This is a genomic window from Streptomyces monomycini (assembly GCF_022271435.1).
Lineage (GTDB): Bacteria > Actinomycetota > Actinomycetes > Streptomycetales > Streptomycetaceae > Streptomyces > Streptomyces monomycini.
On record NZ_JAFIQY010000004.1, the window covers coordinates 113,392 to 344,077 of the forward strand.

The 230,686-nt window shown below is 72.4% G+C and carries 163 protein-coding genes, 1 tRNA gene, 2 pseudogenes and 1 riboswitch (1 of these 167 cut by a window edge); of the genes and pseudogenes, 91 read left to right on the forward strand and 75 right to left on the reverse strand.

Annotated elements, in window-relative coordinates; genetic code table 11:
* Positions 1-377: 377 nt before the first annotated feature.
* A complete protein-coding gene (locus JXZ78_RS06930) occupies positions 378-746 on the reverse strand; it encodes a PIN domain-containing protein (protein WP_033037318.1) in 369 nt (122 codons plus the stop codon).
* An 8-nt stretch (positions 747-754) separates the two neighbouring features.
* A complete protein-coding gene (locus JXZ78_RS06935) occupies positions 755-1,012 on the reverse strand; it encodes a hypothetical protein (protein ID WP_030018867.1) in 258 nt (85 codons plus the stop codon).
* A 275-nt stretch (positions 1,013-1,287) separates the two neighbouring features.
* On the opposite strand from JXZ78_RS06935, the gene JXZ78_RS06940 reads away from it, so the two are divergent.
* From JXZ78_RS06940 to JXZ78_RS07000, 13 genes are all read left to right on the forward strand, one after another.
* Complete coding sequence (locus JXZ78_RS06940; RefSeq protein WP_050502226.1) at positions 1,288-2,337, forward strand: glycosyltransferase family 9 protein; 1,050 nt, start codon at positions 1,288-1,290, stop codon at positions 2,335-2,337.
* Between the two features lie 127 nt (positions 2,338-2,464).
* Positions 2,465-3,322 carry a polysaccharide pyruvyl transferase family protein gene (locus JXZ78_RS06945; protein ID WP_050502233.1) on the forward strand — a complete coding sequence of 286 codons (858 nt, stop codon included), beginning with the start codon at positions 2,465-2,467 and terminating at the stop codon, positions 3,320-3,322.
* Positions 3,323-3,562: 240 nt separating this feature from the next.
* Positions 3,563-4,525: a UDP-glucuronic acid decarboxylase family protein gene (locus JXZ78_RS06950; protein WP_030018870.1), complete on the forward strand. Its 963-nt coding sequence runs from the start codon at positions 3,563-3,565 to the stop codon at positions 4,523-4,525.
* Positions 4,526-4,641: 116 nt separating this feature from the next.
* Positions 4,642-6,423 carry a carbamoyltransferase family protein gene (locus JXZ78_RS06955; RefSeq protein ID WP_033037298.1) on the forward strand — a complete coding sequence of 594 codons (1,782 nt, stop codon included), beginning with the start codon at positions 4,642-4,644 and terminating at the stop codon, positions 6,421-6,423.
* The gene (locus JXZ78_RS06960) at positions 6,420-7,475 is read left to right on the forward strand and encodes a glycosyltransferase family 2 protein (RefSeq protein WP_030018872.1); all 1,056 of its coding nucleotides are present in this window, start codon (positions 6,420-6,422) and stop codon (positions 7,473-7,475) included. Before JXZ78_RS06955 ends, JXZ78_RS06960 begins: the two co-directional genes overlap by 4 nt.
* Positions 7,476-7,511: 36 nt before the next feature.
* The gene (locus JXZ78_RS06965) at positions 7,512-8,174 is read left to right on the forward strand and encodes a D-glycero-alpha-D-manno-heptose-1,7-bisphosphate 7-phosphatase (protein WP_372498403.1); all 663 of its coding nucleotides are present in this window, start codon (positions 7,512-7,514) and stop codon (positions 8,172-8,174) included.
* Positions 8,171-9,274 (forward strand): glycosyltransferase family 9 protein, encoded by a 1,104-nt coding sequence (locus JXZ78_RS06970; RefSeq protein WP_033037300.1) that lies wholly within the window; start codon positions 8,171-8,173, stop codon positions 9,272-9,274. The genes JXZ78_RS06965 and JXZ78_RS06970 overlap by 4 nt, the downstream gene beginning before the upstream one ends.
* Complete coding sequence (locus tag JXZ78_RS06975) at positions 9,271-10,236, forward strand: glycosyltransferase (protein WP_030018875.1); 966 nt, start codon at positions 9,271-9,273, stop codon at positions 10,234-10,236. The genes JXZ78_RS06970 and JXZ78_RS06975 overlap by 4 nt, the downstream gene beginning before the upstream one ends.
* Complete coding sequence (locus tag JXZ78_RS06980) at positions 10,233-11,474, forward strand: glycosyltransferase (protein ID WP_030018876.1); 1,242 nt, start codon at positions 10,233-10,235, stop codon at positions 11,472-11,474. Before JXZ78_RS06975 ends, JXZ78_RS06980 begins: the two co-directional genes overlap by 4 nt.
* A 170-nt stretch (positions 11,475-11,644) precedes the next feature.
* Entirely contained in the window at positions 11,645-12,292 is a 648-nt protein-coding gene (locus JXZ78_RS06985) for a D-sedoheptulose-7-phosphate isomerase (protein ID WP_033037301.1), read from the forward strand.
* A 34-nt stretch (positions 12,293-12,326) separates the two neighbouring features.
* Entirely contained in the window at positions 12,327-13,730 is a 1,404-nt protein-coding gene (locus JXZ78_RS06990; protein WP_030018878.1) for a PfkB family carbohydrate kinase, read from the forward strand.
* 35 nt (positions 13,731-13,765) lie between these two features.
* The gene (locus tag JXZ78_RS06995; RefSeq protein WP_030018879.1) at positions 13,766-14,659 is read left to right on the forward strand and encodes a glycosyltransferase family 2 protein; all 894 of its coding nucleotides are present in this window, start codon (positions 13,766-13,768) and stop codon (positions 14,657-14,659) included.
* A 144-nt stretch (positions 14,660-14,803) separates the two neighbouring features.
* Positions 14,804-15,748, forward strand: coding sequence for a glycosyltransferase family 2 protein (locus tag JXZ78_RS07000; protein ID WP_030018880.1), 945 nt, complete (start codon positions 14,804-14,806; stop codon positions 15,746-15,748).
* Between the two features lie 128 nt (positions 15,749-15,876).
* Here the strand turns inward: JXZ78_RS07000 and JXZ78_RS07005 are convergent, their stop codons facing one another.
* The 4 genes from JXZ78_RS07005 to JXZ78_RS07020 form a co-directional block, all read right to left on the reverse strand.
* The gene (locus JXZ78_RS07005; protein ID WP_030018881.1) at positions 15,877-17,124 is read right to left on the reverse strand and encodes a S8 family peptidase; all 1,248 of its coding nucleotides are present in this window, start codon (positions 17,122-17,124) and stop codon (positions 15,877-15,879) included.
* Between the two features lie 587 nt (positions 17,125-17,711).
* Positions 17,712-19,025 carry an ABC transporter substrate-binding protein gene (locus JXZ78_RS07010; protein WP_078624074.1) on the reverse strand — a complete coding sequence of 438 codons (1,314 nt, stop codon included), beginning with the start codon at positions 19,023-19,025 and terminating at the stop codon, positions 17,712-17,714.
* Entirely contained in the window at positions 19,025-19,891 is an 867-nt protein-coding gene (locus JXZ78_RS07015) for a carbohydrate ABC transporter permease (RefSeq protein WP_106968717.1), read from the reverse strand. Before JXZ78_RS07015 ends, JXZ78_RS07010 begins: the two co-directional genes overlap by 1 nt.
* Positions 19,891-20,853, reverse strand: a complete 963-nt coding sequence (locus JXZ78_RS07020) for a carbohydrate ABC transporter permease (protein WP_275127545.1) — start codon at positions 20,851-20,853, stop codon at positions 19,891-19,893. Before JXZ78_RS07020 ends, JXZ78_RS07015 begins: the two co-directional genes overlap by 1 nt.
* Before the next feature lie 338 nt (positions 20,854-21,191).
* Between JXZ78_RS07020 and JXZ78_RS07025 the strand changes: the two genes are divergently transcribed.
* Complete coding sequence (locus tag JXZ78_RS07025) at positions 21,192-22,082, forward strand: aminoglycoside phosphotransferase family protein (RefSeq protein ID WP_238782720.1); 891 nt, start codon at positions 21,192-21,194, stop codon at positions 22,080-22,082.
* 60 nt (positions 22,083-22,142) lie between these two features.
* On the opposite strand, the gene JXZ78_RS07030 is transcribed toward JXZ78_RS07025, so the two are convergent.
* From JXZ78_RS07030 to JXZ78_RS07045, 4 genes are all read right to left on the reverse strand, one after another.
* Positions 22,143-22,937 (reverse strand): exonuclease domain-containing protein, encoded by a 795-nt coding sequence (locus JXZ78_RS07030; RefSeq protein WP_033037109.1) that lies wholly within the window; start codon positions 22,935-22,937, stop codon positions 22,143-22,145.
* A gap of 131 nt (positions 22,938-23,068) precedes the next feature.
* Positions 23,069-24,334 carry a DUF5919 domain-containing protein gene (locus tag JXZ78_RS07035; protein ID WP_030018033.1) on the reverse strand — a complete coding sequence of 422 codons (1,266 nt, stop codon included), beginning with the start codon at positions 24,332-24,334 and terminating at the stop codon, positions 23,069-23,071.
* Positions 24,335-24,436: 102 nt separating this feature from the next.
* Positions 24,437-25,813 (reverse strand): copper amine oxidase, encoded by a 1,377-nt coding sequence (locus JXZ78_RS07040; protein ID WP_078623979.1) that lies wholly within the window; start codon positions 25,811-25,813, stop codon positions 24,437-24,439.
* A 130-nt stretch (positions 25,814-25,943) separates the two neighbouring features.
* Positions 25,944-26,774 carry a hypothetical protein gene (locus JXZ78_RS07045; protein WP_030018031.1) on the reverse strand — a complete coding sequence of 277 codons (831 nt, stop codon included), beginning with the start codon at positions 26,772-26,774 and terminating at the stop codon, positions 25,944-25,946.
* 217 nt (positions 26,775-26,991) lie between these two features.
* On the opposite strand from JXZ78_RS07045, the gene glgX reads away from it, so the two are divergent.
* From glgX to JXZ78_RS07060, 3 genes are all read left to right on the forward strand, one after another.
* Positions 26,992-29,268: a glycogen debranching protein GlgX gene (gene glgX / locus JXZ78_RS07050; protein ID WP_238782721.1), complete on the forward strand. Its 2,277-nt coding sequence runs from the start codon at positions 26,992-26,994 to the stop codon at positions 29,266-29,268.
* A gap of 601 nt (positions 29,269-29,869) precedes the next feature.
* Positions 29,870-32,371, forward strand: a complete 2,502-nt coding sequence (treY, locus tag JXZ78_RS07055) for a malto-oligosyltrehalose synthase (protein WP_030024437.1) — start codon at positions 29,870-29,872, stop codon at positions 32,369-32,371.
* Between the two features lie 158 nt (positions 32,372-32,529).
* Positions 32,530-33,360, forward strand: coding sequence for a M55 family metallopeptidase (locus JXZ78_RS07060; RefSeq protein ID WP_030024435.1), 831 nt, complete (start codon positions 32,530-32,532; stop codon positions 33,358-33,360).
* Positions 33,361-33,467: 107 nt separating this feature from the next.
* On the opposite strand, the gene JXZ78_RS07065 is transcribed toward JXZ78_RS07060, so the two are convergent.
* The gene (locus JXZ78_RS07065) at positions 33,468-34,352 is read right to left on the reverse strand and encodes a LysR family transcriptional regulator (RefSeq protein ID WP_030024433.1); all 885 of its coding nucleotides are present in this window, start codon (positions 34,350-34,352) and stop codon (positions 33,468-33,470) included.
* Between the two features lie 96 nt (positions 34,353-34,448).
* Between JXZ78_RS07065 and lpdA the strand changes: the two genes are divergently transcribed.
* Positions 34,449-35,915: a dihydrolipoyl dehydrogenase gene (gene lpdA, locus JXZ78_RS07070; RefSeq protein ID WP_050503018.1), complete on the forward strand. Its 1,467-nt coding sequence runs from the start codon at positions 34,449-34,451 to the stop codon at positions 35,913-35,915.
* Between the two features lie 257 nt (positions 35,916-36,172).
* Entirely contained in the window at positions 36,173-38,131 is a 1,959-nt protein-coding gene (gene otr(A), locus JXZ78_RS07075) for a tetracycline resistance ribosomal protection protein Otr(A) (RefSeq protein WP_050503017.1), read from the forward strand.
* Positions 38,132-38,245: 114 nt separating this feature from the next.
* On the opposite strand, the gene JXZ78_RS07080 is transcribed toward otr(A), so the two are convergent.
* Entirely contained in the window at positions 38,246-38,791 is a 546-nt protein-coding gene (locus JXZ78_RS07080) for an FHA domain-containing protein (RefSeq protein ID WP_030024428.1), read from the reverse strand.
* Positions 38,792-39,223: 432 nt separating this feature from the next.
* Between JXZ78_RS07080 and JXZ78_RS07085 the strand changes: the two are divergent.
* Positions 39,224-40,196 (forward strand): annotated as a pseudogene (locus tag JXZ78_RS07085) (GNAT family N-acetyltransferase).
* A 76-nt stretch (positions 40,197-40,272) separates the two neighbouring features.
* Positions 40,273-42,144, forward strand: coding sequence for a malto-oligosyltrehalose trehalohydrolase (gene treZ, locus JXZ78_RS07090; RefSeq protein WP_078624662.1), 1,872 nt, complete (start codon positions 40,273-40,275; stop codon positions 42,142-42,144).
* A 38-nt stretch (positions 42,145-42,182) separates the two neighbouring features.
* On the opposite strand, the gene JXZ78_RS07095 is transcribed toward treZ, so the two are convergent.
* Positions 42,183-42,716 carry a type 1 glutamine amidotransferase domain-containing protein gene (locus JXZ78_RS07095; protein WP_030024425.1) on the reverse strand — a complete coding sequence of 178 codons (534 nt, stop codon included), beginning with the start codon at positions 42,714-42,716 and terminating at the stop codon, positions 42,183-42,185.
* A gap of 259 nt (positions 42,717-42,975) precedes the next feature.
* On the opposite strand from JXZ78_RS07095, the gene JXZ78_RS07100 reads away from it, so the two are divergent.
* Entirely contained in the window at positions 42,976-44,517 is a 1,542-nt protein-coding gene (locus JXZ78_RS07100; RefSeq protein WP_030024424.1) for a PucR family transcriptional regulator, read from the forward strand.
* 202 nt (positions 44,518-44,719) lie between these two features.
* The gene (locus JXZ78_RS07105) at positions 44,720-45,625 is read left to right on the forward strand and encodes a metallophosphoesterase family protein (protein WP_050503016.1); all 906 of its coding nucleotides are present in this window, start codon (positions 44,720-44,722) and stop codon (positions 45,623-45,625) included.
* 72 nt (positions 45,626-45,697) lie between these two features.
* On the opposite strand, the gene msrB is transcribed toward JXZ78_RS07105, so the two are convergent.
* From msrB to JXZ78_RS07125, 4 genes are all read right to left on the reverse strand, one after another.
* Entirely contained in the window at positions 45,698-46,105 is a 408-nt protein-coding gene (gene msrB / locus JXZ78_RS07110) for a peptide-methionine (R)-S-oxide reductase MsrB (RefSeq protein WP_030024422.1), read from the reverse strand.
* Between the two features lie 15 nt (positions 46,106-46,120).
* Complete coding sequence (gene murC / locus JXZ78_RS07115) at positions 46,121-47,527, reverse strand: UDP-N-acetylmuramate--L-alanine ligase (RefSeq protein WP_030024421.1); 1,407 nt, start codon at positions 47,525-47,527, stop codon at positions 46,121-46,123.
* A 124-nt stretch (positions 47,528-47,651) separates the two neighbouring features.
* Entirely contained in the window at positions 47,652-48,311 is a 660-nt protein-coding gene (locus tag JXZ78_RS07120) for a response regulator (RefSeq protein ID WP_033039968.1), read from the reverse strand.
* Positions 48,308-49,564 carry a sensor histidine kinase gene (locus tag JXZ78_RS07125; RefSeq protein WP_078624663.1) on the reverse strand — a complete coding sequence of 419 codons (1,257 nt, stop codon included), beginning with the start codon at positions 49,562-49,564 and terminating at the stop codon, positions 48,308-48,310. Before JXZ78_RS07125 ends, JXZ78_RS07120 begins: the two co-directional genes overlap by 4 nt.
* A 242-nt stretch (positions 49,565-49,806) precedes the next feature.
* Between JXZ78_RS07125 and JXZ78_RS07130 the strand changes: the two genes are divergently transcribed.
* Complete coding sequence (locus JXZ78_RS07130) at positions 49,807-50,970, forward strand: ABC transporter permease (protein WP_238782722.1); 1,164 nt, start codon at positions 49,807-49,809, stop codon at positions 50,968-50,970.
* 381 nt (positions 50,971-51,351) lie between these two features.
* Positions 51,352-52,107 (forward strand): ABC transporter ATP-binding protein, encoded by a 756-nt coding sequence (locus tag JXZ78_RS07135; protein WP_078624323.1) that lies wholly within the window; start codon positions 51,352-51,354, stop codon positions 52,105-52,107.
* On the opposite strand, the gene JXZ78_RS07140 is transcribed toward JXZ78_RS07135, so the two are convergent.
* Both JXZ78_RS07140 and JXZ78_RS07145 read right to left on the reverse strand, forming a co-directional pair.
* Complete coding sequence (locus JXZ78_RS07140; protein WP_308280987.1) at positions 52,073-52,618, reverse strand: indole-3-glycerol phosphate synthase; 546 nt, start codon at positions 52,616-52,618, stop codon at positions 52,073-52,075. The two genes, JXZ78_RS07135 and JXZ78_RS07140, sit on opposite strands and share 35 nt — an antisense overlap.
* Before the next feature lie 141 nt (positions 52,619-52,759).
* Positions 52,760-53,512 carry a pyrimidine reductase family protein gene (locus tag JXZ78_RS07145; RefSeq protein WP_238782747.1) on the reverse strand — a complete coding sequence of 251 codons (753 nt, stop codon included), beginning with the start codon at positions 53,510-53,512 and terminating at the stop codon, positions 52,760-52,762.
* Positions 53,513-53,946: 434 nt separating this feature from the next.
* Here JXZ78_RS07145 and zapE point away from each other — a divergent pair, with 434 nt between their 5' ends.
* Together zapE and JXZ78_RS07155 are read left to right on the forward strand one after the other, a co-directional pair.
* Entirely contained in the window at positions 53,947-55,032 is a 1,086-nt protein-coding gene (gene zapE / locus JXZ78_RS07150) for a cell division protein ZapE (RefSeq protein WP_238782748.1), read from the forward strand.
* A 204-nt stretch (positions 55,033-55,236) separates the two neighbouring features.
* On the forward strand, positions 55,237-56,622 hold the full coding sequence (locus JXZ78_RS07155) for an alkaline phosphatase PhoX (protein WP_030020707.1): 1,386 nt from the start codon (positions 55,237-55,239) through the stop codon (positions 56,620-56,622).
* Here the strand turns inward: JXZ78_RS07155 and JXZ78_RS07160 are convergent.
* From JXZ78_RS07160 to JXZ78_RS07175, 4 genes are all read right to left on the reverse strand, one after another.
* Positions 56,619-56,822, reverse strand: a complete 204-nt coding sequence (locus JXZ78_RS07160) for a hypothetical protein (RefSeq protein ID WP_033038082.1) — start codon at positions 56,820-56,822, stop codon at positions 56,619-56,621. The two genes, JXZ78_RS07155 and JXZ78_RS07160, sit on opposite strands and share 4 nt — an antisense overlap.
* Before the next feature lie 130 nt (positions 56,823-56,952).
* Complete coding sequence (locus JXZ78_RS07165) at positions 56,953-57,621, reverse strand: hypothetical protein (RefSeq protein WP_030020708.1); 669 nt, start codon at positions 57,619-57,621, stop codon at positions 56,953-56,955.
* A complete protein-coding gene (locus JXZ78_RS07170) occupies positions 57,618-58,610 on the reverse strand; it encodes an ABC transporter ATP-binding protein (protein WP_050502581.1) in 993 nt (330 codons plus the stop codon). Before JXZ78_RS07170 ends, JXZ78_RS07165 begins: the two co-directional genes overlap by 4 nt.
* Positions 58,611-58,699: 89 nt before the next feature.
* Positions 58,700-59,377 (reverse strand): AIM24 family protein, encoded by a 678-nt coding sequence (locus tag JXZ78_RS07175; protein ID WP_030020710.1) that lies wholly within the window; start codon positions 59,375-59,377, stop codon positions 58,700-58,702.
* 86 nt (positions 59,378-59,463) lie between these two features.
* On the opposite strand from JXZ78_RS07175, the gene JXZ78_RS07180 reads away from it, so the two are divergent.
* Positions 59,464-60,210 (forward strand): peptidyl-tRNA hydrolase, encoded by a 747-nt coding sequence (locus JXZ78_RS07180; protein ID WP_030020711.1) that lies wholly within the window; start codon positions 59,464-59,466, stop codon positions 60,208-60,210.
* A gap of 35 nt (positions 60,211-60,245) precedes the next feature.
* On the opposite strand, the gene JXZ78_RS07185 is transcribed toward JXZ78_RS07180, so the two are convergent.
* Positions 60,246-60,611 carry a darcynin family protein gene (locus tag JXZ78_RS07185; RefSeq protein ID WP_030020712.1) on the reverse strand — a complete coding sequence of 122 codons (366 nt, stop codon included), beginning with the start codon at positions 60,609-60,611 and terminating at the stop codon, positions 60,246-60,248.
* 209 nt (positions 60,612-60,820) lie between these two features.
* Here JXZ78_RS07185 and JXZ78_RS07190 point away from each other — a divergent pair, with 209 nt between their 5' ends.
* The gene (locus tag JXZ78_RS07190; RefSeq protein WP_030020713.1) at positions 60,821-61,768 is read left to right on the forward strand and encodes a LysR family transcriptional regulator; all 948 of its coding nucleotides are present in this window, start codon (positions 60,821-60,823) and stop codon (positions 61,766-61,768) included.
* A gap of 46 nt (positions 61,769-61,814) precedes the next feature.
* On the opposite strand, the gene JXZ78_RS07195 is transcribed toward JXZ78_RS07190, so the two are convergent.
* Positions 61,815-62,945, reverse strand: a complete 1,131-nt coding sequence (locus JXZ78_RS07195) for a diaminopropionate ammonia-lyase (protein WP_033038087.1) — start codon at positions 62,943-62,945, stop codon at positions 61,815-61,817.
* A gap of 86 nt (positions 62,946-63,031) precedes the next feature.
* On the opposite strand from JXZ78_RS07195, the gene JXZ78_RS07200 reads away from it, so the two are divergent.
* The gene (locus tag JXZ78_RS07200; RefSeq protein WP_050502562.1) at positions 63,032-63,982 is read left to right on the forward strand and encodes a LysR family transcriptional regulator; all 951 of its coding nucleotides are present in this window, start codon (positions 63,032-63,034) and stop codon (positions 63,980-63,982) included.
* On the opposite strand, the gene JXZ78_RS07205 is transcribed toward JXZ78_RS07200, so the two are convergent.
* Positions 63,971-64,678 (reverse strand): nuclease-related domain-containing protein, encoded by a 708-nt coding sequence (locus JXZ78_RS07205; RefSeq protein WP_050502563.1) that lies wholly within the window; start codon positions 64,676-64,678, stop codon positions 63,971-63,973. The genes JXZ78_RS07200 and JXZ78_RS07205 overlap by 12 nt on opposite strands.
* Positions 64,679-64,806: 128 nt before the next feature.
* Here JXZ78_RS07205 and JXZ78_RS07210 point away from each other — a divergent pair, with 128 nt between their 5' ends.
* The 6 genes from JXZ78_RS07210 to JXZ78_RS07235 all read left to right on the forward strand — a co-directional run bounded on the left by JXZ78_RS07210 (position 64,807) and on the right by JXZ78_RS07235 (position 72,306).
* Positions 64,807-65,484, forward strand: coding sequence for a LysE family translocator (locus JXZ78_RS07210; RefSeq protein ID WP_030020717.1), 678 nt, complete (start codon positions 64,807-64,809; stop codon positions 65,482-65,484).
* A gap of 189 nt (positions 65,485-65,673) precedes the next feature.
* Positions 65,674-67,113 (forward strand): MbnB/TglH/ChrH family RiPP precursor modification enzyme, encoded by a 1,440-nt coding sequence (locus JXZ78_RS07215; protein ID WP_238782723.1) that lies wholly within the window; start codon positions 65,674-65,676, stop codon positions 67,111-67,113.
* Between the two features lie 5 nt (positions 67,114-67,118).
* Positions 67,119-68,162, forward strand: coding sequence for a TIGR04222 domain-containing membrane protein (locus JXZ78_RS07220; protein WP_030020719.1), 1,044 nt, complete (start codon positions 67,119-67,121; stop codon positions 68,160-68,162).
* 201 nt (positions 68,163-68,363) lie between these two features.
* Complete coding sequence (locus JXZ78_RS07225) at positions 68,364-69,164, forward strand: DUF4142 domain-containing protein (protein ID WP_063726101.1); 801 nt, start codon at positions 68,364-68,366, stop codon at positions 69,162-69,164.
* 204 nt (positions 69,165-69,368) lie between these two features.
* Positions 69,369-70,496, forward strand: a complete 1,128-nt coding sequence (locus JXZ78_RS07230) for a DUF1996 domain-containing protein (RefSeq protein WP_238782749.1) — start codon at positions 69,369-69,371, stop codon at positions 70,494-70,496.
* 181 nt (positions 70,497-70,677) lie between these two features.
* On the forward strand, positions 70,678-72,306 hold the full coding sequence (locus tag JXZ78_RS07235; RefSeq protein ID WP_030020722.1) for an alpha/beta hydrolase: 1,629 nt from the start codon (positions 70,678-70,680) through the stop codon (positions 72,304-72,306).
* Between the two features lie 157 nt (positions 72,307-72,463).
* On the opposite strand, the gene hemQ is transcribed toward JXZ78_RS07235, so the two are convergent.
* Both hemQ and hemG read right to left on the reverse strand, forming a co-directional pair.
* Positions 72,464-73,210, reverse strand: coding sequence for a hydrogen peroxide-dependent heme synthase (hemQ, locus tag JXZ78_RS07240; protein ID WP_030020723.1), 747 nt, complete (start codon positions 73,208-73,210; stop codon positions 72,464-72,466).
* A gap of 11 nt (positions 73,211-73,221) precedes the next feature.
* Positions 73,222-74,688: a protoporphyrinogen oxidase gene (hemG, locus tag JXZ78_RS07245; protein WP_030020724.1), complete on the reverse strand. Its 1,467-nt coding sequence runs from the start codon at positions 74,686-74,688 to the stop codon at positions 73,222-73,224.
* 129 nt (positions 74,689-74,817) lie between these two features.
* Here hemG and JXZ78_RS07250 point away from each other — a divergent pair, with 129 nt between their 5' ends.
* The 4 genes from JXZ78_RS07250 (at position 74,818) to JXZ78_RS07265 (ending at position 80,329) form a co-directional block, all read left to right on the forward strand.
* Positions 74,818-75,894 carry a DUF4349 domain-containing protein gene (locus JXZ78_RS07250; RefSeq protein WP_050502564.1) on the forward strand — a complete coding sequence of 359 codons (1,077 nt, stop codon included), beginning with the start codon at positions 74,818-74,820 and terminating at the stop codon, positions 75,892-75,894.
* Positions 75,895-75,980: 86 nt separating this feature from the next.
* Entirely contained in the window at positions 75,981-77,207 is a 1,227-nt protein-coding gene (locus tag JXZ78_RS07255) for a thiolase family protein (RefSeq protein ID WP_050502565.1), read from the forward strand.
* A gap of 210 nt (positions 77,208-77,417) precedes the next feature.
* Complete coding sequence (locus JXZ78_RS07260; protein ID WP_030020727.1) at positions 77,418-78,848, forward strand: aldehyde dehydrogenase family protein; 1,431 nt, start codon at positions 77,418-77,420, stop codon at positions 78,846-78,848.
* 98 nt (positions 78,849-78,946) lie between these two features.
* Complete coding sequence (locus tag JXZ78_RS07265) at positions 78,947-80,329, forward strand: FAD-dependent oxidoreductase (protein WP_030020728.1); 1,383 nt, start codon at positions 78,947-78,949, stop codon at positions 80,327-80,329.
* A gap of 90 nt (positions 80,330-80,419) precedes the next feature.
* Here the strand turns inward: JXZ78_RS07265 and hemE are convergent, their stop codons facing one another.
* On the reverse strand, positions 80,420-81,487 hold the full coding sequence (gene hemE / locus JXZ78_RS07270) for a uroporphyrinogen decarboxylase (RefSeq protein WP_030020729.1): 1,068 nt from the start codon (positions 81,485-81,487) through the stop codon (positions 80,420-80,422).
* 102 nt (positions 81,488-81,589) lie between these two features.
* Between hemE and JXZ78_RS07275 the strand changes: the two genes are divergently transcribed.
* The 3 genes from JXZ78_RS07275 to JXZ78_RS07285 all read left to right on the forward strand — a co-directional run bounded on the left by JXZ78_RS07275 (position 81,590) and on the right by JXZ78_RS07285 (position 84,660).
* Complete coding sequence (locus JXZ78_RS07275; RefSeq protein WP_030020730.1) at positions 81,590-82,246, forward strand: DUF3000 domain-containing protein; 657 nt, start codon at positions 81,590-81,592, stop codon at positions 82,244-82,246.
* A gap of 391 nt (positions 82,247-82,637) precedes the next feature.
* Positions 82,638-83,300, forward strand: coding sequence for a response regulator transcription factor (locus JXZ78_RS07280; protein WP_030020731.1), 663 nt, complete (start codon positions 82,638-82,640; stop codon positions 83,298-83,300).
* Positions 83,301-83,385: 85 nt separating this feature from the next.
* Entirely contained in the window at positions 83,386-84,660 is a 1,275-nt protein-coding gene (locus JXZ78_RS07285; RefSeq protein WP_030020732.1) for an HRDC domain-containing protein, read from the forward strand.
* Between the two features lie 139 nt (positions 84,661-84,799).
* Here the strand turns inward: JXZ78_RS07285 and JXZ78_RS07290 are convergent, their stop codons facing one another.
* Positions 84,800-85,288, reverse strand: coding sequence for a PepSY domain-containing protein (locus tag JXZ78_RS07290; protein WP_050502566.1), 489 nt, complete (start codon positions 85,286-85,288; stop codon positions 84,800-84,802).
* Positions 85,289-85,765: 477 nt separating this feature from the next.
* On the opposite strand from JXZ78_RS07290, the gene JXZ78_RS07295 reads away from it, so the two are divergent.
* Positions 85,766-86,986 carry a thiolase family protein gene (locus JXZ78_RS07295; RefSeq protein WP_030020734.1) on the forward strand — a complete coding sequence of 407 codons (1,221 nt, stop codon included), beginning with the start codon at positions 85,766-85,768 and terminating at the stop codon, positions 86,984-86,986.
* Positions 86,983-89,106 carry a 3-hydroxyacyl-CoA dehydrogenase NAD-binding domain-containing protein gene (locus JXZ78_RS07300; protein ID WP_030020735.1) on the forward strand — a complete coding sequence of 708 codons (2,124 nt, stop codon included), beginning with the start codon at positions 86,983-86,985 and terminating at the stop codon, positions 89,104-89,106. The genes JXZ78_RS07295 and JXZ78_RS07300 overlap by 4 nt, the downstream gene beginning before the upstream one ends.
* Before the next feature lie 42 nt (positions 89,107-89,148).
* On the opposite strand, the gene JXZ78_RS07305 is transcribed toward JXZ78_RS07300, so the two are convergent.
* A complete protein-coding gene (locus JXZ78_RS07305; protein WP_030020736.1) occupies positions 89,149-89,673 on the reverse strand; it encodes an NUDIX hydrolase in 525 nt (174 codons plus the stop codon).
* Between the two features lie 79 nt (positions 89,674-89,752).
* On the opposite strand from JXZ78_RS07305, the gene JXZ78_RS07310 reads away from it, so the two are divergent.
* Complete coding sequence (locus tag JXZ78_RS07310; RefSeq protein WP_030020737.1) at positions 89,753-90,151, forward strand: NYN domain-containing protein; 399 nt, start codon at positions 89,753-89,755, stop codon at positions 90,149-90,151.
* Positions 90,152-90,192: 41 nt separating this feature from the next.
* Here JXZ78_RS07310 and JXZ78_RS07315 read toward each other — a convergent pair whose 3' ends face one another.
* Complete coding sequence (locus JXZ78_RS07315; protein WP_238782724.1) at positions 90,193-91,755, reverse strand: amino acid permease; 1,563 nt, start codon at positions 91,753-91,755, stop codon at positions 90,193-90,195.
* A gap of 372 nt (positions 91,756-92,127) precedes the next feature.
* Positions 92,128-94,098 carry a 1-deoxy-D-xylulose-5-phosphate synthase gene (dxs, locus tag JXZ78_RS07320; RefSeq protein WP_238782725.1) on the reverse strand — a complete coding sequence of 657 codons (1,971 nt, stop codon included), beginning with the start codon at positions 94,096-94,098 and terminating at the stop codon, positions 92,128-92,130.
* A gap of 744 nt (positions 94,099-94,842) precedes the next feature.
* Here dxs and JXZ78_RS07325 point away from each other — a divergent pair.
* Positions 94,843-95,832, forward strand: coding sequence for an ArsR/SmtB family transcription factor (locus tag JXZ78_RS07325; RefSeq protein ID WP_050502567.1), 990 nt, complete (start codon positions 94,843-94,845; stop codon positions 95,830-95,832).
* Between the two features lie 60 nt (positions 95,833-95,892).
* Here the strand turns inward: JXZ78_RS07325 and JXZ78_RS07330 are convergent, their stop codons facing one another.
* The 4 genes from JXZ78_RS07330 to JXZ78_RS07345 form a co-directional block, all read right to left on the reverse strand.
* Positions 95,893-96,858 carry a TauD/TfdA family dioxygenase gene (locus tag JXZ78_RS07330; protein WP_372498404.1) on the reverse strand — a complete coding sequence of 322 codons (966 nt, stop codon included), beginning with the start codon at positions 96,856-96,858 and terminating at the stop codon, positions 95,893-95,895.
* A gap of 53 nt (positions 96,859-96,911) precedes the next feature.
* On the reverse strand, positions 96,912-97,121 hold the full coding sequence (locus JXZ78_RS07335) for an MbtH family protein (RefSeq protein WP_030020743.1): 210 nt from the start codon (positions 97,119-97,121) through the stop codon (positions 96,912-96,914).
* A 107-nt stretch (positions 97,122-97,228) separates the two neighbouring features.
* Positions 97,229-98,251 (reverse strand): histidinol-phosphate transaminase, encoded by a 1,023-nt coding sequence (locus JXZ78_RS07340; RefSeq protein WP_033038094.1) that lies wholly within the window; start codon positions 98,249-98,251, stop codon positions 97,229-97,231.
* Positions 98,252-98,286: 35 nt separating this feature from the next.
* Positions 98,287-99,300 carry a class I SAM-dependent methyltransferase gene (locus JXZ78_RS07345; RefSeq protein ID WP_033038130.1) on the reverse strand — a complete coding sequence of 338 codons (1,014 nt, stop codon included), beginning with the start codon at positions 99,298-99,300 and terminating at the stop codon, positions 98,287-98,289.
* 436 nt (positions 99,301-99,736) lie between these two features.
* Here JXZ78_RS07345 and JXZ78_RS07350 point away from each other — a divergent pair, with 436 nt between their 5' ends.
* From JXZ78_RS07350 to JXZ78_RS07385, 8 genes are all read left to right on the forward strand, one after another.
* Positions 99,737-100,483, forward strand: a complete 747-nt coding sequence (locus tag JXZ78_RS07350) for an ABC transporter ATP-binding protein (protein WP_033038097.1) — start codon at positions 99,737-99,739, stop codon at positions 100,481-100,483.
* Between the two features lie 3 nt (positions 100,484-100,486).
* On the forward strand, positions 100,487-103,108 hold the full coding sequence (locus JXZ78_RS07355) for an ABC transporter permease (protein ID WP_030020747.1): 2,622 nt from the start codon (positions 100,487-100,489) through the stop codon (positions 103,106-103,108).
* A 165-nt stretch (positions 103,109-103,273) separates the two neighbouring features.
* The gene (locus JXZ78_RS07360; RefSeq protein WP_030020748.1) at positions 103,274-104,551 is read left to right on the forward strand and encodes a sensor histidine kinase; all 1,278 of its coding nucleotides are present in this window, start codon (positions 103,274-103,276) and stop codon (positions 104,549-104,551) included.
* Positions 104,521-105,201, forward strand: a complete 681-nt coding sequence (locus JXZ78_RS07365) for a response regulator transcription factor (RefSeq protein ID WP_030020749.1) — start codon at positions 104,521-104,523, stop codon at positions 105,199-105,201. The genes JXZ78_RS07360 and JXZ78_RS07365 overlap by 31 nt, the downstream gene beginning before the upstream one ends.
* 279 nt (positions 105,202-105,480) lie before the next feature.
* On the forward strand, positions 105,481-106,815 hold the full coding sequence (locus JXZ78_RS07370; protein WP_050502569.1) for a serine hydrolase domain-containing protein: 1,335 nt from the start codon (positions 105,481-105,483) through the stop codon (positions 106,813-106,815).
* 173 nt (positions 106,816-106,988) lie between these two features.
* The gene (locus tag JXZ78_RS07375; RefSeq protein ID WP_238782726.1) at positions 106,989-116,702 is read left to right on the forward strand and encodes a non-ribosomal peptide synthetase; all 9,714 of its coding nucleotides are present in this window, start codon (positions 106,989-106,991) and stop codon (positions 116,700-116,702) included.
* Between the two features lie 54 nt (positions 116,703-116,756).
* A complete protein-coding gene (locus tag JXZ78_RS07380) occupies positions 116,757-129,227 on the forward strand; it encodes a non-ribosomal peptide synthetase (RefSeq protein ID WP_238782727.1) in 12,471 nt (4,156 codons plus the stop codon).
* The gene (locus JXZ78_RS07385; RefSeq protein ID WP_078624327.1) at positions 129,228-130,529 is read left to right on the forward strand and encodes an MFS transporter; all 1,302 of its coding nucleotides are present in this window, start codon (positions 129,228-129,230) and stop codon (positions 130,527-130,529) included. It begins immediately after the preceding gene.
* A gap of 116 nt (positions 130,530-130,645) precedes the next feature.
* Here JXZ78_RS07385 and JXZ78_RS07390 read toward each other — a convergent pair whose 3' ends face one another.
* The 8 genes from JXZ78_RS07390 to ngcE all read right to left on the reverse strand — a co-directional run bounded on the left by JXZ78_RS07390 (position 130,646) and on the right by ngcE (position 140,003).
* Entirely contained in the window at positions 130,646-131,332 is a 687-nt protein-coding gene (locus JXZ78_RS07390) for a DUF4097 family beta strand repeat-containing protein (RefSeq protein ID WP_030020763.1), read from the reverse strand.
* Positions 131,333-131,679: 347 nt separating this feature from the next.
* On the reverse strand, positions 131,680-132,966 hold the full coding sequence (locus tag JXZ78_RS07395; protein WP_030020764.1) for a sugar ABC transporter permease: 1,287 nt from the start codon (positions 132,964-132,966) through the stop codon (positions 131,680-131,682).
* Positions 132,963-133,751 (reverse strand): ATP-binding cassette domain-containing protein, encoded by a 789-nt coding sequence (locus tag JXZ78_RS07400; protein WP_030020765.1) that lies wholly within the window; start codon positions 133,749-133,751, stop codon positions 132,963-132,965. Before JXZ78_RS07400 ends, JXZ78_RS07395 begins: the two co-directional genes overlap by 4 nt.
* 85 nt (positions 133,752-133,836) lie before the next feature.
* Complete coding sequence (locus JXZ78_RS07405) at positions 133,837-134,946, reverse strand: substrate-binding domain-containing protein (protein WP_030020766.1); 1,110 nt, start codon at positions 134,944-134,946, stop codon at positions 133,837-133,839.
* 168 nt (positions 134,947-135,114) lie between these two features.
* The gene (locus tag JXZ78_RS07410) at positions 135,115-136,350 is read right to left on the reverse strand and encodes an ROK family transcriptional regulator (protein ID WP_238782728.1); all 1,236 of its coding nucleotides are present in this window, start codon (positions 136,348-136,350) and stop codon (positions 135,115-135,117) included.
* Positions 136,351-136,649: 299 nt separating this feature from the next.
* Complete coding sequence (locus JXZ78_RS07415) at positions 136,650-137,567, reverse strand: carbohydrate ABC transporter permease (protein ID WP_030020768.1); 918 nt, start codon at positions 137,565-137,567, stop codon at positions 136,650-136,652.
* Positions 137,567-138,490 carry a carbohydrate ABC transporter permease gene (locus JXZ78_RS07420; protein WP_030020769.1) on the reverse strand — a complete coding sequence of 308 codons (924 nt, stop codon included), beginning with the start codon at positions 138,488-138,490 and terminating at the stop codon, positions 137,567-137,569. The genes JXZ78_RS07415 and JXZ78_RS07420 overlap by 1 nt, the downstream gene beginning before the upstream one ends.
* A gap of 70 nt (positions 138,491-138,560) precedes the next feature.
* Complete coding sequence (gene ngcE, locus JXZ78_RS07425; RefSeq protein ID WP_030020770.1) at positions 138,561-140,003, reverse strand: N-acetylglucosamine/diacetylchitobiose ABC transporter substrate-binding protein; 1,443 nt, start codon at positions 140,001-140,003, stop codon at positions 138,561-138,563.
* A gap of 422 nt (positions 140,004-140,425) precedes the next feature.
* On the opposite strand from ngcE, the gene JXZ78_RS07430 reads away from it, so the two are divergent.
* Both JXZ78_RS07430 and JXZ78_RS07435 read left to right on the forward strand, forming a co-directional pair.
* Complete coding sequence (locus JXZ78_RS07430; RefSeq protein ID WP_050502571.1) at positions 140,426-143,839, forward strand: GH92 family glycosyl hydrolase; 3,414 nt, start codon at positions 140,426-140,428, stop codon at positions 143,837-143,839.
* Positions 143,840-143,966: 127 nt separating this feature from the next.
* On the forward strand, positions 143,967-144,914 hold the full coding sequence (locus JXZ78_RS07435) for an FG-GAP repeat domain-containing protein (protein WP_078624328.1): 948 nt from the start codon (positions 143,967-143,969) through the stop codon (positions 144,912-144,914).
* Between the two features lie 214 nt (positions 144,915-145,128).
* Here the strand turns inward: JXZ78_RS07435 and acnA are convergent, their stop codons facing one another.
* Positions 145,129-147,870 (reverse strand): aconitate hydratase AcnA, encoded by a 2,742-nt coding sequence (acnA, locus tag JXZ78_RS07440; protein ID WP_030020773.1) that lies wholly within the window; start codon positions 147,868-147,870, stop codon positions 145,129-145,131.
* A gap of 264 nt (positions 147,871-148,134) precedes the next feature.
* Between acnA and JXZ78_RS07445 the strand changes: the two genes are divergently transcribed.
* From JXZ78_RS07445 to JXZ78_RS07465, 5 genes are all read left to right on the forward strand, one after another.
* A complete protein-coding gene (locus JXZ78_RS07445) occupies positions 148,135-149,052 on the forward strand; it encodes an ABC transporter ATP-binding protein (protein ID WP_030020774.1) in 918 nt (305 codons plus the stop codon).
* Complete coding sequence (locus JXZ78_RS07450) at positions 149,049-150,026, forward strand: ABC transporter substrate-binding protein (protein ID WP_030020775.1); 978 nt, start codon at positions 149,049-149,051, stop codon at positions 150,024-150,026. The genes JXZ78_RS07445 and JXZ78_RS07450 overlap by 4 nt, the downstream gene beginning before the upstream one ends.
* Positions 150,027-150,048: 22 nt before the next feature.
* Entirely contained in the window at positions 150,049-152,124 is a 2,076-nt protein-coding gene (locus JXZ78_RS07455; protein WP_030020776.1) for an iron ABC transporter permease, read from the forward strand.
* Positions 152,125-152,280: 156 nt separating this feature from the next.
* Positions 152,281-152,712 (forward strand): helix-turn-helix domain-containing protein, encoded by a 432-nt coding sequence (locus JXZ78_RS07460; RefSeq protein WP_030020777.1) that lies wholly within the window; start codon positions 152,281-152,283, stop codon positions 152,710-152,712.
* On the forward strand, positions 152,709-153,578 hold the full coding sequence (locus tag JXZ78_RS07465) for an alpha/beta fold hydrolase (RefSeq protein ID WP_030020778.1): 870 nt from the start codon (positions 152,709-152,711) through the stop codon (positions 153,576-153,578). Before JXZ78_RS07460 ends, JXZ78_RS07465 begins: the two co-directional genes overlap by 4 nt.
* Before the next feature lie 44 nt (positions 153,579-153,622).
* Here JXZ78_RS07465 and dnaE read toward each other — a convergent pair whose 3' ends face one another.
* Positions 153,623-157,225, reverse strand: a complete 3,603-nt coding sequence (gene dnaE / locus JXZ78_RS07470; protein ID WP_238782729.1) for a DNA polymerase III subunit alpha — start codon at positions 157,223-157,225, stop codon at positions 153,623-153,625.
* A 166-nt stretch (positions 157,226-157,391) separates the two neighbouring features.
* On the opposite strand from dnaE, the gene JXZ78_RS07475 reads away from it, so the two are divergent.
* Positions 157,392-158,375: a LysR family transcriptional regulator gene (locus tag JXZ78_RS07475; protein WP_050502582.1), complete on the forward strand. Its 984-nt coding sequence runs from the start codon at positions 157,392-157,394 to the stop codon at positions 158,373-158,375.
* Here the strand turns inward: JXZ78_RS07475 and JXZ78_RS07480 are convergent.
* The 3 genes from JXZ78_RS07480 to JXZ78_RS07490 form a co-directional block, all read right to left on the reverse strand.
* The gene (locus JXZ78_RS07480) at positions 158,354-159,445 is read right to left on the reverse strand and encodes an NAD(P)/FAD-dependent oxidoreductase (RefSeq protein WP_030020783.1); all 1,092 of its coding nucleotides are present in this window, start codon (positions 159,443-159,445) and stop codon (positions 158,354-158,356) included. The genes JXZ78_RS07475 and JXZ78_RS07480 overlap by 22 nt on opposite strands.
* A gap of 121 nt (positions 159,446-159,566) precedes the next feature.
* Positions 159,567-159,926: a GntR family transcriptional regulator gene (locus JXZ78_RS07485; protein WP_030020784.1), complete on the reverse strand. Its 360-nt coding sequence runs from the start codon at positions 159,924-159,926 to the stop codon at positions 159,567-159,569.
* Between the two features lies 1 nt (position 159,927).
* Positions 159,928-160,974: a DUF1648 domain-containing protein gene (locus JXZ78_RS07490; protein ID WP_157851610.1), complete on the reverse strand. Its 1,047-nt coding sequence runs from the start codon at positions 160,972-160,974 to the stop codon at positions 159,928-159,930.
* Positions 160,975-161,127: 153 nt separating this feature from the next.
* On the opposite strand from JXZ78_RS07490, the gene JXZ78_RS07495 reads away from it, so the two are divergent.
* Entirely contained in the window at positions 161,128-162,657 is a 1,530-nt protein-coding gene (locus tag JXZ78_RS07495) for a helix-turn-helix domain-containing protein (RefSeq protein WP_238782730.1), read from the forward strand.
* A 143-nt stretch (positions 162,658-162,800) separates the two neighbouring features.
* Here JXZ78_RS07495 and JXZ78_RS07500 read toward each other — a convergent pair whose 3' ends face one another.
* The gene (locus JXZ78_RS07500; RefSeq protein WP_238782731.1) at positions 162,801-163,484 is read right to left on the reverse strand and encodes a tyrosine-type recombinase/integrase; all 684 of its coding nucleotides are present in this window, start codon (positions 163,482-163,484) and stop codon (positions 162,801-162,803) included.
* 183 nt (positions 163,485-163,667) lie between these two features.
* Between JXZ78_RS07500 and JXZ78_RS07505 the strand changes: the two genes are divergently transcribed.
* Positions 163,668-164,090, forward strand: a complete 423-nt coding sequence (locus JXZ78_RS07505) for a hypothetical protein (RefSeq protein WP_238782732.1) — start codon at positions 163,668-163,670, stop codon at positions 164,088-164,090.
* An 11-nt stretch (positions 164,091-164,101) separates the two neighbouring features.
* On the opposite strand, the gene JXZ78_RS40670 is transcribed toward JXZ78_RS07505, so the two are convergent.
* Positions 164,102-164,338 carry a helix-turn-helix transcriptional regulator gene (locus tag JXZ78_RS40670; RefSeq protein WP_279634519.1) on the reverse strand — a complete coding sequence of 79 codons (237 nt, stop codon included), beginning with the start codon at positions 164,336-164,338 and terminating at the stop codon, positions 164,102-164,104.
* Between the two features lie 1,334 nt (positions 164,339-165,672).
* Here JXZ78_RS40670 and JXZ78_RS07515 point away from each other — a divergent pair.
* The 5 genes from JXZ78_RS07515 (at position 165,673) to JXZ78_RS07535 (ending at position 179,036) form a co-directional block, all read left to right on the forward strand.
* Positions 165,673-165,751 (forward strand) — tRNA-Arg (locus JXZ78_RS07515).
* 438 nt (positions 165,752-166,189) lie between these two features.
* The gene (locus JXZ78_RS07520) at positions 166,190-168,871 is read left to right on the forward strand and encodes an N-6 DNA methylase (RefSeq protein ID WP_078624329.1); all 2,682 of its coding nucleotides are present in this window, start codon (positions 166,190-166,192) and stop codon (positions 168,869-168,871) included.
* Positions 168,872-168,874: 3 nt separating this feature from the next.
* The gene (locus JXZ78_RS07525) at positions 168,875-172,078 is read left to right on the forward strand and encodes a type I restriction endonuclease subunit R (RefSeq protein WP_030020789.1); all 3,204 of its coding nucleotides are present in this window, start codon (positions 168,875-168,877) and stop codon (positions 172,076-172,078) included.
* Between the two features lie 1,533 nt (positions 172,079-173,611).
* Positions 173,612-178,111 (forward strand): sacsin N-terminal ATP-binding-like domain-containing protein, encoded by a 4,500-nt coding sequence (locus tag JXZ78_RS07530; protein ID WP_238782733.1) that lies wholly within the window; start codon positions 173,612-173,614, stop codon positions 178,109-178,111.
* 4 nt (positions 178,112-178,115) lie between these two features.
* Positions 178,116-179,036, forward strand: coding sequence for a protein NO VEIN domain-containing protein (locus tag JXZ78_RS07535; RefSeq protein ID WP_238782734.1), 921 nt, complete (start codon positions 178,116-178,118; stop codon positions 179,034-179,036).
* 670 nt (positions 179,037-179,706) lie between these two features.
* On the opposite strand, the gene JXZ78_RS07540 is transcribed toward JXZ78_RS07535, so the two are convergent.
* The 7 genes from JXZ78_RS07540 to JXZ78_RS07570 all read right to left on the reverse strand — a co-directional run bounded on the left by JXZ78_RS07540 (position 179,707) and on the right by JXZ78_RS07570 (position 188,257).
* The gene (locus tag JXZ78_RS07540) at positions 179,707-181,122 is read right to left on the reverse strand and encodes a DEAD/DEAH box helicase (protein ID WP_030020790.1); all 1,416 of its coding nucleotides are present in this window, start codon (positions 181,120-181,122) and stop codon (positions 179,707-179,709) included.
* A gap of 189 nt (positions 181,123-181,311) precedes the next feature.
* The gene (locus tag JXZ78_RS07545) at positions 181,312-183,492 is read right to left on the reverse strand and encodes a protein kinase family protein (RefSeq protein WP_078624330.1); all 2,181 of its coding nucleotides are present in this window, start codon (positions 183,490-183,492) and stop codon (positions 181,312-181,314) included.
* Positions 183,493-183,494: 2 nt separating this feature from the next.
* Complete coding sequence (locus JXZ78_RS07550) at positions 183,495-184,310, reverse strand: hypothetical protein (RefSeq protein ID WP_238782735.1); 816 nt, start codon at positions 184,308-184,310, stop codon at positions 183,495-183,497.
* 35 nt (positions 184,311-184,345) lie between these two features.
* A complete protein-coding gene (locus JXZ78_RS07555) occupies positions 184,346-185,182 on the reverse strand; it encodes a vWA domain-containing protein (RefSeq protein WP_030020793.1) in 837 nt (278 codons plus the stop codon).
* Positions 185,183-185,585: 403 nt separating this feature from the next.
* Positions 185,586-186,071 carry a PTS sugar transporter subunit IIA gene (locus JXZ78_RS07560; protein WP_030020794.1) on the reverse strand — a complete coding sequence of 162 codons (486 nt, stop codon included), beginning with the start codon at positions 186,069-186,071 and terminating at the stop codon, positions 185,586-185,588.
* Positions 186,068-187,327 (reverse strand): MFS transporter, encoded by a 1,260-nt coding sequence (locus JXZ78_RS07565; RefSeq protein ID WP_050502573.1) that lies wholly within the window; start codon positions 187,325-187,327, stop codon positions 186,068-186,070. The genes JXZ78_RS07560 and JXZ78_RS07565 overlap by 4 nt, the downstream gene beginning before the upstream one ends.
* Positions 187,328-187,498: 171 nt before the next feature.
* A complete protein-coding gene (locus tag JXZ78_RS07570; protein WP_030020796.1) occupies positions 187,499-188,257 on the reverse strand; it encodes a DeoR/GlpR family DNA-binding transcription regulator in 759 nt (252 codons plus the stop codon).
* Positions 188,258-188,421: 164 nt separating this feature from the next.
* Between JXZ78_RS07570 and JXZ78_RS07575 the strand changes: the two genes are divergently transcribed.
* The 4 genes from JXZ78_RS07575 (at position 188,422) to JXZ78_RS07590 (ending at position 192,919) form a co-directional block, all read left to right on the forward strand.
* Positions 188,422-189,012 (forward strand): HAD family hydrolase, encoded by a 591-nt coding sequence (locus JXZ78_RS07575; RefSeq protein WP_030020797.1) that lies wholly within the window; start codon positions 188,422-188,424, stop codon positions 189,010-189,012.
* Between the two features lie 666 nt (positions 189,013-189,678).
* Positions 189,679-190,947, forward strand: coding sequence for an aspartate aminotransferase family protein (locus JXZ78_RS07580; RefSeq protein WP_030020798.1), 1,269 nt, complete (start codon positions 189,679-189,681; stop codon positions 190,945-190,947).
* Positions 190,944-191,906: an inositol monophosphatase family protein gene (locus JXZ78_RS07585; protein ID WP_106968812.1), complete on the forward strand. Its 963-nt coding sequence runs from the start codon at positions 190,944-190,946 to the stop codon at positions 191,904-191,906. The genes JXZ78_RS07580 and JXZ78_RS07585 overlap by 4 nt, the downstream gene beginning before the upstream one ends.
* Positions 191,903-192,919, forward strand: a complete 1,017-nt coding sequence (locus tag JXZ78_RS07590; protein ID WP_238782736.1) for a zinc-dependent alcohol dehydrogenase — start codon at positions 191,903-191,905, stop codon at positions 192,917-192,919. Before JXZ78_RS07585 ends, JXZ78_RS07590 begins: the two co-directional genes overlap by 4 nt.
* Before the next feature lie 514 nt (positions 192,920-193,433).
* Here the strand turns inward: JXZ78_RS07590 and JXZ78_RS07595 are convergent.
* Positions 193,434-193,559, reverse strand: a pseudogene (locus JXZ78_RS07595) (3-hydroxyacyl-CoA dehydrogenase family protein); the annotation flags it as partial.
* Between the two features lie 40 nt (positions 193,560-193,599).
* Positions 193,600-194,898, reverse strand: coding sequence for an isocitrate lyase (gene aceA, locus JXZ78_RS07600; RefSeq protein WP_030020801.1), 1,299 nt, complete (start codon positions 194,896-194,898; stop codon positions 193,600-193,602).
* 399 nt (positions 194,899-195,297) lie between these two features.
* Between aceA and JXZ78_RS07605 the strand changes: the two genes are divergently transcribed.
* The 6 genes from JXZ78_RS07605 (at position 195,298) to JXZ78_RS07630 (ending at position 202,728) form a co-directional block, all read left to right on the forward strand.
* The gene (locus JXZ78_RS07605; protein WP_030020802.1) at positions 195,298-196,707 is read left to right on the forward strand and encodes a short-chain fatty acyl-CoA regulator family protein; all 1,410 of its coding nucleotides are present in this window, start codon (positions 195,298-195,300) and stop codon (positions 196,705-196,707) included.
* An 85-nt stretch (positions 196,708-196,792) separates the two neighbouring features.
* A riboswitch (cobalamin riboswitch) is annotated at positions 196,793-196,965 on the forward strand.
* Between the two features lie 205 nt (positions 196,966-197,170).
* A complete protein-coding gene (locus JXZ78_RS07610; RefSeq protein WP_030020803.1) occupies positions 197,171-198,670 on the forward strand; it encodes a CoA-acylating methylmalonate-semialdehyde dehydrogenase in 1,500 nt (499 codons plus the stop codon).
* Positions 198,671-198,675: 5 nt separating this feature from the next.
* Positions 198,676-199,887: an acyl-CoA dehydrogenase family protein gene (locus tag JXZ78_RS07615; protein ID WP_030020804.1), complete on the forward strand. Its 1,212-nt coding sequence runs from the start codon at positions 198,676-198,678 to the stop codon at positions 199,885-199,887.
* A complete protein-coding gene (locus tag JXZ78_RS07620) occupies positions 199,884-200,954 on the forward strand; it encodes an enoyl-CoA hydratase/isomerase family protein (RefSeq protein WP_030020805.1) in 1,071 nt (356 codons plus the stop codon). Before JXZ78_RS07615 ends, JXZ78_RS07620 begins: the two co-directional genes overlap by 4 nt.
* A gap of 62 nt (positions 200,955-201,016) precedes the next feature.
* Complete coding sequence (mmsB, locus tag JXZ78_RS07625; RefSeq protein ID WP_238782750.1) at positions 201,017-201,922, forward strand: 3-hydroxyisobutyrate dehydrogenase; 906 nt, start codon at positions 201,017-201,019, stop codon at positions 201,920-201,922.
* On the forward strand, positions 201,919-202,728 hold the full coding sequence (locus tag JXZ78_RS07630) for an enoyl-CoA hydratase (protein WP_030020808.1): 810 nt from the start codon (positions 201,919-201,921) through the stop codon (positions 202,726-202,728). Before mmsB ends, JXZ78_RS07630 begins: the two co-directional genes overlap by 4 nt.
* Here the strand turns inward: JXZ78_RS07630 and JXZ78_RS07635 are convergent.
* Positions 202,719-204,179: a short-chain fatty acyl-CoA regulator family protein gene (locus tag JXZ78_RS07635; protein WP_030020809.1), complete on the reverse strand. Its 1,461-nt coding sequence runs from the start codon at positions 204,177-204,179 to the stop codon at positions 202,719-202,721. The two genes, JXZ78_RS07630 and JXZ78_RS07635, sit on opposite strands and share 10 nt — an antisense overlap.
* Positions 204,180-204,378: 199 nt before the next feature.
* On the opposite strand from JXZ78_RS07635, the gene JXZ78_RS07640 reads away from it, so the two are divergent.
* The 4 genes from JXZ78_RS07640 to JXZ78_RS07655 all read left to right on the forward strand — a co-directional run bounded on the left by JXZ78_RS07640 (position 204,379) and on the right by JXZ78_RS07655 (position 208,664).
* The gene (locus JXZ78_RS07640) at positions 204,379-205,971 is read left to right on the forward strand and encodes an MmgE/PrpD family protein (protein WP_030020810.1); all 1,593 of its coding nucleotides are present in this window, start codon (positions 204,379-204,381) and stop codon (positions 205,969-205,971) included.
* A complete protein-coding gene (prpB, locus tag JXZ78_RS07645) occupies positions 205,971-206,876 on the forward strand; it encodes a methylisocitrate lyase (protein WP_030020811.1) in 906 nt (301 codons plus the stop codon). Before JXZ78_RS07640 ends, prpB begins: the two co-directional genes overlap by 1 nt.
* A gap of 123 nt (positions 206,877-206,999) precedes the next feature.
* Positions 207,000-208,136, forward strand: coding sequence for a bifunctional 2-methylcitrate synthase/citrate synthase (locus JXZ78_RS07650; protein WP_030020812.1), 1,137 nt, complete (start codon positions 207,000-207,002; stop codon positions 208,134-208,136).
* A gap of 234 nt (positions 208,137-208,370) precedes the next feature.
* Complete coding sequence (locus tag JXZ78_RS07655) at positions 208,371-208,664, forward strand: hypothetical protein (protein ID WP_030020813.1); 294 nt, start codon at positions 208,371-208,373, stop codon at positions 208,662-208,664.
* On the opposite strand, the gene JXZ78_RS07660 is transcribed toward JXZ78_RS07655, so the two are convergent.
* Positions 208,601-209,740, reverse strand: coding sequence for an acyl-CoA dehydrogenase family protein (locus JXZ78_RS07660; protein WP_030020814.1), 1,140 nt, complete (start codon positions 209,738-209,740; stop codon positions 208,601-208,603). The genes JXZ78_RS07655 and JXZ78_RS07660 overlap by 64 nt on opposite strands.
* A gap of 318 nt (positions 209,741-210,058) precedes the next feature.
* Here JXZ78_RS07660 and JXZ78_RS07665 point away from each other — a divergent pair, with 318 nt between their 5' ends.
* Both JXZ78_RS07665 and JXZ78_RS07670 read left to right on the forward strand, forming a co-directional pair.
* Positions 210,059-211,714, forward strand: coding sequence for an AMP-binding protein (locus JXZ78_RS07665; protein ID WP_033038108.1), 1,656 nt, complete (start codon positions 210,059-210,061; stop codon positions 211,712-211,714).
* Positions 211,711-212,646 carry a PaaX family transcriptional regulator gene (locus JXZ78_RS07670; RefSeq protein WP_033038110.1) on the forward strand — a complete coding sequence of 312 codons (936 nt, stop codon included), beginning with the start codon at positions 211,711-211,713 and terminating at the stop codon, positions 212,644-212,646. The genes JXZ78_RS07665 and JXZ78_RS07670 overlap by 4 nt, the downstream gene beginning before the upstream one ends.
* Before the next feature lie 13 nt (positions 212,647-212,659).
* On the opposite strand, the gene JXZ78_RS07675 is transcribed toward JXZ78_RS07670, so the two are convergent.
* Positions 212,660-213,424 (reverse strand): HAD family hydrolase, encoded by a 765-nt coding sequence (locus JXZ78_RS07675; RefSeq protein WP_050502574.1) that lies wholly within the window; start codon positions 213,422-213,424, stop codon positions 212,660-212,662.
* Positions 213,425-213,848: 424 nt separating this feature from the next.
* Between JXZ78_RS07675 and JXZ78_RS07680 the strand changes: the two genes are divergently transcribed.
* Positions 213,849-214,502, forward strand: coding sequence for a TetR family transcriptional regulator (locus JXZ78_RS07680; RefSeq protein WP_275127550.1), 654 nt, complete (start codon positions 213,849-213,851; stop codon positions 214,500-214,502).
* A gap of 41 nt (positions 214,503-214,543) precedes the next feature.
* Here the strand turns inward: JXZ78_RS07680 and JXZ78_RS07685 are convergent, their stop codons facing one another.
* Positions 214,544-215,527, reverse strand: coding sequence for an MDR family NADP-dependent oxidoreductase (locus tag JXZ78_RS07685; protein WP_030020819.1), 984 nt, complete (start codon positions 215,525-215,527; stop codon positions 214,544-214,546).
* Between the two features lie 328 nt (positions 215,528-215,855).
* Here JXZ78_RS07685 and JXZ78_RS07690 point away from each other — a divergent pair, with 328 nt between their 5' ends.
* On the forward strand, positions 215,856-216,452 hold the full coding sequence (locus JXZ78_RS07690; protein WP_238782738.1) for a ScbR family autoregulator-binding transcription factor: 597 nt from the start codon (positions 215,856-215,858) through the stop codon (positions 216,450-216,452).
* Positions 216,453-216,688: 236 nt separating this feature from the next.
* The gene (locus JXZ78_RS07695) at positions 216,689-217,672 is read left to right on the forward strand and encodes a ScbA/BarX family gamma-butyrolactone biosynthesis protein (RefSeq protein ID WP_030020821.1); all 984 of its coding nucleotides are present in this window, start codon (positions 216,689-216,691) and stop codon (positions 217,670-217,672) included.
* Positions 217,673-217,889: 217 nt separating this feature from the next.
* Here the strand turns inward: JXZ78_RS07695 and JXZ78_RS07700 are convergent, their stop codons facing one another.
* Entirely contained in the window at positions 217,890-218,246 is a 357-nt protein-coding gene (locus JXZ78_RS07700; protein ID WP_030020822.1) for a winged helix-turn-helix transcriptional regulator, read from the reverse strand.
* A 77-nt stretch (positions 218,247-218,323) separates the two neighbouring features.
* Between JXZ78_RS07700 and JXZ78_RS07705 the strand changes: the two genes are divergently transcribed.
* Complete coding sequence (locus tag JXZ78_RS07705; protein WP_030020823.1) at positions 218,324-219,250, forward strand: NADP-dependent oxidoreductase; 927 nt, start codon at positions 218,324-218,326, stop codon at positions 219,248-219,250.
* 39 nt (positions 219,251-219,289) lie between these two features.
* On the opposite strand, the gene JXZ78_RS07710 is transcribed toward JXZ78_RS07705, so the two are convergent.
* The 4 genes from JXZ78_RS07710 to JXZ78_RS07725 form a co-directional block, all read right to left on the reverse strand.
* Positions 219,290-221,596, reverse strand: a complete 2,307-nt coding sequence (locus tag JXZ78_RS07710) for a bifunctional salicylyl-CoA 5-hydroxylase/oxidoreductase (protein WP_030020824.1) — start codon at positions 221,594-221,596, stop codon at positions 219,290-219,292.
* A gap of 2 nt (positions 221,597-221,598) precedes the next feature.
* The gene (locus JXZ78_RS07715) at positions 221,599-222,426 is read right to left on the reverse strand and encodes an enoyl-CoA hydratase family protein (protein WP_030020825.1); all 828 of its coding nucleotides are present in this window, start codon (positions 222,424-222,426) and stop codon (positions 221,599-221,601) included.
* A 175-nt stretch (positions 222,427-222,601) separates the two neighbouring features.
* Positions 222,602-223,105 carry a hypothetical protein gene (locus JXZ78_RS07720; protein ID WP_050502575.1) on the reverse strand — a complete coding sequence of 168 codons (504 nt, stop codon included), beginning with the start codon at positions 223,103-223,105 and terminating at the stop codon, positions 222,602-222,604.
* Between the two features lie 110 nt (positions 223,106-223,215).
* On the reverse strand, positions 223,216-223,689 hold the full coding sequence (locus JXZ78_RS07725) for a MarR family winged helix-turn-helix transcriptional regulator (protein ID WP_030020827.1): 474 nt from the start codon (positions 223,687-223,689) through the stop codon (positions 223,216-223,218).
* Positions 223,690-223,745: 56 nt separating this feature from the next.
* Here JXZ78_RS07725 and JXZ78_RS07730 point away from each other — a divergent pair, with 56 nt between their 5' ends.
* On the forward strand, positions 223,746-224,270 hold the full coding sequence (locus JXZ78_RS07730; protein WP_030020828.1) for a DUF6790 family protein: 525 nt from the start codon (positions 223,746-223,748) through the stop codon (positions 224,268-224,270).
* A 14-nt stretch (positions 224,271-224,284) separates the two neighbouring features.
* Here JXZ78_RS07730 and JXZ78_RS07735 read toward each other — a convergent pair whose 3' ends face one another.
* From JXZ78_RS07735 to JXZ78_RS07755, 5 genes are all read right to left on the reverse strand, one after another.
* Positions 224,285-225,748, reverse strand: coding sequence for an amino acid permease (locus JXZ78_RS07735; RefSeq protein ID WP_030020829.1), 1,464 nt, complete (start codon positions 225,746-225,748; stop codon positions 224,285-224,287).
* Between the two features lie 224 nt (positions 225,749-225,972).
* The gene (argF, locus tag JXZ78_RS07740; protein ID WP_030020830.1) at positions 225,973-226,974 is read right to left on the reverse strand and encodes an ornithine carbamoyltransferase; all 1,002 of its coding nucleotides are present in this window, start codon (positions 226,972-226,974) and stop codon (positions 225,973-225,975) included.
* Between the two features lie 143 nt (positions 226,975-227,117).
* Complete coding sequence (locus JXZ78_RS07745; RefSeq protein ID WP_030020831.1) at positions 227,118-228,341, reverse strand: arginine deiminase; 1,224 nt, start codon at positions 228,339-228,341, stop codon at positions 227,118-227,120.
* 117 nt (positions 228,342-228,458) lie between these two features.
* Positions 228,459-230,435, reverse strand: coding sequence for a hypothetical protein (locus JXZ78_RS07750; RefSeq protein WP_238782739.1), 1,977 nt, complete (start codon positions 230,433-230,435; stop codon positions 228,459-228,461).
* On the reverse strand, positions 230,432-230,686 hold the 3' end of the coding sequence (locus JXZ78_RS07755; protein ID WP_050502576.1) for a TRAFAC clade GTPase domain-containing protein. Its footprint extends 849 nt past the window's final position; only the last 255 of its 1,104 coding nucleotides appear in the window; the start codon falls outside the window, past its right edge; its stop codon occupies positions 230,432-230,434. The genes JXZ78_RS07750 and JXZ78_RS07755 overlap by 4 nt, the downstream gene beginning before the upstream one ends.

Below are 230,686 nucleotides of genomic sequence, written 5' to 3' on the forward strand. Positions count from 1 at the left end.
TTCCCCCACCGGGGGCCTACCCAGACGTAGCCACGCCGAAGCCCGCGCGCTCGAACCCAGCCGGGGCCGAGCAGGGCCGGGCCGCCCGCCCTACGGGGCGAGCGCTCGCATTCCCCCACCGGGGGCCTACCCAGACGTAGCCACGCCGAAGCCCGCGCGCTCGAACCCAGCCGGGGCCGAGCAGGGCCGAGCCGCCCGCCCTACGGGGCGAGCGCTCGCATTCCCCCACCGGGGGCTTACCCAGACGTAGCCGGATCGAAGCCCGCACCCCTGAACCGAGCCGGGACCGAACCGAGCCGGGACCGAGCCGGGACCGAGCCGGGACCGAGCCGGGACCGAGCCGGGACCGAACAGCCGAGACCAGAGCGGCGCCCGGATCAGGGGGCGAGATCGAGGACGCGGACTGGGCGACCGTGCCACTGCTTGGGCAGGGCCGTGGCAACAACCGCTCCGCCGGGGCGGTCAGGGGTGGGTTGAGCGGCGTGCTGGACATGAGCCGTTGCCCACGCCTTCTCCCGCGCCACGGCCAAGACCGCCGGAAGGTCCAGGTCCAGGACGGTGATGCCGGGCAGGGCAGCAAGGTGTTCCGCCGTTCCGGGGCGGGCCCGGTCAGCTTCGACCAGCGCGCACGCTGGGGCGTAGAGGAACCAGTCCGCCTCGGCGTGAGCCCGGTGGATCAGCCGCGAGGCGAGGACGTTGCCCTGGCCGGCTGCGGCCATCGCCGTGTCGTCGAGGATGATGTGCATCGGCTCGCTCACCGGCCGACCGCACGGGCCAGACGTCGGTCGAGTTCAGCGTCCAAGCCCTGCTGTTCGTCCCGGCTCGGGGCGTACCCCGTCCACTGCTGCAATGCCGCCCGGGCCTGTTCAGCCTGTTCGGCCCGCTCCTGCGGAGTCTTCAGGGTGTCGGCGAGACGGGCCAGGTAAGCCCGCAGCGACAACCCTTCGCCAGCAGCTATGGCGGCCAGCCGCTCCTTGGCTTCTTCCGGCATCCGGACGTTGGCGTCAGACATCGTCGTGCTCCTTTCCCTTGAGTAGTTTACGGGTACGTACCCGTACCCGTCGCCTTATCGGAGGACGGACATCCAGCGGCTCCGAATGTCCCGCAACCGACGGAAGGCTCCCCCGGTCGCGCCCCGCCCCCGCCGCCCGCACATTGGGATGCAGCGATGCGTGCCCTGGAGGTGGGCCCGCGCTGCCCCGTACCGCCCCGCGCCGGGGGCCCGGCGTCGATGGGGCACGCAGGGATGCCGAGGAGGCACCCGTACAGCCCCGAGGAGGCACCCGTATGGCCCCGGCCCGCACCCGCCCCCGTGATCCGCTCCGTTCGCCCGACCGGCCTCGCATCCTGGTGCTCAGGGCGCTCGGCCTCGGGGATCTGCTGACGGCGGTGCCCGCCCTGCGGGCCCTGCGCACCGCCCATCCGCTGCATGAACTGGTGCTGGCGGCGCCCCGCCGTCTTGAGGAGGCCGCCCTGGCCACGGGCGTGGTCGACCGGCTACTCCCCGCGTCGGCGCCCGCCCGTGAGGTGCCGCAGGCCATCGGGTGGACCGGTCCGCCGCCTGCCGTCGCCGTGGACCTGCACGGCAATGGGCCCGCCAGCCACCTGCCGCTGCAAGCGCTGCGCCCGGCGCGGTTGCTCGCGTACGCGCATCCGGCCACCCCGCGGATCGCGGGCCCGGTCTGGCGCGAGGACGAGCACGAGCGCAGCCGCTGGTGCCGTCTGCTGACCTGGTACGGCATTCCGGCGGACCCGGAGGACCTGCGCGTCGGGGCGCCCTCGGAGCCCTCCCCCGCGCCGGGCGCGGTCGTGGTGCACCCGGGGGCGGACGCCGGGGCGCGCCGCTGGCCGCCGGAACGGTTCGCCGCGGTGGCGCACGCGCTGCACCGGGCGGGGCGCCGGGTCGTCGTCACCGCGGGCGCCGGCGAGGGGCCGCTCGCCCGGCAGGTCGCTGCGCAGGCGGGGCTGCCGTCGTCGGCTGTACTGGGGGGCGCGGCGGACGTGCCGTTCGGGGAGCTGGCGGCGCTGGTCGCCGGAGCCCGTGCGGTGATCGTGGGCGACACCGGACTCGCGCATCTGGCCAGCGCCCTCGGCACGCCGTCCGTGGTGCTCTTCGGCCCGGTGGCGCCGCGGCTGTGGGGCCCGCCCCGGGTGCCCCGGCACCAGGTGCTGTGGCACCCGGACCACCTGGACCGGGCCCGCCCCGGGGACGCGCACGGCGACCAGCCGGACGGGCGGCTGCTGCGGATCACCGCGGCGGAGGTGCTGACGGCCGTGGCGCGGCTGCCCGGGCCCGTACGCGTACCGGAGCGGCCGGTCGCGGCGCCGGTGCTGTGAGGGGGCGCGGAGCGCGCGGTGCCGCCGGGGCTTCCGTGCGGGCGGCGCTGTGACCGGGGGCCGCCCCCCGCGGGTCCTGCTCACCGGCTGGTTCAGCTTTCTGCACGGCGAGGTGACGGCCGGCGACATGCTCGCGGCCGAGGCGGTGGAGGCCGCGCTGGACGGTGCCGGGATCGCGTACGACACTGCCTGGTCGCCGGTGTTCCGGCCGGACGCGCTGCATCTGGACCGCGCCGATCCCGCCCGGTACACCGATCTCGTCTTCGCCTGCGGCCCGGTGCACTCCCGTCCCCCGCCGGACGGCGGGCCGAGTCCGCTGCTCGCGCTGCACGACCGGTTCGCGGGGTGCCGCCGGGTCGCCGTCGGCGTGTCCGTACCCGATCCGGACGATCCGGCGGTGACCCGCTTCGACGACGTGCTGGCCCGTGACGCCGCCGGGCAGCCGGCCGGGGCACGGGATCTGAGCCTGCGGGCTCCGGCGGCGTCCGGTCTGCCGCTCGTCGGCGTCGTCCTGACCGACGGGCAGCACGAGTACGGTGTCCGCCGCCGGCACACCGAGGTCGGCGACGTACTGACGGACTGGCTGGGCACGGTCGAGGCGGCGCGTCTGCCGATGGACACCCGCCTGGACTCGCGCGACTGGCGGCTGCCCGCGACGCCGGACGAACTGCACGCCGTACTGGCCCGGCTGGACGTGGTGGTGACCACCCGGCTGCACGGCCTGGTCCTGGCGCTGCGGGCGGGCACCCCGGCGCTCGCCGTGGATCCCGTCGAGGGCGGCGCGAAGGTGAGCGCCCAGGCGGCGGCGCTGGGCTGGCCCGCGGTACTGCGCTGCGAGCAGGCGGGCGCGGCCGAGTTGGACCGGCTGCTGGCCTGGTGCCTGTCGGAGCGGGGCCGGGCCCGGGCGGCGCGGCACACGGTCCGGCCGGACGGTGGCGGGCTGCTCGACGGGCTGCTGCGGTGCCTGGCCCGGCCGTACGGGTGACTGTGGGGCGGTAGTTGCTGCCGGGGTGTGCGGGAGAAGTGCCCGGCTCCGTACGCGGTGCCGCCGGGGCGGCGGTGGGCTCGCGGCCCGGAGGCGGCCGGTGGGAGACAGGGGGTGGCGATAGAGTGACTTTTCACCATAAGACATGGCAGGACAGCCCGCAGTGTCGCCTAGCGTGACGTTTCTCCTGAAGCAGGCGAGGCACCCGATTCGGGGCAAACCCCTAGTCGAGGGAGTCCCATGAACGCCGCTCTTTCCCGGAACTGGAAACACGCCGTGGTGACCGGCGGCGCGGGTTTCGTCGGTTCCCACCTGTGCACCGCACTGCTGGCCCAGGGCGCCCGCGTCACCTGCGTCGACGACCTGAGCACCGGAACACCGGAGAACATCGCCCCGTTGCGGGGGATACCCGGGTTCACGTTCGTGGAGGCCGATGTCACCGAGCCGTTCCGGATCGGGCACGAAGTGGATCTCGTCCTGCACTTCGCCTCCCCGGCCTCCCCCGCCGACTACCTGCGGCTGCCCCTGCACACGCTGGACACCGGCAGCCTCGGCACGCGCAACGCCCTCGCCGTGGCGCGGACGCACGGGGCGCGCTTCGTCCTCGCCTCGACCTCCGAGGTCTACGGCGACCCGCAGCAGCATCCGCAGAGCGAGACCTACTGGGGCAACGTCAACCCGGTCGGCCCGCGGAGCGTGTACGACGAGGCGAAACGTTTCGGGGAAGCGCTGACCACGGCCGAGGCGAACACCCACGGCACCGACACCGGCATCGTGCGGCTGTTCAACACCTACGGGCCGCGGATGCGGGGCCACGACGGCCGCGCCGTGCCGACGTTCATCCGGCAGGCGCTGGCCGGGGAGCCGCTCACCGTCACCGGCGACGGCCTGCAGACCCGCTCCCTGTGCCATGTGGACGACACCGTCCGCGGCATCCTCGCGGCGGCCGCCTCCGACCTGCGCGGACCGGTCAACCTGGGCAACCCGGTCGAGATCACCATGCTCGAACTCGCCCACCTGATCACCGAACTGACCGGCTCCCGCTCCCCGGTCCGGTACATCGAGCGGCCCACCGACGACCCCGCGGTCCGCTGCCCCGACATCACGATGGCCCGCGGCAAGCTCCAGTGGGAGCCCGAGGTGGCGCCACGGGACGGCCTGGCGCGCACCGTCGCGTGGTTCCGCAAGCGGCAAGGGGACTGACACCGCCTCCGGTTCCGGCCGCCCCGGGACCGGAGCCCGCGGCGTGCGGCCGTCCCGGCCGAGACCGGGCGGCGGGCCGGACGCCGTCCATCCCGACGAAAGGCCAGCGAAACCCCATGCGCATTCTCGGCATCAACGCGCTCTTCCACGACCCCGCCGCCGCCCTCGTCGTCGACGGGCAGACCGTGGCCGCCGCCGAAGAGGAACGCTTCTCCCGAAGAAAACACGGCAAGCGGCCGGTGCCCTTTTCCGCCTGGGAGACACCCGACCAGGCCGCCGCCTGGTGCCTGGCCACGGCCGGCCTGCGCCCCGAGGACCTGGACGCGGTGGCGTACTCCTTCGACCCCCGACTGGCCCGGCCCGCCGACCAGATGGGCCTGGACGACCCCTGGGACCACCTGCGCCTGACGTATGCGCGCGAGGCCCCCGGGTTCCTCAAGGCCGCGCTGCCGGGCCTCGACCCGCAACGCGTCCGCTACGTCCCGCACCACATGGCACACGCCGCCTCCGCCGCGTTCGGCGCGCCGGACGCCGACAACTCCTCGGTGCTCGTGCTCGACGGCCGTGGCGAGGCGACCTCGCACCTGGCCGCGCAGCGCGTCCAGGGCAAGCTGGAGCCGCTGTACGGGCAGGAGTTGCCGCACTCGCTCGGCCTGGTCTACGAGGAGCTGACCGCGCACCTCGGCTTCCTGCGCTCCTGCGACGAGTTCAAGGTGATGGCACTCGCCTCGTACGGCACCCCGCGGATGCTGCCCGAGCTGCGCCGCTACGTGTATCCCACCGGTGACGGCGGCTTCCACGCCGCGCACGTGCCGTGGAGCGACCTGTGTGTGCCGCGCAGCCCGGACGAGCCGTGGAGCCAGGCGCACGCCGACCTCGCGGCCAGCGCCCAGCTCGTCCTGGAGGAGACGCTGCTGGACCTGGCCCGCTGGCTGCACGGCCGCACGCACGACAGTGTGCTGACGCTGGCCGGCGGGGTGGCGCTGAACTGCGTGGCCAACGCCCGGATCGCGCGCGAGGGGCCGTTCGACCGGGTGTGGGTGCAGCCCGCCGCCGGTGACGCCGGGACCGCGCTCGGCGGCGCGCTGCTGCTGAGCGCCCAGGGCGGTGAGGAGCCCGCGCCGATGCCCGGCGCCGACCTCGGCCGCGGCTGGTCCGACACCGAGCTGGAGGCGTGGCTGCGGACCGCCGCCGTGCCCTTCGAGCGGCCGGCGGACATCGCCGCGACCGTCGCCGAGGCGCTGGCGGAGAACGCCGTCGTGGCCTGGTTCCAGGGGCGTTCGGAGTACGGGCCGCGGGCACTCGGCCACCGCTCCCTGATGGCGCACCCCGGTCACTCGGCCAACCTGGAGCGGCTGAACGACGTCAAGGGCCGTGAGCAGTTCCGGCCGGTCGCGCCGATGGTGCTGGCCGACCGGGCGGGCCGGATCTTCGACGGGCAGCTGCCCAGCCCGTACATGCTGTTCGTGCACGACGTGGCCAAGGAGTGGCGGGAGCGCATCCCGGCCGTGGTGCACGTGGACGGCACCGCCCGCATCCAGACCGTGGACCGGGAGGACGAGCCGCTGGTGGCCCGGATGCTGGCCGAGTTCGAGCGGCTGACCGGGCTGCCCGTCGTCGTCAACACGAGCCTGAACACCGCGGGCCGTCCGATGGTCGACGACCCGCGGGACGCGCTGGAGTGCTTCGGTTCCACGCCCGTCGACCTGCTGGCCATCGGGCCGTTCGCGGTACGGCGGGACGCGTTCTTCGCCGCCGGGAACCGGTCGGCGCACCGCGCCGAGGTGCTGTCCTTCCCGGCCGGGATCGAGGAGGAGGTGGCGCCCGCCTCGTACGACCGGCTGGCGCGGCCCGTGCAGGCACCGGTCGCGGGCAGCGGTGAGGGGGCGGTCCGATGACCTCGCCGACCGCCGCCGACCACACGGTGGTGATCCCCACCCTCGGGCGGCCCAGCCTGACGGCGTGCCTGCGGGCGCTGGCCGAGGCCGAGGGTCCGCCGCCGCTCCAGGTGGTGCTGGTGGACGACCGGCCGCTGGACGACTGCACGCCGCTGCCGGTCGAGATCCCCGAAGGACTGCGGGACCGGACGAAGACCGTGCCGGGCTGCGCACGCGGGCCGGCGGCGGCCCGCAACACCGGCTGGCGGGCGGCGGACGCCACGCCGTGGGTGGTCTTCCTCGACGACGACGTGGTGCCCGGCCCCACCTGGGGTACGGACCTGGCGGCCGATCTCGCCGCCGCGTCACCGCGTACGGCCGGGATCACCGCGCGCATCGCCGTACCGGTGCCCGCCGATCGCCGGTCCACGGACTGGGAGCGCAACACGGCCGGGCTGGCCACCGCCAAGTGGATCACCGCGGACATGGCGTACCGGCGGGACGCGCTGGAGTCCGTGGACGGCTTCGACGAGCGGTTCCGGCGCGCCTTCCGGGAGGACGCCGACCTGGCGCTGCGGGTCCTGGCGGCCGGCTGGTCGCTGGCGGCCGGCACCCGCCGCACCACGCATCCGGTGCGGCCGGCCGGCCGCTGGGTCTCCGTACGGCTCCAGGCGGGCAACGCCGACGACGTCCTGATGACCCGTAAGCACGGCCGGGACTGGTGGCACCACGCGGACGCGCCGCGCGGCCGGCTGCCGTGGCACCTGGTGGTGACGGCGGCGGCCGGGGCCTCGCTGGGCTGCGCCGCGGCCGGGCGGCGCCGGGCGGCGCTGGCGCTGGCCGGGCTGTGGCTGGCCGGGACGGCGGAGTTCGCGTGGGCGCGGATCGCGCCGGGGCCCCGTACCCGGGACGAGGTGGTGACGATGGCGGTGACCAGCGCGCTCATCCCGTCGGCCGCCGCCGGGCACTGGCTGCGCGGGCTGGTGCGGCACCGCCGGGTGGCGCCGGTGAGTGTCCGGCCCGCGCCCGCCGTGCCGGTGGCCGAGCCGCGGCCGGTTCCGGAGCGGGTGTAACCCGTGGGCGCGGCCAGGGGCCAAGGGGCCACAGCTGTGGCTGCTCAGGCGGCGGACCACGAGGAGCGCGGGCGTCTGTGGCTGTACGCGCCGGGGCGGAGTGTCCCGGCGCGGATGCCGGTACCGGCGGCCGCTGGGCCGCCGCCGACCGGCGCCACAGGCCCGTTGGAAGCGGTGCTCTTCGACCGGGACGGGACGCTGGTGGCTGACGTGCCGTACAACAGCGACCCGGCGCTGGTGGAACCGATGCCGGGAGCGCGCGCGGCAGTGGACGCCGTACGGGCTCGCGGTCTCGCGGTGGGCGTGGTGAGCAACCAGTCCGGCGTCGCGCGCGGCCTGCTGAGTGGCGCGCAGGTCGCGGCCGTACGGCAGAAAGTCGAGGAGGTGCTCGGGCCGTTCGGCGTCTGGGCGGTGTGTCCGCACGGGCCCGGGGACGGCTGCGGCTGCCGCAAGCCCGCTCCCGGACTGGTCCTCGCGGCCTGCGCGTTCCTCGGCGTCTCCCCCGCGCGTACCGCCGTGGTCGGCGACATCGGCGCGGACGTGGACGCGGCGCGGTCCGCCGGCGCGCGCGGGGTGCTCGTACCGACGCCGGTGACGCGCGCGGAGGAGATCGCGGCGGCGCCGGAGTATGCCCGTGATCTGCCCGGCGCCGTACGCCTGTTGTTGTACGGCCCGGGTGGCAGGGAGGCCGCCGTATGAGCACGGCTCCGCGCACCCTCGTCGTGCGGCTGGACAGCGCGGGCGACGTGCTGCTGGCCGGTCCGGCGGTACGCGCCGTGGCGGCAGGCTCCTCGTACACGGCGCTGCTGTGCGGCCCGTTGGGTGAGCGCGCGGCGCGGCTGCTGCCCGGCGTGGACGAAGTGATCGTGCACGACGCGCCGTGGGTGGGCCTGCGGCCCGCGCCGGTGGACCGGCAGGTCACGGAGGCGCTGGTGGACACCCTCGCGGCGGGCCGGTTCGACCGGGCGCTGGTGCTCGTGTCGTACCACCAGAGCCCGCTGCCCGCCGCACTGCTGCTCAAGCTGGCCGGGATCGGCTGGATCGCGGCGGACAGCGTGGACTACCCCGGCGCCCTGCTGGACCTGCGGCACCACCGCAGACCGGAACGGCACGAGGCCGAAGCCGCGCTGGACCTCGCGCGGGACGCCGGATTCGCCCTGCCGCCGGACGACGACGGCGCCCTGGGCGTCCTCCCGCCGCCCGACACCACGCCGCTGACCGGCGGCGACCCGTACGTGGTGCTGCACCCGGGCGCCGCCGTGCCGGCCCGCGCCTGGAGCGCGGCGCGGGCGACCCGGGCGGCGGGCGCGCTGAGCGCGGCGGGGCACCGGGTGATCGTCACCGGCGGCCCCGGCGAACGGGAGCTCACCGCCGCCGTCGCGGGCGGCCACGCACTGGACCTCGGCGGGCGCACCGACGCCCACCAGCTCGCCGGGGTGCTGGCCCGCGCACGGGCGGTGGTCGTCGGCAACACCGGGCCCGCGCACCTGGCCGCGGCCGTGGGGACGCCGGTCGTCTGCCTGTTCGCGCCGGTGGTCCCCGCGCTGCTGTGGGCGCCGTACGGGGTGCCGCACGTCCTGCTCGGCGACCAGGAGGCGCCGTGCGCGGGCAGCCGTGCCCGGCGGTGCCCGGTGCCCGGCCACCCCTGTCTCGACACGGTCAGCGACACCGCGCTGCTCGCGGCCGTGTCCCGGCTGACCGGCCCCGGCCGGCCACCGGAGCCGCCGAAGGACGGCGCCCGGCCCGCCGCACGGGCCTCCCGGACCGCGACCGACACCGAACGAGGTGCGACTGTATGAACATCCTGCTCTGGCATGTCCACGGGTCCTGGACGACCGCGTTCGTCCAGGGACCGCACACCTACCTGGTGCCGGTCACCCCGGACCGCGGACCCGACGGGCTGGGCCGGGCCCGTACCTTCCCCTGGCCCGACTCGGTGATCGAGAAGACCCCCGCGGAGCTGCGGCACGCCCCCGTCGACCTCGTCGTGCTGCAACGGCCGCACGAGGCCGAACTGGCCGAACGCTGGCTGGGCGGGCGCCGCCCCGGCCGGGACGTGCCCGCCGTCTACCTGGAGCACAACGCGCCGGACGGCGACGTACCGCACACCCGTCATCCGTGCGCCGACCGCGACGACCTGGTCCTGGTGCACGTCACCCACTTCAACCGGCTGTTCTGGGACAGCGGCGGCACCCGTACGGAAGTGATCGAGCACGGCATCGTCGACCCCGGCCATCAGTACACCGGCCGACTCGCGCGCGCCGCCGTCGTCACCAACGAGCCGGTCCGCCGCGGCCGTACGGTCGGCACCGACCTGCTGCCCGCACTGGCCGAAGCCGCCCCGCTGGACGTCTTCGGCATGCGCACCGACGGGCTCGCCGCGCACCTGGGCCTGCCCCCGGACCGCTGCCGCACGGCCGACCTCCCGCAGGCCGAACTGCACGAGGCGATGGCGCAGCGCCGCTTCTACCTGCACCCGGTGCGCTGGACCTCACTCGGCCTGTCGCTCCTGGAGGCCATGCATCTGGGGATGCCGGTGGTCGCCCTGGCCACCACCGAGGCCGCCGAAGCGGTGCTGCCCGGCACCGGCACGCTCTCCAACCGGCCCGAGACCCTGGCCCAGGCCGCCCGGACGTACCTGGAGGACCCCGACGCGGCGGCCGAGGACGGCGCGCGGGCCCGCCAGGCGGCGCTGGAGCGGTACGGGCTCAAGCGCTTCCTGCACGACTGGGAGCGCGTCCTTACGGAGGTGTCCGCATGACCTCGCCCGGCACGGTCCCGCGCCTGTCCGTCGCGCTCGTCTCCGAGCACGCCAGTCCGCTGGCGGTCCTCGGCGGCATCGACGCGGGCGGCCAGAACGTCCATGTCGCGCGCCTGGCCGGCGCGCTGGCCGACCGGGGGCACCGGGTGACCGTGTACACCCGGCGCGACTCCCCCGAACCGCCGGACGAGGTCGTACTGCGGCCCGGCGTACGGGTCCGGCACGTCCCTGCCGGACCGCCGCGGCACGTGCCCAAGGACGCGCTGCTGCCGTACATGCCGGCCTTCGGCGACCACCTCGCCGCACAGTGGCGGGAACGGGCGCCGGACGTGGTCCACTCCCACTTCTGGATGTCCGGCCTCGCCGCGCTGCGGGCGACCCGCGCGCTGGGGCTGCCGCTGGCCCACACGTACCACGCCCTGGGCACCGTCAAGCGGCGCCATCAACAGGATTCCGACACCAGTCCGCGCTCCCGCGTCACCGACGAGACGGCGGTCGGCGAAGGCTGCCACCGGGTGATCGCCACCTGCCGGGACGAGGTCACCGAACTGGGCCGGATGGGCATCACGGAGAGCAAGATCGACGTGGTGCCGTGCGGGGTCGACACGGCGCGCTTCACGCCCGACGGGCCGGCCGCCGACCACGGCGCGCGGCGCCCGCTGCTCCTCCAGCTCGGCCGGCTCGTCCCGCGCAAGGGCGCCGAGGTGTCCATCGCCGCGCTGGCCCGGCTGCCGGAGGCCCGGCTCGTCATCGCCGGGGGACCGCCTGCGGACCGGATGGACCAGGACCCCGAGGTACGGCGACTGCGCGAACTGGCCCGCGCCGCCGGGGTCGCGGACCGGGTGAGCTTCACCGGTGGCGTGCGGTGCGAGGACGTACCGCAGTTGCTGCGCGCCGCCGACGTGGTGCTGTGCCCGGCGGACTACGAGCCGTTCGGCATCGTGCCGCTGGAGGCCATGGCCTGCGGCACACCCGTCGTGGCCACCGCCGTCGGCGGGCAGCTGGACACCGTGTCCGACCCGGACTGCGGGCGGCTGGTACCGCCCCGCGACCCGGCGGCGCTGGCCCGCGCCGTCGGCGAACTGCTCCTGGACGGCGCGGTGCGGGCCGCCTGCGGCGCCGCGGGCCGCCGCCGGGTACTGGCCAGGTACGGCTGGGACCAGGTGGCGGCCGGTACCGAAGCCGTCTACCTCGGCGTCCTGAGTCCGCGGCCCGTCGCCGTCACCGAGGTGGTGTGACCACCGGCCGCGCCCCCGGCCGCCGCCGGCCGGCCCGACACCGCGGCCGCCCCGTCCCCGTACCCGCCCCCGAACTGTCCCTCGTCACCGTCCAACGCCCTGCCCCCGCCGCAGACGTACGAAGGAGGTGCGGGCCCCAGCGCCACCGGCGCCCCGGGAGCCCGACGACCATGAGCCAACCCCTTGACGCCGCACACCGCCACTGCCAGTCGCTCCAGGACGCGGTGCACACCCTGCGCCGGAACAGCCTGCGCCGGCTGGCCGAGTGGGGCACCCACCTCGGCACCGTACTGCCCGTCGGCGGCCGGCTGCTCGCCGCCGGCAACGGCGGCAGCGCCGCCCAGGCCCAGCACCTGACGGCCGAACTCGTCGGCCGCTACCAGCAGGACCGCCCCGCCTACTCCGCCATCTCACTGCACGCCGAGACCTCCAGTGTCACCGCCATCGGCAACGACTACGGCTTCGACCAGGTCTTCGCCCGGCAGGTCGCCGCACACGGCCGCCCCGGCGACGTACTCCTGCTGCTGTCCACCTCTGGCCGCAGCGACAACCTGCTGGCCGCCGCCGAGACCGCGCGGGACGCCGAACTGCGGGTCTGGGCGCTGACCGGCCCCAGGCCCAACCCGCTGGCCGACGCCGCCGACGAAGCGGTGTGTGTGGACTCCCCCAGCAGCGCGACGGTCCAGGAGGCGCACCTGATCGCGGTGCACATCCTGTGCGAACACTTCGACGCCGTCGGTGGAGCGCCCCGGACCGCGCAGGCCACGGCGGGCGTTCCGCTGGAAGTCGCGGTGGCGGACCGGGACGGCGCGCTGTGAACGCCCGCCGTGGCGACGCCCCCGGGAGGCGGTCATGACAGGCCGTCAGCCCTTGGTGGTCGTGGGCGACGTCCTCCTGGACCGGGACATCGACGGTGACGCCTCGCGCCTGGCGCCGGACGCGCCCGCCCCCGTCGTGGACGTCACCGACGACCGCAGCCGGCCGGGCGGCGCCGGCCTCGCCGCCGCGCTCGCCGCGCGGTCCGGGCGCGAAGTGGTCCTGGTGACCACGTTGGGACCGGATCCGGCGAGCGAGGCGGTACGGCGCGCGCTGCGCGGGACCGTACGCCTGGTGGAGATCCCCCTCGAAGGACGGCTCCCCGAGAAGACACGGGTGATGGCCTCCGGCCGCCCCCTGGTGCGGTTCGACCGCGGGGGCGGCCACCCGGGCGAGCCCGGCCCCGCGGTGCGCGAGACGCTCGCCGGGGCCCGCGCCGTCCTCGTCGCCGACTACGGGCGCGGCACCGCGGCGGCGGTCCACGGCCTGCTCGCCGAGGTGGCGCGCCGGGTCCCGCTGCTGTGGGACCCGCACCCCAAGGGCGGTACGCCCGTACCGGGTGCGCGGCTGGTCACGCCCAACGCGTCCGAGGCCCGGGCCCTGACCTCCGGCGAGGACCGGTCGCTGCGCGCCTGCGCCGTACGGGGTGCCCAACTGGCCGCCGAGTGGCAGGCGGCGGCCGTGGCGGTGACGCTCGGCGTGCGCGGCGCGCTGCTGGCCAGGGCGGGCAGCGACTCGCCGATGCTGGTGCCTGCGCCGTACCGGGCCGACGGCGACCCCTGCGGGGCGGGCGACTGCTTCGCCGCCACGGCGGCCGCCGCGCTGGCCGACGGCGCGCTGCCCGAGGAGGCCGTCCAGCGGGCCGTCGCCGAGGCCGCCGCCTTCGTGGCGGCGGGCGGCGCGGGCAACCGCGCCCTGTGGCGTACGGCTCCCCCGCCGGACCGGCGGGCGCCGGAGCGGCCCGCCGACCCGTTCGAGCTGGCCCGGTCCGTGCAGGCCAGGGGCGGCACGGTGGTCGCCACCGGCGGCTGTTTCGACCTGCTGCACGCCGGTCACGTCGGCCTGCTGGAGAGCGCCCGGCGGATCGGTGACTGCCTCATCGTCTGCGTCAACTCCGACGCGTCCGTGACCCGCCTCAAGGGCCCGGGGCGGCCGCTGACCCGGGCGGCGGACCGCACCCGCGTGCTGGCCGGCCTGGGCAGCGTCGACGCCGTCGCCGTCTTCGGGGAGGACTCCCCCGTCGAACTGCTGCGGCGGCTGCGGCCCGACGTGTGGGTCAAGGGCGGCGACTACTCCGTGGACGCGCTGCCGGAGGCGGCCACCCTGCGCGAGTGGGGCGGCCAGGCGCTCGTCCTGCCCTACCTGGACGGCAGGTCGACGACCGCGCTGGCCCGGCGGGCGGCCCGCGCCGCCGCGCCGGGTCCGGGGTACCGGTCGTGACCGCCCCCGCGGCAGGACTGCCGGACACCCGCGCCGTGCCGGACGGCCGACGCGCCCCCGAGGTCCCGCGCGTGGGCATCGTCGTGATCACCCGGAACCGCCGCGAGCGCCTGCTCGGCACGCTGGAGCGGGTGACGCGGCTGCCCGAGGAACCGCCCGTCGTGGTCGTGGACAACGGCTCGTCGGACGGCACCGCGGACGCCGTCCGCGCGCGCTTCCCGGCCGTACGGGTCCTCACCCCCGGCCGCAACCTCGGCGCGGTCGGCCGTACGTACGGCGCCGCCGCCCTCGACACCCCGCTCGTCGCGTTCAGCGACGACGACTCCTGGTGGGAACCCGGCGCGCTCGCCCGCGCCGCAGAGGTGTTCGCGGCGCACCCCCGGCTGGGACTGGCCGCCGCCAGCACCCTCGTCGGTACGGACGCCGCCGCCGACCCGCTCAACGCGGTCCTCGCCGCCTCCCCGCTCGGCCGCGAACCCGACCTGCCCGGACCGTCCGTCCTCGGCTTCCTGGGCTGCGCCGCCGTCGCCCGCCGGGACGCCTTCCTGGAAGCCGGCGGCTACCACCCCGTACTCCACTTCGGCGCCGAGGAAACCCTGCTGGCCATGGACCTCGAAGCGCGCGGCTGGGGCGTCGCCTACTGCCCCGCCCTCGTCGCCCGGCACGAACCCGACGGCGCGGGCGGCGCTCCCCGCCCCGGCCGCACCGCCCGCGTCCGCCGCAACGCCCTGCTCACCGCCTGGCTGCGCCGCCCGCTCCGGCACGCCCTCGCGCACACGCTGCGGCTGGCGCTGGACGGCCGTACGGATCCGGAGGCGCGCCTGGCCCTGAACGAAGCGGTACGCCGCCTGCCGGCCGCGCTGGCACGGCGGCGGCTGCTGCCGGGGCTGGTGGAACGCCGGGTGCGGACGCTGGAGATGACGTCGTGAGCGGGGCCGCGTTCGGGGGCGCGAGCCGCGTTCGGGGCCGCCCAGCCGTACCCGTCACACGCCGCTCCGCCGGACGAACGCTCCGCGCCCCCGCACCGCAACGCCGGTGCCGGGCCTGACCGCACCGACCCGAGGAAACCTCCCGTGACCGATCCGCGCACCACCGTCATCGTCATCACCCGCAACCGCAGCGACGACCTGCTGCACACCCTCGACCGGCTCGCCGAACTGCCGGAGAAGCCGCCCGTCGTCGTGGTGGACAACGGTTCCACGGACGGCAGCGCCTCCGCCGTCCGCCGCCACCCCCTCGCACCGCGGCTCATCCCGCTGGAGCACAACGCCGGGGCGGTGGGCCGCAATCTGGCCGCGCGGGTGGCGACCACGCCGTACCTCGCGTTCTGCGACGACGACTCGTGGTGGGAGCCCGGCGCCCTGGCCGGGGCCGCCGATCTGCTGGACACGTACGGGCGGCTCGGCGCGGTGACCGCGCGCATCATGGTCCACCCGCATCCGGACGCCCCGGAGGCGGGCGTCTCGCCCGGGGCCGGCCCCGGCGAGCCCGTCGAGGACCCGATCGTCCAGGAGCTGCGGCACTCCCCGCTGCCCGCCCCTTCCTGGCTGCCGGGCCCGGCGCTCGGCTCGTTCCTCGCGGCGGCCACGGTGCTGCGCGCCGACGCCTTCCGGGCGGCGGGCGGCTTCTCGCCCCGGCTGGTGCTGGGCGGCGAGGAGGAGCTGCTCGCCGCCGACCTCGCGGCCGACGGCTGGTGGCTGGCGTACGCCGACCGGCTCACCGTCCACCACCGGGCGTCGCCGCACCGCGACGCGACCCTGCGCCGACGCCAGGGCATCCGCAACACCCTGTGGTTCACCTGGCTGCGCAGGCCGCTGCCCGCCGCCGTGCGCCGGACGCGCGTACTGGCATCGACGGTGCCGCGGGACGCGGTGTCCGTACGGGCGTTCGCCGAGGCCGCCGGCGGTCTGCCGTGGGTGCTGCGGGAACGGCGCCCGCTGCCGCGGGAGGTGGAGAGCCGGCTGCGCCTGCTGGAGGCGCCGCAGCGGGAGTCGACGGCGCGGCGGTACTGCGGGTGAGACGGTGCGCGCGCCTGCACCGGTACTGCGGCTGAAACGTTTCCGGCCGGGGACGGCACGACGCCGGCCGTCGTGCCCCGTGGGGGCGAGCGCGACGGCCGGCGTCCGGAGCCGAACGGACGGTGAGGTTACTTCTCGCCGACCTTCAGCAGCTTGTTGGGCGTGCCCTCGCTCGGGTTCTTGATCTTGTCGGGGGTGGCGCCGTCGGTCAGCGCGGTGGCGACCGCGTCCGGCTTGGCGTCCTGGTGACCGCTCAGGTAGACCGCGGCGGCGCCCGCGACGTGCGGGGTGGCCATGGACGTACCGGAGATGGTCTTCGTGCCCTGGTCGCTGTCGTTCCAGGCCGAGGTGATGTCCGAACCGGGCGCGTAGAGGTCCACCGCGCTGCCGAAGTTGGAGAAGTCGGACTGCTCGTCGGTGTTGGTGCTGGAGGCGACCGTGATGGCCTCCTTGACCCGCGCCGGGGAGCCCTGGCCCGCGTCGGTGGACTCGTTGCCCGCCGCCACGGCGAAGGTGACACCGGAGGCGACCGCCTTCTGGACCGCCGTGTCCAGCGCCTCGTCGGCGCCGCCGCCCAGCGACATGTTCGCCACCGAGGGGCCCTTGTGGTTCTTGGTCACCCAGTCGATGCCCGCGACGACCTGCTCGGTGGAACCGGAGCCCTGGTCGTCCAGCACCCGGACGGCCACGATCTTCGCCTTCTTGGCGACACCGTGCGCCTTGCCGGCGATGGTGCCCGCGACGTGGGTGCCGTGGCCGTTGCCGTCGGTGGCGTCGTTGTCGCCGTCGATCGCGTCGAAGCCGGAGGAGGCGCGGCCCTCGAAGTCCTGGTGCGTGGTGCGCACACCGGTGTCGATGACGTACGCGGTGACGCCCTCACCCGCGCTGTCGGGGTAGGTGTACTTCTTGTCGCCCTGGGTGTCGGCCTGGTCGATACGGTCCAGGCCCCACGACGGCGGGTTGTCCTGCGCGCCGTCGATGTGGAACTTCTTGTTCTGCACGACCTTGTCGACAGCCGGGTCGGCGGCCAGACGACGGGCCTCCTCGGTGCTGAGGCCGGTGGCGGAGAAACCGTTCAGCGCGGCCGAGTAGGTCCGCTTGACCTCACCGCCGTACTTGCTGGCCAGATCCTTACTCTGCTCGGCGGTCCGTTCGGCCTGCACTCCGGCGCTACGGACCGTCTTCTCAGAGTTCTTCAGCATGACGATGTAGCTGCCGCTGACGGCGCCCTTGGCCTCGGCGCCGTAGATCTTGCCCTCGGCGGGCGAAGCGCCCGCGGTGACCGCGGTGACCGTGGCGATACCGGTCGCGGCGACCACGGCGGTTATCGCGGTGACGAGCCGCTTCTTGCTGGAACGCTTGTGAGCGTGAGCCATTCGAGGGTTCTCCTCGTTCGGAACGTGTGGGGGGAAAGCGTTGCGCAACAGCCCGGACGGACAAGAAGATCTCCGCCGGGCTGGCTCGAAACCCTGTCGGATTGACGGGGTCAATTCAAGGCCGCCCGGGCGTTGTGAGATAGGCAACAAGCCTGCGTAATTGCAAACGCCCGCAGAAGGGGGCAAATACGCATCACGACTGCTCGACGGTACGTCAACTCCGTTTACGTGGCCGCAATATGCCGCAGGCCGGCCACGGTACGGATGCCGAAGTTACCCACGGTACGGGCGTGGCGCCCACCATGCGGGAAAACCAGCCGCTACAGGGAACAGCCGGGCAATCACCCCGCCGCCCTCCCGCTTCTTCACAGATCAACAATCCCCGGTCGACGCGGCCTCAATCCTCGACATAACACTTCCGAGGCGTGGCATCGCTCACTCTCGGCGCCTCTTCGGCCGAACGCGTTTTATACGCAACGCATTTCCCCCGGCACAGCGGGCGACAGCACAACCTCGCGCTACGTCCGCTCTCCGCCCCCTTATTGGGAATGCGCCGATATTCCGGCACGAAACACCCGCAGGCCGCTTCAGCGCTGATACCGCGCCAGCACCAGATTCCCGTCGTGGACCAGACGTTCGCGCAGCTCGTCCAGGTCGACGGCGCCGCTGTAGTACTCCTGGAAGGCCGGCGTAGCGATCTTGTCCTTCCACTCCGGGTAACCCCGCACGGACTGCGCGGGGGCGGCGCGCAGCGTGCCGGCCAGGGCGGTGCCCGTCGACCAGCCGTAGCGGTCCGTGTGGAGTTCAGGGGCCTTCAGCGCCTCCCGGCCCGTCGGCAGCATCCAGTCGCCGAGCGCGAGCCGCACCATGTTGGGCGGTCTCAGCAGGAAGTCGACAAAGGCCATCGCCTCCTCCTTACGGGGACAGTCCGCCGCGATCGACAGGGTCTGCGGGCTGACGCCCTGGTCCCCGCCGCCGGTGCCGCCGGGCGCGGGCAGCACCGTCCACTCGAACTCCTTCGGGGCCTGCTGCACGATCTGCTGCCGGTAGGAGAAGCCGAGCGGCAGGACCGCGTACCGGCCGGCGAAGAAGCCGGGGAGCGTGTCGGCGCCGCCCATGCCCAGCGTCGTACGGGCGGCGCTGCGCGCGACGTTGACCTGGTCGTGGATGGCGCGCGGCACCACCTGGTCGGCGGCGTCGAACCGTACCTCGGCCCGGCCGTCCGGACGGCGCCGGAAGATCCGGCCGCCGGTGGACAGGGCCAGGTTGAGCGTGACGGACACCGGCTCCTTCAGCGGCCAGGCGACGCCGTACCCGCCGCCGCCCGTCAGCTCCTTCGCCACCTCCCCGAACTCCTCCCACGTCCACGGCTCGCGCACGGTCGGCACCCGCACCCCGGAACGCCGCAGCCGCACCTGGTCGGCGATCAGGACGCGGGGCTCCTGGAGGAAGGGGATGCCGTACACCCGGCCGCCGAAGGTGCCCGACTCCCAGCTCCGCCGCGGGATGTCGTCCCGCAGGCGCGGGGGCAGCAGGCCGGTCAGGTCGGCGAGATGGCCGCCGTAGGCGAAGTCGGCGAGGTCGTCGGACGCGTCGTGGATGATGTCCGGCGCCTCGCCGCCCTCGAAGGAGGTGAGCAGCTGGTCGTGGACGGTGGGCCAGGCCCCCTGGACGTACTGGACGGGGATGTCCGGATGCCGGCGGTTCCACTCCGCGACCAGTTGCTTGTTGGCGTCGACGGACTCCTTCTGCCAGGCCAGCGACTGGAAACGGAGTACGCCACGGTCGCCGCCGCGGCCTCCGCCGCCGCCCGAACAGCCCGGCAGCAGGGCAGCGGCGGGCACGGCCGCGGCGGCGGCCAGCACGGTACGGCGGCACGGGCTGCCGGGAGCGGCGGCCATCAGTGCTTCACCGCCCCGGCCAGCATGCCGCCGGTGATCCGGCGCTGGATCACGGCGAAGAGCACCAGGCCGGGCAGCGTGGCGAGCAGGGCCGCCGCGGCGAGCGGGCCGAGGTCGGCGACGCCCTCGGCCCCGAGGAAGTGGGTCAGGACGACCGGCATCGTCTGCTTCTCCGGCGATTTGAGCAGGACGAGTGCGAAGAAGAACTCGTTCCACGCGGTGATGAAGGCGAACAGGCCGGTGGCGACGATGCCGGGCATCAGCAGCGGCCCGGTGACCGAGACCAGGATGCGCAGCCGGCCCGCGCCGTCCACCGCCGCGGCCTCCTCCAGCTCCGGCGGCACGGCCCGGACGTAGCCGGTCAGCATCCACAGCGCGAACGGCAGCGACCACACCACGTACACCAGGACGAGCCCGGTCCGGGAGTCGACCAGGTGGAGGTTCTTCAGCACGAGGAAGAGCGGGATGATCACCAGGACCAGCGGGAACGCCTGGCTGACCACGACCCAGCCGGTCGCCGCCCGCGCGAAGCGGGTGCGGCGGCGCGCGAGGACGTACGCCATGGGCGTCGCCAGGGCGATCGCGACCAGCGCCGAGACCGCGGCGGCGAGCAGGCTGTTGCCGGCGGCCTGGAGCAGCGGCTGCTCGTCGAAGGCGGTACGGAAGTTGTCGAGCGTCGGCGCCCGGGGGATCCAGGTGGGGTGGATGCTGCCCAGTTCGCGGGGCGGTTTGAAGGCGGTGGAGACCAGCCAGAGGAAGGGGAACGCGAGGAAGGCGAGGTAGCAGAGGAGGGCGAGGTACTGCCCGGCCCGGCCGACGCCGCGCCGGGTGGCCAGGGGGCGCTCGGCCGACGAGAACTTCCGCATCACTGTTCGTCCTCCCCCCTCAGCCGCCGTGACAGGTAGACGGCCAGCAGGACCGCGATGAGCGCGACCATCGCCAGCCCCATCGCGGCGGCGTAACCGAACTGCCCGTACCGGAACGCCTCCTCGTACGCGAACAGCATCGGCAGCCGGGTGCGGCCGCCCGGGCCGCCGTCGGTCAGCACGAAGACCAGCGCGAAGGAGTTGAAGTTCCAGATGAAGTTGAGCGCCGAGACGGCCAGCGCGACCGGCTTGATCGCGGGCCAGGTGACCGTACGGAACCGCCGCCAGGCTCCGGCGCCGTCCATCGCGGCGGCCTCGTGCAGCTCACGGGGGACGTTCTGGAGTCCGGCGAGGAGGGTGACAGTGGTCTGCGGCATCCCCGCCCAGACGCCCACGACGATCACGGCGAGCAGGGCGGTGGCCGTACCGCTCAGCCAGTCCCGGCCCTCGTCCGGGCCCAGCCCGAAGCTGCGCAGCGTCTCGTTCAGTACACCCGCGTCCGGGTGGTAGACCAGCCGCCACATGATGCCCACCACGACCTCGGGCATCGCCCACGGAATGATCGCCAGCGCGCGGGCCAGCCAGCGCAGCCGCAGCTCCTGGCCGAGCAGCAGCGCCAGTCCGAGGGCGAGGAAGAACTGCGGGACCGTGACGCCCAGCGCCCACACCAGCCCGACCCGGAACGAGTCCCAGAACAGGGTGTCCTGGAGCAGGTCGGAGAAATTGAGCAGGCCGACCCACCGGGTGGCCTGGGTACGCCCCGACTGCGCGTCGGTGAACGCCAGCCCGATGCCGTACAGCAGCGGGCCCACGCTCAGCACCAGGATCGGGATCAGCGCGGGCAGGATCAGGAACCACGTCCCGTGCCCGCCCCCGGCCCGCGACACCGGCCCCGCACCCGTCCCTCTCGTACGCCCCTGCCCCCGTACGGGACCGTCTCGACCCAACGCGACTCCCCGCATCCGCACACCCGGAACGGCTGTGACCACCACGAACAGGCCGCGCGTCCCCGGCCGGAACGGGCCGGACGGCCGCCGTCATCGTCGTGACACCACCCGGCGCAGTCAAGCACCCCACCAGAACTCCGCCTCCCCAGCCCCCTTCGTCCCTATCCCTTCTCCCCCCTTCCCCTCCCCCCCACTTCTCCTCTCCCTTCCCCTCCCGCCTCTCCTATCCCTCCCCCGCCCCCTCCCCGACCCTCCTGCCCCACCCCTACCTCTTCCCCGAACCGGTCCTCCCGGTCCCTCCCCACCGGGACCTGCGAGACTGATACCGATCACGCACCGCAGGAGGCGCCCCGATGACCGCACCGAGCACCACTCCGTTCACGGAGGCGCACGCCCGGGACGTCCTGGCCGCGGCCGGCCGGCCCGACGTCGCCGCCGACGCCCGGCTGCTCTCGCTCGGCGAGAACGCGGTCTTCGCCACCGACGGCGACGGCCCGGTCGTACGGGTCGGACGCAGCGCCGAACTGCTGGAGCGCGCCGAGCGGGAGCTGCGCGTCGCCGTGTGGCTGGCGGATCAGGGCGTGCCGGCCGTGCGCGCGGCCGAGCCGGCGGCCCGTCTGGTGAACGGGCACCCGGTCACCTTCTGGGAGCGGCTGCCCGACCCCGTACGCCCCGCCGAACCGGCCGACCTGGCCGCCCTGCTGCGGCTGGTGCACGCGCTGCCGGAACCGCCGTTCACCCTCCCCCGGCGTGAACTGCTGGGAGGGGTGGAACGCTGGCTGCGCCTGGCCGGCGACGCGGTCTCGGCGCGGGACGCCGAGTACCTGCGGGGCCGCCGCGACGCGTTCGCCGCTGCCGCCACCGCGCTGGAACCGCATCTGCCGCGCGGCCCGGTCCACGGTGACGCGCTGACCCGTAATGTCCATGTGGGACCCGACGGCCCGGTGCTCGTCGACCTCGAAACCTTCTCCTCCGATCTGCGGGAACACGACCTCGTCGTGATGGCGCTCAGCCGCGACCGCTACGGCCTGCCCGCCGCGGCGTACGACACCTTCGTGCGGATCTACGGCTGGGACGTCCGGGACTGGGAGGGCTGCGCGGTACTGCGCGGCTCGCGGGAGACGGCCAGCTGCGCCTGGGTCTCACAGCACGCTCCCGGCAACCCCGCCGCCCTCAAGGAGTTCCGCCGCCGCATCGCCTCCCTGCGCGAGGGCGACACCACCGTCCGCTGGTACCCCTTCTGACGCGTCCTCTCCTGCCGCGCTCCCCTCCTCCCCCCGTCCTTTCCCTCCCCTTATGCCCCCTTACGCGCTACCGCGCGCGGCCGATGCCTGCCCCTGCCCGGGCAGCCCCAGATCCAGCTCCAGCTCCTCGGAGCGCTCCCGCGCCCGCTGGTACGGAATGAGCGGCCAGGCCGCCTCGACTATCGCCTCCGGGTCACCGGAGCGGCGCAGATACTTCTGGAACGACGCGGCCTGCTCGGCAGCCGCCTCCTCCTGAAGGGCGTGCAGCGCGGCGAGCGCCGTCCCGGCCACCGCCGGATACCGCTCGCCGATCCGGCGCGCCACACCGGCCGCGGCCACCGCGTCCGCGCCCGCTTCGTGCGCCGCCTCCAACGGGACGCCGTAGTGCCGGCAGAGGGCCTGGAGGGTCCGCTTGCCCTTGCGGTAGCGGTCCACGTACTTGTCCAGCACCAGCGGGTCGATGACCGGGGCAGGCTGCCGGCCGAGCCGCTCGGCCAGGGTCGGCAGGCCGTACCGTCGGCATTCGCGGTCCAGCAGCGAGAGGTCGTAGCGCGCGTTCATCACCACGAGCGGAAGGCCCGCCTCCAGCGCCGCGGCGAGCGCGGTGGCGATCTGCTCGACCCCCTCGGCCGCCGCCCGGCCGTGCGCCCGCACATGAGCGGTCGTCATCCCGTGTATGGCCGCCGCTTCCTCGGGCACCGGCACGCCGGGGTCGAGCAGCCAGGTGCTCCGCAGGGCCTCCCGGCCGTCCGCGCCCAGCCTTATCAGCGCGGCGGTGACGATACGGTCCCGCTCGACGTCCGTACCGGTGGTCTCCAAGTCGAAACTGACGAGCAGCCCTTGATGCCAGCCCATGACGGCCTCCTTCGGTGGTGCTTCCCCCGTGTTCCCCTACTCTCCCACGCGACACTGACAACGCCCCGGCTTCCGCCCGCTTCCCGGCCCTCGCCCGCTTCCCGGCGGCCGGACGCCCCGGCGGGCCGCCCTCACGACACCGGCCGCGAATCCGCCCACACGTTCTCGAACTCCTCCCGGTACGTCTCGAAGAGGCCGTGGTCGTCGTCCCGGTCCGGATCCTGGCGCAGCACCTCGCGGCCGCCGCCGCGCAGGACGAGGACCGGCGACTCCATGCCCCGGCTCCGCCGCAGGTACGGCTGGACGACGGCCACGCCGTCCGGGCCGTCCCCGTCCACCAGGTAGGCGGTGAAGCGGGGCGTCTCGTCGAAGACCTGGATCTCGAAGGCGCCGGGGTCGTGCAGCCGGGCCCGTACCCGCCGCATGTGCAGGATGTTCATCTCGATGGAGCGGCTCATCTCGCCCTTCTTGAGGCCCAGTTCCCGTTCGCGGCGGCGGACCGCGCTGCTGGCGGGGTTGAGGAAGAGGAGCCGGACCCGGCAGCCGGACTCCGCGAGGCGGACCATGCGGCGTCCGGAGTAGTTCTGTACGAGGAGGTTGAGGCCGATGCCGATGGCGTCCAAGCGCCGGGCGCCCCCGAAGAGGTCCTCGGCGGGCAGCTGCCGCTGGAGGCGCACCCGGTCGGTGTGGACGCCGACGACGTCCGCGTACCGGTCGCCGACCAGGTCCTCCACCGCGTCGATGGGCAGCCGTCCGGCGGTGCGGGTGCCGATACCGGAGCCGAGTATCTCCAGCAGCCGGGCGGAGGCCCTCTCCGCCTGGGCCAGGACGGTGCCGGTCAGGGCGCGGTTGCGGGAGACGATGTTGCGGGCCACCTCCAGCTCGTCGAGGGCCAGCTCCACCTCCCGCCGGTCGTCGAAGTACGGCTCGAAGCACGGCCAGTGCTGCACCATCAGCTCGCGCAGCTGCGGCAGGGTCAGGAAGCTGAGGATGTTGTCGTCGGCGGGGTCGAGCAGGTAGCCCTTGCGGCGGCTGACCTCGCGGACCGCGACCGCCCGCTGGACCCATTCCTGGCCGGTGGGGCCGGCCGCGGCGATGACCCATTCGTCGCCGTGCACCGGTTCGTAGACGGGCAGCAGCACGGCCGCCACGACGGCCCGCAGCCGCTGTTCGACGAGGTTCAGCCAGATGTAGGCGCGCCCGGCCCGCCGGGCGCGGGTGCGCACCTCGCTCCAGGCCTCGGCGCCCCAGTCCAGCTCCGCGCCGATCTCCATCGGCCGGGCCAGGGACACCGCCCCGGGCGGGGCGTCGACGGAGCCGCCCTCGTGTCCCTCATGACTGTCCTGGCCGTCATGGCCGTCGTCACCAGGGGGCAACTCCAGCCCGCCCGAGCTCACCTGCGCACCGCCTTCCGAACCCCCGTGCCAACGATCAAGGCAGACTACTGCGGGTCCGGGAGGCGGTGCAGCAGGATGGATCGAGTCTCCGGCCAACTGCCCTTATTGGACGTGACCGTTGTGTCCGGAAAGCTCGGGCGGAGTGAGCGGATTCATAGCGGTGACGTCCCGGGGGGCGAGCTGGAAGCCCTGCCAGTGCACCGGCATGGGCTCCTGGTCCTCGTCCCGGGCGATGTGGTGGTATCCGATGTTGACCCACGCGATGGGGTGGCGGAGCGGCTGTCCGTTGACCCACCGGTCCACGCTGGTGCCCGCGCCGGCTCCACAGTTCGCCAGGTTGTTGCTGGCGAACTGCTCACACTTGTCGTATTCGGTGAAGAACACGTCGTGCCGGGTGAAGGCGCGTCCGGTGTACTTGCTGGACCGACCGGGGACGATCTCGTACGACCGCGGATGACCGTCCTTGTTCTTTCCGATGTTGCTGACCACCCGCCACCAGCGGGTCGGCCCGGCGTCCCCCGCCAGTTCCTTGGTCACCGGGGTGCGGACCGTCGTGGTCTTGGGGGTCAGCCCGCCGCTCTGCGCGGTGGTCGTCGAGTCGAACTGCTCGACCCGGTTGGCCGACGAGCCGTCCAGCCCGAAGTTCAGCCGCCAGAAGACGTTGTGGCTGTGGCTGGTGGCGTAGTCCTTGGCGCCCTTGCCGATCGGCCAGCCGCGTCCGTCGCCCGCGTCGTAGTCCGCGGGCGAGAGCGTGCCGGTCGCTCCGACCTGCATGTTCATCGTGCCGTCCGCGGAGAAGCGCCACTCGACGATGTATTCGTACCACCCGGTCTTGTTGACCGTGTAGACGAGCAGGTCCTTGCCCTGGAGCTGCTGGATCTTGGTGGTCTCGCCGGGGTAGCGGCCCAGCCGGTAGGCGTGGCCGCGGGCCCGGGTGGTGACGCACAGTCCGTTGACGTTCTCGTGCTCCGGGTCCCAGGCGCCCGGCACCTTGACCGATTTGATGGTGCCGCCGGGACACTCGCCCGGATCCAGCGTCTGGAGTCCCTGGGCGAAGGCCTGCCCGGTGAGGTCGTCGTACTCGTTGCCGCCGTCGTCGTAAGGGACGTGGATCTGCGCCAGTTTCGCGCTGGTCAGCACCTGGATCGGGCGGGGCTCGCTCTTGGGCTGGTACGAGACGTTGTCCAGAACCAGTCCGGCGTACTCGTCGTAGTGCCAGCACATGCGCCAAGTGGTGCCGGCTTCGAGGGTCTGCGTGATGCTGTACGGGGTACTGCACCCTGCGGCGGTGGACGCGGGTGGAGGCGCGGCCTGGGCGGCGGACGGTCCGGTCATCAGGGCGGCCGTACCGAGCAGCAGCGGCGCGGCGAGCAGTGCGGCGCGCCGGACCCGTGCACGGTGGGTACGGACGTGGGTACGGGCAGGGACACGGGCGCGGCCGTGGCCGACGCGGGCGCGGCGGAAGGGTCTTTCGTGCATGGAAACGCTCCTGTACGTCAGTGGGACGCGAGCTTCGGAGTACGCGGGTGCGTGGTGCTGCACGGTTCCTGCCGGGCGGCGGCCGGCCCGTGGCGGGCCGGGACGCCGTGCCGGGGCACGCGCGGGCGGCTCAGTCCAGCCGGCCGACCGTGCGGGCGCTCAGGTCGACCACATAGCGCCTGGTGTCGATCCACTGGCCGTCGCGCACCTTGGTGAAGAGCCGGACGCAGCGGTGCTCCCCGCAGGCGCGCAGCCTTGCCGGAGCCGGTCCCTCCGCCTCCCCCCGGTAGACGAAGCCCCGCACGGCCAGCTGGCCGGGGCCGGTCAGCTCCTTGCCGGTGGCGTGTTCGTAGTCCTCCCGCAGCCCGGCCCCCTCGGGTGCGGCGATCAGCAGCCCGGCCGCGGCCTCGCTCTCGGCCCGGTTGGGCGGCGGCTGCACACCGTGCCGGCTGTCGCTCTTCTCCACCTTCCCGGTCGTGAGGTTGACGGTCTTGGTCACGTACGCGTCGGACCGGTAGTCGTAGAACGACACGTTCGCCCGGCGCGGCGGGGCGGCGAGGCCGGTCTCGTCCGGGCCCAGCTCGGCCAGACCGGTGGTCAGCCGTTCCGGCCCCGTTCTGCCCTTGACGTCCTCGGTCGCGCTGCGGAACGTACGGGGCGTGGCGAGGGCCTGGGCCCGCGCGACCTCGTCGTCCGTCAGCGGGTCCCGGCCGACGCCCGTGCTGCCCTCCGCGGGCGCGCGCTCCACCGCTCCCGGCCGTACCTGCGACGCCTGTCCGGTTCCCGCCTCCGGTCCTTCGGCCGCGGCGGCCCGGCTCCCCCCGCCGGTCGCCCCCGCGTCCCCTGGCAGGGTCACCGCGGCCAGGGCGGCAGTACCCGCCAGCGCCACGGCCGCTCCCGCCACCAGCTTGCCCAGGTGGCGGTGCATCATCTTGCGCACTGTTCCCCCCAGCTGCCTCATGGTGCTCAGCACATATCGGTCGTCCTGTACGACGATCCGACTTCGCCGCGGGTTGCCCACCTTTCGGCGCAGATCGCGCGAAAAACCAGCCGTATTGGGCAGGTTGGAACACGAGACGATCGCAGCACCGTACGCAGCACACGAACACGGCGACGCATGACCGCCGTGATGCCTCAAGGCTTCGCGGCACCCATCGAGGAAGTGGAAGAGTCGACGTATGCAGGTCTGGCCGGGACAGATGTATCCCCTGGGTGCCACGTACGACGGTGCGGGCACCAACTTCGCGGTGTACTCCGAGACGGCGGAACGCATCGAGCTGTCACTGCTGCACGACGACGGCTCGGAGACCGCCGTCGAACTGCGGGAGACCGACGCGTTCGTACGGCACGCCTACCTCCCCGGGATCATGCCGGGACAGCGGTACGGCTTCCGGGTGCACGGCCCGTACAAGCCGGAGCGCGGTGACCGGCACAACTCCGCCAAGCTGCTGCTGGACCCGTACGCCAAGGCGGTCAGCGGCAGCATCGACTGGGACGAGGCGGTGTACGGCTACCACTTCGGCAAGCCGGACAGCCGCAACGACCTCGACTCGGCGCCGCACACCATGACGTCGGTCGTGGTCAACCCGTACTTCGACTGGGGCGACGACCGCCCGCCCCGCACCGACTACCACGAGACGGTGCTCTACGAGGCGCACGTCAAGGGCCTGACCATGCTCCACCCCGACCTGCCGGACGATCTGCGCGGCAGCTACGCGGCGCTGGCGCATCCCGCGATCATCGAGCACCTGACCGAATTGGGGGTCACCGCCCTGGAGCTGATGCCGGTCCACCAGTTCGTGCACGACCATCGGCTGGTGGACGCCGGACTCGCGAACTACTGGGGCTACAACACCATCGGCTTCTTCGCCCCGCACAACGCGTACGCGTCCTGGGGCGACCGCGGGCAGCAGGTGCTGGAATTCAAGTCGGCGGTACGGGCGCTGCACGAGGCCGGTATCGAGGTCATCCTCGATGTCGTCTACAACCACACGGCGGAGGGCAACCACCTGGGCCCGACGCTGTCCTTCCGCGGCCTGGACAACGCCTCGTACTACCGGCTGGCCGACGACCCCCGCTACTACATGGACACCACCGGCACCGGCAACTCCCTGCTGATGCGCAGCCCGCACGTCCTCCAGCTCATCATGGACTCGCTGCGCTACTGGGTGACGGAGATGCGGGTGGACGGGTTCCGCTTCGACCTGGCGGCGACCCTGGCCCGGCAGTTCCACGAGGTGGACCGGCTGTCCTCGTTCTTCGACCTGGTGCAGCAGGACCCGGTGGTCAGCCAGGTCAAGCTGATCGCCGAACCGTGGGACGTGGGCGAGGGCGGCTACCAGGTGGGGAACTTCCCGCCGCTGTGGACCGAGTGGAACGGCAAGTTCCGCGACACCGTACGGGACCTGTGGCGCGGTGAACCGCGCACCCTCGCCGAGTTCGGCTCCCGGCTGACCGGCTCCTCCGACCTCTACCAGGGCGACGGGCGGCGCCCGCTGGCCTCCGTCAACTTCGTCACCTGCCACGACGGCTTCACCCTGCGCGACCTGGTCAGCTACGACAACAAGCACAACGAGGACAACGGCGAGGACAACCAGGACGGCGAGAGCTTCAACCGGTCCTGGAACTGCGGCGCCGAGGGCCCGACCGACGACCTTGAGGTCCAGGAGCTGCGGGCCCGCCAGATGCGCAACTTCATCGCCACGCTGCTGCTGTCGCAGGGCGTGCCGATGCTCAGCCACGGCGACGAGTTCGGGCGCACCCAGCACGGCAACAACAACGCGTACTGCCAGGACAATGAGCTGGCGTGGGTGCGGTGGCCGGGGGCGGCTGGGGCGGGGGCGACAGCTGAGGCAGACGTGAACGAGCCGTCGGTCACCTCCGAGGAAACACCGGACGCGGACGGACCGGGCGCGACAGCGGAGTCGGACGCCGGCGGCTGGAATGCGGACGTACCGGACACGGACGACCAGGAGCAGGCGGCCGTCCGCGAGGAGGACCGGGAGATGCTGGCCTTCGTCCGGCAGATGGTGTGGCTGCGGCGCGACCACCCGGTCTTCCGCCGGCGGCGTTTCTTCCACGGCCGCCCCATGGAGGGCACCCACGACGACCTGTCCGACATCGCCTGGTTCACCGCCGAGGGCGAAGAAATGCGGCAGCGCGACTGGCAGGCGGCGCACGCCAAGTCGCTGACGGTCTTCCTCAACGGCAGCGCGATCACCGAGCCCGGCCCGCGCGGCGAACGGATCACCGACGATTCCTTCCTGCTGATGTTCAACGCGCACGCCCACGAGCGGGAGTTCACCGTACCCGTCGACCACGGCCGACAGTGGCAGGCGGTCGTGGACACCGCCCATCCGGAGGTCGTGGCCGACGGCGGGGGCCTCAAGGCCCAGGCCGGCGACCACCTCACGCTGCCCGGCCGCAGCATGATGGTGCTCCAGCGGCCCGCCTAGGCGTTCCGGGGCCGGAGGACTTACAGGGCCGGGGCCGGTGGTCGTGCAGGGCCGGGGCCGGTGGTCGTGCAGGGCCGGGGCCGGTGGTCGTGCAGGGCCGGGGCCGGTGGTCGTGCAGGGCCGGGGCCGGTGGTCGTGCAGGGCCGGGGAACCGTTTGCTCATGGCGGCGGCCCCGGCCTCCCCCGGCCCTCCGGCCTCCCGGCCTCCCGGCCCCCGGAGCAGTCGCGCGAGTACGGCGCACGGCACCCGCGCCGCCCGGTCCGGATACGCCACCAGCCGTACGCCCGGCTCCGCCATTGTGGTGGATCCTGCCGGTTCCGTACGTCCGGGTTCCGGGCCGTACGGCGTAGTACGGATGCCCTTGCTCGGCGGCGGTCAGGTCCCGGCCATACGCCCGTACGGCGGCACCCGTCCCGGGAAAACCGGGTCGGGTACGGACAGCTTCCCACCCAAGAGCTGACGATTTCCCGCCCAGGAGCGGGCAGCTTTCCTCCCAGGAGCGGACGACTTCCCGCCCAGGAGCTGTCGACTTCCCGCCCGCTGTGCCTTCGAGGCCGGGCCGGTGAAACAACAAGCCGTCCGGCGGGTACGGGTGTTCCCATGACGGCCGACTCCAGTGCGCCACCCACCACCACTGCGCCACCCACCGCAACCGCGCCCCCCACCGCCACGTACCGGCTCCAGCTCCAGCCGGACCTGCCTTTCGCCGCAGCCGAGAAGGCCGTGCCGTACCTCTCCGCGCTGGGCGTCTCGCACCTCCACCTCTCCCCCGTGCTGGAGGCGGCGCCCGGGTCCACACACGGCTACGACGTGGTGGACCATTCGGCAGTACGGGCCGAGCTGGGCGGTGAGGAGGGCCTGCGCGCGCTGGCCGCGACGGCCGCGGCGCACGGACTGCGGCTGGTGGTGGACACCGTTCCCAACCACATGGCCGTCCCGGCGCCGGAGTCGCTCAACACACCGCTGTGGGCGGTACTGCGGGACGGCCCCTCGTCCCCGTACGCCCGCTGGTTCGACATCGACTGGGACGGCGGGCACGGTGGACGCGTGCTGCTGCCGGTACTGGGCGGGCGGCTGGGAGACGAACTGGGAAACATCCAGGTCGACGGCGACGTACTGCGCTACCACGACCACGCTTTCCCCATCAGGCCCGGGACCGAGCAGCTTCCGCTGCCCCGTCTGCTGGACGCCCAGTGGTACCGCCTCGCCTGGTGGCGACTGGCCCGCAGCGAGATCAACTACCGGCGGTTCTTCACCATCTCGGAGCTGATCGGCGTACGGGTCGAGGACCCGGAGGTCTTCGACGCGACCCACACCACCGTCCTGCGGCTGCTGCGCGAGGGCGTCGTCGACGGGCTGCGCATCGACCACCCGGACGGCCTGGCCGCCCCCGGCGACTACCTCACCCGGCTGCACGCCGTCACCGGGGGCCGCTGGACGGTGGTCGAGAAGATCCTGACCGGCCGGGAGCAGCTGCCGCGCGGCTGGCGGTGCGCGGGCACCACCGGCTACGACGCGCTGCGCCACCTCGACGGCCTGTTCGTCTGCCCGCTCGGCTCCGGACGCCTGTTCAGTGTCTACCGGGACTTCGTCGCCCCGCTCGCGGATGCGGGCGGCGACTGGGAGGAAACCGTACGCCGCGCCGCCTACGAGGTGGTCACCCACGACCTCGCGGCCGAGGTCGACCGCCTGGTGCGCACCGCGAGCCGGATCAGCGACCGGGCGTCCCACCAGGGCGACCACGCTCCCTGGGCGCTGCGCACCGCCATCCGCGAATTGCTGGTACGGCTGCCCGTCTACCGCCCGTACGCCACCGACGCCGCCGGGGCGCGCACCGCGCAGCGCGACGAGCTGGACGCGGCGATGCTGGCCGAGGCCGCCGCACGGGCGCGTACGGTCTTCCGCGCGCCGGAGGAGGCGCTGGCGGTGGACCTGGTGCGCGACCTGGCGCTGGGCCTGCTCGGCAACGGCCCGGACTGCGCGGATTTCGCCGCGCGTTTCGCCCAGACCTCCTCCGCGCTGCGCGCCAAGTCCGTGGAGGACACCGCCTTCTACCGTTACGTCCCCCTGCTGTCGGCCTGCGAGGTCGGCGCCGACCCGGGGGCGCCCACGGTGGGCGTGGACACCTTCCACGCGTACTGCGCCCGCCTCCAGCAGGACTGGCCGCTGACCTCGACGGTGCTCTCCACCCACGACACCAAGCGCAGCGCCGACGTACGGGCGCGGATCGCCGTCCTGACCGAATGCCCGGACCGGTGGCGGGAACTGCTGCGCCGGGTGTCCGCCGGACCGGCGGGAGGCGAGGGGCCGCAGCCGCCGGACCAGCACCTGGCGTGGGTGGCCTGGCAGACCGCCTTCGGCCTCGGCAAGCCGTCCGCCGAACGGCTGATCCCGTCGGTGCTGAAGGCCGTACGCGAAGCGGGGCTGCGCACCTCCTGGACGGACCAGGACGCCGGGTACGAGGAGGCGGTCGGCGACTTCCTGCGCGCCGGCCCGTGCGGACCGGCGGCGTCCTCCCTGACCGAACTGGCCGCCGAGCTCGCACCGTACGTCCGTGCCAACGTCCTCAGCGCGGCCCTGCTGCACCTGACCATGCCCGGAGTACCCGACCTGTACCAGGGCACCGAGACCGAGTACACCGCCCTGGTCGACCCCGACAACCGCCGCCCGCCCCGGCTCCGCGCCGACCTGCTCACCGAACTCGACGACGGCACGGACCCACAGGACCTGTCCGCCGAAAAACTCCTGCTGACCGCCACGGCCCTGCGCCTGCGGCGGTCCCACCCCGAGTGGTTCGGCGCCCAGGGCGCCTACACCCCCCTGCACGCCGACGGCGCCGCAGCCGGCCACTGCCTGGCCTTCGCCCGGGCCGGCCGGGCGGTGACGGTGGCCACCCGCCTCTCCCTCCGCCTGGCCGAGGACGGCGGCTGGCGCGACACGGAACTGACGCTTCCGAGCAGGCCCACGGGAACGGGCACCGGCACGGCTACGGCTACGGGCTGGCGCGAACTCCTCACCGGCCGAGAGGTGCGGAGGCCGGTGGTGTGCCTGCGTGAACTGCTGGGGCAGTACCCGGTGGCACTGCTGGTAGCAGAGAACTGAGGAGACCTGAGGAAGGCTGCCCGAACGGACAAGCCCCGTGCGGCGCCTGCTGCGGAACGGAACCACGGATACGACGGCAGGCGTCTGTGCCGGCAGTTGTCTGCCGAACGACCGGCGTTGTCTGCCGAACGACCGGCCGAGTCGGAGGAGTCCAGCTCATGCGTGTCCACCTCAGCGCTGACATGGAAGGCGTCACCGGACTGGTCGACGCGGACGACGTCCAGCCCGGCGGGCGGGACTACGAGCGCGGGCGACTGATGATGGCGGAGGACGTCAACGCCGCCGTCCGGGGCGCCGTCGCAGCCGGGGCGACGGACGTGGTCGTCAACGACGCGCACGGACCGATGCGCAACCTGCTCCCCGAGGCCCTGCATCCGGCGGCCCGCCTGATCCGGGGCCGGCCGAAACAGATGGGGATGCTCGAAGGGCTCACCCCCGGGCACGACGCCATGATCCTGGTCGGCTACCACGCGCGGGCGGGCGCGCCCGGCGTGCTGAGCCACAGCTTCATGGGCCACGAGATCGAGGACATCTGGCTGGACGGCCGCCCCGTGGGCGAGATCGGTCTGGCACAGGCCACCGCCGCCGCGCTCGGTGTGCCCGTCGTGGCGCTCACCGGTGACGACGGGGCCTGTGCGGAGATGCGGGAGTGGGACGACCGGGTCGCCACCGTCGCCGTGAAACACGCGCACGATCGTTTCGCCGCCGCACTGCTGCCGGACGCGGAAGCCCGCCGGGCCATCGAGGAAGCGGTGACCGGGTCCCTCTCGGCGCCACTCCCGGCACCCGTCCCACCACCGGACTCCAGCACGCTCACCGTCCGCTGGCAGTCCGCCTCGGTGGGGGTCACGTTGCTCGGCATACCGGGGGTGACATCGGTGGACAGCCGGACCGTCCAGGCTCGCGGGCCGCTCACCGACCTGTACCGGCTCTTCGGCGTGTGGATGCAGGTCGCGGCCTCGCTGACCGATCAGGCGCCGTACTGCTGATCCGTGCCGCTGGACCGTTGGCTCCGCTCCCTGCCCCGGATCCGTACCGCTGCCCTACCGCTGTCCTTCCGCCTGGCCGTACTGCCGATCAGCACGCCCCGGAGCCCTCACCGCCCACCGCCCGGCACCCCGGTCTCGCGGAGCAGCGTCACGAACCGCGCGGCCGCGCCCGTGGGCGGCACGCGGGAGAAGGCGGTGATCTCGCGGCGCCACGGCGGGTCGGTGGGGACGGCGGTGCAGTCCAGGCCGGTCAGCTCGTGGGCGGCGGTGATCAGGACGCCCACGCCTGCCGCGGCCATCCGTACCGCCGTGGACGTGTGCTGCGTACGGACGGCCGTACGGGGCGTGAAGCCGGCCCGTTCGCACTCCACGTCCAGCCACCGCCGGCCCGCCAGGACCGGTTCCAGCGCGCAGCGCACCCAGGGCCGGTCGGCCACTTCGTCGATCCGGACGGCGGCGCGGCCGGCGAGCGGGTCGCCGGGCGGCAGGACCATGACCATTTCCTCGGTGCCCACGACCGTGACCGGGCCCGGCCACTTCTCGGGCCGCGGCCCGACCGCCAGGTCGGCGACGCCACGTTCCATGTGCGCGAACAGGTCTTCCGTGGTGGCGTATTCGTGCAGAACGAGGCGCACACCGCCGTGCTCGCGCCCCCAGCGCGCGCAGACCTCCGGGAGTACGCCGACGGCGTGCGCGTGCACCGTCGCGATGTGCAGTTCGCCGCTCTCGGCCCCGGCCGTCGCCAGTGCGGCCCGGCGGGCCTGTGCGGCGCTGCGTACGGCGAGTTCGGCGTGCGGGAAGTAGGCGCGGCCCATGGGCGTCAGCCGGACGCCGCGCGGCAACCGTTCCAGCAGCGGGCCGCCGGACTCCCGTTCCAGGGCCTTGATCTGGTGGGACAGCGCGGACTGGGTGACGTGCAGCAGCTCGGCCGCCCGGGTGAAGGACCCTTGTTCGACGACCGTGACCAGGTATTGCATCTGTCGCAGACTCATGGCCGCCCCCTCCGCGCCCCACCATGAACGTTCTTCATGGCCTCCATGGAAACATTGCCTTGGACTCATGACGGGAGGTGGGCGGAGGCTGACCGCATGAGAGACACGCAGCGCAACAGCGGCAGCGGCGGGGGAAGCGGCGAGACCGACGTGATCGTCATCGGTGGCGGTACCGGCGGCTACAGCACGGCTCTACGCGCCGCCGCCCTCGGGCTACACGTGGTCCTCGCCGAGCGGGACCTCGTCGGCGGCACCTGTCTGCACCGCGGCTGCATCCCCAGCAAGGCGATGCTGCACGCGGCGGAACTGGTGGACGGCATCGCGGAGGCGCGCGAGCGCTGGGGCGTGAAGGCGACGCTCGACGCCGTGGACTGGGACGCGCTGGTCGCCACCCGCGATGGCATCGTGACACGTAACCACCAGGGCGTCGAAGGGCACTTGGAGCGCGCCGGGGTGCGTGTGGTGCGCGGCAGCGCGCGCCTGACCGGCACGCGCTCCGTCTTCGTCGAGGCCCCGGACGGCGGGGAGTTCCGCGCCCGGCGCGGTGTCGTCCTGGCCACCGGCTCCCGCCCGCGCCTGCTGCCCGGCCTCGTACCCGACGGCCGTACGGTCGTCACCAGCGACGACGCCCTGTTCGCACCGGGCCTGCCGGACTCGGTCCTGGTGCTGGGCGGCGGCGCGATCGGCGTCGAGTACGCGTCCTTCCACCGGTCGATGGGCGCCCGGGTGACGCTGGTGGAGGCCGCCGGCCGGCTGCTGCCGCTGGAGGACGAGGAGGTGAGCCGCCATCTGGCGCGCGGGCTGAAGAAACGCGGCATCACGGTCCGTACGGACTCGATGCTGACCGGGGCCGAGGTGACGGACGACGGGGTGCGGGCCACCGTCCGTACGCCCCAGGGCGAGGAGACCGTCGAGGCCGAGCGGCTGCTGGTCGCGGTCGGCCGGGTGCCGGTGACCGACGGCCTGGACCTGGCGGCGGCCGGACTGACCGCCGACGGGCGCGGCTTCGTGCCGCCCGCCGACTGGTCCCGGCTGGAGACGGCCGTGCCCGGCATCCACGTCGTGGGCGACCTGCTGCCACCCCCGTCCCCCGGGCTGGCGCACGCCTCCTTCGCCGAAGGTCTGCTGGTCGCGGAGACGCTGGCCGGCGCCGTGTCCCGGCCGGTGGACCACGCGACCGTGCCGCGCGTGACGTACTCCTCGCCCCAGACCGCCTCCGTCGGCCTGACCGAGGCCGAGGCGCGGGCGCGTGGACTGGCCGTCCGGGTCAACACCCTGCCGCTGACGGCGGTCGCGAAGGGCATGGTGCACGGGCAGGGCGGCATAGTGAAGGTCGTGGCGGCGGAGGGCGCGGGCGGCGCGAGTGCCGGGGCCGTGCTCGGTGTCCATCTGGTCGGCCCGCACGTCTCGGAGATGATCGCCGAGAGCCAACTGCTGGTGGCCTGGGACGCCGAACCTTCCGACGTCGCCCAGCACATCCACGCCCACCCCACCCTCTCGGAAGCGGTCGGCGAGACGTTCCTGACGCTGGCGGGGCGGGGGCTGCATCAGCATCAGCACTGACCTGTGCTGCTCAGGGCAGGGCGGGCCGCCCGGCAGCGTCGGCTCCGCCTCCCGCCCCCCCCGAAAAGGAGTTGCGCCGCTCCTGCCGCACGGTCACCATCGGCGCGTGCGACTGGCGCCCCAGCGTACGAGTCGCGCCCCGGCGTACGGACACCCCGCACGCGCCCCCACCTCAGCCAGGAGCAACGGAATGCGCCGAAGCCTCGGAACTACTCAGCGCCCTTACCGGACGACAGTTCTAGAGGTTTCGACCACCCATGCACACCTTGAACATCGGCATTCTGGCCCACGTCGACGCGGGTAAGACCAGCCTGACCGAGCGGCTGCTGTACGCGACCGGCGCCATCGAGCGGCTCGGCAGTGTGGACGCCGGGGACACCCGGACCGACAGTGGTGCCATCGAGCGCGAGCGCGGTATCACGATCCGGTCCGCGGTCGCCTCCTTCACCGCGGGTGACGTCCAGGTCAATCTGATCGACACGCCGGGGCACTCCGACTTCATCGCCGAGGTCGAGCGTGCCCTGGGCGTACTGGACGGTGCCGTGCTGCTCCTGTCCGCCGTGGAAGGCGTGCAGGCGCGTACGCGTGTCCTGATGAAGACGCTGCGTCGGCTTCGGCTGCCCACCCTGCTGTTCGTCAACAAGATCGACCGGGCGGGCGCGCGGACCGACGCGCTCGTGGCGGACGTCCGCCGTACCCTGGCGCCGCACGTCGTCCCGATGGCAGCCGTACACGGCGCGGGCACCCCGGGCGCGCGGACGACGCCGCTCCGTGCGCACGTGCCCGCCGTACGGGCCCGGATGACCGAACTCCTCGCCGACGCCGACGACGGCATCCTCGCCCGCGCGGTGGACGGCCCGCCGCCGAGCCCCGAGGAATTGCTGGCCGCGCTGGCCGCCCGTACCGCCGACGGCTCGGTGCACCCGCTGTACTTCGGGTCGGCGATCGGCGGACAGGGCGTCGGCGCGCTCATCGACGGTATGACCCGGTTGATCCCGCCGCTCCCACCCGGCACGGCCGGTGCCCCGCCGCGCGGCACGGTCTTCGCCGTCCAGCGCGAGCCCGGCGGCGGCAAAAGTGCCTACCTGAGGCTCTACGAGGGCGAGGTGCGGCCGCGGCGGCCCGTCACTCTGCACCGCCGGGAACCGGACGGCACGGCCGTCCGCGTCGAGGGGCGGATCACCGCGCTGGAGGTCGTGGGCCGCCCGCCGGGGGGCCAGACGCCGCTGACGGCCGGGAACATCGCGGTGCTGCGCGGCCTGCCCGGCGTACGGGTCGGTGACCGGCTGGGCGGCGAAGCGCCCGGCACGGGCCGGGAGGACGGCGAGGCGCTGTTCTCCCGGCCGACCCTGGAGACCGTGGTGCGCGCCCGGCGCCCGGCGGAAGCCGCCCGGCTGCGCGCCGCGCTGCTGGGGCTGGCGGAGCAGGATCCGCTCATCCACGCCCGGCCGGCCGCCTCCGGCGCCACCTCGGTCCTCCTCTACGGGGAGGTCCAGAAGGAGATCATCGCGGCCACGCTCCGCCAGGACCACGGCATCGCGGCGGACTTCGCACCCAGCCGGGTGGTGTGCGTGGAACGGCTCCTGGGCACCGGCGAGGCGTACGAGGAGATCACCGGACGCGACCACGTCGGATGGTGGGCGACGGTCGGGCTGCGCGTCGAGCCCGGTCCCCGCGGCTCCGGCCCGCGCTTCGCGTACGAGACCGAATTGGGCGCGCTGCCGCACGGTTTCCACCAGGCGGTGGAGGACACGGTGTACGCGTCGCTGCGCGACGGGCCGAAGGGCTGGGCGGTCACGGACTGCCGGGTCGTGCTGACCCGTTCCGGATTCGTGGGACCGGTCAGTACGGCCGGGGACTTCCGCGGTGTCACGCCGGTCGTCCTGGCGCGTGCGCTGCACCGGGCCGGTACGCGGGTGTACGAACCGTGCCACTCCTTCGAGGCGGAGGTGCCGCTCGACACCATCGCCCCGGTCACCGCGCATCTCGCCTCCCTGGGCGCGGACTTCGACGACACCTCGGCCGTCGGCGGCCGCTGGCTCCTCACCGGCACTCTGCCGGCCCGCCGGCTCCACGACGCCGAGCACCGGCTGCCGGGACTCACCCACGGCGAGGGCACTTGGTGGTCCCAGCCGTCGGGGCCGGAGGGCGACCGGCCGGTGCCGCGGGGGGCGTCGTACGACAGGGACCAGGTCGATACGAATACACCTGGTTGATACAGCCAGGGCGCTTCCGACGGGGGTCTCCGCGGCGTCGCGATGCCTGGTATTGCGAGGCCGCGGTACGTGCCCTGGGCACCATCGTGATCCGGGCCCCGGCGGCCCGGACGGCTACCCCTCCGTGAGGACGTAGTCGACGCGGCCGAACGCCACGTGGTCGCCGGGGCGGACCAGCACCTCTCCCACCACCCGACGGCCGTTGACGCAGGTGCCGTTGGTGGAGCCGAGGTCGCGCAGAATCCAGCCGCCGTCCGCGCTGCGCAGTTCGGCGTGGGCGCGCGAGACCGTGTCGTGGTTCAGGCGCAGGCCCGAGCCGGGGGCGCGCCCTATACGGAGGGGGAACGGTCCCGGCGCGGGGAGCAGCAGTTTCGGCAGCCGCTCGCGGCGCCACGCCCTGCGGACCATGATGTTGAACGAGGACATCTTGCCCACCGCGCGCAGCACGGCACCCTCGACCCGGCCGCGGGAGGCCAGGTCGGCGGTGGCCGCGGCGAGTTCGGCGTGCTGACGGGCGGTGAGCACCAGCTCCAGCCGCCGCAGGAAGGTGTCCTGGGACAGCCTGCCTTGCGCCGCGCCCTCGCGCAGCAGTTCCAAGGCGCGTTCCCGGTCGGCTTCCGACGGGCGCGCCGGTCGGGCCGGGAACTCCAGCGATGTCATGCCGGAGATTGTCCGGTGCCCGCGCGCCGGTGTCCAGCCGGGCGGAGCGGGGTGGAGCCTGGTGGGCGGCCGTGGTGGAGCCCGCCGGGGGACGGGGCGGAGCCCGCCGGGGGACGGGCGGGTCTGCCGGAAATCCGTGGCGCGGCGCCGGTGGCCCGGGCTACGCCCTGCGCCGGTCCTGGACGAGGAGAGGCCGGTCTTGGACTAGGAGAAACCGATCCTGGGCGAGGAGAGTCCGTTCCTGGACGAGGAGAGTCCGTCCCTGGGCGAGGAGAGTCCGATCCTGGGCGAGGAGAGTCCGATTCCGGACGAGGAAAGGAGGCGAGCGCCGTGCCGAAGTACCCCTACCCGCGCTCCCGCCCCGTCCGTCGGGCCGTTCCGGGCTGATCCCGGTCTGTCGGGAGCGCATCGACTGCCTTCCGGGAGGACCTCATGACCGAGTTGGTCATCCGCGCGCTCACCGAGAGCGACGCGTATCTGTTCGACACCCTGGACGACCCCGCTGCCGAACTCGTCGGCCATCTGCCGTTCGGGCGCCGCTACGCGGCGTGCGCCCAGGGCGGCCGATACCGTCCCGAGTGGACGTGGGTCGCGCTGCGCGACGGACTGGTGGTGCCAGGGCCGCCTGGTGGGCCGGGCCGGAGGATGCCCGGCCGGTCGCCCTGGACTGGCTGGACTTCGCGCCGGGCGCGTCGGACGCCGCCGTCCGGCTGCTGCGCACCGCGCCTCCGCACGCCGAGTACGTGCTGCAACTGCCGCCCGGCCGGCGGGAGCAGCCGGCGGTACGGGATGCCGCCCGCGCCCGTACGGACGTGGCGGCCACGGCCGGTCTCGTACCGCTGGTCGAACGGTTCCGCTACACCTGGACGCCCGAGTACGGGCTCCCGGAGCCCCCGGGACGGCTGGTGTTCCGGCCCGAGTCCGAGGACGGGGTCTTCCTGGCCATTCTGCGGCGGGCCGAGACCGGCTCGCTGGACGCCCACGCCCGGCAGGCGATCGCCGAGGGCGGCGTCGAGCAGGCCGCCCAGGAGGAGCTGGACTTCTTCCGTTGGTGCCCGTCGCCGCGTGACTGGTGGTGCCCGTCGCCGCGTGACTGGTGGTGCCGTCGCCGCGTGACTGGTGGCGGGTCGCCTGGACGGCCGAACCCGGGCGGGGCGGCGAGTCCGTAGGGCTGCATGTACCTGCCCGAAACCTCCAGTCGCCGGTCATCGGGTTCATCGGCGTCGTGCCGGAGCACCGCGGCCGGGGGTACGGCTACGGCCTGCTGGCCGACCGCACCCGCCACCTCGCACAGCACGGCGCGGAAAAGATCATCGGCGAAACGGACCAGCCGAACGTCCCGATGGCGGCGGCTTTCGCCAAGGCGGGGTACCCGATGACGCAGGAGCGTGCATTCTTCGTCTGAGAGCGGACGGAAAGTCTTGCGTCCGTTGAGCGGGCGGAGGGTTTTCCGTCCGTAGGCCGGGCGAGGGAGGACTAGCGTGCTGTTCGAGGTGTGGGCACCGAACGCCGGACGGGTCGCGCTGCATTTCGTGTCGCCCCGCGACCGGGACGCCGACGGGACGGATGGGGAGGATCTGGCCCTCACGACGGGGCACGCCGCGGCGACGGGGCACGTCCGCACGGGGCGGGTCCCCGCCGAGCACGTGCCCATGGAGCGCGACCCCGGCCGTGCGGGCTGGTGGCGGGCCGACGTACCGGCCCGCCACGGCGACCGTTACGGCTTCCGTCTCGACGACGGGCCGCTCCTGCCCGACCCGCGCTCGGCCCGGCTGCCCGACGGGCCGGACGGGCCGAGCGCGGTGGTCGAGCACGACCGGTTCGCCTGGCGGCACGACTGGCCCGGCCGGCCCCTGCCGGGCGCGGTACTCTACGAGCTGCACCCGGGGACGTTCACCGGCGCCGGCACGTTCGACGCGGCCGTCGAACGCCTGCCGCACCTCGCCGAGCTGGGCATCACCCATCTCTCGCTGATGCCGGTCTGCCCGTTCCCCGGCACCCACGGCTGGGGGTACGAGGGGGTCGCCCCCTGGGCCGTGCACGAGCCGTACGGGGGCCCGGACGGCCTCAAACGGCTGGTCGACGCGGCGCACGGGCACGGCTTGGGCGTCGTCCTGGACGTCGTGCACAACCACCTCGGCCCGTCCGGCAACCATCTGCCCGCCTTCGGGCCGTACTTCACGGAGACCCATCACACGCCGTGGGGCGCCGCGGTCAATCTGGACGCGCCCGGGTCGGACGAGGTCCGCGCGTACTTCATCGAGAGCGCGCTGGCCTGGCTACGGGACTACCGGATCGACGGCCTGCGCCTCGATGCCGTACACGCTCTGATCGACACCCGCGCCCGTCACTTCCTCGCCGACCTGTCCGCCGCCGTCGACGCACTCGCCACACACCTGCGCCGTCCGCTGTTCCTCATCGCCGAGTCGGACCTCAACGACCCGCGCACCACCGCGCCGCGCGCACACGGCGGCCACGGCCTGCACGCCCAGTGGAACGACGACTTCCACCACAGCCTGCACGCCGCGCTGACCGGCGAGTCCCAGGGCTACTACGCCGACTTCGCCCGCGCGCCGCTCGCCGCCCTCGCCAAGACGCTGACCGGCGGCTTCTTCCACGACGGTACGTACTCCAGCTTCCGCGGCCGCCGGCACGGCAGCCCGCTGGACCGGCGCGCCACCGCGGCCCACCGCCTGCTGGCCTACACCCAGACGCACGACCAGATCGGCAACCGGGCGCTCGGGGACCGGCAGGCCGCCGGCCTCTCCCCCGGGCTCGTCGCCTGCGGGGCCGCGCTGGTGCTGTGCTCCCCGTTCACGCCGATGCTGTTCATGGGCGAGGAGTGGGCGGCCCGTACGCCGTGGCAGTTCTTCACCGATCACACGGATCCGGAGCTGGCCGCGGCGGTACGCGACGGGCGCCGCCGCGAGTTCGCCGCGCACGGCTGGCGGGCGTCGGACATCCCCGACCCGCAGGACCCGGCGACGCGGGACCGCTCCTGTCTGGACTGGTCAGAGCCGGAGCGCGCGCCGCACGCCGCGCTGCTGGCCTGGTACCGCGCCCTGCTCGCGGTACGCGCCGCCCACCCGTCGCTCACCGATCCGGATCTGACGCGCACCGAGGTCACGTACGACGAGGCGGCCCGCTGGCTGTCCCTGCGGCGCGGTCCGGTGCGGCTGGTGGTGCACCTCGGCGGGGACGGTGCCGGCACGGCGGAGGTGCCGGGCGGGAGCGCGCGGGAGCGGGTGCTCGCGGCGTGGCCTGACGCGGACACGGACACGGTGACGGCCGGCCCGGACGGCGTCCTGAGACTGCCGCCCGAGTCGGCCGTGGTACTGACGCGGGAGGAGTGACCTGTCTCCCTGCTCACCTGCTGCCCGCCGTACGGGGATCAGCCCTTGAACTCCGCCACGAACGTCTCGCAGAACGCCTTCAGGTCGTCCGGCTTACGGCTGGTGATGAGCTTGTTGGGGCCGCCGGTGCAGACCTTGACCTGCTCGTCCACCCAGGTGCCGCCGGCGTTCTCGACGTCCGTGCGCAGGCTCGGCCAGGACGTCAGCGTGCGGTCGCGCACCACGTCCGCCTCGATCAGCGTCCACGGCGCGTGGCAGATCGCCGCCACCGGCTTGCCCGCGTCGAAGAAGCCGCGGGTGAACGCCACGGCCTTCTCGTTCATCCGCAGCGCGTCCGGGTTGGCGACGCCGCCGGGCAGTACCAGTCCGTCGAAGTCGCCGACCTGGGCCTGGTCCACGGTCTGGTCGACGGGGAAGGTGTCCGCCTTGTCCAGATGGTTGAACGCCTGGACCCGGCCGGACTCGGTGGAGACGAGCTTCGGGGTGCCGCCCGCGTCGATCACCGCCTGCCACGGTTCGGTCAGCTCGACCTGCTCGATGCCTTCGGGTGCTACGAGAAACGCCACCTGCATGGCCGTTCATCCTTTGCGTTCGTCCTGCGTTGCGAAGGGGTGTTCCCTTTGCGGTCCTCTTTTCGCATCCCCGGTCGTAAGCAGGCAAAAACGTGCCAAATGGGAGGTGATCCGCCTGCGGTCAGCGGGTACCGGGATGGGCTGGTCCGCAAACGAGACGGGGGCCACCTGGTGGCGGTCGGGGCCGCCAGAGCCGTCAGGCCGTCGGCTCTGCTGGCCCGACTGTCCATCACCGGTTCACCTGTTAGACACTGCGTCCATGCCCTTGCGTATCGCCGACCTCCTCGCCCGCCCCGAGCTGAACCTGTCGGTGACCTACGACGTCCCGGCCGGGCTGCTGGACCGTGCCGTGGAGGCCGCGACCGTCTCCGACCTGCTGCATCCGGGCAAGTGGTTGCAAGGGGGCGAGCTGCTGATGACGATCGGCCTGGTGCTGCCCATGGAACCGGCGGCCTGCCGGGCGTACGTCCGCGACGTGACCGAGGGCGGAGCCGCCTGCCTCGCGCTCGGCCTGGGCACCGGGCTCCCGCACCAGGAAGCCCCTGCACCGCTGGTCGACGCGGCGCGCGAGGCCGGCCTGCCGCTGCTCACGGTCCCCGACGAAGTGCCGTTCATCGCCGTCACCAAGGCCGTGTTCGACGCGCGCGCCGACGAGCAGCAAGCGGTGCTGCACCGGGCGTTCGCGACGCAACGGCGGCTGACCGCGGCGGCCACGGACAGCGGACTGCAACCGATGCTGGAGGAATGGACCGCCGCCACCGGCGTCGGCGCGGCGGTGCTCGATCCGCTCGGGCGGCTGCTCGCCACCGGCGGCGGCCAGTGGCCCCCGTCCCCGGCGGCCGCACGTGACCTGGTCGAACGGGTCGCCGCACGCGGTCTGCGCGGCAGCGCGTCCAGCACGGCCGACGGCTGCCGGATGGAGGTGCAGCCGCTCGGCGCCCGGCGGCTGCGCGGTCTGCTGCTGCTCACCGGGAGCCCGGACGCGGCGGCCCGCGCCGTGGTCCCCGGCCTGGTATCGCTGCTCTCGCTGGAGCTGGAGCGCCGCCATCTGATGGACGAGCCGGAGCGGCGCCGCAGGTCGGCCCTGCTCGCGGAGCTGCTGTCCGACGAGGAGGGGCCGGCCGGCCGGGCACAGGACATCCTGGCGGCCGCCGGACTCCACGACGACCGGGTGCGCGGCGTCGTCGTCGAGCCCCCGGCCGACGGCCCGGCGGACAGCGGCCCGCACGACATCGCCGCCGACCTGGCGCTGGCCGTGCCCGGCGGCCTGGTCCGGGTGGCGGCGAGCGGGCTCGTCGAGGCCGTGGTGGGCGCGGGGCTGGACGTGCGCGACGTCCTCGGGCGGTTCGCGCCGCGCTGTCCCGCGGGCATCGGCCCGCTCGCCCCGCCGGACGCGGTACGGGTCTCGCTGCGGCAGGCGGCGGGACTGCTCGGCGTCAGCCGGGCGAGCGGAGTGCCCGAAGAGGCCCGGCAGAGCGCGGCCAGCCGGCTCCTCCTGGGCCTCGGCGACCGCCGTACGCTGCACGGTTACGCCGACGCCGTACTCGGCCCGCTCGACCTGGCCGACCACGGCGAGGAATTGCTGACGACGCTCGCGGCCTGGCTGGAGACCGGCGGCGCGTGGGACGCGACCAGCCGCCGCCTCGGCGTGCACCGGCACACCGTACGCAACCGGCTCGACAAGGCGATGGAGCTGACCGGGCGCCGCCTCGACGACCCCGACGACCGGTTCGACCTGTGGCTGGCCACTCGCATCCGACGCGGGGGCGAGCTGCCGCAGGGGGGTGCGGGGCGGTCCTGACGAACGGGGCCGAGTGGTCCTGACGTCCGGAGCCGCCGAGTGGTCCCGAGGTCCGGGGCCGGGTGACCCCGACGGCCGATGCCTCCGGAAGCCCTGACGACCGGCTTCGAGCGGTCCTGGCGACCGCCTTCGCCCCCGGATGTGTCCAACAGCCCATCCCCCGGCATGTCCACGCCCCGGCCCCCTGGCCTACCGTCAGGTCATGCAGATCCCATGCTCCGAAGGAGACCGCACCGCCGAGGCCGACCGGGAAAAGGCCGCGCCCGGCCGGCTGATGGCCATCAGCGACCTGCACATCCGCTACCAGGAGAACCGCGCGATCACCGACCGGCTGCGGCCCGGCTCGGACGCCGACTGGCTGCTGGTGGCCGGGGACATCGGCGAGTACGTCGCGGACATCCGCTGGACGCTGACCGTGCTCAGCAGCCGTTTCGCCAAGGTGATCTGGGTGCCCGGCAACCACGAGCTGTGGACCCCGTCCAACGACCCCGTACAGCTGCGCGGAGTCCAACGTTACGAGCACCTGGTGGAGATCTGCCGGGAGTTGGGCGTGCTGACGCCCGAGGACCCCTATCCGGTCTGGGAGGGCGAGGGCGGCCCGGCCGTGATCGCCCCGCTCTTCGCCCTGTACGACTACACCTTCCGCCCGGCCGGCACCCACACCAAGGAGGCGGCGCTGGCGGTCGCCGAGGCGGCCGGGGTGGTCTGCACGGACGAGTTCTTCCTGCACCCTGACCCGTACCCGACCCGGGAGGCGTGGTGCCGGGCCCGCGTGGCCGCCACCGAGGCGCGGCTCGCCGGGATTCCCGAGGACCTGCCCACGGTGCTGGTCAACCACTGGCCGATCGTCCGCGAGCCCACCGCGCCGCTGTGGCACCCGGAATTCGCCCTGTGGTGCGGCACCGAGGCCACCGCCGACTGGCCGCGCCGCTTCCGCGCCGCCAGTGTCGTCTACGGCCATCTGCACATCCCGCGCACCATCGAGGTGGACGGCGTTCCGCACGTGGAGGTGTCCCTGGGCTACCCGCGCGAATGGCGCCGCCGCAAGGCGGCTCCGGGGCAGCTGGTGCAGATCCTGCCCACGGTGGCGCGGGCGCCGCAGTTCTGACGGGGGCGACGAGGCGGGTGCGAGCAGCACCGCCGCCGGGCCGGCTCCGCGCCGGGCCCGGCGGCCCCGTGGTCAGCTCCCGTCCGGCGCCAGCCGCACCGAGATGGAGTTGATGCAGTACCGCTGGTCGGTCGGGGTCGGGTAGCCCTCGCCCTCGAAGACATGGCCGAGGTGGGAGCCGCAGCGGGCGCAGCGGACCTCCGTGCGGACCATGCCGTGCGAGCGGTCCTGGAGGAGCTCCACGGCGTCGCTGTCCTTCGGGTCGTAGAAGGACGGCCAGCCGCAGTGGCTCTCGAACTTGGTCTCCGAACGGAACAGTTCGGCACCGCAGGCGCGGCAGGAGTAGACGCCCGCCGTCTTGGTGTCGGTGTACTCACCGACGAACGCGGGCTCCGTGCCGCCCTGGCGCAGGACCTGGTACTCCTGCGGGGTCAGCTCGGCGCGCCACTGCTCGTCCGGCTTGTCGATCTCGTACGGCATGAGTCCCTCTGCTTCCTATCGGCTCTGCAGGCGCGCGAGGATCTGCGGGCCGAGTTCGGTCACGTCGCCCGCGCCCATGGTGAGAACAAGGTCGCCGGGCTCCGCCATTCCTGCGACCACCTCGGGGACCGCGGACATGTCGGATTCGGCGGCCACCCGGGCTCCCTTCGCCTGGGCCGCTTCGATGATCAGGGCGCTGGTGATGCCCGGGATCGGGTCCTCGCGGGCCGGGTAGATGTCCAGCACGACGGAGGCGTCGGCGAGGGTGAGCGCCTCGCCCATCTCCTTGCCCAGCTCCTGGGTGCGGGAGAAGAGGTGCGGCTGGAAGACGACCAGGACCCGGGAGCCGGTGGCGGCGCCGCGGATGGCCTCCAGGTCGGCGGTCATCTCGGTGGGGTGGTGCGCGTAGGAGTCGATGACCTGCACGCCGGCCGCCTCGCCCTGGAGCTGGAGACGGCGCTTCACCCCGGTGTACGTGCCGAGCGCGGAGGCCAGGTTGTGCGGCGGGAGGCCGAGCGCGGTGCCGGCGGCGAGGGCCGCGACGGCGTTCAGCGCGTAGTGCCGGCCGGGCACGGAGACGGTGAAGGTCAGGACCTTGCCGTTCGCGAGGACGACGGTGACCTCGCTGGTCAGCCCCCGCTGGTTGATCTTGTGGACCCGTACGTCGGCGTCCTCGGCCTCGCCGTAGGTGACGATCTCGATGTCCAGGCGGCCGGAGAGGCGGGCGGTCAGCTCGCGGGCGCCGGGGTGGTCGGCGGAGACGACCAGGGTGCCGCCGGGGCGGATACGGGCGGCGAAGGTCTCGAAGGACTCGTAGATCTCGTCCATCGAGGCGTAGTTGGCGTGGTGGTCCAGCTCCACGTTGAGGACGATGGCGACCTCGGGCGCGTACTTGTGGAAGCTGCGGTCGCTCTCGTCCGCCTCGGCCACGAAGATCTCGCCGCTGCCGTGCTCGGCGTTGGAGCCGGGGGCGTCCAGGTCGCCGCCGATGGCGTACGACGGGGACAGGCCCAGCGAGCCGAGGGAGACGGCCAGCATGGAGGTGGTGGTCGTCTTGCCGTGGGTGCCGGCCACGGCGATGGGGCGCAGGCCCTCCATCAGGGCGGCGAGCGCGTCGGAGCGGTGCACGACGGGGATGCCGCGCTCGCGGGCGGCGGCCAGCTCCGGGTTGTCGTCGCGGATCGCGGAGGAGACGACGACGCTGGTGGCGTCCTCGGCGAGGTGGGCGGCGGCGTGGCCGAGGTGGACCGTGGCGCCGGCGTCGCGCAGGGCGCGGACGGTGGCCGACTCCTTGGCGTCACTGCCCGCGACCCGGGCGCCGCGCTGCGCGAGGATCTTCGCAATGCCGGACATCCCGGCGCCGCCGATGCCGATGAAGTGCGGTCGGTCCATCGCGTCGGGGATGCCCGGGGACGGTGCCATGCGTCAGTCTCCTGCTCGTCGGTCTCCACGGTCCGCCGGTCTCTGCGGTCCGTACGGGCACGATTCTCGCACCCGGCACCGACAGTCCCGCGCCGGGCGGGCCCGCGGCCCGGGCCGGGGCGGATCAGCGGCGGATCAGCCCGCGCGCGGTGGCCGCGGCGACCGCCGACGTTCGGGAGTCGACGCCCAGCTTGGCGTAGATGTGCACCAGGTGGGACTTGACGGTGGCCTGGCTGAGGAAGAGCCGCTTGCTGATCCGGGCGTTGGACAGGCCGTCGGCGACGAGCTGCAACACCTCGGTCTCGCGCCGGGAGAGGGCCGTGGCGGGCGCGCGCATCCGGTCCATCAGGCGCAGGGCGATGGTCGGCGCGAGGGCGGACTTGCCGGCCGCCGCGGTACGGACGGCCGCGGCCAGCTCCTCGGGCGGCGCGTCCTTGAGGAGGTAGCCGGTGGCACCGGCCTCGATGGCGGCGAGGATGTCGGCGTCGGTGTCGAACGTGGTCAGGACGAGGACCCGCGGGGCGTCCTCACGGGCGGTGATGGCGGCGGTGGCCTGCGAGCCGAGCATCCGGCCGCCGAACTGGAGGTCCATCAGGACGACGTCGACGTCCGGCCGGGCGGCCCGTTCGACGGCCTCCTCGGCCGTGGGGACGTCCGCGACGACCTCGAAGTCCGGCTCGGTCTCCAGGACGGCGCGCAGTCCGGCCCGTACGACCGGGTGGTCGTCGGCGAGGAGGAGGCCGATGGCGGCGGGGCGGGGGCCGGTCTCGGGGCGGTGGGTCACGCGGTGGCCTGTTCGGGGTCGGGAGGGGTGCCGGGGGTGGGAGGGGCGCTCGGGGCGGACGGGGTGCCCGGGACGGGTGAAGGGGCGGCGGCCGGGGTCCGGGGGACGGCCGGTTCCGGGTACGGCAGGGTGACGGCGACCGCCGTACCCTCGCCGGGCGCCGACTCCACGGCCAGCGTGCCGCGCAGCGCGCGGGCGCGGGCGCGCATCGCGGCCAGCCCGAACCCGGTGCCTTCGGCGGCGCCGGAGCCCGGGGACGGCACCGCGTCGGGCGCGAAGCCCGTACCGTCGTCCACCACGTCGAGGGCGACTTCGGTGTCCATGTAGGAGAGGGTCAGCTCGGCCCGGCCGGCGTGCGCGTGCTGGACGGCGTTGGCCAGGGCGGACTGCGCGATGCGCAGCAGCGCGACCTCGTGCGGGGTGGGCAGTTCGACGGGCGCCCCGGAGACCTGGCAGTGCACGGCCAGGCCGGAGGAGCGCGCGGTGGTGACGCACAGCCGTTCCAGGGCGGCGGGCAGCGACCCGGCCTCCAGGTCGGGCGGGCTGAGCGCCCGGACGAAACGGCGGGCCTCGGCGAGGTTGTCGACGGCGGCCTGCCGGGCCTGCTGGACGTGGCCGAGCGCGGTGCCACCGTCCGGCCGCTGCTCCATCGCCCGTTCCGCGGCCCGCAGCAGCAGCTGGATGCTGGAGAGTCCCTGCGCGAGGGTGTCGTGGATCTCGCGGGCGAGCCGCTCCCGCTCGGCGAGCACTCCGGCGGCGTGCTCGGCGGCCGCCAGCTCGCTGCGGGCGGCGGTCAGCTCCTCGATGAGGCGGCGGCGCTGCTCGCTCTCCCGGTAGAGGGCCTGGTAGCCGAGGACGACGGCGACGGCGACCGCCGCGCCCAGCGCGGGGCCGACGACCGTACCGACGGTGAGCGTACGGGTGTGCCAGCCGAACCCGCCGATCGCGACGAGGGTGGTGACCAGGACGGCGGGCAGCGCCCAGCGCAGCGGGAGCAGGTGCAGCTGGACGAAGAAGAGCGGGAAGGCGAGCCAGACGCCGAGAGGCGTGAGGGCGAGCAGCACGGCCCACACCGCCATGACGGCGGCGAGCCAGAGCACCGCCGCGGCCGTGGAGGTACGGACCGGCGGCAGGGTGGGGCCGACGGCGTACACGGCGAACAGCAGGACGGCGGCGCCGACGACGGCCGGGGCGTCCGGGCTGTGGTCGGCGACGGCCCGCACGGCGGCGAGCGCCAGCAGGGCGGCCACCATCAGGTGCAGGCAGCCGCGCAGCACCCGCAGGGCGGGGGTGAGGGAATGGGGAGTCACAGCTCTTCCAGGCTAGGCGCCCGGGGCCGTACCGGCATCAATCGAAAGGTGGAGTACGGACCTGGCCTTTCGATACCGGCGAAGCACTCCCCGGCGCGATGCCCGATGCCCCCTTCCCCGGCGACGGTGGGGGGCAGCCGCCGGGCACCGGGCCCGGCGCCCCTCGGAAGGATGGCCCAGACCCCGTGTTCGTCGCCTGGAGAGACCTGAGATTCGCCAAGGGCCGGTTCGCCCTGATGGGCACCGTCATCGTGCTGATCACCGTGCTGGTGGGGCTGCTGTCCGGGCTGACGGCGGGCCTGGGCCGGGAGAACACCTCGGCGATCACCGCACTGCCCGCCGACCGCCTCGCGTTCACCGCGCCCGCCGACGGCGGTGACGACGTGTCGTTCACCGACTCGCACGTCGGCGAGCGGACCTGGGGCGCATGGGCCCGGGTGCCGGGCGTCCGGTCGGCCGAGCCGCTGGGGATCGGTACGGCCAAGGCCACGGCGGGCGACGGCGCGGGCGACGGCGCCGGAGAGCGGACCGCCGCGCTGTCCGCCTTCGGGGTCCGGCCCGGCTCGCCGCTGGCGCCCGAGGCCGGGCGGATCGCGGACGGCGCGGCGGTGCTGTCCACGAAGGCCGCCGAGGAGATGGGCGTACGGACCGGGGACCGGTTCACGCTGAACGGGCGGACGCTGACGGCGGCAGCGGTGGCGGGCGAGGCGATGTACAGCCATACGCCGGTGGTCTGGACTTCGCTGGACGACTGGGCTGCGGTGTCGGGGGGCGGGGGCTCTGGGGCGGCGGGTTCCGAAGCGACTGGTTCCGGAAGCGGTACTTCCGGTGCCTCCGAGGCGCGGACGGCCACCGTGGTCGCCCTCACCACCTCCCCGGACGCCGACCTGTCCGCCGCCGACCGCAAGCTCGGCACCCGTACGGTCACGACCGGCGAAGCGCTGAACGCCATCGGCTCCTACACCGCGGAGAACGGCTCGCTCCAGCTGATGCGCGGCTTCCTCTTCGCCATATCGGCGCTGGTCATCGGCGCGTTCTTCACGGTCTGGACGATCCAGCGCAGCGGCGACGTCGCCGTGCTCAAGGCGCTCGGCGCGCCCACCCGCTACCTGCTGCGGGACGCGCTCGGCCAGGCGGTCGTCCTGCTGGTGATCGGCACGGGCCTGGGCACCGCGCTCGCGGCGTCGGCCGGCGCGGCCCTGGGCGGCACCGTGCCGTTCGTCCTGGAGCCGGCCACGGTGCTGCTCCCGGCCCTGGTCATGATCGCGCTGGGGGCCGTAGGCGCCGCGCTGTCCATCCGCCGCATCACCGCCGTCGATCCGCTAACGGCGCTGGGGAGCGCGCGGTGAGACCGGCGGATTTCCCCGCCCGGACGGGCTCGGTGAAAGCGCTTCCCTTCCCGGCCCGCTCTCCGCGGACCATTCCGTGAGCACATTCCCGGGCCGCCGGGCGTGCGGCCTTCATCATGCGGCAGCCGGCGCCGGAAATTCCGGTGCGAGCCCCGATTACCGTTCCGATCCCGGCCCCGGCCCCGGTCTCCATTGCGGCCCCGATTCCGACCCCGGTTCCGATTCCGGTCCCGGTTCCGACCCCGGTTCTGATTCCGGTCCCGGTCCCGTACATATCCGTACGAATTCCGCAGCCGCGAAAAACCGGACCGTACAGCCTTCCCACGCCCCGCACACCACCCGATTCCCCACCCAGCAACGGACAGCGACGGACCATCCCTCATGAAGACGAACTCCGCCACCCCCCGGCCCCGCACGAGCCCCGGAATCGGAACCTCACCCTCCGCCGGCCTCGCCCTCACCGACGTCACCCTCACCTACCCGGACGGCACCGGCCGCCTCACCGCCCTCGACGACGTGTGCCTGACCGTGCCACCGGGGTCCGTGACCGCCGTGGTCGGGCCCTCCGGTTCCGGCAAGTCCAGCCTGCTGGCGGTGGCCGCGACACTGATCTCCCCCGACGTCGGGCGGGTGGTGATCGACGGTACGGACACCACCGGAATGAGCCGGTCCGAGCTGACCACCCTGCGCCGTACCCGCGTCGGCACGGTCTTCCAGCAGCCCAATCTGCTGCCCTCGCTGACGGCCGTGGAGCAGGTGCAGGTGATGGCCCACCTGGACGGCCGCCCGCCGCGAGCCGCCCGGCCGCGGGCCCTGGAACTGCTCGACGCGGTCGGCCTGGCCGACCAGGCCGCGCGCCGCCCGCACCAGCTCTCGGGCGGCCAGCGGCAGCGGGTGAACATCGCCAGGGCGCTGCTGAACGAGCCGGCCGTCCTGCTGGTCGACGAGCCGACCAGCGCGCTGGACCACGAGCGCGGCGCCGCGGTCCTCGACCTGCTCACCACGCTCACCCGCCGGCGCGCCACCGCGACCGTCCTGGTCACGCACGACCGCGCCCACCTGGACGCGGTGGACGCGGTCGCGGAGATGCTGGACGGGCGGCTCAGCTTCCGGCGGGACCCCCCGCCGAGCCGTTAGCGGGGCCCTTGGCCGGGTTGTGCGCCACGTCCTGCGCCGGGTCGTCGGCCGCGTGCGAGAAGAGTTTGAGCACGGGCACGCCGACCTTGTGCCGGGCGCGGGAGGCCCAGTCGCGGTGGAAGAACTCCTCGACGAAGTGCGGGGCGGTCAGCACGATCACCTCGTCGGCGCCGGTCTCGTCGACGACCGACCGCAGCAGGTCCAGCGGGTGGTCCTCGACGACCTGCCCGATCGCCTCGGCGCCCGCCTCCCGCAGGGCGTGGAGGGTGTAGGACAGGGCGCGCCCGGCGGGCGGCTCCGCCTGGCCGCCCTCGGGCTCGTCACCCTCCCGTACGGCGTCCTCGAACTCGCCCAGCGCGACATCGTCGATGGCCCTGAGCAGGCGGTCCTGATTGCCGCGCGGCTGCATGAGGACGACGAAGGAGACCTGGTCGTCGCCGTGCAGCGTGGTGACGAACTCCACGTCGGCGGGCGTCAGGGGCTTCTCGATCATCAATACGCTCGTGAACACGGCGGACGCCCTTCTTCTCAACTCGCGGCCCGCCTGGGGAGCGAACCGACAGAAACCATCCTGCCCCGTCGCCACACGGGACCTGTTGGCCTTTAGTGTGCCCAGCGGAAGCTAAGCGGAACGAATAATTCCGCCTTTTGTTCAGGACCGACGGTAACGGGTGAACAGGAAGCCGGCCTCCTCCAGCACGGACGCGAGTACGAATGTTTCCGGAACGGTCGTCAGCGGCGCGTTCATGATGCGTGACGCGTCGCCGGCGACCACCAGCGGTGCCAGCGAGAGGCACAACTCGTCGAGTGCCCCGCTTCCGGCGAACTGACCCAGGAGCCGCGGCCCGCCCTCCGTCAGCAGCCTGGTCAGGCCCCGCCCGGCGAGCGCGCCGACCACCCGCGACGGGTCGACGGCGGCCCCCTCACCGGCGAAGACGATCTCGGCACCGGCCTTGCGGGCGGTCCGCACCCGGTCCTCGTCGGCCCCCGCGCCGGTCACCACGACCGTCGGCACCAGCGGCTCGGTGAACAGCGGCTGCGAGAAGTCCAGGTCCAGACTGGCGGTGACCACCGCGATCGCGGGGGCGGGCGCCTGCCCGGCGGCGGCCCGGCGCGCCGCGAACGCCTCGCGGGCGCGGGCCGGGCGGTACCCCTCCTTGCGTACGGTCTCGGCGCCGACGACCACCGCGTCCGCGAGGCCGCGCAGCACGCCGAAGATCCGCATGTCCGCGTCGCCGGAGAGCGGCTGCGAGCGGCCTTCGTGGTGGGCCGCGCCGTCCAGCGAGGAGACCATGTTCGCGCGGAGCCAGCCCGCTCCCTCGTCGAGACGGGGGTACGCGTAGGCGTCGGCCAGTTCGTCCAGGCTCCACCGGCGGTCGGTGAGATCGGCGGCACCGGGCGGCACGGAATCGGCGCCGCCGGCCGTACGGAATTCGGCCGGTCGCGCCGTACCGGAATCAGCGGAACCGCCCGTACCGGAATCGGCCGGGTCCGCCGTCCCGGAATCGGCCGGGGCTGCCGTACCGGAACCGCCCAGGGCTGCCGTACCGGAATCCGGGGCGCCGGAAACGGCTCCGGTGTCGGTCCCCGTCGCGGTGCCGGCAATGGCGCCCGGTTCCGCCGCGAGAGCGGACGCGACCGCGGCGGAATTCTCGTCGCGCGGGGTATCCGGAGTACCCGGGAAATCAGCGGACGGCACAGGCGGGGCGGGAAGGGGAAACAGGCGTCGCATAGGCGGCAGTGTGACATGCCTCGCTCATCCGGCGGAGTCCTCCCGCGCAGCGACTAGGCTGGACGGCTGTGTCGCCTTCCCAGCCCTCGTCATCCCAGTCCTCCCCCATAGCCGGGCCACCGGCCGAAGGGGCCGGATCGGCTCCCGCCGCGCTCACCGCGCGCGCACCGCACGTCCCGGCCGACCGCCTGGTGGCGGAGATGGTCCCGCCGCCGCGGTTCCAGAGCGCGCGTTTCGAGACGTACATCCCGGACCCGAACCAGCCCAGCCAGTCCGCGGCCGTAGAGGTCCTGAGCGGCTTCGCCGCGGGCATCGGCGGCGGCGCGGACCCGTCCGGCGGCAAGCGGCGCTGGTTCGGCCGGAGCGCCAAGAAGGCCGCGGCCCCCTCGGGCCCGCGCGGCGTCTACCTGGACGGCGGATACGGCGTCGGCAAGACGCACCTGCTGGCCTCCCTCTGGCACGCGACCCCCGCCGAGCCCGCGCTCAAGGCGTTCGGCACGTTCGTGGAGCTGACGAACCTGGTCGGCGCACTCGGATTCCAGCAGACGGTGCAGACGCTCAGCGGTCACCGCCTGCTGTGCATCGACGAGTTCGAACTGGACGACCCCGGTGACACGGTGCTCGTCTCCAGTCTGCTGAGCCGGCTGGTCGAGGCGGGCGTCGCGCTCGCCGCCACCTCCAACACGCTCCCCGGCAAACTGGGCGAAGGCCGCTTCGCCGCGGCCGACTTCCTGCGCGAGATCCAGGGCCTGAGCGCCCACTTCCGGCCGCTGCGCATCGACGGCGAGGACTACCGCCACCGCGGGCTCCCCGAGGCCCCGCCCCCGTTCGACGGCGCGACCGTCACCCGCGTCGCCCACCGCACCCCCGGCGCCTCGCTCGACGACTTCCCGTCCCTGCTGGAGCACCTCTCGAAGGTGCACCCCAGCCGGTACGGAGCGATGTGCGACGGCATCACCGCCGTCTGCCTGACCGATGTGCAGGCGGTGCCGGACCAGTCCACCGCGCTGCGCCTGGTCGTCCTCGCGGACCGGCTGTACGACCGGGAGGTGCCGGTGGTGGCGGCGGGCAAGCCGTTCGACGCGCTGTTCAGCGAGGACATGCTCAAGGGCGGCTACCGGAAGAAGTACTTCCGCGCCATCTCCCGGCTCACGGCGCTGGCCCGCGACGCCAAGCCGTTGGTGGAGGGGTAGCGAGGAGCAGCACGCGGCCGGCGGACGCGGCGGGCAGGACGGAGCCGTAGCAGCCGGCGGACGCGGCGGGCAGGACGGAGCCGTAGCCGCGGCTCCCGGCCGGTGCGGCGGGTCCCGGGCCCGCGCGCGGCCGGTTCCCGGCGGCCGACGTGCGTGGTACACACATGCGGGTCACATCACCTGTCCGCCAGCAGGGAGTTGCCCATGTCCGCGACACGTCGTCAGGTCCTGGCAAGAACCGGCGCGCTGGGCGTATCGATCGCCTTCGCCGGCAGCATCCCCGAGATCTTCGCCGGAACCGCCACCGCGCAGAGCGCGGGCCGGCACGGCTACGGCCCCCTGATACCCGACCCGGCGGGCCTGCTCGACCTGCCGAAAGGGTTCCGGTACCGGGTGCTGTCCCGTGAGGGCGACCCGCTGCCCTCCGGGGAGGGCCGGATACCGAGCAACCACGACGGCATGGCGGCCTTCCCCGGCCGCGACGGCCGCGTGCACCTCGTACGCAACCACGAGAACCGCGGCAAGTCCCGCGTCCCCGTGCCCACCGTGGACGGGCTGACCTACGACCCGGCGGGCGAAGGCGGCTGTACGGCGCTGGAGGTGGACCGGCACCACCGCGTCCGGTCCGAGCGCGTCGCCGTCGCCGGCACCTCCACCAACTGCGCGGGCGGGCCCACCCCGTGGCACACCTGGCTGACCTGCGAGGAGACCGAGGCGCGGGCAGGTGAGGGCGGGTACACCAAGGACCACGGCTTCATCTTCGAGGTCGACCCGTACGATCCGCGCCGCACCGGCGCCGTACCGCTGACCGCCATGGGCCGCTTCCAGCACGAGGCCATAGCCGTCGATCCGGAGACCGGCACGGTCTACGAGACCGAGGACGCCTTCGACAAGCCGTTCGGCCTCTTCTACCGGTTCCGGCCCGCCAGACCGCTGGGCGGCCGGGGCTCCCTACGGGCCGGCGGGCGGCTCCAGGCCCTGCGCGTACCGGACGTCAAGGATCTCTCCGCCGTCCGGGAGACCGGCACCAGCTTCCGCCACGTGGAGTGGGTGGACGTCCCGGACCCGCTCGCACGCCGGACCCCCGTCCGCTTCCAGGACTTCGGGCCGCGCGGCATCACCCACGCGCAGAAGCTGGAGGGCTGCTACTGGGGCGGCTCCAGCGTCTACTTCGTCTCCAGCTTCGCGCGGGGCAAGGACGGTTCGGCCGCCGACCACCAGGGCCAGGTGTGGCGGTACGACCCGGGCGCGCGCCGCCTCACGCTGGTGGTCGTCTTCGGCCCGGACGCCGATGTGCATCTGCCCGGCGAGTCCCCCGACAACATCTGCCTGGCGCCCGGTGGCGGGCTGATGGTGTGCGAGGACGGCGACGGGGCGCAGCACGTCTTCGGTCTGACCCGGCGCGGCGCGGTGTACCCGGTGGCACGCGGCCGGCAGAACATCGGCACGCCGGAGAAGCCGGAGTGGGGCGAGTTCGCGGGGGTCACCTTCTCCCCCGGCCACCGCACGATGTACGTCAACTGCTACACACCGGGCACGACGTTCGCGGTCACCGGGCCCTGGGAAGGCCAAGAGGGCCAGGAGGACTAACCGGAGCAGGCCGAGCGCTGGGCTTCCAGCCACTCGCAGTGCGGACACAGCAGCGCGCCGGGCCGGTCGGCGGGGTACTCGGTGGGCTCGCCGCAGTGCACGCAGTCGGCGAGGGGCGGGCCGCTGTCCGCCCCTTCGTCCGTACGGTTCGTCTGCTGTGCTTCCGTACGGCTCGTCTGCTGTCCTTCGGTGCCTGGCATACGTCCGATGCTACGCGCGGGCGTGCAGGCAGGCGTACGGATGGGCGTGCGAGCGGGCGTGGGAGCAGGCGTACGGACAGTGCGCGAGCGGGCGTGCAGGCGGGCGTGCGTGCCGTGGCCGGGGCGCTCGTCAGATGCGGCGGGAGCTGAGGCGGCAGGCCAGGGCCGTGGCGGCACCCGCGATCAGCAGGCCGGCGAGCAGCGGCAGCCAGGGCAGGTTGACCGTCCCGTGGGCAGAGCCGGTGACCAGTCCGGAGACGGCGGCGTTCGCGGGCGAGGCGCCCCCGACCAGCAGCAGGAGCGCGGCGAGCAGCCCGGACAGGATCGACCAGCCGGTGCTGCGCAGCACCGGCCAGTTGCAGAGTGCCCCCACGGCGGTGCCGAGCAGCACGCAGACCAGCCCGGTGAGCAGCCCGGCGCAGGCGGCGGCGAGAAGGGGGACGGCGGTCCGGTGGTCGGAGGCGTGCGGGTCGGCGACGAGCGAGACGTACGCCGTACCGACGAGCGCGAGGCCCGTCGCCGACAGGCTCCCCGTCAGGACGGCGGCGAGGTGCGCCTTGCCGGGTCCGGCTGCCGCCGCCGTGCAGGAGCGGGCGGCCGGCGGCTCGCTCGTGACGCAGATCCGGCACAGCCAGGCGGCGAGGGGCAGCAGCCCGAACGCGGCGACACCGTACGAGTCGAGGATCGGCCCGCCGCCCTGCACGCCCACGGCGAGGAGGGCGGCGTACAGCAGGACCGGCGGCAGCCAGCGGTGCGACCGCAGGAGCAGGGCGGACTGGTAGCGGAGAAGCGGGATCACGGGTACCGGTTTTCGTCGTCGGAGGTCGGACTGACCGCTGCGGTACCGGCCGGCGGGCCCGGTGTCGCCGCCGACGGTCCCGCCGGTGCCTGCGAGACCGCGCGGATGTGCCAGGGCGGGTGCGCCGCGAGCAGGGCGCGCAGCAGCGCGTCGGAGTGGGCGGCGGCAACGGTCAGCCGGGCCGTCGTACCGTCCGGGCTCCGCGTGACGTACGGCCTGCCCGGCAGCTCCGCGAGGTCGCGCGCGGCGAGGTGCCGGGCCGCGCCGGGAGCCTCCGCCTCGATGATCGCCCGGGGGCCGGACGGCAGCGCCCCGTCGTCCGCCGCCAGGTGCCCGTCCGTCCCCGCGCCCTTGGAACCCGCATCCGCCACCGCCCCGGCCGGGAGCCGGTCCAGGCCGTCGCCCGTGACGCGGTACCGCGCGTCGGCCGCGCCCGCCAGGCGCCGCGGGTCGTGGTCGACGAAGACGACCGTGCCGCCCGCCGCCACGCGTTCGGCCACCGCCCGGTCGAGGACGTCACGGGCCGCCGGGTCCAGGCCCGTCCAGGCTTCGTCGAGGACGAGCAGTTCCGGGTCGGCGAGCAGGGCCTGGGACAGCGCGACCTTCTGACTGGTGCCCTTGGACAGCTCGGCGAGCGGTGTACGGGCGTGGCCGCCGGCGCCGAAACGTTCGAGCCAGTCCGTGGCGCGGCGGGCCGCGTCGGGGCCGCGCAGCCCGTGGATCCGCCCGAGGTGGGTGAGGTAGCCGACGGCCGTGAACGGGAGGGCGGCGGGGAAGCGTTCGGGTACGTACGCGCTGCGCGGGCGGCCGGTGACGCGGCCCTTGCTGGGCGCGTCGATCCCGGCCAGGATCCGGAGCAGCGTCGACTTGCCGCTGCCGTTGCGGCCCTCGACCCGCACCAGCGACCGCCGCGGCAGGTCGAGGTCGATGTTCCGCAGCACCCACGGGCCACGCGCCCCGTAACGCCGCCCGACCCCGTCCAGTCTCATCGGTCCCCCGGCCGTCATGCTCGCCCCCGCCCCCGCTCTCCGCGCTGTCCGCGCTGCCCCGCGGCCCGCCCCGCCGGTCGGCCTCCCCGTCAGTTCCCAGCCGTCTTCTCGGGACGCAGCTCGCTGGGCCGTACGATCACGAAGCCCTCGCCGTCCAGCCGGAGCTGCACGGCCTCGCCGGAACCGCCGCGCAGCATCGAGCCGAGGCTCTGCGAACGGTGCAGCGAGGTCTTCAGCGACGCGGTCCAGCCGACCACCGCGTCGGTGTCCACGAACACCGGGGCCTGCGGCGAGACGGGGATGACGATGGGGTTGCCCTCGCACACCACGGCGAGCTTGCCCTGGCCGGTGAAGACGGAGTTGAACAGGCCGCCGCCGGTCATGCCGGCCCCCTTGACCGTGGAGATCTCGTAGGACAGGGACGGATCGAAGCAGAGCACGTTGCGGCCGTTGACCGTGAGGCCGTCGCCGGGGGCGAGGTCGACGATGAAGCAGTTGGCGGCCTCGTGCGCGAACCAGACCTCGCCGCGGCCGCGCACGGCCATCAGGGCCAGGCCTTCGCCGGTCACGGCCCGCTTGAGGAACTTGCCGACGCCCTGCCCCTGTTTCTCGAACTGCAGGTCGCCGCGGTAGGCGACCATCGAGCCCTGGCGCGCGAAACACTCGCCGTCCACGGCGTACTTGACCGATTTGGCGTTCTGCAGGGACATGCCGGGCGCGGCGGCCGGCGTGACCACGTTCTCGGAGGCGAAGAGGTCGCTGTGCATAAGGAGGATAATCACCCGGAACGATCCGTTCCGCCAAGGCGACGGCCCGGGCGGTGCGCTTCCGGGCGGCTGGCACACTGGTCCGTGTGACCAGCACCGATCCCGCCGGCCCCGGCGATCCGACCGACGCTCCGGCCGACGCGCCCCGCCCCGCGGAGACCGGCCGCGACGCCGCCCCGCAGTACGTCCTCCCCCTCGTCGTCCGGATCGAGCGGGACGACCCGCCCGCCCGTACGGACGCGCTGGAGACCTCGGCACGGGCCGTGCTGACCCTCCTCTCCGACGAGCGGGCCACGGGCGACGGCGAGTGGGCGGCAGCCGTGCACGCCTGGGAGGACGCCCGGATCCGCAAGGTCGTACGCCGGGCCCGCGGCGCGGAATGGCGCCGCGCCGAGGCGCTGCCGGGGATCACGGTGCACGGCGGGAGCGCGGAGGTCCGGGTCTTCCCGCCGGTCCCGCTGGACGGCTGGCCCAAGGACCTGGCCCGCCTCCAGGTCTCCGGCACCCACCTCGACGACCCGCGGGAGCCCGCCGTCCCCGATGCCGACGCCCCGGTCCTGTGGCTCAATCCGGACCTGGACATGTCGGCGGGCAAGTCGATGGCCCAGACGGGACACGGCGCGCAACTGGCCTGGTGGGCCCTGCCCGAGGCCGCCCGCGCCGCCTGGCGCGCAGCCGGCTTCCCCTTGTCGGTTCGCCCGTGCCCGCCCCACCGGTGGACCGAACTGACGTCCGGCGGCCTGCCCGTGGTGCGGGACGCGGGGTTCACCGAGGTCGTGCCCGGTTCGTGCACGGTCGTCGCCGACCATCCGGGGCTGCGGGGGCGGGGCTAGGCACAGGGCTTGACGCAGGCTGCGCGCCCGGAGCCTCAGGTGCTGACGGTCGTGACGGGGTCGACGTCGTAGGTGCGGGCGTAGCCGTTCTCGGTGCCGACGAGGAGGTCGACGATCTCGAAGTAGCGGTCCCAGAACGGGGTTTCCCGCAGCGCGTCGATCAGGAGCTGGTACGCGGCGTGGTCGTCGGCCTCCCAGACCCAGACGTCGGTGACACGGGTGGAGTAGAACTCCGTGTCGTAGAAGCGCGACCGGACGCCGGTGGTCTTGGCCTTGACCACCGGCATGACCTTGGTGTTCAGGGCGTCCACCCGCTCGTGCGGGGTCATGGCGAGCCACTCGGGCGTGGTCTTGATGAGCATGAAGGCGGTGACCACCGGGGCGGTTTCCTGTGCGGACATGACGGGTCCTCCGAAGCGGCAGAAGTGGCGGAAGTAGCAGGTGAGGACGGTCGCGCACGCCACGGTGACGGCCGTGCGGGCCGCCTGACGGCGGGCCCCGACGACCCCGTGGGGCGACCGGATCGGTACGTCTCCATCCTGCGAGCGACCCGGCGTTGCCACAATGGGAATGTCAGCAAGGGATCATTGCCTGAAATGGAATTACGCTGGTGAACAGCCCGGACCCGGTCATCGACGCCAACCTCGCCGTCGCGTTGGACGCCCTGCTCGCCGAACAGAGCGTCACCCGCGCCGCCGCGCGCCTGCACACCTCACCCGCCGCCATGAGCCGCACCCTGGCCCGTCTGCGCCGCGTCCTCCAGGACCCCCTTCTGGTGCGGGCCGGACAGACCATGGTTCCCACGCCCCGCGCCCAGGCCCTGCGCGACGAAGCCGCCGCGGTGGTACGCCGTCTCGGCACCCTGCTCACCCCCGGCGCCGGAATCGACCCCGCCGCCCTGCGCACCACCTTCACCCTCCAGACCGCCGACCTGGTCGGCGCGGCCCTGGCCCCCGGGCTGCTGCGGCTGGCCCGGCAGGAGGCGCCGGAGGTCTCGTTGCGGTTCCGGGCCGAGGAGCTGGAGGCCGGGCCGGCCCTGCGCGACGGCCGGATCGACCTGGAGATCGGGGCCATCGACCACATCGCCCCCGAGACCCTGGTCGAAGAGCTGGTCACCCTCCGGATGACGGCGGCCGTCCGGCCCGGCCACCCGCTCACCGAGGGGGAGCTGACCCCGGCCCGGCTCGCCGCCGCCGAACACGTCTCGGTCAGTCGCCGCGGCCGGTTCACCGGCCCCCTGGACGCCGCCCTGGCCGAGCGGAACCTGCACCGCCGGGTGGCCGCCGTCCTGCCCAGTCATGTGGCCGCGATGACCCTCGCCGCGCGCAGCGACATCGTCTGCCTCGTGCCCACCGCGGCGCCCGGCGCCGCGCCTTCGCCCTTCAGCGACGCCGCCACCGCCCTCGGGCTGCACCTCCTCGACATCCCCCTGCCGCTGCCGCTGGTGACCATCGGCATGGCCTGGCATCCCCGCCACGCCGCCGACGGCGCCCACCACTGGCTCCGCGACGCCGTCCGCCGGGCCGTGCGCGAGCCCGGGAGCGTCCTGGCGGACTGAGGCCGTGCGCGAGCCCGAACACGTCCTGGCGGACTAAGTGATCCGGTCACTCACGCGGGGCCGTCCCGGCGGAAGGTGCGGAGCGCTCCGTGCTCAGCAGCACGACAACCGAGTCCGGGGTGAGACCGAGCGCTTCCCGGCCGGCGAGATCAGCGAGAACGCCGCGTACGGCCGGCACGCAGGCCGCTCCGCAGGGCCCCGCGGAGATGCCGGCTTCCATGAGCCGGCGGGAGGCGGCGAGAGCCTGCGTGTCGGTCACCGTGACGCTGGCGTCCAGCCCGTCCCGCAGGTACGGCCAGGCCAGCGAGGACGGCGTACCGCAGTTGAGCCCGGCCATGACGGTGGAGCCGGTGGCGACGCTGACCGGCCGCCGCGCCCTGAGGCTGGCCTGCACGCACGCCGCCGAGTCCGGTTCGACGCCCAGGACCGACACCCGCCGGCCGCGGCTCTTGTAGTGGGTGACGACCGCCTGGGTCAGGGAGCCGACTCCCACAGGCGTGACGACCAGTGACGCGGTGTCGGATGCGAGCTGTTCGTCGACCTCCGCGAACATCGTCGAGTACCCGTCGACGATGAACTGCGGGATCGTCTCGTAGCCGTCCCAGGCGGTGTCCTGGACGAGCACGGCACCCGGCCGGGCATCGGCGTCCGCCGCGGCACGGGCGACGGCGGTGTCGTAGTCCTCCGCCACGACGACGACTTCGGCGCCTTCCCGGCGGATCGCTTCGATCGCCTCGGACGCTACGACGTCGGGTACGACCACCCGCGCGGTGACCCCCAGGAGCCGGGCGACGTGCGCCAGAGCGCACCCGTGATTGCCGTCCGTCGCCGTCACCAGCTGCAACGAGGGGATGCGGTGCGCAGCGGCACGCAGTGAGCCGAGATCCGGAGCCACGTCGGTGCCGAGCCGTGCCTGCACCACGCGGTAGACGGCGTAGAAGACTCCGAGCGCCTTGAAGGCGGGCAGGCCGAGACGGGCGGACTCGTCCTTGACCGCGACCCGGCGCACCCCCCACTCGACGGCCAGCGACGGAACGTCACGCAGCGGCGTGGGCCGATAGCCGGGGAGAGAGCGATGGAAGGCGGCGGCCTGCGAAGGCGGCGGCTGGCAGCTCCAGGAAGCGGCCGCGGGCTGAGCGCACCACCGCGGGGAGGCGTGATCGGCAAGGGAGGTCATACCTCGACGCTCACACGGCCCACCCTTCACGTAAAGCGACGATTACCGAGCTAACATCTTCGGATTCTCCGAACGGTTGGAGTCCCGTGTACGACCTGCACCGCCTGCGACTGCTGCTGGAGCTGAAGCATCGCGGCACCCTCAGTGCCGTGGCCAAGGCACTGAACTACAGCGCTTCGACGATCTCCCAGCAGCTCTCCCAGCTGGAGGCCGAAGTCGGTGTCGAGCTGCTCGAACCGGTCGGCCGCCGGGTGCGGCTCACCTCGCAGGCGGACATCCTGGTGGCCCATGCGGAGATCATGCTGAGACAGATGGAGGCCGCCGAGACGGCCGTCGCCCAGTCACTCGCCGAGATCACGGGAACCGTACGGATCGCCACCTTCCAGACCGCCCTGACGCTCGTGTCCAGGGCTCTGGTCCGGATCGGAGAGGCTCACCCGCGGCTACGGGTCGAAGTCCTCCAGGAGGAGCCGCAACGGGCCCTGCCGAGACTGCTCGCCCACGATCTGGACCTCGTCATCGTCGAGGAGTTTCCCCACCACCCGCTTCCCCGCCAGTCCGACATCCACTATCGAGAACTCCTGCGGGACCGGCTGCGCATAGCGCTCCCGGCCGGCGCCCTGTCGGCCTCCGACGTGTGGCAGTGCCTCGCCGGACGCACCTGGGCGGTCGAGCCACTGGGAACCGCCTCTCGCGACTGGATGCGGATGATCTGCCGGGAAGCCGGCCACGAGCCCGACATCCGCTTCACGACCACGGACCTGCTCATGCAACGGCGGTTGGTGGCGGACGGCCACGCCGTCGCCATCCTCCCGGACCTCCTGGGCCCGGCGGACGATCCCGGTCTGACCCTGGTGGATGTTCCCGGCGGTCCCTGTTACCGCAGCGTCCACACCGCGACCCGTCAGGACCGGGCCGCCCATCCGGCGATCACCGCGGTGCGGAGCGCTCTCGCCGACGCGTGCGCTCGACAGGCGGCTCCATCGGCCTCGGGCGGCTGCGGGCCGTTCGGTTCCGGGACGCTCTCAGGCCCGTAGCCAGGTGCGACGGTTGCGGGCGACCGTGTAGACGCGTTCGACGCGGTCGGGGGTGAGCACCCCGCCGAGCCGTCCGAGCTGGGGTACGTCACGTTCGTCGCGTATCACCCGTACGTCCCGCGGGGCCGGATCCAGCTCCACGTCCACCGCGCCGGCGAAGGCCAGCACCGGCCGTGCCTCGACGCGGAACCGGCAGCCGCGGGTCAGCACGTACGCGGCGCGCCGGGCGTGCTGCCTGCACTCGCGGACGTACGGCTGCGGTTCGCGCCCGCGGCCGGTGCCCACGGTGTCCTCCCCCACCCGCACCCGGGCTCCGCGTACGTAATGGGTGCCGACGCACAGCACACCGCCGGGCCCGATGAGCAGGTGCCCGATGACCGCCGCGGGCGGCAGCGGGATGGAGTGGATCACGTACCAGCCGCCCGCCGCCAGCTGGTCCAGGGCCGTGCCGACGGCCTGTTCGCCGAGGAGCTGCCGGTGCCAGGCCTCCTGGGGCGGGCGCCGGCCGAGCAGGCGGGCGCACCACAGGGCCGCCCGGGCGCGCGGCTGTTCGGCGAGCCGGACCCGCAGGGCCTCGCCCGGCCGGTTCGGGGCGAGGTCGTCGTCCGGCGGCAGGAACAGCCGGTCCGGGTCGCTCGCGTACCGCGTCTCCTGCTTTGCCTCGTACGCTCCGGGCTCAGGACGGAAGTCACTCATACCCATCACCCCCCGATGGCCATGGGAGCAGGCGTTTGGCCCCCGGGCAAGAGGTACGCAGCGGTGTGCAGGCGTACGAAGGGATGCCGGGGAAACGTTGGCCGGAGGACGACGTACGGTTACGTCCTGTGTTCTCCTCTCTCCTTGGTTTCACCGCGGTGGCCGTCCTGCTGACCGTCTCGCCGGGCCCCGACTTCGCCGTCGTGCTGCGGACGTCCCTCGGCTCGGGGCGGCGGTCGGCACTGTGCTCCGCGCTCGGCATAGCCACGGGCTGCTTCGTGTGGGGGCTGGCCGGAGCGGCCGGGCTCACCGCCATGCTGTCGGCGTCGCAGGCGGCGTACGACGTACTGCGCGTCGCCGGGGCGCTGTACCTGATGTGGCTGGGCTTCCAGGCGCTGCGCAGCGCCCGCCGCTCCTCGAAGGCGGCGGGCGGCACCGGGGCGGACGCTCCCGTTCCGGAGGCGGGCGCCGCCGTCCCCGCGCCCGGCGAGGCCGGCCGGCAGTCGCCGCTCCAGGCGTTCCGTACCGGCCTGCTCACCAATGTGCTGAACCCGAAGGTCGGGGTCGTGTACATGTCGCTGCTGCCGCAGTTCATCCCGCACGACGCGCCGGTCGTGACCACGACACTGCTGCTGGTCGCCGTGCACGCCGTACTGGGCTTCGGCTGGCTCGGCGGGATCGCTCTGGCCGTGCACCGGGCGCGCGCCTTCTTCCAGCGCCCCCGCGTCCGCCGGCGCATGGACCAGGCCACCGGCGGCGTCCTGCTCGCGCTGGGCGCCGCGGTCGGCGTCGAGACCGCGCGCTGAACCACCGGACTCCGAAGCCGCCGGGACCGCCGGGGCCCCTCCGGGGCCGCTTCGGACGCCGTTGCCGGACACGGCGCGTCGCAAGCTCAAATCATGCTCTGAACCCGCGCCCTCCAGGGTTGGCCCGGCACCGGCGGGGCGATGAGTACCGGACACCACGGGGGTGCACGAGTGGGAGGGGGAACCACCATGACTCGGCTCGGTACGGGCATCGGCTGGCGGCCCGAGATCGCCGACGGGATCGCGGAACTGCCCGGCGTGGACTGGGTGGAAGTCGTCGCCGAGAACATCTGTCCAGGTCATCTCCCGCCCGCCTTGCAGGCGCTGCGCGACCGCGGCACGACCGTGGTGCCTCACGGGGTCTCCCTCGGGCTCGGCGGCGCCGAGCGCCCGGACGCGGGCCGGCTGGCCGCGCTCGCCGAACGCGCCGAGGCGCTGGGTGCGCCGCTGGTCACCGAGCACATCGCGTTCGTACGGGCCGGGGGCCCGCTGACCGCCTCCCCCGCGATGGAGGCGGGGCACCTGCTGCCCGTTCCCCGCACCCGTGACGCGCTGGACGTGCTCTGCGAGAACGTCCGGATCGCGCAGGACGCGCTGCCCGTGCCGCTCGCCGTGGAGAACATCGCGGCGCTGGTCAACTGGCCCGGCGAGGAGATGACCGAGGGACAGTTCCTCGCCGAACTGGTCGAGCGCACCGGCGTACGGTTGCTCATCGACGTCGCCAACCTCCACACCAATCATGTGAACCGGAACGAGGACCCGGCCACGGCACTGGACGAGCTGCCGGTCGAGGCCATCGCGTACGTACATGTGGCGGGCGGCGTCGAGCGGGACGGGGTCTGGCACGACACCCACGCCCACCCGGTGACCCGGCCCGTCCTGGACGTACTGGCCGAACTCTGCGCCCGTGTCTCCCCGCCCGGCGTCCTGCTGGAACGGGACGAGGACTTCCCGGCGACCGGCGAACTCGCCTCCGAACTCGACGCGATCCGCACGGTCCTGAAGGAGGCCCCGGCCCCGGCCGCCCTGCCGGCACCGGCACCGTTCCGGGCGCCCGGCACCGTAGCGCCGCGCGGCACGGCTGCGGCCGTCGCCACGGTTGGGGCCACCGCCACAGCCGTCGCCACGGTTGGGGCCACCGCCACAGCCGGGCCCAGTGCCACGTCCGGGCCCACCGCCACGGCCGGGACCACCAGCACGGCCACGGACACCGCCGCCCCAGCCCGCCAGCGCCTGGCCGTCGCGCAGACCGCGCTGCTCTCCGCGCTGGTCGCCGGGACCCCGGCGCCGGAGGGCTTCGACCGGCGGCGGCTGCTCGTCCAGAGCCGGGCCCTGGCCGCCAAGCGGGCCTCCGTCGTCGCCAAGATCGCTCCGGAGCTGCGGGACATCCTCGGCGAGGACTTCCGGCCCGGCTTCCTCGGTTACGCACGGCACCGGCCCATGCGCCACGGCCACCGCCAGGACGCCATGGACTTCGCCGTCCATCTGCTGGCCGAAGGCCGGCCCGCGGACCCGGACGCCCGCCGCCGCCTGACGCAGTGGTGGCGGGACCGCGCCGGTCCCAAGCCGCCGGGCGGCCCCGCGCACCGCCTCGCCCTCGCCGTACGCCGCGCTCTCCACCGGAGGTGAAGGACATGCCCGCTCTTCTCGTGACCTTGGCGGTGGTCGCCTCCGCGCTGCTGCTCGTCGTCCGTACCGTCCGCGTCGTCCGGGCGGTTCCCCGGCCCAAGTACCGCAGGGCGTCCCAGTACGAACTCTGGGAGATCGCCTTTCTCGCCGGCGGCCCGGCCCGGGTGGCGGACGCCGCGATAGCCGGGATGCACCAGGACGGCCGGCTCGCCGTGGGCGGGCCCGGTGTGGTGTCCCTACGGCAGTCGGTGGCGTACGACCCGGTCGAGACGGCCGTGCTGGACTCGCTGGCGCGGACCCCGGACGGCGCGCTGGACACCCTGCGCCGCCATGTCATGCGGGCCCCGGCCGTCCAGGCCATCGGCGACCGGCTGGCGAAACGGGGCCTGATGCGGCACCCGCGCGCCGGCCGCCCCTGGCGTCTCCTCGCCGCCTGGCAGACGGCGATCTGTGTGGTGGGTCTTCTGCTCGTCCTGCTCTTGACCCTCACGGGAGCCGTCGGCGGGGAAGGGGTGCCCTTCGTCGTCCAGATTCTGCCCGCGGCAGTCCTCGGCGCCGTGACCGGCGTGGTGTGCCGGAAGGTGCTGGGGCGGCGGGTCACACCGGCCGGGGCCGCGGCGGTGCGGACGTACCGTACGGTGCACAAGAAGGACCTCGTGAGCGAGGCGACCCAGTCTGCCGCACTGGTCGTGGCGCTCGGCAGCACCGCGCTGCTGGTGGACGACGTACTGCGCGACCAGCTCGACGAGGCGCAGCGCGCGGCGGTGGGCGCCTCTGCCGGGGCGTACTCCGGCTCCTCCGGCAGCTCGTCGACCACTTCATCGAACGCGGCCTGCGGTTGGAACGTGCCCGACGACGACTCGCACACCTCTTGGTGCGGTTCGTCGTGCGGTGGCGGGTCGGGGCCGGGGTCGGGCTGCGGCAGTTCGTCCTGTGGCGGAGGGTCGTCGTGCAGCAGCAGCTCCGGGTCGAGCTGCAGCAGCAGTTCGTCCTCGTCCTGCAGCAGTTCCTCCTCTTCCTGCGGTGGCGGTGGCGGCTGCGGCAGCTGAGCCGCGCGGCGTCGGCGGTGCCTGGGCCCGGCACCGCCGACGCCCCCGCCGCCTCGCTCCCCCGGAGCCTCTGATGCGCCTGACACCCCTGGGCAACCGGTCAACGTATCAGCGGGCAGGGCAGGTTGACGGGGCTTCCCCGAACGGGGGACGGGATCAGCGCAGAGCGCACTAGCGTGCGGTGCCGCACCAGGAGGCACCATGCGATCCGTAACCGGCACCGGCCTCGTCGTCACCGCGCTCGCCGCGACCCTCGCCGCGCTGCTCTTTCCGATCTGGTCGTTCGCCGAGAGGCCGGGCGCGGGCGGGGACGTCAACACCCAGACCGTCGCCACCTCGTTCGGCCCGCTGTCCGCGCTCGACCGGGACTTCGTCAATCGCGTACGGCTGGCGGGCCTGTGGGAGCTGCCCGCCGGGCAGCAGGCCCAGCAGCGCGGGACCGTGCCGGCCGTACGGGAGGCGGGTGACCATCTCGTCGACGGCCACGCCTCGCTCGACCGGCACGTCCGCGAGGTGGCCGCGCAGCTCGGTCTCGGACTGCCCGACCGGCCCAACGCCCAGCAGCAGCAGTGGCTGAAGGAGCTGAGCGCCGCGCGCGGGGCCGCGTACGACCGCAAGTTCGCGAACATTCTGCGGCTGGCGCACGGCAAGGTCTTCACCGTCGTCGCACAGGTCCGCGCGACCACCCGCAACGCGCTCGTCCGCGCTCTGGCCGACGACGCCAACCGCACGGTCCTGGACCACATCTCCATGCTGGAGCGCACCGGATTCGTCGACTTCGACGCGATCGCCGAGGACGCGGCCACCTCCTCGCCGGCGCCGAGCCCCTCGGCCCCGCCGCCGTCCCTCGACGCGGCACCCGCCCCGTCGCCGACGCCCGTCACACCGTCAGCGACGTATTCGCTGCCTCCGCCCGCGACGCCACCCGCCACCGCCACCGGCGGCGCCACCAAGGCCCCGGCTCCCGCCGGGTCCTCCGGCGGCCGGCGTCAACACCCCTGAGAGAACGGGAAGAAGTGATCTCCCATGCCCGACCACCGGCACTCCGGAACTCCCGAGCCCCCGCGGCCGCCCCGCCCTTCGCCGCCACCGCGGCCGTCGCCGCCCGCCCCCCGGCCCTCGCGGCACCGGCGCCGGCTCGGCACCAGGCACCTGGTGCTGATCGCCCTGCTCGCCGTGCTCGGCTCGGCCGGCACCTTCGTCTCCGTGACCGGAAATGCCTCGGCTCACAACACCACTCCCCCGTCCGGGTCTCCACCCGTCGACACGTCGTCCACCCCAACGTCACCCAGCGTGACACAGCCCACTGACAACGCCTCCGCGACCGCCCCCGGCACCGGTTCCGCCGGCCCGTCGAGCACCCCCGCCGACGCCCCCGACGGGCCCGCGGGCCCCACCGCATCCGGCGCTCCGACAGCTCCCGGCGGCACCTCCGGCACCGGCCAAAGCGTCCCGGCGGCCGGTGACTTCGCCGACATCCGCTCCGTACGCCCCGGCCCGCAGCCCCCGCGCGCCGGACGCGGCGCCTCCACCGGCACCTTCACCAGCAACTGCGGCCGCAACGAGAACCGGCACCAGAACCCCGACAACTTCATCGTCACTCCCGGTGTCGCCAACGGCGCCCACCACCTCCACGACTACGTGGGCAACCGCTCCACGGACGCCTTCTCCACCGACGACTCGCTGCGCGCCGCCGGGACCACCTGCGCCCGCGGCGACACATCGACGTACTTCTGGCCCGTACTGCGCCGCCTGAGCGGGCAGGACGGCCCGAGCAGCGGCAACGGACAGGACCCGGCGGACGGGAACGTGGGCCAGGTGCTGACCCCGCGCTCGGTCTCGCTGACCTTCCGGGGCAGCCCGGCGGGCAAGGTCGCCGCCATGCCCGAGGGCCTGCGCGCCATCACGGGCGACGCCAAGGCGTTCACCAACGGCACCGCCAACGCGCGGGCCCAGTGGACCTGCACCGGCTTCGAGAACCGGCGCCTGGCCGACAAGTACCCGCTGTGCCCCGGCGGCAGCCAGGCCGTACGGCTGCTGGACTTCCCGAGCTGCTGGGACGGGACGAACAAGGACAGCGCCAACCACCGCACGCATCTCGTCTTCCCCGACCGGGCCTCGGGCCGCTGCCCCAGCGGGACGAAGGCCGTGCCGCAGCTCCAGATGCGGCTGACCTACGCCGTGCAGCCCCGGCCGCGTGCCTTCGCCCTCGACAGCTTCCCCGAACAACTGCGCAAGCCGGTGACCGACCACGCGGACTTCGCCAACTTCATGCCGCGCGACCTGATGGCGCGCGCGGTGCAGTGCATCAACTCCGGCCGCCGCTGCCAGTGAGGAACACGGGACCGGGTCCACGCATGGCTGTACGAGCCGAACAGCCGTGACACCCGCACCGCGCTCCACTCGTTGGGGGCATAGCTCCCGACACCGGAGCGCGGTGCTTTACAAGCCCAACCCTCGCCTCAACCATCCCTTTTGTATGCCCACCGGGCGCCTCCATACGAAGGGACGGCTTGTGAAAGCAGTAGCGCTGTACGGCACCCTCGGGTCGCTGGTCCTGACCGCCCTCGTCGCCGTCCCCGCGGACGGAACCGCCCGGTCCGCCGCCGCCGGGACCCCGGCGCCCGCACCGCCCCGCATCGCCTTCGGCCACTGCGCCCCCGAGGAGCACCTGCCGGCCGGTGTGGAGTGCGGCCGGCTCACCGTCCCGCTGGACTACGCCCGCCCCGCGGACAAGAAGATCACCCTCACCGTGAGCCGGGCCCGCGCCACCGGCTCCGCCAAGGAGCGCCAGGGCGCGCTCGTCTTCAACCCGGGCGGACCGGGGGCGTCCAGCATGAACTTCCCGCTGTACGCGAAGGTGGACCGCTGGCGCAGGACGGCGCGGGCGTACGACTTCATCGGCTACGCGCCGCGCGGTGTCGGGCGCTCGGCGCCGCTGACCTGCCAGGACCCGGCCAAGTTCGCCAAGATCCCGAGCGAGAGCCCGCGGCACCCGTCGAAGGCGTTCAAGCGCGGGAAGGCCGCCGAGGCGAAGGCGTACGCACAGGGCTGCGCGCGCAACGCGGGGCCCGCGCTGCGCCACTACACGTCCGCCAACAACGCCCGTGACCTGGACATGCTGCGCGCCGGGCTCGGCGAGAAGAAGCTCACGTACATGGGCGCCTCCTACGGCACCTACTTCGGCGCGGTGTACGCGACGCTCTTCCCCGGCCACGTCCGCCGGATGGTCTTCGACAGCGTCGTCAACCCCGACCCCCGGCAGGTCTGGTACCGCAACAACCTCGACCAGAACATCGGCTTCGAGCGCCGCTGGCAGGACTGGGGCCGCTGGGTGGCCAAGCACCACAAGGTGTACCACCTGGGTACGACACCGCAGGCGGTGCTGCGTGCGTACGAGAACGTACGGGAGCGGCTGCACCGGCGGCCCCTGGGCGGCAAGGTGGGGTCGGCACAGTTGCAGGCCGCCTTCCTCAAGACGGGCTACAACGACGCCTACTGGCCGGTGCGCGCCGCGGCCCTCGCCACGTACGTCAAGGGCGACCCCAAGCTGCTGCTCAAGCAGGCCACACCGGCGCCGGGCGGTGAGAAGGCGGACGAGAACGGCAACGCGGTCTACACGGCCGTGGAGTGCAATGACGGACTGTGGCCGCGTGACCTGCGGGTCTGGGACCGGGACAACACCGCGAGCGCCCGGGTCGCGCCCTTCGAGACGTGGGACAACGCCTGGATGAACCTGCCGTGCGCCTTCTGGCCCCGCTACTCACCGAGGGGCGCGGTCCAGGACCCCACCCGGTACGCGGAGGACGTGACCGACGTGGCCCTGCCGCAGGCGGGCGCGCCGCACCGCCCGGTCGACGTGCGGACCGCGCCGGGCGCGCTGCCGCCGGTACTGCTGCTGGCCGCCGAGCGGGACGGCGCGACACCGCACTCCGGCGCGGTCGAGCTGCGGCGCCGGCTGCCCGGCGCGTCGCTGGTGACCGAGCGCGGCGCCGGGACGCACGGTGTGTCGTTCGGGACGAACGCCTGCGCCAACCAGCATGTGGAGCGGTACCTGCTGACCGGGCGGACCCCGGCGCGGGACACGTTCTGCGGGCCGCGCGCCGAGCCCAAGCCGGTCATGCCCGCCAAGAAGCGCAAGTAGCGCGACGGGCCAAGCGGTGCGAGGGGCCACTCGGCAAGCGACAGGCCGCTCAGCAGGCGGCAGACCGCTCAGCAGACGACAGGCCGCTCAACAGACCACGAGCCGCTCAGCAGACGGCGGGCCGGGTGCGGTGACGCACCCGGCCCGCCGCGCCGTCTCAGGCCAGCCCGGCGACCAGCTCGGCGACCGGCTTGCGGCGACCGGTGTAGAACGGCACCTCCTCGCGGACGTGCATCCGCGCCTCGGAGCCGCGCAGATGCCGCATGAGGTCGACGATGCGGTACAGCTCGTCGGCCTCGAAGGCGAGGATCCACTCGTAGTCGCCCAGCGAGAAGGACGGCACGGTGTTGGCGCGCACGTCCGGGAAGCCGCGGGCCATCTTGCCGTGGTCGGCGAGCATCCGGCGGCGGTCCTCGTCGGGGAGGAGGTACCAGTCGTAGGAGCGCACGAACGGGTAAACGCTCACGTAGTCGCGGGCGACCTCGTCGGCCAGGAAGGCCGGGATGTGCGACTTGTTGAACTCGGCCGGGCGGTGCAGCGCCATGTTCGACCAGACCGGCTCCAGCGCGCGCCCCAGCTTGGTGCGGCGGAAGAGGTTGTACGCCTCCTGGAGCGCGTCGGAGTTCTCCGAGTGCCACCAGATCATCACGTCGGCGTCGGCCCGCAGACCGGAGACGTCGTAGGTGCCGCGCACGACGACGTCCTTGGCGGCGAGCTGCGCGAACAGCGTCTCGACCTCGTCGGCGTACCCGGTGCGGTCCTCGGGCAGCGCGTCGCGCAGCTTGAACACCGACCAGAGCGTGTAGCGGATGACCTCGTTCAGGTCCTTCGCCTTCTTGCCGGCGTTCGGGGTCTTCTCGGGAGCGGCCCCGGTGGGGGTGGCGGGGGCGGAAGCGTCAGTCATGGGTCCCATTCTCACTCGCCCGCCGTGGCGGCTTGCGGCAGGGTGTCCAAGATGTCGTCCGCGGCCGTGCGCGCGGAGGCGATGCAGGCCGGGATGCCCACGCCGTCGTAGAGCGCGCCGCACACCCGCAGGCCGGGCAGCTTGCCGGTCTCAGCCCGGATCCGGGCGACGCGCTCCAGGTGGCCGACGGGGTACTGCGGCAGCCCGCCGTCCCAGCGCGAGACCCGCTGCGCGACGGGCCGGACGGCCAGCCCGACGGCCTCGCCGAGGTCGCGCAGGGACAGTTCCACCAGGTCGGCGTCGTCCCGTGCCAGGTCGGTCTCGTCGCCGTACCGTCCGACGGAGGTGCGCAGCACGAACAGGTCCGGGTCGCCGTCGGCGATCCAGCCCCACTTGTTGCTGGCGAAGGTGGAGGCCTTGATCTTGCGGCCGTCGACCGGCGGCACGAGGAAGCCGCTGCCGGTGAGCGCCGCCTCGACGTCCGCGCGGCGGAAGGCCATGGTCACCAGGGCCATGGAGGCGTACTCGACGGCGGACAGCTCGGTGGCGGCGGCCGGTGCCTCGGCGGCCAGCAGCCGGGCGGCGGCGGGCGCCGGGGCCGCCAGGACCACGGCGTCCGCGTCCAGCGCCGCAGGCCCTGCACCGCCGTCCAGGACGACGCGCCAGCCGTCGGCGGTGCGCCGCAGCTCCCGTACCGGGGTGTTCGTACGGATCTCGCCGCCGGCGGCCCGTACCGCGTCGGCGACGGCGCCCGGCAGCGTGCCCACGCCGCCGTCGATGCCCATGAAGACCGGCGCCGGCGCCTGGTCCGATCCGGCGGCGCGCGCCGCCGTCCGCGCCTGGATGCCCCTTACGCCCTCGATCAGCGAGCGCTCTGCACGCGCCGCCTCGAAGAGCTGGGGAACGGCGGCGCGCATCGAGATGCGGTACGCGTCGCCCGCGTACACGCCGCCGAGCAGCGGTTCGACGAGCCGGTCGACGACCTCGCGGCCCAGCCGGGCGGCGACGTACTCGCCGACCGCCACGTCCGCGCCGACCTCCGTGCGCTCCAGTGCCTCGTCCTCGGCGATCCGTGCCATGCCTTCGGAAGAGATCACTCCGGAGGCGGCCAGCAGGTCCAGGTCGCCCGGCACGCCCATCACGTGCCCCTTGGGCATCGGCCGCAGCGCGCCGCGCGTCCACAGGGCCGCGGTGGCGGTCGTGGGCGGCTGGAGCCGGTCGCCGAGGCCCACGGCGCGTGCCAGGTCCACCGCCTCCGGGCGCCTGGCCAGCATCGACTCGGCGCCGAGGTCGACCGGCACCCCCGCGATCTCCCCGGCGCGCAGCTTGCCGCCGAGCCGGCCGGACGCTTCCAGTACGGTCACCCGGGCCCCGCCGTCCAGCAGCCGGTGGGCCGCTGCCAGCCCCGAGATGCCCCCACCGATGACGACGACATGACTTCCGGGCGCGCGGCCCGCACTGGTGTGCGCTGTGCTCATGCCCCCAACTCTCTCAGAGTCCGTCCGGAGTCCGGACCGTGACCGCATCGCGACGCACGGACGGCAACCCACGGCTCCCCCGCCACGTCGAAGTGGCAACAGCGGCACACCACTTCGGGGGTACGGGACATGGGCACAGCGAGCAGGTCGTACGGGGCGCGGCGGGCGGCCGCGGCAGCGCTGCTCGTGGCGTCCCTCGGGGTCGCCGGATGCGGGGCGGCCGGGCCGGGCGACACCGAGCAGGCGAGCGCGGAGCAGAGCGGCACGGGGGCCGCGCGGGGCGAGCAAGGCATGGTCGGTCCCAAGGCGCCGGGCGCCGCGGAGTCGGCCGACGGGAAGGCCGGTACGGACAAGGGCAGCGGCACGGGCAGCAGCACCGGCACCGGGAAGCCCGCGCCGGTCGCGACGGCGCAGATCATCCGTACGGCGTCGCTGACCGTCGAGGCCGAGGACGTACCGGGAGCCTTGGCCAAGGCCCGTACGGCGGCCAAGGGGGTCGGCGGCTACGTCGGGGACGAGTCCACCGACCGGGACGGCGAAGGGCGGGAACGCTCCCGGGTGGAGCTGCGGGTGCCGCCCGAGGCGTACGACGGGCTGCTGGACCGGCTCTCCCGGCTGGGCACGCTCAAGAAGCGCCAGGTCTCGGCGAAGGACGTCACCGATCAGGTGGTGGACACCGGCAGCCGCATCAAGACGCAGCAGGCCAGTGTGGCGCGGGTGCGGGCGCTGATGGACAAGGCCACCACGATCGGCGACATCGTCACGCTGGAGTCCGAACTCAGCCGCCGCCAGTCGGAACTGGAATCCCTCCAGGCACGCCTGAAGTCGCTCCAGGAGCAGACCGGCATGGCGACGGTGACGCTGGTGCTGCACGAACCGGACGCGGCGGCGGACGAGGACGAAGGGACCTCCTTCGGGGACGCGCTCAGCGGTGGCTGGGACGCCTTCACGGAGGGGGTGCGGAGGCTGCTGATCGCGGTCGGCGCGTCGCTGCCGTTCCTCGTGGCGGGGGCGCTGGTGTACGTGCTGTGGCGGGTGCTGCGGGGGCTGCGGGGGCGGCTGTCGCGGCGTACGCGGTCGTCGGAGGCCGCCGCGGCGCCCGCGCGGGAGAAGTCCGCGGAGAACGCACGGGAGAGTGCTGCAGAGATCGCACGGGAGGATTCCGCGGAGACCGCACGGGAGAGTGACGGACCGGGGGACCGTTGACAGCCGCGGGCGGCGGGCAAAGACTCGGGGCGACAGCGCCGATCTTCGGGCGGACAGCTTCGGGCGGACAGCGAGGACAGGGCCGGATGACCGAGCAGGGTGCACGGGACGCACGAGGCGCGTGGGGCGCCCGGGACGTCTACATCGTCGACGCCGTACGGACCCCGGTCGGCAAGTACGGCGGCGCCCTCGCGGGCACCCGCCCCGACGACCTCGCCGCCCATGTGGTCAAGGCCCTCGTGGAACGCACCCCGGACCTCGACCCGGCCCGCATCGACGACGTCGTGTTCGGGGACGCCAACGGGGCCGGCGAGGACAACCGCAACGTGGCGCGGATGGCCGTACTGCTGGCCGGGCTGCCCACCTCCGTACCCGGAGTGACGGTCAACCGGCTGTGCGGCTCCGGCCTGGAGGCCGTCATCCAGGCCGCCCGCTCCATCGCCCTGGGCGACGCGCACATCGTGCTCGCGGGCGGCGTGGAGTCGATGAGCCGCGCGCCGTACGTCCTCCAGAAGCCCGAACGGGCCTTTCCCGCAGGGCACCAGGAAATGTTCTCCTCGACGCTGGGCTGGCGGATGGTCAATCCGCGGATGGCTCCCGAGTGGACGGTCTCGCTGGGCGAGGGCGCGGAGCTGATCGCCGACAAGTACGGCATCGGGCGCGAGCAGCAGGACGCCTTCGCGCTCGACAGCCATCGCAAGGCGGCGCGCGCCTGGGAGACGGGCGCCTACGACGCCGAAGTCGTACCGCTGCCGGACGTGGAACTGACGCAGGACGAGTCGATCCGCGCCTCGACCTCCACGGAAGCGCTGGCCAAGCTCCGTCCGGCCTTCCGCAAGGAAGGCGGCACGGTCACGGCGGGCAACGCCTCCCCGCTCAACGACGGCGCCGCGGCGCTCCTCCTCGTCGACGAAGAGGGGCTGCGGGCCACCGGACGGGAGCCGCTCGCCCGGATCGGCGCGAGCGCGGTGACCGGGATCGAGCCGCAGCTGTTCGGGCTGGGGCCGGTGGAGGCCGTACGGCGGGCCCTGGGCAAGGCCGGACGAGGCGTCGCCGACCTGGCCGCCTTCGAGCTGAACGAGGCGTTCGCGGCCCAGGCGCTGGGCTGCCTCGCCCAGTGGCCCGGCCTCGACCCGGAGGTGGTCAACCCACGCGGCGGCGCCATCGCCATCGGGCACCCGCTGGGCGCGTCCGGCGCCCGGCTGGCCGGCGCGGTCGCCCACCAGCTCGCCGCACGCGGCTCCGGTACGGGCCTGGCGGCACTGTGCATCGGCGTGGGGCAGGGACTGGCGCTCGTGCTGGAACGCGAGTAGCTCGTACTGGAAGGCGGGTAGGGGGACGCGCGCCGGCCCGGCCGTGCACGGCGAGACCGGGCGGCGCGGGCCGAACGCGGACGGCGCGCACCGGACGCGGACAGCGAGCCCGGACGGCACCGCCCCGCCGTCCACGCTGACCACCGATGCGGGAGGATGAACCGAACTGGTTCATTCCTCAACCGTTCATCCGACCGGAGGCCGCGCGCGATGCCCCTGCTCGACCTGGACCACCTGCCCCTGCTGCACGGCGGCGAGACCACCGCGGACGAACCGGCGACCGGCGAGGCCCTGGCCGCCTTCACCCTCGCCGCCCCCGCCGACGTGGAGGACGCCGCCGCCGAGGCCGCGGCCGCCCAGCGCGCCTGGGCCCGTACGCCGTACACGGAGCGCGCCGCGGTGCTGCGCCGGGCCGGGGACCTGATCAACCGGCACGCGGCGGAACTGTCCGAGTGGATCGTCCGGGAGGCCGGCAGCGTTCCCGGCAAGGCCGAGTTCGAGATACGGACCGCCGCCGAGGAGTGCTACGAGGCCGCCGCGCTCGCCCATCACCCACTGGGCCAGGTGCTGCCCTCCACCGCGCCCCGCCACTCGTACACCACCCGGGTACCGGCCGGCGTCGTCGGCGTCATCGCGCCGTTCAACGTCCCGCTCGTGCTCGCGATGCGCTCCGTCGCCCCGGCCCTGGCCCTCGGCAACGCGGTCGTCCTCAAACCCGACCCGCGCACCGCGGTGTGCGGCGGCCATGCCGTGGCGGCGCTCTTCGCGGCGGCCGGACTGCCCGGAGGGCTGCTGCACGTGCTGCCGGGCGGCAGCGAGGCCGGGCGGGCCCTGGTCGGCGCCCGGCACGTCCGGGTGATCTCCTTCACCGGCTCCACGGAGGCGGGCCGCAGCGTCGGCGCCCTCGCCGCCCGGCACCTCAAGCGGGCCCACCTGGAGCTGGGCGGCAACAGCGCCTTCCTGGTCCTGGAGGACGCGGACCTGGACGCCGCGATGTCCGCCGCCGCCTGGGCCTCCTTCTTCCACCAGGGCCAGATCTGCATGTCCTCGGGCCGCCACCTCGTGCACGCCTCCCTGTACGACGAATACGTCGAGCGGCTGGCGGCGAAGGCGGACGCGCTCGCCGTCGGCGACCCGTACCGCGAGGAGGTCCAGCTCGGGCCGGTCATCGACGGCGGGCAGCGGGACCGGGTGCACGGCCTGGTCCGGGCGAGCACGGCGGCGGGCGCCCGGCTGGTGGCCGGCGGTACCCACCGCGACCTGTTCTACCGGCCCACCGTCCTGGCCGACGTGGACGACCGGTCCCCCGCCTACGCGGAGGAGGTCTTCGGGCCGGTCGCGCCCGTACGCACGTTCCACACCGTCGACGAGGCCGTGGCCCTGGCGAACGACACGCAGTACGGGCTGGCGCTCGGCATCGTCACCCGCGACACCGCGCGCGCCCTGGAGCTGGCCGACCGCGTCCCGACCGGCCTGCTGCACATCAACGACCAGACGGTCAACGACGAGCCGGTCGCGCCGATGGGCGGCTTCGCCGACTCCGGCACCGGCGCGCACTTCGGCGGTACGGCCAACCTCGACGCCTTCACCGAGACCCGGTGGACCACGGTCCGCGCCACCCCGGCCGGGTACCCGTTCTGACCCGTAACCTGCGCCATACGGACGGCCAGTCGTACGGACGGCCATCAGGGGCAACCGTTACGGACAGGTACCGGCACACGACGAAGGGAGCGTCCGCGATGGCGGAGCGACTGGTGGTCATCGGCGGCGACGCGACGGGCATGTCCGCCGCGTCCCAGGCCCGGCGGCTGAAGAAGCCCGGCGAACTGGAGATCGTCGCGTTCGAACGGGGCCACTTCGCCTCGTACTCCGCCTGCGGCATCCCGTACTGGGTCGGCGGGACGGTCGACGGCCCGGACGACCTGATCGCCCGGACGCCGGAGAAGCACCGTGAGCGCGACATCGACCTGCGGATGCGGACCGAGGTCACCGAGCTGGACCTGGACCGCGGCCGGGTCCGCACCCGCGATCTGGACGGCGGCGGCACCGAGACCTGGACCGGCTACGACAAGCTGGTGCTCGCCACCGGCGCGCGGCCGCTGCGCCCGCCCCTGCCGGGCATCGACGCGCCCGGCGTGCACGGTGTGCAGACCCTGGACGACGGGCAGGCGCTGCTGGACACCCTGAAGGCCACCGAGGGCACCAAGGCGGTCGTCGTCGGCGCCGGCTACATCGGCGTCGAGATGGCCGAGGCGCTGGTCACCCGCGGCTACGACGTCACCGTCCTGGACCGCGGCGCACAGCCGATGTCCACCCTCGACCCCGACATGGGCGAACTGGTCCACGAGGCGATGTGCGGGATGGGCATCGAGACGGTGCGCGGCGCGGCCGTCACCGGTGTCCGCACCGACGGCTCCGGCCGGGCCTGCGCGGTGACCACCGAGGACGACGGCGAGTTCCCGGCCGACGTGGTCGTGCTGGGCCTGGGCGTACGGCCCGAGACCACCCTCGCCGAGCAGGCCGGGCTGCCGCTCGGCGACGCGGGCGGGCTGCTCACCGACCTGTCGATGCGGGTGCGCGGCCACGACGCCGTGTGGGCCGGCGGGGACTGCGTGGAGGTGCTGGACCTGGTCCTGGGCCGGACCCGGCACATCGCGCTGGGCACCCACGCCAACAAGCACGGCCAGGTCATCGGCTCGAACGTGGCCGGTGACTACGCGACCTTCCCCGGCGTCGTCGGCACCGCCGTCTCCAAGGTCTGCGACCTGGAGATCGCCCGCACCGGTCTGCTGGAGGAGCAGGCGGACTCCGTCGGCCTGCAGTACGTGACCGTGACCATCGACTCGACCAGCCGCGCCGGCTACTACCCGGGCGCCCGGCCGATGCGCGTGAAGATGATGGCCGAGCGGCGCACCGGCCGCCTCCTCGGGGTCCAGATCGTCGGCCGGGAGGGCGCGGGCAAGCGCGTGGACGTGGCGGCGGTGGCGCTCACGGCACGGCTGACGGTCGAGGAGATGACCGCGCTCGACCTCGGCTACGCGCCGCCGTTCTCCCCCGTGTGGGACCCGGTCCTGGTCGCGGCCCGCAAGGCGGCCGCCGCGGTACGGGCGGCCACCGACTGAGCGTACGGGCCCGGAACCGGCCGAGGGCTCGGGCCGGACCGGGCCGGATCCGCGACAGGCCGCCGGGCTTCCGGCGGCCCGCCCGTCAGATCAACGCGCCGTCTGCTCGTGGACGTACTCGACGAGGCGGGTCAGCGCGGCCGGGTCCGTGTTCGGCGGCACGCCGTGGCCCAGGTTGAAGATGTGGCCCTCCAGGCCGGCGGCCGCGTCCAGCACCTCGCGGGCCTTGGTCTCCACCGCCTCGCGCGGCGCGAACAGCACGGCCGGGTCGATGTTGCCCTGGAGCGCCTTGCCGGGGCCGACCCGGCGGGCCGCCTCGTCCAGCGGCACCCGCCAGTCGACGCCCACCACGTCCGCGCCCGCCTCGCCCATCAGGCCCAGCAGCTCACCGGTGCCGACGCCGAAGTGGATGCGCGGGACGCCGTACCCGGACACCGCCTCGAAGACCTTCGCGGAGGCGGGCATGACGGAGCGGCGGTAGTCGGCCGGGGCCAGCGCGCCCACCCAGGAGTCGAAGAGCTGCACGGCGCTGGCGCCCGCCTCGATCTGCACCTTCAGGAAGGCGGAGGTGATGCCCGCCAGGCGGTCGAGCAGGTCGGCCCACAGCTGCGGGTCGCCGTACATCATCGCCTTGGTGTGCTCGTGGTTGCGCGACGGGCCGCCCTCGACGAGGTAGCTGGCGAGGGTGAAGGGCGCGCCGGCGAACCCGATGAGGGGGGTGGCGCCCAGTTCGCCCACCAGCATCCGCACCGCCTCGGCGACGTAGGTGACGTCGTCGGGCTCCAGCGGGCGCAGCCGCTCCAGGTCGGCGCGCGTACGGACCGGCTGCTCGACGACCGGGCCGACGCCCGGCTTGATGTCCAGGTCGACGCCGATGGCCTTCAGGGGCACGACGATGTCGCTGAAGTAGATCGCCGCGTCGACGCCGTGCCGGCGGACCGGCTGGAGGGTGATCTCGGTGACCAGCTCCGGCATCATGCAGGATTCCAGCATCGCGGTGCCCTCGCGGGCCTTGCGGTACTCGGGCAGCGACCGCCCGGCCTGGCGCATGAACCACACCGGCGTGTGCGGCACCGGCTCCCGCCGGCAGGCCTTGAGGAAGGCCGAGTCGTACGTACCGGTCTGCTGCTGGCCCGTCGGGCGGTCGTTGGCGCTCACGCACCAAATCTTCGCACGCGTGCGAGGGCGCCTCCGAATGGGCGACGCGCGCACCGGGTGTCCTCCCTCACCGAGCGGCTCCTTCCGCCTAATCTTCCGGGCATGGCTGCGGCTCACGAACACCTCACGGACAGCGCGGACAATGTCCCGATCCCCTTCCGTCAGGCGATCGAGGCGCTCCGCGCGGCACGGCTGCGTCCCGAGATCGAGATCGAGCCGACGCCCGCGCCCAAGCGCCTCGCGCCCTACGCGTACGCGCTGGAGGCAGCGGTCGTCGAGCCGGGCACCGGCCCCGAAGGGGAGGACACCGACCTCGCCGACGGCAGACTGGTGCTGCTGCACGACCCGGCCGGGCACGACGCCTGGCAGGGCACCTTCCGTGTGGTGACGCTGGCGCGCGCCGAGCTGGAGCCGGAGATGGGCTCCGACCCGCTGCTGCCGGAGGTGTCCTGGTCCTGGCTGACCGGGGCGCTGGACGCGCGCGGCGTGCGGTACGGGGAGCCCAGCGGCACGGTCACCCGCGCCAGTTCGCACTACTTCGGCGGGCTCGCGGAGCGGGCCCCGGCGACCCAGATCGAGATGCGCGCCTCGTGGACCCCGGAGGAGGGGCAGGGCGGGGTGCCGGATCTCGCGGCCCACCTCTGCGCCTGGTGCGACCTGCTGTGCCAGGTGGCGGGGCTGCCGCCGGTGGCTCCCGAGCCGTCGCCGCGCGGCGGGGTCGTACCGCTGCCGCAGCGCCGGGGGCCGCAGGCGCGCTGAGGCGCCGGCGCGCCCGGCGCGGGGATGCGCCCGGCGCGGGGACACCCTCTCTCGCGCATTGCCCGGCGCGTAGATGCGCCGGGGAGCGCGCGCAGCCGTCCGCGCTCCGCGTCGCCCGGCCCGACCGGGCGGCAGGCCCCGACTCCGACCGGGCGGCAGGCCCCGGCCTGCTCCGCGACGCTCGAACGCCCTCACGGCAACCTTCCGCCGCCGGGTCACTCCAAAGTCGATCAAGCGACCGATTTGACCGAAATGAACCAACTAAGTTGAGATCAAACTCTAAAGTCGGGCCGGTTTGGTGCCGAAGAGGTCAGTGACCCTTCAAAGACGGAGCATTCCGACTCGCCCCCACATGTCGGCATCCGTCCCGCCACTCCCCCCAGGAGGCCCGGTGTCAGTTCTCCTCGAGCAACCTTCGAGCCTGGTCGCCTACCGCCCGAACAAGCCGACGGCCATGGTCGTCGTGGCCGACCCTCGCGTCCGCTCCACCGTCACCCGCCACCTGTGGGCCCTCGGAGTACGTGACGTGATCGAGGCGTCGTCCATCGCGGAGGCCCGTCCCCGCGTCGGCAGCCCGCGCGACATCTGCGTTGCCGACGTCCACCTGCCCGACGGCTCCGGCCTGACCCTGCTGTCCGAGACCCGGGCCGCGGGGTGGCCCAACGGCCTCGCCCTGTCCGCCGCCGACGACATCGGCGCCGTACGCAACGCCCTGGCCGGCGGCGTCAAGGGATACGTCGTCACCGGCACCCGCACCAACCTCGGCCTCCCCGGCCGCCCCGGCGCCGCACCCATCGGCGCCAACGCCGCCCGGATGCACCGCCGTCCCCCGGGCACCCCCGGCCACCCGGGCGGCTACCGCGAACTGTCCGGCCGCGAGGTCGAGGTGCTGCGGCTGGTCGCGGAGGGCCAGTCCAACAAGGCCATCGGCGTCTCGATGGGCCTGTCGGCGCTGACCGTCAAGAGCCACCTCGCCCGCATCGCCCGCAAGCTGGGCACCGGCGACCGGGCCGGGATGGTCGCCGTCGCCCTGCGAACCGGCATCATCCACTGACTCCCGACCTGGCGAATCCGCCGTCACGCCCGTCGAGGGAACGTTCCCTCGGCGGGCGCCGTGCATACACAGATACCCTTGACTGGTGACCGACGCCCAAAAGACCGCAGAAGACTCGACACTGCGAACAACCGGAGACTCCCCTCCGGACACCCGCCCGGCGCCGGTCCCCCTACTGGAACCGCGCGAGGGCACCCCCGCCGTGACGGCGGCGGCCGAGGAACTTGCCGAAGTCGTGTCGGCCTTCGCGGCCGGCACGGGTCCGGTGGCGGTGGACGCCGAGCGGGCCTCCGGCTACCGGTACGGCCAGCGCGCCTACCTCGTACAGCTGCGCCGCGAAGGCGCGGGCAGCGTACTGATCGACCCGGTCGGCTGCCCCGACCTCTCGGCGCTGGGCGAGGCCGTCGCCGACGCCGAGTGGGTACTGCACGCCGCCACCCAGGACCTGCCGTGCCTGCGCGACATAGGCATGACCCCCTCCCGGCTCTTCGACACCGAGCTGGCCGGGCGCCTCGCGGGCTTCGCCAGGGTGGGCCTCGGAGCGATGGTGGAGAACGTCCTCGGCTACGCCCTGGAGAAGGGCCACTCCGCGGTGGACTGGTCCACCCGCCCGCTGCCGGAGCCCTGGCTGCGCTACGCCGCGCTCGACGTCGAACTGCTGGTGGACCTCCGCGACGCCCTGGAGGAGGAACTGGACCGGCAGGGCAAGCTGGAGTGGGCGCACCAGGAGTTCGCGGCCATCGCCGCCGCTCCCCCGGCGCCGCCCCGCAAGGACCCCTGGCGCCGTACGTCCGGCATGCACAAGGTGCGCCGCCGCCGGCAGATGGCCGTCGTACGGGAGCTGTGGACCGCCCGGGACCAGGTCGCCCAGCGCCGCGACGTCTCGCCGGGCAAGGTGCTCGGCGACGCCGCGATCATCGAGGCCGCGCTGAACCTGCCGCCCAACGCGCACGCGCTCGCCGCGCTCAACGGCTTCGGCCACCGGATGGGCCGCCGCCAGCTGGAACAGTGGCAGGCCGCCGTGGACCGCGCCCGCGCCCTGCCGGACAGCGAGCTGCCGCAGCCCGGCCAGCCGCTGAACGGGCCCCCGCCGCCCCGCTCGTGGGCCGACAAGGACCCGGCCGCCGCGGCCCGGCTCTCCGCCGCCCGCGCCGCGGTGACCGCGCTGGCCGAGGAGCTGAACCTCCCGCAGGAGAACCTGATCACGCCCGACACGGTGCGGCGTCTGTGCTGGGAGCCGCCCGCCGACCCGGCCGAGGAGACGGTGGCCGCCGTACTGGCCGGCCACGGCGCCCGCCCCTGGCAGATCGAGCAGGTCGCCCCGCTCCTCACCGAGGCCCTGCACACCACCGGAGCCTGATCCTCCGGGGGCGGACCGGGAACCCCGGCCCGCCCCCGCCGGCTCAGTACCGGTCGACGTACCCGCACCGCAGGCCCGCGCAGGCCCGGCCCCGGCCGACGCATCCCCGCAGGCCCCCGCCGGCTCGGTCCCGACCGGCTCAGTCCCGGTCGACGTGCTCGCGCAGGATCTTCCGGCCCTTCGCGTCCACGTCGAACGTGGTCTTGTTCCAGTCGTTCGTGGTCACCACGTCCACCGACCAGATCTCCTTCTTCTGGTCGTTGGTGTCCAGCTCCACGGCCGTGACCGTGCCGCTCTTCTTCCCGGTCGCCGTGTCCGCCGCCTGCTGCGCCGTGACAGTGGCCCGCGCGAGCCGGTCCGCGAGCTCCTTCTTGTCGTCGCCGTCCTCGTTCTTGGTCTGCGGCTTGTCCGCCTCACCGCTCACCGCGTCGACCCGTACGGTGCTCTCCGTACCGTCCGAGGCCGCCACCTTCGCGTGCCACTCGGGCTTGCCGCCGGCTCCCCGCTTCAGCTCCACCGACACCGGCTTCGAACCCGCCACCGCCTCCGTCGCGGCCTTCAGCGCCTTGTCGTACGAGACCTTGGCCTCGGGGACGAGCGCCTTACGGGAACGCTGATCCTCGGTCATCTGTCCCGAACCCCCGGAGGACTCCCCGGCCGACGGTGACGCCGACGGCGCCGACGCCGAGGCCGATGCCGGAGGTGAGCTCTCCTTTCCGCCTCCCCCGCCGTCGTCCCCGCACCCGGCCAGCAGGGCTCCCGCCGCCGCGACGGCACACACGGCTCCGACGCCTCGAACACGCTTGGTCATCCCATCGCTCCCATCCGTATCCCTACGGGCACGATAAGTCCGTGATGTCTCTCATGCCCCCCGACACCGCGCACCCGGCCCGCCTCACCACCCCGGGTGCCCGGCCACCGCGCACCCACGCACCGGGGGCGCGCCGCCCGCACCCGGCCCCCGTCGGCGAAGTCGACATTGTGACCTTCGCCGCTTACCCCGGAGGGGCTGGGCAGCCCGGTTACCCGCAAGTAGCATGAGGGGCGTGAAGCGCCTCCGGGCGCGCCCGCAGCAGTGCCATCCCGCACCTGGAGGAGAGCCAACGTGCCTCGTACCGCTAGGGACGTCGTCTTCGTCGACGGCGTCCGCACCCCGTTCGGCAAGGCGGGCCCGAAGGGCATCTACCACGAGACCCGCGCCGACGACCTGGTCGTCAAGTGCATCCGGGAGCTGCTGCGCCGCAACCCGGATCTCGACCCGGCCCGGATCGACGAGGTCGCCCTCGCCGCCACGACCCAGATCGGCGACCAGGGCCTGACCCTGGGCCGTACCGCCGGCATCCTGGCCGGCCTCCCGCAGTCCGTCCCCGGCTTCTCCGTGGACCGGATGTGCGCCGGTGCCATGACCGCCGTGACCAGCATCGCGGGCGGCGTCTCCTTCGGTGCGTACGACATCGCCGTGGCCGGCGGCGTCGAGCACATGGGCCGCCACCCCATGGGCGAGGGCGTCGATCCCAACCCGCGCTTCGTCAGCGAGAAGCTGGTCGACCAGTCGGCCCTCTTCATGGGCATGACGGCGGAGAACCTCCACGACCGCCTGCCGCACCTCACCAAGCAGCGCGCCGACGAGTACGCCGTGCGCAGCCAGGAGAAGGCCGCCAAGGCGTACGCCGACGGCAAGATCCAGGCCGACCTGGTGCCGATCTCGGTGCGCCGTACCAACGCGGAGGCCGGCGAGACCGGCTGGGGCCTGGTCACCGCCGACGAGCCGATGCGCCCGGGCACCACCCTCGAAAACCTCGCGGGCCTCAAGACGCCGTTCCGTCCGCACGGCCGGGTCACCGCGGGCAACGCGGCCGGCCTGAACGACGGTGCCACCGCCTCGCTGATCGCCGCCGAGGACGTGGCCCGCGAGCTGGGCCTGCCGGTCAAGATGCGCCTGGTGGACTACGCCTTCGCGGGCGTGGAGCCCGAGGTCATGGGCATCGGCCCGGTCCCGGCGACCGAGAAGGCCCTCGCCAAGGCGGGCCTGAGCATCGACGACATCGGCCTCTTCGAGATCAACGAGGCGTTCGCCGTGCAGGTGCTGTCACTGCTGGACCACTACGGCATCGCGGACGACGACCCGCGCGTCAACCAGTACGGCGGCGCGATCGCCTACGGTCACCCCCTCGCCTCCTCCGGCGTACGGCTGATGACGCAGCTCGCGCGGCAGTTCGAGGAGCAGCCGCAGGTCCGGTACGGCATCACGACCATGTGCGTCGGCTTCGGCATGGGCGGCACGGTCATCTGGGAGAACCCGCACTTCGAGGGAGCAGGCAAGTGAGCACGACAGAACTGCTGAAGGGCGCGGCCGAGCTGTTCCCGGACGAGGTCGTCACCCAGGCCCACGTACGGCACCTGGAGCTGCCGGGCGCCGGCACCTTCGCGCTGATCACGCTGGACAACGGCCTGGACCACACCAAGCCGACCACCTTCGGCCCGCAGTCGCTGGCGAACCTGGACACGGCGCTCGACCAGGTCGAGGCGGAGGCCAAGGACGGCAAAATCGTCGGCGTCGGTGTCACCGGCAAGCCGTTCATCTTCGCCGTCGGCGCCGACCTCAAGGGCGTCGAGCTGCTCAAGCGGCACGAGGACGCGCTGGCCATCGGCAAGGGCGGCCACGACGTCTTCAAGCGGCTGTCCGGTCTGGCCGTGCCGACCTTCGCGTACTACAACGGTGCCGCGATGGGCGGCGGCGTCGAGGTCGGCCTGCACTGCACGTACCGCACCGTCTCCAAGGCGCTGCCCGCCTTCTCGCTGCCCGAGGTCTTCCTCGGCCTGGTGCCCGGCTGGGGCGGCTGCGTCCTGCTGCCGAACCTGATCGGCGCCGACCGCGCGGTCTCGGTGATCATCGAGAACTCGCTCAACCAGAACAAGCAGCTCAAGGGCCAGCAGGTCTACGACCTGGGCATCGCCGACGCGATCTTCGAGGGCGCGGACTTCCTGGAGCAGTCGCTGCTGTGGACCGCCTCGGTCCTCAAGGGCGACACCGAGGTCGTACGGGCCGACGTCGACCGCGGCGAGGCCTGGGACCAGGCCGTGCAGCGCGGCAAGGGCATCGCGGACAGCAAGGTGCACGGCGCCGCCCCGGCCGCGTACCGGGCGCTGGACATCATCGCCGCGGCCAAGAACGGCGACCTGCGCCAGGGCTTCGACGCGGAGGACCAGGCCCTCGCGGACCTGATCATGGGCGGCGAGCTGCGCAGCGGCATCTACTCGTTCAACCTGGTGCAGAAGCGCGCGAAGCGTCCCGCCGGTGCGCCGGACAAGGCGCTCGCGCGCCCGGTGACCAAGGTGGGCGTGGTCGGCGCGGGCCTGATGGCCTCGCAGCTGGCGCTGCTGTTCGCGCGCCGTCTGGAGGTGCCGGTCGTGCTGACCGACATCGACCAGGCCCGTATCGACAAGGGCGTCGAGTACGTCCACGGCGAGATCGACAAGCTGCTCCTGAAGGGCCGCGTCAACCAGGACAAGGCCAACCGCCTCAAGGGTCTGGTCAGCGGCCACCTCGACAAGGCGGCCGCGTTCGGTGACGCGGACTTCGTCATCGAGGCCGTCTTCGAGGAGATGGGCGTCAAGCAGCAGGTGTTCGCCGAGGTCGAGGCGGTCGTGCCGGAGCACGCCGTGCTCGCCACCAACACCTCGTCCCTCTCGGTCACCGAGATGGCGTCCAAGCTGAAGCACCCCGAGCGGGTGGTGGGCTTCCACTTCTTCAACCCGGTCGCGATCCTGCCGCTGCTGGAGATCGTGCGCGCCGAGCAGACCGACGACGCGTCGCTGGCCACCGCCTTCTCCGTCGCCAAGTCGCTGAAGAAGACGGCCGTGCTGGTCAAGGACGCCCCGGCGTTCGTGGTCAACCGCATCCTGACCCGCTTCATGGGCGAGATCCAGAACGTCATCGACGAGGGCACCCCCGTCGAGACCGCCGAGAAGGCCGTCGAGCCGCTCGGTCTGCCGATGTCGCCGCTGGTGCTGCTGGAGCTGGTCGGCCCGGCGATCGGCCTGCACGTCTCCGAGACGCTGCACGGCGCGTTCCCGGAGCGCTTCACCGTCTCGCCGAACCTGGCCGCCGTGGTCAAGGCCGGCAAGCGCGGCTTCTACGTCTACGACTCCGGCAAGCCGGAGCTGGACCCGGAGGTCAAGGCGCTCCTCAAGCAGGGCGACTCCGTGCTGACCGAGGAGCAGGTCCGCGACCGCGTCCTGGACGCCGTCGCGCAGGAGATCGGCCTGATGCTGGACGAGGGCGTGGTCGCCGAGGCGCAGGACATCGACCTGTGCCTGATCACCGGCGCCGGCTGGCCCTTCCACCTGGGCGGCATCACGCCGTACCTGGACCGTTCGGGCGTCTCCGAGCGCGTCAACGGCAAGAAGTTCCTGGCCCCGGGCGTGGCGAGCGTGCCCGCGTAGGACCGGACCAGCGTTCCACCGGCTGCCCTGGCACCGCTGTTCTCAGTGGTGCCAGGGCAGTTGTACGGGTGCGGACGGCGTCCGGCCGTCACGTACGTCGGCGAGCAGCGGCGGCAGCCCGTACGGGAAGACGGTCTCGGCCGTCGTCGCCAGTTCGTCCACGGGCCACCAGCGGTGACCCGTGATGGAGGCGTTCTCGTGTTCCTTGAAGCCGCTGGTGTCGACCGGGTACGGAGCGACGCGGTGCAGGAAGAAGACGTCCTCGAACATGCCGCTCGCCCAGGGCAGTTCCGCGTACCCGGAGGTACGGGCGACCAGCGGCCCGAGCGCCTCGGGCGCCACCCGCAGCCCGGTCTCCTCCGCCAGCTCCCGCGCCGCCGCCTCGCGCGGCGACTCCCCGTCGGCCACGCTGCCGCCGGGGGTGAACCAGCAGTGCCCGGCGCCGGGGCGGGCGGGGTCCAGGTAGCCGCGGAAGAGCAGCAGACTGCCGTCCGTGCCGAGGAGCAGGACGCGGGCGGAGCGGCGTACGGGAGCGGTGGCCTGCGGCGGCGTTGTGGTGTCGGGCATCCGGGCAGCGTAGGCCGCGGCCACGTCGCGCGACAAAGGATTTCTCCGTGCCCCGCGCCTCCCGTGCCACGCTGGACCCATGAGCACTCTGGTGGTCGTGGACGCGGCCAACGTGATCGGCTCGGTGCCCGACGGCTGGTGGCGGGACCGGCGCGCGGCGGCCGAACGGCTGCGGGACGCGCTGGCGGAGCAGGCGGCCGACGGGCGCGGGCTTCCGGGGCTGGTGCCCGACGGGCCGCCCGTCGAGCTGGTCCTCGTCGTCGAGGGCGCGGCCCGGGGCGTGGCGTCCGTGCCCGGCGTGGAGGTCGTCGCGGCGCCGGGCAGCGGGGACGACCGCATCGTGGAGCTGGTGCGGGACGCGGTCCGGGGCCCGGACTGTGTGGTCGTCACCGCCGACCGCGGGCTGCGGGCGCGCGTGACGGCGCTCGGGGCCCAGGTGGCCGGGCCGCGGACCGTCCGGCGCGGGCGCGGGGGCTGACACCGGCGCCCGGTCCGCCCGGGCTCACCTGCACCCCGGCCTCACCCGCGTCCCGTGCGCCCGTTCGTCCGGCTGTTCATCCGGCTGTGGCCGCGCCCGTACGCGAAGTACACGACGAAGCCGAGCAGCATCCACACCGCGAACCGCAGCCACGTCTCGGCGGGCAGGTTGAGCATCAGCCACAGCGAGGCCAGGACCGACAGGGCCGGGACGAACGGCACCAGCGGGGTGCGGAAGGAGCGGGGCAGGTCGGGGCGGGAGCGGCGCAGGATGACGACGCCGAGCGCGACCACGACGAAGGCGAACAGGGTGCCGATGTTGACCAGTTCGGCGAGCTCGTCGATCGAGGTGAAACCGGCGACGACGGCGACCACCACGCCCAGTGCGACGGTCGAGCGGTACGGGGTGCCGAAGCGCGGGTGGACCTGCGAGAACAGTTTCGGGAGCAGGCCGTCGCGGCTCATCGCGAAGAAGACCCGGCTCTGGCCGAGCAGCAGGATCATGCAGACCGAGGTCAGCCCGACGGCGGCGCCGAAGCTGATCAGCCCGGCCCAGAACGGGTGCCCGACGGCCTTGAACGCGTCGGCGAGCGGGGCGTCCGTGGACAGTTCGCTGTACTTCTGCATGCCGGTGACGACGATCGAGACGGCGACGTAGAGCACCGTGCAGATGGCGAGCGAGCCGAGGATGCCGCGCGGTACGTCGCGCTGCGGCAGCCGGGTCTCCTCGGCGGCGGTGGCGACGATGTCGAAGCCGATGAAGGCGAAGAAGACGACCGCGGCGGCCGCGAAGACGCCCATCACGCCGAAGTCGGCCGGGGTGAAGCCGAAGACGAGCTGGGACAGCGGCGCCGCGAGGCCGTCGCCGCCCTCGGTGGCCCGGCTCGGCGGGATGAACGGCTCGTAGTTGGCGCCGGTGACGAAGAAGGCGCCCGCGATGATGACGAGCAGCACGACGGTGACCTTGATACCGACGATCACCGAGGTCACCCGGGACGACAGCTTCATGCCGACCACGAGGATCGCCGTCAGGGCGAGCACCAGGACGCACGCGAGCAGGTCGAACCCGAAGGTGCCCTCGTGCGTGCCGGACAGGCCCTGCGGCAGGTGGACCCCGGCGGTGTCCAGCAGCGAGCGGACGTATCCGGACCAGCCGACGGCGACCACCGCGCAGCCCAGCGCCAGCTCCAGCACCAGGTCCCAGCCGATGATCCAGGCGGGCAGCTCGCCGAGGGAGGCGTAGGAGAAGGTGTACGCGGAGCCGGCGACCGGCACGGTCGAGGCGAACTCCGCGTAGCAGAGCGCGGCCAGGGCGCAGACCAGGCCGGCGACGACGAAGGAGAGGGCGACGGCCGGGCCCGCGGTCTCCTTGGCGATCTTGCCGGTGAGGACGAAGATGCCGGTGCCGATGACCACGCCGACGCCGAAGACCGTCAGGTCGAGGGCGGAGAGGGACTTCCTGAGCGCGTGCTCCGGCTCCTCGGTGTCCCGGATCGACTCCTCGACCGTCTTGGTCCGGAGCAGGCCGCCGCGGCGCCCCGGGGCGGGGTCCGTGCCGCCGCCGCGCTCCGGTCCGCTTCCCGTGCCCCGATGTGTGCTGCTCATGGGCCAACCCTCCGCCTGGACGACCGTCGCGACTCGTGAACTGACCGAGTCTGCGCAATGGTCGGGACGAGTGCGGTGCGGCGGGCCTGCACACGGCGGGGATTCACCCGATGGTACGGACGGGTGGATATGCCGACGGGCCGGTGGTTGCACCCGTTCGGGTGGCCCACCAGCCCATCGTATGACCGTTCAGCGATGTTTGTGCAGAGTTGTGCGCCGGGTTCGTGCCACCTCGGGCGGCGCGTGTGCGTCCGGTGCACGGCCGGTACGAGCGGTCACCCGTTCGTGCAGGCGTGTCCACGGGACACGCGCATCTCCCCCACAGGAGGAACCGGCCGTGCCGGTTCCTCCTGCCGTCGCCGTCCGCCGCCGTCAGTCGCGGGCGGCCTCGGCCCGCTCGGCGCCGTCCGCCGCGGTCACGGACTCCGCCGCGTCCACGGACCGGTCCGTGTCCTCGTACCGGCCGTCGATCTTGGAGACGAGGCCGGTCACCTGCCGGGCGATGTCCGGCGCGGTGAGCCCGATCTCGGCCAGGATCTCCTTGCGCGAGGCGTGGTCGAGGAAGCGCTCCGGGATGCCGAAGTCCCGCAGCGGCACGTCCACGCCCGCGTCCCGCAGCGCCTGCGCGACCGCGGAGCCGACACCGCCCGAGCGGCTGTTGTCCTCGACCGTGACCACGACGCGGTGCGCGTCGGCCAGGCCCGGCAGCGCCGCGTCGACCGGCTTGACCCAGCGCGGGTCCACCACCGTCGTCGAGATGCCCTGCTTGTCGAGCAGGTCGGCGATCTCCAGGCACATCGGCGCCAGCGCGCCCACCGAGACCAGCAGCACGTCGGGCCGCTCGACCCCCGTACCGGGCTCGCGCAGCACGTCCATGCCGCCCACCCGGGCCACGGCCTCCACGGCGGGGCCGACCGCGCCCTTGGAATAGCGCACGACGGTCGGGGCGTCGTCGACCTCGACGGCCTCGCGCAGCTGGGCGCGCACCTGGTCGGCGTCGCGCGGGGCCGCGATCCGCAGGCCGGGCACGACCTGGAGGATCGACATGTCCCACATGCCGTTGTGCGACGCGCCGTCGGTGCCGGTGACACCGGCCCGGTCCAGGACGAAGGTGACGCCGCACTTGTGCAGCGCCACGTCCATCAGGACCTGGTCGAAGGCGCGGTTGAGGAACGTGGCGTAGACCGCGAAGACCGGATGCAGGCCGCCGGTGGCCAGGCCGGCGGCGGAGACGGCGCCGTGCTGCTCCGCGATGCCGACGTCGTAGACCCGGTCCGGGAACGCCTTGGCGAACTTGTCCAGGCCGACCGGCTGCAGCATGGCGGCCGTGATGGCGACGATGTCGGCGCGCTCGCGGCCGAGCTCGACCATCTCCTCGGCGAAGACCGAGGTCCAGTCGGCGCCGGAGGAGGCGATCGGCAGCCCCGTGTCGGGGTGGATCTTGCCGACGGCGTGGAAGCGGTCCGCCTCGTCCTGGAGGGCGGGCTGGTAGCCGCGGCCCTTCTCGGTGAGGCAGTGCACGATGACCGGGCCGCCGAAGCGCTTGGCGCGCTGCAGCGCCGACTCCAGGGCCTCGATGTCGTGGCCGTCGATCGGCCCGAGGTACTTCAGCCCCAGGTCCTCGAACATGCCCTGCGGCGCGATGAAGTCCTTCAGGCCCTTCTTGGCGCCGTGCAGCGTCTCGTACAGCGGCCGGCCGACGACCGGGGTGCGCTCCAGCAGGTCCTTGCCGCGGGCGAGGAAGCGCTCGTAGCCGTCGGTGGTGCGCAGGGTGGCGAGGTGGTTGGCGAGGCCGCCGATGGTCGGCGCGTAGGAGCGCTCGTTGTCGTTGACGACGATGACCAGGGGGCGGTCCTTGGCGGTCGCGATGTTGTTCAGCGCCTCCCAGGCCATGCCGCCGGTCAGCGCGCCGTCCCCGATGACCGCGACGACATGATCGTTTTTGCGCAGCACCTCGTTGGCCTTGGCCAGGCCGTCGGCCCAGCCCAGCACGGTGGAGGCGTGGCTGTTCTCGATGACGTCGTGCTCGGACTCGGCCTGCGAGGGGTAGCCGGACAGGCCGCCCTTCATCTTCAGCTTCGAGAAGTCCTGCCGGCCGGTGAGCAGCTTGTGGACGTAGGACTGGTGTCCGGTGTCCCAGAGCACCTTGTCCTTCGGGGACTCGAAGACCCGGTGCAGGGCGATGGTCAGCTCGACCACGCCGAGGTTGGGTCCGAGGTGCCCGCCGGTCTTGGAGACGGCGTCGACGAGGAAGGTACGGATCTCCCCCGCCAGCTGCTCCAGCTGCTCCGGTCCGAGTCGGTCCAGATCGCGCGGTCCCTTGATACGGGTCAGCAGCGCCACCCGTGCCTCCTTGCTGTCGAGCTGGTTCGAGCGATTCGTGCTGCTTCGTGCAGATTCGCCTGGTTGTAGCTGGCTCTGGCTGGTCGAGCTTGCCGATCCGCCGAGTCTAATGTTCCGCTTGCGACGGCGGAGAACGGGCCGTGCGATGTATGTCACGCGGATGGCCGTTTTGCGGCTCTGCTCCCCCAGCGGCCGCGACCTTCGACCGAAAACCTGCGCCGAGGCGCGTATGCGACCCCCCGAACGGGGCCGATCGACGCCCTGCCGGCCCACCCGGGCCCGCCCGGACGACCCGGCGCCGCCACCGCCGCGCCCCGGAAATCCCTGGGACACGGCGCCCGCCGGCCGGCCCTCCGGAACCGTCGCTCACGGAACGACCGCCACGGCGCCCCCGAGGCGCTGCGGTCACGCTGCGTGATCCACCCCGGAGCGCCGCAGGGCGTCGCAGGTGCCACAGTTGCCGTCCGTGCACACCGGACGTCACGGGAAATATCGGCAAAGTTCCGTTTTGCAAATTTGACAGGGGATTCGCGGAGGTAGAGGTAGCGCTACCCCATCCGTATCAGTTAGCCTGCGCCCAGTGATTGGTAACGGGGGGTTCCGGACGGGGCGACGGAACACACTTTCATGCGTAAGTCAATGTATTCACGCGGTGACCTCCCCAGGGCAGCCCCTCGGGTACTTGCGTCGCCAGGCGGATCGACCGGCCTCGGCGCGCAGGTGCAGGAGGCAGAGTCGATTCCTATGAATCCCAGCAGACGTCTTTCCGGTGTCTCCTCGCAGCGCATCCACTGCACACTCAACGACCTGTTAAGGCTGCGTGTCAGCACCACCGTCGCGCCGCACGTCGAAACGTTTTTCGCACTGCGGTCACTGTCCGGTCCCGGAGCGGCGGGACTGACCGAATGGCAGCTGGAGGTCTATCCGAAGCTGGGCAGGAACCTGCCGCTGCTCAAAAAACTTTCGCGGGTGTTCCCCTCCCCCGGCGCGCTGCTGCGGCTGTTGCAGGGGAAGCCCCAGGAGGTCCGGATCGCGCTGGTGCGCGTCGGGGAGTCGGTGGAGCGGCTGGCCGACGCCGTCCACGAGTTCTGGCGGGTCGCGGTGGCGCCGTACTGGTCGCGCATCCGCGGCCGCGTCCAGGCCGAGCAGGCCTCGCTGGAACGGATGCTGGCCGTCGGCGGCGTCGAGCACCTGCTGTCCAATCTGCAGGGCGGCGGCCGCTGGTCCACGCCCGTGCTGGAGCTGCCGCACGAACGGGACGAGGACGTCAGGCTGGACGGCCGGGGTCTGCTGCTGGTCCCGTCCCTCTTCCTGCCGCCGCGGCAGGGACACCTGCTGGACCTGGCCGAGCCCCAGGGACAGCGGCAGCTGCTGCTCTCGACCGGCCCGGTGCCCGATCCGGAGACGTTCTGGTCGGAGCCGGAGGAGGAGGGGCACGCCCTCGCGGCACTGGTCGGCGCCACCCGGGCCAGCGTGCTGGAGGCCCTGGTCGTCAGCCGCACCACGGGGGAGCTGGCCCGCTGGCTGGGCATCTCGGGCCCGGGGGCCAGCCAGCACACGGCGGTACTGCGCGGCGCCGGCCTGATCGCCACCCACCGCGACCGCAACACCGCCCGGCACGAACTCACTCCCCTGGGGCGGGCGCTGCTGCGCGACCGGGGAATCACCGGCCTGGACGATCCGGCCGACGACTGGCTGAACGGTCCGCTGCCCGAGCCGGCCCTCAGCCGGTGACAGCCGGCCACGACCGCCGGCGGCACGGTGTGCCGCCGGCGGTCCCTTCACGTGCGCCGCTCAGGCGGGAATGATCCGGGAGCGGCTCGCGCTGTGCGTGTACAGACGGCGGATGTCCCGGCTGATGTTCAGACGCTTCAGCCAGCGGTCCTTTCCGTCGTAGCGGGCGGCAAAGGGTTCCCGTCCGTGTACCACCTGATAATTGTCGATGAATACCGCGTCACCGGGTTCCAGAGCGACCCGGCCCGCCGCATTGCTCAGAATTTCCTGAGTGGCAATGACGGCTTCGGCGGCCTCCGCGTCCTCGCCCGACATGAAGTCGATGTCGAATCGCAGATACGGCGCGTGCGCGGGGCCGTAAAGCACCGGCCCGGTCATTCCGGCGGCCGCGGGACCGGCCCCGTCCGCCGTGTTTCCGGGGAGTGAAGTCCCGGTGTGCGAGTCGTCCGGGAAAAAGCGGAATCGAGGTTCCCGCAGCGTGCTGCGCAGAGATTCCGGGAAATCCAGCGAACCGACCCGGGTGACCGTGGTCCCCACCGCGTCGGGATTGCGCAAGCAAAGCAACGAGACGTAGTCCGCGCGGCACGGGTGGAAGACGTCCTCGGTGTGCAGCGACAGCGTCTTGGCGCTGCTGGCGCTGGTCAGCGAGGACTCCATGCCGGGCGCCGGGCAGACGTCGTGGACGATGCGCCCGTCCTGCTGGCTCTCCCAGCCGAAGGGGTCGCCCAGCGCGGTGCCGCACAGCAGCAGGGCCACTTCCTCGCGGTGGCCCGCGCCGGACTTCGCGGCGAGGTCCCACCCGCTCGGCGTGGGGGGAAGGTCGGGGTGGATCGGGAGACCGGACACGACGGTGACGTCCGACTCCTCGGCGCGCGCCTGTGCCAGGAACGCGCGCAGGCGCAGCGGCAGCGACGGCGCCGCCTCGGCGGCGCGGTCCATGGCCGCCATCGGGTCCCAGTCCTCGTCGGCGGCGACGATGCCGTCGATGAGGGCGTCGATGTTCTCCCGCTCCTCGGCGGTCAACACCAGCTTGTGCACTTTTTGCTTCTCCAGTCCTGCGAAGGCCCGAACGCGGCGGTTCAGGCCGCCGGCTGCCGCACCAGGCTCGCGGGCCGCATGTCGGTCCAGTGGGCATTGATGTAGGCGAGGCACGCCGCACGGCTGTCCTTGCCGTGGACGGTCTCCCAGCCCGCGGGGACCTCGACGAAGTCCGGCCACAGGGAGTGCTGTCCCTCGTCGTTGACCAGTACCAGGTAGCTGCCGTCCGCGTCCTCGAACGGGTTGGCCATGGTGGTTCCTTCCGGATCACGGCCCGCCGGGAACGTCGTCCGCGCGGGCGATGGAGGCGCCGGTCCGGCGCCGGGTGGGGCGGCGGTGGGGTCCGCGTGCGCCGCGGTCAGCCCGCCGCGGCCTGCCGGGCGGCGGCCAGCACCAGGTCGTTGGAGTCGGCGGTGCCGATCGTCAGCCGGATGCCCTCGTCGGGGTACAGGCGCACCTGTACACCCCGGTCCGCGCAGGCCGCGTGGAACGACGCGGCGCGCTCCGGCTCGTCCAGCCAGACGAAGTTGGCCCGGCTCTCCAGGACCCGCCAACCCTGGGCGCGCAACCCGGCCTGTACGCGGGCGCGTTCGGTGCTGATCTCGGTGATCCGCCGGTCCAGGTCCGCCTCGGCCCCGATGGAGGCCGCGACGGCCGTGTGGGCCAGCTCGCTGATGCTGTACGGCACGGACATGGCCCGTACCCGCTTGACGACCTCGGGCGCGGCCAGGCCGTAGCCGATGCGCAGCCCGGCGAGGCCGTACGCCTTGGAGAAGGTGCGCAGGCTCAGCACGTGGTGCCCCGCGCGCAGCAGATCCAGTCCCTGCGGCAGGTCTTCGGCGTCGCAGGCGAACTCGGTGTACGCCTCGTCGAGGATCACCAGCACGTCCTTCGGCAGCGACGTCAGGAAGTCGTCCAGGGCCTTGCGCCCGATCACGGTGCCGGTCGGGTTGTGCGGGTTGCACAGGATCACCACGCGGGTCCGGTCGGTCACCGCCTCCCGCATCCGCGGCAGGTCCTGCTCACCGTCGGGGGTCAGCGGCACCTCGACGCGCTCCGCGCCCGCCATGTCGGCGATGATCGGGTACGCGTCGAACGCCCGCCAGGCGTAGAGGACCTGGTCGCCGGGTTCCCGGATGTACGCCTGAAGGGCCTGGAGGGCCACGCCGACCGAGCCGCTGCCCACCATCACGGAATCGACGGAGACACCGCGCCACGCGGCGATGACCTCCATCAGGTCGTCCGCGTAGAACTGCGGATAGCGGTTGATTTCCGCGACGGAATCCGCCAGGGCCTTCTGCACCTCGGGCAGCGGCGGGTACGGCGTTTCGTTCAGCGCCAGCCGGTGCAGCGGCGTGGCGTTTTCAGTGGTGTACGGCACTACGTTCCATCCTCTTCACTCTGCCGTTTTTCCGGTCAGCCGGAAACCGGCTCCAGCTGGAAGATGACGGTGCTCGAAGGCGTGCTGTACACATGCTGCTTGGTGCACTTCCAGCCGGCCTCTTCGAAGACCGACTCCCATTCCGCACGGGTGGGGATGTACTGACCCATCAGCGCGTGCGCGGTCTCGAATCCCAGGGTGAACACGGGAAGTTCGGTCACCGCATTCGTGATGTCCCGGTGGGTGTCGGCCAGCAGGAAATACTTGAGGTTCGGGAGTTCGGTGCGGATGCTGCGCAGCAGCGCCACGCAGTCCTCCCGGGGCCAGAAGTCGTGGCCCATGAGGTAGGAGGTCATCAGCTCGACGTCCGCGAACTCCGGGTACTGGCTGAGCTTTCGGGCGTCGCCCTGGATCAGCTTCACCCGGTGCTGCATGCCGTTCTCGGCCAGCGCCTTCTCGCCGACGTCGATGGCGCCCTTGGCGATGTCGATGCCGACGCAGCGCACCGACGGGTCGCGCTTGGCGAGCTGCACCAGCCGCTCGCCGCTGCCGCAGCCCAGGTCGGCGGCGACCGAGAACTCCAGGCCGTCGAGGGCGCCGAAGAACGCCTCGTCCATGAAGACCTCGTTCACGTCGCGGCAGGCGATGCTCACCGCGGTGGAGTCCCGCCGGATGAAGTCACCGTCGCGCCCGGCGGTGTACGTCACCTCGCCCATGCGCTGGAACAGCGAGCCGTAGCCCTTCGTCAGCCACTGGAAAAGGCCCTTGGACCGGGAGAATTCCCCGAAGGTCGCGCCGCGGGTGACGCGGTCGCCGTCGACCTCCACCACCTCCGCGTACGTGAGCGCGCGGACCGTCGCCCGCAACGAGGGCTCGTGCAGCTCCTTCTGTGCCGCGTACGCGGGAATGTCGAAGGCGTCGGCACCGTCCAGTACCTCGAAGATACCGATGTCCCAGGCCGCGCTCACCGCCCAGGTGGCGATGGTCGAATTGAACAGCTCCGCAGACTTCTTGAAGCCGGTGTTTTCCCCGGTGATTGCGCCGCTCATGCTGGCCATGTCCCCCGTTCTCTGTGAAGGTTCGCGAATTCGTCCGCGCTGCCACAGCGGACGGCCGGCCGGTCCCGTTACCCACCCGTCCGCTGCTTCCAGTTGCTTACTGTCGTGTGCCGCCGACCGGGGCGCCACCTCTGTAAGCTGACGCGAAAAGAAGCAGGTCCTTCCGAGCGTCCGCGACTGCTTCGTCCCGTGTCCGTCCGCGCGGACCGGGCGGCTGTCCGGCCGTGTTCCCGGGCCGGCAGCGGAGACCGGGAGCGCAAACCGGCAGCGGAAACCGGGAGCGGAACGTGTCCCCGGTACGGCCGGGTGGAGTTTTCTCCACCCGGAAGACGGCATGTGACGCCCGTGCGCCCCCGGCCCCGTACCGGTTGACTGGCGGCACGCCGTGGACACGACCGTGCACGGACCCCAAGGCCGAGGAGGAGAAGTGCCCGTCACCGGAGTCGGCGTCGAGCAGGCCGTGACACTCAGCGCGGTGGCCAGGCTGTACGGCCGCGGCAACAGCAAGGTTCCCGCCCTGCGCGGTGTGCACTGTTCCTTCGGCCGCGGGTCGTTCACCGCGGTGATGGGACCTTCGGGCTCGGGCAAGAGCACCTTGCTCCAGTGCGCGGCGGGCCTGGACCGCCCCACCTCGGGCCGGGTGTTCATCGGCGACACCGACATCAGCGCGCTGTCCGAGACGGAGCTGACCAAGCTGCGCCGGGAGCGGATCGGTTTCGTCTTCCAGTCCTTCAACCTCATGCCGTCGCTGAACGCCCGCAAGAACGTGGCCCTGCCGATGCGGCTGGCCGGGCAGCGCCCGACCCGCGCCCAGGTGGACACCGCGCTCCAGCAGGTGGGCCTCGGCGACCGGGGCGGTCACCGGCCGGCCGAGATGTCCGGCGGCCAGCAGCAGCGGGTGGCCATCGCCCGCGCTCTGATCAGCCAGCCCGACGTGCTGTTCGCCGACGAGCCGACCGGCGCCCTGGACACCAACACCAGCCGTGAGGTGCTGGGCCTGCTGCGGTCCGTGGTGGACCACGCCGGGCAGACGGTGGTCATGGTCACCCACGATCCGGTCGCCGCCTCCTGGGCGGACCGGGTGCTCTTCCTGTCCGACGGTGCGGTGCACGGCGAACTGATGGCTCCGACGGTGGCCGCGGTGAGCGAGCACATGGCACGGCTGGGTGGCTGACGGATGCTGTCCATCGCTCTCTCCACCCTGCGCACCAGATGGGCGCTGTTCGCCGGCACCTTCATCGCGCTGGCGCTCGGCGTCGCGCTGATCGCCAGTACCGGTCAGGTCCTCGACGCCACCCGGGGCTCCTCGAAGCCCAGCAGCCCCGGGCGTTACGACGCCGCGGCCGTCGTGGTCCGGGCCGGCCAGTCCTTCACGGTCGACTTCGGCTCCGGCGGCGGCGCGTACGACCAGCGCCAGACCGCCACCTCCCCGCACCGCCTCGACCACGCGCGGCGGACCGCCGACGCGGTCCGCGGGGTGCCCGGGGTACGCCAGGCCGTCGTCGACCGTTCGCTGCCCGCCCAGGTGGTGGCCGGGGACGCCGGTGACACCACCGACCGCCCGGTCGGCCACGGCTGGTCCAGCGCCCAGCTCACCCCGTTCCGTCTCACCGAGGGGCGCGAGCCCGCCGGTGACGACCAGGTCGTGCTCGCCGCCTCGCTGGCGAAGCGCGCCGGCGCCGCCGTCGGCGACAAGGTGCCCGTGGTGACCCCGCAGGGCCGCCGGGAGATGACCGTCGCGGGCATCGCGGCGCCGCCCGGCAAGGGCGGGGTGCCCGGTGAGGCCACCGTCTTCTTCTCCGACGCCACCGCGCAGCGGCTGTCGGCCGACCCGGACCGCGCCGACGCGGTGGCCGTGCTCGCCGAGCCCGGCACGTCGGCCACCGAACTGGCCGGCCGGATCAAGGCCGTACTGCCGGACAAGTCCCTCAAGGCCGGGACCGGCGCCGCCAAGGGCGGTGACCTGACCGCCGCCTCGCGCGCCGCCGCGCTCGGCGACGTCGCCACCCTCCTCGCCGTCATGGCCGTGATCGCCGGCTTCGTGTCGATCTTCGTGGTGTCGGGCACCTTCGCCTTCGCCATCGCCCAGCGGCGCCGGGAACTGGCCCTGCTGCGCACCATCGGCGCCGCGCCGCCCCAGGTACGCCGCATGATCATGGCGGAGTCGGCGGTGCTGGGCGTGGTCGCCTCGGCCGCGGGCTGCGCCATCGGGATCGCCGGCGGCCAACAGCTCGCCTCCGTGCTGTCCTCCTTCGGCATGGCGCCCAAGGACTTCGAGGTCCCCGCGTCCCCGCCGATCCTGCTGCTCAGCTTCTTCGTCGGGCTCGGCGTGGCGCTGCTCGGGGTGTTCGCCGCCTCCCGCCGGGCCGCGAAGGTCCGTCCGGCCGAGACCATGCGGGACTCGGCGGTGGAGACCCGGGTGATGACGACCGGCCGCTGGATCACCGGCTCGGTGTTCGCGGGCATGTCGCTGCTGTTGCTGGTCATGCTGCCCCAGGCGGGCAGCGACGGCGCCGTGGTGATCTCGCTGGTGCTGACCGAGATCCTGGTCGTGACGATGGTGGCCTTCTCGCCGCTGCTGGTGCCGCCGCTGGTGCGGCTGGCGACCTTCCCGCTGGCCGCGGTCACCCGCATCACCGGCTCGCTGGCCGGTGACAACGCCCGCGCCGCGGTGCGCAGGACCGCCTCGGCGGCCGCCCCCATCCTCGTCACGGTGGCCGTCGCCGGGTCCATCATCGGCGTCACCAACGCGAGTTCGGCGACCACCGTCGCCGACGCCCGCAAGCACCTGAAGGCCGACGTGGTGGTCGCCGCCGGCGGCGGGGCGGGGCTGCCCTCCGCCGCGGTGCGCGAACTGTCCTCGGCCCCCGGTGTCCAGGCCGCCTCGCCGGTCTCCGAGACCAGCGGTTTCCTCGTCGGCTCCAGTTACGTGATGTCGAGCGGCATCGGCGCGGTGGACCCGAAGAACCTGTCCGGCACGCTGCGGCTGGACCCGGTCAAGGGGTCGCTGGGCGATCTGCGCGGCGACACGGTGGCGGTGACGAAACTGGTGGCCGGCCAGCTGGGCTGGCGCACCGGCGAAGAGGTCGACGTCTACCTCGCCGACGCCACGAAGGTACGGGTGAAGGTCGCCGCGGTGCTCAATTCGTCGGCGGGGCTGCCCCCGGTGCTGTTCCCGCAGGACACGCTGGCCCGGCACGCGCCCGACACCATGACGAACGCCGTCTACCTGTCCCTGGCGCCGGGCGCCGACCACGCCGCCGCGACGGCCGCCGCCCAGAAGGTCGCGGACGGGTACGGCGCGGCCGCCCAGAGCCGGGACAGCTGGCTGGCCGAGCGCGCCTCCGCCACGCAGGAGGAGGGCCGCATCCTGGTCCTGGTGCTGCTGGGCATGGCGATGCTCTACACCGGTATCGCCATCGCCAACACCCTGGTCATGGCGGCCGGGGAGCGGGCCGAGGGCATCACGCTGATGCGCAAGATCGGCGCGACCCGCGGGCAGGTGCTGCGCACCGTCGTGTGGGAGACGCTGACCGTGGTGGCCGTCGGCGGGGTGCTGGGTGTCCTCGCGGACGGGGTGACGATGATCGGGATGAGCCGGGCGCTGTCCGAGTCCGGCGAAGGCGCCGAGTTCCCGGTGCCGTGGCTGGAGATGGGCTCGGTCCTGGCCGGCTGTCTGATCGTCGCCCTGCTCGCCACCCTCGTACCCACCCTGCTCCAGCTGCGTTCCTCCGGCCGTACCGCGGAGGAGGACGAGGCGCCCAGCACGCGGGAACCGGTGCTGACGGGCGTGGGATGAGCCGTCCGTCCCCTCTGGACCAGCCGGTCCGGCAGCCCGCGACCCCCGCGCGGAACCTGCCGGACCGGCCTCCCGCCGGCGCCGTCCTGTCCCGGCGCCGGCCCGCGCCGGTGGGCCCGCGACCGCGGGCCCACCGGTCTCCGGCGGAGCCTTACTGTGGACCGAATGAGCTCCTCTCCCATCTGGCGGGCCGTGACCCGGAACCCGGTCAGCTTCCTCACCTCCGCCGCGCCCTGGCGTGCGCTCGGGTACCTCGCCACCTCCGGTCTGCTCGGGCTGCTCTCGCTGATCGTGCTGGGAGGTGTGGTGGTGTGCGGGCTGCTGCTGTCGGTGGCGGGGATCGGACTGGTGGTCCTGGCGGGCTCCGTCCTCCTCGGTATCCCGCTGGCCGCGCTGGAGCGGCGCAGGCTGCGGCTGCTGGAAGGGCCGCACGCCGACCGGCCGGCCAGTCCGCACCGTGCCGTGGCACGGCCGGGGCTGTGGCCGTGGCTGACCACCCGGTTGCAGGAGAGCGCGACCTGGCGGGAGTTCGGCTTCGCCATGGTGTTCGCGGTGCTGCTCTCCGTCGTGGACCTGGCCCTGCTGACCCTGGCCGGCTCGCTGGTCGTACTGATCGTCTTCCCGGTGAAGGTGGCGATCGTCTCCGGGCAGCCGGAGGCTCTGCTGCTCACCGGCCTCGGGATCGCCGTCCTGCCGGTCGCCGCTTATGTCCTGGGGGCGGCGGCCGCGGCGCAGGGCTGGTTCGTCCGGCTGATGCTGGCGCCCAAGGAGGGCGGGCAGACCGACCGGGTCGTGGAGCTGACCCGCTCGCGGGCCCGGATGGCCGACGCCTTCCAGGCCGAGCGGCGCCGGATCGAGCGGGACCTGCACGACGGGGCGCAGCAGCGTCTGGTGGCGCTGGTGATGACGCTGGGGCTGGCCGAGATGGAGTTCGGCGGTACGGAGCCGAAGGGCGGCCGGGCCGGCGAGCTGATCTCCCGGGCCCGGGGGGAGGCGAAGCAGGCGCTGGACGAACTGCGCGACCTGGTCCGCGGCATCCATCCGCAGGTCCTCACCGACCACGGCATCGCCGCGGCGGTGTCCGAGGTCGCGGTACGCTGCCGGGTGCCGGTGGACGTGGACGTGGAGCTGGCCGGGCGGCTGCCCACGCAGGTCGAGGCCACCGCCTACTTCTTCATCAGCGAGGCGCTCACCAACGTCGTCAAGCACAGCGGTGCCACGTCCGCCACGGTGCGCGGCCGGCTGACGCGGGACGGGCTGTCCGTCACGGTCACCGACAACGGCGCCGGGGGCGCCGAACTGCGCGCGGGCGGCGGGCTGGAGGGCTTGGCCGACCGGGTCGCGGTGGTCGATGGAAGACTGGTGCTGTCCAGCCCCTCTGGCGGCCCCACCGCCCTCAGCCTGGAGATTCCGTGCCAGCACAGTCACTCCGTATCGTCCTAGCCGAGGACTCGGCGCTCGTCCGTGAAGGGATCGTCGAGCTGCTGCACAAGTTCGGCCACCAGGTGGTCCGGGCGGTCGGTGACGCCGACTCCCTGATCACCGCGGTACGGGAGTGCGCCCCGGACATCGTCGTCACCGACGTACGGATGCCGCCGGGACACGGGGACGACGGGCTGCGGGCCACGACCGAGCTGCGCAAGGACTACCCGGACCTGCCGGTCCTGGTGCTGTCCCAGTACGTCGCGAACGCGTACGCCAAGGAGCTCTTCACCCCCAGCAGAACACCGCACCGCCAGAGCCGGGCCGGCCTGGGCTACCTGCTCAAGGACCGGATCGGTGAACTCAGCGAATTCGCCCAGGCCGTCGAACGTGTCGCCGCAGGAGCCATGGTGATCGACCCCCAGGTTGTCCAGCACATACTGATGGAGCGCGACCAGCGCCACCAGTACCAGCTGCTGTCCGCCCGCGAGCAGGAGGTGCTCGGGCTGATGGCCCACGGCTACTCCAACGCGATGGTGCGGGACGCCCTGAACATCAGCGACGGCGCGGTGGCCAAACACATCGGCAACATCTTCGCCAAGCTGGGGCTCTCCCCCGACGACGGCAACCGCCGGGTGCTCGCGGTCCTGGCGTACCTGCGCGACGAGTGATCCCCCGCACCCCGTCCCGCCCCGTCCCGCCCGCTGCCGGCTTCCCGCCGGCGGTGCCGTGACCCGGTTGATTTCGCGACAGCTTACGAAGGTGGCGCGCCGGGCCCGCCCGGGGGGATGGTGTCCACGCAGGCCCGTCGGACGCAGTGCGCGTGCCGGGGCCGGACCGTCCTGCCCGGCAGGCGGACCCGGCCGGTGGGCCGCGGGACCAGTACAGGGAAAGCAGGCCGAGGCGGCGTCACCGTTCGGGTGAGCCGCCGGCGCCTGTAGGGGGATTTCATGAACGTGGAAGAGCTGTCCGGGCGCCTGCCCGCGCTCGCACGCGAACACGGTGTTCCGGGCGGGCAGTTCGCCCTGCACCACAAGGGCGAGACCCGTTCCTTCGTGTTCGGCGCACAGGACGCGGCGGGCACGGTGCCGGTGACCGGGGACGCCAAGTTCCCGGTCGGTTCCATCACCAAGGCGTTCACCGCCGCGCTGGCCATGCTGCTGGTCGACGAGGGCGACCTGGACCTCGACGCGCCGGTGTCCGAGGTGCTCACCGAACTGCGGACGCCGGACACCCGCTTCGGCGCGACGACACTGCGCCAGTTGCTCAGCCACAGCGCCGGACTGCCGCCCGGCCGCGACTCGGACAGCCTGGCCGGCGCCACCCGCCGCGGCTACCTCGCCGACTGCGCCCGGATGGCGCCCATCGACACGTTCGGCTCCTCGTTCTCCTACTCCAACGTCGGCTACACCGTCATCGGCATGCTCGCCGAGCAGGCCGTACGGATGGACTGGCGCGAGGCGCTGGAGAGCTTCCTGCTGGACCCGCTGGACATCGAACCTGCCTACATCGCGGGCACTTCGGCGCGGCCGTACGTCTCCGGGCACGCGGCCCGTACCGCGCCGGCCCGCGCGGTGCCGGTCCGCCAGACCCTCCCCGCCATCGAGGCACCGGCCGGGGCGCTCGCCCTCAGCGCCCTGGACCTGCTGGCCTTCGGCCGGCTGCACACCGACGACGCGGACGGCGTGCCGGGACTGCTGGACGCCGAGGCCCTGGCCGGAATGCGCACCGGCGTGCCCGGCGCCGAGCCGTTCGGGCTCGCCGACGGCTGGGGGCTGGGCCTGTCCCTGTACCGGGCCGACGACGGCACCCACTGGACCGGTCACGACGGTACCGCCGACGGCACCTCCTGCCACCTGCGCGTCGACCCGGCGGGCGGCACCGTCGTCGCGCTGACCACCAACGCCCACACCGGCATGGCCCTGTGGGAGAGCCTGCTGGAGGAGCTGCGGCGGCTCGGCCTGGACGTGGCCAGCTACTCGTACTCCGCCTTCCGCGACCCGCGGGAGAAGATCCCGGCGCCGCCCGGCTGCCTGGGCCGGTACGTCAACGGCGAGACCGAATACCTGGTCGGCCCTGGTGACGAGGCTGGGAACGGGGACGAGCTGACGCTGCGGCTGGACGGCGAACCGTTCGCCCGGATCACCGTCCACGAGGGGCTGGAGTTCACCCTCCGGGAGTTCGCCGAGGGCGGCATGGTCTACCTCGGTCGCTTCCTGCGGCACCCCGGCACCGGCGACATCGACCAGATCCAGGTCACCGGCCGGCGCGCCCAGCGCGTCTGACACCGCCGGTCACCGGCCGGCCGCCGCTCCCGTACGGCCACGGGCCCGGCGGCACCCGACGGGCAGGGCACCGAAGCCCTGACCCGCATCCGACTTGTGCACTTTTTTTCCACCGGCGGCATGCCCGCGCCCCTTGGGCGGCGTGCCCCCGCACCGAACCCGGAAGAGGGAACATGGAACGCGGTACGGCATCCCTGCGACCGATCGCCGTGGCAGCCGGGTCCTCGCAGGACCCCGCCGGCGCCTCCCCCACCGACCGTTGTCTGCACGAGCTGTTCCAGGAGCGGGCGGCGCTGGTGCCGGACGCGACGGCGCTGGTCTTCGGCGGGGCGCGGGTCACGTACCGGGAACTGAACGAGCGGGCCAACCGGCTGGCGCGGCTGCTGGTGACGCGGGGCGCCGAGCCGGGCGCGGTGGTCGCGGTGTGCCTGGAGCGCGGGCCGGAGCTGGTGGTGGCGCTGCTGGCGGCGCTGAAGACGGGGGCCGCGTACGCGTTGCTGGACCCGGCGTTCCCGGACCGGCGGCTGGCGGACCTCCTCGGTGAGACGGGTGCGCGGCTCGTCGTCAGTGACGGCGTACGGGCCGGTCGGCTGCCGGGCGGGGCGGCCGAAGTGGTGTCGCCCGACGGCGGCGACCGGGCCGCGGTGGAAGCGCAGACGGCGGACGACCTGCCGCGTACGGCGGGTCCGCTGGACGCGGCCTGCGTGATGTTCACCTCCGGCTCCACCGGCCGCCCCAAGGGCGTTGTCGCGCCGCACCGGGCCGCCGTACGTGTCTTCTTCGGCCAGGACTTCGTGGCCTTCGGACCGGACCGGGTGTGGCTCCAGGCCGCCCCGATGTCCTGGGACGCCTTCGCCCTGGAGCTGTGGGGCGCCCTGCTGCACGGCGCCACCTGCGTCCTGCACCCCGGCTCGACGCCCGACCCCGAGGTGATCACCGAGCTGATCGCCGAACACCGGGTCACCACCTGCTTCCTGTCGACCAGCCTGTTCAACGTCATGGTCGACGAGTACCCGGACGCCCTGGGCGCGGTGCGCGAGGTGATGACCGGTGGCGAGGCGGTCTCGCCCGGACACATGGCGCGGCTGCTGGCGGCCCACCCCGACGTGGCGCTGGTCCACTGCTACGGCCCGGTGGAGAGCATGATCTACGCCACCACCCACCGGGTCACGCCGGAGGACCTGCACGGGACGACGGTCCCGATCGGTACGGCCCTCGCCCACACCACCGTGCACGTCCTGGACGAGCGGCTGCGCCCGGTGCCGGCCGGCGAGGCGGGCGAGGTGTGGATCGGCGGGGACGGCCTCGCGCAGGGTTACCTCGGGCGGCCCGACCTGACCGCCGAACGCTTCGTCGCCGCGCCGTCCGCCCCCGGCGAGCGCCTGTACCGCACCGGCGACCTGGCCCGCGTCCTCCCCTCGGGTGCGCTGGAGTTCGTCGGCCGCGCCGACGACCAGGTCAAGATCCGCGGCTTCCGCGTCGAGCCGGGCGAGGTGCGTTCCGCGCTGCTCGCCCACCCGGCCGTCGGCTCGGCCGCCGTCACCGCCGTACGGCGCGAGCAGGGCGCCTGGCAGCTGGTGGCCCACCTGGTCGCCGCGCCCGGCGCCGAGGTGCCGCCGCCCGCCGCGCTCCGCGCGTTCCTCGGCGGCACGCTGCCGGAACACCTGGTGCCCAGCGCCTTCGTGACCCTCGACCGGCTGCCGCTCACCCCGGCCGGCAAGCTCGACCGCCGTGCCCTGCCCGCGCCCGACTGGGACGCGCAGACCACCGCCCATGTCGCTCCGCGCACTCCCCTGGAGAGCACGATCGCGCGCATCTGGGCCGACGTCCTGGGGGTGCGGCGGGTCGGTGTCGAGGACGACTTCTTCGCGCTGGGCGGCGACTCCATCCTGAGCATGCGGATCGTCTCCCGTGTCCGGGCCGAGCTGGGCGTCCCGGTGCCGCCCCGGGCGCTGTTCGGCGCGCCCACCGTGGCGGGCCTTGCCGCAACGCTGGACGCGGCCGACGGCGAGGACGCCGGTGAGACGGCGCACGCCCCGATCCCGGCGACACCGCGCGAGGGCGCGCTGCCGCTGTCGTACGCACAGCAACGCCTCTGGTTCCTCTACGAGTTCGAGCACGGCGCGGTCGAGTACAACACCTCCGTAGGACTGCGGCTGGCCGGACCGCTGGACGCTACGGCGCTGAGCCGTGCCCTGGGCGCGCTGTCCGCCCGCCACGAGTCGCTGCGCACCACCTTCGACGCCGTGGACGGACGTGGCGTGCACTACGTGCACGCCACGCTGGAACCGCCGCTGCGCACCGTGTCCCTGACCGGCGCGGATGAGGCGGGGGAGGCAGCGCCGGACGCGCGGCGGGCGGAACTGGACCTGCTGCTGCGCGCGGACGCCGGGCTCCCCTTCGACCTGCGCCAGGGGCCGCCGTGGCGGGCCCTGCTGATCCGGCTGACCGACGGCGAACACCTGCTGGTCCTCACCCTGCACCACATCGTCACCGACGGCTGGTCCATGCGGGTCCTCGCCGAGGAACTGGCCTCGCTCTACGCGGCGGCACACGACGGCGCCGAGGCCCTGGACGCCGTACTGCCCGCCCTGCCCACGCAGTACGCCGACTTCTCGGTGTGGCAGCGCGACCGCCTGTCGGGCCCGGCGTTCGACGACCAGCTCGCCTACTGGAAGCGCCGCCTCGACGGCCTCACCCCGCTGCGGCTGCCCGCCGACCGCAGCCGCGCCGCCGTCCGCGCGACGGGCGGCGCGGCACACCGCTTCGCGCTGCCTGCCCCGCTGGTCGCGGCCCTGCGGGAGCTGGGCAGGGAGCAGGGCGCCACGCTGTTCATGACACTGGCCGCGGGCGTGCAGCTGCTGCTGTCCCGCTACAGCGGCGAGCGGGACGTGGCGGTCGGTACGGCGTCGTCGGGGCGCTCCCGCCCCGAACTGGAGCAGCTGATCGGCTTCTTCGTGAACACCCTCGTGCTGCGCTCCCAGGTGGACCCCGCCCAGGACTTCGCGGACTTCCTCGGCGAGGTGCGCACGACGGTGCTGGAGGCGTTCGACGCCGAGGACGTGCCGTTCGACCGGGTGGTCGAGGCGGTCGCCCCCGAGCGTGACCTCAGCCGCAACCCGCTGGTCCAGGTGGTGGTGGCGCTCCAGCAGGGGCAGCCGGAGCTGCCGGAGGCCGGCGGGCTGCGGATCAGCGGGTACGACCTGCCCCGCTACTCCTCGCGCTTCGACCTGTTCGTCGAGTTCTGGCCGCAGGGCGACGCGCTGGACTGCGTGATCGAGTACAGCACCGACCTGTTCGACGCCGCCACGGTCGAGACCATGGGCGGCTACCTGCGCACCCTCTTCGAGGGCGTCGTGCAGGCACCGCACCGGCCGATGGGTGACCTGCCGCTCTCGATCGCCACCGAGGAGCACGGCACCCCGGCGGCTGCGGGCGACCGCAGCGAGGACGGCGCGCTGGACCAGTGTCTGCACGAGGTGTTCCAGGAGCGGGCGGCGGCGGTGCCGGACGCGACGGCCCTGGTGTACGGCGGGACGCGGGTCTCGTACCGGGAGCTGAACGAGCGGGCCAACCGACTGGCCCGGCTGCTGACGGCGCGCGGCGCCGGGCCGGGCGCGGTGGTCGCGGTGTGCCTGGAACGCGGTACCGGCCTGATCGTGGCGCTGCTGGCGGTGCTCAAGTCCGGTGCGGCGTACGCGCTGCTGGACCCGGCGTTCCCCGACGGGCGGCTGGCGGACCTGCTGGCCGAGACCGGGGCGCGCGTCGTGGTCAGTGACGACACGCGGGCCGCGCGGCTGCCGGACGGGCCGGCCGACGTGGTGTCGCTCGACGGCGACCGGCAGCGGCTGGAGTCGCTGGAGGCCCACGACCTGCCGTGCGTGACGAGCCCGTCGGACGCGGCCTGCGTGATGTTCACCTCCGGCTCCACCGGCCGCCCCAAGGGCGTGGTCTCGCCCCACCGGGCGGCGGTACGTGTCGTACGCGGCCAGGACTTCGCCGAGTTCGGTCCGCGGCACGTCTGGCTGCAGAGCGCCCCGATGTCCTGGGACGCCTTCGCGCTGGAGCTGTGGGGTGCCCTGCTGCACGGCGCCACCTGCGTCCTGCACCCGGGTTCGACGCCCGACCCCGAGGTGATCTCCGAGCTGGTCGCCGAGCACCGGGTCACCACCCTGTGGCTGTCCGCGAGCCTGTTCAACGTCATGGTCGACGAGTATCCGGCGACCCTGGGCGCCGTCGGGCAGGTCATCACCGGCGGCGAGGCCGCCTCGCCGGCGCACGTGGCCCGCGTACTGGCCGAATATCCCGCGCTGCGCCTGGTCAACGGCTACGGGCCGGTCGAGAGCATGGTGTTCGCCACCACCCACCGCATCACCGCGGAGGACGTGCGGCGCCCCTCCGTGCCGATCGGACGCCCGATCGCGCACACCAGCGTGCACATCCTGGACGAGCGGATGCTGCCGGTCGCGCCGGGCATCCCCGGTGAGCTGTGGATCGGTGGCGCGGGCCTCGCGTCCGGTTACCTGGGACGGCCCGACCTGACCGCCGAACGCTTCGTGGCCGCGCCGTTCGCCCCCGGCGAGCGCCTCTACCGCACCGGCGACCTGGCCCGCGCCCTGCCCTCGGGAGCGCTGGAGTACCTCGGCCGCATCGACGACCAGGTCAAGATCCGCGGCTTCCGCATCGAACCCGGCGAGGTCCGCACCGCGCTGCTCCACCACCCCGCCCTCACCGCCGCCGCCGTCATCGCCCTCCAGGTGGAGAACGGCCCCAAGCGGCTGGTCGCCTACACCGTCACCGCCCCTGGTGCCGACGCCCCGGAAGCCGCCGTACTGCGCGACTTCCTCGGTCAGTCCCTGCCGGCCCACATGGTCCCCAGTGCCTTCGTCACCGTCGACCGCCTCCCCCTCACCCCCGCGGGCAAGCTCGACCACCGCGCCCTGCCCGCACCCGACTGGAACACCTCGGCGGGCACGAAGGAGTACGTCGCCCCGCGCGGGCCCGTCGAAGAAGCCCTCGCCGGGATCTGGGCGGACGTCCTGGGCGTGGAGAAGGTCGGCGCCGAGGACAACTTCTTCGAGCTGGGCGGTGACTCCATCCTCAGCATGCAGGTCATCTCCCGGGCCCGTGCCGCCGGTCTGACCGTGCACTCCAAGGACGTCTTCCTGCGGCAGACCGTCGCCTCGCTGGCCGCCGCCGCGGTCACCCACGGCAGCGCAGGGAAGGACGTGCGGACCCGGGCCGAGGCCACCGGTGACGTCCCGCTGACGCCCGTACAGCACTGGTTCTTCGACCGTCACCGGGCGGGCCCGGAACACTTCGACCAGTACGTGGTCCTCGACCTCGACCCGGCCGCCGACCGTGCCGCGCTGGCGGCCGCCGTCGCCGCGCTGCCCCGGCAGCACGACGCGCTGCGCAGCCGCTTCACCCGCGTCGACGGCCAGTGGCACCAGTTCACCGCACCGGCGCACGCGGACGACACGGTGCTGCGCAGTATCGATCTGTCCGGCCTGGACGGTCCGGAGCAGGACGCGGCGGTACGTGCCTGGATCGAGGGCCCGGACGCCAGGTTCCGCCTGGAGGAGGACCGCAAGTTCACCGCCGTCCTCGTCGAGCGCGGCTCCGCACGGCCTCCGCAACTCCTGCTCAGCGCACACCACTTGGCCGTGGACGGCGTGTCCTGGCGGGTGCTGGCCGAGGACCTGGACACCGGATACCGGCAGGCCGCGGCCGGCCGGGCCGTCGACCTGGGGCCGGGCACCTCCTCGTTCCGCGAGTGGGCGCTGCGGCTGTCGGAGCACACCGCCGACGGCGGCTTCGCGGCGGAGACCGGCCACTGGGACGCGGTCACCGCGGCGGACGGCGGTCCCGTCGGCGCCGGGGCCCTGCCCGTGGACGGCGAGGGGCCCAACACCGTCGCCTCCACCCGTACCGTGACCGTCCGGCTGAGCGCCGAGGAGACCCGCGCCCTGCTCCAGCAGGTCCCCGCGGTCTACCGCACCCGTGTGGACGACGTCCTGCTGAGCGCCTGCGGCCGGGTGCTCGCCCGGTGGACGGGCAGCCCGCGCACCCTCGTCGACCTGGAAGGCCACGGCCGCGAGGAGCTGTTCGACGACATCGACCTGACCCGTACGGTCGGCTGGTTCACCAGCATCTACCCGGTCGCGCTGACCGTCGATCCCGCCGCGGACTGGGCCACCACGCTCAAATCCGTCAAGGAGCAGCTGCGCGCCGTCCCGGGCCGCGGCCTGGGGTACGGCGCGCTGCGCCACCTCGCCGGGCCGGACGCGCCCCTGGGGCAGCCGGACCGGGCCGTACCGCAGATCAGCTTCAACTACCTCGGCCGGTTCGACACCGGCGCGGCGGCCGGTTCGCTGCTGCGCCCCGGTGGCGAAGGGGTCCAGCTCACCGGGCACCCCGGGGAGCGGCGGCCGCACCTGCTGGACGCGGTCAGCCGCGTGGAGTCCGGTCAGCTGTCGATGACCTGGTACTACTCGGCCGACGTGCACGCCAGGGAGACCGTGGAGGGGCTGGCGGAACAGACCGCCGAGGCGCTGCGGGAGATCCTGCGGCACTGCGCCGACCCCGCCGCCGGGGGCGTCACCCCGTCCGACTTCCCGCTGGCCGGACTCGACCAGGCGGCCCTCGACCGGGTGGCCGGCGACGGCCGTGCCGTCGAGGACCTCTACCCGCTGACGCCGATGCAGAGCGGCATGCTCTTCCACAGCATGACCGAGCCGGACCGGCCGCTGTACGTGGAGCAGGTCTCCTTCGTCCTGGACGGCGTGACCGATCCCCGGCTGCTGGGCCAGGCCTGGCAGCAGGTCGTCGACCGTACGCCGGTCCTGCGCACCAGCGTGCTGCGCGACGGGCTGGACGAGCCGTTGCAGGCCGTGCACCGTACGGTGTCTCTGCCCGTCGATCACCTCGACTGGCGCGGCCTGGCGCAGGACGCGCAGCGGCGCGCCGCGCTGGACGAGCTGTTCGAGCGGGATCAGGCGGCGGGCCTGGACCTGTCGTGCGCCCCGCTGATGCGGGTGACCCTCGCGGCGCTGCCCGGCGACGCGGTGCAGGTGCTGTGGACCTTCCACCACCTGCTGCTGGACGGCTGGAGCGCCTTCCAGGTGCTGTCCGACGTGTTCGCGTGCTACGGCGCGCTGCGGCGCGCGGACGCCGACGGCAGCGCGGCGGAACCGGCACTGCCGTTCCGTCCGCCGTTCCGCGACCACGTGGCGTGGCTCGCGGAGCAGGACACCCGGGCCGCCGAGGAGTTCTGGCGCGACGCGCTGCGGGGCTTCGCCGCTCCCACCGCACTGCCCTACGACCGGCAGCCCGCCGGCACGCACGACAGCCGCTCCTCCGGCCGGGTGGCTCTGGAGCTGACGCCGGAGCTGACCGCCGGGCTGAACGCGCTGGCCAGGGAGCACCGGCTGACGCTCAACTCCCTGGTGCAGGGCGCCTGGGCGCTGCTGCTGGCGCGGCACAGCGGGGAGCGGGACATCGTGTTCGGCGCCACCGTCTCCGGCCGCCCGGCCGAGCTGGCCGGGTCCGAGACCATCCACGGCATCTTCATCAACACGCTGCCGGTGCGCGTCGGCATCGACGACGGCGCCCCGCTGGTGTCCTGGCTGGCCGGGCTCCAGGCCGCGCAGGCCGAGTCCCGTGCCCACGACCACCTGCCGCTGGCCCGTGTGCAGGCCACCGCCGAGGTGCCGAGCGGCAGCGCCCTGTTCGAGAGCATCGTCATCTTCGAGAACTACCCGATCGACGAGGAGGCGGGCAGCGCCCACGGGCTGCGGCTGCGCGACCTGTACGCCGAGGTCGAGACGACCAACTACCCGCTCGCCGTGACGGTCTACCCCGGTGAACGGCTGCGCTTCGGCTTCGCCTTCGACCCGGCCCTGTTCGACGAGGAGTCGGTACGGACGCTGACCGGCCGGCTGCGGGAGATCCTGGCCGGGGCGGTGGCGGACCCGGGGCGGACGCTGCGCGAGCTGCCGTGGCTGACGCCGGACGAGCGGCAGGCCCTGCTGGAGGCCGGTACCGGTCCGGTCCGCGACGCCGGTACCGGCACGGTGCTGCGAATGCTGGGCGAGCAGGTGGCCCGTACCCCCGAAGACGTCGCTCTCGTCCACGGCTCGCAGCGCGTCACCTACCGGGAACTGGACGAGCGGTCCAACCGGCTGGCACGCGAGCTGATCGCCCGCGGCATCGGCCCCGAGGAGCTGGTGGCGGTGGCCGCCGAGCCGTCGGTGGATCTGGTGACCGGGCTGCTGGGCGTGCTCAAGGCGGGCGCCGCGTACGTGCCGGTCGATCCGGCCCACCCTGCGGAGCGCATCGCCCACGTCCTCGACGACGCGGCGCCCGCGCTGGTGCTCGCCGACTCCGCGTCGCAGGCGGTGGTCCCGGCCGCCCGGCGGCTGCTTCTGGACGGAGCGGGCGCGGACGGGCCCGGTGCGGGCCTGGCGTGCGGGCCGGTGCGGGACGACGAGCGCACCACCCCGCTGGACCCCGCCCACCCCGCGTACGTCATCTACACCTCCGGCTCCACCGGCCGCCCCAAGGGCGTCGTCGTCGAACACCGCTCCTTCGCCGACTACGTCGCCTGGGCCGCCGTCGCCTACCCCGGCGCCTCCGGAACCGCCGTCCTCCACTCCCCCGTCACCTTCGACCTCACCGTCACCGCCCTGTACACGCCCCTGATCAGCGGCGGCAGCGTCCTGATCAGCGCACTGGAGGACACGGCCGCCCTGTCCGGCGCGGCGCGCGACTGTTCCCTGCTGAAGGTGACGCCCTCGCACCTGGCGCTGCTGGGCACCCTCGCCGACGACCTGCTCACCACCGGTCAGCTCGTCGTCGGCGGCGAGCAGTTGCTCGGCGAAGTGCTCGAACAGTGGCGCCGGACGCACCCGGGCGTCACCGTGATCAACGAGTACGGTCCGACCGAGGCGACCGTCGGCTGCATGGAGTACCGCATCGAGCCCGGCGAGCACACCGAGCCCGGTCCGGTGCCGGTCGGCCGGGCCCGCGACAACACCCTCCTGCACGTCCTGGACGCGGGCCTGCGGCCGGTGCCCGCCGGAGTACGGGGCGAGCTGTACGTGGCCGGGGCCGGACTGGCGCGCGGCTACGTACGACGCCCCGGACTGACCGCCGAACGCTTCGTCGCCGACCCGTACGGACCTCCCGGCTCCCGCATGTACCGCACCGGCGACCTCGCCCGGTGGCGGCCGGACGGCCGGCTGGAATTCCTCGGCCGCACCGACGACCAGGTCAAGATCCGCGGCTACCGCATCGAACTCGGCGAGATCGAGTCCGCCCTGCTCTCCCACCCGCTGGTCGCCGAGGCAGTGGTGGTCGCCACCGGCGGCGACGGCGGCTCCGGCCACAGCCGTCTGACCGGTTACGTGGTGCCCGCCGAGGGCCGGCGGCCGGACCCGCGGGAACTGCGCGAGCACACCGCCGTCTCACTGCCCGGCTACATGGTCCCGGCCGCCGTCGTCGTCCTCGACGCGCTGCCGCTGACCCCCAACGGAAAGCTGGACCGGGCGGCGCTGCCCGAGCCGCAGGCGGCGCAGGACGCCGAGGACCACGTCCCCCCGGGGACGCCCACCGAGGAGGCGCTCGCCGACCTGTGGGCCGACCTGCTGGGCGTCGAACGCGTCGGCATCCACGACAACTTCTTCGACCTGGGCGGCGACTCCATCCTCAGCATCCAGACGGTGCTGCGGATGAAGGTCGCGTTCGGTCTCGACCTGTCCCCGCGCGACGTGCTGACCGCGCCCACCGTGGCCCAGCTCGCCCTGGTCGTCGAGGACCGCATCCTCGCCGAGCTGGAGCAGGCCGCCCTGGCGGACTTCGAGGGCGACGGACCACCGGCTCCCTGAGCCTGCCGACGCCGCCCGCCCCTGAGCTAGACGACTTCCACGGAGAGACACCAAGTGAACGCCCCGGACCCGCGTAACGACCGCATAGCCGCCCTGCCCGCACATCTTCAGGAACAGCTGCGCCGCCGTCTCGCGGGCGGCGCCCGCAAGGCGGCGGAGATCCCGGCCGTCCCCCGGGACGGCGCGCCGCTGCCCCTCTCCGCCGCCCAGCGCAGACTCTGGCTGCTGGACGAGCTGGAGCCGGGCTCCACGGAGTACAACTCCGCCGCCGGGCTGCGGCTGACCGGCCCGCTCGACACCGCCGCCCTGACTGGCGCGCTCAACGACCTGGTGGCCCGCCACGAGGCGCTGCGCACCACCTTCGACCGGGTGGACGACGCTCCCGTGCAGACGGTCCGGGAGCCGTACGACGTGCCGCTCCCGCTGATCGACCTGATGGAGCGGGCCGGCGCGGACGCGGCTCCCGGCCTGCTGGACGCTGTCGCCCGCGCGCAGGTCGGCCAGCCCTTCGACCTGCGGACCGGGCCGTTGTTCCGTCCCGCGTTGGTGCGGGTGGCACCGGACGAGCACGTCCTGCTGCTGTGTGCCCACCACATCGTCACCGACGGCTGGTCCACCGGCGTGCTCCTCGAAGAGCTGGGGACGCTCTACGCGGCCCGCCGCTCCGGCGGCACCGCCGCGCTGCCCGAACCGGGCTTGCAGTACGTGGACTTCGCCTCCTGGCAGCGCACCCGGATGACCCCGGAATGGATGGCGGAGCACCTGGGCTACTGGCGCGGGCAGCTCGCCGGTCTCACCCCGCTCGACCTGCCCGGCGACCGCCCCCGCCCGCCGGTGCGTTCGGGCGCCGGAGCCGTGCGCGACTTCAGCCTCCCGGCGGACGTCGCCGCGGGCCTGCGGGAGCTGGCGCGCGCCCAGGACACCACCCTGTACACCGTGCTGGTGGCCGCCTGCCAGGTGCTGTTCGCCCGGTACGCGGGGCAGCGGGACGTCGCCGTGGGCACCGTCACCTCCGGCCGCAACCGGCCCGAACTCACCCGCATGGCCGGCTTCTTCGTGAACACGGTGGTGCTGCGCTCGACCGTGGACGACGACGCCGTGTTCACGGACTTCCTGGCCGGGGTCAAGGACACCGTGCTGGACGCGTTCGCCAACGACGAGGTGCCCTTCGACCGTCTGGTGGAGGCGCTGCGTCCGGAGCGCGACCCCAGCCGTACGCCGCTGTTCCAGACGCTGGTGGTGCTGCAGAGCGGCACCGAGCGGCTGCCCGAGCTGCCCGGACTCCAGGTCGCGGCCTACCAGGCCCCCCGGACCTCCGCCAACTTCGACCTGACCGTCGAGTTCCAGGACGCGCGGGGCGGCCGGGCGGCGGACGGCGGCCTGACCTGCTCGATCGAGTACGCCACCGACCTCTGGGACGCCGCGAGCATCGACCGGATGGCCGGACACCTGCGGACCCTGCTGGCCGGTGTGGCGCGGACCCCGCGGCGGCCGGTGCGTGACCTGCCGTGGCTGGACGACGCGGAACACGCCGCGCTGCTGCGGGCCGCCGCCGGAGACGACTTCACCGTCGGCGCCGCCACCGTCGTCCAGCTCCTGGACGACCAGGCCGCCCGCACCCCGCGCGCGACCGCCCTGGTCAGCGGCGCGGACACGCTCACCTACCGGGAGCTGGACGAACGCGCCAACCGCGTGGCGCGGGCCCTGATCGCCCGCGACGTCGGCCCCGAGCAGCTGGTGGCCGTCGCCGCCTCCCCGGGGACCGACCTGGTCGTCACGCTGCTCGGCGTCCTGAAGACCGGCGCCGCCTATGTGCCCGTCGACCCGCAGCACCCGGCCGAGCGCATCGCGTACGTCCTGGAGGACGCCGCGCCCAGCCTGGTGCTCGCGGACTCCGCCGCGTACGCCGCGCTGCCCAGCGGCACCACCCGCACGCTTCTGGACGGCGCGGGCGCCCAGGGCCTGGGAGCGGACCTGCCGTGCGGACCGGTGCGGGACGACGAGCGCACCACCCCGCTGGACCCCGCCCATCCCGCGTACGTCATCTACACCTCCGGCTCCACCGGCCGCCCCAAGGGCGTGGTCGTCGAACACCGCTCCTTCGCCGACTACGTCGCCTGGGCCGCCGTCGCCTACCCGGGAGCGTCCGGCACCGCCGTACTGCACTCCCCCGTCACCTTCGACCTGACCGTCACCGCCCTCTACACCCCGCTGATCAGCGGCGGCCGCGTCCTCGTCAGCACCCTGGAGGACACCGCGGAGCAGCCGCCCCCGGCCTCGGAGTCCTGCTCGCTGCTCAAGGCCACCCCGTCCCACCTCACCCTGCTGGCGACCACCCCGAAGCCGCTCCAGCCCACCGGTGAACTGGTCATCGGCGGCGAACAGCTCCTGGGCGAGAACCTGGACCGGTGGCGCGAGCTGCACCCGGGCACCACCGTCGTCAACGAGTACGGCCCGACCGAGGCGACCGTCGGCTGCATGGAGTACCGCATCGAGCCGGGCGATGTCCTGGCCCCCGGCGCCGTCCCGATCGGCCGCCCGCGCCCCAACGCGCGGATCCACCTCCTGGACGCGGGCCTGCGGCCGGTGCCCGCCGGGGTGCCGGGTGAGCTGTACGTGGCCGGGGCCGGACTGGCGCGCGGCTACGTACGACGCCCCGGACTGACCGCCGAACGCTTCGTCGCCGACCCGTACGGACCGCCCGGCTCCCGCATGTACCGCACCGGCGACCTCGCCCGCCGACGCCCGGACGGCCAGGTGGAGTTCCTCGGCCGCACCGACGACCAGGTCAAGATCCGCGGCTACCGCATCGAACTCGGCGAGATCGAGTCCGCCCTGCACCGGCACCCGCAGGTGGCTCAGGCCGCCGTCACCGTACGCGAGGACACGGCGGGCCACCCGCGGCTGATCGGCTACGTCGTGCCCGCCGACGGCACCTCCCCGAGCCCGCAGGACGTCCGGGAGCACACTGCCGTCTCGCTGCCCGAGTACATGGTCCCGGCCGCCGTCGTCGTCCTCGACGCCCTGCCGCTGACCCCCAACGGAAAGCTCGACCACAAGGCGCTGCCCGCCCCCTCGGCCGCGGACGCCTCCGAGTACGCCGCGCCGCGCGACGCCGTCGAGGAGACCCTGGCCGGGATCTGGGCGGACCTGCTGGGCGTCGAACGCGTCGGTGTCCACGACAACTTCTTCGACCTCGGCGGCGACTCGATCCTCAGCATCCAGACCGTCTCCCGGGCCCGCCGGGCCGGGCTGCGGCTCGCCTCGAAGGACGTCTTCCTGCACCAGACCGTCGCCCGGCTGGCGCAGCACATCGCCACCGCCGACGGCGACGCGGCTCCCGCCGCGCCCGCGCCCGCGCTGTCCGGGCCCGCGCCGCTGACCCCCGTCCAGGACTGGTTCTTCGACACCTACCGCGTCGGTCCGGACCGCCTGACCATGTCCCTGTACGTCGATCTCGACCCGGCCGCCGACGCCGCCGCGCTGCGTACCGCCGTCGAGGCGCTGGTGGCCCACCACCCCATGCTGCGGGCCCGGTTCACCCGCGACGGAGACCGCTGGACGCAGGACTGCGCCGCGACGGAGACCACCGAGGTCTTCCGTCGCGTCGACCTGTCGCAGGCGTCCGGAGCGCGCCGGGAAGCCGCCCGGCAGGAGGCCGCCGACGCGCTGCGTGCCGGGCTGAGCCTGGAGAACGGCCCGGTGTTCGGCGCGCTCCTCTTCGACGAGGGCGACGAGGCCGGCGAGGGCGGCGCGGCAGGCCGTCGCCTGTTCCTGTCCGCGCACCACATGGCGGTGGACGGCGTGTCCTGGCGCATCCTCCTGGAAGACCTGGAGCGGGCCTACGAGCAGGCCCGCGCGGGCCGTCCCATCGACCTCGAACCGGCCGGCACCCCCTTCGGCACCTGGTCGCGCCTCCTGCACGACCACGTACGCGCCGGACACCTCGACGGCGAACTCGGCCACTGGCGCGACGTGTTCCAGGACGGCGACGGCCGCCTCCCGGTGGACCGCGACGGAGCCAACACCGCCGGTTCGGTACGCAGCGTCAGCGCCACCCTGGACCGCGACCGTACCGACGCGCTGCTGCGCCGGGTGCCCCCGGTCTACCGCACGCGCGTCAACGACCTGCTGCTGAGCGCCGTCGGCACGGTCCTGAACCGCTGGGCGGGCAGCCGGCGCATCGTCCTCGCCATGGAAGGCCACGGCCGCGAGGAGCTGATCGAGGGCACCGACCTGTCCCGTACCGTCGGCTGGTTCACCACCCTGTACCCGGTCGCCGTACGGACCGGCGACGGCGACGGCTGGCGCGAGACGATCACCTCGGTCAAGGAACAGCTCCGCGCGGTGCCCGGCAACGGCCTCGGCTACGACGCCCTGCGCCGGCTCTCCGCGGACGGCGCCCCGGCCCGCTCCCTGCTCCGGGACCCCGCGCCGCAGGTGTCGTTCAACTACCACGGCCGCTTCGACGCGGCCGCCGAGGACGGCGGCCTGGTCCGGGCCCGCCTGGACGGCCTGGCCGACACCCCGGCCGCCGACGAGCTGCGCCCCCACCTGCTGGACGTGGTCGGTGTGGTGGAGGACGGCACGCTCGGCCTCACCTGGTTCTACTCCTCGGACGTGCACGACGAGCACACCGTCCGGCAGTTGGCGGACGCCCTGGTCACCGCCCTGGAACAGCTCGTCGACCACTGCCTGGAGCCTGCCTCCGGCGGCTGCACCCCGTCCGACTTCCCGCTCGCGCGCCTGACCCAGGACGAGGTCGACGCCCTGGCGGGCGACGGCCGCGGCGTCGAGGACATCTACCCGCTCACCCCCATGCAGCACGGGATGCTCTTCCACCGGCTGATGGACCCCGCCTCCCAGTCGTACTTCAACCAGCTCGCCCTGCTGCTGGAGGGCGTGCGCGACCCCGACGCCCTGGCCGCCGCCTGGCAGCGGGTGGTGGACCGCACCCCCGCGCTGCGCACCGCCATCGTCTGGGAAGGGCTCGCCGAACCCGTACAGGTCGTGCACCGCGAGGTACACGTCCCGGTCGAGAGTCACGACTGGCGGGACCGTACGGAAGCCGAGCAGGACACCCTTCTGCAAGAGCTGCTGGCGGCGGACAGCGCGCTGGGACTCGACCTCGCCGTAGCGCCGCTCATGCGGCTGACCGTCATCCGTATCACCGACGACACGGTCCGCCTGGTGTGGACATCGAGCCACCTGCTGCTGGACGGCTGGAGCACGGCTGCCGTCTTCTCCGCCGTCGGCGAGGAGTACGCAGCCGCGACCTCGGGGCGGACCGTACAGCCGGAAACCCTCCGCCCCTTCGGCGAGTACGTGGCCTGGCTGGCGGAGCAGGACGCCGACGCGGCCGAGGCGCACTGGCGCGCCGCCCTCTCCGGGTTCGACGCGCCCACCCCGCTGCCCTACGACCGGCAGCCGGCCGAGGCTCACCGCGCCCAGTCCTCCGCCCCGGTCAACTTCGCGCTGTCCACCGGCCTGACCGAACAGCTGGCCCAGATGGCCAAGGACCACCGGCTGACCCTGAACACCCTGATCCAGGGCGCGTGGGCGCTGCTGCTGGCGCGCCACAGCGGATCGCGGGACGTCGTGTTCGGCGCGACGGTCTCCGGCCGTCCCGCCGAACTGCCGGGTGTGGAGTCCATGGTCGGTCTGTTCATCAACACCGTGCCGGTCCGCGCCCGGGTGGCGCCCCACCAGCCGCTCGCGCAGTGGCTGCAAGAGCTCCAGGCCGAGCAGCTGGAGGCCCGGCCCTACGAGTACGCGGGCCTGAACCGCCTCCAGACCTGGAGCGACATCCCGGCCGGCACCAGCCTCTTCGACAGCATCGTCGTCTTCGAGAACTACCCCCTCCAGGACGGTGGCGCGGCCGTGCACGGCCTGCGCATTCGCGGCGTCGACGCCCTGGACACCAACACCTTCCCGCTCAGCCTGAGCGCCCACCGCGACGACCGGCTCCGCTTCGAGCTGGCCTACGACCCGCAGCTCTTCGACGCCGCCACCGTCACGCGGATGGCCGGGCAGCTGGAAGTGCTCCTCACCGAGACGGCCGCCGACCCGGACCGGCCGCTGTCCCGCCTGCCGTGGCTGACCGGGCAGCAGCGCGCGGAACTGCTGCGCGCGGGCACCGGCACCGTACGGGAACGCCCCGCCGACCGCCCCGTGCACGAACTGTTCTCCGAGCAGGCCGCGCGCACACCCGACGCACCGGCCGTCCGCCACCAGGAGGTGACCCTCACCTTCCGCGAACTGGAGGAGCGCGCCAACCACCTCGCCCACCACCTGCGCACCCTGGGCGTCAAGCCCGGTGTCCTGGTCGGGCTGAACGTCGACCGCGGCACCGACATGGCCACCGGCGTCCTCGGCATCCTCAAGGCGGGCGGCGCCTACGTACCGCTGGACCCCGAATACCCGGCCGACCGCCTCGCCCTCATGGTCGAGGACTCCGGCCTCCCGGTCCTGCTCACCCAGTCCGCACGCGCCGCCGACTGGCGCGCGGGCGAGCGGACGGGTGGACCGCGCACCGTGTGCCTGGACACGGACCTGCCGCCCGTCGGCAGCTACCCGGCGGCCGCGCCCGAGTCCGGGGCCGCCCCCGCCGACCTGGCGTACGTCATCTACACCTCCGGCTCCACCGGCCGCCCCAAGGGCGTCATGGTCGAGCACCGCCAGCTCTGCTACATCCTCGACGCCTGGGAGGACCGCTACCGGCTCTCCGAGCTGCGGCTGAACTTCGTCTCGGTCACCAGCCTGTCCGTCGACCTGTTCTTCGCGGACATGCTGCGGTCGCTGCCCTTCGGCGGCTCCCTGACGATCTGCCCGGCCGAGGTCGTCACCGACCCGCCCCGGCTGCTCGCACTCATCGAGCGCACCGGCGGCGACGCCCTCGAACTGGTGCCGACGCTGGCCAACGCGCTGGTCTCCGAGGTCGCCCTGCGCGGCACCCGGCTGCCGCGGCTGAAGCTGCTGTCCGTCGGCTCCGAGGGCTGGCGCTCCGACGACTGCCTGCGGCTGCTGGACCACCTCCACCCGGACACCCTGGTCGTCAACGCCTACGGCGCGACCGAGGTGACCATCGACGCCACGGTCCTGACCCCCGCCCCCGACGTGCTCGGCGCCGGCGCGTTCGTCCCCGTCGGCCGCCCGCTGGCCAACACCCGGGTGTACGTGCTGGACGACGACCTCAACCCGGTGCCCGTCGGGGTCGGCGGTGAACTCTTCGTCGGCGGCGACGGGGTGAGCCGCGGCTACCGGGGCCGCCCGGACCTGACCGCCCAGCGGTTCGTCGCCGACCCGTTCACCCCCGGTGCCCGGCTGTACCGCACCGGTGACCGGGTGCGCTTCCGCGCGGACGGCAACCTGGAGTTCCTGGGCCGGGCCGACGACCAGGTCAAGATCCGCGGGTTCCGGGTGGAGCTGGGCGAGGTCGAGGCGGCCCTGTCGGCGCTGCCCGCCGTACGCGACGCCGCCGTGACCGTGCACCGCGACCACGGCCGCACCCTGCTGGTCGGCCATGTCGTCCCGGCGTCCGGGGCCGGCCAGGTCACCGGCGCCGCGCTGCGCGAAGCCCTCCTCGCGGACCTGCCGGACCACATGGTCCCGGCCCGGTTCACGACCCTGGAGGCGCTGCCCTACACCCCCAGCGGCAAGGTGGACCGCAAGGCGCTGCCGGCGCCCGAGGGCCACGCGGAGCTGTCCGCCGAGCACGTGGCGCCGCGCGACGCGACGGAGGAGCGGATCGCCGCCATCTGGGCGAGCACCCTCGGCCTGGAACGGGTCGGCGTGCACGACAACTTCTTCGAGCTCGGCGGCGACTCGATCCTCAGCATCCAGATCACCTCCCGGCTGCGCGCGGCCTTCGGCACCGGCCTGTCGCCGCGGGCGATGTTCACCACGCCCACCGTCGCCGGGCTGGCCGCCGCCGTCTCCGACACCGCCGTCCCCGGCACCGCCGACCGGATACCGGTGGCGGACCGCGAGGTCGCGCTGCCGCTCTCCTTCGCCCAGCAGCGTCTGTGGTTCATGGACGCCTACGAGCCCGGCGGGACCGAGTACCTCTCCCCGACCGGCCTGCGGCTGCGCGGGCCGCTGGACACCGAGGCGCTGCGCCAGGCACTGGCCGACCTCGTCGAGCGGCACGAGTCGCTGCGGACCGTCTTCGACACCGTGGACGGCAAGGGCGTCCAGATCATCCGCCCGGCCGCCCCGGTGCCGCTGCCGCTGACCGACCTCGCCCCGCTCCCCCAGGACGAGCGGGACGCCGCCCTCGACCAGTTGCTGCGCGAGCAGACGGCGGCCCCCTTCGACCTGCGGCGCGGTCCGCTCCTGCGCGCCACTCTGGTGCGCCTGGGCGAGGACGACCATGTACTGGCCCTGTGCCTGCACCACATCGTCACCGACGGCTGGTCGGCCTCGGTCATCACCCGCGACCTGGAGGCGATGTACCGGGCGCGGCTGAGCGGCGACCGTGCACAGCTGCCCGAACTCGCGGTGCAGTACGCCGACTTCGCGGCCTGGCAACGCGCCGCGGACGACTCCGGGGAGAGCGAGCGGCAGCTCGCCTACTGGAGGGAGCAGCTGGCGGACGTACCGCCGCTGGAACTGCCCACCGACCGCCGCAGGCCCGCCGTACGGACCACGAACGGCGCGATCCTCGACTTCCGCGTCCCCGAGCGGGTCACCGAGCGGTTCAAGGAGCTGGCGACCGGCCAGGACGCCACCCTGTTCATGGCGCTCGTCGCCGCCTGCCAACTGCTGCTCGCCCGCTTCAGCGACCAGGACGACATCGCGGTGGGCACCGTGACCTCCGGCCGTGACCGCGTCGAACTGGAGCCGCTGGTCGGCTTCTTCGTCAATACGCTGGTGGTGCGCTCCCGCATCGACGAGCGCGAGAGCTTCACCGACTTCCTGGGCCGGGTGCGCACGACCGTCGTGGACGGCTTCGCCCACCAGGACGTTCCCTTCGAACGGCTCGTGGAGGCACTGGCCCCGGAACGCGACCCCAGCCGCTCGCCGCTCTTCCAGGCGATGGTCGTGCTCCAGAACACCCCGGCCGCGCCCCCGGCCCTGTCCGGGCTGCGCATCGAGGAGTTCGCGCTGCCCGCGACCAGCGCCGCCTACGACCTGACGCTCCAGTTCGAGGAGGTGGACGGCGGCCTCGCCGGCGGCCTCCAGTACAACACCGACCTGTTCGACGCCGGCACCGCCCGGCGGCTGGCCGACCACCTCCAGGCGCTGATGGCGGCTCTGGCGGAGACACCGGCCCGGCCGCTGGCGGCCATCGGCTCGCTGCCCGCGGACGAGCGGGACCGGCTCGCGCGGTGGAACGACACCGCGCGCCCGCAGCCGCCCCTGTTGCGCGCCGACGCGGTCTTCGCCGCGCAGGTGCGCCGTACCCCCGACGCGCCCGCCGTGATCGACGGCGCCGAGGTGCTGACGTACGCGCAGCTCGACGCCCGGGCCAACCAGCTGGCGCACCACCTGGCGGAGCGGGGTGTCGGCCCCGACGTCCTGGTGGGGGTCTGCGCCCGCCGCGCCCCGGAGATCGCGGTGGCCGCGCTGGCCGCGGTCAAGGCCGGCGGCGCGTACGTACCGCTGGACCCGGACTACCCGGCCGACCGGCTCACGATGATGTTCGAACAGACCGCCGCGCCCGTCCTGCTGACCCAGGAGGCGCTGCTCGGCCAGCTCCCGCCGACCGGCGCGGAGATCGTCTGCCTGGACCGGGACCTGCCGGAGATCTCCCGGCACCCGGTCACCGCGCCGCCCGCCACCGGCGGGCCGGACGACCTCGCGTACGTCGTCTACACCTCGGGCTCCACCGGCCGGCCCAAGGGCGTCATGATCGCCCACCGGTCGCTGTGCCACCTGGTGGACGACTTCGTCGACCGCTTCCGGATGGGCCCCGGCGACCGGCTGCTGCAGCACCTGTCGTTCAGCTTCGACGGCGGTGTGTCGGACATCTTCGTCACCCTGCTGTCCGGTGCCGCGCTCTGCCTGACCCAGTCGGAGGAGGCGGGCGATCTGGCCGACGAGATCCGCGGGCAGCGCGCGACGGTGCTGATGACGCCGCCCGCGCTGCTGTCCGCCCTCGACCCGGCCACCCTGCCCGACCTGCGGGCGGTGGGCGCCGCCGGTGACACCTGCCCGGTGGAGCTGGCCGAGGCGTGGTCCGCGCGCGGCGACTTCTTCAACATCTACGGGCCCAGCGAGACGACCCTGGTCGCCACCCTCTTCCAGGGCAGCGACCGCGGCGGCGCCGAGAGCCTGCCCATCGGCGGGCCGATGGCGGGCGTCCAGCTGCACGTGCTGGACCGCCTGCTGCGGCCGGTCCCCCTCGGCTGCCCCGGCGAGCTGTACATCGCCGGCACCGGCCTGGGCCGGGGCTACCTCGCCCGCCCCGACCTGACCGCGGAGCGCTTCGTCGCCTCGCCGTTCGGCGCCCCGGGCGAGCGGCTCTACCGCACCGGCGACGTGGTGCGCCGACGGCCGGACGGCAACCTGGAGTTCGTCCGCCGCGACGACAACCTGGTCAAGATCCGCGGCTTCCGCATCGAACTCGCCGAGGTCGAGGCCGCGCTGCTGAGCCACCCGCGGGTCGCGGAGGCCGCGGTGACCGCCACCGCCTCGGAGAACGGTCACAAGCGCCTGGTGGCGTACGCGGTGCCCCGTACGGACGACGGCGGCGCGCCGCTGGACGCGACGGAGCTGCGCTCCCACCTGGCCGCCGCCCTGCCCGCCTACATGGTCCCGGCCGCGTACACGGTGCTCGACGCGCTGCCGCTGAGCCCCAACGGCAAGGTGGACCGCACCGCGCTGCCCGCGCCGGACTTCCAGGCAGCCGGCGAGCAGCGCTACGTGGAGCCCGCCACCGGCGTGGAGCGCACCCTCGCCGGGATCTGGGCCGACGTGCTCGGCCTGGAACGGGTGGGCGCCACCGACCGGTTCTTCGACATCGGCGGCGACTCCATCCTGAGCATCCAGGCCGTCTCCCGGGCCCGGGAAGCCGGCCTGCGCATGAGCGCCAAGGACCTCTTCCTGCACCAGTCCGTCGCCGAACTGGCCACCGTGGTGGTCCTGGACGAGGACGGCGCGCAGCCGGCGGGCGACGCGGGGCCGGTCGTCGGCCCGGTGCCGCTCACCCCCTCGCAACACTGGTTCTTCGGCACCCGCGTGCACCCGCACCACTTCAACCAGTCGACGCTGCTGGAACTCGTCGCGGACGTGGACGAGCAGGCCCTGGCCGCCGCGCTCGCCGCGCTGCCCGAGCACCACGACGCGCTGCGGATGCGCTACACCCGCGACACGGCGGGCTGGCACCAGGAGACCGCGCCCCCGGAGCCGGTCCCGGAGCACGAACTCCTCGCCCGCCGGGACCTGTCCGGCGTCGCCCCCGACGAGCAGCCGGAGGCCCTCGAACGCATCGCGGTCGAGGTGCAGGAGAGCTTCGACCTGGCGAACGGTCCCCTGATCAAGGGCGTGCTGTTCACCGGCGCGCCGGGCACCCGCAGCCGGCTGTTCCTCACCGTGCACCACCTCGTCGTCGACGCGGTCTCCTGGCGCATCCTGCTGGACGACCTGGAGCGCGGCTACCGGCAGGCGGTACGGGGCGAGTCCATCACCTTGGGCGCCCGCACCACGTCCTTCCAGGAGTGGTCGCGGCGGCTCAACGAGCACACCGCCGACGGCGGCTTCGACCACGAGGCGGAGCACTGGAGCGAGGTGCTGCGCGCCGCCGAACCGCTGCCCGTCGACGGCCCCGGACCCAACTCCGCCGACACCGCCGCGACCGCCACCACCTCGGTGGGCGAGGCGGAGACCGCCCTGCTGCTGCGGTCGGCCCCCACCGTGTTCCGCACCCGCATCGGCGAGGTGCTGCTCGGCGCGCTCGCGCAGGCGCTGGCCGGGTGGACGGGCCGGGAGAAGGTCGTCATCGACGTGGAGAGCCACGGCCGGGAGGAGGTGTTCGACGGGGTCGACCTCTCCCGTACGGTCGGCTGGTTCACCAGCGTCCACCCGGTGGCGCTCACCGTCCCGGCGGACCGCGCCACGCCCGGCGACGGGCCCGACTGGCCACGGCTGATGAAGTCGGTCCGCCGCGACCTGCGTGCGGTCCGGGACAACGGCCTGGCGTACGGCGCGCTGCGCCACCTCGCTCCCGAGGGCACGCCGGGCGCCGCGCTCGGCGCTCTCAAGGAGGCCGAGACGGTCTTCAACTACCTCGGCCAGTACGAGAGCACGTCAGCGGCGGCCGCCGCCGCGGGCGGGCCGCGCGGCCCCGTCCACACCCAGCACGGCGCGATCGGCCAGGACCAGAGCCCGGCCGAGCAGGCCACGCATCTCCTGGAGGTGGTGGGCAGCGCCGTCGACGGGCGGCTGGAGTTCACCTGGCACTTCTCCACCAATGTCTTCGACCCGGGCACGGTGCGGAAGCTGGCCCAGTCGTTCGAGGACGCGCTGCGCGGTGTCGCCGGACACTGCGCGGCCGTCACGGCCCGGAAGCGGAGCGACCGCTAAATGACCACGACCCCCTCGCCGCAGCTCCTGCCCGACCGGCAGGAGCCGCCTCGCAAGTCCAAGCCCCTGTGGCGCAACCGCGACTACAACATCCTGTGGATCAGCCGCTCGCTGACCGAGGTCGGCTTCAACGCCTCCACCATGGCCTTCCCGCTGCTGGTGCTGGCGGTGACCGGGTCCCCCGGCACCGCGGGCCTGGTGCAGGGTGTCAACGCCGCCGCCCAGCTGGCCGCCGGGCTGCCGGCCGGCACGCTGGTGGACCGGTGGAACCGCAAGGCGGTGATGCTGGCCTGCGAAGCCGTCCGTACGGTGGCGCTGGTCTGGCTCGTCTGGATGATCTGGACCGACACGGTGGCGGTCTGGCACATGGCCGCGGTCGCCGCCGTGCTCGGCGTGTGCAGCGCCCTGTTCGACCCCGCGGAGGAGGCGTCGCTGCCGCACGTGGTGCCACCGGACCAGCTGGCGACCGCGGTCTCGATGAACCATGCCCGCAACTCGATCGGCAACCTCGTCGGCACCTCGCTCAGCGGCGCGCTGTTCGGGGTGAAGCGGGTGCTGCCGTTCGTGGCGGACGCGCTGACCCACGTCGTGTCGTTCTGCCTGCTGCTCTTCGTCCGGCTGCCGAAGCCGGCCCGGCCGGAGGAGGGGGCGCCCCCCGCGAACTTCCGGCGGGAGACGCTGGAGGGCCTGAAGTGGGTGTGGGGTCACCGGCTGATCCGGGTGACCGCGCTGTGCGCGATCGCGGTGAACTTCCTGTTCCAGGTCCTGTACCTGGTCATCGTCGTGGTGGCCCAGCAGAGCGGCGTGCCCGCGGCGCAGATCGGCGTGATGGCCGCCATGTTCGGCGCGGGCGGCCTGCTCGGCGCGCTGGTCGCGCCCCGCCTGTACGCACGGTGCGGGCCGCGGGTCTCGGTGATCCTGACGTTCTGGGTGATGGCGGCCCTGGCCCCGGTCACCCTGGCCACCGGCAACGGCCTGGTCATGGGTCTGGTGCTGGCGGGCATCGCCTTCCTCGCGCCGACCGCCAACACGGCGATCAGCACCTACCAGCTGCTGACCACCCCGGACCGGCTGCGCGGCCGGCTGAGCGGCGTCATCGGACTGGTCGCGGGCGTCTCGGCGGCGCTCGGCCCGATGATCGGCGGTCTGCTGATGGAGGTCGCCGGCGCCCGCTGGGCGATCCTGCTGTCCACGCTCGGCATCGCCGTACTGGCGGTCACCGTCACGCTCAACCCCACGCTGCGCGGCTTCACCGAGTCCGATGCCGCGCTGCCCGCCGAGGACGCGCCCGGTCCCCGCTGACCCGCGAGCCCCACGAGGGCGGGCCCCGCCGGCTGTCTGCCGGCGGGGCCCGCCCTTTTCCGTCGTCCTCTGTACGGTCTGGACCCGGCCGCGCCCGGAGGCGGCCGGTCCGGTGCCTACTCCGCCCGGTCCAGCCGGACACTGCCGTTCTGGCTCTTCAGCTCCAGCTTGCGGTCACTGCCCTTGGTGTCCGGCACCGCCGAGTGGGACTGGCCGTTGGTCGCCTTCGCCGTCACCCGGTACGTCTCGCCGCCCTTGGGGAGGGTGACGTTCACGTTGCCGTTGCCGGCCGAGGCGGTGACCGTCCGCGGTGCCGCCGCGAACGTGGCCTTCACCCGCCCGTTGGTCGTCGTCGCGGAGAACTCCCCGGACGTGAGGTCCGTCGCCGTGGCGTTGCCGCCGGAGACGGTCATCCCCAGCTTCCCGGAGATCTTCTCCACCTCCGCCGAGGCGTCCTTGACGTGCAGGTCCAGCGGCTGCCCGAGGCCGGTGGCGCTGACCGGCCCGGCGGTGCTGGTGACCTCGACGGCCGCGCCCTTCGGCACGGACACCGTGTAGGCCGCCTCGCAGGACAGGGAGATGCCGTGGCAGTCCGTCCGCAGGGTCAGCGTCGAGCCCTCCAGGGACCACTCGGAAGCATCCGCGTCCCCGGCCTTGCCCTTCAGCGTCCGCTGCACGCGGACCGTCCCGTCACCGTCACCGGCTTTCAGGCGTACCGATGAATTGGCGGCCCTGATGGAGAGCTTCTTGCCCGAATACGCGAAGTCCCGATTCTCGGTCTTGCTTTCCTCGCTCGTCGTCATACCGCACGAACTCACCGCGAGGGTCACCACTACGGACCCCAGCACTGCGGGTATCAGGCGCGCGCGATTCAACTTCGTTCCCCCTTGACAGGTGGCGATTCCACCCGCCGTCGCGACGTGGGAATCCGGTCATGTCACTGCCGGGGCTCGGACCTGCGGTCCGCGCCCCGGCCCGACTACTCTATGGGCACCGGCCCCCGTTTTCCCCGATGTGACCGAAAAGCTTTAAGGCCACGACATTTTCGGGACTTTCCTGGTGCGCGGGCCGCCATTTCCTTCTTCGAGGCAACCTCTGCGCCCTTTTCTGCGTTGTCCGGGGACCCGCCCACCGGGTCCCCGCGGCGCGGCTAAGCGCGGCCTGCGGTCTTCTGCGTCTTGCGGGAGACCGAGTCGATGACGACGGCCGCCAGCAGGACGGCTCCGGTGATCATGAACTGGACGGCCGAGGCGATGCCCAGCAGCGCCATGCCGGAGGCGATGGACTGGATGACCAGGACCCCCAGAAGGGCGGACCAGGTCTTGCCGCGGCCGCCGAACAGGCTCGTACCGCCGATGACGGCGGCGGCGATCGCGTTCATCAGCAGGCTGCCGGCGCCCGAGGACTGGTTCGCGGCGTTGATCTGGGAGGCCAGGAACATACCGCCGACCGCCGCCATCGTGCCGGCCAGCGAGAAGACCGAGATCCGGATGAACGCCACGTTGATGCCCGCGCGGCGGGCCGCCTCGACGCTGCCGCCGAGTGCGAAGACCTGGCGCCCGTACCGGGTGCGCCGCAGTACGAAGTCGAGCGCGACCACGACGCCGAGGAAGATGACGACCGCGAGCGGCAGGCCCTTGTACTGGTTCAGCAGCCACGCCACCAGATAGGCGGGGACGGCGAGGACCACCGTACGCAGCACGGTCTCGCTCAGCGGCCGGCTCGGGACGCCCGCGGCCGCACGGCGGCGCGACTCCAGGAGGGAGAGGCCGAGGAAGGCGAGGACTGCGACCGTCGCCAGGCCGTACGCGGCGGCCACGTCGGTGAAGTAGAAGTTGGTCAGCTTCGCGACGAGGCCGCTGTCGTCCAGGTTGATGGTGCCGTTGGAGCCGAGCACCTGGAGCATCAGGCCGTTCCAGCCCAGCAGTCCGGCGAGGGTGACGACGAAGGCGGGCACGCCGATACGGGCGAAGAAGAAGCCGTGCAGGGCGCCGGCCACGGTGCCGGTGAGGACGGCGAGGAGCAGGGCGAGCCATTCCGGCATGCCGTTGTTGATGTTGAGGACGGCGAAGACCGCGGCGGCCAGGCCGCTGACCGAGCCGACGGACAGGTCGATCTCGCCGAGGATCAGCACGAAGACGATGCCGACCGCGATCAGTCCGGTGCCGGCCGCCGTCACGAACAGGTTCGAGAGGTTCTCGGCGCCGAGGAAGGCCGCGTCCTGGAGCTGGAAGACGATGCCGATGACGATCAGGCCGACGACGACCGGCAGCGAGCCCAGCTCGCCGCTGCGCGTCTTGCGCCGGAACTCGTCCAGGTAGCCCTTGAAGCCCTGCTGCCGTACGAGCAGCCGCGGGTCCACGGCGGTGACGGCACCCTCGGCCGCGGGCGCCGCGTCGACCGGCTCGTCGCCGGCCTTGGAGAGGTTGGTGGTCACTTCTTGGCCTCCGCGGTGCGGGCCTTGCGCCGGGTCACGGCATTGTCCGTGGCGCCGGTGATGGCGGAGATGATCTCTTCCTGACTGGTGCTGCGGACGTCGAACGTGCCGTTGTTGCGGCCCAGCCGCAGCACCGCGACCCGGTCGGCGACGGCCTTGACGTCGGCCATGTTGTGGCTGATGAGGATGGTGCCGAGACCGCGCTCGCGCAGCCGCTCCACGAGGTCGAGGACCTGCGCGGTCTGCTCCACGCCGAGCGCCGCGGTGGGCTCGTCGAGGATGACGACCTTGGGCTCGCCGAGCAGCGAGCGGGCGATGGCGACGGTCTGCCGCTGGCCGCCGGAGAGCGAGGCGATGGGGATGCGGACGCTCGGGATGCGAATGGCGAGGGTGGCGAGCAGCTCGCGGGCGCGGCGCTCCATCTCGACCTCGTCCAGCACCCCGGCGCGCACGATCTCGCGGCCGAGGAAGAGGTTGCCGACGACGTCGAGGTTGTCGCAGAGCGCGAGGTCCTGGTAGACGGTCGCGATGCCCAGTTCCTGGGCGGTGTGCGGCCGGTCGACGGTGACCGGCCGGCCCTCCCACTCGATGACGCCGTCGTCGGCGGGTCCGACGCCGGCGATCGCCTTGACGAGGGTGGACTTGCCGGCGCCGTTGTCGCCGACCAGGGCGACGACCTCGCCGGGGTGGATCTCCAGTTCGACATCGGTGAGCGCCTGTACGGCACCGAACCGCTTGGAGACCCCGCGCAACGCCAGCACGGGCGTAGCGGACACGTGAATCATCTCCTTCGCCGCCTGACCGGCGGGAATGCGCCGTCCGGCCGCCGGCGCCCGGTCTGCGGGCGGCGGGGCCGGGCGGACGGCAGGCTTACTTCAGACCGGCCTGGGCGCAGGCGGACTGGAACTTGGCGGTGCAGATCTCGGCCTTGGTGAAGAAGCCTTCCTGGCCGACGTACTTCGCGATGTCGGCCTTGGTGAGCGCGAAGGGCGTCACGATGACGGACGGCACCTTCTTCTCGGTGGCGCTGTCGACGGTGGTCTTGGCGACCGCGTCCAGCTTCTTGCCCTGGGCGAGCGCGACGGCCATCGAGGCGGCGGCGTCGGCCTCCGGCTTGTACGGCTTGTAGACGCTCATGAACTGCTCGTCGCTGAGAATGCGCTGGACGGCGGAGAGTTCGGCGTCCTGGCCGGTGACCGGCGGCAGCTTGGTGAACCCGGCGCTCTTGAGGGCGGTGATGATGCCGCCCGCCATGCCGTCGTTGGCGGAGTAGACGCCGATGATCTTGTCCTTGCCGAGCGAGGAGATGGCGCCCTTCATGTTCTCGTTGGCGTTCTCCGGCTTCCACTCCTTGGTGTCGTACTCCTTGCCGATCTTGACCTTGCCGTCGAGTACGGAGTGCGCGCCGTCCTTGTACATCTTGGCGTTCGGGTCGGTGACCGACCCGTTCATCATGACGATCTCGCCCTGGTCGACCTTGTCGCCCAGCTCCTTGAGCAGCGACTCGCCCTGGATCCGGCCGACCCGCTCGTTGTCCACGGAGGTGTACGCCTTGATCGGGCCCTCGGCCAGCCGGTCGTAGGCGACGACGGGTATGCCCTTGTCGTTCGCCTTCTTGACCGAGGCGGCGATGGACTTGGCGTCCACGGCGTCCAGGATCAGCGCGTCGACCTTCTTGGTGATCATCGTGTCGACCTGCTGCTGCTGGACGGCGGGGTCCTGCTTGGCGTTGTCGTAGAGGATCTCGGTGTCCTGGCCCGCCAGCTCGCGGATCTTCTTCTCGATCAGCGGCTTGTCGAACCGCTCGTAGCGCGCGGTCTGGTTCTCGGGCAGCAGGAGGCCGATGGTCAGCGGCCCCTTCTTGTCCTTCTTGGCGTCCGAGTCGCCGCCGACCTCCTTGGCAGAGCCGCAGGCGGCGAGGCCGGCGGCCATCGAGACGGCGGCCGCGGCCACGGCAGCACGACGCAGGTGCGAGTTCACGGTGAAACCTCCCTGACGAGGCCGCGTCGTTGCGGCCGAGGTGGCTGGAAGTCAACTCGGCCGCTCGCAGACCGTCAAGGAGTAAATACTTAACGAGATGACAACGGTGCCATGCGTTAGCTGTGTGAACTCAGCGTGCCCCGTATACGGCAGCGTGCCCCGTATACGTCAGGCAATGGCAGAGGTACCGGTGCCCGGCCGGCCGCCCGGCTGCGCGGCCCCGTCGGCGGACAGCGCGCCGTCCAGCAGCGTCGAGTCGCCCATCTCGCTCAGCACCAGCGCCAGCGCGCCGAGCACCTCGGCCCGGCCGCCGAGCGTCCCCGGCACGATCCCCAACTGCCGCGCGGCGCTGGGGATCGCGTACCGCGACACCGACTCCCTTATCGGCCCGAGCACCAGCTCCCCGGCCTCCGCGAGGTCACCGCCGAGCACCACCCGGCTCGGGTTGAGCAGGTTGCACAGATTGGCCACCCCGCTGCCGATGTGCCGCCCCACGTCCCCGATCACCCGGCGGCAGCCCGGGTCGCCCTCCCGGGCCAGCCGGACCACCTCCGCCATGGTCAGGTCGGGGCCGTGACTGGGCTGGAGCAGCGGGAGGACGTACCGGGCGGCGGTGAAGGTCTCCAGGCAGCCGCGGTTGCCGCAGCGGCAGACCGGCCCGGACTCGTCCAGCGTGATGTGCCCGATCTCGCCCGCGGTGCCGCCAGGACCCCGGTAGATCTGGCCGCTGATGACCAGGCCGGCGCCGACGCCGCTGGCGACCTTGATGTACGCCAGGTCGGCGGCGCCGCGCCCGCTGCCCCAGACCAGTTCGCCGAGCGCGCCGAGGTTGGCGTCGTTGTCGACGTACACGCCGACGCCCAGCCGGCCGGACAGCTCCTCGCTCGGGTTCGTACCGCTCCAGCCCGGCAGGATGGCGGTCGAGCCGAGCGTGCCGGACTCCACGTCGATGGGGCCCGGGACGCCGAGGCCGACGCCGATGACCTTGCCCGGGCCGACGCCGGTCGCCTCGACCAGCCGGTTGACCAGCCGCTCGGCCCGGTCGAAGCCCTCCGCGGCGGAGGCGTCCACGTCGATCGGCTCGGTCTCCTCGGCGAGCACCTGGTGGGCGAGGTTGCCGACCGCGACCCGCAGGTGCGAGTGGCCGAAGTCGACGCCCACGACGATCCCGGCGTCACCGGAGAGCGAGACGCTGCGGGCCCGGCGGCCGCCGGCCGAGGTCGGGGTGACCTCGACGGTCCCGGCGTCCTTCAGTTCCCGAACGATGTTGGAGACGGTGGCCGCCGACAGGCCCGTGCTCCGGGCGATCTCCGCCTGGGTGAGCGAACCCGCCATGCGCACCGCGCGTACGACCCGCTCCAGATTGGCCCGGTGCAGCGAGGACTGCGAACCCGGAGTCTCCATCGACTCATCCACTCCCGCCTGTAGCGCCCGGCACGACGACCGGCCGCCGGCCGGGCCACGTCGACGGGACCCGGCTTGTCTCCAACATGTGAATCTAAGCTGACGTGCCCGGGTCCGGTTCCGTCAAGTCCTCGACCGGGTGCACCGGGCCTGTGGCCAAAACCCGGCCATCCGCCGACACGGCCGCCACCGCGGCGGCCCCCGCGCCCGCGACAGGGCGGAGGCGGGGGCTGCCGCGCCGTACGGGTGACGGCGCGCCGGTACGCGGCTCGCACCGGCGCGCGCACCGGCTCGCGGAGCTACTTCAGGGCGCCCGCCGTCAGACCCGCCACCACCTGCCGCTGGAAGACGATGTACGCGCCGAGCACCGGCAGCATGGCGATGGTCAGGCCCGCGAACAGGCCGGACCAGTCGCCCTTGTACCCCTGGCTGACCGCCAGCGCGACCAGGCCCTGGGTCAGCACCTTCTTGTCCGGGTCGCCGACGTTCAGCACCGTCGGCAGCAGGTACTGGTTCCACTGCCCCAGGAAGTTGAAGATGCCGACGCTGATCAGGCCCGGCTTCGCCATCGGCAGCATGACCTGGAAGAACGTCCGCGTGTGGGACGCGCCGTCGATCAGCGCGGCCTCCGCCACCGACGACGGCAGGGTCTTGAAGAACCCGCTGAGGAAGAAGACGGTGAACGGCAGCGAGTACGCGATGTAGACCAGGATCAGGCCGTGGTAGGTGTCCAGCAGGGCCATGTTCTTCATGACGAAGAACAGCGGGACCAGCGCGAGGATGACCGGGAAGCCCATCCCGCCCACGAACAGGAAGTAGATGAAGCGGTTGCCCGGGAAGTCGAACCGGGCCAGCACGTACGCCGCCATCGAGCCCAGCAGCATGGTCCCGATCAGCGACCCGCCGACCACGATCAGCGAGTTGAAGAAGTACTGGCCCATGTTGGCCTTGTCCCAGGCGCGCGCCCAGTTGTCGAAGTGCAGCGCCGACGGCAGGCCCCAGGGCGAGCCGAAGATCTCCCCGTCGTCCTTGAAGGAACTGACCACCGCCCACAGCAGCGGCATGGTCACCAGCAGGCCCCAGACGACCAGGACACCGTGCGAGAAGACGTTCAGGACCCGGCCTTCACCGCTCCCGCCGCCCCGCCCGTCCTTACCGCCCTTACCGCCCGCGCCGCCCCGGCCCGTCGCGGCCGGAGGCTCGGTCTGCACGCTCATCAGAACTCCAGTCGTTCGCGCCGGCCCAGCCGCATGACGATGGCCGAGAAGATCAGGGTCACTATCAGCAGGGAGACGCCGATCGAGGTGGCGTAACCGGCCTGACCGTCGCGGAAGGTCTTCTGATAGACGTACAGCGGCAGGACCTCGGTGGAATAGTCGGGGCCGCCCGGCCCGACGCTCATGATCTGCACGAAGGCGAAGGCCGACACGTCCAGGGCCAGAATGCCCATGTAGATCCAGCCGGTCTGCACCGTGTCCCAGAGCAGTGGCAGGGTGATTCTGAAGAACGTGTTGAACCGGTTGGCGCCGTCCAGCAGCGCGGCCTCGTAGAAGTCCTTCGGTATGGAACTCATGCCGGCCGAGAAGAGCACGACGTAGAAGCCGACGTTGGCCCAGATCATCGCGCCCATGATGCACCAGAGCGCGATCTGCGGATCGCCCAGCCAGTCGGGCTGGACGCTGTCCAGTCCGATCGCCTGGAAGAACGCGTTCAGCGCGCCGCTCTCCGGGTTGTACGCGAACTGGAAGAGCAGGGCGACGATCGGGACCGACAGCACCTGCGGGAAGAAGTAGAGGATCTTGTACGTGCCGGAGCCGCGTACGCCGCCGATGACCGCCTTCTTCCTGCGGCGGCCACCGACGTTGAGCATGAAGGCGAAGAAGAGCCCGAGCGAGAGCGTCACCACCGGCAGCAGCAGCAACAGCGTCACACTGTTTCCCACCGAGGCCCAGAAGACGCTGTCCTGGAAAAGACGCGTGTAGTTGTCGAACCCGACCATTTTCATGTCCGAGCTCAGGCCGGTCCAGTCCGTGAAGGAGTAGTAGATCGCCTGCACGAACGGCGATATCACGAAGATCGCGTATATCGCCAGCGGGAGGACCAAGAACCCTGCGATGAAGCGGTACTTACCGTGCTGCATGACTACCGATCCCGTTCTTTCCCCGCGACTGCCGTAACGGCCACCGCTGGTGACGCCTGAGATGCACCGGTCAGCGCTTGTACTTCTTGACGCTGCTGTCCTCGCGCGTCTCGTCCGCGTACTTCTGGATCTTGTTGATCGCTTCGTCGGGAGTCATCCGGCCCGCCATCATCTCGCCCAGCGCGCCGACGCCGATCTTCTCCTTCTGCAGCGCCACGTACCAGTCCTGGATCCGCGGGTTGACGATGTTCTGGCCGGCCTTCTGCAGCGCCTGCTGCGCCGAGTCCAGGCCCGGGGGCAGCGTCAGGCCCTCCGTGCCGCCGTTGAGCGAGGTGAGCGAGGAGACCTGCTTGATGAAGTTCTGCGAGGACTTCTTGCTGAGCATGATGCGCAGCATCTCCATGCCGCCGGGGACGTTCGCGGCCTGCCGGGGCACGATGTACGGCTCACCGCCGGAGGCCCAGATCGTGCCGAACGGCATCTTGTCCGAGCCGGAGAGGCTGGACGGCGCGCCGACCGAGAGCTGGAAGTCGGGGTTCTTCTCGATCTGTTTGGCCGACTCGTTCTCCACCCACGACCCGTTGGGTATGAACAGGGCCTTGCCCTCGGCCCAGGCCTTCTGCGACTGGAGGTGGTCCAGTCCGGGCGAGCCCTTGAGGACGTAACCCTTCTTGTACAGCTCGTAGTACGCGTTGAAGGCGGTCTTCACGGCCGGGTCCTTCCAGGCGTCCGGCTCCAGGTTGTCGATCTTCCGGAGCACCTCCTCGCCGCCGATCTTGGCGATGAAGGGGTAGAGGCTGAAGGGCAGGTAGTACGGGTACTTGCCGGGATAGGTCCAGCCGGCGACGCCCTTCTTCTTCGCCTTCTCGCACACGGCGAGCATCTCTTCCCAGGTCTGCGGGTATTCAGCGTCGGCGACCTTCTGGAGGTTGGTCTTGGAGTACCAGACGCCGTAGACCGTGTACGCGTAGTACATGATCCAGGTTTCCTTGCCGCCGAACTGGCCCATCTCGACCACGCCGGGACGCAGGGTGTCGCGGACCTTCTTGTCCGGGTCGTCGATCGACGGGGCGTCGAGCAGCGGGGTGAGGTCGGCCAGCTGGTTCTTGGAGACCAGGGTGCCGAAGTCCATCTGCTCGGCACCGGAGTTGTCCACGAGGTCCGGCGGGTTGCCGCCGTTGAAGCGCGGCTGGAGGGTGGACTGGATCTTCTGGGTGGAGGCGAGCTTGACCTTTCCCTCGGTCTTCGGGAAGGCGGCGATGTATTCCGCCCGGGCGTCCTTGGCGTACTTGTCACCGAATCCGCCGTCGAAGATGACGACGTCGAGGGCGGCGCTGTCATTGACCGCCAGCGGATTCTTGGCGGACTTCTGGCCCTTTTCGACCTTCTCGGCGCCGTCACTGCCCCCGCCGGCGCACGCCGACAGCACGCCCATGGCCGGTACGGTGACGATTCCGAGCGCCGCGGCCCGCTTGATCAGGTCGCGACGGCTGAAATCTGAGGTGAATCCCATGCGCAAGTCCTCGCCTTCTTCAGGACTCAGGCGGTGTACCGGAGCCACCCCGGCACCGCGGGTCAGATGAAGCTGAGTTGTACGGGATGTGCACCGGGCGCGCCAGAGATGTGCGGGGCCGATTTCTTGTGCTGCCGCGCAGGTCCACCCGGGTCCGGGACGCCGTTCGCACAGACGCTCGGACGCCGACAGGTATAGTCCACTTCACGTCAACTCGGCAAGATCGTAAGCAAGTTCAGGCCGCCATCTTTCCCGAGTTGAGACCTCGCCGGTATGCACCGCCGCCGCCACGGACTTCCGGCCGCCGCACACAGGGTCATCCTTGACAACAAAGGCCCCACCCACCTTACTTATCTCTGCATTGTGCAGCTGACAACGATGTCACCGTCGTTGGAATGTCGTCATCGTCGAGAGGTACGCGCGTGCGGCTCAGACACCGGCACAGACCCCTGCCCGGCACGGCCCGCCCCGTCGCACTCGCGGCCGCGGCCCTGCTCGTCCTGACGGCCCCCTCCCCCGCCGTCGCGGCGCCGCCCCAAAAGCCCCCGGAGCCCCGGACGTTCAGCTCCTCCTTCGAGGCCGGTGATCCGTCGCCGGACTGGCGGGACGCCGTCGAGACCGGACCGGACGGCACCGCGAAGACCTCCGGGGTGAGCCCGGAGAGCGGCCCTGGCGCCGGTATGAGCAGCCACCCCGACTCGGGCCCCACCGCCTCCCCCACCGCCAGGACGAACGCGGGCTTCAGCGGGCTGCGGGCCCTGCGGTACGCGGGGACGCACACCGCGGCCGGCCGTGGCCACTCGTACAACAAGGTCTTCGACGTCGACGTGCCCGTCACCCGCGCGACGTCCCTCTCGTACAAGGTCTTCCCGGAGATGGCCGCCACCGACCTGGGTTACCCCGCCACCCATGTCGCGCTGGATCTGGCCTTCACCGACGGCACCTACCTCAGCGAGCTGCGCGCCACCGACCAGAACGGCGCCCCGCTGACCCCGCGCGGCCAGGCCGACGCCAAGACCCTCTACGTCAACCAGTGGAACCACCGCCGGTCGCGCATCGGCGAGGTGGCGGCGGGCAAGACCGTCGACCGCGTCCTGGTCGCGTACGACGCGCCCGCCGCGCCGAAGGCCACGCCGGTCTTCCGCGGCTGGGTGGACGACATCACGCTCGGCCCCGAGGCCCGGCAGAAGCCGCCCGCCCACCTCTCCGACCTGGTGGCGACCACGCGCGGCACGAACTCCAGCGGCAGCTTCTCGCGCGGCAACAACTTCCCCGCCACCGCCGTGCCGCACGGCTTCAACTTCTGGACGCCGGTGACCAACGCGGGCTCCACCGACTGGCTGTACGAGTACGCGCGGAAGAACAACGCCGACAACCTGCCCACCCTCCAGGCGTTCGCCGCCAGCCACGAGCCGAGCCCCTGGATGGGCGACCGGCAGACGTTCCAGATCATGCCGTCCACCGCCGCGGGCACGCCGGACGCCGGCCGTACCGCCCGCGCCCTGCCCTTCCACCACGCCAACGAGACGGCGACGCCGCACCACTACGGCGTCACCTTCGACAACGGCCTCACGGCGGACATCGCGCCGACGGACCACGCGGCGCTGATGCGCTTCACCTTCCCCGGCGACGACGCGAACCTGATCTTCGACAACGTCAACAACAACGGCGGCCTCACCCTGGACGCCGCGCGGGGCGTCGTCACCGGCTTCTCGGACGTCCGGAGCAACCTCTCCGTCGGCGCCACCCGGCTCTTCGTGTACGGCGTGCTCGACACGCCGGTCACCGCGGGCGGCAAGCTGAGCGGCGGCGGCGGCCCGGACGTCACGGGCTACCTGAAGCTGCGGCCCGGCGCGGACCGTACGGTCACGCTGCGCATCGCCACCTCCCTGATCGGCGTCGATCAGGCGCGCGCGAACCTGGAGCGGGAGATTCCGGCAGGCGATTCCTTCGAGCGGGTCAGGGACCGCGCCCGCACACAGTGGGACGGCATCCTCGGCCGTATCGAGGTGGAGGGCGCGAGCCGGGACCGCCTCGTCACGCTCTACTCCAACCTCTACCGGCTCTACCTCTACCCCAACTCCGGGTACGAACAGGTGGGCGCGCGCGCCCGGTACGCGAGCCCCTTCTCGCCGCGTACCGGCCCGGACACCCCGACGCACACCGGAGCGAAGATCGTCGACGGTGAGGTGTACGTCAACAACGGTTTCTGGGACACCTACCGCACCACCTGGCCCGCCTATTCCCTGCTCACGCCCAAGCAGGCGGGGAAAATGGTCGACGGGTTCGTCCAGCAGTACAAGGACGGCGGCTGGGTCTCCCGCTGGTCCTCGCCCGGTTACGCGGATCTGATGACCGGCACCAGTTCGGACGTGGCATTCGCCGACGCGTACGCGAAAGGCGTGAAGTTCGACGCCGCCGCTGCCTATGAGGCGGCCGTCAAGAACGCCACCGTCGCCCCGCCCAGCCCCGGTGTCGGCCGTAAGGGCATGACCACCTCGCCCTTCCGCGGATACACCAGCACGGACACCAAGGAAGGCATGTCCTGGGCGCTGGAGGGTTACCTCAACGACTACGGCATCGCCCGCATGGGACAGGCCCTGTACGAGAAGACGAAGAAGCCGCGGTACAAGGAGGAGTCCGCGTACTTCCTGAACCGCGCCCGCAATTACGTCAAGCACTTCGACAGCAAGGTCGGCTTTTTCCAGGGCAAGGACGCCGCCGGGAACTGGCGGCTGCCCCCCGACCGGTTCGACCCGCGCGTCTGGGGCCACGACTACACCGAGACCAACGCCTGGTCCTTCGCCTTCACCGCACCTCAGGACACCCGCGGCCTGGCCAACCTGTACGGCGGCCGGGCGGGCCTGGCCAAGAAGCTGGACACCTACTTCGCCACCCCGGAGACCGCGGCGAAGGAATTCGCCGGCTCCTACAACAACGTCATCCACGAGATGACCGAGGCCCGCGACACCCGGATGGGCATGTACGGGCACAGCAACCAGCCGTCGCACCACATCGCGTACGTCTACGACGCGGCCGGACAGCCGTGGAAGACGCAGCAGAAGGTCCGCGAGGTCCTTTCCCGGCTCTACCTGGGCAGCGAGATCGGCCAGGGATATCCGGGCGACGAGGACAACGGCGAGATGTCCGCGTGGTACGTCTTCAGCGCGCTCGGGTTCTATCCGCTGGTGATGGGCTCGCCCGAATACGCCGTCGGCTCGCCGCTGTTCACCAAGGCCACCGTCCATCTGGAGAACGGCCGCGACCTGGTGGTCAAGGCACCGCGCAACAGCGACCGCAATGTGTACGTACAGGGGCTGCGGGTCAACGGAAAGCCGTGGCATTCCACCGCGCTGCCGCACGCCCTGCTCGCCCGCGGCGGCACCCTGGAATTCGCGATGGGCCCGCGCCCGTCCTCCTGGGGCACCGGCGAGAACGCGGCGCCGTCGTCCATCACGCGGGACGGCCGGGTGCCCGTACCGGACGGCGATCTGACCGCGCCGGGCAGCAGCCCGCTCCTGGACGACACGTCGGAGACCGCGGCCACCTTCACGTCGGTCCCGGTGTCCCTCCCCTCGGCGGCGCGGGTGACCTCGTACACCCTCACCTCGGCGGCGAAGGGGGAGGCGCCCGCCTCCTGGGTGCTGGAAGGCCGGGACCGGCACGGGAAGTGGCGGACCCTCGACCGGCGGACGGGTGAGTCCTTCACCGCGGACCGGCAAACCCGGGTATTCGCGGTCAGAACACCCAATACCTACACCGATTACCGCCTGCTCCCCTCAAGCCGCGCCACACTGGCGGAAGTTGAGCTGATCGGAGCGACCAAACGGACTTAACCGGCCAATCGATCAGACCATCCGCAAACCAGTTGACATGTGAAGGGCTTGTGCAAAGATCCTGAGGTTCCCGCGACGCACCCATGTGGGTGCGTCGCGTCTCATCACCTGGCAAATGGAGAATTACGTGGCCAAACTTCCCGGCCGTAAGCGCGGACGCGCCCTGTCGCGTCTGGCTGTCGCGGCGGTCGCCGCCGCCCTGGTCGGTACCAGCGCCTCAGCCGCGGTGGCGGACGCGCCGGCGCCGGTCCCCGCCCCGGTCAAGAAGCTCGACATCGGCGCGTTGACGCAGGCGGCGCCGGAGGCCCGCGCCTCGGCCCGCGTACAGGCCCAGGACGCGCCGGTCTTCGGCCTCTTCGGCATCGAGCGCTCGTCCGGTTTCCTGTACCACTACGACCCGAACGGCACCGGCGGCCTCGACGAGCGCCTGTTCGCCGGAGCCGACTGGGACCTGCTCAAGGCCGCGGCCCCGGTCGACCACAACGGCGACAGCCGGGGTGACGGCCTCTGGGCCTGGGACTACGCCGGCAACCTGTACTACTCCGACGCCCAGACCGAGGACGAGGCCCGGACGATCGGCAGCGGCTGGAACATCTACAACAAGGTGCTGTCGCCCGGCAACCTCGGCGGCGCCGGCGCGTACGACATCCTCGCCCGGGACAACGCGGGCGTGCTGTGGATCTACCTCGGCTACGACAACGGCAAGGTCGACTCGCGCGTCAAGATCGGCGCCGGGTGGGGCGGCTACACCCAGATCACCGGCAAGGGCGACCTGACCGGCGACGGCAGGGCCGACATCGTGGCCCGGGACGGCTCCGGCGTGCTGTGGCTCTACCAGGGCACCGGCAACTACAAGGCGCCCTTCGCGCCGCGCGTGAAGATCGGCGCGGGCTGGAACGAGTACAACACCCTGGTGACCACCGGCGACGTGGACATCGACGGCCGCGCCGACCTGATCGCCCGTGGCTCCGACGGCAAGCTGTGGCTCTACAAGGGCACCGGCAACGCGTCGGCCCCCTTCGCGCCGCGCAAGCAGCTCGGCTTCGGCTACAACATCTACAGCTGGATGTTCTAGCCCGTAAGGACACCGGCAGCCGGGAGACTCCTGTCGACTCGACCGCCCGCCGGTGAGGTGATGGTGCGACGCGTCCCCGCGGGGGCGCGTCGCACTACTGTTTCCGGCGGGCGCGGTGTCCGGCGGCAGCACCCCCGTACGCACCAGGGCCGCACCCCGTCCGGGATGCGGCCCTGGTCGCGTCACCCGCTCGCGTACGCGGCGGGCGTGCGGCTTACTTGCGGATCAGCGAGCGCAGCACGTACTGCATGATGCCGCCGTTGCGGTAGTAGTCCGCCTCGCCGGGGGTGTCGATGCGCACCTTGGCGTCGAACTCCACACTGTCACCGTCAGCGGCTCCGCCGCGGGCTGCCTTGACCTTGACGGTCTCCGGGATGCCACCGTCGTTCAGCGCGGTGACGCCGGTGATGTCGAAGGTCTCCTCGCCGGTCAGGCCCAGCGACTGCGCCGAGGCGCCCTCGGGGAACTGGAGCGGGAGGACGCCCATGCCGATGAGGTTCGAGCGGTGGATGCGCTCGTAGGACTCGGCGATGACGGCCTTGACGCCGAGCAGCGCGGTGCCCTTGGCGGCCCAGTCGCGGGACGAGCCGGAGCCGTACTCCTTGCCGGCCAGGATGACCAGCGGGATGCCGGCCGCCTGGTAGTTCTGCGACGCGTCGTAGATGAAGGAGACCGGGCCGTCCTCCTGCGTGAAGTCACGCGTGAAGCCGCCCTCGGTGCCCGGCGCGATCTGGTTGCGCAGGCGGATGTTGGCGAACGTGCCGCGGATCATGACCTCGTGGTTGCCGCGGCGCGAGCCGTAGGAGTTGAAGTCGCGGCGCTCGACGCCGTGCTCCGTGAGGTACTGGCCGGCCGGGGTGTCGGCCTTGATCGCACCGGCCGGGGAGATGTGGTCGGTGGTGACCGAGTCGCCCAGCTTGGCCAGCACGCGGGCGCCCTGGACGTCGGAGACCGGGCTGGTCTCCATCGTCATGCCCTCGAAGTACGGAGGCTTGCGGACGTAGGTGGACTGCGGGTCCCACTCGAAGGTGTTGCCGGTGGGGATCGGCAGCGCCTGCCACTGGGCGTCGCCCGCGAAGACGTCCTCGTACGACTTGGAGAACATGTCCTCGCCGATGGCGTTGGCCACGACGTCGTTGACCTCGGCCTCGGAGGGCCAGATGTCCTTGAGGTAGACGGGGTTGCCGTCCTGGTCGGTGCCGAGCGCCTCGGTGGTGATGTCCACCTTCATGGAGCCGGCGATGGCGTACGCGACGACCAGCGGCGGGGACGCCAGGTAGTTCATCTTGACGTCGGGGTTGATCCGGCCCTCGAAGTTGCGGTTGCCGGAGAGCACCGAGGTGACCGCGAGGTCGGCCTCGTTGATCGCCTTCGAGATCTCCTCGTCCAGCGGACCGGAGTTGCCGATGCAGGTGGTGCAGCCGTAGCCGACGAGGTTGAAGCCCATCTTGTCCAGGTAGGGCGTCAGGTTCGCCTTGTCGAAGTAGTCGGTGACGACCTTCGAGCCGGGGGCGAGGGTGGTCTTGACCCAGGGCTTGCGGGACAGGCCCTTCTCGACGGCCTTCTTGGCCACCAGCGCGGCGGCGACCATGACGTAGGGGTTCGAGGTGTTGGTGCAGGAGGTGATCGCGGCGACGGTGACGGCGCCGTGGTCGATCTCGTACACCGAGCCGTCGGCGGCCGTGACCTGGGTCGGCTTGCTGACCACGCCGTTGGAGACCGCCGGGGCGTCGGAGGCCGGGAAGGACTCCTTGCCCGCCTCGTCGAGGTCCGCCTCGCTGACGTAGTTGCGCACGTCCTGGCCGAACTGCTGGGCGGCCTCGGCCAGGACGATGCGGTCCTGCGGGCGCTTGGGGCCGGCGATCGACGGGACGACCGTCGACAGGTCCAGCTCCAGCTTCTCGGAGAAGTCCGGCTCGGCGGCCGGGTCCAGCCACAGGCCCTGCTCCTTGGCGTACGCCTCGACCAGGGCGACCTGCTGCTCGGAGCGGCCGGTCAGCTTCAGGTAGTTCAGCGTCTCGTCGTCGATCGGGAAGATCGCGGCGGTGGAGCCGAACTCCGGCGACATGTTGCCGATGGTGGCGCGGTTGGCCAGCGAGGTGGCGGCGACGCCCTCGCCGTAGAACTCGACGAACTTGCCGACGACGCCGTGCTTGCGCAGCATCTCGGTGATGGTCAGCACCAGGTCGGTGGCGGTGGTGCCGGGCTTGAGCTCACCGGTCAGCTTGAAGCCGACGACGCGCGGGATGAGCATGGAGACCGGCTGGCCCAGCATCGCGGCCTCGGCCTCGATGCCGCCGACGCCCCAGCCCAGCACGCCCAGGCCGTTGACCATGGTGGTGTGCGAGTCGGTGCCGACGAGGGTGTCGGGGTAGGCCTGACCGTTGCGGGTCATGACCGTACGGGCCAGGTGCTCGATGTTGACCTGGTGGACGATGCCGGTGCCGGGCGGGACGACCTTGAACTCGTCGAAGGCGGTCTGGCCCCAGCGCAGGAACTGGTAGCGCTCCTTGTTGCGGCCGTACTCCAGCTCCACGTTCTGCTGGAAGGCGTTGGCGGTGCCGAACTTGTCGGCGATGACGGAGTGGTCGATGACCAGCTCGGCCGGGGCCAGCGGGTTGATCTTCGCCGGGTCGCCGCCCAGCTCCTTGACGGCCTCACGCATGGTGGCGAGGTCCACGACGCACGGCACACCGGTGAAGTCCTGCATGATCACGCGGGCCGGCGTGAACTGGATCTCCTGGCTGGGCTGCGCCTGGGAGTCCCAGCCGCCCAGCGCACGGATGTGGTCGGCGGTGATGTTCGCGCCGTCCTCGGTGCGGAGCAGGTTCTCCAGCAGCACCTTCAGGCTGTAGGGAAGGCGGGCGGAGCCCTCGACCTTGTCCAGCCTGAAGATCTCGTACGACTCGTCGCCCACGCGCAGCGTGCTGCGGGCGTCGAAGCTGTTCGCCGACACGACAGTCTCCTTCAATGCATGATTCGCGCGTACCACCGCAATCCTGCCGTCACAGATCCTTGCCGATCAGCTAAGGTAAGGCTAAGTTAGGCAAGCCTTACTAGCGCGGCAGCGGTACGCCTCCCGGCAGATATCTCGATGTCGAGATAACTCTAGTACATCCCCGCCGCGGGGTCATGCGCGCCCGGCCGCCCAGAGCAGGCGGACATCGCCCCCGAACCACCCGAATTCGGCCAAAAATTAGGTTAGGCTAACCTTCTCTGCGTGAAGGCCGGTGAAGAACTCCCCCAGGCCGCGCAGTCCCGCGGCCACACCCTGACCGCCACGGACATCACCGTGGCGTACGACGGTGTCGACGTCGTGCACGACGCGTCCCTGCGGCTCTCGCCCGGGCAGGTGACCGTCCTGGTCGGCCCCAACGGCAGCGGCAAGTCGACGCTGCTGCGGACCGTGGCACGGCTCCAGCGGGCACGGAACGCGGCGCTGACCCTCGGCGAGGAGACGGACGGCTTCGCGCTCTCCCCCCGCGCGTTCTCGCGACAGGTGGCGCTGCTGCCCCAAGGGCGGCCCACGCCCGGCGGGCTGACCGTCCGGGACGTCGTGGAGTTCGGGCGCTACCCGTACCGGGGACGCTGGGGCCGGGCCGACCCGGACGGGCCCGCGGCGGTGGAGCGGGCGCTCCGCCTGACCGGGGTCGCCGACCTGGCCGAGCGCGGTGCCGAGCACCTCTCCGGCGGCCAGCTGCAACGGGTGTGGCTCGCGGGCTGCCTCGCGCAGGACACCGGCGTCCTCCTGCTGGACGAGCCGACGACCTACCTCGACCTGCGGTACCAGGTGGAACTCCTGGACCTGATAAGGGACTTGGCGGACGACCACGGGATCGCCGTCGGTGTGGTGCTGCACGACCTGGACCAGGCGGCCGCCGTGGCCGACCGGATCGTGCTGCTCCGGTCCGGCCGGGTGACCGCCGACGGGCCGCCCGAGGACGTCCTCACCCCGCAGCGGCTGACGGACACCTACGGCATCCGGATCGAGGTCACCACCGACCCGTCGACCGGACGGCTGCGCACCCGCGCGATCGGCCGGCACCACACCCGGCGGCCGCCGCACGGCAGCACGCCGCAGAACAGCAAGCACGACGCGCACCACGCGCACAGCGAAAGGCTCGGTGCCACCTCATGAGACGACTCCTCCTCACCGTCGCCGCGGCCACCGCCGCCGCGCTCACCCTGGGCGCGTGCGGCACCACCGAGCCCGCCGCCGGCCAGGCGAAGAAGTCCACCGGGCACATCACCCTCACCGGCGCCTCGGGGACGAAGGTGGAGCTGGACGGGCCCGCCAAGAAGGTCGTCGGTACCGAGTGGAACGTCGTCGAGCACCTGGTCGCGCTCGGCGTCGCACCGGTCGGCATCGCCGACGTCAAGGGCTACAAGGCCTGGGACAAGGCCGCGCCGCTGAAGAACGAGCCGAAGGACATCGGCACCCGCGGCGAACCGAGCATGGACACCGTCGCCTCGCTCGCGCCCGACCTCATCGTCGCCACCAGCGACCTGCCCAAGGCCGCCCTCACCCAGCTGCGGAAGATCGCCCCGGTGCTGGACCTGAAGTCCGCCGACGCCGCCGACCCGATCGGGCAGATGACGAAGGACCTGGACCTGATCGCCCGGGCCACCGGCACCACGGAGCGGGCCGGCAAGCTGAAGCAGGGCTTCGAGGCGAAGCTCGCGGCGGGCCGGCAGGAGCTGGAGAAGGCCGGGCGCGAGGGCACCGCGTTCGCCTTCGCCGACGGCTACGTGGACGGCGGCCAGGTCACCATCCGCCCGTACACCGGCGGCTCGCTGGTCGGCGCGGTGAACGAGAAGCTCGGGCTGAAGAACCCCTGGACGATGAAGGGCGACCCGGCCTACGGGCTCGGCACCACCGACGTCGAGGGGCTGACCAAGCTCGGTGACGTGCAGTTCGCGTACATCGGCAGCGACGACGACAAGACCAGCAACCCGTTCACCGGGGCGCTCGCCGACAACGCGGTCTGGAAGTCGCTCCCGTTCGTGAAGGCGGGCAAGGTGCACCGGCTGCCCGACGGTGTGTGGATGTTCGGCGGCACCGCGTCGATGGAGTCGTACGTGGACTCCGTCGTCGCCGCGCTGAAGAAGTGACGGCGAGGCGCGCGTAGACATCATGGCCGTCACCACCACCGCTCCCCCTCCCCCCGCCACGGCGGCGTCCCGGAAAGGCGGCGCGGCAGCGGTGACGGCCGTGCTCGTCCTGCTGATCGCCGCGCTCGCCCTCGTCGACATCGCGCAAGGCACCTCCGGCGTCGGCGCCGCCGAGGTCTGGAAGGCGCTCACCGGGCAGGCCGACGCGGCGGACGCCTCCGTCGTCGTCGCCTCCCGGCTGCCGCGGATGACCGCCGGACTCCTGGTCGGCGCGGCGCTCGGCATGGCGGGCGCCGCCCTCCAGGCCGTCAGCCGCAATGTGCTCGCCGCGCCGGACACCCTCGCGGTCAACGCCGGTTCGTACTTCTCGCTCGGGCTGGTCGCCGCGACCGGCGTCTCCCTGCCGCTGCTCGCCTCCTCCGGCGTCGCCTTCGTCGGCGGACTGGCGGCCGCGGCCGTCGTCCTCGGGCTGTCCGGCCTGGGAGCCGGAACCGTACGGCTGGTGCTGGCCGGCAGCGCGCTGACCCTCGGTCTCAGCTCCGTCACGGAGGGACTGCTGCTGCTGTTCCCCGAGCAGACGGAGGGGCTGTACGCCTGGAACCAGGGCAGCATCGCGCAGAATGGTTTCGGCGGTGTGCTGAGGATGCTGCCGCTCGCCGTCGCCGGACTGGCCGGGCTGCTGCTCGTCGCCCGCCGGGTCGACGCCCTGGCGCTCGGCGACGACGCCGCGCGGGGCCTGGGCGTCTCCGTGCGCGCCACCCGGATCACCACCGTCGTCCTGGCCGCGCTGCTGTCCGCCACGGCCGTCACCCTCGCCGGGCCGATCGGCTTCGTCGGGCTGAGCGCCCCGGCCGTCGTCCGCCTGCTGGCCCGCCGCTACCGCGGCTTCTCCCGGACGCGCGCGAGCGTGACACGCTCCGCACTCACCGGTGCGGTGCTGGTCCTCGGCTCGGACGTCGCACTGCGGGCACTGGTGCCGTCCGACGTGGCGGTGGCCGTGCCGACCGGCGTGGTCACGAGCCTGGTCGGCGCCGTCTTCCTGGTGGTGCTGGCGACCCGCGGCCGGGACACCGGCGCCGCCGCCCCGCCCGACCGGCTGCACATCCGCAGCCGGACCGTCTTCCTGACGGTGGCCGGGACGCTGGTGGCGGCGCTGATCGCGGTGACCGTCGCGTCCGTACTGCTCGGCGACTCCAAGCTGCTGCTCGGCGACGTCCTGAACTGGACGCAGGGCCGGGCGGGGCGGGTCGTCTCCTTCGTCCTCGACACCCGGGTGCCACGGGTGCTCGCCGCGCTCCTCGCGGGCGCCGCCCTCGCGCTGGCCGGCACCCTGGTCCAGGCGGTGACCCGCAATCCGCTGGCCGAACCGGGCGTCATGGGCGTCTCCGGCGGCGCCGCGCTGGGCGCGGTGGTCCTGGTGACGACCCTGCCCGAGGCCGGGCCGACGGGCCTCGCCGCCGCCGCTTTCGCGGGCGCCGCCCTCGCCTCCGGGCTCGTCTTCGGACTGTCGGCGCGCGGCGGCTTCCGGCAGAACCGGCTGGTGCTGGTCGGCATGGGCGTCGCCACCGCGAGCGCGGCCCTGATCAGCCTGCTCATCGTCCTCACCGACCCGTTCAACGCCACCAAGGCGCTGACCTGGCTGTCCGGTTCGACGTACGGACGGACGCTGCCCGACCTGCTGCCGCTCGCCGTCGTCCTCGCGGTGGGCGTCGCCGTGGCGCTCGCCCGGCGCACCGAACTCGACCTCGTCTCGCTCGACGGGGACACCCCGCGGCTGCTGGGCCTCGGCGTGCCCCGGGCGCGCCTTGGCTTCCTGGCGCTGGGCGTCCTGCTGAGCGCGGCGGCCGTCGCCGTGACCGGCACCATCGCCTTCGTCGGCCTGGTCGCCCCGCACGCCGCGCGCGCCCTGGTGGGCCGCAGGCACGTGCGCGTGGTGCCGGTGGCGGTGCTGCTGGGCGCGGTGCTGGTGGGTACGGCGGACATGGCGGGCCGGACGGTCATCGCCCCGGCCCAGCTCGGCGCGGGCCTGCTCACGGCGGTCATCGGCACGCCGTACTTCCTGTGGCTGCTCATCCGGACCAGGAGCGCGGCGCGGTAGCGGCGCGAACACTCGGCCGTGTGCCGGGCGGACGGCGGGCGGGCGGTGTACGCGGCAGAGGTCGCGTTCACCGCCCGCCCGCTTCCGTTCTCCCACCCGATCATTCCCCAACCTTCCCTATTGCTCCCTACTCATAGGGAAGGTTAAGGTATTTTCGTGAACGACCGCTTCTACTCCGTCGACCAAGTGGCCGAGCAGCTGGGCCTGCACGTCCGCACCGTCCGCAACTACGTACGGGACGGGCGGCTCGCCGCTGTCCGCATCGGCAAGCAGTACCGCATCGCGCACGAGGACCTGGAGGCCTTCACCGGCCGCCCGGTCCCGGCGGCTCCCGAGGAGCCGGCCGGGGGGCGGCGGCACAGCGAGGCGACGAGCGTCGTGGAGATCGACGCGGTCGACCGCCGGACCGCCGACCGGCTGTCCACCCTCTTGACCAGTGCGGCGGCCCATCGCGGGCACGGCGACCGTCCGCTGCGGATCGAGACGGTGTACGACCCGGAGCGGGCCCGGATGAAGGTCGTCATTCTCGGCGGCCTGGCGGACACGGCCCGGCTGTTCGACTACATGGAGGGGGTGCTCGACTCATGAGCACGAACACGGACACCGACACGCACACAGCCACGATCTACAAGTCGAAGGCCGGGGAGGACGAGCTCCGGCGGCGTTATCTGGAGGCTCTGGACAACTGGCCCGTCCCCGCCGAGCGGATACGGGTGCCGACCCGCGAAGGCGAGACCTTCGTGCTCGTCTCCGGGCCGCCGGACGCTCCTCCGGTGGTCCTGCTGCACGGCTCGGGCGCCAACGCGACCATGTGGCAGGGCGATGCCGCCGCCTGGTCACGGCACTTCCGTACGTACGCGGTCGACGTCATCGGCGAACCGGGGCTGAGCGCGCCGTCCCGCCCGCCCCTGGCCTCCGACGCGTACGCGCGGTGGCTGGACGAGGTACTGGACGAGCTGGGCGTCCCGGCCGCCTCCTTCGTCGCCACCTCCTTGGGCGGCTGGCTGGCCCTGGACTACGCCACCCGCCGCCCGGGCCGGGTGACCCGCCTGGCCCTGCTGTGCCCCGGCGGCCTGGGCAAGCAGCGGATGGGGCTGCTCTTCAAGTCCCTGCTGCTGCGGCCGTTCGGGCGCTGGGGGATCCGTCGGACGGTGCGCAGCGCCACGGGGCTGGACGCACCCGGGGCGGGGCCGGTCCTCGACCAGGTGGCGCTGACGTTCACCCAGTTCAAGCCCCGTAGGGAGCAGCTGCCGCGGTTCTCGGACGACGCGCTGCGCGGCCTGGGGGTGCCCGTGCTGCTGATCGCCGGTACCGACGACGCCTTCTTCGACTCGGCGGAGACCGCCCGACGCGTACGGGAGAACGTTCCGGACGCGACGGTGCGGCTGCTGCCCGGGGTCGGGCACGCGATCTTCGGGCAGACGGAGACCGTGTCGGAGTTCCTGCGGGGGTAAGGGACGGGGGGGGCGCGTGGGGCATGTGCGTGTATGGGGGCGCGTCATGCGAAACCCGCCCACGCGTCGGCCCCGAACGTGCCCTTCACGTCGGACGCGACCGTGGTGGCGTCCACCGTGGCCCGCAAGGCGTACACGGTCGTCTTGCGGGCGCCGCGGACGCTGAGGCGGACCGGACTGTCACCCGGGTGCTCCGCGAGGATACGTTTCAGCTCCCGGACGGACGCCTCGGTGATCCGGTGGGCGGGCAGGGTGAGCCGTACGGGCGGGCGGCCGCCGTGCTCGGCGGCGGACACGTCCAGTACCGCGAGTTCCTTGCCGAAGACCTGCACGGTTCCGTCCCGGTCCTCGACCCTGCCCTTGACGGAGATGACGTCGTCCTCGGCCAGCGCGTGCTGCACGAGCTGGTAGGCGGCGGGGAAGAAGAGCACTTCGACGACGGCGTCGCGGTCCGCGAGCTGCACGACGGCCCAGGCGTTGCCCTGCCGGGTCATCTTGAGCTGGATGCCGGTGATCAGTCCGGACAGGCGCACCTCTCCGGTGGTGCGGCCGGAGGCGAGCAGTTCGGCGACGGAGCAGTCCCGGGCGCCTGCGAGGATGTGCTCGGCGCCGTCCAGCGGGTGGGCCGAGACGTAGAGACCGAGCATGTCGCGTTCGGTCGCCAGGAGTTGCCGGCGGGGCCACTCCGCGTCGTCGATCGGGAAATCGAGGCCGAAGCCCGGCCCGTCACTTCCCTCTCCGTCCCCGCCCAGCCCGGCGAAGAGGTCGTCCTGCCCGTAACTCGCCGCCTTCTTGACGGGGATGACCGCGTCGACGGCCTCCTCGTGGACGGCGGTGAGGCCCTTGCGTGAATGCCCCAGGGAGTCGAAGGCACCGGCCTTGATCAGGGACTCCACGGCCCGCTTGTTCAGTGCGGGCAGGCCGGCCTTGCCGAGGAAGTCGGCGAAGGAGGTGAACTTTCCTCCCCGGCGGCGCGCTTCGACGACGGCCGCGATGACGTTCTCGCCGACGTTGCGTACGGACCGCAGCCCGAACCGTACGTCGTCGCCGACGGCGGTGAACTCGGCGACGGACTCGTTCACGTCCGGCTGGAGCACGCGGACGCCGTTCTTGCGGGCGTCCGCGAGGTAGACCGCGGCCTTGTCCTTGTCGTCACCGACCGAGGTGAGCAGCGCGGCCATGTACTCGGCCGGATAGTTGGCCTTGAGGTAGGCGGTCCAGTACGAGACGAGTCCGTACCCGGCGGTGTGGGACTTGTTGAACGCGTAGCCGGAGAACGGCAGCATGACGTCCCACAGGGCTTTGACGGCTTCCTCGCCGTACCCGTTGCTCCGCATGCCGTCGTGGAACTTGTCCCACTCGGCGGCCAGTACCTCCGGTTTCTTCTTGCCCATCGCACGGCGCAGCAGGTCGGCGCCGCCGAGGGTGTAGCCGGCCAGTTCCCGGGCGATGGCCATGATCTGCTCCTGGTAGACGAGCAGGTGGAAGGTGGTGCCGAGGATCGGTTCCAGGGCGTCCCGCAACTCGGGGTGGATCGGGGTGATCTCCTCGCGGCCGGTCTTGCGGTGCGCGTAGCGGGTGTGCGCGTCGGCCGCCATGGGGCCGGGCCGGTAAAGGGCGTTGACGGCGGCGATGTCCTCGAAGCGGGTGGGTTCCATCTGCCGGAGCAGGACGCGCATGCCGCCGCCGTCGAGCTGGAAGACACCGAACGTGTTGCCCTCGGCCAGCAGCCGGTACGTCTTCGCGTCGTCCAGCGGGATCACGACGGTGGCCGGGTCGCCGTCCAGGGGGTCCACGGTGGCCAGGCTGACGCCCCGGTTCTCCCGGATGTTCTCGATGGCCTGGTCGATCACGCCCAGGTTCCGCAGCCCCAGGAAGTCCATCTTGACCAGTCCCATGGCTTCGCAGGACGGGTAGTCGAAGCCGGTGATCTTCACGCCGTCCGACGCCCGCATGTGCAGCGGGATGCGGTCGGTGAGCCTCGTCTTGGACAGGATCACCGCCGCGGCGTGCACACCGGTGCCGCGGGTGAGGCCCTCCACCCCGCGGGCGGTGTCGACGACCCGCCGCACGTCCTGCTCGCCCTCGTACATCTGCCGGACCTCGCCGGCCTCCGCGTACCGCTCGTGGGCGGGGTCGAAGACGGCGGCCAGCGGGGCGGGCTTGCCGTTCTGGTCCGGCGGGAGCGCCTTGGTGATCCGCTCGCCGTGGGCGTAGGGGTAGCCGAGGATGCGCGAGGAGTCCTTGATCGCGTTCTTGGCCTTGATCCTGCCGAACGTGTTCACCATGGCGGTGTACGCGTCGCCGTACTTCTCGGTGACGTAGCGGACCATCCGGTCGCGCTGCCGGTCGTCGAAGTCGAGGTCCACGTCCGGCGGGTTGATGCGCTCGGGGTTCAGGAAACGTTCGAAGAGCAGACCGTGCTCCAGGGGGCACAGCTCGGTGATGCGGGTGGCGTAGGCGACGAGGGAACCGGTGGCCGAGCCGCGGCCGGGACCGAGGGGAATCCGGTTCTGCCGGGCGTGGCGGCAGATGTCCGCCACGACGAGGAAGTACGAGCTGAAGCCCATCGGGCCGATGACCGCCATCTCGGTCTCGAAGCGCTCCAGGATGTGCGGGGGCACCGGGCTCCCGTAGCGCATCGCGAGCCCCGCGAGGACTTCCTTGCGCAGCCACGACTCCTGCGTCTCGCCCTCGGGCACGTCCGGGAACTGCGGCATCTCGTCGACATGGTCGAAGACCTCGTCGTAGGACTCGACGCGCTCGGCGATCAGCAGGGTGTTGTCGCAGGCTTCCGGCAGTTCGGCGAAGAGGGCGCGCATCTCGGCGGCGCTCTTGAGGTAGTAGCCGGAGCCGTTGAAGCGGAAGCGGCCCGGGTCGTCCTTGTTCTTGCCGACGCCGATGCACAGCAGGCTGTCGTGGGCGTCGGCCTGGTCCTCGGTGACGTAGTGCGCGTCGTTGGTGGCCAGAAGGGGGAGGCCCAGGTCCCTGGCCAGGCGCAGCAGGTCCTCCCGGACCTCCCGCTCGATGTCCAGGCCGTGGTCCATCAGCTCCAGGAAGTAGTGTTCGCGGCCGAAGATGTCCTGGTAGGCGGCGGCAGCGGCCCTCGCCTCGGCGTACTGGCCCAGCCGCAGGCGGGTCTGGATCTCGCCGGAGGGGCAGCCGGTGGTGGCGATGATGCCCTCCGGCCGTTCGGCGATCAGCTCGCGGTCCATACGCGGCTTCCCGGCGGGGAACTGGCCCTCGTAACTGGCCTGCGTACTGAGCCGGAACAGGTTGCGCAGGCCCTGGCTGTTCCGCGCCCACATGGTCAGGTGGGTGAAGCGGCCGCCGCCGGAGACGTCCTTCGACCCCTCACCGTCCGCGTTCATCGCGCGACGGCCGCCCGGCCCCCAGAACTCCTGCTTGCGTACGAACCGGGACGAAGGCGCCACGTACGCCTCGATGCCGATGATCGGCCTGATGCCCTCGAAGCCCTTGGCGACCTGCGCGAACTCATAGGCGCCGAACATGTTGCCGTGGTCGCTCATGGCGATCGCCGGCATGCCCTGCCGGGCCACCTCGCCGAACATCGGCCGCAGCTTCTGCGCACCGTCCAGCATCGAGTACTCGGTGTGATTGTGCAGGTGGACGAAGGAATCCGGCACGGGTGCATCGCCTCCGGGAGGGGGAGCCAGGGGGTGCCTGCCAAACCGCAGGTTGACCGGAGACATCCAAGCGAGCGCCGAGTTCCCGGATCAAGCAACCGGATGACCACCCGCGATCAACGATCGGTTGTCCACCCTGTCCGTCCGCCCGCCTAGGATGTCCGGCGTGGATCTCACTGCCGTACGCACCTTCGTCGCCGCCGCGGACGCGGGACAGTTCCAGGAAGCCGCCGCCGACCTGTCGATCACCCCGCAGGCCGTCTCCAAGCGCATCGCCGTGCTGGAGAAGGACCTCGCCGTGCCGCTGTTCAGCCGTACGGCCCGCGGGGCCCGGCTCACCATCGACGGACAGGCGTTCCTGCCGTACGCCCGGGCCCTCCTCCAGGCCGAGGAACGCGCCGCCGCTTCGGTACGGCCGGGGCGCCGGGCGCTGCGCGTCGACGTGATCGGCCGCCGGGTCTCGGTCGCCGGGCTGCTGCGCGGCTTCCACCGCGCGCACCCCGGGACCGAGCTCGACGTGGTGACCCTGTTCGACTCCGACACGGCCATCGCCGCCGTCCGGTCCGGCACCATCGACGCGACCTTCCGCGCCGTGACCATGCCGGGCCGGCGGCTCCCCGACGAGGTGCGGGCCACGCCGGTCTACGACGAACCGCTGCACCTGTTCACCGGACCGGCGCACGAGTTCGCCGCCGCCCGCGCGGTCGCGCCCGCCCAGCTCGCCGGGCGCCGGATCTGGATGCCCGGCAACATGCCCGGCACCGAGTGGGCGGCGTACTACGACGAACTCGCCGCCACCTTCGGCCTCACCGTCGAAGCGACCGGCCCCAACTTCGGCATCGAGCACCTCCTCGACACGATCGCGGCCTCCTCGACCCTGGCGACCTTCGTCAGCGAGCAGACTCCCCTGGTCTGGCCGGCCGGCCACGACCTGCGCAGCATCCCCCTGCACGAACCGACCCCGGTCTACCCGCACTCACTGATCTGGCGCGCCGACAACCCGCACCCCGCCCTCGCCGCGCTGCGCGAGCACCTCACGGCCGCGTACCCCGGACGCCCTGAGAGCGGGGTGTGGACGCCGGAGTGGGTGCTGCCGGCCCCGGGCCAGGTTCAGGCGCCCGGCCAGGTTCAGGCCCGCAGCCAGGCGTAGACGGCGGTGCGGGCGCCGAACTTCGCGTAGCGGCAGACCTGTTCCTTGATCACCGCCGCCGCGCGCCCGGCGAGGTGGAGCCGCCGCGCCGTACCGTCCCGGCGGTCGACCTGAAGCAGCCCGTCGCGGCGGCCGAGGCTCACGCCCTGCCCGGTGTACCCCATGGCGTACGGCTGGGGCCGGCGACCCTGGACCGACCGTGCCAGCGTGTCCGCGGCGTGTGCGCCCTGCGGCATGGCCGTCGCGCAGGCCGCCCGCGAGCCGGGGACCGCCGCGCAGTCACCGACGACGAAGATCCGCGGATCGGTGACACTGCGCAGAAATCCGTCGACCACCGCACGTCCGGCGTCATCCACCTCCAGTCCGCTCCGGGCAGCCAGATCGGGCACGCTCCCGATGACCGCCCACAGCGTGAGGCCGGAGGCGAATTGCCGGCCCGCCCGGAGGCGCACCACGTCGCCACCCCCGTCCCCGGCGCCGGGGTCGATCCGCGCGACCGCGTCCTCCACGACCTCCACACGCAGCCGCTCCAGCCCCGTGAGCACCCGCTTCCGCGCTCCCGCCGACAGACTCGCACCGATCGTCTGCCCCACGAGGCGCACCCGGAGGTCGGGCCGCCCGAAGGCGATCTCGGAGGCCGTCTCGATGCCCGTCAGCCCGCCGCCGACGACGGTGACCGCCGCCCCGCCGGGCAGCTCGGCCAGCGCGGCCCGCGCCTCCTCGGCCCCTTCCCAGGTCCCCATCGCGACCGCACCCGGCAGCGGTACGGCCGTACTGCCCACCGCGAGGAACAGGTGATCGAAGTCGAGGCTCGCCCCGTCGCCGAGAACGACCTGACCGTCAGCGATCTTGTCGACGGTGCCCACCCGCACCGTGATGCCTTCGCTCAGCATCGACGCCAGCGGCACCGCCGCGGCTCCGGTCCCCGCGACCTGTTCGTGCAGCCGCACCCGTTCGACGAAGTCCGGCCGGGGGTTGATCACCGTGATCTCCGCCGACTTCACCTTCTTGGCCAGCCGGTTCGCCGCGATCGTCCCCGCGTAACCGGCTCCTACCACCACAACCCTCATGCGTGCCTCCCGTGGTGTCGTCACTTCACACACGGGACGGCTCCGGCCCTCGCATCCGTGACAGCCCTCCGGAGTGAACTGCATCACCCGCGGCCGCCACGGAGCAGCCCACGCCCCTCCCCTACCCCATCGACAGCCGCGTCCGCACCAACGTCACGACTTCGTCGTCCGTGAGGCCGAGGGAGCGGGCCTCGGCCACCAGCCGGCCCGCCTGTTCGGTGAGACGTACGCGCGCCGGGGAGGCATCGCCGGTCACCACGGCGCCACGGCCGCGGCGCAGCTCGATCAGGCCCTCGTCCTTCAGCCGCTGGTAACCGCGCAGCACCGTATGGACGTTGACGCCCAGGGACTCGGCGACCGCGCGGGCCGCGGGCAGCCGTTCGCCGGACCGTACGGAGCCTTCGGCGAGCGCCCCGCGGACCGAGGCGGCGATCTGGTCGCCGAGCGGGACCGGGGAGCCGTGGTCGACACGGAAGAGCACGTCAGCCTCCTTGGCCGGAGCTGGAGCCGGGACCGGAGCCGGGGCCGGGGCCGGCCGTGGGGGTCTTGGCCGCGAGCGCGTTCAGGAGCGCCGCCGCGGTGGCCGCGTCGTCGACGGTCACCACGAACACCCGGCCGTTCGTCAGCCGCAGCGCCAGCGCCTCACCGGCGCGCAGCACGATGCCGCTGCGCCCGGATCGTATCCGGTAGCCCCAGCCACCGAAGTCGGCCAGCGGCCTGACCCGCTGGACACCCGCCTCCGCCACCCGGGCGAGAGGGATACGCAGGCGGGGACGCGGCAGCACGGGCGAGGCGACGGTCAGGCCGCGGTGGTCGACGGTGACCCGTACCCCCGCGAACGCGACGCAGAGCAGACACACGGCGGCGAAGACGGCCGCCCCGGCCCAGCTCCCCGAGACGCCGATGAACACACCGGCGACCAGCAGCCCGGGGCCGAGGACGAGCAGGGCGGGCGAGCCGACGGTCCGCGACCAGCTCGCCCGTTCGCCGTCCGCGAGGGCGAGCGGCGGTGTGCTCCGCGACGGCCCGGCCACCCGGTCCGCCCGCACCCGGTCGGGCCCGGCGCACAGCCACCCCACCCCGCCGCTGAGCAGCGCCACCCCCAGGGCCACGCCCAGGTGCCCCACCGGGAGCCGGACCGCCGACGCGTCACCGGCGTCCGCGTTCGCCAGCAGGCTCGACACCCCCAGACAGCCGAACAGACCCGCCAGCGCGTAGCCGACACCGATCGCCCAGCGCAGGACGCCCGCCGCTGCGTTGCGGAGCACCAGTACGCCGATGACGACCCCGAAGACGAGTGGCATGACCGCCCACAGCATGAGGAAGTCGGACACGGAGGCGAAAGCATCGCTGGCGCCGCCGGCGGTGAAGTGCACGGCCAGCGGATCGGGCATCCGGTCACGCAGCGTCCAGAAGACCGCGGCGACGGCCGCGAAGGCGAGGAGGAACGGCAGTACGGCGATCAGCGCCCGCCACGGGCGACGGGCATCGGGCGGCCCGACGGCGGACCCGACGTGCACGGCATTCATGAGCGCCCCCTTTTATTCGCATACCAATAGAACAACCATAACCGCAGCCCGGCCCACCCGGCCACGCCCCTCGGAACCAGTCCACCGCCGAAACTCACCCCCACCCGACACCCGACTACTCGTCGATCTCATATCTGAGATACCGTCTTGCTCATGGCAGACGACTACCTCGTACGCATCGGCAGGCTCATCCGCGACGCGCGGCAGCATCGGGGCTGGACCCAGACGCAGCTCGCGGAGGCGCTCGGCACGAGCCAGAGCGCGGTCAACCGCATCGAACGCGGTAACCAGAACATCAGCCTTGAGATGATCGCGAGGATTGGCGAGGCCCTGGACAGTGAAATCGTCTCGCTCGGGTACGCGGGACCCATGCACCTCCGCGTCGTCGGCGGCCGGCGCCTGTCCGGAAGCATCGACGTCAAGACGAGCAAGAACGCGTGCGTGGCGCTGCTGTGCGCCACGCTCCTCAACGCGGGCCGCACCACGCTGCGCAGGGTGGCCCGTATCGAGGAGGTCTACCGGATCCTGGAGGTGCTGGGCAGCATCGGCGTCCGCACCCGCTGGATCAACGACGGCAACGACCTGGAGATCGTGCCGCCGGCCGAACTCGACCTGGACGCCATGGACACGGAGGCGGCGCGCCGCACCCGTAGCGTCATCATGTTCCTCGGTCCCCTGCTGCACCGCATGGACAACTTCAAGATCCCGTACGCGGGCGGCTGCGACCTCGGCACGCGGACGATCACGCCGCACATGACGGCGCTGCGCCACTTCGGCCTGGAGATCACCGCCACCGAGGGCACGTACCACGCCGACGTGGACCGCTCCGTCTCCCCCAAGCGCGCGATCGTGCTGACCGAGCGCGGAGACACCGTCACCGAGAACGCGCTGCTGGCCGCGGCCCGCCACGACGGCGTCACCGTCATCCGCAACGCCTCCTCCAACTACATGGTCCAGGACCTGTGCTTCTTCCTGGAGGAACTGGGCGTACGGGTCGAGGGCGTCGGCACCACCACGCTGACCGTGCACGGCGTCGCGCACATCGACCGCGACGTGGACTACGCGCCGTCCGAGGACCCGGTCGAGGCGATGAGCCTGCTGGCGGCCGCCGTCGTCACCGAGTCCGAACTGACGATCCGCCGCGTCCCGGTCGAGTTCCTGGAGATCGAACTCGCCGTCCTGGAGGAGATGGGCCTCAACCACGAGCGCAGCGCGGAGTACGCCGCCGACAACGGCCGCACCCGCCTCATCGACCTGACGGTCCGCCCCTCCAAGCTCCAGGCCCCCCTGGACAAGATCCACCCCATGCCGTTCCCCGGCCTGAACATCGACAACGTCCCGTTCTTCGCGGCCATCGCGGCCAGCGCCCAGGGCCAGACCCTGATCCACGACTGGGTCTACGACAACCGCGCCATCTACCTCACCGACCTCAACCGCCTCGGCGCCCAGGTCAAACTCCTCGACCCGCACCGCGTCCTGGTCGACGGCCCCACCCGCTGGCGCTCCGCCGAAATGATGTGCCCGCCGGCCCTGCGCCCCGCGGTGGTCATCCTGCTGGCCATGATGGCGGCCGAGGGCACGTCGGTGCTGCGCAACGTCTATGTCATCAACCGGGGGTACGAGGACCTGGCGGAGCGGCTGAACTCGATCGGGGCGCAGATCGAGATCTTCCGGGACATCTGAGGGACGAGTGCCGCCACACCCCGCCTGACCTGCTGTTTAGCAGGTCAGAGAAGGGTGCGGCGGCATCCCTGGGACTTCTCTGGGACTTTGGGCCTGCGGCGGGATACGGGCCACGCTCCACAGGCTCTCCCGACCCCCTGCGTCTACGCGAAGATCACGTCGATGGCGGCGCTTCCCCGTGCGCCAGCGCGGGGCAGAAAGTGGGAGTACTTCCGCAGCGTGAACCCGGGGTCAGAGTGTCCCAGCCAGCGTGCCAGGGAGACGATCGATTCGCCAGCTTCCAGTTCCTCGGAGGCGAAGAAGTGACGCAGGGCGTGGAAGCCGTGCTCGCGGGACGGCTCCCACACACGAGCACCGTCGGCGCTGCCTCCCTCCAGCGGTGCGATCACGCCCGCCGCGGCCAGCGCGGGCTTCCACACGTAGGAGTTGAAGTAGTTCCGGTTGATGGCCTTTCGCTCGCGGCCCGTCACCAGGAGGCTGTAGGTCCTCGGCCGCCGGTGTTTGGCCTCCACCAGCGTCGCGGCCGGAGCCGGGTCGTCCCAGGGCAACGTGACCGGCACCGGCGCGAACTTCTCCATGTGTTGACGGATGGCCCGGGCCACACTGGTGGGCAGTGGCACATCCCGGACCTTGCGGCCCTTGGGGAGCGCGAAACACAGCTTGGCCCGTACCATCTTGATCTGCCGCCGGACATGCACGACTTCCTCTTCGAAGTCGATGTCGTCCGCTGAGAGCGCGAGCGCCTCCCCCTGCCGGAGCCCGAGACCTGCTCCGATCACGAGGAGGACCTGGTAGCGATCCGGCAGGGCCTCCCGTACCGCCAGCACCCGCTCGGGCGGCCACGCCTCGATCCTGCCGGGTGTGGCGGCCGGAGGACCGACCGTGGTGGACCGACATGGATTGCGTCCGAGGCGACGATCCTCAACTGCAGCCTGGAGGACGCTGGACAGCGTCGCCCAGACCAGACGGATCGAGGTCGGACCGAGGTCCTTCTCCAGCCGCTTTTTCCAGTGACGCAGGATTTCCGTGCCGATGGCGTTGAGCGGCTGAGCACCCAGGTGGGAAACGATGTGTCGGCGTACCCTCTGCTCGATCCGTTCGATCGTGGACGGATCACCGCTCTGGGTGGGCCACCAGTGGGTGGCGATGTAGTCCTTGAGAGAGATGGCCCCATCGCGTGGATCGACGAACTCGCCTCGTCGTGCGTCGGTCTGGGCCTGGGCGAGCCAGGTCTTGGCGTCCTGGAGGGCATCGAAGGAGCGGTCCTTGACGCCGGGGATGCCCTTGACGCGGTAGCGGGTGCACTTGCCGTACAGGGTTGTGCGTTCGCGCTTGCCGGTCGTCGGGTTAGGGCGCTTCTTGAGCCATCGGTCCTCTATATAGCCGGCCAGGTCGAACTCCTTGATGTAGTGAACGAAGGTGGCGTTCTATGACACGTGGAGCGTCAGGCGCCGGTGAGACGGGCGGTCCGCTCCTGACGCGGAGCGAGTAGCGGGTTGAGGGCCTCGTTGGAACGCGAGTCGGCCTGCTCCTGCTCGCGGACCCAGGCGTCGAGGGCCTCCCGTCGGTACATGACGCGGCCACGAGGGCCCATGCGAAAGCTCGGGGGCCCTTGCCTGCGGTGGCGCCAGACGTACAGCGTGTGGGGCGAAAGACCGAGGTACTCGGCTGCGTCCCTCACTTTCAGGAATGTTCCGCGGGCGGCGCCGGCGGGGCCCGGCGCGGTGGCGGACGGAACAGTCGGGGGCGTACAGACAAGAGAAGTTTTCTGTGAGTGGGGTGGGGCCGTGAACAGAGTTCGCGCACAGCCTGGAACGCAGGCGATGTCTGTGGTGAGGGCACAGACCGATGTGCTGCTACCGGTTGTGCTGCTACCGGTGCTGGGCAACGCCCGTCGGCTCGCCTCGGACAACTGGCGCGGCAAATGCGGCTTCAATGAGGTCGTTAGTCATTTCACCCGATGCCTGAGCACACTGTGGGAAGCGGCGAGGAAGAAAGGGAGCGCTGACACCAACCCACTCGGCCACCATCAAGATCCCGAGGGCAGTGCGGTTCTCGCTCAGCCACTCAGCGATGCAGGCGTTTCGGAGGTCGGGAACGCTCTTCCCAAGTGGCGAGTCGATCTCATTTGCCTCCAGGACTGCCTCCCGCGCCTGGCTCCATGCCCGCCGGTAGATCGCGCCGGACAACGGCCGCCCGTCATCACGGGTGAACATCTTGTCATCGGGACGGAGGCCACGTCGGGCAACCTCACCCCGCAGAATCTCCACAAGCCTCCGCAGACAGGTACGAGTCGCGGGGCACCCGCACCCGCCTCCACCGTCTCTCCCCGCCCCTGGGAACGCCGGGGGCGAATCACAAGTCGGCCAGATCCGTCGTCCAACAGGCGTGCGTCACGAACCCTCAGCGCCAAAGCCTCTTGCGGCCGCAGAGCCGCGAGGGCGATAGCTGACAGGAACGCATGCAATGGGCGCCCGTTCGAGGAACGTTGACCGACCCAGTCCAGCAGGGCGTCACGCTGCTTCACCGACAGCAGGAACCGCTCATCAACAACGGCAGCACACATGGAGAAGACTCCTTACGTTGGGGAACGTCATACGGGTCAGGCATTCTCGGCGTTACCGCCGACGAACACCTGCAATGGTCCGAAGAATCGCCGGTTTGGCCAACCGGCACTTGCGTGTTACAAGCGGGGGGCGAATCCGGGTCGGTCTTGAAAATGGGATCGCTAGGTCACCAAAACGCGCTACAAGCGGCGGAGGAGGGGCCGGCAGCCGGAAGCTACCCCGGCGTGCTCCAGGTCACGCCTCCTGCATCCACGTGATCAAGGTTGACTTGCTCCAACCAGAATTTCCAGTCCCCATTGCATCGAACCGGTCTGCCGACGGCGAACTTCCCGTCCAAACAACGGACGCTCAAGCTGCTATCGACGCTAAACGACTAAGTTCGCCCTCAACTACGCAGCATCTAGGCCGACGACGTGTACCTTCTGAGTGGAAATTTCCCCCCGCTTCCGCCATCGCAAGAGGTGACGTGCACCAAAGCGCAACGGCCTCCGGAGCCGTGTGCGCAGGTTCGAATCCTGCCGGGGGCACGGCGGCCACACCCGGCAGCGTGGCTGAGGCCGCCCGTGGTGCAGCGAGACACACGCGTGCCTGGGCGGTCGACGCGCTCGCCGTCGTAGCTTCTGTAGTCGGCCGGCTGAGCTTCGAACCGCGACACCAGACACCTCTCGTCAGCGAAGTACAGGCTGCACCATGGGGCGTTTCTTGGCCGTGCACGTCGACGGCAGTGACGGCAGCGCTGACGCCAACGACGGCGGACGGTGGTGGCCATCAGCAGTCGGTCACAGCAACGACGCCAGCCAAGCGGAAGGCGTCGTGAGGCGGTGCCGGCATCCGCTAGGCGCCTGATCCCTCCTGGACGATTGCCCTGCTTCGTGCAGGCCCCGGCGGATAGGGTTCAGTTAACGTGGCACGGCTCCCGTCGAGCAGAGCTGCGACCACCTAAGCTAAGACCGGAGAAGACCTGCGTGAGCGTCCTCAGCCAATTCGTGTGGAGCGTCGCCGACACCCTGCGCGGCCCCTACCAGGAAGCCGAGTACGGCTCGGTGATTCTGCCGTTCACCGTGCTGCGCCGCCTGGAGTGCGTGATGGAACCGCATCGGGAGGCGATGGCCGAGATCATCAGCCAGTACCCCGGTGATCAGCAGCGCCGCACCTACCTAAAGCTCAAGACGCGCACCCCGGACAGTGCGGGCCTGAACTTCTGGACCACCAGCAACTACACCCTGAAGAAGGCTCTGCAGGACCCGAACAACCTCGCGTCCAACCTCATCAACTACATCTCTGGTTTCTCGTCGAACCTGGATGTGTTCAAGTCCTTCGACTTCGAGAACGTTCTGCGCACCCTTGACGCCCGCGACCGCCTCTCGCCGGTCGTCAAGCACTTCCAGAGGATCGATCTGAGCCCTGAGACCGTCTCGAACGCGGACATGGGTGACCTCTTCGAGAACCTTATCTACCGGTTCGCCGAGTCCGCCAACGACGGCGCCGGCCAGTTCTATACACCCCGCGACGTCGTCCGCCTCCTTGTCGACCTTGTCTACGCCGAGGACACCGAGGCACTGCGCGACCGAGGCCAGGTCCGCTCCATCTATGACCCAACCGTCGGCACCGGCGGCATGTTGACCGTCGCCGACGAGCATCTCCACGGCCTGAACCCGTCCGCCTCAACAGCCCTGTTCGGCCAGGAAATCAACCCGCGGACATACGCAATCTGCAAGGCCGACCTGCTTATCAAGGGCCAAGACCCGACCAACGTCCGCCAGGGCGACACTCTCGTCGTAGACCGATTCGAGGACCACAAGTTCGACTATGTCTTGTCCAACCCGCCGTTCGGCACCGACTGGAAGGCGGTCGCTTCCCAGGTGACCGCCGAACACGGACGCGGCGGGCAAGGACGCTTCGCTTCAGGCCTCCCCGCCGCCGGGGACGCCTCGATGCTGTTCCTGCTCCACGTCGCCTCGAAGATGCGCGACGTGGACGAGAACGGCCGCGGCGGAAAGGCAGGCATCGTCCTCAACGGCTCGCCGCTCTTCACCGGCGGCGCTGAATCCGGACCATCAAAAATCCGCGGCCACTTGCTCGAGAATGACCTGGTCGAAGCAATCGTCGCTCTACCAAACGACATGTTCTACAACACTGGCATCCCCACCTACCTGTGGATCCTCTCGAACACCAAGCCCACCGAGCACATGGGCACAGTCCAGCTCATCGACGCTACCAGGCTCGGCTCTAAGTTGGGCAAGTCGATCGGCTCCAAGCGCGTCGAAATCTCTGACGACGCTCGTACCGTTATCGTACAGGCATTCACCTCCCGCGAAGCTTCGGTCACCTCAAAGATCTTCGAGAACCGCGATTTCGCCTATTGGACGATCACCGTCGAGCGTCCCCTACGCCTCAGGTTCCAATGCACCGCCGATCGGATCACGGACGCCGCCAACCATAAAACCCTTGGCAAGATCGCGGGCTTGGTTGAGGCCCTCGGCTCCTTTGGCGAGCAGGTCTACCTCAATAGGGAGGAGTTCCTTCACGACGTCGGCAAGCATCTGCGTGAGTGCCCAGTCACGCTGACTGTGGCTCAGCGCAAGACACTGTGGCAGACGATCGGTGAACACGATGACAACGCCGACGTCTGCCGCTACACCTCCGGCCCGCACAAGGGCGAGATCGAACCCGACCCTGCCCTACGCGATACCGAGAAAATTCCCTTCGGCTGGGGCGGACGTCCGAAGTCCCACGATGCCGCCGAGGAAACCATCGACGCCTACTTCAAGGCCGAGGTCAAGCCGCATGTGCCCGATGCCTGGATTGACAAGGCCAAGACGAAGACCGGCTACGAGATCCCATTCACCCGGCACTTCTATCAGTACATCCCACCCCGACCGCTCGAGGAGATCGACACCGATCTCAGCCGCGTCGCCGATGAAATCATGAAGATGCTGCGGGAGGTAGAGTTCCTCCGCGAACGGCGAAGTGCCGAGATCGAGACCGTCGTGTCGGAAGTTGGCACAAGCGGTCCAAGGCTGAAGCACGTAATTCGGTCGGTGCGTCAAGGTTGGAGCCCGCAGTGCTATTCCTGGCCTGCTGATGGAATCAACTCCTGGGCTGTTCTCAAGGTAGGCGCCGTGAACGGCGGGGTCTTCCGCCCCATGGAGAACAAGGAGCTCCCCGCAGAGGAAACTCCTCGACCTGGAACCGTCGTACAACGTGGTGACCTCATTGTGTCTCGCGCTAATACTCGCGATCTCGTGGGAAGCGCAGCGGTCGTCGAAGGTGATTTCCCGCGCCTGATGTTGAGTGACAAGCTTTATGCCTTCACGCTTAACGAGGATCAGGCACTCCCGCAATTCGTCGCCGCCGTGCTTGGGAGCCGCAAATGGCGTGATCTGATAGAGATGCAAGCTACCGGCGCAAGCTCCTCGATGCTGAATATCAGCCAGTCCGATATCGTTAACCTTCCGATGTCGCTCCCGCCGGTCGATGAGCAGCGTCGGATCCTAGCTCATCTGGACGCCCAGACCGCACGGATCGATGCCCTCATTGCCAAGGCGCAGGAGCACATCGACTTCGCCAAGGAGCGTCGTGCAGCGCTCATCACAGCCGCTGTGGCCGGACAACTCGACGTACGCACCGCCCGAAAGGCCAGCTGACGGATGACAACTGCGGATCAGACTCGTGAAGAGGCGTTCGAGACAGAAATTGCCGAATACCTCGCCGTCCACGGCTGGGCGTACAGCGAGTCGGATGATGGGTACGACACGAAGCGCGCCCTGTGGCCCGAGGACGTGCACTGGTGGTTGAGCACCACGCAGTCCGAGGAGTACGAGAAGGTCGTCAAAACCGGTACCTCGACGGAGCAGGCCGATAAAGACGCACTGCTCGATGCGCTCGTAGCGCGTCTGGATGCTCCGATGGGGTCGGGCGGCGGCACGCTAAACGTGCTTCGGCGGCGATTCTCACACACTCGTGGCGCTACAGCGCACCTCCGGATGTGCCAGTTCGCGCCGGCGACCACCCTGAACCCGACGGTGAAGAAGACGTACGAGTCGGTACGACTGCGGGTGGCGCGACAGGTGAATTTCTCGTCGGCTCGTGGCGACAATCGGTCGATCGATCTAGTGTTCTTCGTGAATGGGCTGCCGGTCGCAACGCTGGAGCTCAAGTCTTTCTTTAAGCAAGAGTGGCGCACCGCGATCAAGCAGTACAAGCAGGATCGCCAACCGAAGGGCCAACCGCTCCTCGGGTTCGGCACTCGCGCCCTGGTCCACTTTGCCGTCGACGACGATGAAGTTTGGATGACCACTAAGCTGGCCGGCGACAAGACCCACTTCCTACCGTTTAACCGAGGCCACGCCAACGGCGCGAAAGGCAACCCCTCAAACCCCAACGGCGCGGCCACCTCCTACCTGTGGGAGGAGGTCCTCGATCGGCACAACTGGCTCCATATTCTCGGCGCGCTGATGTTCATACGCAAGGACGCGGACGAGGACCCGGCCACAGGAAAGATCAAGCGGACGACGACGCTGCTGTTCCCCCGCTACCACCAGTGGCGTGCGGTGCGGCGGATCGTCGACGAGGTCCGTGTTGGCGGGCCGGGGCGGCGGTATCTGATCGAGCACTCGGCCGGCTCGGGCAAGACCAACACGATCGCGTGGACCGCGCATCGCCTCGCCCGACTGCACGACGGGGACAATCGCAAGGTCTTCGACAAGGTCCTGATTGTCTCCGACCGCAAGGTCCTCGACCGGCAGCTCCAGGAGGCCGTAGGCCAGGTCGATGACTCCGGTGACTCGGTGGCAGTCATCGATTCCGCCGCTGTGCGCCGCTCCGGCGGCTCGAAGTCCAGGGCCCTACTCGACGCACTGACCGGGCCTGCTCTGGTCGTCGTGGTCACGATCCAGACGTTCCCCTACGTCAAGGGCCTGATCGACACGACGCTCAGCGACAAGGCATTCGCCGTCATCGTCGATGAGGCCCACACCTCCCAGTCCGGCAAGACGGCCAACGCCCTGAAGAAGGTCCTCACCGGGGGTGGGCAGATCGCCGAGGAAGAGGCGATCGACACCCAAGACGTCGTCAACGAGCTTCTCTCCGCCGACGACGAGCACGCCAAGCGCGAGCGGCGGATCTCCGCTGAGACGGCTGCCCGAGCCGCGTCCCCGAACGTGTCGTTCCTGGCGTTCACCGCCACGCCAAAGCACAGAACGAAGACCCTGTTCGGGCGGACCGGTGACGATGACAAGCCCGAGTCCTTCGACGTGTACACGATGCGGCAGGCCATCGAGGAGGGGTTCATCCTTGACGTGCTGCGCGGCTACCAGACCTATAACACTGCCTTCGAGATTGAGGAGCGCGGCGCCGATGGCGTCGTCACCACGATCAGCAACGACGATGAGGGTCAACTGGTCGACCCGAAGGTCGCGACGAAGAAGATCATGAGGTTCAAGAACCTGCACCCGTCCAACATCGGGCAAAAGGTGGAGATCATCGTCGAGCACTTCCGGGCCAACGTAGCAGACCTCCTCGACGGTCAGGCCAAGGCCATGGTCGTCACCTCCTCACGCCAAGCAGCTGTCCGCTACAAGATCGAGACGGACAACTACATCCGCACCAAGGGCTACAAGCTAAAGACGATCGTCGCGTTCTCCGGTGACGTCACCGACGAGCATTACGGCGTAGAGAGCGCCACCGAAGCATCCTTGAACCCGGGCCTCGCCTCCGATCTCGCCCGGGAATTCAGGCGCCCCGACTACCGGCTGATGCTGGTGGCGGAGAAATTTCAGACCGGCTTTGACCAGCCGCTGCTGTGCGCGATGTACGTCGACAAGCAACTCCCCGACGTCCACGCCGTCCAGACACTCTCCCGCCTCAACCGCACCTACCGTGCCCCATCTGGCGAGGTGAAGGACCAGACGTTCGTCCTCGACTTCGTCAACGACCCCGTTGACATCCAGAATGCGTTCCTGCAGCACTACACCGAGGCTCACGTCGAGACTGCCACCGACCCCAACCTCGTCCACCAGCTCGCTACGAAGCTCGCCCAGCCCGGCATCTACAGCCACGCCGACGTCGAACGCTACGCCGAAGCCTGGTGGGGCCAGCAGCGGCACTCGGCCCTGTCGGCGGCGATCGCGCCGGTCCGCGACAAGTTCACCAACCAATGGGCCGACGCAGCCGAGAGGGACGACAGCGAGACACTGAACGAGTTGCGGACCTTCCGCAAGGACTGCGGGTCGTATGTCCGTCTCTACGACTTCATGTCTCAGGTCGTCGACTACGCAACCACCGACCTGGAGAAGCTCGCCGAGTTCCTGCGGCAACTGGTGCGCCTGCTCGCAGTCAACGATCCCCGCGCCGACGTAGACCTGTCCGGGATAGTCCTCAAGCGCGTGCGGCACATTGACCAGGGTAAGGCGGCCATAGCCCTGTCCGGAGATCAGGAGACGCCAGGGCTGCGAGGCGTCGCTGGCATCGGTACCGCGGTAGCCCGCGATCCACAGCAGGTGCTGCTGTCAGAGGTGATCGCCAAGATCAACAGCCTGTTCGGCGGTGAGTTCGCGGACCCACAAATCGGCGGTTTCGTCACGGCCGCGGCCGGGATGGCCGAGGAGGACCCGCTGATCGCCGAGCAGATCGACAACAACGCCCAGGACCAGTTTCTCATCTCCCCCAACCTGCGCGAGGCCCTCACCGACGCGGCCGTGCTCAACGAGGGGGCCTTCGGGAAGCTGACCGGTGCGCTGACCGGCGAGAGTGAGCGAGCCGAAGAGCTCATCCAGCTGATCGGTGCTTATCTGTACCAGTCCCGACGCGCGCGCACGGAGCAGGGGGCTGAGCCGGAAGATCCAAAAGAATGATCTCTTGAGGGGAGGGGTTGCCCGGGGACGCATCGGCACCCTCTCCTGCGAGCGCCGCCGCCATCTGCCCGGCTGACTCACACCTTTCCTCTCCATCGCACGGCAGCACGTTCGCTGTCCCTCATTCCAACCTCATCCCCATAGCGATGGCCGGTTCCCGTGGACTACCTGTGGATGGTCCCTGGTCGACCGTGCATCTGCAGGATCCTGACCAGCGATGTTGCCTGAGACTCTAGGCCCTCCGGAGCCGTGCACGCAGGTTCGAATCCTGCCGAGGGCACTCGCCAGACCACCTACGGAGATCCGTATGTGACCAGGGCGGATGCCGACCGAAGAGGGTGGGAGTCAGTCTCACTGGCTGGCTCCCGCCCTCTCTCGTTGTCTCTCGCTGTTCGCGACACACCTTCGACACACAGCCCCGACTGCCGCTCGTCGGCTGCACCAGAGCTACACCGCGCCACATCATTCTCGGCGTGAGCGCCCTTAAAGCGGGGCCATCAGTGCACCCGTGATATCGCCGATAAATACCTCTGGGAAGTTGCCAACCCTTCGGGCCTCAGCGATCGGCACGCCAGCCTTCCAGGACCCGAAGGGCTGCCCGAGCACTACTCGTGCCGCAGGAAGCATGAGGCGTGATCCATCGACCACCGCGGCACCGCTGCCCGCCCCTCGCTGCGTCACTTGGCGCCAGAGCCGCCTGCCCAGTTCGGGTGGGAGGTGTCGCGTTTCCGCTCGACACGTCAGTCCCCGGCGCCACGGTGGACGCAGCCCCCCCCCCGCGCCCCCTTCCCGAAAAGCCGACCGTGTCGCATAGCACCACTCCCGCACCAGCACCAGCAGAACACCCCGCCGACCATCTTGTGAACTTCCTCAGCCGGGTCTCCCGCGCACTCCGGAACTTGGCCGACTCGGCTGACCACGCGACAAAGACGGTGCAGGCAGCGGAGGCGGCACGGCGAAGCTCAAACAACACACCCAGCTAGGCCAGCAGACTCCGCTTCCGTGGCCAACTCGGCCCCGGCCAAAGGTGTGGCAGTCGGCCATCAAGCTGCCCGGAGCAACGACACCCCGACCAGAGCCCGACGCAGCCGAGCGGCATCGATTCGGCCCTGGCCAGCCTGCGGTAGAGGGCATGTGTCCACTCCGGTGCTCGGGGACGGAGGCCAGGCCCACGAGCGTGTGGACCTGGCCGACCGTGCACAGCAACGCGTCACACAGCTCGAATAGGGCATCGCGCGAAAGCAGGCAGGAGTACAACTCGGTCCGCCATGCCGTCACCGCTGCGAACACGGCCTTGCACCCCGTGTTCAACCCGTTCCACGATCTGTCCTCCACGCGCCACGGCCACCTCTCCTCGCAGGATCAGGCCCGGCCTCACGGAAACGCCATGAACAGGGAAAGCCCTGAACAAAGTCAAGCCCGTGCGGCGGCAGACCGAAACATCAAGCTCAGCTCCGAGCAGCGCACCCCGCGGGCCTCCGATGTCAGTGCGGCGGGATACCGTCCTCATCACGCCCAGGTGAGGGGAGAACCATGGCAAGGAACGCCCGGGCCAAGCAGCTGCGGGAGTACGGCCGGTCCGTGCTGGAGGGGGCCCGATCGGAGCAAGTCCTGCGCATGGCACGGCAGGTGAACGCCGCGACGTACACGAGTGCGCGGGAGTACGCCGGCCGCTCGCTCTTCGAATTGTTGCAGAACGGCTACGACGCACATCCCAAGGACCGCCGCGACGGACGGGTCCACGTCCTGCTGGACGAGGCGGAGGGCGAGTGGGGGACGTTGTACGTCGCCAACGGCGGCACGCCCTTCACCTGGCTGGACGTCGTGCGGGTCTGCGAGCTCGCACAGAGCTCGAAGGAGGTCGGCGAAGGCATCGGGAACAAGGGCGTGGGGTTCCGCAGCATCCTGCTGATCAGCGACGCGCCCGAGATCTACAGCGCAGACCCCGACAACCCGCTCGGCCCGGGATTGGACGGGTACTGCTTCCGCTTCGCGCAGAAGGACGATGTGGAGGAGTTCCTCGCCGGTGAGGACAACGCCCACGAGGTGGCCGCCAGGTATCCGCCGCTCCAGGCCCCCCTACCGCTGGACGACATGCCCGCGACCTGTCGACGGCTCGCCGCCCAAGGCTACGTGACCATCGTCCGGCTACCCTTGCTGAACGAGGCCGCCCGGGCCGAGGTCCGGCTGCGGATGCGCAAGCTCGCAGGGGCGAAGGTACCCGTGATGCTGTTCCTCAACCGGCTCGCCAGCCTGACGCTGGAACGGCGGGCCGCCGGTGGCGAGGGGGGCGAGTTGAACGACCGCCACGAGGCGCACGAGCGGCACGAGCTGACCCGCTCCGAGGAGCGCTTCGCGGTGGCGCAGGACAGCGCCGTCCACGGATTCCCCGTCACCTGCGCGACCGTGGACCTGGGGCCGCCCGGCACCTTTCTCGTAGCCCAGGGCACCGTGGAAAAGGAACGGCTGAACAGCACGCTCGCCGAGGCCGTGACTTCCGGGCTCCTCGACGACACGTGGCAGGAGTGGAAACAACCCGCCGTCGTCGAGGTCGCGCTCCCGCTGCCCGCCCCGCGCCGACCGCGACGCGGGCAGATCTACACCTTCCTGCCGATGGGCGAGGACCAGGCCGCCCCCTTACCGGGGCACGTGAACGCCCCGTTCTTCACCAAGCTCGACCGCACCGGGCTTCCCTCCGACAACCCCCTCAACATGCTGCTGCTCGACGCGGTCGCCGAGACCTGTCTAACGGCCGCCGCGATACTGCGTACCATGCCCGAGCCGTCCATGCGGCAGCTGGCCGTGGAATTGGTGAGCTGGGAGAGTGAGAAGGGCTCGGCGGGGCGGCTCCGCACGGCGGCTCTGCGCGTGCACGGGAGCGAACTCGCCGACGTACCGCTCGTGCCCGTCCTCACCGCGGACGGCGCCCCACCGGAGGCGGGCTGGGCCCCGCCCCGGAGCGCGATCCTGTGGCCGGACCTTGACCTGAGCATCCTCACTGCACACCGCGCGCATGAGGCCGGGATCGTGGTGGCGGATCCCGAGATCGGTGGCGACCGGCTGAAACGGCTGGCCACCCTGTGCAAGGTTCTCGCGTGCCCGTGGGAGCCGAGCCCGGAGATCCTCGCCGAGTACGTGGAACGGATCGTCGGGGGCCTTCCCGTCCCCCGGCGCGGTGAGTCCCCCACGCAGTGGAGCGCGCTGTACGAGGACCTGGCCGACCTCTTCGAGGACGACGGGCACGTTCTGCAGGGCAGGCAGTTGCTGCTCGCGGAGGACTGCACACGGCAGCACACCAACCGTCCCCCCGACAGGACGGGTACGGCCACAAGTGCACGTACCCAAGGCAAGGCGAGCGGTCAGGGTGCCCGCCACGAGGCGTTCTTCCAGCCGATGCGTACGGAGGCGAACCAGACCAAGGCGCCGGCCGTCCCCGCTTTGCTCGGCAAGCGATTATTCTCCCTGCACCCGGGGCTGGTCTGGAGGGACCGCGGCGAGCGTACGCGCGGACGGTCCGCCCGCGCCTTCCTCGAACAGGAGGGGCTCGTCCGGCCGTACGACACGAGGGGCCTGCTGGACCACGTACGGCAGGTGCTCAGCACGAGCACCGATCAGCGGCTGCGGCTTCGTACCCTGCGGTTCGTCTTCCGGCTGTGGCAGCCGCGACGTTCACTGGGCGGAACGGAGATCTCCTCGCTCGGACTGTACGTACCGTCGGCGGACGGCCGACTGATCAGGGCAAGCGGCGCCGTCTTCGGCCGGGGCTGGGGCCACGCATCCGTCGGTGAGGACCTGGCGGCGGTGGTCACCGCCGGGCAGGACGTGTCCAAGAGCCTCAAGGCGATCGCCGGACGCCTCCTTGCCGCGCCCGAGAAGTTTGCCAAGCGGGGCGAGACCGAGGAGTGGCGGGCGTTCCTGCTGGAGGTCGGGGTGACCGACGGGCTGGCCCCGGTCAGGTCCTCCGCAGCCTCGACCTGGGTAGAGCAAGGCCGGGAGCTCAGCGCTCTGCGGCTGGTCCATATGGCGAAGGTGTCGGCCGAGGTGCAGGAGCAGTGGGAGCCGTACGTCCGCTGGCCCGGTGTCTACTACCCCCGGACGCCATACCAGGGAACTCCCGCCTGGCGGCTCCCCGGCCAGGACGTCGTCGCACGCCTCGGGCAGGAGGCCCGGCTGGCGTACGCACGGCTCATCCTGCACGGCCTGGCCAACTGGGAGGACGCGAAATTCGCCAGCCTCTGGACCAGTGCGGGCAGCCAGAGTTCGATGGACAGGGAACGGGTCCCGACCCCGCTCGGCGCCTTCGTCCGGGAGCAGCCGTGGCTCCCGGTGCGGGACCGCGACCGGGCCGTCCGGTTCGTCCGGCCGGCCGACGCCTGGCACTGCCCGCCCGGGCTGGAGGAGGAGCCTTCCTACGCGCCGGCCGTCGACCATCGGCTGCGCCACCTCCTGGAACGCGGAAAGGCGGGCGACCGCCTGCGGGAGATGCGGCTGCCGACCTGGGACGACCCCCGGGACAGCGCCCGCCTCATCGCCGCGCTGGGACGGCTCGCGGCGGAGGGCGCGCTGGGGGCCGAGGACCGGCCCGCAGCGCAGCGCGCCAACGAACGCGCCTGGGGACACCTCGTACGGCGGTCCCATCCCGCACTGCCCGAGGGCGCCAGTCTGCTCGCTGAGTCCGGGGACCGGCTGATCAGCGTACCGCTGTCCGCCCTGGACGGCGGGGAGAGCGATGGCGATGGTGATGCCGGGACCGTGCTCTACATCAGCGGTGAACGCGACGGCCTGACGCCCCTGCTGATACGGGAGATGGCGCGCCCCCTGCTCACCCTTCCCGGTGTCTCGGCGAAGGCCGCCGAGCTGCTGGCGGCCGAACACTCCGCCACCGTCCGGCACACCGACGACCTGATGTTCACGGTGACCGTGGACGGCACACGGGTTAACCCCGCGGCCATGGGAGAGCCACTGGTCCAGCAGCTGCCCTGGCTCACGCTGGCCGTGGGTGTCCTCTGCGACCACCTGGCGCGCGGCCCCCGGGCGAGCGAGGCCGAGCTGAGCAAGCTGGCGTCCCTGGTCCGGAGCATACGTCTGCACCGCTACCGCTCCTGGGACATCGAGCTCGACGGCCAGCCCGTGACATTGCCGGGCCGCCTCGGCGGAGTGCTGCCGCTGCCCGATCCGAAGCATCCGCTCGTACTCACCCCGGCAGGTGAGCCGGGCTGGCCCGAGACCACCCGCATCGTGATGGCGGTCGCCGAGCTGCTGGGACGGCGCGATTTCGGCGACCGGCTGCGCCTCGCCGCCCACCAGCTCGCCTCCCGACACGCCGACCTGCGCGACCCGGGCCAGGAGGAGCTGGCCGACGCCCTGGAAGTCACAGCCCACCAGGTCGAGGAGACGAGCCGCCGAATCGACGGGGCCATCGGCGTGGTCCTGGAGCGCTGCCGGCCCTTCCTCGTCCACCTGCTTGGCTCCGAGACGGCGAACTCGCTGTTCCTGCCGCCGCCGGGCGACATCCGGGAGCTCCAGACCCACCTCGCAAAGTACGCCGCCGAGCTCCCGGTCCCCGTATCCGAGTTCATCGCCAGGGCCCGCGCGGCCGGCGGTACGGACGAACTGCGGCGCGTCCTGGGCATCGGATTCGCCGAGCTGAACGACACGCTGCGCGCGATGAGCCCGCCCCTGGACCCGGTCAGCCACGCCGCCGAGCACGAAGAGGCGCTCCGCACCTATCTGGGCCTGCGCAAGAAGGAGCTCGTCAACCGGCTGCGCTGGGCAGTGCTGGAGGACTTTGACGCGCGCCGTCCGATGCCCGACTGGCCCTCGGTCCGGGCGCTGGACTGGATCACCGCGCCGGAGGCATGGGCGTACACCATGGACACGGCCGACACAGGGATCCTGGAGGCGCATGTGGAGGTGCAGCTGGCGCTGCGCCTGGGCCGCTCGGTGCCGTTGCCCCGGTCGGGCGAACGCCTGCCTGCCTCCGACCAGGTACGCGGGCGCGAACTTCCGTACGATCACCAGTCTGGCCGCTGAACTCGTGGTGCTGGTCAGGGCGGCCGGACACCCGTTGCCGGCGGCCCTGACCGGAGCCGAGCCCGCCCAGGAGGTCACCGCCCAACTGGAGGCTGCGGGCGCGCTGGACTTCCGACCCCTGTCCCCCACCGATGTCGTCGGCTGGCTGGCGGCCCTCGGCCAGTGGCCTGACGGGATGGCGGTGGCGACGGATCCCGAACGGCATGGGCTGTCCGAGGCCGACCTGAAACGGGTGCGCGACGCGGCGGAACACGAGCGCCACGAGCGGGAGCGCAAACGGCGGTCGATCTCCGTCGGCGGCCGCGACTTCGACGTGTACTCCGGCGACTTCACCGCACTCACCCGCGAGCTCGACCGGATCCTGCAGAGCGGCTCGGCGCCGGGCATCACCACCGCCGGGCCCCTCCGCTTCACAGACCCCCGTCCCCAGGCCGAGCGCACCCGGGCCGCCGGTCGCACGCGCGGGCGACAGTACGGGGACGGCGCGGACAGCGGGCTGACCAACGCCCAGCGGGAGGCCATCGGGTACGTCGGCGAGTGGTACGCGTACCAGTGGCTGTGTGCGCGCTACCCGGACCGCCTGGACGAAACCTGCTGGGTGTCGAGCAATCGCCGCAAAGCCTTCCCCGGCCCGTCCGGCGACGACAACCTCGGCTTCGACTTCCGGATCGGCTCCGGCAGCCGGCCCTACCTGTACGAGGTGAAGGCGACCCGGAGCGAAGGCGGCCGCTTCGAGCTGGGAAGCAGCGAGGTCCGCGCGGCCCGCCAGCACGCAGGCAACGACCACTGGCGCCTCCTGGTGGTCACCCACGCCCTCACCCCTCACAAGATGGCCATCCAGGTGCTTCCCAACCCCTACGGAAAGCGCGGCCGGGGCCGCTACCGCGAGGAGGGCGGGGCACTGTACTTCTCGTACCTGCTGTGACCTTGACGTTCAACTCCATGTCGAAGCTGGTAACGGCTGTCCTCAGTGACCTCCACGAGTGCTTCCCTGCCATTGCGATTGCCCCTACAACCGCCGATCACACAAGACATAAGCCGACCGCCAATCCCCCGGCGCCAGGCTGCAGGATGCTCATCACCGGCTGCGAACCATTCGAGCAGTGCGCTTGCCGTTCATTCTGGTCAGACCGTCGATCCACTCGCATGCCCTGTACGGAGCAGAAAGAGCGGCTCCTGCCCATGGGAGTTCTCTGGGACTTTCCTGGGACTTCCGGCCGCATCAGCCAGTACGAACGTGAAACAACCGAAAGGACATTCATGCAGGTCAACGACCTGCAACCGCCAGGCATCGCAGGTCACGGAGCCGTCTGGTCTCTTCCAGGACATCTGACGCACGAGTGCCGCCGCACCCTTCCCTGACCTGTGGTTCAGCAGGTCAGGGAAGGGTGCGGCGGCATCTCTGGGACTTCAAGGAGATGATCGATCCGCCGGCCTCCGGTTCCCCGGAGGCGGAGGAGCGACGCAGGACGTGGAAGCCGTGCTCCCAGGACGGCTCCCCACACGAGCACCGTCGGCGCTGCCTCCCTCCAGCAGCGCGACCACGCCCGCCGCGGACCACCGCAGGCACGTCGCCCCGGCAGCAGGACCGGCTCTCAGCTGCCGCGGCGTACCCGGGCCGCCCTGCGGGCCTCGGCGAGCTTTCGGGCCTCGCCGGCCTTGCGGGACTTGCCGCCGGTGCCGCGGGAGGCGTCCTTGCTGGTGCCCAGGCCGCGGAAGGGGGCATTGGTGTTCTTGGCCCGGGGTGCGGCGGGCCCACCGTCGAGCGGGGTGCCGGAGGGGGCCTTGGCCCCGGTGATCCGGCTCAGCTCCGCCTCGCCCGAGCGCACCTTGGTGATCGTCGGCTTGATGCCGGCCTCAGCCATCAGGCGGCTCATCTCACTGCGCCCGCCCGAAAGGACCAGGGTGACGACGCGGCCGGACTCACCGGCCCGCGCGGTGCGGCCCGCGCGGTGCACGTAGTCCTTGGGGTCGGTGGGCGGATCGACGTTGACCACCAGATCGAGGTCGTCGACGTGCAGGCCACGGGCCGCTACACCGGTCGCCACCAGGACGGTGATCCGGCCGTCCTTGAACTGCGCGAGGGACCGGGTGCGCTGCGGCTGGGACTTACCGCTGTGCAGGGCCGCGGCAGGCACACCGCTGCTCCGCAGGTGCCGGGTGAGCTGGTCGACCGCGTGCTTGGTGTCCAGGAACAGCAGGACGCGGCCGTCGCGGGCGGCGATCTCCGTGATGACGGCGTACCGGTCGGGGCCATGGACGACCAGCACATGGTGGTCCATGCTCGTGACCGCGCCTGCGGACGGGTCGACCGCGTGCTCGGCGGGGTCGTGGAGGTAACGCCGGACCAGTTGGCCGACGTCGCGGTCCAGCGTGGCGGAGAACAGCATCCGCTGGCCGTCCGGGCGCACCTGGTCGAGCACCTCGGTGACTTGCGGCAAGAAGCCCATGTCACACATCTGGTCAGCCTCGTCGAGGACGGTGATCCGTACCCGTCCCGGACGGCAGGCGCCGCGCTCGATGAGGTCGCGCAGGCGGCCGGGCGTGGCGACGACGACCTCGGCCCCGTCGCGCAGCGCGGCGGCCTGTCGACTGATCGACATGCCGCCGACGACCGCGGCCATCCGCAGCCGGAGCGCGTCGGCATACGGCGCGAGCGCTTCGGTGACCTGCTGGGCCAGTTCCCGGGTAGGCACCAGGATCAGGGCGAGGGGCTGCTTCGGCTCCGCGCGCCGCCCGGCCGTCCGCACCAGCAGCGGCAGCCCGAAAGCGAGAGTCTTGCCCGATCCGGTGCGCCCGCGCGCCAGGACGTCGCGTCCCGCGAGGGCGTCGGGCAACGTGGCTGCCTGAATCGGGAAGGGCTCGCGCATGCCGCGCTCGGCGAGCGTTCGCTGCACCTCGACCGGCAGGGCCAGGTCGGCGAAGGAGGCAACGGGGGCCGCCGTCGGGGTGGGACCCACCGGCTGGGCGAGGTCATCGTGCGAGGTGCCGAGGTGGTCCGGGTGGTTCATGAAGAGCCTTCCGCGTGCGGGACGTACCGAGGGAAGGCCCGGCAGGAAATGAGCGGCCGACGCACAAGGGAAACCAGGCGGAATCACCGACCGCCCCAGCCCTCTCGTCACCACCACTCAAAGACCCGAGGATAACACCAAGTAACCGTACGGCTCACGTGAGGCTGAGCGCTCCGACGAGGTCGGCGACTATGACGCTCGGTACAGGAAGCGTAGATAGCACGCGTAAGTCAGTTCGCTCTGCCGGGACCTGGCCGCCTCCACGTCGGTGGTCAGGGTCGCGTGCAGGGTGTTGTTCTGCTGGATTTCGGTGGTGCGGCGGCTGAATTCCTGGCGTTTTCGGCGGGCGCTGGTTTCGGCGGCGGTGTTTTGCCTGGCGAGGTGTTCTCGTGCCTCCTCCAGGCGCTTCTTCGCCTGCTTGCGGGCGGTTTCGGTTTCGGACTCGACAGCGGTGTGCCGGGACGTGAGCTGGGTCCGGCGGTGGGTGATGTTCTGTTCGACCGGCTGTTGTTCCGCCGCGCTGAGGGTGGTCGGTTGCCGGGCGACAGCAGCAGCGAGCACCTTTTGGCGCCAGGCGACCAGAGCTGCGGCCTTGGCCTCGCCGATGCCGCGGACGTCGGCGCGGCGGCCGCCGGGCAGGACGAGTACGGCTCCGGTGCTGTTGTACGAGCTGTTCTGCACGGTGCGGTAGCCGGTGAAGTCGGCTGCCGTCCGGATGCCGTGGTCATCGGCGAGGCGGGCGACGAGCTTCGGTCCGATGCCGTGCGGGGGTGACTGGGCGATCGACCGCCGGCCGAGCTGGTTCCGGATGTACGCGGACTGCTTGTCGGCGAGGGCCTTGGCCAGGGCCCTGCGGCGTTCCTCCGAGAGGCCGTCGATCTTCTTGGCGATGTCACGGAGCTTGCGTGTCCTGCGCTGCTCGGCGTCCCTGAGCGCGGCGTGGTACTGGGCGGTGAGCTCGTCCTGGGTGCGCGGGTAGGTGGCCTGGCGGTGCTTTTCCGCCGCCTCGAATCGTGTCCGTTCCTTGTGCAGCTTCGCGGCGGCTTTCGCCGGGTCCTCGACGTGGGCCAGCTGCTTCGTCAGTGCGTCCAGGGCGGCCCGTGACCGGACACGCTCGGTGCGGCGGCTCCGGGCGAATGCGGTGGCTGTGGCGGCGAGGGCCAAGGGGATGAGGGAGCCAGGTAATGCCGTCGCAATTCTGGCGACAGGCAGAAGGAGGGCCGCTATGAGGGCGAGGGGCCACAGCACGGCTACGACGACGTCGAGCGCCGTCCGGGTGTGGAAGCCGCCCGGCGGGGCCGTGACGGGTGTGGCCGGTGTGGTCGCGGGCTGCTCCGCCAGGTGCCCGGACATCCAGCCGGGCAGTCCGCCGGTGCCGGGAGCGGTCGCACCCGCGGGCGGCGGCGTGGGGGTCGCCGTGGCGGAGGTCCGCGGTCCCGGTACGGCCAGGTCCAGTGGGGGAAGCAGTTCCAGTGGCTGGAAGGCCAGCGACCTCACCTGTTCCGCGAGGTCACTCACCGCCCGGTCCGCGTGGGCGAGCAGTGTCCGCAGGCCGGTGGAGCCGGCCGGGCTCTTGAAGTCCTCCTCGGTGAGGAGCAGGAACTCGCCGCTCGGCTCGTGCAGCCGGTTCCACAGGGCGGGGTCGACGGCGATCGCCTTGAGCGACAGGAAGATGACCCAGGCGGAGAACCGGTCCAGCTCCGCGCCGAAGTCGTCGTTCCCGCGCAGCGGTGACTGGTAGTTGCGGTGCCCCCGCTCGGTGCCGCCCAGGCCGGCCAGGGCAGGGACGTACATGCCGTCGTAGTCGACGAGGCGGAAGGTGCCGTCGCTCGCGACCAGCAGGTTGCCGTGCTGGAGGTCGCCGTGGGCGATGCCGTGGGCCGACAGGTCCCGGGTCAGGGCCTCGAACCGGTCCGCCAGCCGGCCGACGGCCGGCCGGTCGGAGTGGTGGGCGTCGAGCCACGCGGACAGCGTCACGGCTTTGATCCAGTCCATCTTCAGGACGGGGTAGAGGTCCTTGCCGACCCGGACGGCGTCGGGAAGGTACTCGAAGCCGAGTTTCCACGGCTGGGAGAGCCCGGCCGGGTCCAGCAGCGCGAGCCGGGAGCTGATCGCCTCGTACCGCTGCTCCTGGTCCGGGACGTGGCGGGTGAAGCACTTGACGGCGTACCGCTGTCCCGAGGCGGCGGACGTCAGCGAGAAGACGCTCGCGAACGCTCCGGAGACGGCACGGGGCAGGCCGAGCCTGGTCAGTTCGGCGCGGGCGCCCTTGAGTTCGGGGTGCTGGAAGCACAGTTGGGTGTGCTGCAAGGCCTCCGCGTAGGCGGCACCGCTGGGGAACTGCCGCTGCGGGCCGGTGGGCGAGCCCACTGTCACCTCCCTTCGAAATCGATCCGTACGACGGCCACGTCGTCGTTGCGCAGCTGCCGGCGTTCCCTGAGGCCGTCCAGCCAGGTACGGAAGGCGTCCAGGTCGTCGGGGCCGGAGAAGTCCAGCAGTTCGCGTACGGCGCTGTCCTGGTCGGCGGCCGACAGGAACCACGCGGCCAGCGCGTCGGTCATCAGGAACAGCCGGTCGCCGGGCTCGCACCGCCCTCGGGCGAACCGGGCGCGTCGGGCCAGCAGTCCGGCGTCGTGGTTGCGGCTGCCGAAAAGGTCGGGCGCGGTGCCGAACGCCTCGGGTGTCGCCACGGGGAACGCCCGGAGCAGCCGGTCGTCGCGTAGCTGGAACAGGCAGCTGTCTCCCAGGGCGGCGGCCCGCCATCGCCAGGCCGCGGGGGCGGGAGCGGGGTTGAGAGGCGGGCCGGGGATGGGGTCGGTGCGTACGGTGAGCAAGGTCGCGTACGCGCCGGCGGCGAGCTTGGTGTGCTCGTACCACTTCAGCGGGCGCCCGGCCGCGACGCGTGCCTGCGTGTACGTCGCGAGCCAAGGATCCCATTGCGCCACGGCCGACGACGCGAACGCTTCGAACGCCGCGCCGCCCAGCAGCAGTTCCGGGCCGTTCATGGCCTGCTCGGCCGCCGTACGGGACAGCAGCCGCGCCCAGTCCTTGGCCAGGGCGCTCTCGGTCGCCCCGTCGCACACGGCCGCGGTGAGCGGCCCCCGCAGCATGTCGTCGTGCGCGCAGCCCGGGAGCACGGTGACCGCGTCCTCGCACTCCGCCTCCGTGCTCCCGGATTTGGGAGTCACGAGATGCGTGACGTACACGCAGGAAGGCGGAGCGGTCACCGCAGCTCGGTGGCGCGGGTGCCGATGTCGAGGAACTGGACGACCGAGGTGATGTCCGCGTTGTAGACGAAGCCGCGGGTGGTCTCGCTGACGCGTCGGCCCTGCGAGGCGGCGTACGCGCGCATGTGGGCGGGCAGCGGGCTCGACATGGCGAAGAGGGTGCGGGCGTAGCTGTCGGGGAGCCCGTCGGCCGTGTCGGGGAAGGCGGTGGGTGTTCCCCCGGCGGCGGAGACGTGCAGGTTGAACAGCAGAGCGGCGCCGTCGGCCGTGGCGTGCGCGGTGACGGCCTCGGCGGCCGCGCTGGGCTCGCCGTCGGTCGACTCGCCGTCCGTGAGGTTGATGACGATCGGCGGGAAGCCGGCCGGGTAGCGCTCGGTCCAGCCGGCCACGAGGTTCTCGGCGTACCGCAAGGCCCGGTTCATCGGCGTGCCGCCGCTGGCGACGGGGTCCATCCACAGCGGGAAGTTGACCGTCGTCTCCACCAGGCCGCCCGCGCCGTCGGGCACCCGCTTGCTCCGCTCGTCGACCCGGGCCGGGTTGTCCGCCACCTCGCTGAGGGGGACGATGTCCCGGCCCGCGAGCGAGCCGGCGAACGCCGAGCCGACGGTGGCGCCGTAGCCGATGACGGCGACGTGGAAGTAGTCCCGTACGCCTTCCTCCTTGGCGCACTTGACCGACAGTTCGGTGAGGAGCCGGTTGATGGCGTCGGCGACCACGTCGGCCTTCTGCTGCGGGACCTCCCCGCCGATGGGGTCGCTCATCGAGGTCGACTGGTCGACGAGGAAGATGATGCTCGTCGGATTGCTGCGGCTGATCTCGGCCGTGTACGGCACGTTGCGCTCCCGGCGGATGGCGAGGACGGAGACGGGGACGGGGACGGGGACGAGGGCAAGGAAAGCGGGAAGGCCAGGGGCGCCGGGAGGATGACGTCGGAAGGGACGCGGCGGCGTGGTGACGTTCCGGTTCCGGAGCGGCGCAGGCCGGGGATCCGGGTCCTTGCCAGGCCCCGCTCCCCCGCGCTTTCACTTCTGCGAGATCCCCCCACGAGATCCCCCGGTGGCATCGTAGTACTGGATCTCTGGCGTACGGGGGTGAACGCCCGAATGGGGCCGGGCCGTGCGGGGGCGGGCCGCAGCCGTGCGGGACGGCCCGGGCCCGTAACCGGATGGAGGCGCTGCGCGTGGGGGACGAGCGGGGGTGGGCGTAGGGCGTACGGGGCCGCCCGGCCGAGGGAGTTCAGCGGATGAGGCGGAAGAGTTCGTACAGGTCGTCTGTGGTGCGGGCTGCCGTCAGCATGTTGCGGAAGCCCGGGTGGGCGGTGTGGCGGGCGAGGACGGAGTACGCCTGTACGCAGCGGGTGTCCCTGAGCTTGCGGGGGGCCGCGAGGAGGAAGACGTCGCGGACCGGGCGGTCGTCGGCCCCGCGCCAGTCGAGTTCGGCCGGTACGCGCGCGAAGGCGGCTGCCGGGGCGTTGACCGCCCGGCTCCGGGCGGACAACAGGGCGATGCCGTGGAAGCCGTTGGCGCCCTGAGCCGTGCGCAGGCGTACCGCGCGGACGAAGGCGCGGACGTCGCCGAGGGCGCCCGCGGTGTGCAGGCCGCCGGCCAGGGCTTCGAGGAGTTCGTCCCTGGTGGCGGCCTGCGCGCGGGGGTGGATGCGCTGCTTGTCCAGGTAGTCGGCGAGGCTGCCGGTGCCGCCGGCCACCGTACGGGTGCGGGTCATGCCTCGGCCGGCTCCGGTTCGGGAGCGGTCGTCGTCCTGCGGGCCGGGCGGAGAATTCCGGCGGAGAACACCGCTGCCACACAGAAGGCGACGGGCAGGAAAAAGGCCAGGTTCAGGGGGACCAGGTGGGTGAGCGGTCCGATGATGGCGGGCCCCGCGAGCATTCCGACATATCCCATGCCCGCCACGCGGGAGACATTCGCTCCGGACGAGGCCGGGTCGACATTGCCCGCCGCGGTGAAGAACTGCGGAATGCACCCGGACAGGCCGATACCGAAAAGGGTCCAGCCGAGGAGAGCCATCGGCACCCAGGGGGAGAGCGAGGCGAGGGCCAGGCCGAGGGCCGCGAGGCCGGCTCCGTACCGTACGACGAAGACCCGGCCGAAGCGGGCCACCACCCGGTCGGTGACGAACCGGCCCACGGTCATGGCGGTGGAGAAGCCGCCGTACGCCAGGGCCGCGGTCGCGGCGGGAGCGTCGAGCACGTCCTTGAGATGCAGCACACTCCAGTCGTTCGCCACGCCCTCGCACAGCATGAGCATGAAGGCGAGCACGCCCAGTGCCCAGACCTGCGACGGTGTACGGCGCCTGGCGGCCGGGGCCGACGTCTTCGGCGAGCCGGGTTCCGCCGTCTTCGGGCCGGTCGGAGCGGGTGCGGGGTGCTCCGGGGGCAGCATGCCCGGCACCAGCGCGAGGGTGATCAGTACGCCGGCCGCCGCCACGACGGCGAGGGTGAGGGAGGGCTGCCAGTCCCAGCTGATGGTGCGGGCGCCGATCAGGGCGGCGATGACGCCGCCGACCGAGAACACCGCGTGAAAGGCCGACATGACGGGACGGCCGTAACCGCGCTCCACCTGAACAGCCTGTGTGTTCATACTGACGTCCAGGCAGCCGTTACCGAACCCGAGCGCCAGCAGGGCCGCCGCCAGGGTCCACGGCGAGTCCGCCAGGCCGGGCAGGACGACCGTGGCGCTGCACAGGGCGCCGCCGGCCAGCACGATGGCGCGGCTGCCGAACCGGTCGGCCAACGCCCCGCAGAGCTGCATGCCCGCGAAGGCGCCGCCGCCCAGGAAGAGCAGCAGCCAGCCCAGGACGGCATGGGTGATGCCGACCCGGTGCTCGATCGCGGGAATGTGCACGATCCACATCCCCATGACGAAACCGTTGAGCGCGAAAGCCACGAAGGTGCAGGCACGCGCCGTACGCAAGCGCCGCGACGGCGGCGACCCGGTGGTGGAGGCAGTCGTTTCACTCATCACGGCTGACCATAACGCACACTTGGTGTGTGCGTAAGGGCATTCGGGGACTTCCGGCGCGTTCCGGGGCGGGCCGGGAGCGGCGGCGCCGGCAGGTGGCAGGTGGGCGCCGGACTCCGCCCAACTCCGGGCCGCCGCAGCGGCGTTCGCCGTACCAGGCCCGGCAGGGCGTCACACGTGCACGATGTTCACGCCGGCGGCGCGCATCTCCTCGACCACCGTCGAGCCCTGGGGCGCGTCGGTCACCACCACGTCGAGCTGTTCGACCGAACAGATCCTGCCGAGCGCCACCCGCCCCAGCTTCTCCGCGGTGGCCACCAGGATGATGCGCCGCGCCGCCCGGGCCGCGACCCGCTTCACGTGCACGTCGTCCAGGCTGTAGGCGGTGGCGCCGCTGGCCGCGTCCACCCCGCAGCAGCCCAGGATGAAGGTGTCGTAGCGCAGGTCCTCGAAGGTGCGCAGCGCCGTCTCCCCGTAGAAGGACAGCTCCCCCGGCCTGACCTGCCCGCCGGGGAGCAGCAGGCGGATGCCCTCGTGCTCGGCGAGCGGCATGGTCGCGTGCAGGGACAGCGGGGTGACGGTGAGCCGGCGGCCCGCCATGGCGTGGGCGACGGCCACCGCCGTGGTGCCGGTGTCCAGGGCGACGGTCTCCCCGTCGTTGAGCATCCGCACGACCACGTCCGCCAGCTTGGCCTTGGTCTCGCTGCCGACCATGGACCGTACCGCGTACGGCGGTTCCACCCCGCTGAGCAGGGCGGTCACGGCGCCGCCGTGCACCCGGCGGAGCGCGCCCCGGGATTCCAGGAGTTCCAGGTCCCGGCGGATGGTCATCTCCGACGTCTGGGTGGAGCGGGCGAGTTCGGCCACGGAGGCCCGGTTGCGCTCGGCCAGGAGGGCCAGGATGAACCGGTGGCGTTCGGAGACATTCATGCCGCTGATGTAGCACATCAACACGCCCGCTGCGAGTTGGTTCCCTTCCGCCCGTTGGGCTTCCCGGCCTGTCGGGGAAACGACGGTTGACATCCGACCATGGCGCGTGTGTACTCACACGCACACTGTGTGCGTACGGGACCGGCTTCCGGAGAGGTGATGGCATGACGGCGGTGCTCTTCGACATGTTCGGCGTGATCGCCCGGCAGCAGTCCCCCGCCGCCTACGCCCGGCTGGAGAAGACGGCCGGACGGTCCGGCGCCGCTTTCTGGGACAGTTACTGGGGCTTGCGTCAGCCTTATGACCGCGGTGACCAGAACGGTGCGCAGTATTGGCGGGCGGTCGCCGAAGCGCTCGGAACGCATTTCGACGAGGAGCGCGTCGCGGAACTCATCGCCGCCGATGTGGCGAGCTGGAGCCGGATCGACGACGAGATGGTGGAATGCGTCGCGGAACTCGCGGACAGCGGCACCACCATCGGTCTGCTGTCGAACATTCCGGAAGAATTGGCGGCGCATTACGAGGAGACCCAGGAGTGGCTGAAGCACTTCTCGGTCCTGGCCTTCTCCTGTCGCATCGGGCACGCCAAGCCGGAGCCCGGCGCGTACACGTGGTGCGGTACGGCGTTCGGCCTGCCGCCCGAGCGCGTCCTGTTCGTCGACGACCGGGCGGACAACGTACGGGCGGCCGAGGCCCTGGGGATGCGCGGCCACCTGTTCACGTCGCTCGCGGAGCTGCGCCCGGCGCTGCGCTGACGGCGCCGCGCTGCTCGGTGCCGTACTGCTCGGCGCCACACTGACGGCGGACGCCCGGCGCGCCCTTCCATACCGGCGCCGGGGCGGGGGACCTGACACTCCCGCCCCGGCGCCTCGTCGTGTGACGCGCCCGCCCGACAGCCCGACGACCCCGAACAAACCCACCGCCCAAGTTCTCATCAACAGTGTTTGAAATTTGCGTAAGGACGTGAAACGAACACTCCAACTCTTCGTATGTCGCCCCTTAGAGCCTTGTCGAAGTCTCCCGCGGCCCCGGCGAAGGAACTCCGCCACCGCCCGGCCGAACTCCACCCCTCCCCCGCGGCACCCCGTTCCCCCAGCTCACGCGCACCATCAGCGCTTCTCCCCCAGCCCCGCCCGCACACCGATCTGATGCATTCCAGCCGATTCACAGACGATCAAGCAAAACGAACATGCTGACTGTTAGTGTCGATGGCGTCAGAAGTTGAAGTGCCCGGCCGGGGACCGATCACCCCGCGGTGTCCGGGCCCACCACCGGACCGCACGCCACCCCTGCCACCTCCCCGCCACCGGCCGGCCTTCAGGGCCCGCCCGGGTGGCGCCCGTCAGGGGCCGGACCGGCGTGCCCGCGCATCCCGTCACCCATGCCCGGCAACAGCATGTCTTCTTCGAGGAGAACTGTTCATGGACGCCACCAACGTACGTGATCTGCTCTATTACCCGGTCAGCGCCCAGAAGATGGTGCGCGGCGAAGGGGTCTACCTTTACGACGAGGACGGCAACGAATACCTCGACTGCGCCTCCGCCACCTTCAACCTCAGCCTCGGGTACTCCCACCCGGCGGTCATCCAGGCGATGAAGGACCAGCTGGACGTCTTCACCCACCTGACCTCCTCCGTGCAGAGCGACCCGATCAACGGCCTGGTGCGCCGGCTGGTGGAGGTCTCCCCCGGCAACCTGACCAAGGTCCACCCGAAGGTCTCCGGCGGTTCCACCGCCAACGAGGGCGCCATCAAGATGGCGCAGCACGCCACGGGACGCTCGGAGGTCATCTCCCTTTTCCGCAGCCACCTCGGGCAGACCATGATGATGACCTCGATGTCGGGCAACGCCTTCCGCAAGGAGCCGTTCCCCTCGCTCTTCCCGCGCACCCTCCAGGTGCCGGACCCGTACTGCTTCCGCTGCTTCTACGGGCAGCAGCAGGGCAGTTGCGGGATGATGTGCGTGGACCGCATCGAGGACTTCCTGGAGTACGCCAGCACTGGGCAGGTCGCCGCCATCATGGTGGAGCCGATCTCCGGCAACGGCGGCAACATCGTCCCGCCGGACGGCTATTTCCAGAAGCTGCGGGCCTTCTGCGACGAGCACGACATCGTGCTGATCTTCGACGAGATCCAGACCGGCATCGGCCGTACGGGCCGGATGTTCGCGGCGCAGCACTTCGACGTGGAGCCGGACGCCATCACCACCGCGAAGGGGCTCGGCGGTTCGGGCGCGCAGGTCGCGGCGATCCTGACCAACGAGCGGCTGGCGGGCCTGCCGGCCAACCACCACTCCTTCACCTACGGCGCCAACCTGCTGGCGGCCTCGGCGGCCAACGTCACCCTCGACATCGTCCGGCAGTCGGAGTTCCTGGCCAACGTCCGGGCCACCGGCAACCTCATCCTCGGCCGGCTCGCGGACATGCGGACCCGCTACCCGGCCGTCGCCGACGTGCGCGGCGTCGGCCTCATGATCGGTTTCGAGATCGCGCACCCCGACGGCAAGCCCGCCGTCAAGCTGACCAACCACCTGGCGAGCGCGGCCGGGCAGCACGGACTGATCCTGCGCACCTCCCGGTACGGCTACGGCAATGTCCTCAAGATCCGGCCGCCGCTGATCCTCACCCTCGACCAGGCCGAGCTGCTCTGCGACCGCCTGGAGAACCTCTTCCGCGCGGAGCTGGCCGCATGACCCGGCTGAAGAGCCTGCTGACGGGCCTGGGGCAGCACGTCAGGACCGAGCTGACGGCCTACGCCGACCGGGGCCTGGCCCGGCAGGTGCACGGTGACTCCCCCGGCGGCGACGCGCAGTTCGACGTGGACGAGGTGGCCGAGCGGGCCGTGCTGACGTATCTGCGCGAGCACGCGGACGTACCGCTCGCGGTCTACACCGAGGACGGCTCGCTGGTCGAGCTGGCCCCCGACCCGCGGTACGTGCTGGTCGTGGACCCCATCGACGGCACCCGGCCGACCTCGGCCGGACTGGAGATGGGCATGGTCTCGATCGCCGCGGCGCCGCTGGCGGGGCCCGCGCCGACGCTGGACGACGTCACCGCGGCGTACCTGCTGGAGATCAAATCGGGGGCGTGGATCTACGGTGACGACGACGAAGGGCTGACGCACGGCGGCTTCCCGCACGCGCTGCCCCGGCTGAGCCGGACCATTGACCCGGCGAAGATGTTCTGGTCGATCGAGTTCAACGGCCACCCCATGCACCTGATGACGGCGGCCTACGCGCATCTGGTGGACCGGTCCGCCAACACCGGCGGCATCTTCGTGTTCAACAGCGCCACCTTCTCGATCTCCCGCATCATCACCGGCCAGCTCGACGCGTACGTGGACATCGGCAACCGCGTCCTGCGCGACCACCCGGCGACCGAGGCGGACTTCCTCGCGGCCGGGCGCGGCTCGATCCTGCACCTGTTCCCGTACGACATCGCCGCCGCGGCCTACCTCGCCAAGCGCGCCGGGGTCACCATCACCGACGCGTACGGCGCGGACCTGGGGACCACCCAGCTGCTCGACCTGGACCCGATGAACCAGAAGTCGTGCATCGCGGCGGCCACCCCCCAGCTGCACAAGGAACTGCTCGGCGCCATCCGGTGGGACCTCCCCGGCGCCGCCCCCACCAGCGCAGGAGGAACCCGATGAAGGCCCTGATCCTGAACGAGCGGCGCGCGGTGTCGCTGGTCGACCATCCGAAGCCGGCGGCCTCGGCGCCCACCGACGTGGTGATACGGGTCGTGCAGACCGGCATCTGCGGCACCGACCGCAGTGTGCTGGTGGGCAAGTTCCCCGCCGAGCCGGGTGTGGTGATGGGACACGAGGCGGTCGGCACCGTGGACGCGGTGGGATCGGCGGTGACCGCGCACAAACCGGGTGACCGCGTCATCATCAACCCGACGCTCTACTGCGGCGGTTGCCCGTCGTGCCTGCGCGGGCACTGGGATTTCTGTGCCAACAAGGCCGGTACGGAGGTCGGGCTCGACCTGGACGGCGCGTTCGCCGAGTTCATCCGGCTGCCCGAGCGTTTCGTCCACACCCTGCCCGAGGGCATGGACTTCGACCGCGCGGTGGTCGTGGAGCCGCTGGCGTGCGCGCTGAACAACATCGAGGCGGGCCGGCTGGAGGCCGGCGAGACCGCGGTGATCGTCGGCGGCGGGCCGGTGGGCGTGGTCTGCGCGATGGCGGCCCGGCACTACGGTGCCCGGGTCCTGCTGATCGAGCCGGACCCGTACCGGCAGGAGCTGTGCCGCACGGTGTTCGCGCGGGACGGTGACGGCCGGGTGACCGTGCACACGCCGGACGACCCGGACCTCGCCGGGCGCGGTGACGTGGTCGTCGACACCGTGGGCAGTCTGCTGGAGCAGAGCCTGGGCTACGCCGCGGTCCGCGGCCGTGTGGTGATCATGGGCTACAACAGCAAGGCGTCGGCCACCGTGCGGCCGCTGGAGATCCTTCAGCGCGGACTGCAGATCATCGGGGCCGGTGACTACAACAGCCAGGTGTTCCCGAAGGCGATCGAGCTGGCCCGGTGGCTGCCGCTGGAGCGCCTGGTGACCCACCGCTTCCCGCTGGAGGAGCACAAGGCGGCGTTCGCCGCGCTGGCCGCGGCGCCCGAGACCCCGTACTCCGCGCTCAAGGTGGTGCTCGTACCGGAGTGACAGGTCCGGCCCCGGACTCTTCCGGCCGGCCCGCGAGGCCGGCCGGAAGAGCCGTCGATGGAAGAGCCGTCGGCCGGACGACCGTCAGGAAGCACCGTCAGGAGAAGTCGACGGCGGCCGGCGACGAGCAGGGCGTACTGCACCCACACGGTGCTGCGCCGTGCCCGGTAGCTCATCGGGACGGCTAGCGCGGTCAGACCGGAGACGAGGGACAGCCACATGACCGTCTGGGCCACGCCCACCAGCGGCCCGCTCGCCCCGTCACCGCTGTACGCCTGGTTGAGGACCACGATCGCGAACAGCACGTACGCGACGCCGAGCAGCGGGATGCCGAGGGCGGCGAACACCCGCAGCGCGGTCGTGGACGGTGCGAACGGATCGGGCGCGGACGACGACAGGTCGGCGGCGGCGGACGAAGGGGCTGATGCGTTCATGATCCCCAGCCTGCCCGCAACGGCACGGCACGGTATCGGGGCGGGTACTCAGAGGCGGGGGCACGCGTACTCAGTGCCCGTCAGGTCTCGTACGTGTGGACCCCACGCCCCGTCCTGCGCCCCAGCAGCCCCGCCGCCGCCATGCGCTGGAGCAGCGGCGGCGGGGCGTACAGCGGTTCCTCGAACTCGTCGTAGAGGGACGGCGCGCTCCAAGACCGCCTCTGGGACCGTCTTCAGCAGCCGTCCCTAGTGGAACTGCTCCTCTTCGGTCGAGCCGCGCAGCGCGGTCGTCTCGGAGGCCGGGTTGACGGCGCCGGCGACCAGGTCGAAGTAGCCGGTGCCGACCTCGCGCTGGTGCTTGACGGCGGTGAAGCCGTGCTGCTGGGCGGCGAACTCGCGCTCCTGGAGGTCGACGTAGGCGGTCATGCCGTGTTCGGCGTAGCCGCGCGCGAGGTCGAACATGCCGTGGTTGAGGGAGTGGAAGCCGGCCAGGGTGATGAACTGGAAGCGGTAGCCCATCGCGCCCAGTTCGCGCTGGAACTTGGCGATCTGGTCGTCGTCCAGGGCCGCCTTCCAGTTGAAGGAGGGCGAGCAGTTGTAGGCCAGCAGCTGGTCGGGGTACCGCGCGTGGACCGCCTCGGCGAACTCGCGGGCCTGGGCCAGGTCGGGTGTGCCGGTCTCCATCCACAGCAGGTCCGCGTACGGGGCGTACGCCAGGCCGCGGGCGATGGCGGGGGCCATGCCGTTCTCGACGCGGTAGAAGCCCTCCGCGGTGCGCTCCCCGGTGCAGAAGCGGGCGTCGGTCTCGTCGACGTCGCTGGTCAGCAGGTTGGCGGCGAGAGCGTCGGTACGGGCGACGATCACCGTCGGCACATCGGCGATGTCGGCGGCCAGGCGGGCCGCGCCCAGGGTACGGAGGTGCTGGGAGGTGGGCACCAGGACCTTGCCGCCGAGGTGGCCGCACTTCTTCTCGGAGGCGAGCTGGTCCTCGTAGTGGATGCCGGCCGCGCCCGCCTCGATCATCGCCTTGGTCAGCTCGAAGGCGTTGAGCGGGCCGCCGAACCCGGCCTCGGCGTCGGCGACGATCGGCACCAGCCAGTCGGTGCCCCCCGCCGGGGAATCCGTGCCCGCGCCTTCGGCGGTGGCGATCTGGTCGGCGCGCAGCAGGGCGTTGTTGATGCGGCGCACCACCTGCGGCACCGAGTTGGCCGGGTACAGGCTCTGGTCGGGGTAGGTGTGGCCGGCCTGGTTGGCGTCGGCGGCGACCTGCCAGCCGGAGAGGTAGACCGCCTGGAGTCCCGCCTTGACCTGCTGCACTGCCTGGCCGCCGGTCAGGGCGCCGAGGGCGTGGAGGTAGTCCTGCTCGTGCAGTTGGCGCCACAGGCGCTCGGCGCCGCGCCGGGCCAGGGTGTGTTCCTCGCGGACGCTGCCGGACAGCCGCAGCACGTCGGCGGCGCTGTGGGTACGGGTGGTGCCCTGCCACCGCGGGTCGGTCGCCCACCGCCGGGCCAGTTCCTCGGCCGTCTCGGTGCCTGCCTGTGCCATGACCATCTCCCGGTTGTTCGCTCGGACCACTGTGCTGGGTGGTGGACTGCTGAAGTGGGTCGCTGAGGTGGGTTGCTCAGGTGGGTTGCTGAGGTGGGTTGCTGAGGTGGGTTGCTGGTGAAGGGTGCGAATTCTCGGCACCGGGTGCACCCGGTGCACCCGGTGCCGTAACAGCGCCACGAACTGCTGAGGTGCGGCCCGCCGGAGGTCCCGGTGGCGGGGTGAGCAATGCTGCCGGGGGCCGCACTGCCGACTCTGACAGTGGCACTACGTGCCATCAACGGTGGACCGTAGCCAAGTTCTGCCCATCTTGTGCCGCCCTTCTGCCAAGGTTGCGAAGGCCCGTGGCAGCCGTACGGCGGCTAGGGTGAGCCGGGCGGCAGCGACGGAGGGGGCACCATGAGCAAGATCTACGCCGGGGCGCGGCTGCGCCGGCTGCGGGAGGAGCGCGGGCTGAGCCAGGCCGCGCTGGCCCGTCTGCTGGCCATCTCGCCCAGCTACCTGAACCAGATGGAGCACGACTCCCGGCCGCTGACCGTGCCCGTACTGCTGCGGCTGACCGAGTCCTTCGGGGTGGACCCCGGCTTCTTCTCCGAACGCGACACCAGCCGGGTGCTGGCCGACCTGCGCGAGGCGCTGGCCGACGAGCTGGCGGCCGGCCGGGTCTCCCCCACCGACCTGTCCGAACTCGCCTCCCGGCAACCCGCGGTGGCGTCGGTGCTGCTCGGACTCGGGCGGCGCAACCTGGCGCTGACCGAGCGGCTGGCGGAGGTGGCGGAGGGCCGGGACGGCGGCGGCACCGATCCGGCTGCGCCGCTCTCCCCGCACGAGGAGATCCGCGAGTTCTTCTACCGGCGGCAGAACTATCTGCACGAGGCGGACACCGCCGCCGAGGAACTCGCCGCCGAGCTGGGTGTCCGCCCCGGTGAGGTGGGACGCGCCCTGACCGCCCGGCTCACCGCACGGCACGGCATACGGCTCGTCGACACACCCGACGGGCCGCTGCACCACTACGATCCGTCCGCCCGGGTGCTGCGCCTGTCGGCGGGGCTGCGGCCCGGGCAGCGCGCCTTCCGCATGGCGACCCAGCTGGCGCTGCTGGAGGCCGGCGAGGAGCTGTCGCGGCTCGCCTCCGAGGACTTCGAGGAGGGCACGACGGCCTGGTCGCTGGCGAGGATCGGGGTCGCCAACTACTTCGCGGCGGCGCTGGTGCTGCCGTACGGCCCGTTCCACGCCGCGGCCGAGGAGCTGCGGTACGACATCGAGCGGCTGACCGACCGGTTCGGCCTCGGGTACGAGACGGTGTGCCACCGGCTGAGCACCCTGCAACGGCCGCGCCGGCGCGGAGTCCCGTTCTCCTTCGTCCGCGTCGACCGGGCCGGCAACATGTCCAAGCGGCAGTCCGCCACCGGCTTCCACTTCTCCCGGGCGGGCGGTACCTGCCCGCTGTGGAACGTCTACGAGGCGTTCACCGCGCCCAGCCGTATCCACGTACAGATAGCCGCCATGCCGGACGGCCGCCGCTATCTGTGGACGGCCCGCACCGTCACCCGGCACCGCGGCGGCTGGGGCGATCCCGGCAAGACCTTCGCCGTCGGCCTCGGCTGCGAGATCCGGCACGCCTCCCGGCTGGTCTACTCCGACGGCCTCGACCTGGACAACGCCGGCGCCGCCACCCCGATCGGCATGGGCTGCCGGGTCTGCGAACGCCTGGAGTGCCCGCAGCGCGCCGTGCCGCCCCTCGGCCGTGCGCTGGCCATCGACGAGAACAGCAGCACGTTCGTGCCGTACCCGGTGCGGGAGGGCTGACGGACGTACGCGGACGCCGCAGCCTCGTCCGGGGCCCTGGCGGATCACCGGCACCCCTGGACTTACTAGGACGTCCAACTATATGTTCGTGCCGTAGGCCCGCGGTGCAGGGAAGCCGGTGCGAATCCGGCGTGGTCCCGCCACTGTGACCGGGGAGTGCGACGTCGAGCAACACGCCACTGACGCGGGTGCGTCGGGAAGGCGGGCGGCGCACGGTGATCCGGAAGCCAGGATACCGGCCGCGGGTGTTGTTCCGTGTTGTCCACGAGGATGGAGCAGACACGCATGGCACCGGTGCGTACCCCCAGCCCAGGTGATCCGGCCCGGCCCGCGGCACCGCCCGCGCGCTGACGGTTCCACGCCTTCGCGTCCCACGGCCCCGCCACGGTCCGCGCGCCACCCGCGCCGCCCGTGGGCCCGGCCGTGCCATCCCCGGATCTCACCTGACGAGAGCAGGCCTTCCATGGTCCGAGAACTGACCCACTTCATCGGCGGCGAGCACGTACCGGGAACATCGGGTGCCTACGGCGATGTGTACGACCCCAACACCGGCACCGTGCAGGCCCGGGTCCCGCTGGCGGACCGGGCCGGGACGACGGCCGCGATCGCCGACGCCGCGGCGGCCCAGCCCGAGTGGGGCGAGTGGAACCCGCAGCGGCGCGCCCGCGTGCTGCTCACCTTCCTGCGCCTGGTCGAGGGCGAGCGCGAGTCACTGGCCCGGCTGCTGTCGAGCGAGCACGGCAAGACGGTCGCGGACGCGCACGGCGACCTCCAGCGCGGCCTGGAGGTGGTGGAGTTCGCGGCCGGCATCCCGCACCTGCTCAAGGGCGAGTTCACCGACAACGCCGGGACCGGCATCGACGTGCACTCGCTGCGCCGCCCGATCGGCGTGGTGGCCGGGATCACCCCGTTCAACTTCCCGGCGATGATCCCGCTGTGGAAGGCCGCGCCGGCCATCGCCTGCGGCAACGCGTTCATTCTGAAGCCGTCCGAGCGGGCCCCGTCCGTACCGCTGCGGCTCGCCGAGCTGTTCCTGGAGGCGGGCCTGCCGCCGGGCATCCTCAATGTCGTGCACGGCGGCAAGGAGTCGGTGGACACGCTGCTGGAGGACCCGCGCGTCGAGGCACTCGGCTTCGTCGGGTCGACGCCGATCGCCGCGCACATCTACGCGACGGCCGCCGCGCACGGCAAGCGCGCCCAGTGCTTCGGCGGCGCCAAGAACCACCTGATCGTGATGCCGGACGCCGACCTCGACCAGGTGGTGGACGCGCTGGTCGGCGCCGGGTACGGCTCGGCGGGCGAGCGCTGCATGGCGATCTCGGTCGCCGTACCGGTGGGCGAGGAGACCGCCGACGCGCTGGTGGCACGGCTCAAGGAGCGGGTCGGCACACTGCGCATCGGCCGTTCCGACGACCCGCACGCCGACTTCGGGCCGCTGGTGAGCCGTGACGCGCTGGACCGGGTCCGCGCCTATGTGGACCTCGGTGTCACCGAGGGCGCGGAACTCGTCGTGGACGGGCGCGGCTTCACCCTGCCCGGCCACGAGGACGGCTTCTTCGCCGGCGCGTCGCTCTTCGACCGGGTCACCCCGGACATGCGGATCTACCAGGAGGAGATCTTCGGCCCGGTCCTGTCGGTGGTACGGGCGGCGGACTACGAGGAGGCGCTGCGGCTGCCCACGGAGCACCCGTACGGCAACGGCGTGGCCATCTTCACCCGCGACGGTGACACCGCGCGGGACTTCAGCCGCCGGGTGGACACCGGCATGATCGGCGTGAACGTGCCGATCCCGGTGCCGGTCGCGTACCACACCTTCGGCGGCTGGAAGCGGTCCGGCTTCGGCGACCTGAACCAGCACGGCCCGGACGCGATCCGCTTCTACACCCGTACGAAGACCGTCACCTCGCGCTGGCCCTCCGGGGTCAAGGAGGGCGCGAGCTTCACCATCCCGACGATGGGCTGAGCGCGATGAGCGTCATGACCACCGCCGCCACGGCGGCCTCGCTGACCTCCCTCACCGCCGACCAGCTCGCCATCGTCGAGACGACGCTGGACTTCGCGCAGGAGCACATCGCGCCGCACGCCGTGGCCTGGGACCAGGACAAGCACTTCCCCGTGGACGTGCTGCGCAAGGCCGCCGGGCTCGGGCTCGGCGGGATCTACGTACGCGAGGAGTGCGGCGGTTCCGCGCTGAGCCGCGCGGACGGCGTGCTGGTCTTCGAGGTGCTGGCCACCGCCTGCCCGTCCATCGCGGGCTACCTCTCCATCCACAACATGGTCGCCTGGATGATCGACCGGTACGGCGACGCCGCGCAGCGCGCCCGTTGGCTGCCCGGCCTGTGCTCGATGGCCGACCTGGGCAGCTACTGCCTGACCGAGCCGGGCGCCGGGTCCGACGCGGCGGCGCTGCGCACGCGTGCGGTGCGCGACGGCGACGCCTATGTGCTGACCGGCGTGAAGCAGTTCATCTCCGGTGCCGGGACCTCGCAGGTGTACGTGGTGATGGCCCGTACCGGCGAGGACGGCCCTGGCGGCATCTCGGCGTTCCTCGTCGAACGGGGCGACCCGGGGCTGTCGTTCGGCGCCAACGAGAAGAAGATGGGCTGGAACGCGCAGCCGACCCGGCAGGTGATCCTCGACGAGGTGCGCGTCCCCGCCGACCGGCGGCTCGGCGCGGAGGGCGACGGCTTCCGTATCGCGATGAGCGGGCTGAACGGCGGCCGCCTCGGCATCGCCGCCTGCTCCCTCGGCGGCGGGCAGAGCGCGCTGCACGCGGCGCAGGCGTACCTCGCGGACCGGGAGGCGTTCGGGGGGCGGCTGCTGGAGGCGCAGGCGTTGCAGTTCCGGCTCGCCGACATGGCGACCGAGCTGGCCGCCGCCCGCGCGCTGGTGCGGCAGGCGGCCGAGGCGCTGGACCGCGCCGACCCGCAGGCGCCCCAGCTGTGCGCCATGGCCAAACGGTTCGCCACCGACACGGGCTACGCCGTCGCCGACCGTGCGCTGCAGCTGCACGGGGGCTATGGCTACCTGAGTGAGTACGGCATCGAGAAGATCGTCCGCGATCTTCGGGTGCACCAGATCCTGGAAGGGACGAACGAGATCATGCGTGTGATCGTGGCCCGCGGGCTGACCGGGGCGAAGGGCGGCGGCGCCCGCGCCGGGGCGGAGGCCGCCCGATGACCGACGACTCCGTACTGCTGCGGACCGAGGGCCGCGCGGCGTACCTCACGCTCAACCGGCCGAAGGCCCTCAACGCCCTCGACCACGCCATGGTGCGCCGGATCGACGCGGCCCTGGACGCGTGGGAGCGCGACCCCGCGGTGGAGACCGTGGTGATCACGGGTGCGGGCGAGCGCGGACTGTGCGCGGGCGGCGACATCCGCGCCATCCACGCGGACGCGCGGGCCGGGGGCGGGGCCGCGTCCGCCGCGTTCTGGCGCGACGAGTACCGGCTCAACGCCCGCATCGCGCGCTTCCCCAAGCCGTACGTCGCCGTGATGGACGGCATCGTGATGGGCGGCGGCGTCGGCGTCTCGGCGCACGGCAGCGTACGGATCGTCACCGAGCGCTCCAAGGTCGCCATGCCCGAGACCGGCATCGGCTTCGTACCGGACGTCGGCGGCACGTACCTGCTGGCGCTCGCGCCCGGGGAACTGGGCACGCACCTGGCCCTGACCGGTGCACCGGTGGGGGCCGGGGACGCGCTGCTGTGCGAACTCGCCGACCACTTCGTCCCGTCGGAGCGGGTGGCCGGGCTGCCGGCGGATCTCGCCGCCGCCCCGGTGCCCGAGGTACTGCCCCGGTACGTACAGGAGGTGCCAGAGGGCGAACTGGCGGCCCACCGTGAGTGGATCGACCCCTGCTACGCGGCCGGCACCGTCGAGGAGATCGTGGACCGGCTGCTCGGCAGCGGCGTCCCGGAGGCCAAGGAGGCCGCCGAGACGATCCTCGCCAAGTCCCCCACCTCGCTGAAGGTGACCCTGGCCGCGCTGCGCCGGGCCCGCGGCCTGGGGCCGCTGGAGCGGGTCCTGGACCAGGAGTACCGCGTCTCGTGCGCGGCGCTGGCCTCGCCGGACCTGGTCGAGGGCATCCGCGCGCAGGTGATCGACAAGGACCGCGCGCCGCGCTGGTCCCCCGCCACCCTCGCCGAGGTCACCGACGAGGCCGTGGCCCGGTTCTTCGCCCCGCTCGGCGCCCGCGAACTGGGGCTCGCCGACGGTGCCGGTACGCAGGAGGTGCCCTGGTGAGCACGGAGACCCGGCAGGAGGGCGGCGCGCCCGCCACCGTCGCCTTCGTCGGACTCGGCAACATGGGCGGCCCGATGGCCGCCAACCTGGTCAAGGCCGGTCACCGGGTGACCGGTTTCGACCTCGTACCGGAAGCGCTGGCGGCGGCCGCCGAGGCCGGTGTCGAGCCCGCCGCCTCGGCGTCCGCCGCCGTGACGGACGCGGACGTGGTGCTCACCATGCTGCCCGCCGGACGGCACGTCCTGGCCCTCTACCAGGACGGCGGGCTGCTCGCGGCGGCCCGCCCCGGCACCCTGTTCGTCGACTGCTCGACCATCGACGTGGCCGACGCCCGCGCCGCCCACGAGGCCGCCGGACGCGCCGGTCACCAGGCGCTGGACGCACCGGTCTCGGGCGGTGTGGTCGGGGCCGAGGCCGGCACGCTGACGTTCATGGCGGGCGGCGGCACGGCGGAGTTCGCGCGCGCCGAGCCGCTGCTCACGGCGATGGGCAAGAAGGCCGTGCACTGCGGCGCGGCGGGCGCCGGGCAGGCCGCGAAGATCTGCAACAACATGATCCTCGGCATATCGATGATCGGCGTCAGCGAGGCGTTCGTCCTCGGCGAGAGCCTGGGCCTGTCCCACCAGGCCCTGTACGACGTGGCGTCCACCGCCAGCGGCCAGTGCTGGGCGCTGAGCGTCAACTGCCCGGTGCCGGGACCGGTGCCGGGCAGCCCCGCCAACCACGGCTACCGGCCGGGCTTCGCGGCACCGCTGATGGCCAAGGACCTGGGCCTGGCCGCCAACGCGGTCCGGGCCGCCGGCGTGGACGCGGAACTCGGCCTGCGCGCCGCCGAGCTGTACGCGGCGTTCGCCGAGGGGGACGGCGCGGCGGAGGACTTCTCCGGGATCGTACGCACCATCCGGCAGCGCTCCGGCGGCGGCGTGGACACACAGGCATCCGAGCAGAACGGAACGACGACCGCATGACCGACAGCACCACGCCCGTGGACGACCGTACCCACCCGTACGAGACGATCCTCGTCGAGCGCACCGGCCGTACCGCCACGCTCACCCTCAACCGCCCCAAGGCGCTCAACGCCCTCAACCTCCAGGTGATGACCGAGGTGGTGGCGGCCACCGAGGAACTGGACAGCGACCCGGACATCGGCTGCATCATCATCACCGGCTCGGCGAAGGCGTTCGCCGCCGGAGCCGACATCAAGGAGATGCGCCCGCGGTCGTACATGGACATGTACCTCAGCGACTGGTTCACCGCCTGGGACCGCCTCGGCGCGCTGCGCACGCCCACCGTCGCGGCGGTGGCCGGCCACGCGCTGGGCGGCGGCTGCGAACTGGCGATGCTCTGCGACCTCCTGCTCGCCGCCGACACCGCAGTCTTCGGCCAGCCCGAGATCAAGCTGGGCGTCATCCCCGGCATCGGCGGCTCCCAGCGGCTCACCCGCGCCGTCGGCAAGGCCAAGGCGATGGACCTGTGCCTGACCGGCCGCACCATGGACGCGACGGAGGCCGAGCGCGCCGGACTGGTCTCCCGGGTGGTACCGGCCGCCGACCTGCTGACCGAGGCCCGCACCGTCGCCGAACAGGTCGCGTCGATGTCGGCACCGGTCGCGATGATGGCCAAGGAAGCCGTCAACCGCGCCTTCGAGACCACCCTCGCCGAGGGCGTGCGCTTCGAGCGCCGCCTGTTCCACGCGGTGTTCGCCACCGCGGACCAGAAGGAGGGCATGGCGGCGTTCGTGGAGAAGCGGGCGGCGGAGTTCACTCACCGGTGAGCGTCCTCGGGGCCCGCCGCGCCGGGGCGGGCCCCGACCACCGGATACGGCACATGCGTCCGCCGGTCCGGGTCCACCGCGAGGCGGCCGCCCGCCGGGGGACGGGCGCGCTGGGCGCAGTCGCGGCGTTCGCAGAGGCGGCAGCCGAGGCCGATGGGGGTGGCTGCCCGGGGGTCGTCGAGGGCGATGCCTGCCGCGTAGACGAGGCGGTGGGCGTGGCGGAGTTCGCAGCCGAGGGCGACGGCGAAGTCGGCGCGGGGGGCGTGGTGGCCGAAGCCGCCGCGGGTCACGGTGCGGGCGATCCAGAAGTGGCGTTTGCCGTCCGGCATCTCGGCGACCTGGGTGAGGACGCGGCCGGGGGCGGCGAACGCCTCGTAGACCGTCCACAGGGGGCAGGTGCCGCCGAGGCGGGAGAAGTGGAAGTCGGTGGCGGACTGGCGTTTGGAGATGTTGCCGGCCCGGTCCACGCGCAGGAAGGCGAAGGGGATGCCGCGCCGGCCGGGGCGCTGGAGGGTGCTGAGCCGGTGGCAGACCGTCTCGAAGCCGACGCCGAAGCGGGCCTGGAGGAGTTCGATGTCGTAGTGCAGTTCCTCGGCGGCCGCGTGGAAGGCGGTGTACGGCATGAGGAGGGCGCCCGCGAAGTAGTCGGCGAGGCCGATGCGGGTGAGGGCGGCGGATTCGGGCGAGGAGGGGCGGGCGGTGGCGGTGAGGGTGTCGAGGAGGGAGCGTTGCTCCAGTAAGGCCAGTTGGGTGGCCAGTTGGAAGGCGCGGCGGCCTTCGGTGAGCCAGGGTGAGAGGAAGAGCAGGCCCGCTTCGGGGTCGTAGCGGCGGACGTCGGGCGACCGGCCGGGGGCGGCCTGGACGACCCGTACACCGTGCCGTTCCGCGAGGCGGGCGGTGAGCGCGTCGGCCGCTCGGGCCGGGCGCAGGCCCAGTTCGGCGGCGGTGCGTTCGGCGGCGGTGTCCAGCGCGTCGACGTGGTTGTGGTGGGCGTGGAAGAAGTCCCGTACCTCGTCGTGCGGTTCGGCGGGCGGCAGGACGGTGTGGTCGCCCGGTCCGGCGAGGGCGGCGGCCTGTTCGGTGGCGTAGCGGTAGCGGCGGTGCAGGGCGACCAGGGCACGGGCCACCTCGGGGTGGTCGCGGGCGACCTCGGCGATCTCCTCGGCGGGCGGCGGGGTGCCGCACGCCTCGTCGCCGAGAGCGGCGCGCAGGTCGGTGGTGAGGCGTTCCTCGTCGGCCTCCGAGAAGTACTCGGCGTCGACGCCCAGGACTTCGGCGATGCGCAGCAGGACGGGGGCGGTCAGCGGGCGCTGGCTCTGCTCGATCTGGTTGAGGTAGCTGGTGGAGATGCCCAGCGCGCGGGCGAGCTGCACCTGGTTGAGGCCGTGCTCGCGCCGGAGTCTGCGCAGCTTGGCGTGCGCGTAGATCTTGCGGACGGGCGGTCGTGTCATACCGCTGCCCCCCTTCGTCGCGTGCGCCGTCGTTCCGTCGCTGCTTGCGAACGTAGCATCCGCAGGATTCGCAACGTTCGCCGATCCGCAGCCCGGCTCGGGAGGAAATCCGCAGGGTGGAGCGGTCGCGGCGGGGCCCGCTGCGGGGCAGGCTCGGCAGCGTAGGACGCCGCACGCCGCACCGCCTCCGAGGAGTCCCGTGATCGACCATCAGGTACGTGTCCACCCCAGCGCCGGCCGGCTGCCGCGCGAGGAACAGCTGGCCTGGAAGCTGGCGGCCGTCGCCACCGGCACCCAGGACGCCCCCGACCTCGACCCTGCCGCGGCGGCGATGGCCGCCGACCGGATCGTCGACAACGCCGCGGTGGCCATGGCCTCGCTGCGCCGCCGCCCGGTCGCCGTGGCCCGCGCCCAGGCCAGGCCGCATCCGGGCGCTCCGGGCGCCGCGGTCTTCGGGGCGGGCGGCCTGCGGGTATCGCCCGAGTGGGCGGCCTGGGCCAACGGCACCGCCGTACGGGAGCTGGACTTCCACGACACGTTCCTGGCCGCGGACTACGCCCACCCCGGCGACAGCATCCCGCCGCTGCTGGCCGTCGCGCAGCACACCGGGCGCGGCGGCGCGGACGTGCTGCGCGGCATCATCGCCGCGTACGAGGTGCATGTCGCGCTCGTACGGGGCATCTGCCTGCACCGGCACCGTATCGACCATGTCGCCCATCTGAGCGCGGCGCAGGCGTGCGGCATCGGCGCGCTGCTGCGGCTGCCGACCGAGGTGGTGTACCAGGCCGTGCAGCAGTCCGTGCACACGACGACCGCGACACGGCAGTCCCGTAAGGGCGAGATCTCCAGCTGGAAGGCGTTCGCCCCGGCCTTCGCCGGGAAGGCCGCGATCGAGGCGGTGGACCGGGCGATGCGCGGCGAGGGCTCGCCCTCCCCCGTGTACGAGGGCGAGGACGGGTTCCTGGCCTGGATGCTGGACGGCCCGGACGCCGCGTACACGGTCGCTCTGCCGGAGCCCGGCGAGCCGCGGCGCGCCATCCTCGACACGTACACCAAGGAGCACTCCGCCGAGTACCAGGCACAGGCCGTCATCGACCTGGCGCGGCGGCTGCGGGAGCGGACCGGGCCGCTGGAGAAGGTGCGCAAGATCGTCCTGCACACCAGCCACCACACGCATCAGGTGATCGGCTCCGGGGCCGGTGATCCGCAGAAGTACGATCCGCACGCGAGCCGCGAGACGCTGGACCACTCGGTGCCGTACATCTTCGCGGTGGCGCTGGAGGACGGCGGCTGGCACCACGAACGCTCGTACGCGCCCGAACGCGCCGCGCGGCCGGCGACCGTGGAGCTGTGGCGGAAGATCAGCACCGTCGAGGACCCGGAGTGGACGCGCCGCTACCACGACCCGGACCCGGAGCGGCGCGCCTTCGGCGGCCGGGCCGTGGTGACGCTGGCCGACGGCACGGTGATCGAGGACGAGCTGGCGGTCGCCGACGCGCATCCGGCTGGGGCGCGGCCCTTCAGCCGGGAGGACTACGCGGCCAAGTTCCGCACGCTGGCCGAGGGCGTCGTGACGGGCGAGGCGCAGGACCGGTTCCTGGCGGCGGCGCACGGGCTGTCCGGGCTGGACGGGGCCGGACTGGACGGTCCCGCGCCGAACGGGCCCGGGCTGGGCGGACCCGAACTGGACGGACCCGGGCTGGACGGACCCGGGCTGGACGGCCTCTTCCCCGCCGTGGACGCCGACGCCCTCGCCGCGTACGACGCCGCACTCCCGAAGGGCCTGTTCTGATGCTGCACACCCGCACCACCGCCGCCGGACGGCGCCGTGACCTGCGCGAGAAGCTCGCCTCCGGACGCCTGCTGCGCGTCCCCGGCGCGCTCAACCCGCTCTCCGCGAAGCTCATCGAGGACACCGGCTTCGACGCCTGCTACCTGTCCGGCGCGGTGCTCGCCGCCGACCTGGGGCTGCCCGACATCGGGCTGACCACCTCCACCGAGATCGCCGCCCGCGCCCAGCAGTTCACCAGGGTCACCGGTCTGCCCGCCCTGATCGACGCGGACACCGGATTCGGCGAGCCGATGAACGCCGCCCGGACCGTCCAGCTGATGGAGGACGCCGGGCTGGCCGGGCTGCACCTGGAGGACCAGGTCAACCCCAAGCGGTGCGGTCATCTGGACGGCAAGGCGGTGGTGCCGCGCGAGGAGATGGCGCGCCGGCTGCGGGCCGCCGCCGACGCGCGCCGCGACCCGGACTTCCTGCTGATGGCCCGTACGGACGCCCGCTCCGTGGAGGGCCTGGACGCGGCCGTCAACCGGGCCCGCGCGTACGTGGACGCGGGCGCCGACGCGATCTTCCCCGAAGCGCTGCGCGACGAGGCGGAGTTCGCCGCGTTCCGGGCCGCCGTGGACGTGCCCCTGCTGGCCAACATGACCGAGTTCGGCAAGAGCCCGCTGCTCGGCGCGGCCACCCTCGAACGGCTCGGCTACAACATCGCCCTCTACCCCGTCACCCTGCTGCGCCTGGCGATGGGCGCGGTCGAGGACGGCCTGCGCACCCTCGCCGCCAGCGGTACGCAGGAGGCGCTGCTGCCGCGGATGCAGACCCGCTCCCGCCTGTACGAACTCCTCGGTTACGAGCAGTACGCGGCCTTCGACTCGGCCGTCTTCGACTTCACGCTCCCGCCCGGCGACTGAACGCGCGCCCGCCGACGGCCGCACACAGCGCCGCCCGCCGACCGACCGCGTTCCGCCGACGGCCGCGCCCACTGCCGCCCGAGCGCACTCCCACCCCGCGACCGCCCCGCACCGGAGGCTTCCATGACCACCACCCCACCGGAGATCCACCGCGGCCTGGCCGGTGTCGTCGTCGACACCACCGCCGTCTCCACCGTGATCGCCGAGACCAACTCCCTCACCTACCGCGGCTACCCGGTGCAGGACCTCGCCGCGCACCGATCGTTCGAGGAGGTGGCGTACCTGCTCTGGTACGGCGACCTCCCCGACGCCGCGGAACTGCGCGCGTTCCAGGCCCGCGAACGGGCCCTGCGCCCCGTGGACCGCACCACCGCCGACCTGCTCGCCCGGCTCCCGGAGAGCTGCCACCCGATGGACGTGCTGCGCACCGCCGTCAGCTTCTTCGGCGCCGAGGACCCGGCCGAGGACGACGGCAGCACCGCCGCCCTCCGCGCCAAGTCCCTCTCCCTGCTGGCGAAGCTCCCGGTCGTGGTCGCCGCCGAACACCGCAGGCGGCGCGGCCTGGCCCCGCTGCGGCCCGACCCCGGGCTGGGTTTCGCGGCGAACTTCTTCCACATGTGTTCCGGGCGGGTCCCGGAGCCCGAGGTGGTCCGCTGCTTCGAGGTCTCGCTGATCCTGTACGCGGAACACAGCTTCAACGCCTCGACCTTCACCGCGCGCGTCGTCACCTCCACCCTCTCCGACCTCTACAGTGCGGTGACCGCCGCCATCGGCGCCCTCAAGGGGCCGCTGCACGGCGGCGCCAACGAGGCGGTGATGCGCATGCTGACGGAGATCGGCACCCCGGAGCGCGCCGACGCATGGCTGGCGGCGGCCCTGGCGGACCGGCGCAAGATCATGGGGTTCGGACACCGCGTCTACCAGCACGGCGACTCCCGCGTCCCGGTGATGCAGGAGGCCACCGACCGCCTCGTGGCCCTGAGCGGCACCCCCGAAGCCACCCGGCTGGCCGCGACGCACACGGCCCTGCGCGAGGCGGTACTGCGGCGCAAGGGCATCCACCCGAACCTGGACTACCCGGCGGGCCTCGCCTACCACCTGATGGGCTTCGACGCCCCCACCTTCACGCCGCTCTTCGTCATGAGCCGCATCACCGGCTGGACCGCCCACATCACCGAACAGCTCGCCCACAACGCGCTGATCCGGCCGCTGGGGGCGTACAACGGGCCGGGGCAGCGGGTGGTGCCGGGGGTGGCGTGAGCCGGACGTGCGGTCGCCGAGGGCGGCGGGAGCACGGGAGTACATCGTGATCGTCGAGCGCCATGGCGGACAGTGGTGTCACATGGGCGGAAGCAGCGGCCCGGTGGCGGAAGCCGACGAGGCCGGCGTGCTCGGCGCCGGCGGGAACGGGGGGGCGCGCTCAGCCTCGCCCACCGTCGTGACCCGCCGTACTCCGTCGGCGCTGCTCCCTGGATCGGCTGCGCGAAGGTCCACTTGGGACGGGAGGTCCGTCACCTTCTCGTCGGTGACCGCCGGATCGACGGGTGCGGACGGCGCACACTCGTCATCGCCTGGCGGTCCGCCCGCGCCGGGCTCCGTACCCTCGTCGTGGCTCTCGGACGCAACGGCGCGGAGCTCTCCCGTCTCGGCCTCGAAGACGTCCTGGACCCGCACACCTGGGCGCTGCTGAGAGAGGAACCGCAGGAGGACGGGTACCCCGGCGATCACCCCTCCCGGAACAGCTCCCGCGCGATGACCGTCCGCTGGACCTCGGTGGCCCCCTCGTAGATGCGGGGTGCCCGCACCTCGCGGTAGAGGTGTTCCAGGAGGTGGCCGCGGCGCAGGGCGCGGGCGCCGTGGAGCTGGACGGCGGTGTCCACGGCGTGCTGGGCGGTCTCGGTGGCCAGGAGTTTGGCCATCGCGGAGCGCTTGGCGATGTCGGGGGCGCCGCTGTCGTACGCGGCCGCGGCCGCGTAGACCAGGAGGCGGGCGGCCTCGATACGGGTGGCCGTCTCGGCGAGCTGGTGGGATACGGACTGGAGTTCTTTGAGCGGGCCGCCGAAGGCGGTGCGTTCCGCGGTGTGGGCGAGGGCGGCGTCCAGGGCGGCCTGCGCCATGCCCACCGCGAAGGCGCCGACGCTGGGACGGAAGAGGTTCAGGGTGCGCATCGCGACGCCGAAGCCGCGGTCCACCTCGCCCACCACGTCGTCGCGGCTGACCGGGACGCCGTCGAAGGTCAGGGTGCCGATCGGGTGCGGGCTGAGCATGTCCAGCGCGGTGCCGGACAGGCCGGGGCGGCCGGCCGGGACGAGGAAGGCGGTGATGCCGCGGGAGCCCGCGCCGCCGCCGGTGCGGGCGAAGACGGTCGCGAAGTCGGCCTCGGGCGCGTTGGAGATCCAGCACTTCTCGCCGGTGAGCCGCCAGCGGCCGGCGCTCGGCGGGCCGTCCGGCTCGGCGGCCAGGGTGAGCGCGGCGGCGTCGGAGCCCGCGGCCGGCTCGCTCAGCGCGAAGGCGGCCACCGCGCGGCCCGCGACCACCTCGGGCAGCCAGCGGTCCCGCTGGGCGGCCGTTCCGGACTGCACGACCGGGTACGTGCCCAGGCCCTGGAGTGCGAGCGCGGTCTCGGCCTCGGTCGACTCCTGGGCCAGCGACTCGCGCAGCAGGCACAGGTCGAGGGCGCGTACCGGACCCTCGGCGGGTAACACGCGGCGCAGCAGGCCGAGTTCGCCGAGGGCGGCCACCAGGGGACGGTTGACGCGGCCGGGTTCGCCGCGTTCCGCCAGCGGGCGCAGCCGCCCGGCGGCGAGGGCGCGCAGTTCGGCGCACCACTTCCGGTCCTCCGGTTCCAGCGCGAATGCGGTCACGGGCGGCTCCCTCGTCTCGGGCCCGGAGTGTGGCCGGGCGGGTCGCTCGGGGCGGTGCGGTACGGAGTGCTGCGGGGTGCTGTGGCGCGGCGTGCTGAGAGGCGCTGTGGTGCTGCGGCGCCGGTGAACGGTGCGGTACCGCCCGCGCCGCCGGGCCGTATCGCGCTCTGTTGACTGTCGTCACCGACACGTTACGCTGACGGCGGGCCGGCACGGCAGTACCCGGACGGTTTCCTCCGCACGCCACGGCCGGGTGCCGGGCAGGTCCGAGCAAGGTTCCGAGCGTCCCCGCCGTCGTCCGCAAGGGGGCATCCCGGCATGGACCTGACGCCTTCGGCACACCTCGACACCTTCACCCGCGACCACCTCCCGCCGTCCGATCAGTGGCCGCGCCTCACGGACCTCGGGTATCCCGGGCGGCTCAACTGCGGCGCCGAACTGCTCGACGCCACGATCGAGCGGCTGGGCACCGGCCGCCCGGCCTTCCGGGACGCGTCCGGCACGGTCTGGACGTACGGGGAACTGCGCGAGCGGGTGGACCGCATCGCGCACGCCCTCACCGACGACCTCGGTGTGCTGCCCGGCCACCGGGTCCTGCTGCGCGGCCCCACCACGCCCCTGCTGGCCGCCTGCTGGCTGGCGGTGATGAAGGCGGGCGCGGTGGCCGTGACCGTGCTGGCCGCCCAGCGCCCGCACGAGTTGGCGACGATCTGCGGCCTGGCCCGGGTGCGGCACGCGCTGTGCGACGTACGGGTGGTCGGGGACCTGGCGGCGGCCGGTGTGCCGGGGCTGCGGATCACCCCGTACGGCGGGGATGGCCCCGAGGACCTGCTGCGGCTCGCCGCGCGGCATCCGGGCCCGTACGAAGCGGTGCCGACCGCGGCCGACGATGTCGCGCTGATCGCGTTCACCTCGGGCACCACCGGGCGGCCCAAGGGCTGCATGCACTTCCACCGCGACGTGCTGGCCATCGCCGACACCTTCTCCGCGCAGGTGCTGCGGCCCACCCCGGACGACGTGTTCGCGGGCAGCCCGCCGCTCGGCTTCACCTTCGGGCTCGGCGGGCTGGTGATCTTCCCGCTGCGGGCCGGCGCGTCGGCGTACCTGGCCGACTGGGGCGGCCCGGAGCAACTGCTGCGCGACATCGCGCGGCACCGCGTGTCCGTGCTGTTCACCGCGCCGACCGCCTACCGGGTCATGCTCACGAAGCTGCCCGGGTACGACCTCTCCTCGCTGCGCCGCTGCGTGTCGGCGGGCGAGAACCTGCCCGCCGCGACATGGCGGGCGTGGGAGAAGGCGACCGGGCTGCGCATCATCAACGGCATCGGCGCGACGGAGCTGCTGCACATCTTCATATCCGCCGCCGACGAGCAGGTACGGCCGGGCACGACAGGACTGCCGGTGCCCGGGTTCGAGGCGCGGGTGGTCGACGCGGACGGCCGGCCGGTGCCGGACGGGACGCCGGGGCTGCTCGCGGTGCGCGGCCCGACGGGCTGCCGCTATCTGGCGGACGCACGGCAGCGGGAGTACGTACGCGACGGCTGGAACCTGACCGGCGACACCTACGTCCGGGACGCGGACGGCTACTTCAGCTACGTGGCACGGGCGGACGACATGATCATCTCGGCCGGGTACAACATCGCCGGCCCCGAGGTCGAGGACGCCCTGCTGCGCCACCCCGACGTCGCCGAGGCGGCGGTCGTCGGACGGGCCGACGCGGAGCGCGGCCAGATCGTGGTGGCCCACCTCGTGCTGCGTACGGGGGTGCCGCGCGGGGCGGAGACGGTGGCGGTGCTGCGCGCGTTCACCAAGGAGGCGATAGCGCCGTACAAATGCCCGCGTGAGATCGTCTTTCACGACGCGCTGCCCCGGACGCCGACGGGCAAGCTCCAGCGCTTCCGGTTGCGCGGGGGCGGAGGCGGGGGCCCGGGGGCCGCGGACCGGAGCACGACGAGGCGGGAAACGATGACGTGAGCGACCAGTACACGCAGGGCACGCCGGGCTCCCTGATCGTCACCTTCTACGGTGCGTACGGGCGCGGACGGACGGACGCCCCGGACAGTCCGGGCGGCCTGAAGGCCGCGGACCGCGCGGACGGCCCGGACGGCGGGGACCACGCGGACGGCCCGGACGGCCCGGTGCCGGTCGCCGCGCTGATCAGGCTGCTCGGAGTGCTCGGCGTCGACCCGCCGTCGGTGCGCTCGGCGGTCTCCCGGCTCAAGCGCCGCGGGCTGCTGGTCGCCGCCCGTACGGAGTCGGGAGCCGCCGCGTACGGCCTCTCGGACGCGGCGCACCAGCTCCTGGACGACGGTGACCGGCGGATCTACGGCCGGCCGTCCCCCGCGCCGTCGGACGGCTGGGTGCTGGCCGTCTTCTCGGTGCCCGAACAGGAACGGCACAAGCGGCACTTGCTGCGCTCGCGGCTGGCCAGGCTCGGTTTCGGCACGGCTGCGCCGGGGGTGTGGATCGCGCCCTCCCATCTGTACGACGAGACCCGGCACACCCTGGACCGGCTGCGCCTCTCCCCGTACGTCGACCTGTTCACGGGCGCCCACGCGGGCTTCGAACCGACCGCCGACGCGGTGGCGCGCTGGTGGGACCTGGAGTCGCTGGCCGGACGGCACCGCGCGTTCCTGGCGGCCCACGAGCCGGTGCTGCGCCACTGGTCGGGCCGCCGCCCCGGCCGGCCCGAGGCGGCGTACCGCGACTACCTCTACGCGCTCGACGCCTGGCGCCGCCTCCCGTACGCGGACCCCGGCCTGCCCTCTCCCCTCCTGCCCGGGGACTGGCCGGGCGGCCACGCTGCGGACGTCTTCGGCCAGTTGCACACACGGCTACGGGCGGCGGGCGCCCGGTTCGTGCGGACGGCGCTCGACGGGCCGGGCCGGGCGGCGGCCACCGCCTGACGCCCGCGCGCGGTCAGCGTCTCCGCTGCTGGGAAGCGGTGGCGGCCATCGGACGCGGCCGGGCGGCCGCGATGGTGGAGACGACCTCCTTGAAGGAGCCGCACATACGGGTGCCGGCCACCGCGGCCAACTCGCCGAAGCTGCCCACCCCGTAGGTGACCGCGACCGGTTCCATACGGGCCGTCACCGCCATCCGCATGTCGCTGACCGTGTCACCCACGTACGCGCTCTCCCATGGCGCCACCCCCAGGTCGGCGGCGGCCCGCAGCACCATTTCCGGGTGCGGCTTGCCGCGCCGGACCATCTCCTGGCTGATGACGGGGCCCAGCAGGTCCCGGATGCCCAGCACGTCCAGCAGGGCCTCCGCGCCGCGGGTTCCCTTCGAGGTCGCCACGGCCAGCTCGATGCCGTGCGCGCGCAGCGCGGACAGCCCGGCGGCCACGCCGGGGAAGAGTAACCGCGGCCCCTCGCGCAGCACTTCGCACGCGAACAGCTCGCGGTAGCGGCCGATGGCGGCCGCCACCGCGTCGTGGTCCTCCGGCATGCCCAGCAGCTTGCCGAAGGCCGGCCCCGGCGGCTTGCCGATCGCGGCGGCGGCCTGCCGGGGCGTGACCGAACGGCCCTGTTCGGAGGCGACCTTGACCAGCAGCCTGCTGATCGCCGGCACAGTGTTGGCGAGGGTTCCGTCGAGATCGAAGACGGCGGCCCTGATGGTCTCGCCGACCGCGGCCCGCGCGGCGCCCCGGGGACGTGGCACGGCTCCCGCTGAATCACGCATTGCTCGACACCTTCCGATTTCCTGTGAGCTTTGTGCATCTGTGGGTCCGGTCGCCGTTCGTGACGACGGCGCCGGACGCGGGAAGACGTGCCGACGGCGCCCACCCGGCAAGCGGCGGACGCGCCGGCGCACACCGGTGTCCAGGAGTGGCGTGCCCGCCCCGGAGCGGACGTGCTCCGGGAGAGCCCCTCCCCTGCCTCGCCTCCGCCAGATTTAAAAACCGTCTGCGCTGTTTGTCAATGCACCCTGCGTCGCCTCCTGCACGCAGAGCCACCGTCCCATGTCGCCGCGGGGGCACCGGAACTGAGGGCGGGTGACACAAACAGCAAACACGTTCGCACCACCAGCATCAGAAGATCACTGGAATAACAGCAGTCACTCCCTAGGGCAGTTTCCGAACCGCATGGTTGGTTTAGTATGTAGAATGCGGTGCGCTCACAGCCGGACTAGAGACAGGACGGACACTGTGCCGACGCAGCATCGAGCGATACAAAGCCGCCAGGCTCTCCTCCGATCGGCCGCCGAGGCCTTCACCGAGAAGGGCGTGCCCGCCTCGGGCATGGTCGACATCAGCCGACGCGCCCGGCTGAGCAAAGGAGCCCTCTACTTCCACTTCGCGTCCAAGGAAGACCTCACCTTCGCGGTACGGGACGAGGCCCTCGGCGCCCTGCGGATCCTGGAGGACGAACTGGCCCGCGCCCCGCACCCGGCCCCCGCCGCCGTACGGGACTTCGCCATCGGGCTGCTCGGCCGGGTGGACACCGACGTCGTCGTACGGGCCGGACTCCAGCTGCGCCCGGAAACCGCGCCGGGCATCGCCGAACCGGCACTCCAACAGCGATGGTTCGCCCTCTTTCTGGAGAAGATCACGGCCGACCAGGCAGCCGGGAAGCTGCCCCCCGGCGACGACCCGCGGCGCTCCGCACGGCTGCTCACCGCACTCGTCGTCGGCCTGCTGCACCTGGGACAGGAAGACCGTACCTGGTGGGAGAAGGACGTCGTCACGGACCTGTGGGCATCGTTACTGCCCAGCGGGGCGGACACGGCGGCCGGGCCCGTACCGGAACCGGCCCACTGACCACCCCGCGGCGGCTCACCACCCGGCCGCCACCGGCCCGTTCACACCTCGACCAGCACCGCGCCCGTATGACAGCCCCGCGTCAGTTCGCGCAGGGCTCGCGGTGCCTGGTCGAGACCCCGCACCCGGGTGTGGGCGAAGACCAGGGAGCCGTCCCGCAGTCCGCGCCCGAACTCCGCCGTCCACTCCTGGACCGCACCGGGGTGGTCGACCATCGAGAAGCCCCGCATCGTGACCCGGCGCGTCACCAGGAGCACGGAGTCCACCTCGACCGGCGCCGCCATGCCCACGCCACCGCCCAACTGCCCGGAGAGCGCGCCCACCAGCGCGAACCGCGCGCCCGTACGGGCCACGGCGAGCGCCGCGCGCAACTGTTCACCGCCGACGAGATCCAGCAGGACGTCGATGCCCTCCGGCGCCGCCCGGCGCAGCTGCTCCTCGACCGGGCCCGCGCCGCGGAGCACCACGTCGTCGTAGCCGAGCGTCTGCCTCAAGTACGGGACCTTGTGCGCGGATCCCGTGCTCCCGATGACGCGGACAGCGCCCAGCCGCTTGGCCAACAGCCCCGCCATGCTCCCGACGCCGCCCGCCGCCCCCGTCACGAACACGGTGTCGCCGGAGCCGACCTGCGCGGCACGGGTCAACGCGGTCCAGGCGGCCGCGCCCTGTGACAGATGCGCGGCGGGATCGGGCAGCTCGCCCGGCTCGACGCGCCGGGCCCGGCCCTCCTCCACCGCCGCGAACTCCCGCCAGCCGTACGGGTGCACCACCAGGTCGCCGGGCGCGAACCCGCCGCCGGAGGCCCGTACGACCTCGCCCAGCGCCGATCCCCACAGCGCCTGCCCCGGCACGAAGGACGGCATCGGCAGCTCGGCGTCGGTCATCATCGTGCTCATGGCCGCCGTCACCGCCATGATCCGGTTGCGTACGAGCAGCCGGCCCGGGCCCGCGGTGGGCACCGGCGCCTCGGCGAGCGTGAAGTGCTCCGGCCCGAGGGTCCCTCGAAGGCGGGCGGCGAGCCGGATCTCCCGGTGGGTGGCGGGGACTTCCGGGACCGAGGAGGCGGACGGGGCTAAGCCGGCGGACGGGGCCGGGGGTACGGAAGGGGCGGGCGGTTCGGGTACGGCGTTCGATGCGGTCACGGCGGACTCCTGCGAGATGGGCGGCTTCCGGCGGGCTCTGGCGAGGTAACCGCCGGCCCGCCCGTTTCAATACCGCATGGTTGGCTTTTTTAACGTGCCGAAAATACACTGACGGACCGGACTCGTAAGGTTGCCCCCAAGCACGGCACCCCCCTCGAAGAGCACGCGAAAAGCATACGGAGGACGATCGGTGGTCAAGCAGGAACGCGCAGTGCGCACGCGACGTGCCGTCCTCGAAGCGGCGGCCCAGGTCATCGGCACGCGCGGGTACGAAGCGGCCACGATGGCGGAGATCATCCAGCGGGCCGGCGTGACGAAAGGCGCCCTGTACTTCCACTTCGCCTCCAAGGACGCCCTCGCCCGCGCCGTCATCGCGGAACAGACCGACCCCTTCATCCCGCAGGTCACCGACTCCCGGCTACAGGACGCCATCGACTTCACGCACCAGGTGGCCATAGGGCTGCGGGACGATCCGCTGCTCCAGGCCGGCACCCGGATCGCCGTCGAGACCACGTTCACCGACGAGCCGCTCGTCCCCTACCAGGCCTGGATCGACATCGTCACGACGATGTTCGCCGACGCCAAGGAGAAGGGCGAACTGCTCCCGGCGATCGCGCCGGAGCGGGCCGCGGAGTTCTTCGTCTCCGCGTACATGGGGGTGCAGCTGTTCTCGCACGCCGCGTCCAACCGTCTCGACCTGCCCGAACGCGTCACGGCACTGTGGAAGCACATCCTCCCCGGCCTGGCCTCGCCGGGCGCGCTGAGCCATCTCGACCCGCACGGCCGCTCGGTACGGACCGCGGCCTGACGGCCCGGCAGGCCGCACACCCCCACCCCCGGCGGCCGCTCCAGCCCGCACCGGCTGCCACTCCGGCCGCCGGCATTCCCCTCCGCACCGGCCTCCATCCCCTGTGCTCCCCGGTAAGAAAGCCGGTGGAAGCACTAGAAAACAAACCATCCGGTTTGTATCTTGGGCCGCGTCGGTCCGCCACCGAGGCCCACCCCGTCCGAGCGGAGTGAGCCGCTACCAGGGAGGGAACCCGCATGGCCAGCGCCACGCTCACCGCGCCGTCCACCGCAGCAGACCATCGTCCGTACGCCGGACGGGAGCACCGCAGCCTCTCGGACCTGCCGCCGCTGACGACCACCGTGCCCCGGCAGTACGTGCATCGGACCGCCGTGTCCGAGGTGTTCCTGACCGACTGGCGCCGCGCGGGGAGCGGCGCCTGGGCGGTGAGCGCCCAGTGGCCGCGGGCGCACAGTTTCTACGGCCCGGTCGACGGTCTGCACGACCCGATGCTGCTCGTGGAGACGATGCGGCAGGCCAGCATCCTGCTGGCTCACGTGGCGCACGACGTACCCCTCGACCACCCGATCATCTGGCAGTCCCTGCGCTACTCCCTGCGCCCCGAGGCACTGCGCGTCACCGGCGCACCCGCCGAGATAGAACTGCACATCACCGACCACGACCTGCTGCACCGCGGCAGGCGGCTGGCGGGCGCGCGGCTGCGGTACCACGTCCTGCGCGACGGCGCCGAACTGGCCACCGCGGAACTGCACTTCGCCTGCCAGACCCCCGCCGTCTACCGCCGGTTGCGCGGCGAGTACAGCGACGTCCAGCGGGCCAACGCCCGCACACTGGACCTGGCCGAGCCGGTCGCCCCCCGACTGGTCGCCCGCGACCGCACCAACGACGTGGTCCTCTCCCCCACCGGCCACGCCAACCGCTGGCAGCTACGGGTGAACACCGCGCACCCGGTGCTCTTCGACCACCCCGTGGACCATGCCCCGGGCATGCTGATGGTGGAGGCCGCCCGACAGGCCGCGCACGCCGCCGCCGGCCCCGGCTTCTCTCTGCCCGCCGACATGGAGTGCGCCTTCCACCGCTATGGTGAACTGGACGCCCCGTGCTGGGTCGAGGTGACCCCCGGCCACGCCACGCAGGGCCGCCACCACCTCGACATCACCATCCAGCAGAACGGCCGCCCCGTCTTCACGGCCCGCACCGCGGGCCGGTCGCCGCGCTGAACCCCGGGACGCGCACCGTATGCGTCAGGCGCGACAAGCAGGGGTGGCGAAAAGACGTAACGGCTCGCCGCCTCTGCCGAAATGGCCAGGGGACCGTAAATGCACACGGAAGGTGAACAGCGCCTGAGTGCGTAAGGCGAAATGCTCCGCGCGCAGCAGAAGAATGACGAGCTGCCGGGAAAATACGTCACCTTCGATATCGGACGGCGAGCCGACCTCACTCGGCGTCGAGCGCGTCGAGCACCGCGTCGCCGTTCGCCATGGCCCACTCGGTGAGCATGTGGATCGGTTCGATCAGTGTCTCCCCGAGCGGGGTGAGTTCGTATTCGACGCGGGGCGGCACCTCGGCGTAGGCGTGGCGGCGGACGAGTCCGTGTGCCTCCAGGCGGCGGAGTGTCTGGGTGAGCATCTTGCGGGAGATGCCACCGATCAGGCCGATCAGCTCGCCATGGCGCACCGGACCCCTGCTGAGACCGTAGAGCACGACCACCGTCCACTTGTCGGCGATCAGCTCGACCGCCATACGCGCCGGGCAGTCGGCGAGGAAGGGACCACCGGGGCCGAAACCGCTCATGGTGCCAAAGGTACCCGCTGGTTCCTGTCGGGTACCTAGCCTGGTTTCTCCTCCCCCCTTTCCGAGTCAGGAGAGTCATGCGAGTCATCACCCAGCGGACGCTCGGCGGTCCCGAGGTGCTCACCGTCGTGGACGCGCCCGAGCCCCGGCCCCTTCCGACCGAGGTGCTCGTGCGTGTCAAGGCGATCGGACTGAATCCGCTGGAAGCGCGGCTGCGGGCCGGCGAGTTCCCGCTGGTGGGCCGGCCGCCGTTCACCCTCGGCTGGGACATCAGCGGTGTGGTCGAGGAGGCGCGGACATGGCGGTTCAGGCCCGGGGACGAGGTGTTCGGGATGCCGCTGTTCCCGCGGACGGCGAACGCGTACGCCGAGGCCGTGTCGGCACCGGCGTTGCACCTGACACGCAAGCCGGCCGCGCTCTCGCACGTCGAGGCGTCGGCGCTGCCGGTCGTCGGGCTGACGGCGTGGCAGGGCCTCGTGGACTTCGGCGGGGTGGGCGAGGGTGACCGCGTCCTGGTGCACGGCGGTGGCGGCGGGGTCGGCCATGTCGCGGTGCAGATCGCGAAGGCGCTCGGCGCGCACGTGACCGCGACCGCCGCCGGGAGCAAGCGGACGTTCGTCGAGGGGCTCGGCGCCGACGAGGTGGTCGACTACACGGCGGTCGACTTCACCGAGGCGGTCCGCGACATCGACGTCGTGCTCGACACGCTCGGCGGCGACACCGCCGAGCGGTCGCTCGGGGTGCTCCGCCCGGGCGGCCACCTGGTGACGGCGGTCGCCGAGCAGAACGCGCGGCTCATCGCCGCGTACGAGGCAGCCGGGATGCGCTTCAGCGGAATCGCGGTCGACCCCGATCCGGTCGCCCTGCGCGGTCTCGTCGCACTCGTCGAACAGGGCAGGCTCCGGGTTCATGTGCAAGAGACGTTCCCGTTCGAGCGCGTCGCCGACGCACACCGGCTGCTCGACGGCGGTCACCTCCAGGGCAAGCTCGTGCTGACCGTCTGACCCCCTCACCTCGTCGTCCCGTTCCCGGTCCCAGCCGCGTCATCCCAGCCTCAGCCGCGGCTTCGGCGCGTCCGTGCGGCCGGTGGGCGGGGTGCGGCAGCCCGCGCGGTACGGGAGGGGCCAGGGGGCACCGGGGCCCGCGTAGTTCTGTTCGGCGGCCGCGTGCAGGGTCCAGTGCGGGTCGTACAGGTGGGGGCGGGCCAGGGCGCACAGGTCGGCGCGGCCCGCCAGGAGCAGGGAGTTGACGTCGTCCCAGGAGGAGACGGCGCCCACCGCGATCACCGGGACGCCCAGGCGGTTGCGGATGCGGTCGGCGAACGGGGTCTGGTACGAACGGCCGTACTCGGGCTGCTCGTCGGGGACGACCTGGCCGGTCGAGACGTCGATGGCGGCGGCTCCGTGGGCGGCGAAGGCGCGGGCGATCTCCACCGAGTCCTCGGCGGTGGTGCCGCCCTCGGCCCAGTCGGTGGCGGAGATCCGTACGGTCATGGGCCGGCCGGCGGGCCAGACGGCGCGTACCGCGTCGAAGACCTCCAGCGGGAAGCGCAGCCGGGCGGCGAGGTCGCCGCCGTACGCGTCGGTGCGCCGGTTGGTGAGCGGGGACAGGAAGCCGGAGAGGAGGTAGCCATGGGCGCAGTGCAGTTCGAGGAGGTCGAAGCCGGCGCGGGCCGCCGACCGGGCGGACCTTACGAACTGGTCGCGTATGTCGACGAGTTCAGGTTCGGTGAGGGCGTGCGGTATCTGGTTGACGCCGGGGCGGTACGGCAGCGCGGAGGGCGCCACGAGCGGCCAGTTGCCTTCGGGCAGCGGCTGGTCGATGCCGTCCCACATGAGGCGGGTGGAGCCCTTGCGGCCGGAGTGGCCGAGCTGGACGCCGATGGCGGTGCCCGGTGACCGCTCGTGCACGAAGTCGGTGACCCGGCGCCAGGCCGTCTCGTGCTCCGGTGCGTACAGGCCCGTGCAGCCGGGAGTGATGCGGCCCTCGGGGCTGACGCAGACCATCTCGGTCATCACCAGTCCGGCGCCGCCGAGGGCGCGGGCGCCGAGGTGGACGAGGTGGAAGTCGCCCGGTGTGCCGTCGCCGTCGGCGGAGTACATGTCCATCGGGGAGACCACGACACGGTTGCGCAGGGTCAGTCCGCCCAGTCGAAAGGGGGTGAACATGGGCGGTGTGCCGTCCGGCACGCCGGCTTCCTCCTCGACCGCCGCGACGAACTCCGGGTCGCGCAGCCGCAGGTTGTCGTGGGTGACGCGGCGGCTGCGGGTGAGCAGGTTGAAGGCGAACCGGCGGGGCGGCTGGCCGGTGTACTCCGCCAGTTCCTCGAACCAGGCGAGGCTGGCGCGGGCGGCCCGCTGGGTGGAGGCGACGACCGGTTGCCGCTCGGTCTCGTACGCGGCCAGCGCGTCGGGGAGATCAGGGTGCTCCGCCAGGCACGCGGCCAGCGCGAGGGCGTCCTCGACGGCCAGTTTGGTGCCGGAGCCGATGGAGAAGTGCGCGGTGTGCGCGGCGTCGCCGAGCAGGACCGTGCTGCCGTGCGACCAGCGGTCGTTGACGACGGTGCGGAACGCGGTCCAGACGGAGTTGTTGGAGCGCAGCGGGCGGCTGCTCAACGCGTCGGCGAAGGCTTTGGCGCACCACTCGGCGGACTCCCGCTCGTCGCACCGGTCCAGGCCGGCCCGGCGCCAGACCTCCTCACGCATCTCGACGATGACGGTACTGGCCCCGTCCGGGTGCTCCGACCCGGGCTCGGGGCGCGCGTACGGGTAGCCGTGCAGCTGGACGACGCCGTGCCCGGTCTCGGCGATCTCGAAGCGGAACGCGTCGAACGCGAAGTCCGCGGCGAGCCAGATGTAGCGGCAGCGGTGGGTGGTGACGCGGGGCCGGAAGACGTCGGCGTGCGCGGCGCGGGTCAGGCTGTGCACGCCGTCGGCCGCGATCACCAGGTCGTGCGTGGTGGCGAGTTCGGCGGCGGGCGGGGCCTGGGTACGGAAGTTCAGCCGTACGCCGAGGGAGCGGCAGCGCTCGTGGAGGATGCGCAGCAGCGTACGGCGGCCGAGGGCGGCGAAGCCGTGCCCGCCGGAGGTCAGGGTGTGCCCGCGGTGCACGATGTCGATGTCGTCCCAGCGGACGAACTCGCGCTGGAGCGCGCGGTGGACGTGCGGGTCGGCGTGTTCGATGCCGCCGAGGGTCTCGTCGGACAGCACGACGCCGAAGCCGAAGGTGTCGTCGGGGGCGTTGCGCTCCCAGACGGTGATGTCGCGCTCCGGGTCCAGGCGCTTGAGGAGGACGGCGGCGTAGAGGCCGCCCGGGCCGCCTCCGACGACGGCCACCTTCCGGGCTGCCATCCCTACTTCCCCTGCCACTTCGGGGGCCGCTTCTCGGTGAAGGCGGCGTGGAACTCGGCGTAGTCGGCGCTGTTCATCAGCAGCGCCTGGGTGACGGCGTCCATCTCGACGGCGGCGCCCAGCGGCATGTCCAGTTCGGCGGTGAGCAGCGCCTTGGTCTGGGCGTGGGCGAGCGCGGGCCCTTCGGCGAGGCGCCGGGCGAGGATGTGGGACGCGGCGTCCGCGCGGCCCTCCTCGGCCAGTTCGCTGAGCAGGCCGATGCGTTCGGCCTCGGGGGCGCGGACCGGTTCGCCGAGCATCAGCAGCCGGGTCGCGTGGCCGAGGCCGACCACCCGGGGCAGCAGGTAGGCGGCGCCCATGTCGCCGCCGGAGAGGCCGACCTTGGTGAAGAGGAAGGCGAAGCGGGCCGAGGGGTCGGCGACGCGGAAGTCGGCGGCCAGGGCGAGCACGGCGCCGGCACCGGCCGCGACGCCGTGCACCGCGGCGATCACGGGGAACGGGCAGTCGCGTACGGCCCGTACGACCTGGCCGGTCATCCGGTTGAAGTCGAGCAGCTGCGCGGTGTCCATGGCGAGCGTGGCGCCGATGATCTCCTCGACGTCGCCGCCGGAGCAGAAGCCGCGGCCTTCACCGCCGAGGACGAGGGCGCGCGCCGACCGTTCCCTGGACAGCTCGGCGAGCAGGTCCCGCAGGTCGGCGTATGCCTCGAACGTGAGCGCGTTGAGCTTGTCCGGACGCGCGAGGGTGACGGTGACGATGCCGTCTTCCCTGGTCACGCGGATGTGCTGCCATGTGTCGGTGGTACGGGCGGAACCTGTGAACGGGCTCATCGGGCAACTGCCCCCTTCAGCCGGACGGCTGGTGCAGACACGCAATCGCGCTTCGAAGTTATCACCGTCGCGTGACTGTCGTCACGAGTGCGCGATAACCGGCCGGGGCGTCGGCGACTGCGGCCGACCCCGCGACCGGGGACGCGTCAGCCGAGGACGAGCACGCCGGCCGGAGTCAGCAGCCGGGGCCGACCGGCGGAGACGACACGAGGGCGAGGGCGGCGTTCCGCAGCTGGTCCTCCCACTTCTGCTGATGCAGCCCCAGCGTGTACTCGATACAGCACTCGCATTGCGGAATCAGCGCCACGAACGACCGCTCCGCCGCGGTCTCGGCCTCCGTCTCCCACCAGTCGTCCCTCGCCAGGTCAGCGGGAGCTGTTTCGCCGTCGACGAGCTTCGCCGCCATCCGGCGCAGAGCATGGCGCCGCGCCAGTTCCCGGTCCGGCAGCTCGATCCCCGACTCGGCAAGTGCTTGCTCGAACGCGTCGCGGATGTCGCGGACGTCCGCGTTGCTCGGCCAGCCGGCCAGCTCGCACAGTGCCGGGGCGTCCAGTCCGGCTGCGAGCGCCTCGGCAGCGACCATCGGCAGGTCCTCCGGGCGCATCTCGTCCGCCCGATAGCGGCACGCCACCTCACTCAGGGCCATGAACCCACGCCGCACCGAGGATTCCGGTTCCACTGACGTTCCTTCCTTCGGTTCCTGACTTCCCGGCTTCCCGGCTTCCCGGCTTCCCGGCTTCCCGGCTTCCCGACGGGGAGCCGTTTCCTCCCCCGCTCACGCCGTCCCGCTCATTCCGTTTCCGGTGTGCCGTTCGACTGCCGGGCCGCGGCTCCGCGGCGCGGCTCCGCGGGTGTCAGCAGCTCAGCGAGCCGGTGGGTGTCCGCGAGGTAGCGCTCGTAGGGGAAGCCGGCCGCCAGGAGGGCGGTGCGGAATTCCTCCTCCAGGGGCTTGCCCTCGGCCAGGAAGGTGGCCTGTCCCGTCGCCGTGAGGGCGACCAGGCGTCGGCGCTTGTGGGCGGGGTCGACGCTGATCGTCACGTACCCCTCCGCCTCCAGCGGGCGCAGAGCGCGGCTGACGGCGGGATCGGACAGGGTCAGGGCCTCGGCGAGCTGGTGCTGGGTGGCGGGCTGGATCTCTTCGAGGGTGCCCAGCAGCCGCAGTTGGCTGGGGGTCAGGCGCTGGTCCGGGCCGGAGCGGCGCCGGGCCGCCTCGCCCATCAGCATGACCACGCGATACAGGAGCTCTGCCAGTCCTTCGTCCATGCGGCCAGCCTACCGGACTCTTGCGCGGTTAATATTAACCATGCAACACTCAAGGCATGGACACTCTCCCGTACGCCGTTCAGACCACGTTTCCCCTGCTCTTCATGCTGGTGCCCGCCCTCGGCGCACTGCTGAGCTGCCGCCGCAGCCCGGACCGGCCGACGGCGGAGATCTGGCAGCGCTGGTGGGCCGTCGGCGCCCTCGGCATCGGCAGCCTGTGGATCACGCTCACGTTCCTGGCGTTCCCCGAAGCCATGGCCGACGCCATCGGCTTCGCCCACTCGCCGTTCCAGTTCGAGATCGCCTTCGCCAACCTCGCCCTCGCCGTACTGGGCTTCCGCGGCGCGTCCGCGTCACCCCGCGAGCGCCTCACGAGCGGGCTGGCGGCCGCCGCGTTCCTGTGGGGCGCCGCCATCGGCCACGTCTACCAGTGGTTCGCCAACGGCGACCACGCCGCCGGGAACACGGGCGGCATCCTGGCCAACGACATCCTCATCCCCGCCGTCATGATCGCCCTGGCCGCCCGGGACGTCCGCCGCACCGGCTCCCGCCGCGGCCACGCCCTCCACCCGGCCGCCTGACCGCGGCGGCCCGCCTACGCGCCTTCGGGCCCGGCGCCCGCGGACCTGTCGCCCGCGGGCCCGGCACCGTTGTGGCCCAGCCGGGAGTGCCGCCGACCGTACAGCGCGTAGACGAGCGCACCGACCACCAGGAACCCGGCGAACTGGAGCCAGGTCGCCGGGCCCGTCCCGTAGATCAGATAGCCGCAGAAGGCGATGCCGAGCACCGGGCTGAGCGGGAAGAGCGGCACCCGGAAGCGGCGCGGCAGGCCGGGGCGGGTGCGGCGCAGGACCATGACGCTGACGTTGACCACGGCCATCACGGCGAGCGTGCCGATGGTCGTCAGATTCATGACGACGTCCAGCGGGACCACCGCGGCCGGGATCGCGAAGAGCACGGCGACGATCCAGGTGCCCGCCACCGGCGTGGAGGTCTTCGGCGAGATCCGTTCGAAGACCCGGGGCACGAGCCCGTCGCGGGACATCGACATCAGGATGCGGGTCTGGCCGTACATGACGGCCAGGACGACGGAGGCGATGGCGACGACCGCGCCGAAGGCGATCACGCCGCCGCCGACGGCGGAGCCGGTGACCTGGTTGACGACGAGCGACAGGGCCGCGGGCTTGTCGCCGACCTCGCCGGCGGAGAGCGCGCCGATGGCGGAGAGCGCGACCACGCAGTACAGCACGGTGACCAGACCGATGCAGATCATGATCGCGGTGGGGATGTTCCGGCGCGGGTTCTTCACCTCTTCGCCCGCCGTGGTGATCGCGTCGAAGCCGATGTAGGAGAAGAAGGCGACCGAGGCGCCGGAGGTGATGCCGGCGACGCCCTCCGGGGCGAACGGCGTGAGGTTGCCGTCCTGGAAGGCGGTGAAGGCGATGACGCAGAACAGGACCAGGATGCCCAGCTTGAGCACGGCCATCGCGGCGGTCGCGCGGGCGCTCTCCCGGATACCGCGCACCAGCAGCACCGCGGCCAGCAGCATCACCACGACGGCCGGGACGTTGACGATGCCGCCGTCGCCGGGCGGGCTGGACAGGGCGGCGGGCAGCTGCCAGCCGACCAGGCTGTTCAGCAGCTCGTTCAGGTACTGCCCCCAGCCGACGGCGACAGCCGAGACGGAGACGCCGTACTCCAGCAGCAGGCACCAGCCGACGAGGAACGCGGTGCGCTCGCCGAGCGTGGCGTACGCGTAGGAGTAGGAGCTGCCGGACACCGGGATCGCGCCGCCCAGCTCCGCGAAGGAGAAGGCGGTGAAGACGCAGGTGACGGCGGCGAGCACGAAGGAGACGAGGACGGCGGGGCCGGACCGGGCGACGGTGTCGGACAGGCCGACGAAGATGCCGGTGCCGACGATGGCGCCGATGCCGAAGCACACGAGCTGGAAGAGCCCCATGGTGCGCTTGAGGCCGTGGCCTTCGAGATCCGCGCCGGATTCGGCGACGAGGACGTCGGGGGACTTGATGCGCAGTCCGGACGGACCTGACGGAGGCATGGGGGTGGTTCTCATCTCTGGTGGAGCGTGGTGCGCGGTGCCTGGTGCGGCGCGCGGCAGGGTGGGCCGCGCGCGGAGCGGGGTCGGGGCCGGTGGGCCCGTACCCGTGAGTCCGTTCGATGGTAGCCCGTATACCTGCATGATCGCCCATGGGGTCGTATAGCCATGCAATACGGGCGTACGAAGCCGCGCGGCGCCGGGCCGCGCGGCCGTGCCGGCGGCCCTCAGGCCATGGTGGCGACCAGGACCGCCTTGATCGTGTGCAGCCGGTTCTCCGCCTCGTCGAAGACGACCGAGTGCGCCGACTCGAAGACCTCGTCGGTGACCTCCAGGGAGGTCAGTCCGTGCCGCTCGAAGATCTCCTGGCCCACGGCGGTGCCCAGGTCGTGGAAGGCGGGCAGGCAGTGCAGGAACTTCACGTCCGGGTTGCCGGTGGCGCGCAGCACGTCCATCGTGACGGCGTAGCCGCCGAGCAGCGCGATCCGCTCGTCCCAGACCTCCTTGGGCTCACCCATCGAGACCCATACGTCGGTCGCGACGAAGTCCGCGCCGCGCACCCCCTCGGCCACGTCCGCGGTGACGGTGACACGGGCGCCGCTGTGCGCGGCCAGCTCCTTGGCCCGGGTGACGACCTCCTCGTCCGGCCACAGGCCCTCGGGCGCGACGATCCGTACGTCCATGCCGAGCAGCGCGCCGGTGATCAGGTAGGAGTTGCCCATGTTGTAGCGGGCGTCGCCGAGGTAGGCGAGGGTGATCTCCGACAGCGGGCGGCCGGGCGCGTGCTCCTTGATCGTCAGCACGTCGGCGAGCATCTGGGTGGGGTGCCACTCGTCGGTCAGGCCGTTGAAGACCGGGACACCGGCGTACGCGGCCAGCTCCTCGACGACCGACTGCGAGCTGCCGCGGTACTCGATGGCGTCGAACATCCGGCCGAGCACCCGGGCGGTGTCCTTCACCGACTCCTTGTGCCCCATCTGCGACCCGGCGGGGTCCAGGTAGGTGGTCGAGGCACCCTGGTCCGCAGCGGCGACCTCGAAGGCGCAGCGGGTGCGGGTGGAGGTCTTCTCGAAGATCAGGGCGATGTTGCGGCCCCGCAGGCGCGCGACCTCCTCGCCCGCGCGCTTGGCGGCCTTCAGCTCGGCCGCCAGGTCGACGAGGCCGTGGAACTCCTCGGCGCCGAAGTCCAGCTCCTTGAGGAAGTGGCGGCCCTTGAGGTCTGTCGCCATGGGGTGGGCTCCTAGGTCGCGGCGATCGGGACACTGGAAGTGTATACGACAGTCCGCATCCCTATTCAGGACGGCTGCCGGTCCCGGCCCCGTACGGCGCCGCACCCCTCCCCTACTCTTCCCCGCCGCGGACGGTTCCTCCCCTACACCGGATCACGCTCCACCGGGCAGCTCATGCAGCGCGGGCCGCCCCGGCCGCGTCCCAGCTCGCTTCCCGGAATGGTAATGACCTCGACGCCGCGCTTGCGCAGGAAGGTGTTGGTGGTCACGTTGCGCTCGTACGCCACCACCACGCCCGGCTCGACGGCGAGCACGTTGCACCCGTCGTCCCACTGCTCACGCTCGGCCGCGTGCACGTCCTGCGTCGCGGTCAGCACCCGGATGTCGGCCAGGCCCAGCGCCGCCGCCATGGCGCGGTGCATGTGCTCCGGCGGATGGTCGGTGACCTTCAGCTCCTGGTCGCCGGCGCCCGGCTCGATCGTGTACGAGCGCAGCATCCCCAGCCCCGCGTACTGCGTGAACGTTCCGCCGTCCACCATCGTCATGACCGTGTCCAGGTGCATGAACGCCCGCCGCTTGGGCATGTCCAGCGCCACGATCGTCCGGGCCGACCCCGCCGCGAACAGGCCGCGCGCGAGCATCTCGACCGCCTGCGGGGTGGTCCGCTCGCTCATCCCGATCAGTACGGCGCCGTTGCCGAGCACCAGCACGTCGCCGCCCTCGATGGTCGACGGGTAGGCCGCCTGCCCCTCCGACCAGACGTTGAAGCCGCCGCCGCGGAACAGCTTGTGGTGCCGGTAGATCGCCTCGTAGTGCACGGTCTCGCGCTGCCGGGCCGGCCAGCGCATGGCGTTGATGGACACCCCGTCGTACACCCATGCCGAGGTGTCGCGGGTGAACAGGTGGTTGGGCAGCGGGCGCAGCACGAAGTCGTCGAGGTCCATCACGTGGAAGCGGACCGAGGTGGGCTCCGGGTGCGCCGCCAGGTACTCCCGCTTGGTCATCCCGCCGACCAGCGCCTCCACCAGTTCGGGGACGGGCATCGCGTCGAAGACGGCCCGCAGGTGGTCGGTGGCCAGCGGCCCGTACTCCTTCTCGTGGAAGACCCGGTCCAGGACGAGCGTCCGGGCCTCCGGAACCTCAAGGGTCTCGGCCAGCAGATCCGCGAACAGGTGCACCTCGACCCCCCGGTCCCGGAGGATGTCCGCGAAGGCGTCGTGCTCGGCGCGCGCCCGGCGCACCCACAGCACGTCGTCGAAGAGCAGGGCGTCCTTGTTGGTCGGGGTGAGTCGCTTCAGCTCCAGATCGGGGCGGTGCAGGATGACGCGGCGCAGCCGCCCGGCCTCGGAGTCGACATGGAATGCCATGCCCCCATCTTCGCCGCTGACGGCCCGCGGCGGAGGGTCACGGAACAGCCGCGACACGGGTTTCGCCTCCGCCGTACGGCCGCGGCGCGGGCGGTACCGGGCGGGCTGCCAGGCCTCCTAGGAACCCGTCAGGGTGAGAACGGCGATCATGATCACGGCGACGGCCACCACCATGAGGAGCGCGCCGACCCATATCTGGCCGGCCGGAGCCGCGTCCGGGTCCGGGTCCGGTGTGCCGTCCGGTGCGCGGCCGCCGCGGAAGCGCGGTACGCGGGACCGGAGGCCGCGTCCGGCGCTCCGGCGGGCGGCGAACCCGCGGACGCCTCGCCGCGGCTCTTCCCGCACCGGCGCGGCCGCCGGCATCGTCGTGGCGGTGCGTGTCGCGGCCTCGAACAGCGCCCGCCAGCCCTGCTCCCCGAAACCGGTGGGCCGGCCGTCGTCGAGGAGGTGCACCAGCGTCTCGCGGCCCAGCCCGTGGTCACCGTTCCACAGGTCCGGCAGGACCTGCCGCAGCAGGCCAGGGGCCTGGCCCTGGTCGCCGTACGGACGCACCAGCCCGTCGTACAGGCGCACGGCGGTGTGCACCCTCCCCTGGCCGTCCGGCCCGGTGACCGGGTACTCGGCACGGCGCTCTCCGTACGGGCCGAGGAACAGCCGGGCGTGGAGCAGCCGTTCGCAGACCCCCTGGGCGTCGGCGGCGGAGCGGTGCGGAGCCCGGAGGATCAGCACCCGGGCCACGCGGTCGGCCTGCTGGGCGGGGAGGCCGCCGCCCAGGACCTCCAGCAGCACCCGGTCCGAACTGTTGGCCAGGTACTCCCCGGCCTCCGTGCCGTCACGGCGCAGCACGTCGTCGAGCACCCGGGCGCTCACGCCGCGGGCGAGTCCCGCGTCGGCCCGGACGGCCTGGGAGGCGGGCGGGTCGTAGGACTGCCTGCCCCCCTGATCCTGATCCTGCCGCATGTTGTCGAACACCGTGTCGTACCTCTGGCCGCCGTACCCCGCGCTGTCGTACCGCTCCTCCAGGGCCCGCTCCTCCCGGGCCCGCTCCTCCAGGGCCCGGTCGTACAGCGTCCCCGGTGACGGCTCACGGGACTCGGCCGCCCGGCCCGTACGGGAGCGGCGGTGGTCCCCGGCGTGGCTGAGCCACTTCAGCGCCTCGTGCACCAGACGCACCCGCTCGTCGAGGCGTTCCTCCTCGAAGACGTGCCGCTCGGCCAGTGCGCGGCGCGTCTCACGCAGCGCGCCGGAATCGTGGCGGATCTCCAGGTAGTGCTCGGCCAGCCGGGCGGCGGCCTCCCCGGCCGGGTCGCCGTGGTCCGGCGCACGGCCGCCCCGGCCGTCCCGGCTGTCGCCGCGGCTCGGGCGGGCGGGGTCCAGCCGGGTCAGCTGCTGGTCCTGCGTGGCCGACACGGGCCAGCGCGGGACGAACACGTAGCGGAACGGTCCGCCGTCCCGGGTGTCGTGGGTGGCGAAGGACCAGCCCGGCAGCGCCCGGCCGGCCAGGTTCCGCAGCGCCCACAGGACGTGGACCGGCCCGTCGCCGCCGGTGCGGTCCCGCACGGAGAGCCGCTGCCGCGGTTCGCGCAGGCGCGCGGCGAGCACCGCCGTCAGTTCGGCGTCGAACAGCCCGGCCCGCTCGGTGAGTTCCGGCGCCGCCCGGTCGGTGGCCGCCCACAGCGCCTGGGCCGGTACGCACTCCAGGGACCGCCCCTCGACCTCCAGCAGGTCGATGCCGCTGCCCTCCCAGCGCCAGGCGTGCAGGCCCAGGCAGCGGCCGGGCGTCAGCACGGACGGGCTGCCCAGCAGCGCGTGGGAGCAGGTGCTGGGGCGGCCGCCGCGGTCCTGGCCGGGGATGCGGCGGATCAGCAGGACCGAACTCTCGGCCCCCCGCTCGCCCCGCAGCTCCACCCGGGCCAGGCTCTCCCGGGCCTCGTCGCCGGGCACGCTCAGCAGCGTGGCGACCTTGCGGTAGATGGGCTCCAGCCCGTCCCGGTTGCCCGACCAGGCGACCGGGCCGACGCCCGCGCCGCCGACGGCGAGGTCCGCGTCCCAGCGGAAGACGATCTGGTGCACCGGTGCGTCGGTCCCGCTCACAGTCCCACCTCCTGGGAATCGGCTCCCGGCAGGAGCCCGCACATCGCGAAGATCGACAGCAGCGGGGAGAGCACCCGCCTCGGCCGTACGCCCTGGGGGAAGCCGCCCGCGTCCTCCTGGCCGCCGGTGGCCGACGCGAAGTGCAGGGTGCACCGCGCGCAGTCGCCGAACGGCTTGAGCCAGGCAGGCCCGCCGTGGTGGCGCAGGAAGGCGTACACGTCGCGGCTCTCCTCGCGCAGGGCCCGGGCCGT

Coding starts and splice junctions, on each gene's coding strand:
- JXZ78_RS06930 (WP_033037318.1), bottom strand. CDS start 746: ATGCACATCATCCTCGACGACACGGCGATGGCCGCAGCCGGCCAGGGC.
- JXZ78_RS06935 (WP_030018867.1), bottom strand. CDS start 1,012: ATGTCTGACGCCAACGTCCGGATGCCGGAAGAAGCCAAGGAGCGGCTG.
- JXZ78_RS06940 (WP_050502226.1), top strand. CDS start 1,288: ATGGCCCCGGCCCGCACCCGCCCCCGTGATCCGCTCCGTTCGCCCGAC.
- JXZ78_RS06945 (WP_050502233.1), top strand. CDS start 2,465: ATGCTCGCGGCCGAGGCGGTGGAGGCCGCGCTGGACGGTGCCGGGATC.
- JXZ78_RS06950 (WP_030018870.1), top strand. CDS start 3,563: ATGAACGCCGCTCTTTCCCGGAACTGGAAACACGCCGTGGTGACCGGC.
- JXZ78_RS06955 (WP_033037298.1), top strand. CDS start 4,642: ATGCGCATTCTCGGCATCAACGCGCTCTTCCACGACCCCGCCGCCGCC.
- JXZ78_RS06960 (WP_030018872.1), top strand. CDS start 6,420: ATGACCTCGCCGACCGCCGCCGACCACACGGTGGTGATCCCCACCCTC.
- JXZ78_RS06970 (WP_033037300.1), top strand. CDS start 8,171: ATGAGCACGGCTCCGCGCACCCTCGTCGTGCGGCTGGACAGCGCGGGC.
- JXZ78_RS06975 (WP_030018875.1), top strand. CDS start 9,271: ATGAACATCCTGCTCTGGCATGTCCACGGGTCCTGGACGACCGCGTTC.
- JXZ78_RS06980 (WP_030018876.1), top strand. CDS start 10,233: ATGACCTCGCCCGGCACGGTCCCGCGCCTGTCCGTCGCGCTCGTCTCC.
- JXZ78_RS06985 (WP_033037301.1), top strand. CDS start 11,645: ATGAGCCAACCCCTTGACGCCGCACACCGCCACTGCCAGTCGCTCCAG.
- JXZ78_RS06990 (WP_030018878.1), top strand. CDS start 12,327: ATGACAGGCCGTCAGCCCTTGGTGGTCGTGGGCGACGTCCTCCTGGAC.
- JXZ78_RS07005 (WP_030018881.1), bottom strand. CDS start 17,124: ATGGCTCACGCTCACAAGCGTTCCAGCAAGAAGCGGCTCGTCACCGCG.
- JXZ78_RS07010 (WP_078624074.1), bottom strand. CDS start 19,025: ATGGCCGCCGCTCCCGGCAGCCCGTGCCGCCGTACCGTGCTGGCCGCC.
- JXZ78_RS07015 (WP_106968717.1), bottom strand. CDS start 19,891: ATGCGGAAGTTCTCGTCGGCCGAGCGCCCCCTGGCCACCCGGCGCGGC.
- JXZ78_RS07020 (WP_275127545.1), bottom strand. CDS start 20,853: ATGCGGGGAGTCGCGTTGGGTCGAGACGGTCCCGTACGGGGGCAGGGG.
- JXZ78_RS07025 (WP_238782720.1), top strand. CDS start 21,192: ATGACCGCACCGAGCACCACTCCGTTCACGGAGGCGCACGCCCGGGAC.
- JXZ78_RS07030 (WP_033037109.1), bottom strand. CDS start 22,937: ATGGGCTGGCATCAAGGGCTGCTCGTCAGTTTCGACTTGGAGACCACC.
- JXZ78_RS07040 (WP_078623979.1), bottom strand. CDS start 25,813: ATGCACGAAAGACCCTTCCGCCGCGCCCGCGTCGGCCACGGCCGCGCC.
- JXZ78_RS07045 (WP_030018031.1), bottom strand. CDS start 26,774: ATGAGGCAGCTGGGGGGAACAGTGCGCAAGATGATGCACCGCCACCTG.
- glgX (WP_238782721.1), top strand. CDS start 26,992: ATGCAGGTCTGGCCGGGACAGATGTATCCCCTGGGTGCCACGTACGAC.
- treY (WP_030024437.1), top strand. CDS start 29,870: ATGACGGCCGACTCCAGTGCGCCACCCACCACCACTGCGCCACCCACC.
- JXZ78_RS07060 (WP_030024435.1), top strand. CDS start 32,530: ATGCGTGTCCACCTCAGCGCTGACATGGAAGGCGTCACCGGACTGGTC.
- JXZ78_RS07065 (WP_030024433.1), bottom strand. CDS start 34,352: ATGAGTCTGCGACAGATGCAATACCTGGTCACGGTCGTCGAACAAGGG.
- lpdA (WP_050503018.1), top strand. CDS start 34,449: ATGAGAGACACGCAGCGCAACAGCGGCAGCGGCGGGGGAAGCGGCGAG.
- JXZ78_RS07080 (WP_030024428.1), bottom strand. CDS start 38,791: ATGACATCGCTGGAGTTCCCGGCCCGACCGGCGCGCCCGTCGGAAGCC.
- JXZ78_RS07095 (WP_030024425.1), bottom strand. CDS start 42,716: ATGCAGGTGGCGTTTCTCGTAGCACCCGAAGGCATCGAGCAGGTCGAG.
- JXZ78_RS07100 (WP_030024424.1), top strand. CDS start 42,976: ATGCCCTTGCGTATCGCCGACCTCCTCGCCCGCCCCGAGCTGAACCTG.
- JXZ78_RS07105 (WP_050503016.1), top strand. CDS start 44,720: ATGCAGATCCCATGCTCCGAAGGAGACCGCACCGCCGAGGCCGACCGG.
- msrB (WP_030024422.1), bottom strand. CDS start 46,105: ATGCCGTACGAGATCGACAAGCCGGACGAGCAGTGGCGCGCCGAGCTG.
- murC (WP_030024421.1), bottom strand. CDS start 47,527: ATGGCACCGTCCCCGGGCATCCCCGACGCGATGGACCGACCGCACTTC.
- JXZ78_RS07125 (WP_078624663.1), bottom strand. CDS start 49,564: ATGGTGGCCGCCCTGCTGGCGCTCGCCGCCGTGCGGGCCGTCGCCGAC.
- JXZ78_RS07135 (WP_078624323.1), top strand. CDS start 51,352: ATGAAGACGAACTCCGCCACCCCCCGGCCCCGCACGAGCCCCGGAATC.
- JXZ78_RS07155 (WP_030020707.1), top strand. CDS start 55,237: ATGTCCGCGACACGTCGTCAGGTCCTGGCAAGAACCGGCGCGCTGGGC.
- JXZ78_RS07160 (WP_033038082.1), bottom strand. CDS start 56,822: ATGCCAGGCACCGAAGGACAGCAGACGAGCCGTACGGAAGCACAGCAG.
- JXZ78_RS07170 (WP_050502581.1), bottom strand. CDS start 58,610: ATGAGACTGGACGGGGTCGGGCGGCGTTACGGGGCGCGTGGCCCGTGG.
- JXZ78_RS07175 (WP_030020710.1), bottom strand. CDS start 59,377: ATGCACAGCGACCTCTTCGCCTCCGAGAACGTGGTCACGCCGGCCGCC.
- JXZ78_RS07185 (WP_030020712.1), bottom strand. CDS start 60,611: ATGTCCGCACAGGAAACCGCCCCGGTGGTCACCGCCTTCATGCTCATC.
- JXZ78_RS07195 (WP_033038087.1), bottom strand. CDS start 62,945: ATGACCTCCCTTGCCGATCACGCCTCCCCGCGGTGGTGCGCTCAGCCC.
- JXZ78_RS07205 (WP_050502563.1), bottom strand. CDS start 64,678: ATGAGTGACTTCCGTCCTGAGCCCGGAGCGTACGAGGCAAAGCAGGAG.
- JXZ78_RS07215 (WP_238782723.1), top strand. CDS start 65,674: ATGACTCGGCTCGGTACGGGCATCGGCTGGCGGCCCGAGATCGCCGAC.
- JXZ78_RS07220 (WP_030020719.1), top strand. CDS start 67,119: ATGCCCGCTCTTCTCGTGACCTTGGCGGTGGTCGCCTCCGCGCTGCTG.
- JXZ78_RS07225 (WP_063726101.1), top strand. CDS start 68,364: ATGCGATCCGTAACCGGCACCGGCCTCGTCGTCACCGCGCTCGCCGCG.
- hemQ (WP_030020723.1), bottom strand. CDS start 73,210: ATGACTGACGCTTCCGCCCCCGCCACCCCCACCGGGGCCGCTCCCGAG.
- hemG (WP_030020724.1), bottom strand. CDS start 74,688: ATGAGCACAGCGCACACCAGTGCGGGCCGCGCGCCCGGAAGTCATGTC.
- JXZ78_RS07250 (WP_050502564.1), top strand. CDS start 74,818: ATGGGCACAGCGAGCAGGTCGTACGGGGCGCGGCGGGCGGCCGCGGCA.
- JXZ78_RS07255 (WP_050502565.1), top strand. CDS start 75,981: ATGACCGAGCAGGGTGCACGGGACGCACGAGGCGCGTGGGGCGCCCGG.
- JXZ78_RS07260 (WP_030020727.1), top strand. CDS start 77,418: ATGCCCCTGCTCGACCTGGACCACCTGCCCCTGCTGCACGGCGGCGAG.
- JXZ78_RS07265 (WP_030020728.1), top strand. CDS start 78,947: ATGGCGGAGCGACTGGTGGTCATCGGCGGCGACGCGACGGGCATGTCC.
- JXZ78_RS07275 (WP_030020730.1), top strand. CDS start 81,590: ATGGCTGCGGCTCACGAACACCTCACGGACAGCGCGGACAATGTCCCG.
- JXZ78_RS07290 (WP_050502566.1), bottom strand. CDS start 85,288: ATGACCGAGGATCAGCGTTCCCGTAAGGCGCTCGTCCCCGAGGCCAAG.
- JXZ78_RS07305 (WP_030020736.1), bottom strand. CDS start 89,673: ATGCCCGACACCACAACGCCGCCGCAGGCCACCGCTCCCGTACGCCGC.
- JXZ78_RS07310 (WP_030020737.1), top strand. CDS start 89,753: ATGAGCACTCTGGTGGTCGTGGACGCGGCCAACGTGATCGGCTCGGTG.
- JXZ78_RS07315 (WP_238782724.1), bottom strand. CDS start 91,755: ATGAGCAGCACACATCGGGGCACGGGAAGCGGACCGGAGCGCGGCGGC.
- JXZ78_RS07325 (WP_050502567.1), top strand. CDS start 94,843: ATGAATCCCAGCAGACGTCTTTCCGGTGTCTCCTCGCAGCGCATCCAC.
- JXZ78_RS07335 (WP_030020743.1), bottom strand. CDS start 97,121: ATGGCCAACCCGTTCGAGGACGCGGACGGCAGCTACCTGGTACTGGTC.
- JXZ78_RS07345 (WP_033038130.1), bottom strand. CDS start 99,300: ATGAGCGGCGCAATCACCGGGGAAAACACCGGCTTCAAGAAGTCTGCG.
- JXZ78_RS07355 (WP_030020747.1), top strand. CDS start 100,487: ATGCTGTCCATCGCTCTCTCCACCCTGCGCACCAGATGGGCGCTGTTC.
- JXZ78_RS07360 (WP_030020748.1), top strand. CDS start 103,274: ATGAGCTCCTCTCCCATCTGGCGGGCCGTGACCCGGAACCCGGTCAGC.
- JXZ78_RS07370 (WP_050502569.1), top strand. CDS start 105,481: ATGAACGTGGAAGAGCTGTCCGGGCGCCTGCCCGCGCTCGCACGCGAA.
- JXZ78_RS07375 (WP_238782726.1), top strand. CDS start 106,989: ATGGAACGCGGTACGGCATCCCTGCGACCGATCGCCGTGGCAGCCGGG.
- JXZ78_RS07385 (WP_078624327.1), top strand. CDS start 129,228: ATGACCACGACCCCCTCGCCGCAGCTCCTGCCCGACCGGCAGGAGCCG.
- JXZ78_RS07390 (WP_030020763.1), bottom strand. CDS start 131,332: ATGACGACGAGCGAGGAAAGCAAGACCGAGAATCGGGACTTCGCGTAT.
- JXZ78_RS07400 (WP_030020765.1), bottom strand. CDS start 133,751: ATGATTCACGTGTCCGCTACGCCCGTGCTGGCGTTGCGCGGGGTCTCC.
- JXZ78_RS07410 (WP_238782728.1), bottom strand. CDS start 136,350: ATGGAGACTCCGGGTTCGCAGTCCTCGCTGCACCGGGCCAATCTGGAG.
- JXZ78_RS07415 (WP_030020768.1), bottom strand. CDS start 137,567: ATGAGCGTGCAGACCGAGCCTCCGGCCGCGACGGGCCGGGGCGGCGCG.
- JXZ78_RS07420 (WP_030020769.1), bottom strand. CDS start 138,490: ATGCAGCACGGTAAGTACCGCTTCATCGCAGGGTTCTTGGTCCTCCCG.
- ngcE (WP_030020770.1), bottom strand. CDS start 140,003: ATGGGATTCACCTCAGATTTCAGCCGTCGCGACCTGATCAAGCGGGCC.
- JXZ78_RS07450 (WP_030020775.1), top strand. CDS start 149,049: ATGAGACGACTCCTCCTCACCGTCGCCGCGGCCACCGCCGCCGCGCTC.
- JXZ78_RS07455 (WP_030020776.1), top strand. CDS start 150,049: ATGGCCGTCACCACCACCGCTCCCCCTCCCCCCGCCACGGCGGCGTCC.
- JXZ78_RS07465 (WP_030020778.1), top strand. CDS start 152,709: ATGAGCACGAACACGGACACCGACACGCACACAGCCACGATCTACAAG.
- JXZ78_RS07480 (WP_030020783.1), bottom strand. CDS start 159,445: ATGAGGGTTGTGGTGGTAGGAGCCGGTTACGCGGGGACGATCGCGGCG.
- JXZ78_RS07490 (WP_157851610.1), bottom strand. CDS start 160,974: ATGAATGCCGTGCACGTCGGGTCCGCCGTCGGGCCGCCCGATGCCCGT.
- JXZ78_RS07495 (WP_238782730.1), top strand. CDS start 161,128: ATGGCAGACGACTACCTCGTACGCATCGGCAGGCTCATCCGCGACGCG.
- JXZ78_RS07525 (WP_030020789.1), top strand. CDS start 168,875: ATGACAACTGCGGATCAGACTCGTGAAGAGGCGTTCGAGACAGAAATT.
- JXZ78_RS07530 (WP_238782733.1), top strand. CDS start 173,612: ATGGCAAGGAACGCCCGGGCCAAGCAGCTGCGGGAGTACGGCCGGTCC.
- JXZ78_RS07540 (WP_030020790.1), bottom strand. CDS start 181,122: ATGAACCACCCGGACCACCTCGGCACCTCGCACGATGACCTCGCCCAG.
- JXZ78_RS07560 (WP_030020794.1), bottom strand. CDS start 186,071: ATGACCCGCACCCGTACGGTGGCCGGCGGCACCGGCAGCCTCGCCGAC.
- JXZ78_RS07565 (WP_050502573.1), bottom strand. CDS start 187,327: ATGAGTGAAACGACTGCCTCCACCACCGGGTCGCCGCCGTCGCGGCGC.
- JXZ78_RS07570 (WP_030020796.1), bottom strand. CDS start 188,257: ATGAATGTCTCCGAACGCCACCGGTTCATCCTGGCCCTCCTGGCCGAG.
- JXZ78_RS07575 (WP_030020797.1), top strand. CDS start 188,422: ATGACGGCGGTGCTCTTCGACATGTTCGGCGTGATCGCCCGGCAGCAG.
- JXZ78_RS07580 (WP_030020798.1), top strand. CDS start 189,679: ATGGACGCCACCAACGTACGTGATCTGCTCTATTACCCGGTCAGCGCC.
- JXZ78_RS07585 (WP_106968812.1), top strand. CDS start 190,944: ATGACCCGGCTGAAGAGCCTGCTGACGGGCCTGGGGCAGCACGTCAGG.
- JXZ78_RS07590 (WP_238782736.1), top strand. CDS start 191,903: ATGAAGGCCCTGATCCTGAACGAGCGGCGCGCGGTGTCGCTGGTCGAC.
- aceA (WP_030020801.1), bottom strand. CDS start 194,898: ATGGCACAGGCAGGCACCGAGACGGCCGAGGAACTGGCCCGGCGGTGG.
- JXZ78_RS07605 (WP_030020802.1), top strand. CDS start 195,298: ATGAGCAAGATCTACGCCGGGGCGCGGCTGCGCCGGCTGCGGGAGGAG.
- JXZ78_RS07610 (WP_030020803.1), top strand. CDS start 197,171: ATGGTCCGAGAACTGACCCACTTCATCGGCGGCGAGCACGTACCGGGA.
- JXZ78_RS07615 (WP_030020804.1), top strand. CDS start 198,676: ATGAGCGTCATGACCACCGCCGCCACGGCGGCCTCGCTGACCTCCCTC.
- JXZ78_RS07620 (WP_030020805.1), top strand. CDS start 199,884: ATGACCGACGACTCCGTACTGCTGCGGACCGAGGGCCGCGCGGCGTAC.
- mmsB (WP_238782750.1), top strand. CDS start 201,017: ATGGGCGGCCCGATGGCCGCCAACCTGGTCAAGGCCGGTCACCGGGTG.
- JXZ78_RS07630 (WP_030020808.1), top strand. CDS start 201,919: ATGACCGACAGCACCACGCCCGTGGACGACCGTACCCACCCGTACGAG.
- JXZ78_RS07635 (WP_030020809.1), bottom strand. CDS start 204,179: ATGACACGACCGCCCGTCCGCAAGATCTACGCGCACGCCAAGCTGCGC.
- prpB (WP_030020811.1), top strand. CDS start 205,971: ATGCTGCACACCCGCACCACCGCCGCCGGACGGCGCCGTGACCTGCGC.
- JXZ78_RS07650 (WP_030020812.1), top strand. CDS start 207,000: ATGACCACCACCCCACCGGAGATCCACCGCGGCCTGGCCGGTGTCGTC.
- JXZ78_RS07665 (WP_033038108.1), top strand. CDS start 210,059: ATGGACCTGACGCCTTCGGCACACCTCGACACCTTCACCCGCGACCAC.
- JXZ78_RS07675 (WP_050502574.1), bottom strand. CDS start 213,424: ATGCGTGATTCAGCGGGAGCCGTGCCACGTCCCCGGGGCGCCGCGCGG.
- JXZ78_RS07680 (WP_275127550.1), top strand. CDS start 213,849: ATGCGGTGCGCTCACAGCCGGACTAGAGACAGGACGGACACTGTGCCG.
- JXZ78_RS07695 (WP_030020821.1), top strand. CDS start 216,689: ATGGCCAGCGCCACGCTCACCGCGCCGTCCACCGCAGCAGACCATCGT.
- JXZ78_RS07700 (WP_030020822.1), bottom strand. CDS start 218,246: ATGAGCGGTTTCGGCCCCGGTGGTCCCTTCCTCGCCGACTGCCCGGCG.
- JXZ78_RS07705 (WP_030020823.1), top strand. CDS start 218,324: ATGCGAGTCATCACCCAGCGGACGCTCGGCGGTCCCGAGGTGCTCACC.
- JXZ78_RS07710 (WP_030020824.1), bottom strand. CDS start 221,596: ATGGCAGCCCGGAAGGTGGCCGTCGTCGGAGGCGGCCCGGGCGGCCTC.
- JXZ78_RS07715 (WP_030020825.1), bottom strand. CDS start 222,426: ATGAGCCCGTTCACAGGTTCCGCCCGTACCACCGACACATGGCAGCAC.
- JXZ78_RS07725 (WP_030020827.1), bottom strand. CDS start 223,689: ATGGACGAAGGACTGGCAGAGCTCCTGTATCGCGTGGTCATGCTGATG.
- JXZ78_RS07730 (WP_030020828.1), top strand. CDS start 223,746: ATGGACACTCTCCCGTACGCCGTTCAGACCACGTTTCCCCTGCTCTTC.
- JXZ78_RS07735 (WP_030020829.1), bottom strand. CDS start 225,748: ATGCCTCCGTCAGGTCCGTCCGGACTGCGCATCAAGTCCCCCGACGTC.
- argF (WP_030020830.1), bottom strand. CDS start 226,974: ATGGCGACAGACCTCAAGGGCCGCCACTTCCTCAAGGAGCTGGACTTC.
- JXZ78_RS07745 (WP_030020831.1), bottom strand. CDS start 228,341: ATGGCATTCCATGTCGACTCCGAGGCCGGGCGGCTGCGCCGCGTCATC.